The following is a 171139-nucleotide window of genomic DNA, read 5'->3' on the forward strand; positions in this document are numbered from 1 at the left end:
GAGCACGCCGAGCAGCGCGGCCAGCGCACAGCACATCACCGTGATGAAGGCGGCGGCCTTCACGGCGAGCGTCCCGGACCACCGGGGGAGCCCGGCTCTCATCGCGTGCTCGCGGAGGGGGAGCCGGCCGGTGGGACGGACGGCGTGAGGGACGGGCGCGGGACGGGCGAGAGGGAGGCCGTGGGTGCCGGGGTGCGGGCGCGCGTGGGCTTGTGCGTGCCGGTGCGCAGGAACTCGTCGCGCGAGAAGACCATCGCGCGCTGGTCCGGGTCCCAGGACCAGGTGGTGCGGTACTCGTAGCCGGCGATCCCGGCGGGGGAACGGATGATCACGGCCCGCCCGGCGAGCTCCACACCGATCACCGCGTCGTCGTTGGCGAACACCTGTACGAGCCTGTGGTTCTCGAAGGTGTAGACGCGCACGCCGGTCTGGTTGGTGGGATACAGCCGGAAGCCCAGCGCCATGTCGTCCCGCCCGTCCCCGGTGAGGTCGCGGAAGTACGGCCGCATCACGGGACACCGCCCACCCGCAGCCCCGCCCTTGCCGCAGTCCGCCAGCCGGACGGCCGTCTCGCGGTACGGCGCCTTGGCGCTGGTGTAGTCGTCCGGATGTGCGACCACCTCGGCCCGTACGACGGCCACCGGATCGACCCGGTGGATTTCGTCGCCGGGCGCCGTGACGCCCTTCACGGTCTCGATCTGCACCTCGTCGTACGGCCAGGCGGGACTGGCGGCCGGCCGCAGCGAGGGCCACAGCCGGGCCGGGCTGATCGCGGTCGGGGTCGTTCCCGCCGCGCGCAGGCCGCCCGCGTCGCCGCAGCCCGCCGCCGTCGCCAGCACCAGGGCGGCGAGGGCGGTGACCAGGGCGGGAACGGTGCGTCTGGGAGACACTGATACACCTTATTCGTGCGGAAGTCCTTTTTGCGCACCGGCTCCGCTCCCCGGCGGGACCGTGCGGTGCTGCCCGCAGAGCGTAGCCACCGCAGGTAAAACGATTATTCGGCCAGTTCCTCGAGCAACCGGGCCGTGGGCAGCCCCGCCCGCAGATAGGCGACGAAAAGCTCGTTGTGCAGCGCCCAGGGGGAGCGGCGGGCGCGGATCAGCCGGATCGCCTCGTCGGCGGAGCGACCCTGGCGCACCAGGGCGTGCGCGACGACCAGCCCCGAGCGGTTGTACCCGGAGTAACAGCGCACGAGGACCGTGCGGCCCGCGTCCAGCGCGTCGCAGGCGGCCTGGGCCAGCCGCATCACGCCCGCCAGCTGCGTCCCGTCCAGCGGCCCGTCGGGAATCGGCCACACATGGTGCTCGACGCCCGTGTCGGGACCGTACCCGGGCAGCCTGAGCAGGCTCTGCACAAGATCGAACTCATCGTGCACAACGGCGAGTTCCAGTTGCCCCAAGCGGCCCCTGAACTCGTGGCCGCCCATCCACAGGCCGGGCACGATCTCGCTCCACGGGTTGTCCGGAGCCGGTACGTCGGGCTGCTTCCTGCGGGTCCGCAACGGCGCCTCCCCAACTCCGCTCCCAACGGCACCTCAAAGGTAGCCGGGTTCTTGCCCTGGGAGCACCCCGCCTGTTCCCATGGTCATGGGGGTGATGGTGCATGAGCGGACACCGCGGACTGCGCGTCATACCGACCTGGCGCCACGGACAGGAACGGCTCTACGTCTGCCACCCGGACGGCAGGAACGTCGCCTGGTACGACCGTGAGGCCGCCCGCGTCAACCTCCTGAGCGAGGGCGAGCGGGAGGCCGTACTGACGGCCCTGGGCCCCTTCCTCACGGGCCCGGTCGCGGTGGGCCCGCCACCGGTCCCGACCCCTGCCGACCTGGCCCGGCTGAGCCTCCACCCGGACGACGACCTGGCGCCCAACCGTCCCGGCGAGGCGCTGCTGGTCGCCCTCGAGCGGGACCCGGGCCCCGCGCGCCGGCTGCGCCCCGACCCGCGCCGCCGGGCGCTCACGGCCGAGCAGACCGTCGGCGAGGCCCTGGACCGCCTGGACGGCGCCGGCTGGCACGCCCTGCACTCGATCCCGCTGCCCGGCGGCGACCGCATCCACCACCTGGTGATCGGCCCCGGCGGCCTCTTCGCGGTCCATGCCCTGTACGCCCGCAAGCAGCGCGTCCAGGTCGCCGGCCCGATGATCACCCAGGGCCGGCACGAGCCGGAGCCGCTGCTGAGGCACATCCGCGCCATCGCCGACCGCGCCTCCTACGCCCTCACGGCCGAGGTCCACCCGCTGCTGGCCCTGGCGGGCCCGGCCGACCTGCGCCTGGCCGCCCCGCCGAGGGGCGTCCGGGTCCTGCAGGACCCGGACCTGGAGGGGCTGGCGCGGCTGGGCGGCGTACTGAAACCGGCGGACGTGGAGGCCCTGCACGCGATGGCACGGGACCGGCGGACATGGGGACGGGTGTAACCGGAGGCGACGCGGCGGCGGGTCACGGCAGCGCCCCGGCCCGCCCGCGGTCCAGCAGCGGAGCCAGCAGGTCACCGAAGTCCTGCACCCGGGGTCCGATGTCCCGCGCCCGGAACTCCAGCCGCCCCGGCGCCCGGCACTGAGCGACCTCCTCCCAGGTCACCGGCGCCGAGACCATCGGCTCGGGCCGCGCCCGCAGGGTGTACGGCGCCGCCGTCGTCTTCCGTGCCGCGTTCTGACTCCAGTCGACGAACACCTTCCCCGGCCGCAGACTCCGCGTCATCCGGTGCAGCACCAGCCGGGGCATGGCCTTCTCCGCCTCGACGGCCAGCCCCTTGGCGTACTCGGAGGTCCGCTCGCTGGAGGCCCCCCGCACCGCGGCCAGCAGATGCAGCCCCTTGGACCCCGATGTCTTCGCGTACGCCTCGATCCCGTCCGCGGCCAGCCGCTCCCGCAGCCACAGCGCCACCCGGCAGCAGTCCACCACGGTCGCCGGCGGCCCCGGGTCGAGGTCGAACACCAGTCGGTCGGCCTCCCCGGGGTTCCCGATCACCCACTGCGGCGTATGGAACTCGGTCACCAGGTTGGCCGCCCACATCAGGCTCGGCAGGTCCTGCACCAGCACCATCCGTGCCGGCCCGTCCGACCGGGGCACCTGCGCGGTTGTCACCCACTCGGGCGTACCCGGCGGCACGTTCTTGACGAAGAACACCTCACCGCCGGGCCCGTCCGGATACCGCAGGAAGGACAGCGGACGGTCGCGCAGATGGGGGAGCAGCGCGCCGGCGACCGTCGCGTAGTAGTGCAGCACCTCCCCCTTGGTGAACCCGGTCGCGGGATACAGCACCTTCTCCAGGTTGCTGACCGCGAGCCGTCTCCCCTCCACCACTGTGATCGGCGCCATACGATAAGAAAACCACGGAAAATGCGGAAACTATTACAAACTGCACTGAACCGATCCGGAAGGTGCTGCACGTGCGATCCATTTGGAACGGCGCCATCTCGTTCGGCCTGGTCAGCATCCCGATCAAGCTGGTGAACGCCACCGAGAGCCACACCATCTCCTTCCGCCAGATCCACACGGAGGACGGCGGCCGCATCCGCTACCGCAAGGTCTGCGAGCTGGAGGACCGCGAGGTCACGCAGTCGGAGATCGGCAAGGGCTATGAGGACGCGGACGGGAGCATCATCCCGATCACCGACGAGGACCTGGCCCATCTGCCGCTGCCGACCGCGAGGACGATCGACATCGTGGCCTTCGTCCCGGCCGACCGGATCGACCCGCTCCAGATGGAGAACGCGTACTACCTGGCCGCGAGCGGCGCCCCGGCCGCCAAGCCGTACACGCTGCTGCGCGAGGCCCTCAAACGCAGCCAGAAGGTGGCGATCGCGAAGTTCGCGCTGCGCGGCCGCGAGCGCCTGGGCATGCTCCGGGTGGTGGACGACGTCATCGCCATGCACGGCCTGCTGTGGCCCGACGAGATCCGCACCCCCCAGGGTGTGGCCCCGGACGTCGACGTCACCGTTCGTGACAAGGAGCTGGACCTCGCCGACGCCCTGATGGACACCCTCGGCGAGGTGGACCTGGAGGACCTGCACGACGAGTACCGCGAGGCGCTGGAGGAGGTCATCGCGGCGAAGGCCTCCGGCGAGGTGCCCCCCGAGGCCCCCGAGCCCGCCCCCGGCGGCAAGGTCCTCGACCTGATGGCGGCCCTGGAGAAGAGCGTCCGGGCGGCGAAGCAGTCCCGGGGCGAGGAAGTGGGCGAGGAAGCGGGGAAGGAAGCGGGGGAGGAAGTGGGCGAGGAAGTGGGCGAGGAGGCCGAGGTCAGACACCTCTCGCAACGCGAGTCCACCCGCGCCGCAGCCAAGAAGACCACCAAGAAGCCGGCACCGGCGGCCAAGAAGACCGCTTCGAAGAAGACGGCGGCAACGGCGAAGAGGACGGCGTCCAAGTCGGCGCAGTCCACCAAGAAGACGGCGTCGTCCGGCAAGAGCACGACGAAGAAGACCCCGGCCAAGAAGACGGCCGGCCGCAAGCGCACGGCATAGGGCCCCGCGGGGCGCGGGGGTCCGCCACGGCGCGGAGGCGTGGTGCGTGCGTGGCGTGGTGCGTGCGTGCATGGCATGGCGTGTGCGGGGTGCGTGGTGCGGCGCATGGCGTGGTGCGGCGCCCACGCATGGAGGGGCCCGGGCACGGCGCAGGGGTCCTGCGCGGCGCGGATGTCGTATGACGGGAGAATCCCGCCGGGTGTGAGGGCGCGTAGGGTGCGAGAACTCCGCCGGGTGTGAGGGCAACCAGGGTGCGGGAGTCCCACCCGGCGTGAGGGCCCGCATGACGCGGGAGTACCGCAGGGTGCGGATCCGCACGGCGGGGGTCCCGCACGGCAGACGGGCCGCGCACGACGCGGGCCCCCGGCTTCCTGTCCTTGCGGATCTCGAAGTCCATCGCACCCCTTGAACTGGGGTGTTGCAACGACCACTACTAGAACTCAAGCGGGGCGGGGGGCCCGCGTGGCTTTTCGCCGTGCGGGACCCCCCGTGTCCGCCTGGTGCCCTCAACCCACGCGCCGCAGGGCCAGTACGGCGTTGTGCCCGCCGAACCCGAAGGAGTTGCTGAGCACGAGGTCCCCGTTCTCGGGCAGCGCCCGCGGCGCGCCCGTCACCACGTCGAGCCCGATCTCCCGGTCGACCTCCGCGCACCCTACGGTCGGCGGCACGAGCCCGTGATGCAGGGTGAGCGCGGCCGCGACCGCCTCGACGCCGCCGGCGGCCCCTTGCAGATGCCCGAGGTGTCCCTTGAGCGCGGTGACCGGCACGCCCGGCTGGCCGAGTACGGCTCGCAGGGCGCCCGCCTCGGCGAGGTCCCCCTCCACGGTGGCCGTGGCATGGGCGTTGACGTGGACGACGTCGACGACGTGTCCGCCCGCGTCCCGCACCGCCCGCCGCAGCGCCAGCGCGACACCGTTTCCCGACGGATCGGGCGCGGCCATGTGATGCGCGTCGGCGGACAGCCCCCAGCCGGCGGCCTCGCAGTAGATCCGGGCGCCACGGGCCCGGGCGTGCTCCTCGGCCTCCAGTACGAGCAGCCCGGCGCCCTCGCCGTTGACGAACCCGGCTCGGTCCTCGGCGAAGGGCCGTGAGGGCGAGGTGCCGTCCTCGAGCCCGAGCCCGGACAGGGCGCGCATTGCGGCGAACGAGGCCATGATCGCCGGCGTGACGACGGCCTCGGCGCCACCGGCCAGGGCGACGTCCACACGGCCGTACCGTATTCGGTCGATGGCCTGGCCGATCGCCTCGGTCCCGGAGGCGCAGGCGCTGGTCACGGTCCGGGCCTCACCGGTGATGTGCAGGTCCAGCGAGATCTGGGACGCGGCCTGTGAAGGCACCGTCATGGGCGTGGTGAGCGGGGACACCCCCCGAGGGCCCTTCTCCCGCAGCTTCCGGTCCCCGCCGACCAGTACCGAGGCGTCCCCGAGGATGGCCCCGAGGCTGACGCCGACCCGCTCGGGGTCGAGCCCGCTCGGCAGGGTCCCGCCCTCGGTGAAGCCGGCGTCGCCCCAGGCCTCCCGGGCCGCGATGACGGCGAGCTGCGCGGCCCGGTTCATCCGCCGGGCGGCGGCGCGCGGCAGGATCGCGGCCGGATCCACCGGCACGACGCCCGCGACCCGCACGGGCAGCTCCTCGAACTCCTCCCCCTCCAACTCCCTTATCCCGTGCCGCCCGTCGAGCAGCCCCCGCCACAGCTCGTCCACCCCGGCGCCGAGCGGAGTGACGGCCCCGAGCCCGGTCACGACGACCCGTCGCGGACGGACCACCGGGGACTCGCGGGTCGGCCGCGCGTGATGCCGCACGACATACCCCTCCTGGTCGGCGTCGGAGGCCCAGCTCCGTACGACGTCGTCGGAGACGGTCCGGGTGCTCCCGGCCTCCAGGTCCCGGTGCCAGACCCCCCATCGCCGCTCGTAGGTCACCTCGACGCCCTCGGGGTCCACGGCCCGCAGCCGGCTCACGCGGTCCCCGTCCCGGAAGGGGACATCGTCCAGCCGGGGCGAGGAGACGGCCGGTACGGCCGCCACGTCCACCCGCCGCCCGGCGACGGACACCTCCTGCGCGCGCATCAGGACCTCATCGTGATCCACGCCACCGAGCGGCGGCCGCAGCGTCACCCGGATCGTCTCCGGCGATTCGGGAAGGGTGTGCATCACGACACACCACTGCGGCCGTTCGGCGTCGTCCTGCGAAAGGGCGACCAGATCGCCGGGTACGACCTCGGCGGCGGTAACTGCATGGGGATCGATGGGGACTTCGGGCAATTCGGATGAATGGGGCATATCCGTATAAATTCCTGGGGCGTGAAGTGTCGTACCGCGAACCATTCCCGAGTGAAAGGGGTGAAGACGTAAAAAGCCATGGAGATAGATATTCGCCCTAAACAGGATGTATGTGCGAATAGCCTCAATAGCCCCGAGTGGTCCTGGAGTTGGGCGAGTGCCCGCGTGGCGGTGTGTGACACGTCACGAGCGCGTGCGGCGGCCGGGAATGTGATCCGCCCGTGTATGCGGCGGTTTGGTGGGGGAGGGGAGAGGTGATGCCGTGTGACCTGCGGCACGTTCAGTCGCGGCAGTGGCTACGAGGCCGGCAGTGGCTATGGACGCGGCAGTGGCGGCAGCGGCTACGCGGGCGACGAGGGTGCGGCCTGCGGCGCCGGGGCGAGGTGGGCCAGGCAGAGGGACGGTTCGACGAAGGGTTCCAGCCGCTCGGCCGTGAGCGGGGCGCGCACTTCCGCCAGTACGCCGCGCATCAGACCCAGGTGCAGTGAGCACACCACCTCACGGTGCTGCTCGGCGATCTCCCGGAACGGGCAGTGCCGGACGCGGATCGGCGACAGCCGCGCGTCAGCCGCGCCGCCGCCCACCGGCGCCTGCGGGGCGAATCCGACGCTCTCCAGCACCTTCACCACCCGGCGGACGCCCTCGGCCGCGTCGATGTGCTCCAGCGGGGCCGGACGGTCGGCCAGATAGCGGCCCCAGGTCTCGCCGGTCTCGATCGCGGCCTGTTCGGGCTGCGGCAGCCGGCCGATGACGAGGCCGGTCAGCATCTCGGCCAGGATGCGGTAGCTGCGCAGCCCGCCGGCGGCGTCCGTGCCGACGGCGCGGTAGACCATCCGGGGCCGGCCGGGCTGGTCGCGCTCCTCGGCGTCACGGGTGGCCAGTTGGGCGTCGACCAGCCCGTCGAGGTGGAAGCGGGCGGTGTTGGGGTGCAGGTCGGCGCGCGTGGCGACGTCCTGCACCCCTACGGGCTCCTTCGCGGCGCGCAGGATCTCCAGAACCCGGGCGCGGCTCTCCCCCAGGGGCTGGGAAGGGCTCGGGTCGGTCAACGCCTGCTCGCTCATGGATGCCAGTTTATTTGAACGCCCTCATGAAATCGCCTGTCACGGGACCTGCCGGTGGCCGCCCGCACCGTCCGCACCGTCCGCACCTTGCGGACCACGCGGCGCGCTGTCCTGCGCACAGCCCGGTGCGGCGTCCGACGTGCCGTCCGACGTGCCGTCCGACGTGCCGTCCGACGTGCAGGCCGACCCGTCGGCCGAGCGGCGCAGGCGTCGTAGCAGCCGGTGGGCGACCAGGGCCTGCGGGCCGCCGGCCGCGACGAGGACGACGGCCTCCAGCGGCCGGTGGTGGCGGACCAGCGCCGCCGACACCAGCAGAACGGCGATCACCGCGACGAACAGGGACAGCACCCGGTGGAAACGGCCCACCTCCGAGTGCGGCCAGTCGCCGGGCTCGGCCGGCCGGGGCGGGTCCGGCACGGCCCGCCGGTACCCGGCGAACACCTGCGAGGCCCATGCGCTGGTCGGCTGGCGGCCGTAGAACTCCAGCACACCGACCACGCCGAGCAGTACGACGGCGTACCCGGCCACGAAGACCACCTCGCCGCTCACGGCTCCTCCCGGTTCGCGGCCGCCTCGTCGCCTGCCGTGGCTCGGTGCTCCACGGCGCCGGCGGTGACGAGCTCGGTGAAGAGCAGATCCTGCCCGGGGGCCTCCGGGTCCCGGGACGCGCCGGACCGGTGGCGGACGCCCTGCCAGGTCATCCACAGCAGGGGGAGCACCCCGCCGACGAGGAACACCACGTCACCGGGCAGCCGGAGCCACTCCAGGACGGTGTTCGCATGGCCCTGCAGATAGCCGAGGCTGCGGGCATCGGCGTACCCGGCGTCGAGGACCTTGTAGAGCTGCAGTGCCCCGCCGGGCAGCAGGGTGGCGAAACTCATCCACGCCAGGCCCAGGTTGAGGGACCAGAACGACAGCCGGGGCCACCGGTCGGACCAGCGGTCCTCGGGGATGAGGTAGCGCAACGCGAACATCGCGAAGCCGACGGCGAGCATGCCGTAGACGCCCATCATGGCCGCGTGCGCGTGGTTTGCGGTGAGACCGGTGCCGATCTCGTAGTAGGAGACGATCGGCAGGTTGATCAGGAAGCCGAACACTCCCGCGCCCAGGAAGTTCCAGAAGCCCACCGCGGCCAGGAACATCACGGCCCAGCGGTGCGGGAACGGGGTCTGCGAGGGGCTGTGCCGGCGGGCGCCGAGCTGCAGGAAGCTCCATGCCTCCACGGTCAGGAACAGCAGCGGCACCACCTCCAGCGCGGAGAACATCGCGCCCAGGGCGAGGTGTTCGGCCGGCTCGCCGGAGAAGTACAGGTGGTGCATGGTGCCGATCACGCCGCCGGCGCTGTACAGCACGATGTCCAGGTAGATCACGGCCAGGGCCACCCGCTCTCGGACCACGCCGAGCAGGACGAACAGGTAGGCGACGGTGACGGTGGTGAACAGCTCCAGGAAGTCCTCGACCCACAGGTGGACGACGATGAACCGCCAGAAGTCGGCCGAGGTGAAGGAGGAGTCGGGCGTGGCCAGCAGGCCGACCGCGTAGAAGGCGGGCAGGGCCAGGGCGGCGAGAAAGAACAGCCAGGGCATGTTGGCCACGCTCTCGGCGGCCAGCCGCCGGCGCAGCCCGCGGAACAGGATCAGCGTCCACACGGCCAGCCCGGCCACCAGCAGCACCTGCCACAGCCGCCCGAGGTCGAGGTACTCCCAGCCCTGGTCGCCCAGCCAGCTCCACAGGTTGCCGAACCAGCCTCGTATACCGGCCATTTCACCGAGGAGCGAGCCGAGGACGACCACGGCGAGCGCGCCGAGCAGCAGCCGGGACAGCAGCGCCTGCCGGGCCGGCTCCCAGCCGCGGGAGATCAGCGGCGCCAGGAAGATGCCGATGGCCAGGAACGAGGTGACCACCCAGAAGATCGCCAGCTGGGTGTGCCAGGTGCGGGTGAGGTTGTACGGCAGCCAGTGGTCCAGCGGGATGCCGAAGAAGCTGCCCAGGTCCGCCCGGTAGTGCTGGGTGGCCGCGCCGAGGAGTGCCTGGAGGAGGAAGAGCGCGGCCATGACGAGGAAGAACCAGGCGGTGGTGCGCTGACCCGGTGTCAGCCGCACGTCGCGGGGCGCGTGGAAGCGCAGCACCCGCTGGTCGCTGCCGTGCCAGCCGAGGAAGTTCCAGCGGCCGAACGCCGCGAACAGGCCGCCCGCACCGACCAGGAGGAAGATGAGGGACAGGACGCTCCACATCATCGTGTGGCCGGTCGGGCCGTTGTCCACGAGCGACTCGGACGGCCAGTTGTTGGTGTACGAGTAGTTCTTGCCCGGCCGGTCGGCCGCGGCGGCCCATGCGGACCAGCCGAAGTACGCCGTCAGGTCGTGGACGGCCGCGGGGTCGGTCACCGCGTGCGGGCGCAGCCCCTGCTTGGCCTCAGGGCGCCCGAGCAGGTCCGCGTAGTGCGCGGTCAGCTGCCGAAACGCCTCGCCCTGGGCCGTGGACCACACCAGCGTGCCGGTGCGGGAGTCGTAGCGGTTGGTGCGGAAGTCGGCGACGGTGCGGGCATGGGCGTCACCCGAGCCGCCGCCCGTGCCCGCGTACCGCCTCTGCACGGAGGCGGCGCTGCGGTGCAGGTAGTCGGCGGTGAAGTCGGGGCCCAGATAGGCACCGTGGCCGAAGATCGAGCCGTACTGCATCAGGCCGTTGCGGAGGAAGGCCCGCTGGCCCTCCCGGACGTCGTCACCGGTGAACAGCTGCTCGCCGGCGGGGGTGACCACACGATCCGGGACCGGCGGCTCCGCCTGGTAGGTGCGCATGGCCAGCAGTCCCATGACCAGGAATCCGACGGCCGTCACCAGGATTGCCGCCTGCACCCAGCCGCGGGCGATCATGCGCGGGCGTCTGCCCATGTGTCCTCCTCGGGACGGTTGGTGCGGGGGAGATCGTGTACGCGCCTCGGCGCGATAGTCACGACCAGCAGAGTAAAAACAATTTAGCATCGTGTAAAAGCATCCCGGTTCGGTGGTCGTGTCGTCAGGTGTCCAACCGGGCAGGAGAGTTGCCCCTCTTGCCCGGTTGCCCTGTTCGTTCTGTTCGTTCCGTTTGGTCGAGTCGTTTGAGTCGTTCGAGTCGTTCGGGTTGTTCGGGTTGTTCGGGTCGCTCCTCAGTCGTCCGCCGAGAAGAGGTCCGTACTCAGGTACCGCTCTCCGGTGTCGGGCAGTACGACGACGATGAGCGCGCCACGGTGCTCCGGACGGCGCGCGATCGTCGCGGCGGCGTGCAGGGCCGCTCCGCCGGAGACGCCGACGAGGACGCCCTCCGTACGCGCCAGGAGGCGGGCGGCGGCCTGCGCCTCGGCCAGTGAGACGCGGGAGACGGTGTCGTAGACCTCGGTGTCGAGCACCTCGGGGACGAACCCGGCGCCGAGTCCCTGGATACGGTGCGGGCCGGCGGAGCCGCCCGACAGGACCGCCGACTCCGCGGGCTCCACGGCCACCACGGTGACCTCCGGCTTCTTCTCCTTCAGCACCTGGCCGACACCGGTGACCGTGCCGCCCGTGCCCACCCCCGCCACCAGGACGTCGATCTGGCCGGCGGTGTCCTGCCAGATCTCCTGCGCGGTGGTACGGCGGTGGGCGTCGGGGTTGGCCGGATTCCGGAACTGCTGCGGCATGAACCAGCCGTGCTCCCCGGCCAGTTCCGAGGCGCGGGCTACCGCGCCCCGCATGCCTTCGGCGGCCGGCGTCAGGACCAGCTCCGCCCCGTACGCGCGCAGCAGGGCACGCCGCTCCACACTCATGCTCTCCGGCATGGTGAAGGTCACCCGATAGCCCTTGGCCGCGGCCACCAGCGCCAGCCCGATGCCGGTGTTGCCGCTGGTCGGCTCGACGATCCGCACGCCGGGCCGGAGCGCTCCGGTGGCCTCGGCGTCTTCGATCATCGCCAGGGCGATACGGTCCTTCACGCTTCCGCCGGGGTTGGCCGACTCCAGCTTGGCGACCAGCCGGGCCGGCAGCTCCTCACCGTAGCGGTGCAGCGCCACCAGCGGGGTACGGCCGATCAGCGCGGTGATCGAGGGATGAATCGGTGCCATGGCTGTCCTTCGGGGTCGTACAGGAGGGTGGGCGAGGGGAAGAGGACGGGGACGGTGCGGCAGGGGAGCGCCGGGCGGTGGAGGACTGGGCGGTGGAGGACTCGACGGTGGAGGGCTGGACGGTGGAGGCCGCGGCGCGCACGGTGGAGTGGGCGGGGACGTCGCGCAGAACGAGGGCGTTCGCGCCGACCAGCGTGTCGTGGCCGACGTGCACCGGGCCGAGCACGGTCGCTCCGACCCCGAGGACGACCCGGTCGCCGACAGTGGGGTGCCGCCGGGCCGACGGGGTCCCGGCCCACCAGCCCGTACCGCCCAGCGTGACGCGGTGATACAGCATCACGTCGTCGCCCAGCACCGCGGTCTCGCCGATCACCACGCCCATGCCGTGGTCGATGAAGCAGCGACGCCCGATGACCGCGCCTGGATGGATCTCGATCCCGGTCAGGGCCCGGGAGACCTGCGACAGCAACCGGGGCAGGAACGGTACGCCGAGCCGGTGCAGCCGGTGGGCGACCCGGTGCGCCCAGATCGCCCACAGCCCCGGATACAGCAGGACCTCGACGACGTGCGCACCGTGCAGTGCCGGGTCCTTGCGGCAAGCCGTCCGGAGATCTTCGAAGATCATGAAGCGTCTTTCTGTGACCAGGACATGGCTCGTACGCGGCTCGTACGAGGTCTCAGCCGGAGCGGACGGCGCTGTCCGTGTGGTCCGGTGTCCTGCTGCTTTCCATGGGGCCGGACGGTAGACGGGTGGGCGGTCCGGCACCTGGGCCGAAGCGCCCCCTTCCGGCCGGCCGATCGGCCCGGTCGGCCCCCGTCACCAGGGACCGGTGGCCGGTCCTCCAGGGACCGCGTGGCCCAGGCACCGGCACCAGCGGCGGATGATGCTGGCGTCTGACCGGCCCGGGGGCGCCGCGAACCGCTGGTTCGACTGCCCGGCCATGTCTTCTCGTGTCCGGGGCTGCGGCAGACGCCGTTTCCTCCGGCCCGGTCGCCGCCCGGCCGCCCTACCTGCCACGGCCGGGCGGCGATCCGCCACGTCCCGGTGCCGGATCCGGTGCGGTGCGGGCCGCCCCGGTGCCACGGCCGAACCGGCGACGTGGCGGATCAGCCCACTGCCCACACGGGCCGGCCGAGCCGGCCGTGAACCGTTGGAGACACCGCCATGAGCGATGTGACGCTCGTTTCGACCCCCGAGGACGCAGCGGCCCTTGCCGCCGCCGAGGAGCACCACGCCCACCTGGCCGGGGAACTGTCCGGCCGCGTGGCGATGCTGCTGACGGCCGCGGACCGCGACGCCGGCGCGGCCGACCGCATCCGCGGCGGCCTCGTCGCCTTCTGCGACCGCGAACTCCTGCCGCACGCCGCCGCCGAGGAGGCGACGCTGTACGCCGCCGCGCGCCGGACCGCGGACGGCCATCTGCTGGTCGAGAGCCTGATCGCCGAGCACGGCCGCCTGGCCACGCTTGTCGACGCGCTGCGCGGCGCCTCGTCCCCGGTGAGCGCCGCGGCCGACGCACGGGCGCTGCAGGTGCTCTTCGAGGAGCACGTGGCCAAGGAGAACGGCCTGGTCCTGCCGCTGCTCGCCGCCGCGCCCGGTGTCTCGCTGGCCGCACTGCTGGCGGACATGCACCACGAGTTCGAGGCGCAGCCGCCGGCCGACGACACCGGGGCAGAAGGAGAACGGGGAAGGCAGGGGGAGCCGGCGGCCGGTGATGGCTGCGGCGGAGGATGCGCCTGCGGTGGCGTGGACGAGGACGTACCCGAACTGGACGTACGGGAGGTTCCCCACGCCCTGCGCCACGCCACGGTCTTCGGCGCGCTCGACGCGGTTCCGGCCGGCCGGGCCATGGTGCTGGTCGCCCCGCACGATCCGCTGCCGCTGCTGGCGCAGATCGAACAGCGCAGCCCCGGACACTTCGCGGTGGAGTACCTGGAGCGAGGCCCCGAGGCCTGGCGGCTCCTGCTCAGCCACCGCTGACCCACGCCGACCGAGAAAGGCACGTACCTCATGGACCGAGCGCACCGCCGCATCGCGGCCCTGTCCGGCACGGCCGGGGCCGCCCTGCTGGCCGCCGGACCCGTCATGCTGCTGCGCGGCCGCATGGGCCGCAGGCAGATCCGTACCGAACTGGCCGCCCAGAAGATCAGTTTCCCCGACCACGGGCTGCCCGCCCAGCTCGCCCCGTACGCCGGCCGGCGGGTGGAGACCGGCCCGCAGGCCCATGCCTACGCCGAGCTGATCAAGGACCACCTCGCCCACGCCACCGGCGGCCGCACCTACTCCGAGATCACCGACGAGCTGCACGCCACCGGAGGCGACGACGAGAAACTGGCCAGGCTGCGCCAGACCGCGTTCATGGGCGAGACCCTGCGCGGCTCGCTGCTGTCCGCGTACCAGGCATGGCACCTCACCACCCTGGTCACAGGGCTGGGCGGCCTGCTGACCGGACTCGGGGCGGCCCTGGTCGCCACGGCGGACGCGCTGGCGAAGGACACCTGCCGCCGCTGAACCGCTCCTGAACCCCACCCCCCGCCGAACCGCCGAACCGGGTCGGCAGCGCGAAAAAACCATGCGAGTCGCGAACCCCCGGTGGGCTATGTTGCTGCTGTTCGAAGGGGGAATCGTGACGAAGCTCAACCAGATCATCGCCGTCGAAAAGGGCGTCAAGAGCAAGTCGCTTCAGGACATCACCGCCGCGCACCACAAGGTGCAGAAGCCCGCGCTGCTGGCCGGCATCTCGCGTACGTACCAGCCGAAGGACGAGGAGGGCGAGCAGCTGCCGCCCGAGTCGACGCGGGTGCAGGTCAAGGCCGAGGAGATCCTGCGGGAGATGTCCGCGTCGCTGACGCGGCTGTTCGACGTGACGGCGACCAAGGACTGGGCCAACTGCGCCGCGCGCGCGGACATCACCGTCGAGGGCCGGACGATCCTCGCCGAGGTCCCCGTCAGTCACCTGCTCTTCCTGGAGAAGCAGCTCACCGACCTGCACACCTTCGTCAAGAAGCTCCCCGTGCTCGACGCCGCCGAGTCCTGGTCCCTCGACCCCTCCACGGACTGGTGGAAGACGGACCCCGTCCGCACGATCCGCACGAAGAAGGTCCCGCGCAACCACGTCAAGGCGGAGGCGACCGACAAGCACCCGGCCCAGGTCGAGGTGTACTACGAGGACGTGCCCATCGGTTACTGGACGACGGTGAAGTTCTCCGGAGCGCTCCCCGCGCGGCGGGTGAACGAGCTGCTGGAGCGGGTCGAGAAGCTCCAGCAGGCCGTGAAGTTCGCGCGCGAGGAGGCCAACGGCGCCGAGGTCACCGACCAGCGGATCGGTGACGCGGTCTTCGGCTACCTGTTCGGCTGAGGCGGGCCACGGGCAGCGACCACGATCGCCCCCGCGTGCGAGCGCGGGGGTGCGCACCAGGCACGGGCCGGACTGAGGACCGGTCCGCGCCATGAGCGCAAGCTGAAACTGACGTTCAGCCTGAATTACGCGGTCTCACAGGCAGACCGCGGTCAATCTCAGACTCTCGCTCCAGCTTCAGCATCCGCCACCGAACGCCGGATCGACCGAGCACGGACGACCGCCGCCGGATGCGAGTTCGACTCTCGCCTGCACCTCTCGCGCGGTGCGGTAGTTCAAAGGAAGAACACGACGGCCTGATGACTGATCCGTCCTCTTAAACGCCATCGGCGTGCGCAATTGGGTGGCATCCCCAGGGGCCCGGGAGCTGGATACGACTCCCGGGCCCCGCCACGTCTGTGCATGTCTGTGCGTCTGTCTGCCCCTCGGCCTCTCAGGCCAGGGCCGCCTTGAGTACGGTGAGCGCGGTCTTCGGGTCGGCCGGCGCGTGGTAGATGCCGGGGATCTCCTTGTCGAGGCCGAGGAGGCCGTACACGGCGTGCATGGCGCCGCGCACCGAGTACTCGACGGTGAAGACCACGTCCTCCGGGATCTCCGTGAACTGGCCGAGCAGGGCGAAGTTGGCCGCGCCACGCGGGATCACCTGGGGCCGGTCGTGCACGGTGCGCGGAGCGAACTGGCTCGTGATGTACGGCATCATCACCGGGATCACGGTCGTGGTGGCCGCGACCTCTTCCTCGATGCCGGACAGGCCGAGGTGGCCGAGCAGTTCGGTGAGGATCTCGCGCCCGGTGGCCCGGGCCATCGGCTTGCCGATGAAGTCGCCCTCCTTGTCGACGAACAGGCCGTACCCCCACAGGGTGTAGACGTCCTCGGGCTGCCCGTCGAAGTGCGGGGCGTGCGGCACCACGATGGACATCAGCCAGTTGGAGTCCTTGAAGGTCATCAGCCCCCCGGTGCCGGGCAGGTTGCCGGACAACTCCTCGATGCGGTGCACCAGCAGGGGGCTGCGCATGGTGAGGGTGAAGGACTCCCACTTGGCCTCGTCCACATTGCCGTTGAACGCGGTCGGACGCCCGAAGTCGTCGGCCTTGGCGGCGACGGCCTCCCACAGCCGCCACCCGCCGTCGCGCTTGTCGCGGATCAGCTCGGGCGCGCGGTCGTCGCTTCCGTAGGCGGCGTCGGCGGTCATCGAGCCGAGGGTGAGGAACGCGTAGTCGTCGGCGCCGAGTTCGTACGCGTCGGGCCGCCCGGCCCGGTCGAGGTGCAGGCGCCGCACCCGGCGGGTGCCGTCGTCCTCGGTGTCGAAGTCCACGTCGGTGACGCGCACGCCGTGCTCGAACCGCACGCCGTGGCCCTCCAGCCAGGCCCGCAGCGGGCGGATGATGGAGTCGTACTGGTTGAGCCGGGTGCGGCGCACGCCCGACAGGGTGTGCATACGCGGGAACTCCTGCATGAAGCGCAGGAAGTAGCGCTTGAGCTCGATGGCGCTGTGCCAGTTCTGGAAGGCGAAGGTGGTGCGCCACATCGCCCAGAAGTTCGTTTCGAAGAAGTGCGGCGAGAAGAAGTCCTCGATCCGGCGCGCCCCGATCACCGCTTCCGGCAGCACCAGCAGCCGGGTCAGCTCCAGCCGGTCCCGGGTGTCGAGGCCGTAGTCGGAGGCGTCCAGGACCGTGGCACCCTTGCCGATCAGACGGGCCTTGGAGTCGGAGGGCCACTTGGCGCTGAACGCGGCGGTCTCCTCGCGCACCGACACCGTCTCGTCGGTCAGCGTCGGGATCGTCTCCAGGAGATTCCACAGGCAGACGTACGCCTCGTCCTCCAGCATCCGCCCGCCCCGGGAGACGTACCCGGCGGCCTCGCCCCTGCCGTCCATGGAGCCACCGGCGACCGGAAGCTCCTCCAGGACGTGGATGTCCTCGCCGGGGAAGCCGCCGTCACGGATCAGGAAGGCGGCCGCCGCGAGCGAGGCGATGCCACCACCGACCAGATACGCGCGGGAGTGCTGCGGAGCCTGCGTCATCACGTTCCTCCGATCCGCCGCCCGGACACCGGGCGGCCGGCAGTGTCCATGACCCGCGCGGCGAGGCCCATCACCACGAGGTGACCGTGCCCGCGCGCAGGGTGGCGCCCCCGGCCACGACCGGCCGCGGCGCCCGTACCCCTCACCCAACCCCCCGGAACGGCAGGACCGGCAGGGGCCGGATGTCCCGGGGGCTGCACCGATGGGCCCGGCCGGGCGGGGCGTACACCGAGGGTGTGGCCGGGCGGTGCGTACCGAGGGTGTGGCCGGGCGGTGCGTACCGAGGGTGTGGCCGGGCGGTGCGGACGAGGGCCCGGCTGCTCGGGGAGTGCCGAGGGCGGGTCCGGCCGACGGCTTGCGGCGGGGGGTGGGAGACGGACCACCGATCCCCGGCACCGCACCCCCACCGATCGGCCGGCGCCGCGACGAACAGCAGCCCCCGCGAGGGGTCAGGCCACGGTGATGCTGTCGTCGAGGTAGACGTCCTGTACGGCGTGGAGGAGTTCGATGCCCTCGCCGGTGGGCCGCTGGAAGGCTTTGCGGCCGGTGATGAGCCCGGTGCCGCCGGCCCGTTTGTTGATCACCGCTGTCCGTACGGCCTGCGCCAGGTCCGCTTTGCCGGCCGATGCGCCGCCGCTGTTGATGAGTCCGACGCGGCCCATGTAGCAGTTGGCCACCTGCCAGCGGGTGAGGTCGATCGGGTGATCGGTGGTGAGCCTCTCGTACAGGAGCTTGTCGGTCCTGCCGAAGCCCAGAGCGGGATAGCCGCCGTTGTTCTCCGGCTGCTTCTGCTTGACGATGTCGGCCTGGATGGTCACGCCGAGGTGGTTGGCCTGCCCGGTGAGGTCGGCCGACACCGAGTAGTCCACGCCGTCCTTCTTGAACGCCGGGTTGCGCAGGTAGCACCACAGCACGGTGAACATGCCCAGTTCATGGGCCCGCGCGAAGACCTCGCTCGCCTCCTGCAACTGGCGGTCCGACTGCTCCGAGCCGAAGTAGACCGTGGCACCGACACCGGCCGCGCCGAGTTGGAAGCACTGCTCGACGTTGCCGAACATGATCTGGTCGTAATGGTTCGGGTAGGTCAGCAGCTCGTTGTGATTGAGCTTCACGATGAACGGGATCCTGTGCGCGTAACGCCGCGATACTGCCCCGAGCACGCCGAGTGTGCTGGCGACCGCATTGCAGCCGCCCTCCATGGCGAGCTCGACAATGTTCCGGGGGTCGAGGTAGCGGGGGTTCGCGGCGAACGCCGACGCCGCCGAGTGCTCGATGCCCTGGTCGACCGGCAGGACGGACACGTATCCCGTGCCGGCCAGACGGCCGTGGTCGAAGAGGGACTGCAGGTTCCGCAGCACCCGGGGCGAGCGGTCGGTTGCGGCCACGGTCCGGTCGACGAAGTCATCACCCGGCAGTACCAGGTCTTCCTTGGGAATCCCTTGGGCGGCATAGGCCAGCAGGTCCTTGGCCTCGTCGCCCAGCAAGCCTTGGATGTCGGTCATCGGCTCGCCTCTCCGGTTCGCTCGGAAATGCCGAGGGGTGGGGCCCCGGGTTCCCGCAACCGCCGGGCTCATGTGAGTCCGTACGCGCCGTTTGGGCGTCCTGTCCCGGGTGGCCGGGTGGCCGGGTGGCCGGGTGGCCGGGTGGCCGGGGGCCGGGCCGGTCACCGGATGCCGCCGCAGGCGCTCCGGCCGGGCCGTGCCGTCGGGCAGTGGGTGGACTCGGGGTACGGGCCGGTCAGGACGCCGGAGCGGTCCTGCCGTGGAACAGTGGAAGAGGAGACACGGGCCGCGCGACGCCCGTGGAGGTGCAGGCCGGGCGGAGGAGGACACGATGCGTCACCCTGTGCTGGCGGGCATCGACGGGTCCGAACGCAGTTCGGCGGCGGCCGACTGGGCGGCGCGAGAGGCCGCGCTGCGCGGCGTCCCGCTGCGCCTGCTCCACGCCTTCCCGCCGCTTCCCGGCACCCCCGTGCCGGGCCCGGCCCTGGACAGGCTGCGTCACATGGGTGCGCGGATGCTCCAGCGGGTGGCCGCCGACCTCGAAGACCGCTACCCGGATGTCGAGGTGCGGGGCGAGCAGACCGATGACGCCCCGGCCGCGGCTCTCCTCGCCGCGGCCCGCGCAGCCGGGCTCCTCGTCGTCGGCACACGGGGGACGGGCGGTTTCGACGGTCTCGCGGTCGGCTCGGTGGCACTGCGGATGGCGGCAGCGGCCCCGTGCCCTGTCGTGCTGGTTCCCCAGCCTCCCGGTGCCTTCGGAGCAGGGACGCCCGCGGCACGCGGCGCTGCCCGGATCGTGGTGGGGTTCGACGCGCATCACCCGGTCGGTGAGGTGGCGGACTTCGCGTTCTCGGCCGCTGAGGCACGCGGAGCACGTCTGCGGGTGGTCCAGGCATGGGCGTTTCCCGCCGAGGCCGTCTCTCCGCGGATGCTGGTGGTCACCGAGGAGGACCGCGCCACATGGGAGGACCAGGAGGTCCTGCAGCTCTCCGACGCGCTGCGCGCCTGGCAGGAGAAGTACCCGGGCGTGACGGTCCGCACCGATGTCGTGCTGCTCCATCCCGCGGAAGCGCTGTTGAACGCGTCCCGGGGGGCGGCCCTGCTCGTCGTGGGCCGGCGCGCCGATCCGCAGGCGGCCGAAGGCCGACTGGGCCCGGTCACGCACGCCGTACTGCACCACGCCGGCTGCCCGGTGGCGGTCGTGCCGCACGCCGGATAACGGCCGGCCGGAGGTCTGGTGGCGGCCCGTCAGGTCCGGCAGCGATCCGGTGCACGGCGGCGATCCGGTGCACGGCGGCGATCCGGTGCACGGCGGCGATCCGGTGTGCGGCGGGGCCGGTCAGCCGAAGAACACCTCGAACTCGTCGTACAGCGACGGATCGACCAGCTTGGTCGTCGCTGTGGCATCGGCGAGGGGGAGGCGGACGATCCGGGTGCCCTGCAGGGCGACCATGACGCCGAAGTCACCGTCCTTGACCGCGTCGATGGCGTGCAGGCCGAAGCGCGTGGCCAGCCACCGGTCGAAGGCGCTCGGGGTGCCGCCGCGCTGGATGTGACCCAGCACCGTGGTGCGGGCATCCTTGCCCGTGCGTTCCGAGATCTCCTGGGCCAGCCATTCACCGATGCCGGACAGCCGTACATGGCCGAACTCGTCCAGCGACCGATCCTTGAGGATCATCTGCCCCTCTTTGGGGACGGCCCCTTCGGCCACGACGACGATCGGCGCGTAGTTGATCTTGAAGCGGCTCTTCACCTGCTCACAGACCTGATCGATGTCGAACGGCAGCTCCGGGACGAGGATCACGTTGGCGCCGCCCGCGATGCCGGCGTGCAGGGCGATCCACCCGGAGTGCCGCCCCATCACCTCCACCACCAGCGTGCGCATGTGCGACTCGGCGGTGGTGTGGAGACGGTCGATGGCCTCGGTCGCGATACCGACGGCCGTGTTGAAGCCGAAGGTGTAGTCGGTGCCGGAGACGTCGTTGTCGATGGTCTTCGGCACGCCGACCAGGTGGATCCCCTCCCGGCTCAGCTCGGTGGCCACACCGAGCGTGTCCTCGCCGCCGATCACGACGAGCGCGTCCACCTCGTACGTGGCAAGCGTGTCCTGGATGCGCCGCAGCCCGTCCTCGTGCTTGAACGGATTGGTGCGGGAGGAGCCGAGGATGGTCCCGCCGCGGGGGAGGATCCCCCGCACGCTGGAGATGTCCAAGGGCAGGACATCACCCTGGAGCAAACCGAGCCAGCCGTCCCGCACGCCGACGAAGTCGAAGGCGTATTCCTGGACGCCTTTGCGGACGACACTGCGGATCACGGCGTTGAGGCCGGGACAGTCACCGCCGCCGGTCAGTACTCCGACCTTCATGGGCTTCCTCCATCCGCTGGTCACCCCGCCTGGCCGGGGCCTTCTCGGCGATCGAAACCCGCCGTCGGGGCACATGGACCGCCTGCTTCCAGCCTCCCCCCGTTCGATCCGCAGTGACCACTCGACCGATGCCTGCCGGACCCGGGCGGCCCGCTCGCCGGAACCGCTGTCCGGCCCCCGGGGCCGGATCGGAGACCGCCCCCCGGGGCCGGACCGGAGACCGCCGGATGAGGTGCGGGCCGTGCCGGAGGGGCCAAGGGGCCACCTGCGCGAACGGCCCCGGGACAACCCGGCGCGGACAGGTCCCAGGCCCACCTGGACCATTACGGGGGCAGGATGCGCACCTGCGACGCGACTCCGGGCAACTGGTTCGGACGTGAGGCCAGGCCCGTACTGCCGTGCCGCGTTGCCCAGGCCATCGAACTTGCCCTTCGTGAGGGGCGGACTCCAACGGCCACGGGCCGCCCGTTCCACCTCGACCAGTCCGGCGGCATCTCCCCTCTGCTTCGGGCAGGTCCAGAAGGAGGAGTGCGGGGCCTGGGAAGTGGAGTGCCGCCAGGGCGGCGGCATCCTGCCGGCGGACGTGAGCGGTGATGTGCAGTCCTGCTCCTTCCAGGCGGAGCGCGAGGGGCGCGGGGCAGGTGCCGGCTGGGGTGAGCGGACCGAGCCGGAAAGCCGGGGCCGCAGGCGGGAGATGCATCCTCGGCACCGGGAGGCCAGAGGGCCGTGGCATGGTCATCCTCCTTCTTCGCCCCCAATTCCTCTGGCAGTTGGCACCTGTGGCGGGTGCAGAGGCCGGCTTACCCCAGGGTGGGGACTGCGGTGGGGGATGGCGCGTTGTGGTCCGGTGCGGTCCACGGGCGGGAGGTGGCACTGTTCCAGTCGGGTTCCCATCCGGGGCGCAGCCCGCCGGCGCTCCAGCCGTCGGTGCGCCGCGGGGGGCGGTCGCCGCTGCGGTGGCGGTGGAGGGCCTGGGCGTAGACGTGGCGGGCGGCCCGGAAGGCGTCCTCGGCGGTGGCTGCGGTGCCGGTGAGCACGTGGATGCCGCGGGCGTTGGTGCGGGGGTCGCGGATGGGGACGTCGACCTCGTGGACGGGGTGGTGCTTGGCGACTTCCTTCGGGAGTGTGGTGCGCACCTCGCCGCGTTGTCGCATCACCCGAGTACGTCCGGTACGCGGGCGATGCTCCGCCTTGCGATGCAGCGCACCGGACGCCGCGAGCTTTCCGGCAAACCTTTCCGGCCACAGCACCAGTTTCAGCTGTCCGGCAGGGCCGGGCGGTGCTGGGGCAGGTGGAGAACGGCGTCGATTTCGAGGGCGATGCCGGGCAGGTCGGTCTGGGTGAGGGTGCGGGCGGGGGCCGGGGTGCCGACGTAGGCGCGGTAGACGTCGTCGAAGTCGTTCTTGCGGGCCGGATCGTGCAGGTGGACGTTGACCTTGACGGCGTCGCGCAGACTGCCGCCGGCCGCTTCGGCGACCGCCTGGAGGTTGTCCAGGGTGCGGCGGGCCTGCAGCGTGAACGGATCCCCCTCGCTCATGCGTTCACCGGAGGGGTGGCGGGGGGTCTGCCCGGAGAGGAAGACGAGATCGCCGGCGCGGACGGCCTGGCTGTAGGTGCCCGCCGGTGCCGGAGCTCCGCGTGTGGAGACGGCCGCCGGCTTCGCCGGGTCGAGGTTCACAGTCCCTGCTCCTTGCCGAGGGCCTTGAGGGTGGTGGTGATGCGTTCGAGGGCTGCGGCCCACTGCTGTTCGTCGCGCGCGTAGCAGAGCCGGAAGTGGCCGCGGCCGGCCGGGCCGAACTGGTAGCCGGGGCTGACCAGCACACCGGCGTCGCGGACGAGGCGGGCGGCGACTTCCTGGTCGGGCAGGCGGAGGGCGGAGACGTCGGGGAAGAGGTAGGCGGTACCGGCCTGGGGGTGCACGGTGAGGTAGTCGACCTCGCGCAGCCACTCCACGCTCATCTCCCGGAGGACCCGCAGCTCCTCCACCCGGGTGGCCACCCAGGAAAGGTCCTCACGCAGCCAGGGCACGAGGACGTGCTGGGCGTAGGCGGGGGCGCGCAGCGCCATGAGGGCCAGGACGTCCTCGATGGCGTCGGCCAGGTGGGGCGGGGCGACGACGACGCCGAGCCGGTAGCCGGACAGCGACTCGGTCTTGGACGGCCCCAGCAGTGTGATACAGCGCCCCGCGAGGGCGGGCTCCCTCGCGAAGTGCGGGAGCGGACCGCCGTAGACGAGGCGGGCGTAGAGCTGGTCGGCGACGACGGTCATCCCGTACCGCTCGGCGATCTTCCCTGTCGCGGCGATGGTTGCCCTGCTGTGGACGGCGCCGGTCGGGTTGTTGGGGTGCGACAGCAGCAGCACCCTCGCTCCGGCGCGGGCGGACTCTTCGAGGGCATCCAGGTCCAGTTCCGGGCCTTCGGGCGTCAGTTGCAGGCCGATCCGGTCCACCGCGGCGCCGAGGTAGCGGATGATCCGTTCGTCGAAGAGGTAGTCGGGGTCCGGGACGGCGACGCGGCCGCCCTCCTCCACCGTGGCGGACAGTGCCGCGAACAGGCCAGCCTGCGTTCCCGGGGTGAGAACGACCTCACGCTCGGGATCGACCCGCATGCCCATGAAAGCGCCGACCGCCTGTGCCACCTGCCGCCGCACCCCGGCCTCGCCCCGGTAGGCGGTGTAGGCGAGCTCGCCGCGCCCGGCCGCGGCGGCGAACAGCGGCAGGGCCCACTGTGGCGGCGGGAAGCGCACCGTGTCGAAGTGGGTGGTGTCCAGCACCACCGCCCCGGGCCCGCCGACGGCGTCCCGTCCCCGGGCGGTCTCGCGGACGGCCTGGCGCACATACTCGTCGGCCTCCCGGGCGGACAGCGCGCCGTCTGCGGCGCCGGGTACCGCCGCCCGCAGCAGACGCGCCGGCCGGTTCGGAATCTCTCGTTCACTCATAGCCGTAATGTATACCTGTCAATCTTTTGCATACAAGAGTGGGATCGTTATGCACGTACTGCGGCCGCTGTTAGCGTGGCGGCGTGACCAGGAGGATGCGATGAACGCGACGGGGGCCCGGGCCGCGGGGAACAACGGCACGCAAGGGCGCGCAACGAAGGCGAGCCGCGTCTATGCGGCGCTGCGCGAGGACATCCTCTCGGGCCGTCTGGGCGCCGGTTCGGTCCTGGACGAGGCGGAGCTCGCCGGCTACTTCGCGGTGTCCAGGACCCCGGTCCGCGAAGCCCTGCGGTCGTTGCAGCGCGACGGCCTGCTGCTGGACGGGCCGCGCCGCCAGCTCTTCGTGATCGACGTCTCCGAGCACCGCCGTGAGGTCGTCCTGCTGCGCGAGGCGCTGGAGGGGGCCGCGACGGTCGAGGCGTGCCGCAGGCTGGAGCCGGACGACCTCGACGGGCTGCGCCTGGCGGTGATCCGCCAGCGCCGGGCCGCCCGCTCGGACGAGACGGATGAGTTCTTCCGGCTGGACGAGGAGTTCCACCGGGCACTGGCGGCCGTCGCGCGTATGCCGCTGCTGTCGATGCTGCTCGGCCAGCTCGGCGCGTTCGTCCACCTCGCCCGGGCCGGTCAGAGCACCGACGCCGATCACATGCTGGGAGTGGCGGACGAGCATGACCGCCTCGTCGACCTCCTCGAAGCACGTGACGCGCTCACCCTGCGGGCCGCTTTGACCACCCACATCCACAACCTCGCCCCCCGGCGCGCCCCGGCCGCACCGGAGGGCGATCGGGCCGCGCCGGGCGGACCTGCCTGACCGGCCGGCCCGGCGGCCCGGTCAGACGGCCGCCGCCGGGCTGCGCGCCGGCACGATGCGCTCCAGCCAGGCGCCCATCAGCAGCCTCGCCTGGTGCTCAAGACCTGCCTGGCGGCGCCCGTGCTCGGCCAGGAACGCCTCGACCCGGCCGGAGCCGAGGCCGGCCTCGGCCGCGCGGCGGTAGGAGCCGTCGGCGAGCCAGAGCCGGGCCAGGGCAGCGGTCACCTCCAGGTGGAACTGGATGCCGTAGGCGCTGGATCCGACCCTGAACGCGTGCGGGTAGCGGGCCGAGCGGGCCAGCAGCGCGGCCTGCGGAGGCAGGCGGAAGGTGTCGGAGTGCCAGGCCATCACCGTCGGACGCCCGTCCTCGCCGCCGACCGCCGCCGCCCATTGGGCGACCACCGGATCGGCATGCCCGGCCGCCGTCACCGTCACCGGGACGTGCCCGACCTCCGGGCCGTCCCCGTGCACGCACGCCCCGCCCGTGGCCGCCGCCAGAAGCTGCGCACCCAGGCACACCCCCCAGTAGGGGACACCCCGCAGCACGGCCTCCTCGATGAGGCGGCACTCGCCGCTGTTGCCCGGGTGCAAACCACGGACGGTGCCAGGCCCTCCCATGACCACCAGCGCATCCACGCCGTCCAGCGACGCCGGCGGGCGCGGGTCGTCGTAGGAAGCCACGCGCACCTCCTCCACGAGCCAGCCGCGATCGGCCAACAGCCGCCCGTACACCCCGGCCGGCTCGGAATCCACATGCGTCAGCACCAGAGCCCTGCGCGGCCGCACATCGCCCGCCTCCACCACACCAACCACCGCCTTGCCTGAGCACGGGAAGGGGCGAGGCATGCCGAAGGACCGCCGACACCCACCTCACTTGTATACATTAAGAAGTTTAGTACACGACGGAGTGGTCCTGGTGCAAGCTGCGGCGATCGATCCACTGGCGGACGGCCAAGGGGAGCAGCACAAGTGCACGTCCGTCGGTGACCCGTGTCCAAGGTGGGCGTCCGCCTCGGGAATCGGGCGAGCGGGCCGGCCTGCGGCCGTCCGGCGGATGCCGCCGCGACGTTGCCGCTTCCGGCACTCACCGTCACAGCATGGGGCGGACCCTCAATCGCGCACATGATGGTCCTTTGCACAGCGAGTCCCCTGCCCGTAACGGTGGTTGGCCTGGTGACAGCCGCTGCCCCGGGATTCGTGCGTGGAGCGCGCCGCACGGCTGCAACAACCGGGACGGCACACGCCTCAACTCGAACAGCCTCATCGACTACCGGTGGTCGACGGACTGCAGCGACGGTGGCGGTACCTGCACCCACTACCCTGTGCTGCCGGGCTGCGCCGGCGGCATCGGCTGGAGCCCGAAAGCCCGCTCCGGCGGCGAACTGTGCGAGGGATGCGGGACCAGGTCTCCGAATCCGCAGGAGAGGCGCATGGCCGAACAACCCCCCACGCGGTACTCGCCCGAGGGCACCCCGTCGGGCCGCAGCGCGGACAGCGTCTGGTTCGGCAACGGCTACTCCACGGAAACCCCACGCGCCCGCAAACTGTGGTGGCGGATCAGGGACGCGCTCCGCCGGCCGGTGAAGAACGGCAGGCAACGCCACTGATCGCGCGAGCACCGGTGGGCCCTCCCCGCAGAAGGGCGCTGCGAGGGGGGGCCAGCTTCAGCCGACACTCCACCTCCTCGCTCTCGGCTTGGGAAGCTGCGATCATGTGCGGCCTGTGCGGCCTGTGCGGCCTGTCCGGCCTGTGCGGCCTGTGCGGCCTGTGCGGGCGCTGGCCTGGCCCAACGGCCGGGGCATGGGTCTCGTCGAGCTCGACTGCCTTCGCCGCGTTTCCCCACAAGCGCACCAAATGGGGTGAGGGCCTACCTTCTGTGCGCCACCCGCCAAGAATCCCCACGGCTGGAACCTCAACCTGACCGCTTTCGGCGATGCCCAGCAGGGCGTCTTCCCCGAGGCGTGCCACGAGACGCGGCAGGGCCGGCAGCTTCGCCGGTCGTTGGCTGTCACACTCTCCGTGATGGCCACACATGTGAGCGATCGCCGGGCCCAGGATCTTGACACGGCCCATGGCCCCCCAGCGGTGAGCCTGGTCACGCCACTTTCGGCATCTACTACGCGCGGCCGTAGACCTCAACACCCACCAGGGTCCGAGAAACCGGTGCCGATACCGAGCCCCGCTACGGTCGTGGGCCGTATCAGCCGCGGTTGTCACTGGGCTGGGGCACGAGCTAACGATGGTCTCTGTCGTGTAGTGCCGCCGGTGCCACGCTTCCCGGCGGTGCCCTTCCCCGACGCGGGCATTCGGAATCCCGATCCGGCTCCGCCATGGCCTGGTTGCGTGTCCCGAGCACAAGGAAGAAGGTGCCCCATGTCCAGCGTCGCCCTGCTCGCCCATCCTGCGGTCGGCGCCGCGTCGGCCGGGGTAGCCGGCCGGACGATGGCCTTCCTGGACTACTTCGCCGGCGTCTTCACCCTGGTCTCACTGACGGCCGTGGTGACGTGCGGGCTCGCCGCCACCGACCGGCTGGTGCTGACCCCCCGCCTGCGGGTGGCCGTGCAGTCGGTGCACCGGGCGAGCGCTGTCGCGGCGCTCGGCTTCCTGGTCACCCACATCGCGGTCAAGGTCGTCGAGCGGCACGCCGCTCCGCAGACCGCGGTGGTCCCCTTCACCGGCGGCGCCGCCCTCGCGGTGAGCCTGGGCACCATCGCCGCCGACCTGCTCGTCCTGATCACGGCTACCGGCGTGCTCCGCGGCCGGTTCGCCGGCAGCCGCAGCCCCTGGCTGTGGCGGGTGCTGCACTCCATGGCGTACGTCTGCTGGCCGGTCTCACTGGCGCACGGGCTGACGGCGGGGCGCAAGGCGCACGCATGGGTGCTCTGGGGCTACGGACTGTGTGCGGCCCTGGTGGCGCTGGCACTGTTGGTCCGTGCCCTTTCCTACCTGGGCCGCCACCGGACCCTGAGCCGGCGTCGGCGCGGTGCCGAGGCGTATCGGCCCACTGCTGTCCGCCCGGGCGCGCTGGCCGCCCTGTCCACGCGGTCCGCCTGGCCCATCACCGGCGCCCGGCCCATCACCGGCGCCCGGGCCATTACCGGCGCCCGGCCCATCACCGGCGCCCGCCCGATCGCCTGGGCCGCCTGGCCCGCGGTACCGACGGCGGCGGCTCGCCGGTCCGCGCAGAGTGCCGGCCTGCCCGGACAGCCCAGGCACGCCGGGAGACCAGGGCCCCGGCCGCTCCGCCTGGCACAGCCAGGGAGCGGCGAGTGAAGGACGCCCCGCTGAAGCTGCCCGAGGTGCGCTGGCTGGATTCGGCCCGGCTGACCGCCGGCCTGGACCGCCACCAGCGCCTGGACCTCGCTGCCCACACCCGTGTTCACGCTCCGCTCCTCCAGCCGGGCCGGGACGGTCTGCTCGCCTTGGCCGAAGCCGTCGGCCTGTCCGGCCGCGGCGGTGCCGGCTTCCCGTTCGCCCGCAAGGCCCGGGCCGTGCTCGCGGCCGCCGACCGCACCGGCGCGCCGCCGGTCATCGTGGTGAACGGCGCGGAGGGCGAACCGGCCAGCGCCAAGGACAAGATGCTGTTCGCCCGCGCGCCGCACCTGGTACTGGACGGCGCCTGCCTGGCCGCGGCCGCGTTCGGCGCCGAGGAGATCGTGATCGGCGTCGCCGCGGGCAGCCCGGGCGAGATATCGGTCCCGGCCGCCCTCGCCGAGCGCGAACTTCCCTGCCCGGCCCGGACCGTATGCCTGCCCGAACGCTTCGTCTCCGGCGAGTCCGGGGCCCTGATCCGTGGCATCAACGGGCTGCCGGTGGTACCGGCACCGCTGAAGGCCCGCGCGGCCGACGGCGGAACGGGCGGGGTGCGCCGCCGTCCGACGCTGCTCTCCAATGCCGAGACCTGGGCCCAACTCGCCGTCGCGGCCCGGCTCGGACCCGATGCCTACGCCGCCGTCGGCACCGCCGCCGAACCCGGCACGGTCCTGCTCACCGTCAACCGGCCAGGCGCCGATCCGCTGGTGGTCGAGGTTCCGACCGGTACCCGGCTGGGCCCGGTACTTAACGCCTGCGGCCTCCAGCCGGGCGCTGGAGTGCTGGTGGGCGGTTACCACGGCGCTTGGCTGCACCCGTCGGACGCCATCGACGCGCCGCTCTCCCGCGCCGGCCTCGCCGGCCTCGGCGGAACCCTTGGCGCGGGCGCGATCGTCACGCTCCCCGACGGCACCTGCCCGCTCGGCGAGACCGCCCAGGTCGCGGCCTGGCTGGCGGCCGAGTCCGCCGGCCAGTGCGGACCGTGCAAGCGCGGCCTGCCCGATGCCGCCGAGGCACTGGCCGTGCTGGCCGCCGGTGCCGCCGAGCCAGCGGTGCTGGAGGACGCCCGGCGTGCCCTCGGCGCGGCCCAGGGCGGTGGCGCCTGCTCGCACCCGGACGGCACGGCCCGCTTCCTGCTCACCGCGCTGGACGTCTTCTCCAAGGACGTCGATGCCCACCTGTCCGGTCCCGGCTGCGGCCGTCCCGTACGCGGGGTACTGCCCCTCCCGCCCGCGAAGGGCGCCCGGCTGGAGGTGGACTGGTCACGCTGCACCGGCCACGGTCTGTGCGCCGTGCTGGCCCCCGACCTCATTCGCCTCGGCCCGCACGGCTACCCCACCTCCACCACCATCCCGGTCGCCCCCTGGCAGGAGCACGGTGCCCGCCGCGCCGTCAACCAGTGCCCGGCCCTGGCAATGCGTCTCCAGCACCGCGTCTGACTCCTACCGTGAGGCCCCCTCGCGCCTGCCGCGCCTGCGCCTGCGTCGGTGCAGGCGCTGTGGCGAGCCGGGCCGGGCGGGCGTGACACGGATTGCTGGTCGACGAGGTCCGCGCAGGACGTCATCGCCTGACAACGGACGGCCGAATCGACTGAGTCGCGGCTGTACCGGGCCGACTGGGCACGTACACGCTGAACCTCGACGACCGGCGCCTTCAGCAAGGGGTGCCGGGCCGGGCCGGTCTGCTGGAACCCCCGAATGAGCTCACCGAGCGGGGAAGGCGAGCCGCAGAACGATCTCGCCGTCGTCGAACTCCCCGGTGGGCTCGAACCCGAACTTCCTGTAGAAGGGCCACGGTTCGCCGTCGCCGGGCTCGTAGCTGGTCAGCAGCTCGGTGGCGCCGTCCGCGCGAACCAGGGCGGCGATCTGCGTGAGCGCCTCTCGGCCGATCCCCCGGCTCTGGTACCGCTTGTCGACGAGGAGGCGCCAGAGGAAGTGCCGCCCTTTGAAAGGACCAGCCTGCGGTTTCCACGACAGCATCACGAAGCCGACTGGCTCGTCGCCACGGTACACGGCGCGATACCAGGGATTGGCCTCCGGATTCTTTGCCGCCTCCTTGAGCGAATAGGACACGGAGGCGACGAACTGCTTCTGGTCACTTCGGACCCGGAGGGCACGAACGGCATCCCGGTTGTCGTCGGTGATCTCCCGCAGGTGCACGCCTGGGGATTTCATGCCACACCCTTTCCCGCGTCCGGCGGCCGCGGCATCCGGGCCGACGTGAAGAGCTGCCACCGGACGGCATTCCCTTGTGCGTACGCGTTGTCGAGGACGCCAGGCCGGACGTCTTCGCAGCGTATTCGACACCGGCGATCTGGAGCGGGACTGGCACGCCGGGCGCTGATCGCGTCCGAGGCAGCCGGCTCCTGGCGGAGAGCAATTCGGCCTGACGCGGCGATGCTCATGCCGGGAGCCGGGAGCCGGGAGCCGGGAGCCGGGAGCCGCCGATTCCGTGACGACGACTTGCGTGACGCCGTTGGGAACGTTGAACGTCTGCTCGGCGCCGGTGAAAGCGAACGTACAGGTGGTGGTGGGGCCTGAGACCGTGCAGGTGCCCTGGGCATGAGCGGTCCCGGACAGTGCCACCGGGGCAGTACCGGCGGCACAGAGCATGCTGGCCGCAACGGTCAGCGCACGTCCGCGGCGGCCCGCCGAACCGGCACGGTGCCCGCTCACACCTGAGCCCGGCCGACCGGCAGCAACCGACAGCGGTCGTCGTGACGGAAGGTCCGCGAGCATGACGGAAGGGGATCCACCGCGCCTCCGGCGTCGGTACGGTGAGTGAATGACTCTTCGGCAGTGGAGGGATCTCCAGGTGCGGAATGCCGATGTGCCGTGGCACGTATTCGATCCGATCGCCTACGTTGATCACAACTACCGCGATATTCGGGCAGAGGACGAGGAGATCCTGCACATCGTTCGCGATCATTTTGGCGGTCATTTCCGGAACAGGGATGCCGGCCGGGCCGCCGGCATCGATGTGGGTGCCGGGGCCAACCTCTACCCCGCCCTGTCCATGCTCCCCTGGTGCGACGAGATCACCCTCCTGGAGCACTCGTCCGCGAACGTGAGGTATCTCGAAAGTCAGGTCGACTCCTACGGCACGAACTGGGACCAGTTCTGGAACGCCCTCTGTGAACACGAGGCTTACAGCTTTCTTGACTTGGAACCGCGCGACCGGTTCCGCAGGGTCGTCAACGTCGAGCAGGGCAGCATCTTCGACCTGTCGCGGCACGAAGGGCAGTGGTCCGTGGGGACCATGTTCTTCGTCGCGGAGTCGATGACCGCCTCGCACCAGGAGTTCAGGTGGGGCGTCGAACGCTTCATGCGCACCCTGGCCCCCGGCGCCCCCTTCGCTGCGGCCTTCATGGAACATTCCAAGGGCCTTCACGTGGGTGAGCATTTTTTCCCCGCCTGTGACGTCGGAGAATCCGAGGTGCGCGCGAGCCTCGAACCGTTCGTGGACGACTTCAAGGTACAGAGGCTCGTATCCACGGCCTGTGTGCGCGATGGATATCCGGGAATGATCCTGGCCCACGGCTGGCGTCGAAATGCGGAGGCGGGCAATCCGGCCGTTTGATCAACTGACGGCGGTGCGGCCTGCGTGAGGGGCATGGGATGCAGATCAAGCCATGCCAGAATCTGCTGGACATCTGGCACGCCCTCGCCCGCCACTCCTTCCAGCAGGAGCAGTGGGACTGGGGCGAGTGGGGCGGGAAGAGCAGCGTCGCCGACGCCGAGCGGCTGCTCTGTCTGCTGTACCCGGCCACGGAGATCCCCGAGTTCCGGCTGGACGCCCCGGACACCACCACACAGCAGGACGTCCAGCAGGCACTCAAGAAGGCCGGAGGGCGGCTCGACCTGCCGGCCGACCTCGTCAAGGCCGCGTCCGAGTTCATGCGCACCCACACCGGCGAGGACAAGTGGCCCACCTTCGCCGGGGGTTGCTACTTCGGCTGCGGCGACCCGAACGAGGAACTCACCGAGGATCAACGCCGGCTCGGCGTGGTCGACTCCTTCTCCATGTCGCCGAGTACTTCTCCCTCTCCGCCGCCGTCCTCGTCCACGACCTGATGCGGCGCCGGGCCACCGACGACGACCTGGCCCGCATCGAGGCGCTGCAGCAGCGGGCTCACCGTCATGGAACGCCTCGCCGAACGCGGCCGCATCACCAGCCGGATGACGCGCGACGACCCCATGGTCCACCGGCTGCACAACGTGGGCGTCCGCCTGCCGTTGCCGGGCGGCGAGCGGCTCGGTCCGCCCATGACCTGGTCCTTGACCGACGTCTGGGCGCAGCTGCTGAAGCGGACCATCCAGCTGTGCACGCTCTCGCGCAACCTCGGCTCGCGCAACCTCGGCTCGTACGACCGGCTGCCCGGACTCGCCGAGGAGGTCCTCGACCCCGGCATGTCGCCTACGCGTTGGCGCTCGGCGTGCTGGGACAGCTCGACGCGCCGGCCCGGGCCTGCCGGATCGCCGACAGGGAGACCTGGAAGGCGTTGAGTCGGCTGGCCGCCCGGCTCACCGACGACAAGTACGGGGGCCCGCGTGAGAGCGGCGCCGGCGGAACCGTGACGGGCGCACGCACACCGGTTCGGATAGTCTCGAAGCTCTCCGGTGACAACGTTGCCCTGGACGAGCGCCGGGAGTTTCGGACGCGGGAGGCGAGCAGTGGCTGCCAGTGCGGTGGTGATCGGCGCCGGAGTGGCAGGGCTCACCACGGCGGTGTGCCTGGCGGAGTCCGGAATGGACGTCCGGGTGGACGCCGATCAGCCGCCCGGTGCGACGACCTCGGCGGCCGCGGGCGCGATGTGGGACCCCTATCTGGCCGAGCCCAGGGACATGGTCGAGCGCTGGAGCCGGGAGACCCTGACGGTACTCAACGAGCTGAGCGCCGACGCACAGACGGGCATCCGGCTGGTGGAAGGGACCCACGAATCCAGGATCCCCCGCGACATTCCGGAGTGGGGCAGCGTGGTGGGGGCGCGCATGTGCCCGGCGGAGGACCTCCGTCAGGGGTACGCGGTCGGCTGGAGCTATCGTGCGCCCCTCGTCGACATGCCCCGCTACCTCGACTACCTTGTGCGCCGGCTCGCGCGGGCCGGCGGTCGGATGCGCCGTCACCACTACAACACCCTCGACGAGGCGCTGTGCGAGGCGCCTGTGGTGGTCAACTGTTCCGGTGCCGGGGCCCGGTTCCTGGCGGACGACGCCTCGGTCGAGGCGGTGCGCGGCCAGCTCGTCGTCGTGGAGAACCCCGGCGTCCGGTCCTTCTTCTGCGACGACACCCCTGACGCCGAGGAACTCATCTACATCTATCCCCACTCCGACGTGCTGGTCCTGGGGGGAACGGCGGACCACGGGAACTGGGAACAGCGACCCGACCAGGCCACGGCCCAGGAGATCGTCCGCCGCTGCGCCGCCGTCGAGCCGTCGGTCGCCGGAGCCCAGGTGCTCGAACACCGGGTGGGGCTGAGGCCGGTGCGGAAGCGGGTCCGGCTCGGGGAAGAGCGGCACGAGGACACCTTGCTGCTGCACAACTACGGGCACGGCGGAGCCGGGCTGACCCTGTCCTGGGGGTGCGCCCGCGAGATCACGGAGCGGGTCCGTACCGCGGTGGGACCCACCCGCGCTACCCCCTGATCTGCCACTGCCGGCGCTCCGCGATGTCGGCCTCCGCGCCTCTGCGGAAGAGGTACAGCCAGGTCCTGGCCGCGAGCGTCGCGGTCAGCACGGTGGTCCACGGCCAGCTGGTGACATCCGCCGCCACCAGTGCCGAGCCGACCGCCGGCGAGGCCGCCGTGACGAGCATCAGGGCGCGCTCGTTCCGGCTTCGCCGGAATCGGTGGGCGATCGAGAACTCGGAGTGCTCGTACCAGGTGATGGCGGCGCTGAGTACGACCGCCAGGACCATGGTCGTCCACGGGTCGCCGCTGGCCTGCGCGTAGGTAACGGGAAGCGAGATCAGGAAGGGGAACACCCCACCGTACTCGGACAGGACGTTCCCCCACTTCATGATCTTGCCGAAGGTGTTCGAGCGGATCCGGGCCAGTTCTCCCGAGGCGCTCGCATAGACGATCAGGGAGAGCACCGTGCTGAACGTCGCTCCGATGAGAAGCAGACGCACGTCGTCGGGGAACCGGCTCGACGTGAAGGCGAAGCCCAGCAGGAAGGTGATCGCGGCGAGTATGGAACCGGAGAACGCTATGCCGGCCGCGGCTTCCCCGGACTGGAGGGTCGCGGGGTCGTCCTGCTCGAACCGGGCGATCTCGAAGGCGGGTTCACCAGCCAGTGTCACCAGTGCCGTCACCGCGTGGTCGGAGGGTGCCAGCGACTCCGTGAGCTGCTTCCGCGCATGGACGTGCACGAGATGCCGAGCGTCCGGGTCTATGTACTCGACACGCGCCTTGTACTGAAAGTGGACGTGGAGAGCGTCGTCCGTGCCGCCCGTGTGCATGACCCGAGTCCCTATGAAGCCGCTCACCAGCAGGAGGCGGGTGACCGCTGTCTCCTCGGTCCTCGCGACGGCGGATATGAGCGGCGGCTCGCTCGGATTCCGGGAGGAATGCGCCACCGTCTCGGCCAGGAGCCGCGAGGCCACACCCTGCCTCCGCATCCGGTCCCGGACCGCGATCACCGACAGACGTACATGCCCTGGTGAGGGCATCTCCGCGGCGATGCACCCCACCAGCTCGCCTTCGGATTCGGCCACCCGGACCAACCCGCGGTCAACGGCCTCGGCGAGGAGCGCGGACGACGGGACGACAGCGGCCTCACACGACTCGGTGAGCAGAAGGCGGAGTCCGGCCAGATCGGCGGCATCGGCCGCCCGGGTGGACCATGCAGCCATATCCGTCCGTTTCGTTCGGTTCGAGGTGTCGGAGAAGGCCATGATGCATGGCAACTGGCCCATTTCCCATCCAAGTTGTACTTTGGCTCACCCGCCGCCGAGGGGAGAGCGCCGTGTCGGAAGCCGTGTTCCGGGAGACCACCGCGGAGTTCCGTACCCAGTCCGTGCCGCTGTCCCACCTCTCGCTGGAGCTGGGCCACCTCTGCATGGAGGACTTCGAGGCCGGGCCGCAGCGGCTGCGCGTGCACTTCGCCGAGGTACGCGTCTGGTCGGACGCCGCCCGTGCCTCCGTCGCCCGCCGAACCGGCCTCAAACGGCCACGCATCAGCACCTGCTTCCTGATCGACGACTACTTCACGCGCTTCTCCACGCCCGCCGAACTCGTCCCTCTGGTGCTGAAGGAGGCCGAGAGGGCGGGCCTCGTCGTCGACTACCTGGCCCGCGAGTCGGGTTGCGCGGTCGCCGACCGGATCGAGATCGCCGAGTCCGTGCTGCACCGCCTGGTCGAGTCGCCGCCGTCGGGCAGCCACGGTGGCCGCCCGTCCGTCGGCCAGACCGGCTGGCTCGCCAACGGGCAGCGCACTCCCCTCACCAAGCGCGCCGCCCTGGGCGAGGTCACAGGCCGGCGGCCGCCCCAGGAGACCGCGGCCCGCAACCACTCCGTCTTCATGGACGTCGAGCTGTGGTCCGGGCAGGACGGCCGGCGGCTGTGGTCCTGCCCGTTCCTGGCCGCCGTATGGCAGCTGGCCCGGCTCGGGCTGTTACGGCACCTCGGTGAGCCGGTGCTGGTCCCGCGCCCCTGGTACGGCGAGGACTTCCCGCAGGACTGGGACCGGCTGCCGCCCCTGCTCCAGCTCAACCCGCAGGCCGCGGCCTTCAGCGCTTACCGCACCTGCACCCTGATGCCGAACCGTTTCCTGGCCGTCGAGGACGCCGTACGGCTCATTCTCGACCAGACTCAGGTCACGCCCGTGGCGCTGCAGCAGGTCGCCGAGCGCTCGGCCCGGGAGGGGCTCGCGGTCCCAGCGGCGGTCGCCCAGCGCGCGACGTACGTCTTCTACGAGGAGCCGGTCAACGGCCGTCTTGGCGAAGGAACCTGAGATGACGACGGCCCTCGGGCGACCCGCGCGGCCGGTCCTCGCCTGTGGTGAGGTGCGCACCTGCCTGCTGCCGTCGTCCCATGCGCTGGACGGCCGGGCCGCCGCCCAACTGCTGAGGCTGCGCCCCGACGAACGCGTCCTGGTCTCCGAACGGCCCATCATGTACGCCCTCTCCCCGGAGGTCCTGACCGGAGTGGACTGCCGGCTTCCCACCTCCAACGGCGCCGGCATCCGGGCCATCGGTACCGTCATCGCCCGTGCCGCACTCACCGAGGGCCGTGTTCTGCAAGCCGGCGCCTACTTCGGCGCCCCGGCCACCGGCCCCGAGACGCGCCGCCCCTGGGGTCACTACCTCGTCCGGCCGGGCCTGGTCGAACCCGTGGGGAAGCTGCCCGAACAGGCCACCGCGGAAGGTGTTCTGCGCGGCCCCGGGCGCGGTGAGCTGGATCTCGGGTTGATCGCCGAAGGCCTGCTCACGCGGTTGATGCGCCATCCGCTCCTCGACCGCACGGTGCCGTTGAAGTCCCGGCGCACGGATCTTCGCTGGGCCGCTCGACGAGGACCCGCCGGCGAGGGACCGTCCCTGGAACGCTTCGCCTTGGGCGAGGACGGGCTGCGCACCGTGGAGCTTCGGCTGCCGGAGGCCGTCCCCGCCGCCGCGGCGGCGGGCCTGTGCGAGGATCTCGCCCTGCACGACTGGCTGCTCACGACGGTCGTGCACTTGGTGGACAGGGGCGGCCTGGCTCTCCCGGCCGTCGACCACCTGCTGCATCTGTGGATGCCGCGCTCACACGTGGAGCCCGTGCTGAGCCCGCTGTGGGACGCGCTGGAGCACTCGCCGGGGTTCAGTCGCCAGTGGCAGAACCTCGTTCAGCGGATCCGCGACCAACTGGCCGTCCGGACTGTTCGGTTGCTGCAGCAGCGACCGGACACGACTTCCGCCCCGGCGAAGTAGTCCGCGTACCGGGGTCTTCCATCGCGCGGGTCGGCTGGGGTGTCCGGTTTCTGCTGGTTCGCTCTGCGATGTGATCGCTGCGGGTCAGGCCGGTATGCCGCGTCTCGTCGCGATGGGCGTCGGCTTCCACCGGCCGAGGGCGCTGCCGTATCTCCTTCCCGGGGTAGCGGCGGGGCGAGTGTTGCGAGACCGGTCTGATCGCCGGTGACCCGTCCGAATGGAGCTACGGATCAGAGGCTGCCCATGCCGCACTCGTGCCAGATCCAGCGGGGTGCCACGAGGAAGGGGGACGGCCGGCGGGTGTGTGGCCCACACGCTCCTCACACGTGCCTGGTGCGGAGCAATGAGAAAGAGCGGGAGACAGTGAGACTGTCTCCCGCTCTCTCGTGTCGGCATCCGCCCTGGTCGGCGCCTGGTTTCTGCTGATCCTCGGCGAGTGCCCCCGGCGGGGCACTCGGATTATGGGGACAGGCGGAACCGGTGGTCGGCGGCGGGCAGTTGGTCATTCAAACGGTGGTACAGCCGAACCGGTAGGCACGCAGCGGTGGGAGCGAGTCCCGGAAGAGCTCAGCAGGTCGGGTGACGCGCGAGGTTGAATCAAACCGAAGGGGTGGGCAGGGGCTGTTCGGTCCAGATGGACTTGCCGGTGCGGGTGTGGCGGGTGCCCCAGCGCTGGCAGAGTGCGGAGACTAGCTGCAGGCCGCGGCCACCCTCGTCGGTGGCGGAGGTGTGGCGGACGTGCGGCGTGGTCAGGCTGGCGTCGGAGACCTCGCAGATCAGCGCGCGGCTGCGGAGCATGCGCAGCCGGATGGGGCCGCAGGCATGCCGGATCACGTTCCCGACCAGCTCGCTGACCAGGAGTTCGGTGGTCATGATCAGGTCCTCGTCGGCCAGGTCCCAGTCGGTGAGCTGGGCGCGGACCAGGTCGCGGGCCTGGCCTGCCGCCACCGGGTCTTCCGGCAGCGGCCACTCGGCCACGTTCTCCGCGTCCAGCGGGTGGGTGCGTGCCAGCAGCAGGGCGGCGTCGTCGATCAGCGCGCCGTGGGCGGGGAGGAGAGCGGAGGTGAGGGTGGCGCAGAGGGTATCCAGGTCGGACGCGTCGGCCGGTGAAGCCGGCATGGCGTTCACGGACTGTTGGAGGAGCTCGGCGAGGCGGCTCATGCCGGTGGTGACATCCCTGCCCTTGCTCTCGACCAGGCCGTCGCTGTAGAGGGCGAGCAGGCTGTCGGCGGGCAGCAGAGTCTCGAGGGTTTCGAAGGGTGGAGTGGCCACCCCCAGCGGCGGGTCCGGGGTCATGGGCAGGAAGCTGACGGTGCCGTCGGGGTGGGCCACCGCCGGGGGTGGCTGACCGGCGCTGGCGTACGACAGACGCCGGGTCACCGGGTCGTAGACGCCGTACAGGCAGGTTGCGAAGGCGTCGGTGCCCGGCTCGCCGACGATGTCGTTCAGGTGGCCGAGGATCTCGTCGGGCGGCAGCTCCAGCTCCGAGAGGGTGCGGACGGCCGTACGGAGCCCGCCCATGGTGGCGGCCTCGGCCATGCCGTGGCCCATGACGTCGCCGATCACGAGTGCCACCCGGGCCGCGGAGAGCGGGATCACGTCGTACCAGTCGCCGCCGACGTCGGCTCCCTGCTTGGCCGGCTGGTAGCGCGCTGCCACCGTCACCTCGGGCAGCTTGGGCAGTGCCTGCGGCAGCAGGCTGCGCTGGAGGGTACGGGCCCGGGTCGTCGCCTCGTCGTAGAGCCCGGCCCGCTCCAGGGCCTGCGCGATCAGTCCGCTGAGCGCGGTCAGCAACGTTCGTTCGTCATCGTCCAGCACCCTCGGTCGGCCGAAGCAGATCACCGCCGCGCCGATCCCACGCCCCGACACTGCCAGCGGCAGAAGGACCCACGCCTGCTTGCCGCCCTCCCGGATCAGGATCTCGGCCCCCGGGTAACGCTTCAGGAACTCCTCCGGGGAGGAGAAGCAGAGGGGGGTGCGGGTGCGCAGGGCATCCCCCACCGGATTCGAGGTGTCGCTCACTGTCCACTGCCCGTCCAGCAGTCGGGTGAAGCGCTCCGAATATCCCCGGGAGCCGACCACGGTCAGCCGGTCGCCGACCACGCCGAGCATGATGAGTCCGGTGGCCCCGAGGGGTGTCATCACGCCGTCGGCCACCGCCGCCATCACGTCCTGGGCCGTGACAGCCTCGGCCAGCTCCCGTGTGATCCGCTGCACCAGGGCCGCCCGCTCCGCTGCCGCCCGCTCCGCGGCGGCCCGCTCGACCTCCCGTAGATGCCGCTCGGTGGTGTCGGTGATGTAGAGCGTGAGGCCTTCCGGCACCGGCACCAGCCGCAGGTGATACCAGGACGTCCCGTCCGGCCCCGGTACGTCGAATCCGGCCGGCCGGCCCTCGGCCGCCGTGGCCCTGCACCGTTGCTCCAACCCCGGCACGGCACGTACCGGGGGAATGTTCCAGAGCAGGGCCCCGGCCACGTCTCCCGCGGCGCCGAAGAGCCGCTCGGCGGCCTGATTGAGAAATCCGATGCGCCAGTCCGCGTCCAGGGAGACGAAGCCGTCGCTCATGAGTCGCAGCGCCCGCCCCACCGACTCGGCGACGGCGTGTGTTTCGCTGCTGTCCCGGAGGGTGCCGATCACCTTCACCGGTGTCCCCTCGTCGTCCGTGATCGTCCGCGCCCGGGCCTCGATCCAGAGGTAGGTGCCGTCCTGGCGCCGGATCCGGTACTCGTTCTGGAAGCCGCCGCGCAGCTGGATGCCCGTGTCGAAGCCGGCTACCGCCGCCGGCAGGTCGTCCGGGTGGATCAGCGCCGCCCACGCCTCGATGCCGCGGCTCATCACCTCAGGATCGATGCCGACCAGCACCTCCTCGACGGGCCGGTCGGAGGTCAGCTCGCCGGTGCTCAGGTCCCAGGTGTACGTGATGGAGGGCACCCCGTCCACGTCCCACCGGGGGGCTTCCTGCGGCCCTGGCCCGTTCTCCAGGGCGCGCAGCAGAGTCGGGGACGGATTGAGGATCCCGGACGACCTGAGCCTCCCGGACATCCAGCCCGCCACCTCGTTCAGAAACGCGCGATCCGCCGCCCCGGGCTCGGCGCCCGGGGCGAAGAGGACGGAGAGCGCGCCGCGTCGCCGGCCACCGCCCGGGATGGGGACGGCCAGGTGACCGATGTCGGCGGGGAGTCGGGACGGCCACAGGGCGGCCGGGTCCCGGCCGGGAACCGGGTCGGGCGGGGCCAGGTCGGGCTGCCAGGCGATGCCGCCGTCGCGGGCGGCCCTGCTGGGCGGCGCCGTGCCCCGTGCCGGGATGATCAGCCAGGGCCGGGTCATCGACGCCGGCAGGCCACTGTCGGCGACCAGGTAGAGGATGCCGCTCATGCCGCCGCCCGGGAGATGCACCATGCCGCCCAGGCCGTGCACCTCGGCCACCGCCTGCTGGAGTGCGGTCAGCAGCACCTCCACATCGCGCCGGTCCTCGTCCACGGCGTCGAGCAGCCGCATCCGCATGCGGTGTCGCTCCGAGGGCCGCTCGGTCTGTGCGGTCCGCAGGCCCTGCGGCTGGTGCGGCGGATGGGGGGCGCGGGGCATGGGCGGGCCGGTGTTGTCCGCACTGCCGCCTCTGGCATTCACCACGGCCGACTGTCGCCTCCGCTCACCGCTCGGGTATCCGCTGGGCCGCATGCGATCGGAGGGGGATCTGTAGCGATCTGTATTCGTCGCATCCAGCCTAATTTGAACAATTTAGGCGATTTCATCGGCCCTGGGGAGCCCTTCGTGTCCGATCAACCTCGCGTGGCGCCAGCTCACCCTCGGTTACCAAGGGCTTTCGCTGCCGTAACCTTGCGGGCTGCCGACGGAGAACGCCGCCGTCACTGAGGTGTGCGACCGGCCGGTATCGCGGGCAATCCGCGTCGCCGGCACGGAGAAGGCGCGGTCGGATGCTCGACGATGGGGCGGCCTTCCGCGTCAGGACGACCAGGTTGACGACGATGCCGGGCAGGAGAACAAGCAGGACGGGGACGAGGACGTTCGTCGACACCGACGGCCCCGTGCTCAGCAGCCCCCGGCGAGAGATCGCGATCGAGTCTGCCGGCGAGGCCGACAGCGCCGTTTCGAGCGTGGCGAGCCGCTCGCCCTTGCGTATGCGCCTGACGGGGATGGTGGGCTGTGGGAGCCAGGCCTCTGGTCGCAGTCCTCGGGGTGGCAGCCGAGGACCGTGAATTCCACGGGACCCGGGGCAGGGGAGCGTCAGGTGCATCAGGCTCCGCTTTCGTCTCTGGGCGGTGCGCGGAGCGGTGACGTACAGGGCGAACTCGCCGTCCGCGCCCAGGCGGCGGTGGCAGTCGCGGATGCTCGGCAGCAGGCCGTCGAGCTGCTCGTAGACCGTGTTGCCGCTCTGCTTCGACAGTGGCTCCGTCGGGCGCAGATAGACGCCGAGCGCATCGGTGTGACGCGTGGCCCGTGCCCGGTCGGCGACGGTGAGCCTCCCCCGGAGGGGGCACCCCCAGCCGGTCATGGGCGCCTGTTTGGGTGGGGGACACCGCCTGCCCGGCCTGGTCGGCGTAGGCGTGGGCATCGGCGTACTCGACGTGGCCGTACTGCGCGAAGGGGCCGATGTCGAGCAGATCGCGGATACGGACCGGACCGCGGGAAGGTCCCCGTGGGCGCTCGCGGCCCGCAGTTCCAGCCGCCGCCGCAACTGCCGGTCCTCGCCGGTCTGCTGACGCAGCAGAGTGATCAACTCGTCCTTGGACGGGGCGGACAGCCACCCGTCGAGGTCCTGCGCGCCCTCCCGGGCCGCCTTCCGCTGCCGCGGCATGCTCTCCCGCCGGGCGAGCACCCTCAGGCCGAGGGCGACCAGGTGCTTGCGGGAGGTTGCCCTCCAGGCCGTACGGGCAGTCGCACTCGCCGGCCGGGCCGCCGGGGCCGTCCAGGGTCAGCTCCACCTCGTACCGTTCCGTGCCGTGAACGCTCGCGGTGACCCAGCCGTCACCGACCTCGACTCCGGACACCACGTCGAGGTCCCCGAGCCCGCGTTCGAAGGAACCGGCCAGCTTCTTGAGGTTCGCCTCGGTGAGACCGCGCATGGCTCCTTTCCGCCCCTGCTGTGGCTGTGCAGTTGATGCTCCGCCGGTGTGGGGCGGTCCGGAGGCGCGAGCGGCTACTTCGGTGGGGGGACCTCCAACTTGACCCGTGCCAAGGGTCGTCGGGGACGAACACGGTCTGTGAGCCGGGCGGCGTCTCAGAGGCCCACCCCGCCCATGCCGCCCTCTCCCTCCCTGCCGCCGGGAATTGCCTCCCTTCCCGGTGGCGCCACGGGCCTTCCTGAGCCCTTCGGCGCGGGCGGCCCCGGCGTCCGACCGGATGCGGCAGCCTGGCGGGTGTGCCCTAGAGCCAGCCGTGTGAGCGGGTGCGGGGCACTTGTCAGGACGCTCCGGTCGTCGTCTGCGCCGGCTGCGCGGTGGAGGCCGGGGCGTTGGCCGGTGGCTGCGGGTGGCCGCGCAAGGCGTGCTCGACCGCGTCGGACGCCAGTCCGGAGATGCTCGGCAGCGCGTGGGCGTAACCAGCCCCGAGCAGGAGGGCTGCGGCCGTCGCGGCGGTGGCGGTCCGGCGGGTCGTGGTGCCCACCCGCCGAAGTCCGCGTTCGCGCCGCTGCGCCGGGTCGGGGTCCTCTATGGGTCCGGGCATGGGCATGGGTCGGCCTCCTTCGGGCGAAGGCGGTGCCGCGAGACGATCGCCCGGCTCGCGGACGCCATGTCATCAGCTTGCGTGGCGGCGCGTCGGAAAGCCGTTCAGGAAAGCTTCAGATGTGGCAAAGCCGGGCGGATGCGGCAGCGGCTCCTGCGCGTGCCCCGCCCGCAGCCGCTCCGGAAAGCCGTTCACGTCGTCCTAGGCTTGGTGCCGTGGAACAGGAAACCGGCACTCGGACGGACCCCGAAGCCCTCACGGTGCTGGTCGTCGAGGACGACCCGGGGCTCGCCGGGTCGCTGGTGCGCGGCCTGGACCGAGCCGGGTACCGGGCGACCAGCGTCGGCACCGGACGCGGTGCGCTCACCCACGCACCGGCGCCCGACGTGGTCCTGCTCGACCTCGGCCTGCCGGACATGGACGGCATCGAGGTCTGCCGCATTCTGCACCGCCAGTCGGACGCGGCGATCATCGTGGTGACCGCCCGGGGCGAGGAGGGCGACAGGGTCGCCGCCCTAGACGAAGGCGCCGACGACTACCTGGTCAAGCCCTTCGGACTGGCGGAGCTGCTGGCGCGTATCAGGGCCGTACTGCGCCGCATCCGCCCGTCCGGGCCCGAACTGCTGACCCACGGCCCGCTCGCCGTCGACCCGCGCACCCGCAAGGTGACGGTCGACGGGGAGGACATCCCGCTGACCCCCAAGGAGTTCGACATCCTCCAGTGCCTCGCCGCCGATCCGGGCCGGGTCGTGACCCGTCAGGAGATCCTGGAACGCGCCTGGGACGCCCACTGGTACGGGCCCACGAAGGTGCTGGATGTCCACATGGCCGCGTTGCGCCGCAAGCTGGGTGTGCCCGGACTGGTCGAGACGGTCTACGGGCGCGGCTTCCGCCTCGGTGAAGTCGGCTGACGCGCTGTGACCCGCCGTATCGCGCTCAGCGTCCTCGCCCTGATCACCGCGATCCTGGTGCTGGCGGTGGTGCCGCTCGGGCTGACGATGACGCAGCGCGAGCAGACCTCGTTCCGGGCCGAAGCGGCCTCGAGGACGAGGTCGATCGCCTCCGCGGCCGAGGAGCACCTGTCCGACCACAAGTCGGACGCGGCGGCGCGGAGCCTCGTCGAGGAGGCCCACAAGAGAGGCGACTGCGCGACCGTCTACGACAGCGCGGGCCATGTGCTGCTGTCGACCGCGTGCTCCGAGGTGGCCGGGGACGACTCCGCAGGTCTGGTCTCCTCCGTGCTCGCCCACCCAGGCACCCGGGTGCGCGAGGACGATCAATGGCTGACCACCGCCGTTCCGATCGGGGACACCTCGGACCCCGTCGGAGTCGCCGTCCTGAGCCGGTCCGCCGATCCGTTGCACGACCGGATCCTGGCGATGTGGGGCTGGCTCGCGCTGATCGGCGTCGGTGGCCTCGGCGCCGCCGTACTGGTGGCGGTGCTGCTGGCCCGCTGGGTCGGTCGTCCGCTACGGGTGCTGGACGAGGCGGCACAGCGGCTGGGCGAGGGGGCGCTGGACGTGCGGGCGCCGGCCGGGGCAGGACCGCAGGAGGTGCGCCGCCTCGCAGCGACGTTCAACACGATGGCCGGGCGCACCGAGGCCCTGGTGCACGGTCACCGTGCCGTGGTCGCCGACGTGTCGCACCAACTGCGCACCCCACTCGCGGCGCTCCGGCTGCGGCTCGACCTGCTCGCCGCCGACGCCGAAGGGGACACCGCGGCAGAACTCGCCGACGCGCAGGGCGAGATCGCCCGTCTGTCCCGGCTGGTGGACGGCCTGCTGGCGGTGGCCCGCGCCGAGCACGCGGTGCCCCGACCGGTGCCGGTCCGGGTGGACCGCGTCGTGGCCGAACGGGTCACCGCCTGGGACCCCGTCGCGGACTCGGGCCGCGTCCGGCTCTCCGCCGACTGCCGCCCCGGCCTCACCGCCTTCCTCGGCGAGGGCGATCTGGAACAGGTGCTCGACAACCTGATCGCCAACTCCCTCGACGCGGTCCAGGAGGGCGGCCGGGTGCTGATCACCGGCAAGCGGCAGAACGGAACGGTTCAGCTGCGAGTCGTCGACAACGGTCCAGGCATGGGTCCGGCCGCGCGGGAGAGCGCGTTCCGCAGGTTCGGCAACCCCGAGGCGAGCGGTACCGGGCTGGGCCTGGCCATCGTCCACCGACTCGTCACCGCCAACGGCGGCACCGCCGACCTGCGGGAGTCGCCCGGTGGCGGTCTGACCGTGGCGCTGTCGCTGCCCGGGGTCCGGCGCGGACGCGACCGCGGCGGGGAGTCCGAGTCCGGCGGTACGCGGACGAGCGACGCCTGAACCCTTCACCGGTGCCGGATCCGCGCCGGGCACCCGGCGACCCCTCCCAAACGCCTCTTCTCACCGCTCTGACCAGTATGTTCGTCGATCTTTGCGAGTTCTGAAGGATTCCTGAACCGGATCCCGACAGACGCCTGCGCAGGCTGGTGGATGGATACCCACAGGTGTGGCCGCGAGATGCCGAGCGCGTCACGACGGCAAACCGACGGCCGAGGAGGAACCATGTCCCACCCCGACCACCCCACGTCGGCCGGTGCCGTTCGTCGCCGTGACCGCGGCCTCCGCCGAGTCGGAAGCACGACCCGCTGGGTGGCCGCCGCGGCCGCGGCCGGCTCCGCGGTGCTCGCCACCGGATACGCCCAGGCCCTGCCCGGGAAGTCCTCGACGCCCTCCCAGCCGTCGACTCCCGCGCCCGCGCCCACCACGTCGAGCGCGCCCGCCACCCCGCGGACTCCGTCGCACTCGGGGGCCCCGTCCAGGACCGCCGCCCCGCCTTCCCACCCGGCACGGCACGCGACCGTGCCGAAGCAACGGACGACTCCCGTCGCGCCGCCCACCACACATCCGGCAGCCCCCGCACCCACCGCTACGAAGCCCCCGAAACCGACCCCGCAGCCGTCGCACACCACGTCGGGTGCGTCATGACCACCGCCGCCGCACATCCGGCGTCGGTCTCCTTCCCGGCGTTGGGTACCACCGCCTCGCTGCTGGTCGCCGACCCCGGCGGAATGGACGCGGCACGGCAGGTGCTCGACGACGAACTCGCCGCCGTCGACGCGGCGTGCAGCCGCTTCCGTCCCGACTCGGAACTGTCCCGTGCCAACGCCGCGGCGGGTGCCGTCTGCCACGTCAGTGCCCTGTTCGCCGAGGCACTGGACGTGGCGCTGCACGCGGCGGAGGTGACCGAAGGCGTCGTGGACCCCACTGTCGGAGCCGCCGTGACCGCGCTCGGCTACGACGTCACCTTCGCCGCGCTGCGGCCCCAGGACCTGGGCCCCGTACGCCCTGCGGGACCGTCCGCGGGCCGGCGGGCGCTGGAATGGGACCGGGCCGCCCGGCGGCTGCGGCTGCCCCCGGGCGTCGCACTCGACCTCGGCGCGACCGCCAAGGCCCTCGCCGCGGACCGGGCCTCCCATCGCGCCGCCCAGGTGGTGGGTTGCGGCATCCTGGTCAACCTCGGCGGGGACATCTCCGTCGCGGGCGAGGCTCCGCCAGGAGGCTGGCGGATCGCCATCGCCGACGACCACACGGCGCCCGGCACCGCAGGCCGGCCCACGGTGAGCATCACCACGGGCGGACTCGCCACCTCCGGCACCACGGTGCGGACCTGGCGCCGCGGGGACCGCCGACTGCACCACATCGTCGATCCCGCCACCGGCGACATACCCGCCCCGGTCTGGCGCACCGTCAGCGTCGCCGCCGCCAGTTGCGTGGACGCCAACACCGCGAGCACCGAGGCCGTCGTCCTCGGCGAACGCGCGCTGCGCAGGCTTCGCCGGGCCGGGCTGCCCGCGCGGCTGGTACGCGTGGACGGGACCGTCGAGCGGGTCTGCGGTTGGCCCGAGGACACCGCGGGAGGTGCCCGGTGACCGGACTGGTCCCACTCGCCGCCGGCCCCAGCCCGCTGTGGTACGCGACCCGCGCCGGTGGCACCGTCGCCCTGGTGCTGCTCACCGCGACCGTCGCGCTCGGCATCGCCGTGGGCGGCCGGTACACGCCGCGGCGGCTCGCCCGTTTCGAGGTGAGCGCGCTGCACCGCAACCTGTCGGTGCTGACCTTGGCCTTCCTGGCCCTGCACATCGTCACCGCCGTCCTCGACACCTTCGTCCACCTGGGCTGGCTGGTGACGGTCGTGCCGTTCACCGCCTCCTACAGGCCGTTGTGGCTGGGGCTGGGCACGGTCGCGTTCGACCTGCTGCTCGCGGTCGCGGCCACCAGCGCGGTGCGGCTGCGCGTGGGGCAACGGCGGTGGAAGGCCGTGCACTGGCTGGCCTACGCGGCCTGGCCGGTCGCGCTCTTCCACGCCGCCGGGACCGGCACCGACACCCGGCTCATGCTGCAACTCGCCTTGTACGCCGTATGCCTCGCCCTCGTCGTCGCCGCCGTCTGGTGGCGGTTGTACCGGGCGGGCCCGGGCCGGGTCGCGGTGCGGCTCTGGGCGGGGGCCACCGCAGCGGTGGTGCCCGTGCTGCTGACCGCGTTCCTGAGCTCCGGGCCGCTGCAGCCGGGGTGGGCGCACCGCGCGGGAGGTGCGGCGCCCCCAGCCACGGGCGCCGTACGCCCGGCGTCCCCGCCGGCCGATGACGACGAGGGAGGGTCCGAGTGACCGACGGACGGACAACCCTGCTGAGCGGCAACGGGCGTGACGGCATGGCGGGTCCGCACGGCTCCCGGCTGCTGCACGGCTGGTACGCCACCGGTGGCGCGGCCGACCTGGACGAGCACCTTGACCGGTACGGTCCACCGCCGTTTCCCCGCTCCGCCGACACGGCCGACCGACTGGTGCGCGCGGTGGAGGACGCGGGGCTGACCGGCAGGGGCGGCGCCGCCTTCCCCACCGGCCGCAAGCTGCGCACCGTCGCCGGCGGCAGAGGCACCGCCGTGGTGGTCGCCAACGGCATGGAGAGCGAACCGGCCAGCCGCAAGGACGAGACCCTGCTGGACCTCGCCCCGCACCTGGTGCTGGACGGCGCCGCACTGGCCGCCGCCGCGGTGGGCGCCGACGTGGCGCACCTGTGTGTACCGCGTAGCAGGCATCGCCAGGCACACGCTCTCCGGGACGCCGTGGAGGAACGCCACGGGACGGGCCTCGACCCGGTGCCGGTCCTGGTGCACGAACTGCCCCACCACTACGTCTCCAGCGAGGAGACGTCGCTGGTGCGGTGGCTGAACGGCGGCGACGCCCGGCCGCTGGCGACCCCGCCGCGACCCTTCGAGAAGGGGGTCGCCCGGCGTCCCACCCTGATCGACAACGTCGAGACCCTCGCCCACCTCGCACTGATCGCGCGGTACGGCCCCGACTGGTTCCGGAGCACCGGGCGTCCCGACGCCGCGGGCACGACGCTGGTGACCCTCTCCGGTGCGCTGCGCACACCGGGCGTCTACGAAGTGCCGATGGGCCGGACGCTCGGTGAGGTGATGGACGTCGCGGGGGGAGCCACGGAACCGCTCCGGGCCCTCCTGCTGGGCGGCTTCTTCGGCAGTTGGCTGCCGGTGCGGCAGGCGCTGCGCGTCCCGTTCGCCAAGCAGGACCTGGCGTCCCTGGGTGCGGGACCCGGTGCCGGCGTGCTCGTGGCTCTTCCCCACAGCGCCTGCGGTCTGGCCGAGGCGGCCAGGGTCCTGGGATACCTCGCGGCGCAGAGCGCACGGCAGTGCGGACCGTGCCGACTCGGGCTGCCGGCCGTTGCCGCGGACTTCGCGGACCTCGCCTGGGGCCGTCCCGGCACACAGCTGCTACGGCGGCTGGAGGGCCGTGTGGGACTGCTTGCCGGACGCGGCGCCTGCCGGCACCCCGACGGCGCGTCACGTTTCGCGGCGACCGCCCTGCACGTCTTCGCCGAGGACGTACGGCACCACCTGGGGCTCGGGCCGTGTGCCGCGGCCGGGCGCGAGCCCGTGCTGCCGGCTACGCAGACACCGGCACCCGACGAGCGGGATTGGAGGTGAACAGCGTGAACGGCGTGGCCCGCACACACTCCCTCGGGATCGACCGCATCGCATGCGACGGCTACGGCCTGTGCGCCGAACTGCTGCCCGAACTCATCGAACTCGACGAGTGGGGCTACCCGATCACGGGATCGGCCCCTCTCACCGGTGAAGCCCTGGCGCACGCGCGACGCGCGGTGGCCGCATGCCCGGCGCTGGCACTGCGCCTGGACCGGACCGCGGACCGGCGGCCGCAGCGGAAGTGAACGATTCCTTAACCCAACGCCGGTCATACTTCTGCCCGCTCCGGCCCACGACGCGGGGGTTTCGAGAGCACTGCCATCCGGGCTGGGCGGGGCCGGATCACCAGGAGGACGGACGAGTGACTGTGATCGGCGGCAGGACACCGGTGGCCAGCACGTTCGAGCGGCCCAGCACGGCGCTCGGCGGTCCGCAGGGGAACGAGCGGCTGACCGCCGCGACCGGTGCGGTGCTGCTGCTCCTGTTCGCCGTCGAGGGCGTCACCATCCTCTTCCTCGGGCAACTCCTCACCCTGCACTTCTTCATCGGGCTGCTGCTGACCGGCCCGGTCTGCCTCAAGACCGGATCGACCGGCTACCGGTCCTACCGGTATTACACCGGATCGCCCGCGTACCGCCGCAAGGGCCCGCCGGCACCGCTGCTGCGCGTGCTCGGCCCTCTGGTCGTGGCCACGAGCGTCGCCGTCCTCGGCACGGGAGTGGCACTGGCGCTGCTCGGACCCGGCACCGGTCCGGTTCCGGTGCTCCTGCTGCACAAAGCCAGCTTCGTCTGCTGGATCGCCGTGATGACCGTGCACGTCCTCGCCTACGTGTGGCGCCTGCCGCACCTCATAGGCACCGATCTGCGCCGCCGTCCGGCGCGCCACGGGATCGTCGCGCCGTGGCGGGCCGGCCGCTGGTCGCTGCTGGCGGTGGCGCTCGGCGCGGGACTGGCCGTCGCGCTCGCCGGAGTCCACCTGGCCTCCGGCTGGAGCAGATAACGCCTCCGGGATACGCGCGAGGCAGAGCCCGAGGACGACCAGGAGGATTTAATAATCCCACCTCGCGGTCACCGCGCGGCCGGGAACCCTGCGCACGTTCGCCGACGTGACCGGCCACGCCGGCCACCACTCGGCCACGGCGGCCGAGCAGGCCGGACAGCTCCTTGCGGCAACGGCGGAGTACCTCGGGCTCGACGCCTCCTGGCTCGGGCGACGGTGCGCACAGCTTTCAGCCGTCGGCACGGAACGGCTCGCGCGGCCGCGCAGCCGGCCACCGACACCGAGGCGAAGACCTCTTCCCGGCCCATGGCAAGGGCCGGCCACGCCAAGCGGGCTGCCCGCCCGCATCACCGTCCCCTGGACGGCCGTGCTCGTCGTCCAGCAGGGGTGGGATCTGTCCATGGCACCGCCCCAGGAGGTGTCCGAATCCTCGGCCGGGGCGCCGCCTTGGTCGACCGTGAAACCGGGACGTCGCTACAGACAGAGCGCCTAGCGCAGCAGGGCGAACGCTCCCCCGCCGATGACCGCCCCCAGAAGGGTGCCGGCGATGACCTGGCCCAGGGTGTGATCTCGGAGCTTGACACGGGACCAGCCGATCACGGGGAGTGCGGGAGACAGCAGTAGCAGCCAGGGTCCGTAGGCCAGGGCCAAGGTGGCGATGGCGCCCGCGGGGACGGCGGTGTGCAGGGACACCTTCCACACCGCGGTGATGGCCAGGACCACTACGAGGGAGACGAGCATCGCCACGACGAGGGCCGTGACTTCGCTGGGAGCTCCGAGCGAGTACATCAGCGCCAGACCGACGACCACGGAGACCATGATGCCGGGAATGACGTACATGCGGTCCTGGCGGCGCCGGACGTGGCGGTCCCCCCAGTATCCGCGGCGTTCGCCGAACTTGATGAACAAGATCGGTATGACGCCGGTGAACACCGCTGCGAACAGCCCCCATCCGATCCCTGCGAACCGGTCTGCGTGCCAGCCCATGAGCAGGGTGACGAAGATGATCCAGTTCTTCGGTTCGAGGCGGTCCGTGATCAGGCGGGCCGGCCGCGGCTCAGCTTGGGGGGTGGCGCTGGTCATGGGTTCTCCGGGGGAAAGGCTGTTGCGATGGACGAGTGGTAGGCGTCGTTGAGGCCTCGCAGCCGACGGATCTCGGCGTCGAAGTCGAGTCCGTGCGGCGCTGAGGCGTCGCCGAGTGCTCTGCCGGGTGACGGTTCCCGGCCGGCGGCCTTGGCGGCCGCGGCAGCCCGCAAGATCAATGCCTCCGTCATGTACTCGAGCTGTTCGTCGGTCAGTCCCTGGGCTTCCGCCGTCCGGGCAGCGTCCTCACACGCCATTTCATCGGCGAAGGGAACGAGCGCCAGAGTTGCGTCGCGGATCTCGATGACCATGCGGTGCAGGCGCAGACGCGGTCCCTGGTCGCGCTGCGCCTCGAGGACGATGCCGGGCACGTGGGCGGTCAGCGATGTCCACAGCGGTCGGATGGCGCGCATCGCGCGGATGGCCTGACGAGCGCGGACCGCCACGCCGACGGCGGGGATCGTGTTGCCGACCAGGATGAGGGCGATCGCCAGCCACTCGATATTGCTGATCATGTCGGAGGGGACCGGTTGGCTCACGCCGACGAGGGCGGTGACCATCTGGACCACCCGCAGGACGGCGTAGGTCATGCCAACGGCGGTGCCGGCGGCCAGACATCGCAGGCCGGCCTGGAGCCAGGCTGCGCCGGCATGCCGGCTGTAGCTCCAGAACAACCAGGTTCCGATGGCCATGACCAGGCCGAGATAGCCGATGACGACAGCGGAGTAGGCGGTGGCGGTCGAGGAGCCGGCGTACGCCTCGTAGAAGTCGTCGACCTCCCTGGGCATTGGGATCAGCGCGAACAAGGTGATCAGACTGATCATTGCGAGCGCCGCGACGGCGATGTGGGGGCCTCGGATCTTCCGGGCCGCCTCGGGACGGGCCATGCTGACGACGAATTCCAGCGCGGCGCCGCAGTCGACGACGGTGACCAGGTGCTTGAGCACGATCGAGACGTTCAGAACAGCGAGAGCCCTGTCCACTGCATGCCCCACGGACGGGATGCCCAGGGTGATGGCCACGGCCAGCGCGGCAAAGCAGACCCAGAGCACACGCTGCTTGGGCACGCGGATGGCGGCGGGAAGGCGCCAGATGGCAACCGCCCAGATCGAACCCAGGATTATGATCTTGATCATTTGCGGACAGGGTGCCCGAAGGCGTCGTGTAGGCGGCCCAGCACGTCAGCGGCTTCATGCGATGTCGCGCCGGTGTCATTGCGGCTGGCCCGCTCCAAGATGAGGGTGCCCAGCGTCTCGGCGTCCTTCTCCTGCTTGCTGGTGAACCTGGTGCGGCCCAGGAGCTGAGCGATGCGGCTGGCTGAGAGCCCCATTGCGGCGTCGCTCGGCTTGCCCCGGCTCGTGGCTGCCCGGAGACGCGCGGCTTCTGCTCGCAGGACGGCAGCGATCGGGAGGGCGGGCGCATCGATCTCGTCGACGACATGGGTGGTGCGCGCCAAGATTCGCTCTAAGTGTTCGGATGCGGTGGCCAGCTCCTCCTGCGTGACGTCTCCGGCGATCTCGAGCTCGGGTGCCTCGTGTCCCAGCAGCATGTGCCCGATCTCGTGGAGGACGATCTGGACCTTGAGAACGTCCGCGGCCATGGTCTCGTAGAAGACCAGGTCTGCGGCGTCGAGGCCGATCCAGATGCCGCACGGGAGGTCGGGGTTCGGGGGGCCGTCGAGCGGTAGGAGCATCAAGGGCCGGCCACGCTGCTCCGCAATGGCCGCGCAGAACTGGTTCAGATCGAAAGGCTGTGGGATGAAGAGCTGGTCAGTGATCGCGGTGAGTTGGTTGCGCGAGCGTCTGCCCCACCTCATGGCCTCTCCCTGCTGTGCCGAGCGCCAGTCCAGCAGGAACGGGCAACGTCTCTGTGCCAAGTACTGTTCCGGCCAACCTTCGCGCTACTGATCGGCCACAGTTTATGCAGAACGAGTGAACGATCGGTAAGAGCACGGGAGTTACGGCGCCTGGGGGGGGGTAGTCAGCTTCTCCCGCGCCTGGTTCGCCTGGAGGGCACTTCGGGGAGTCCTTCGGCCTTGCGGAAGCCCTCGACGATGCCCTTGATGCCGCGTAGTGACTTTGCCGACAGGCCCCCGAGGCGGAACGCCACGGCACGGACGTCCTTGTCGGCGAACACCTCGGCGAGTTCGTCGTTGGCGTCGGCCTTCTCGGTGCTCTCCTTGATCTCTCGGATGCGTGTCTCCACGGCCGAGGAGACCTCATCGTCGAGGAAGTAGGAGGGGGGTACGCCGAAGAAGCTCGCCAGGGCGCGCAAGGAGTCAACGCCGGGGTTGGTGACCTTGCCCGTGCGGATCGCTTGCACGGTGCCGTGCGAGACGGTCGGATCCCCTTCTTTGGCGCGCTTTCTTATCTGGTCGGCGATCTCCTGGTAGGTGAACGGACCGCGGTCTTTCGGGTGGATCTCCGTGATCAAGTAGTCGAGCTTCTGGGCGATTGTGCGCCGACCAGCGGAGTGCTCGTCGCCCATCTCCATGATCATTACTCCTCTCTTCGAGGCCGGCGGGCCGACTGGCTGGGTCATTATCTACTCCGCCGGATGGTCTGGCGCCACCGGAGAGAACCCGGACATCAAAGGTGCTTGACACCACCTGCATGGAGCGACGTATGTTCGTCCCGCATCGTCTAGTCAGCTAGATGCAATGGTGTGAGGTGGTGTGTGAGTCCATCTAATCAGCTAGGCTCCGTCGGCGCGAGGCGGAGGCATCACGCGCGATGCTTCCGTGGGCTCTACGACAAGGCCGGTGCCGGAGGGCCGCAGCCTCCGGCGCTGGGACGCAGCCCTGCCGGGTCGCGGTGAGACACGACCACCCGAGCCACCGCCAGATGATCGGTGACGAGATGGACGTTGCATACGCTCCCCTTGCTCGGCGGACCGCCGCTGCGCTGACACCTCGTTCACCGCAGCCCGTACGGCGGACCTGGATGCCATTCATCAAGGCGCCCGCTCTGCACGCCGCTTGAGTTGTCACTGTCGCGGTGGTCGCGCTCGTCCCAGCAGGCCCCGACGGACGCCCCGAGGGAGTCGAACAGCAGGGGCTGAGGGTGGTCGGTGCAACGCAGGTGGCCTGGTTCGCGACGACGTCCGGCCCCGCCGCGGGCGGCCTCGTCTTCGGAAGTGAAGCACTCGTTCGGCTTCGGCACAGGGAGATCATCAACGCCTTGGAAAAGACCGCAATTCGTACCGCAAGCGGCCTGTCGGCTGGGCTGAGCCCGGAAGATGGCGTTTGGCCGTTGCTGAAATGCGTCATCGCCGACTTCCCTGCCTGTCTGCAAGCTGAAGGAGATCCAGCTTCGGCCCGACCTGCTGGACGGCTGCCAGGTCCTGAATCGGCCTCGTGATGGAACACCCGATCTCCACGCCTTCAACCTGGGTACGCGGCATCGGAATTACGCATTTCCCTTTCAGAGTGCACTTGGAGGAAGATTTGGGAAGGCCGGAGAGGCTGATAAATCCTGACGATGGACCAGTTGCGGCATTTGCGCACCGCTTGCGGGTGTTGCGTCAGGAATCAGGGATGCCCAGTTATCGGCAGATGGCCAGGGTTGCTTTGTTTTCTTCATCCGTGCTTTCCAGCGCCGCGAATGGGCGGCGACTGCCGACGCTGCAGGTCACGCTGGGGTATGTGCGGGCCTGCGGTGGTGACCTCGGTGAGTGGGAACGGCGCTGGCGAAATGTTGCCCGAGAGTGCGGTGCGGAGGAAGCACAAGAGGAGAGTCGACCTGGATCTGCGGGCGCTGCGGGGCGCTCCCTCAGCGGGGCGCCTCCGCGGGTGAAGCAGCAGGACGTGTCGGTGCCGCGCCCGGCACAGCTTCCGCTGGGACCAGATGAACTGATCGGTCGCGGTGCCGAGCGCGTGCGGGCTTTTGCACTGATGAGATCGCGGCGGGGCATCAGGGTGCCGCTCGTGGTCTGCGGGCGCATCGGTGCTGGCAAGTCTGCATTCGTGCTGGGGCTTGCCCGTGAGATGTCGGCAAACTTTCCCGACGGGCAACTGTATCTCGATCTCGGTGCGGAGGAGGCGAAACGCACCTCGGTTTCCGATATCCTGGCGGGGGCTCTCAGGGCGCTGGCTGTCCCACCCGAAAAGATTCCGGCGAGTGCGGGTGAGGCGGCTGCTCTCTTCCGGTCCATTCTTTCCTGTCGCCGGCTCTTGGTTGTATTGGACAATGCGACCAGCGAGAACCAGGTTCTGCCTTTTCTCACGGAGACGCTGCGCAGTCAGCTCCTGGTCACCGGGCGTGCGCGGATGCTGGGTCTGGACGGGGTGGCGCGGATGGACGTCGATGCGCTCCGCCGCCCCGACTCGGTGGCTCTGATCGAGTCGATCGCCGGCTCAGAGAGGATTCGGACGGAGTGGGAATCGGTGACCCGGATAGCCGAGCTCTGCGACGATCTTCCCGTGGCCTTGAGCATCGTTGGCAAGAAGCTGGCTGCGTACCCGGGTTGGGTGCCGACGGACGCTTTGCAGTACCTGAGGGGAGCAGGGGACCTTGTCACGAATCTGCGGGTTGGGGAGCTGAGCCTTCGCGACCTGCTGACGACAGCCTACGAACCCCTGTCCCGGCAGGCGAAGGCGGTGTTGGGCCACATCGGTGCGCGCGGGGGTGCCGGGGTGACCAGGGGGGACCTCGCGAAGGTCCTGGGGGTCAGCGGAGGAAATCCGGAGTTCCTGCTGGAGACGTTGGTGGATGCGGGCTTCCTGGGGGCGGCCACCGGATCCCACTACACATTGTCGCCGCTGCTGCGGTTGTTCGTGTCCGGGCACTCGGCATCGATGCCTGCCCCCCTGCGCATCGGACGGGACCTGCTGGCTGCCGGCGGAGCGCAAGCGCTCTCCGGTTCCGGGCGTGCCCAGGTCGGCGCATACGCGGGATGTGACGGGCAGTCGCTGGAGGCCACCAAGATGGGCTTCTCCAGGCCGGCGGCACACTAGGGGTGTCCCTGCCCGGATCCGCACTGATGAGCCGCTGCTCGAAAAGCAACGACGTCTCCGCCCTGCCACCGCGAGAAAGGCGCGTCGGTGCGGAAAGGATCCCGCCGTCGCGGCGACCATGGCCCTCCTGGCGCACCGGTACGATCTGCTCGCTCGGTACAGCACGCCTTCCTCGTGGGCACGGACCACATTCTTCGTCTGGAGCCCGGTGCTCGCCGTGCTCGCCGCTCTTCTGACGGCATGACGGATGCCCAGGCATCAGGCTGAAGCGCCCAGGCAGACCGCGTCGCGGCCGAAGCAGCGGCCGCAGCCGGCGGTGTGAGCACAGCGGGCGGGCGCCGCGGGATTGATTGTCTGGCCACTGCCCCCCTTCCGATCAATCCCGCGGACAGTTTGAATAGTGCCCGTGAGCGATGAATTCCTGAATCCACGGCGCGCCGATGGTGGTGTGCCGGCCAGATCGCCCTGAGTGGTCAGAACTTGTGAACAAGCTGCTCCTCTTGGCTTAGGTAAAGTTATTGGAAACCTCGGGGAAGAGTCATTTACGGCTCGTGTAGTTGTGCGACGGTCTTGGAAGATGCGACTCTCTTGGTTCGAACGACGAACAAAATGAGTCTGCGCGAGAAGGTCCGGCTGGGATGGATCGCGGAAGGGGGCTGCGGGTTGCTGGATGCTGCGCTATTCGTCATACCGCCGACTGAATTGGCGACGGAGGTCAGGGTCCGTACGGTTCCATCTCGGCATGGGCTTGCCCACCCGGAGGTCGCCCGGTGAGGGCAGGTATCGACCAGGTGCGCGGCCTGATGATTGAAACGTGCAGACGAGCCGAGGTGCCGGCGGGTTCTGTGGATCTCATCGTCGACCACTACCTTCAAGGCGAAATCCAGGGGAAGCGCTCGCACGGCGTGGCGAAATTCTGCTTTGAATCGCAGTTCTTCCGGGAGCGGCGAGGAACGCCTCGTACCGTGCGTGAGCACGGCGTGCTCGCTGTCGTGGACGCGCAACGCGAGATCGGACCGGTCAGCGCGGACTACGCGGTGCGGGCTGCGGCCGACCGGGCGCGCAAGTGGGGGGTCGGCATCGTCGGCATGATCAACACTCAGCGCTACGGGGTGCTGTCTCCGTGGACAGAGTGCCTGGCCAGGGCTGGTTTCCTGGGGATAGTGATGAACACCTCCCGGGCCGACAGCACGGTCGAGGGGGCTAGGACACCTTTCCTCGGCGTCAATCCGATCAGCTATGCCGTCCCTACGGACGACGAGCCACTCGTTGTGGACATGTCTACGACAATGGCGCCGATGGGAGTGCTCTGGGAGGCGCGGCGTGCCGCCGTGGAACTCCCGGCCGACAGTTTTGTCGATCTTGATGGAGAATTTACGGCCGATCCGCATGCTGCCGTGTCAGCCATGGTTTTCGGTGGCCACAAGGGATTTGCAATCTCATTGCTCGTTCAGATCATGACCGGATCCCTCTTCGGCTTCCCCATGGGACCTGGCGTCGACTCCACATGGACCACAGGGTATACGTTCATCGCGATCGACCCTTCCTTCGGCGGGGAACTTGCCGAGTTCGCGGGGAACAACTCAAAACTTGTTCAAGTGATGGAAGGTGCCGTTACTCGAGATGGGCAGCCTTTTCGTGTGCCAGGACGCCGGAGTCGGGCGCACCTGCGCGCTGTCATCGCTTCGGGGGAATTGGATGTACCTGAATCCGTCTACCATCGACTGGAGGCGCGAGCCGCCGGTGACTTCGCATCCGGCTGACGGTTCTCCGCTATTCATGGGGGCGTGATGACAGCACGATCAACTGTAAAATTCCATTGGTTTCTCCCGACTGCCAGCGACGGACGGTCCCTGGCAGTCGGCACACACGGTACACATGGCACCGCTGCCGGCGGTGACCACGCACCCGAGGGGGGAGCCGACCGGTTCAGAGCCCCGGACATCACCTACCTCGCACAGGTCGCGCGAGCCGCCGAGCACCAGGGTTTCGACGCGATTCTGACCCCCACGGGAACATGGTGCGAAGACGCGTGGCTGGTCACCGCCGCGCTGGCCCGCGAGACCGAGCGCCTCAAGTTCCTGGTGGCCTTCCGGCCGGGGTTCATCTCGCCCACCCTCGCAGCCCAGATGGCCTCCACGTTCCAGCGACTCTCGCGCGGCAGGCTCCTGTTGAATGTGGTCACCGGCGGAGAACGCGACGAGCAGGCCCGTTTCGGCGACCACCTCACCAAGGAGCAGCGCTACGCGAGGACCGCCGAGTTCCTCACCGTGCTCCGAGGGGCGTGGAGCGGTACACCCTTCGACTTTGCAGGCGAGTACTACGACGTCCGCGGCGCCACCGTTGCCGCCCCTCCGAGCCCGGTGCCCGAGATCTACTTCGGAGGTTCGTCTGCGGCCGCCGGCCCCGTAGCCGCACGTCACGTCGACACCTACCTGACGTGGGGGGAACCTCCTGCGCAAGTGGCTGAGAAACTTGCATGGATGAGGGAAATGGCGTCGAAGGAGGGGCGGACCCTCCGTTTCGGGATCCGCTTCCACGTGGTTGCCCGCGACACCTCCGCGGAGGCGTGGGCGGCAGCCGCACGACTGCTGGACCGTCTGGACCCGGCGCATGTGGCCCAAGTGCAGGGCGTGCTGGCGGCCAGCGAGTCCACCGGACAGGCACGCATGAGTGCTCTGCACGGGACGTTCCGCGACGGTTGGCGTCACGACGACCTCGAGATCTACCCGAACGTCTGGGCCGGTGTGGGCCTGCTGCGGGGCGGAGCGGGCACGGCGCTGGTCGGCAGCCACACGGAGGTGGCCGACCGCATCGAAGAGTACGCGGCGCTGGGCGTCGAAGAGTTCATCCTGTCCGGCTTCCCGCATCTGGAGGAGACCTACTGGGTCGGTGAGGGAGTGCTGCCGGAGTTGCGCCGTCGTGGCATCGCACCGACGCCGAGCGTGGCCGCATGACCGTGCGAATGCAATTCTTGGGAGGGGATGTATGCCGGATGAACTCAGGATTCCCACATTTTGCGGAAGCGGGGTCAATATCCTGCTCTCAGTGGTGGATCTCATCCATCAGAGCGTGCCCAAGACCGTCTGGGACATGGGACGTCTCAGGAAGGTCTTCGGTAATCGCACCGTTCCCATGATCCTGGCTGACGGGGATGTGATGGCTTTCGGTCCTTGTCCCGACCGGACGCTGGTGGCCTCCGCGGTGCTCCAGCGCCATGGGATCAAGCCGACCATCATCTACCACGAGCGAAGGGTTCCGGGCTTCACTCCCTCGACCGCGCACATCGCAATGGAGATATCCCTGGACGGGCGCACCTGGATGATGGACTTCGGCAGTCGTGAAACCCGGCTGATCGAGGGCGAGTACTACTTCAATCCCGAGGTCGAGGAGACACTGGCCCTCGAGCGCTTCGACCTTCTGGGCATGGACATCGACCTGATGTCGGTCACCCCGAACCAGATCTTCGGGATGGTGGCCACTGACAACATCGACATGGATCGCAAGTACGACTACTACGAAAAACAGTCGCGCGGATACCGCGGGCAGATCCTCGAGGATCGTCTGGCCCTCGACAAGACGCACAGCGTTTACTACGAGCTTTGATCCGGTATCGGCGACGCCGCTCGTGACGAGACGAGAGTGAATTGACCGAAGTGGCCTACGAGATCGAGCATCTCGTAAAGATCTACCAACGCCAGACCGAAGCGGCAACCAATGACGTGTCGCTGGACATCCGTGCTGGCGAGGTGTTCGGAATTCTGGGGGACAATGGAGCGGGAAAGACCACGCTGGTAAGACAGATGGTCAACCTGCTGCGCTCGACGTCGGGCGAGATCCGGCTCTTTGGTCAGTCGGTGCCAGGGAATCCGTTGTTCGTGAGCCGAACTGTCGCCTACATGCCACAGAGCAGCATGGCGCTCAACCGTCTGAAGGTGAAGGAGGCCATCTACTTCGCCGCGCACCTGCGCGGTATGTCGCGCCGGGACGCGGCCCGCGAACGCGACGCGATGATCGAGACGTGGCAGCTCGGTCCGGTCCGGGACAAGTCGAGCTCCCGCCTCTCGGGTGGCCAGCAGCGCCTCCTCCAGCTCGCCCTGGCCACCGCCGGCCGCCTGCCCGTAGCAGTGCTTGACGAGCCGACCAACGACCTGGACCCGGTCAACCGCAAACACGTCTGGGAAGTGCTGCGCAAGTTCAATGCCGAACACGGCACGACGATCCTCTTCATCACGCACGACGCGATCGAGGCGGAACGCATCGTCCATCGCGTCGGCATCATGCGGAAGGGCAGCTTCCTTGCGATAGGTCAGCCGGCTCAGCTGAAACGGAAGCTACTGGATCACATGCGGCTCGAAGTGTGGCTGCCCCCCGGTGAAGTGCCCGTGCTTCCGGCTGACATACCGCAGCACTGGAAATCCGAGGACAACGTCGTTCTCTCGGTTCCGCGTGACCGTGCGCCTGCGCTGTTGTCCGAGCTGAGGCTGCACGAATCGATTGACTACAAGCTCTACTCGGCGACCCTGGAAGACTTGTATCTGCACTATGCGAATTCAGACTGAACGGCCGAAGCTGGCAGCCCAGTTCGTTGACCTGTGGCTTATGCAACTCTCCAACTGGAGGTGGTCCTGGCGTGCCATGATGGTCACGGGAATCATCACCCCTCTCATGACTGTTGCAGCGCTGGGGGCATTCGCTCGTGGGCGGGGGCAGGAGTCTCTCGTCTACGTGCTCACCGGCAGCATTCTGCTGTCGCTCATGTTCGAGAACCAGAACAAGGTCGCCCAGAACTTCGCCTACATGAAGGCTATGGGAACCCTGGACTTTCTCGGCACTCTTCCGGTGCGTCGTTATATGGTCATCCTGGCCACGGTTCTGGCGTTCTTCACGCTTTCAACGCCGGCGCTTCTGATGACCCTGGTCCTCGGATCACTGATCCTCGGCGTCCACCTCTCTGTGAGTTGGCTGGTTGTCCTCGTCATCCCGCTCTGCGTGCTGTCCCTCGCGGGTATCGGCGCGGTCATCGGGATCGTGACGAGAAGCCAGGAAGAGGCGAGCTCACTCACCCTGCTGGTCACGATGATTCTGCTGTTCTTCGGGCCGGTGATCATCCCTGCGAATCGACTTCCGGGATGGCTCGTGACCATTAGTCATGTCAGTCCGACCACATATGCGGCTTCGGCGATACGGCAAGTACTCGTCGGACCGGTGACCGGGCGCATCTGGCTCGACCTGCTCGTCTTGCTGGCGCTCACCGGAATCACCCTCTGGTTCTCCGGTTCCCGCATGCAATGGAAGGCCAACTAGAACACCGCGTCACAGGAGGACACGATGTCCGAAACGCAGACACTCGACGGTGTCTCAGCAACCACACGGCTCGCCTGGAGCGTGCTGTTCGGCGGAGACGCGCTCCGAGACGTCGACCAGGAACTGCTCCGCTCGCTGCAGGACGATCCCGAGACATGGGGCCGCCTGATCCTCGACACCTGGTCGACGTTCACCGCTCTCGGTGGCCGCAGGGCACCCGCAGGACTCCGCGGGGCGCGGGCCGGCTCACTGTCGGTGAGCGCCACCGTCACGCGGATCGATCCCTGGCAGGAGGAAGCGGAAGCCCGTGAGGGGGGCAATGCGATCCTCGACGAGGCGCCGTCCTCCACGAGCCGGACCGAGATCGCGGCGCCCAGGCCTCCGGAGCTTCCGGACCGAGCGGAGAACCCCGCCGAGGCACCTGCGGCCGCGGTGCCGCCGGAGCCCCGGGCCATGCCCGCCCCCACCCGTACGGCGAAGCCGCTCGACTTCTTCGACCCCGACGAGGAGGACGAGTCCGAACCGGTACGGCGGACGGTCACCGTCGAGGAGGTCAAGGCCCGCCTGGTGGAGCTGATAGCGGAGGTCAGCGGTTATCCCGCCGATGTTTTCGAAGACCACCTCGACCTCGAGGTCGACCTCGGCATCGACTCCATCAAACAGGTGGAGACCCTGGCCAGGGTCCGCGAGGAGTACGGCCTGACCATGGACGAGGACTTCCTTATGCGTGACTATGCCACGATCGGGAAGATGGCCGATTACATCGTGGGTCGCCTGGACAAGGAGACCTGAGGCCGTGCGAGAGGACTTGCCCGGATATACCGACAAGGTTGTGCTGGTCGTCGGCAGCAGCCGCGGCCTCGGGCGGCAAGTGTCCGAGCTGATGGGCGGTCAGGGCGCGAGGGTCATCGTCAACTCGGCCTCGACCGCGGTGGACGGCAAGAACGTCGCGCGCACCATCAGGAAGAACGGCGGCCAGGCCCACTACGTCTGCGCCGACGTGGCCAGTGAGGAGCAGGTCGCTGCCATGGCCGACCTGATCAGGGAGAAGTTCGGCCGGCTGGACATCGTGGTCCACTGCGCAGCCGGCGGCTCGGAGGCCCGTGTCATGGATGCCACTCTCCCCATGTTCGAGCGGACCTTCAGCGTCAACTCCTATTCTCTGGTCACCCTGGCCCGGCACCTGTCCCCGCTGATGCCCGCAGGTTCGCGGTTCGTGTACATGAGCAGCATGGGTGCGATCCGGGCATCGCACGGCTACGGAGTGGTGGGTGCCGCCAAGGCGGCCAGCGAGGCCCTGGTGCGCTCGCTCGCCCTCGAACTCGCGCCGCTGGACATCACCGTGAACGGCCTGCGCACCACGGCGTTCCCGAGTCTGTCGCTGCGCTACTTCACCAGCAGCGGTGACTGGCTCGGCATGTGTGAGCGGGAGTCCCCACTGGGCGCACCACCGGTGGAAAAGGTGGCAGAAACGATCCTTCTGCTCTGTTCGCAGGCCGCTGGCTACATCACAGGACAGGTGCTCAATGTGGACGGCGGCTGGCTGACCTCGGTACTGCGCGGCAAAGGCGCCGCCGCCGACGTGGGCTCAATCCGGCACTGAATCGACAGTCAACGCCCCGGCCTGGGAGTGGAAAGCATGGAATTCGAACCGGTCGCCGTCGTGGCTGCGGAGTGCAGACTGCCGGGCGCATCCAACCTGCAGGAATTCTTCCGGAACAATCGAGAGGGGACCTGCTCGATCAGTGAGGCGGTCGACGCCTTCTGGGACGGATGCGAGGTCTACGACAAGAACGACGAGGGCCACCTCAACACCTCGTACACCAACCTCGGCGGATTCCTCGACCCCTGGGAACTGGACCGCAGCGCCTTTCGCATCGCGCCACGCGTCATCGAGCGGATGGACCCGGTCCACGCCCTGGGCCTGGAGATGGCACACCGCGTCATCGATCAGGCCGAGCGGAGCGGGCCCTTGCCCCGCGACGAGGCAGCGGTGATCGTCGCCAATGTCGCGGGCGGCTCGACCAGCCGGATCAACGCGAACATGAAGGTGCAGTCCGAACGCTGGGCCGCGGCGCTGCGCCGCCGAGAGCCGGGCCTCGCCGACGTGCTGGACGAGCACCAGAAGAACGAGCACGCGCGGTACCCCGACAAACGCGAGGACCTCGCCCTCAACGGGGAGTCCGGCACGATCGGCGGACGCATCGCCAACTACTTCGACCTGCGCGGAACCCACTACGGCATCGACGCGGCGTGCGGCAGCTCGCTCGCAGCGGTGCACTCCGCCTGCATGGGGCTGCACCAGGGGGAGTTCGACGCCGCCCTGGTGACCGCCGTGGGGATCCTCACCCCGGACATCTTCGTCGTGAACAGCGCCGCGCGGACCCTCTCGAAGGACGGCAGCTTCCCCTTCGGTGCCGCCGCCAACGGCCTGGTGCCTGGGGAAGGCGGAGTGGGCTTGTTGTTGATGCGGCTGGCGGACGCCCGGCAGCAGGGGCGACCGGTGCTCGCCGTGATCCGCAACATCGGCTACAGCACCAACGGCCGGACCACGTCGACCTGGGCTCCTTCCGCCGAGGCGGAAGAGCGTGCCATCCGCAGGGCCTTCGACGGCATGTCCTTCGGCATGGAGGACGTCGACTACGTGGAGGCCCATGGCACCTCGACCCGCGCCGGAGACGGAGCCGAGTTCGATGCGATGCTGCGCACCTACGGCTCAGTGACGCGCTCGAGACCCCTGCCGTTCGGCTCCGTCAAGAGTCTCATCGGTCACACGGTGGAGAGCGCCGGCCTCGTCGGCATGCTGCGCGGACTCTTCCTCTTCGAAACCGGCACCCTCCCTCCGACGGTGAACGTCGACGACATGCGCCCGGAGGCCGTCGAGGCCGTGGATCGCCTGCGGCTCCAGCGGACGAGCGAGCCCCTCGCCCAGACCGCGGGGCGACCGCGCCGTGTGGGGGTGAGCGCCTTCGGATACGGAGGCATCAACTACCACCTCCTGCTCGAGCAGCCCGTAACCGAAGACGTCACCACAGGCCGGAGCCGCCCGCCGCTTCGACGCGACCGGACCCCCATCGCCATCGTCGGCCTGGAGGCGGTTCAGCCCGACGCCACGGACGCGGCCGCATTCTGGCGCAATCTGCGGGAGGGGCTGGCCAGCCGGCGGGACCTGCGTGTCCGGGTGCCCAGCCGTGACCTGGACCTGGAGGACGCGGGCCTGCGACGCCAGGCCGACCACCTGCAGAACGCGGCGATCGTCGACGTATCGCGCACCGTGGACAACGCTCGGTTCCGCATCCTGCCCAACCAGGTGCCCGGCCTCACCGACGAATACCTCGTCCTGCTGTCCTGCGCGGCCAACCTGGCGAGCCAGGTCGAACGTGCCACCGCCTCCGTGGATCCGACGCGAGCCGGCTGCATCGTTGGTCAACTCCCCGACTCGGACCGTGAATTCGAGCTGATCCAGTCGCTGCGGTTCGTGCCCTGGCTGCGTCGGCTGCGCAGACTCGCCCGGGCCCGCGGCGTCGAGGCCCCGTGGACCGCGCTCCGTGACGAGCTGTGGAGCGACCCCACGTTCGAGCTCCACACCGTGAATCAGGACACCTCGGTCGCGGGCTTCGGCTCCACCCTGCCCTCGACCCTGGCCAGTGCCTTCGACCTGCGCGGCAAGAGCTATGCGGTGCGCGCTGCCTGCGCGACCGGACTTGCCGCCCTATCCCTGGCGGTGCAGGAACTGCGCCAGCGCACCCTGGACTTCGTGCTGTGCGGGGCCGTCGGCATGGGGGTGGGCCTGGTCAACCACACGGCGCTGGCCGCGATCCGGGCCCTGAGCGCCAACGGTGAGGGACGCCCGTACGACGAAAATGGCGACGGCTTCATCATGGGAGGCGGCGCAGGACTGCTCTGTCTCAAGCGGCTGCCCGACGCGGAACGCGATGGAGACCCGATCCTCGCGATCGTACGCGAGGTGCGGGGCGGTAGCGACGGCAAGGGGCGCAGCCTGCTGGCTCCCAACGCGGAGGGACGCCGGTTCACCATGGAACGCACGTACCGCGACTCCGGTCTGACCCCCTCCGGCATCAACTATGTCGAAGGTCACGGAGCTGCCACGGCGTTGGGCGACCGGTCGGAGGTCGAAGCCCTGTCCTCCGTCCTCGGCAACGAGGAGGCGGTGTTCCTCGGCAGCGTGAAGGGCAACGTCGGTCACCAGAAAGGTGCCTCCGGCATGACCTCGGTGATCAAGACCGTGCTCTGCCTCCACCGACGTGAACTCGTGCCCACGCCGGGACACGAGAACCCCCATTCGGCCCTCGAACTGGAGCAACGGCGGTTCCAGGTGCTGACGGAGACGCGGCCCTGGCCCGCCCCGCAGGACGGTGCCCCGCGCCGTGCAGCCGTGAACGCCTTCGGGCTCGGGGGCATCAACTACCACGCCGTGCTGGAGGAGTACGCGCCCACCGTGACCGAGCGGACGACGGCAGCACGGATCGCGCCGCGCGAGGCGAGCCCGGAGCAGACCATCGCGACTTGGACCGCGCCCAGCCGCGCGGAGCTGGACCGTGCCCTGGCCGCCTTCGCCGAGCACGGCGAGGCTCCGCCGCCGCCCGACCCGGGCCACGCATACCGGGTGGCGGTCGACGGGGGCGCAGGCCCTGACCCGGCCAAGACCCTGCGCGACAGGGTCCGCAGATACCTCGCCACCGGCCCGGACAAGCTCACCCCCGGACAGTGGGACGCCATGGGGGTGTTCGCCGGGCGGACGGATCTTGCGCCCGGCGGCGTCTGCCGGCTCTATCCCGGCCAGGGCAGCCAGTATCCCGGGATGCTGCGCGAAGCGGCCACCGCGATCGACGGCGCGGAGGACAAGGTACGGACCGCAGCCGATGTGCTCGCGACAGAGGTGCCGGGAATGCTGGACGTCTTCTGGTACGGGGACCCGGCAGCCGGCCAGCGATGGCTGTCCCGCACGGAGAACTGCCAGGTCGCCACGCTCGTGGTGAGTGCCGCCCTGGGCGACTGGCTCGACGGCTTCGGCGTGCCCGCCGACTTCCATCTGGGGCACAGCTTCGGTGAGGTCTCCGCGCTGACAGCCGCTGGCGCGATTCCCTTCGCCGACGCGCTGCGCACCGCTCACCGCCGCGGCACCATCGCCGCCCAGGGGCGTGGGGGATCACGGCAGGGCATGGCCGTGCTGTTCACGTCCGCCGCGGAGGCGACTCGACTGATCGACGCGGACGAGAACGACGTCGTCGTCGCCAACCGGAACAGTCGCCGCCAAATCGTCCTCGCCGGACGCGCCGAGGCCGTCGCACGGGTCCTCGAGCGTGCGACCGCCGACGGGATCGAGGCGCGGATGCTGCCCATCGAGCGTGCGTTCCACTCACCGCTGTTGCGGGACGCCGTACCCGCCTACCGTGCGTTTCTCGACTCGGTTACCCTCACCACACCTTCGGCACCGGTGTACGAGACGCTCACCTCACGGCCGTATTCACGGGACGCGGTGCCCGACAGGATCCGGCAGAGCCTCGCCGAACAATTCGTGCTGCCCGTGTACTTCGAAACCATGGTCCATGACGCTTACGACCGTGGAGCGCGGGTCTTCGTGGAGGTCGGCCCGAAGCGGGCGTTGTCCTCCCTGGTCGGTGAGTGTCTCGGCACGCCGGCGGACGTACGCACCGTCACCCTGATGCACCCCAAGGGGGGAGAACTGGCGCAGGTGCGCCGTGCCGCCGCCCAGCTCTGGGCCATCGGCCTGACGGACGTTCAACCGGTCCACGACGTGACTGCCCGAAAGGCCGCGACATGCTCGGATTGATCCCCACCGCCACACCTGTCACCCTGCGTGAGGTGAGGCACGACCTGGCCGGCCGGCGCGTCCTGGTGATCGGCGACGGAGACGGCCTCGTCGGCGAGACGCTGGCACGGCTCGCTGCGGCCGGAGCCCACACCGAGGTGGTGACGGTTCGTGAGACCGTACGCCCCTACGCCTCGGACCACCACGGGCCGTTGCTCGGAGCGGAGGAACTGTCGGAGCGCCTGACCTCGGGGCCGCTCCCGGACTGGGTCTTCTTCCTGCCGGGATTCACCGCCCGGGCCCGCCCCGCCCAGGGTTTCCGCCCGGAAGAAGGGCTCTACGCCGGCGGGATGACCCGGACGCTGTTCCACACGCTGTCCCCGCTCGGGCGGCGCTGGCTGGAGAGAGGTGCCGGCGGCTTCGCCGTGGTCACCCGCGCGGACGGCAGGTTCGGGCTGTCCGGTGCCCGCTCCGGTGACCCGCTCGCCGGTCTGCTGCACGGCACCGTACGCGCACTGCACGCCGAACTTCCGGTGATCCGCACCGTGGCACTGGACATCGGCCCGTCGGTGTCCCTTGCCGCCGTCGCCGACCGGTTGCTCGACCTCGCGTCGGACCCCTCTCACGGACACGTCGAGACGGGGCTCGCCGGAAACCAGGCGTATGCCACCACGCTCGTGCCCGCCTTCGAGCAGCCTGCCGACATCCCGGGTGCCGAAGGCCGATTGCCGCTGGAACGCGGTGACACGGTGCTCGCCACCGGCGGCGGACGCGGGGTGACCGCTCGTGTTGTACGCATGATGGCCGAGGAAGTGCCGTGCCGCTATCTGCTCCTGGGCACCACTGAGCTGGTCAATGTCAGGGCGGCGCTCGGAGTGGGGGACCGCGACGAACTGCTGCGCATGTCCGCGGAAGAGCTCGACGAACACAAACGGCGCCAGTTCGCGGCGATGCGCCGTGACGATCCCACACTGCTGCCACCCGCGTTCGAACGCCACTGGGCTCGCATCAGCAACTCACTGGAAGTCCTGCGGACCGTGACCCAGCTGCGTGACCTGGGCGCCCGCGCCGAATACAGGTGCCTGGACGTCACCGACGGGCACGCCACTCGCCGCTTTGCCGAGGACCTGGTCAGGACCACCGGGCCGGTGCAGGCACTGCTGCACGGGGCCGGGGTGGAGACGAGCAGGAACCTGTGCGGGAAGACCCGGGACTCATGGGAACGGACCGTCGCGGTCAAGACCGCCGGTCTGTACAACCTGAGTCCGCTGCTCGGCGACGAGACCCGGCTGATCATGCTCTTCGGCTCGGCCGCGGGAACGTACGGCAATCCCGGGCAGATCGACTACGCCGGAGCCAGCGAGTTCCTCACGACCGCGGCGTACCGCCTGGCCGCCGACTTCCCGGCAGCCCGCGTGCGTTCGGTGGCCTGGCCCGCGTGGGACGAGGTGGGGATGGCGGTCCGGCCTTCCTCCCGGGCTGCCCTGGAGCAGCGCGACGTCCGGTTCATGGAGGTCTCCGAGGGCCTGGACTGGGCCGGCGGCCTGCTGCGCAGCCCGAGCCGGGTTCCGACCTGCGTCAGCATCGGGTACGAGGACATGCCGCCGGAAGCCACCACCACCCGCGACACGGCGCCGTGGGGCTCCGCTCGCGCGAACCGGGGTCACCTGGTGGACCTGTGCTACGAGACGGGCCCCGGACGGTGGGAGGTCCGGTCGACCTACCAGCCCGAACTGGACGCGGCCCTGGCCGATCACCAGGTGGACGGCACGGTCCGCGTGCCCTTCGCCTTCTTCATCGAGCTGGTGTGCCAGACCGCCTCCGCCTGCCTCGGCGACCCGGGAGGTTTCACCCTGCGCGCACTGCGCATGCACCAACCGCTGACCCTGGCACCCGATCGCCCCAGGGAACTGCGGGCTGCGATCGCGCGCGCAGCGGACGGCACCCTGCGGGTCGGTGTGGAAAGCTCACCGATCCGCCCCGACCACAGCTGGGTGCCCGTCACGCTCCAGCACATGAGCGCCGAGATCGAACCCCTCACCGGGCAGAAACCGGCACCCCGGATCGATGTCCCGCTCGATCGATCCGAGCCGGTCCCCGTGGCCCACCTGGCAGAGCGGTTCGCCGCCAACGGGATCGTCTACGGACCGGCCTTCCGCGAGATCGTCTCCTGCCGCCGTGACGGCACGCTCCACCTGGCCGAGCTGCGCTCCGGAGCCGGCTGGGACGGGGACGTGCGGGGGCGGTCCTTCTTCGACGTCGGCTTGCTCGATCTCGCGCTCCAGACACTCGTCTTCCACCCGGGATCCCGCCACGGGGGGCTTCCCACGGCGGTGGAGGAACTGGTCTTGCACACGGAGCTCGGCGGCAGTCACTCCGAGGGCTGGGCCGTGGTGGACACGGGCGACGAGAACCTGAGCGTGACCCTGGCCGACTCCGCCGGGCGGGTCATGGCCCAGATCCGCAACCTCGAACTGACCGGGCGCGAGTCGTAGGGCAAGGAAGGCGAAGTGAAGAATTTCCTCGTGATAGGCGTTGGTCCGCACGCCCGCCTCAACCATCTGCCGACGCTGTGGGCCGGTCGGTCAGCCGGCCTGGTCGGCACCGTGATCGGCGTGGATGTCGCCGACGCGGCCGGTGACATCGCCGCCTTCAACTCGGCTGCCGGCACGCCCGGCTTGCCGGTGACCTTCATCGAGCCGTTCGACGCCTCGAGCCGCACACTGCCGGCCCCGGTGCGCGAGACCTTGGACTCCTTGGTGCGGGAGCACGCCGTCGATGCCGTCGTGATCTCCACCGAACCGTCGTTCCACATGGTCTACACACACTGGGCGCTGGAGCACGGCCTGAGCGTGCTGCTCGACAAACCGCTGAGCGTTCACGCCAACTGCTCCGTCGACCCTTTCCGGGCATCGGCCATCCTCACGGACTTCGACGAAGTCCTCTCCCGCTACGAGACGGTCCGCCGTACCCGCTCCGAGGTGCTGGTGGCCGTGCAGTGTCAGCGTCGCCACCACCCCGCGTTCCTCCGTATGCGCCGGCTGATCGCCGAGGTGGCGGAAGCGACCAACTGCCCGGTCACGTCCGTGCAGTCCTTCCACAGCGACGGTCAGTGGCGGATGCCGAACGAACTCATCGACATCACCTATCACTCCTTCGACCAGGGGTACGGCAAGTGCGCCCACTCGGGGTATCACTTCTTCGACATCGTGCCCTGGCTCCTGCGGGCCGGTGAGAGGCCGGGCAAGGAACTCGACAGTGTCGACATCCACGCGAACTTCAGCCGCCCGCGCGACTTCCTCGCCCAGCTCGACGTGAACGACTACGCGCGCCTGTTTCCTGAGTTCGAGGCGGCCAACCCCTACTCGCAGGCGCAACTGCTCACCGACACCGCAGCGTTCGGAGAGGTCGACGCGTTCGTCTCCATGGCGTACAAGAGCGGTGGCAGGACCATGACGCTCGGCAGCATCAATCTCGTGCACAACGGATTCTCCCAGCGCGGCAGATTCAGCCCCGCGCACGCCAACCTCTACAAGGGAAACGGCCGGGTCCGGCACGAGAGCCACATCATCGAGCAGGGCCCCTTCCAAGCGATCCACTATCACTCGCTGCAGACGCTGGGCGACGACACTGACGCCGCCGGCGCCTACGAGGTCGGCGGGCAGGGGCACATCGAGATCCACGTCTTCCGCAACAGCAGCTTCGACGCGCGCTGGAAGAAGCACGAGAGGCTCGACTACGACGCCCTCACCACCGTCTCGGAGTCGGGGCCCGAAGAGCCCACGCAGTCGGCTTCCCGCCGCCGGGCGATGCAGGAGTTCCTGGAATACGTAAGCGGTCGCCGCACCAGGGAGCAGATGTCCTCGGAGCTGACCGACCACCGGCGCGGCGCCACCCTCATGGCCGGCACATACCTCTCGGCGGCTCAGCAGTGGGCCGACGGGTCACCGGTGGCCCGGCTCGACTTCCGGCCGCACGGCGAGGGCTTTGCGGGCCCTGCCGGCCGTCTGGACGACCCGAGCGTCTGCGACCTGATGGACGTGTCCCTGTGACCCGGGCGACCGGGCAGCTCTCCACCGTCGCCCTGCCGGCTCCCGCGGAACTGCTGGGCGACGCCCTGCCCGCCGTACTCGGCGATTGCAGTGCCCAGGTCGGGGACATCGGTGCGATCACGCGGCTGACGGGCGGCAACGTCAGCCATGTCTTCCGCGTGGAGGGAGCACGCGGCAGCGTCGTGCTCAAGGTGCGCGCAGCCACTTTCGCCCGCATCCCGTCACTGCGCACCGACCCCGCTCTCATCGCCGACGAACGACGGGCCCTCGAGGTCTACGGTGCTCTGGTGCCCTCCGTGTTCCCGCGGGTCCTGGCGTTCCACCCGCGGGCGCACGCCATGGTGATGACCGATGTGTTCCCCGACCGGCGCAGTTACGAGGACCACCTCCACGAGCGCTCCGGCACCCCGGAGGAACTCGGCCGTCTCGGCGCGGCGGTGCGCCAGGTCCATGACGCCACGAAGGACGTGCGGGTTCCCATCCGCTCCCAGGGCGACCTGTGGTTCCGGGACTACACCTTCGACTACTGCCTACGGGCCAGCGGGCACCCTGTGCTGGAGCGGGTCTGCGGGGAACTGCGCGCCCAACTGCCGCAGCGGCTCGTACTGGGGGACCTGGCGCCGAAGAACCTCAGCCTGGCGGACGGCCGGGTGGCGTTCTGTGATCTCGACAACGTGCACCGCAGCCGGCCGCTCTTCGACCTGGGTTATCTGCTCGCGCACATCCTGCTGCACCACATCAACAGGCCGGAGCGCCTTCCGGCGCTCGTGTCCGCTCTGCTCGATGCCTACTACGCCGACCGGACGCCCAGCACCCGCACACGGACGCTGGTGGCGACGGTGGCTGCCGGGGTGATTTTCTACCGTCTCGACAACGCCACGGTTCCGTACCGCCTGGCCACCTCGGCGGAGCAGGGCCGGCAGGTCCGCCGCCGGGTTGCGCACCTGCTGGACCGCGGCACCATCACACCGGAGAGCCTGAACGACGCCGTGGCGGGTGTGGCATGAACCTTGCTGGACCGCAGCCCCTGCACGACGAGGACCGACACGCGCTCACGGCGTTGCGCGCCTATGGCTACCAGGTCCAGGACATCCAGGGGATCGCCCGCGATCAGCGGTCGTTCGCGGTGCGTCTGCCCTCCCGGCGGCGGGTCCTCGCTCCCGGAGTGCGCTTCGCGTCCGAGACAGTGGAGCTAGGCGGCGGAGCATTCACCAACGCCTACACCCTCAGGCTCGACCTGGACTCGGTGCATGTCGAAGCGGTCTCGGACGCGGATGGATTCCATCTGCGTGACCAGTGCGCCGCGGACACCGTCGTCGCGGCCGTGAACGGCTCCTTCTCCTACATATCGGACGACCCGGCCCATCAGCCGGCTGAACCATGCCTGGACTTCTGCTGCCGCGCGGGGTCAATAGTGAGCCTGCCGACGGTGACGAAGCCGGCGTTCCTGGTGCACGGCGGCCGGTTGACGGTGCGAACGCTGCCCGCGACCGGGACCCTGCGCATCGACGGCCGCTCGTTCGACTGGGTCGGATCCAAGGAGCCCAGGGCTTCGGCCGCCACCGGGAACGGCACGCTGGTCGTCTTCGGCGCCGCCAACTGCCGGATCAAATACGCCGACCACCCACGGACCGGCTTCGTCCGCTTCGTGCGGCCCGAGGAGAACATCACCCCCGAGACCGGGTCGGTCGTCGACGCGGTGGTGTTACGCACCGCGGCGGGCGGCCACGTGATCGGCAGCGTCCACCCCGGAGGGGGAGCGGACCTGTTCGCCGGGAGCTTCGTCCTGCGGGCCGATGCGGTACATGCGCGGGAGCTGCGCGCGGGCGCCCGAGTGGACATACGCAGTATCGCCGGCCTCTCGGCCGACCAGCTCTCGAGTGGCTTCTCACTGGGCCCGAGCGTCGCGGACGCCGCGGCCGGCACCGTCCCGGCGTACGACCAATCCCTGGGAGTCTCCCCGTTCCGCGACGTGCGGTACGCCCGCACGCTCGTCTGGACGACCGGACGGGAAATCGTTTTCCGGATCTTCGACGGCGCCCCGCTGACCGATTCCTTCCGCGGTGTCTCCCCCACGGAAGTCGCCGACCTCCTGGGCCGGGAGGGAATCGCCCCGCGCGACGCCTACCACCTGGACGGAGGCCAGTCCTCGAAGATCGTGTTCCTTGACGGAGGACGTACCGAGGTCGTGGGAAACCTGCACTACCTCAAGTGGCCCCAGGAACCCGAAACGGAGTTTCGCTGGCGTGGAGTTGAGGGGCGGCTCCTCAACAGCTGTTTCGTACTCCGCCGCATCACACAGTAGATCCACCTGAGTCAGAGGAGCCATCAGTGCGTGTAGTCGTCGTCGGCCAAGGATATGTGGGACTCCCGCTCGCGCTCCGCGCGGCCGAGGCGGGGCACCAGGTCATCGGGTATGACACGGACGAATGGAAGGTGAAGCGGCTGGCCAACGGGGAGTCGTACATCAACAGTATTCCCGGCGCCGGCATCGCGCCTCTCCTGGCCAACGGAACCTATCGGCCCACCAGCGACGAGAACGAACTCAGGGGCTTCGACATCGCCGTGATCAGTGTGCCGACCCCGCTGCGCGACGGTGCGCCGGACCTCAGCTACGTCGAGAGCGCCGCGAGCATGCTGGCCCGCGTCCTCAGCCCGGGCGCGACGATCGTGCTGGAGTCCACCACGTACCCCGGCACCACCACCGGCGTCGTGGGCCCCCTCATCGAATCCGAGTCGGGCCTGGAGGCCGGCCGGGACTTCCACTTGGGCTTCAGCCCGGAACGCATGGCCCCGCAGCAACCCGAGTGGGGCCTGCACAACACGCCCAAGCTCGTCTCGGGCATCGACGACGCGTCACTCGAAGCCGTGGACGCCTTCTACCGAACGGTGGTGGGGCAGACGGTGCGGGTGTCCGGTTGCGCGGAGGCCGAACTGGCCAAGCTGCTGGAGAACACCTTCCGCTTCGTGAACATCGCTCTCGTCAACGAACTCGCCGTCCACAGCCACGCCCTCGGGGTCGATGTGTGGGAGGCGATCGAAGCAGCCGGATCCAAGCCCTTCGGCTTCATGAAGTTCACCCCGGGGCCGGGAGTCGCGGGGCACTGTCTGCCGATCGATCCCCACTACCTCGCGTGGTGGGTCGAGCGGGGCGTCGGCCGGCGCTTCCAGATCGTCGACTCCGCCTACGACGTCAACCACGACATGCCGCTGTACGTGGCGAGGCGTGTGGCAGAAGGCCTGAACTCCCGGGCGCAGTCCGTCCGCGGTGCACGGGTCCTGCTGCTGGGCCTGGCCCGGCGGAACACCGACGACGTGCGGGAGTCGCTCACCGCCCGGGTGATCAGGGAGCTCAGGAGGCTCGGCGCCGACGTGTACGTCGCGGACCCACACGTGCCCGCGGAGGCTCCTGGCACCCGCGAGGCCCTCGAAGGGGCCCGCCAGGTCGAGGCCACCCCGGCCGAACTCGTCGGCGCCGACGTGGTGGTCCTACTGGAAGACCACGACTCCTTCGACTTCGACGAGGTCGTTCAGCACGCCGGCTACGTCTTCGACTGCCGCCGGCGCACGCACGGCGCGCAGGTCGAGGTTCTCTGACCGGGCCGTCCGGCACCCACGAATCCCCGCTCCCACATCCGCGGGACAACCACCCCTGAGGAGAAGAACGTGCGCATCACCTCGCTCGGCCACGCCGGGCTCCTTCTTGAGACCGCCGCCGGCCGGATCGTATGCGACCCCTGGTTCAACCCGGCCTTCTACGACTCGTGGATACCGTTCCCCGACAACAGTGGCATCGACCCGCGGCAGTTCGCCGACGCCGAGTATCTGTACGTCTCACACCTGCACCGCGATCACTTCGATGCGAAGTTCCTCCGCGAGCACATGTCCAAGGACACCGCCGTCCTCCTGCCCGACTACCCCGTGCCCGAACTGCGCAACGAGCTGGAATCGCTGGGGTTCCGGAACTTCATCCAGACGCGAAACAACGAGGTGGTCGAGCTCGACGGCGGCCTGCGCATTCTGACCAACGCTCTGACCAAGCCGACCAAGAGCCCGGTCGGCGACTCCGGGCTGGTCGTCGACGACGGCCGGGTGCGGATCTACAACCAGAACGACTCCCGCCCCGTCGAGACCGTGCCCATCGCTCAACTCGGTCCTCTCCACGCACATTTCGTGCAGTTCACCGGAGCGAACTGGTATCCCATGGTGTACGACTTCGCCGACGAGGAGATGGCCGACATCGGACGCCGCAAGCGGGCCAACGGCATGGCCCGAGCGGTGAGTTACATCGAGCACTACGGCGCTGCCCATATCTTCCCCTTCGCCGGTCCGACCTGCTTCCTGGATGACGATCTGTTCGATCTGAACGACCTGGCGGACGACGGCACCAACGTCTTCCCTGACCAGTTCGCCTTCCTGCGATTCATGCAGGAGCGGGGCCATGAGCACGGTCATCTCTTCCTGCCCGGCACGGTCGTCACCCTCGCGCCGGATGGCACCGCTGAGGTCGAGCAGGTCCCGGAGACCGAGATCGCCCGGATCAGGGACGATCGCCGGGGCTATCTCCTGGACTACAAGCGCAAGGTGCAACCGCTGATCGACGCTGGCAAGGCCGCGCTGCCGAGCGACCGGAGCGACCTGCTCGGTCAGCTCAAGGAATGGGTGGAGCCCCTCCTGGCGCTCGCCGACAACATCTGCGCCAAGGTCGACGGGCGCGTGCTGCTCGAGGTCGTGGACGGTGACAGCTGTGAACAGATCGTTTTCGACTTCCTCGACCGCCGGGTCGCCCGGTACGCGGGAGAAGAGTGGCGCGACCGGTTCCGGGTGGCCAGGCCCTTGGTCGAGGACTTGGTCCGGCGGCGGGTGGAGGACTGGGCGAACGAACTCTTCCTGTCCTGCCGGTTCGAGGCCTCCCGCAGGGACGGCTACAACGAGTTCGTCTACACGTTCTTCCAGTGCCTGTCGGTCGAGCGTATGACCTTCGTCGAGAGCTGCTTCGAGGAAGCCGGTGACATCAAGGACTTCGCGCGGGCGGGCGACCACGTCATTCAGCGCAAGTGCCCGCACATGGACGCGGATCTGGTCGCCTTCGGCACGGTCGACGACGGGGTCCTGACCTGCCAGATGCACGGCTGGGAGTTCGACCTCGCCACCGGCAAGTGCCTGGTGGGCGACGGCCGTCACCTGATCTCGAGGCCGCTGCGCACCGACGCCGAGGGAGCTGCGGCAGACGCCGCCTACCCCGGTGTCGACGACGGCAGGGGGCACAGTGGCTGAAGCCACCGGTACGCACATCGGCTCGTCGGGGTCCGCGTCGCTGGCCCTGCGTGCGGAGCCGTTCCGAGACGTTCTGAGCTGTCTCGCCAGTGGGGTGGTCGCCGTGACGGCTCTCGACGACGGCGGCCGGCCACTCGGGCTCACCGTCTCCTCGTTCGTCTCGGTGTCCCTCGAACCACCGCTGGTCCTCTTCTGTATCGCGGTCACCAGTCGAACCTGGCCACGGATGCGTGCGGCCGACGGCATCTGCATCAACATCCTCAGTGAGGACCAACACGGCGTGTCCGTGCGGCTTTCCAGCGGTGGCACCGAGAAGTTCGACGACGTCGCTTGGACGCCCTCGGCCGGTGGGATGCCCGTGCTGCACGGCGCGCTGACCTGGTTGGAGTGCACCGTGATGGACGAGTACCGAGCTGGGGACCACGACATCGTGGTCTCCCGCGTCGACAGGGTCGCACCGGCCACGGAGGGGGGCCCGCTCATTCGTCACCGTGGGCGTTACGTACGGCTGGCGGGCCACGACACACACAAGGAGGTCCGCCGGTGAAGGCCAACAGCCATCCGGTCGAGATCGAGGTCAACATCGGCGCGGGATCCGTGGCGGAGGCGGTCGCGGCGGCCACGCGGGCGGAGTCGCACGGCGCGGCCCAGATCGGGGTGTGGGACTCACCGGCCGGGGTCCCGGACTGCTGGACCACGCTCGGGGTGCTGTCACAGTGGGTCTCGACGGTGCCTGTCGGGGTGGCGGTCACCAATCCGGTGACCCGGCACCCGGTGGTGACGGCGCGAGCGGTCGCCAGCCTGTCCGAAGTCGCTCAAGGCGGTGTGTTCCTCGGAATGGGCACGGGCGACAGCGGGGTGTACAACCTGGCTCAGCGCGCGGCGACGCTGCGGGACCTCCGGGAGTACGTGACGTGTGTTCGGGATCTGCTGCGTGACGGCCGGGCCCGCTGGCACGGCGCGGATCTGCTGCTGAAGCGGGAATCGGGCGTCAGAGTGCCCGTCTACCTCGCGGCTCACGGGCTGAGATCGCTCGAACTGGCCGCCCAGACGGCGGACGGTATCTTCATCGGGCTCGGCTACAGCGAGGACGTCGTCCGGGAAGTGCTGAGCGTGGTGCGGCGAGGGGCCGCGCAGGCGAACCGGGATCCCGACGCCATCGACCTCGTCTGGAACGCCGGCGCGATCAGCATCAACAGTGACCCGGATCGCGCGGTGACCGACGCCGGTTGGCTCGTGGCGTCCCTGTCACACCACTTCGCCAGATTCGGCATGTCGTCGAAGCTCGTCCCGACCGAATTCCAGGAGGGGGTCAGGAAGCTCGGCGAGCTGTACGACCTCTCTCAGCACGGACACCAGTCGACTGCGCGAAGGCAGGAGTACATCGAGGCCGCGATGGACCTCGGTGTCTGGGACTACCTGAGCGACCGGTTCCTCATCGCCGGTAGCGAGACGGACGTGCGGGCCAGGATCGAGACCCTGCGCTCCCGGGGCGTTCGCAAGTTCGAGATCGGGTTGTCTGTCGGCGGCCCGGACGGTGTGGCATCGGTTCTCGACCTGGTGCGCCGGATCAACGACTCCGACGGCTCTTGAAAATTCCCTGCCATCGGATGCCACCTGCGAAGGAATTACTCATGTCCAAGGCCGACACCATACCGGGTCGTCCGATGATCAGGGCGCTCACCGGCATCCGGGGAATCGCTGCGGCCTGGGTTGTCCTTTTCCACTTCCGAGTCGCCGTCTTCGGCCTACTGCCGATCACTCGGCATGCCAAGAAGTGGCTGGATTCTGGCTACCTGGGTGTCGACATCTTCTTCATCCTGTCAGGATTCGTCATCTCCCATGTTTATACCGCCGAGTTGTGCAGAAGTGACTGGCGGCGCTATTCCCGGTATCTGGAGGCCAGGTTGGCGCGCCTCTACCCGGTCCATCTCCTTTTTCTCCTGGTCTTGCTCGCCGGTGATGTTCTGGGGATTGCGAAACCTCCGGTCAGGGACTCGGCCGTGTCGTTCATCGGAAATGTTCTGATGCTGCAGGCCATTCCTCCCTTTCAGGCTTGGAATGGCCCTTCGTGGTCCATCACCTATGAACTCGGCGCCTATGCGCTGTTTCCGCTCCTGGCCTTCGCGCTGATCCGTATCTCCAAGGCGCGCTCCTCGTTCGCCTGTGCTGCTGTCGTTGGCCTGCTGGGAGCCGGCTTGATGGCCCTGGAACTGTCCGCGCCGGGTGCACGCCCCTACCACACTGTCCCTGCGCTGCTCAGGATCACCTCCGAGTTTGCGGCCGGTGGTCTGCTCCATCGCGGATGGTCGCTCCTGGGGCGCCGACGAGACCGGACTTGGGACGTCTTGGCGCTCGCCGCGCTGTGCTGCACGGTGGCCTGCCTGGCTTGGGTGCCGGAGAACTACAGCTATCAAATCCTCGTGGTCCCGCTCTTGGCGTTCCTGATTCTGGCCTGTGTGAGATCTGCAGGACCGGTGGCTGCCTTCCTGGAGTCAAGGGTGCTTCAGTGGAGCGGGCGGATTTCCTACAGTCTCTATATGACGCACTTCACCACGCTCAATCTCGCCTCGTTGATTATTCTCCGATGGCAACGTGTCGCTCCGTATTCATTGCCCGTGCGTATCGGTGCACTGATTGCGTATATGGCGTTCGCGATCACGTTCGCGCATCTCGTCTATCGCTTCGTCGAGGAGCCCGCCCGCCGTCGGCTGAGGCGCTGGTTCGACGGTACGAGATCGGGTGACCTGCTACCGTCCGTCACCTTGGCGAGCAGCAATGACGGCTGAGGCCCCGCGGTGGCTACGCTTTGTTCACTTCGGCCTTCCGTGGGGAGTCGGAGACGCCCCTGACGAGGAGAGTTAAAAACTTGCATTCCGTCTTCAGCGCCATGGGCCGGTTCTCGGTCCGGTTCCGATGGCCGCTTTTGATCCTGTGGACCGTCGCGGCCATCGCGGCCGTCCAGCTCCTGCCTTCGCTGTCCAGCGTCACGCAGAACAACAACACCAGCTTCCTGCCTGCCGACGCGCCGAGCCTGCGTGCGGCGAACCTCGCAACGCCACTGGAGCCCTCCGGCAGTACCAGCATCCCCGTCGTGGTGGCCCGTTCCAGCGGCCAGCTCACCCCGGACGACACAGGCGCGATCGCCAAGCTGCAGAAGAACCTGGCCGTCGAGCCCTCGGTGACCAAGGTCAAGGACGTCGGCCGCTCCGTCGACGGCCAGGCCGAACAGATGCAGGTTCTCGCCACCCAGCCGACCAAGGGCGGCAGTACGCAGCACCAGACCAACGTGACGCTGGTGAACAACCTGCGCTCGGCGATCGCCAAGACCTCGATGCCCGGCGGTCTGCAGGCCCACCTGACCGGTCAGACCGCCGCGAACGTGGACAACAGCAAGCAGGGCGGCAAGACGGGCGACCGGATACAGCAGGTGACGATGCTGCTGATCATCATGCTCCTGCTACTCGTCTTCCGAGCCCTGCTCGCCCCCCTGGTCACCCTGCTGCCCGCAGTGCTGGTGGTGACGATGGCCGGTCCGCTGGTCGCCGAGGCCGCCAAGCAGGGACTCAACGTCTCCTCGCTCGCCCAGCAGATGCTGATCGTCCTGGTCCTCGGTGCCGGCACCGACTACGGCCTCTTCCTGGTCTTCCGGGTGCGTGAGGAACTGCGGGACGGTCTGCCGCCCAAGGAGGCGGTGGCCCGGGCGGTGGCCCGGGTCGGCGAGTCGATCACCTTCTCCGCGGGCACCGTGATCGCCGCGCTGCTCTCCCTGCTCGCCGCGAGTTTCGGGCTCTACTCCGATCTCGGCTACCCGCTGGCGATCGGTATCGGGCTGATGCTGCTCGCCGGTCTCACCCTGCTGCCCGCACTCCTGGCGATCCTCGGCCGCGCCGTCTTCTGGCCGAGCAAGATCCGCTCCGGCACGCAGAAGGCCGGGCTGTGGGGCCGCCTCTCCGGCAGCATCGTGCAGCGTCCGCTGGCCACGCTGATGGCTGGTCTGGTGCTCTTCGGTGGGCTCGCCTGCTTCGCCGCCGACTACACAGCCTCCGGATTCAGCGGCGCCACCTCGGCGCCGTCCGGCAGCGACTCCGCCGCCGGCCAGGCGCTGATGACCAAGTACTTCCCGCGTACTTCGGTCAACCCGACCCAGGTGGTCTTCCAACTGCCCATGGCCGCCTGGGACGACCCTGGCGTGCTGGCCACCGCGCAGCACAAGCTGCAGTCGGCCGCCGGGTTCAAGAGCGTCACCGGCCCGCTCAACCCGAACGGGCTCGGCTTGACGCCGTCGCGGTACACCGAACTGCACAAGGCCCTCGGCCCGGCCCGGAACCTCCCCCCGACTCCCCCCGGCATCCCCGCCCCGAAGGGCGCGGCCCAGGCGGTGCAGGCGGCCAGGGAGAAGGGAGCGGCGGGCGCCAAGAGCGCCAAGGGAGCAGCTTCCGGTGCCGACGGTGAGGCCGCTACCGCGACGCCGCTGGTGGACGGCAAGTTCACAGTGGCCGAGTATCAGGGCTACCGCGCCACCGCGCAGTACGTCAGCCCCGACGGCCGTACCGTCCAGTACTCGACCGCCCTGGCCGCTGGTGACCCGTCGACCACCGGCGCGATGAACGCCGTCCCATCCATCCGCACCGAGGTCTCGACCGTCGCCCAGCAGATCGGTGCCACCGACAGCGGCGTGCTCGGCCAGGCGGCCGGCCTGTACGACGTGAGCAACACTTCCAACAACGACATGAAGAGCGTCATCCCGATCGCCGTCGCCGTCATCGGCATGCTGCTCGCGCTCGTGATGCGCAGCCTGATCGCGCCGCTCTACCTGATCGTCTCCGTCGCGCTGTCGTATTTCGCCGCGCTCGGCCTGTCGGTGCTGCTCTTCATCAAGTTCGACGACTCAGGCGGCCTGGCGTTCATCCTGCCATTCCTGATGTTCGTTTTTCTGCTCGCCCTGGGAGAGGACTACAACATCCTGGTCATGACCCGCATCCGCGAAGAGGCACTCGAGGTTTCATTGCGCGAAGCCGTCAAACGGGCACTCAACGCCACCGGCACCACAGTGACCTCGGCCGGCCTCGTCCTCGCCGGCACGTTCGCGGTCTTCGCCGTCGTCGGCGGCAGCAGCACCAACGGCAGCGAGATGCGCGACGTCGGCACTGGCCTTGCACTCGGCGTCCTGATGGACACCTTCCTCGTCCGTACCCTGCTCGTCCCCTCCACCGTTCTGCTGCTCGGCAAGTGGAACTGGTGGCCGTCCAAGCCGATTCTCCGTCAAGGTCGCCTGGAGGCCGACGGAGAGATGCCCGTGCGCAGTGCCGCGAGCGAGCCGGACTCCCCGGGTGACCCCCGGATGTCCGAATCCGGGCGATGACCACCGGTGCAGTCCGCCGAACCGCCGCATCCCTCCGCAGGGATGACCAGGTTCATGCTCGGGCCCACCGAACCAAACGATCAAGTTCGATAAACGGAAGGCTTCTTCCATCGGCCTTGTCCGCCGAGTCCAGCTGTCGTGGTCCAGCGCGGAGGCGTCCGCGGTGACCAGGTGCCGTAGCGCTGGCCGCTCGCTCACGTGGCCGTCCAGCAGCCGCATGATCTCCGGCAGCAGCAGCAGCCCGACCGGCTGCCGTGCCGACAGCACCAGATCGACTCTCCGACGGTCTTCCATCCAACGTGACGTGGCTCAGGGCCGCAGACTGACTGGCCACCGAACGATTCAAGGCGCCCGCAGACATGACGTGTTGGAATCTGTCACCGGGGCGACAGGGTCTCCGAAAGTGACGAAGCCGGCGCGGAGGCGCTCGGCGACGGCGGGAACGGCAGGAGGCGCGGAGCGAGGCAGCAGCGATCCCGGACGTCCCTGCAGCGTTCCGCTGAACAACAAGGGTCGCGTCAGGGAGCCAGCCAGGATCCGCGCCACACGAGCGCGTGATAGCAGGCCCCTGTTCCCATGTTCTGGGTGCCGGGGAGGCCCCGCACCTGCGCAAACTCCCCGACAATGAGGCGAGCGCGGCATGGGGCGGCCGACCTGGCGAGTCTGGATGGGCAGGTGGCCTACAGAGGCCGAGAAGGAAGCATCGCGACATACATCGCAAAGCCCGTCTCCTGGTGAGGAAACGGGCCTGGACACCCTGACCTGCAGAAAGCAAATGACGTGGGTGCCCCCGGCAGGATTCGAACCTGCGCACACGGCTCCGGAGGCCGTTGCTCTATCCCCTGAGCTACGGGGGCGGGTCGGGCGCGCTGTCTGCGCGGCGACGGGTAGAACACTACCAGCTCCGGCGGGGTGGTCATGAACGTTTTCCCGGGGGCGTGGGGTGGGGTGTCCGCCCGGGTGGGGTGTGGCCCGCAGGGGGTGGAAGTGGGGAAAACCCGGACGCGATGGCCGGTCTGGACCTACTCTCGAGTTGTGCCAGCCGCTTCGGGCCGGGTGCTTGTTGTGGACGACAACAAGGTCATCCGGCAGCTGATCAGGGTCAATCTCGAGCTTGAGGGGCTCGAGGTGGTGACCGCGGCCGATGGTGCCGAGTGTCTGGATGTGGTGCATCAGGTGCGGCCCGATGTCGTCACCCTCGATGTCGTCATGCCTCGGCTCGACGGGCTCAGGACCGCGGCACGGCTGCGGGCCGATCCGCGTACTCGTGATCTTCCTCTGGCCATTGTGAGCGCCTGTACGCAGTACGAGGTCGAGGCCGGGCTCGACGTCGGGGTCGACGCCTTCCTTGCCAAGCCTTTCGATCCTTCCGAACTGGTGAGTGTCGTGCGGGAGTTGCTTGCCGGTGGGGTCCGTCCCGGTGGCGGGGGAGGTTCGTCCCTCGGGGCCGCGGGCGGGGCCGAGCGGGCCGGGCGCCAGTAGCCGGTGGTGGTGAGCCGGTGAGCGCGCGGTGCAGGATGCCCGGGGCCGGTCGTGATCTCAGCGTCCGTCCACATGCCGGAACCCGGCCCGAACCGGCTCGCCTACCCACCCCCCTCCTCCCCTACGCTGGTCCCGTGACCCCCGTAGAGCTCTCCCGTACCGTGCTGCGCGCGGTGCGTCGCGCTGTCGATGTGGGGGAGCTGCGCGTCGCCGTCCCGGAGCGGGCCCTCGTCACCCGGCCCCGGCCCGGGGGGTGTGGTGACTACGCCACCAACATCGCCCTCCAGCTCGCGCGGCCGGCCGGTCAGCCTCCGCGGCGGGTCGCCGAGGTTCTGCGGAGCCATCTCGCCGGCCTCGACGGCATCGACGACGTCTCCGTCACCGGGCCGGGCTTCCTCAACATCAGCCTGCGCCAGGCCGGCGCCGCCTTGGCCGTGGCCGAGGTGGTCGAGGAGATCCGGCGGCGCGGGCCGCGGTACGGGTTCGCCGAGGGGCCCAGCGGGCAGGTCATCCAGCTGCACTGTGCGTGTGAGGTCCGTGCCGTCGTCGTCACGGACACGGTCGCCCGGCTGCTGCGGTCCCAGGGCGCCCTCGTCCGTACCAGCTGCGACGGGCCGCCTCCGCCGGAGTGGGGGCCCGGCTGGGAGGACGTGCTCGGTGCTCGTCTCGATGTCCCTTGTGCGCCCGGCGCGCCGCCCTCCCCGCTCGACGTCGACGTGCGGCCCGCGCCCGCGCCCGCCGACCCCGTCCCCCTCGGGCGTGACGCCGGCCGCTGGGCTCTTCTCCGTCCCGCCGGGCACGACCGGCCCCGTATCGACGCCGACGAGCATCTCGTCCAGCGGGAGAGCAACCCCCTCTTCCGTGTGCGCTATGCCCACGCCCGCACCCGGGCCCTCGCCCGCAACGCCGCCGACCTGGGCTTCGCCGCCCGGCCAGGTGCGGTGACGGACGCGGAACCGCTGCTCACCCTCCTCGCCGATCACCCCCGCGTCCTCGCCCGCGCCGCCGAACACCGCGCCCCCGACGTTCTCGCCCGGCACCTCGTCACCGTCGCCGATGCCGTGCTGCCCGTCCTCCCCACCGTGCTTCCGGCCGGGGAGGAGAAACCCTCGGCCGCCCACCGCGCCCGGCTCGCTCTTGCCGAAGCCGCCGGGACGGTGCTGGCCGGTGGCCTGTCCCTGCTCGGCATCGACGCACCCGACCACCTCTGAGAGCCACAGAGAGTCAGAGAGCCAGAGAACCTGCCATGAGTCGTTCCGCACATCCCGCCGGGCCCCGGCACGCCGATGTCCTGCCCGAGGGTCACTACTCCGCCCCGCCCACCGACCTCAACGCCCTCGACCCCAAGGTGTGGGCCCAGACCGTCACCCGGGGCGAGGACGGCGTCGTGACCGTCGGCGGGATTCCCGTCACCCGGCTCGCCGAGGAGATCGGGACTCCCGCGTACGTGCTCGACGAGGCCGACTTCCGTTCGCGCGCCCGCGCCTGGCGGAGCGCCTTCGGGGCCGGCGCCGACGTCTTCTACGCCGGCAAGGCGTTCCTCTCCCGTGCCGTCGTGCGGTGGCTCGACGAGGAGGGGCTCAACCTCGACGTCTGCTCGGGCACCGAGCTGGTCACCGCGCTCTCCGCCGGGATGCCGGCGGACCGCATCGCCTTCCACGGCAACAACAAGACCGCGGAGGAGATCCACCGGGCCATCGAGGCGGGTGTCGGGCGGATCGTTCTCGACTCCTTCCAGGAGATCGTGCGGGTCGCGCACATCGCCCAGTCGCTCGGCAGGCGGCAGCGGGTGCAGATCCGGATCACCGTGGGGGTCGAGGCGCACACCCACGAGTTCATCGCCACCGCCCACGAGGACCAGAAGTTCGGGATTCCGCTCGCCGGGGGGCAGGCCGCCGAGGCCGTACGGCGGGCCCTTCAGCTCGACGGGCTGGAGCTCATCGGGATTCACAGCCACATCGGGTCCCAGATCTTCGACATGTCCGGGTTCGAGGTCGCCGCGCACCGGGTGGTGGGGCTGCTCAGGGACATCCGGGACGAGCACGGGGTCGAGCTGCCCGAGATCGATCTCGGAGGCGGGCTCGGGATCGCCTACACCAGTGACGACGATCCGCGTGAGCCGCACGAGATCGCCAAGGCGCTGACCGAGATCGTCTCCCGTGAGTGCGACGCCGCCAGGCTCCGTACCCCTCGTATCTCCGTCGAGCCGGGGCGGGCCATCGTCGGCCCGACCGCCTTCACCCTCTACGAGGTCGGGACCATCAAGCCGCTCGAAGGGCTGCGGACGTACGTCTCCGTCGACGGCGGCATGTCCGACAACATCCGCACCGCGCTCTACGACGCCGAGTACAGCGTCGCGCTCGTCTCCCGCACCTCCGACGCCGCGCCCATGCTCGCCCGGGTCGTCGGCAAGCACTGCGAGAGTGGGGACATCGTGGTGAAGGACGCGTTCCTGCCCGCCGACCTGGCGCCCGGCGATCTCATCGCCGTGCCGGCGACCGGCGCGTACTGCCGGTCCATGGCCAGCAACTACAACCACGCGCTGCGCCCGCCGGTCGTCGCCGTCGCCGACGGGGAGGCGCGAGTCATCGTCCGGCGTGAGACGGAGGACGATCTTCTGCGTCTCGACGTCGGGTGAGCACCTGGCAGGCCCCGTGCGAGCCGGGCCGGAAGATCTCCTGTCTTGCGGCCCGACGAAAATGAAATAAACGTCTCACGATCCGGACAAAGGGCAGAAACTCCGGTTCGGTGAGTGAGACTGGTCCAACCGTAGACGGTATGAGGAAACGAGGTCGGATGATGCGTACGCGTCCGCTGAAGGTGGCGCTGCTGGGCTGTGGGGTTGTCGGCTCAGAGGTGGCGCGCATCATGACGACGCACGCCGCCGACCTCGCCGCCAGGATCGGGGCCCCGGTGGAGCTGGCCGGCGTCGCGGTCCGCCGGCCCGCCAAGGTCCGGGAGGGGATCGACCCGGCCCTCATCACCACCGACGCCACCGCCCTCGTCAAACGCGGCGACATCGACGTGGTGGTCGAGGTCATCGGCGGGATCGAGCCCGCCCGGACCCTCATCACCACCGCCTTCGAGCACGGGGCGTCCGTCGTCTCCGCCAACAAGGCCCTGCTCGCCCAGGACGGGGCCGCCCTTCATGCCGCGGCGGAGGAGCACGGCAAGGACCTGTACTACGAGGCCTCCGTCGCCGGTGCCATCCCGCTGATCCGGCCGCTGCGCGAGTCCCTCGCCGGGGACAAGGTCAACCGGGTGCTCGGCATCGTCAACGGCACGACCAACTTCATCCTCGACAAGATGGACTCCACCGGCGCCGGGTATCAGGAGGCCCTCGACGAGGCCACCGCCCTGGGGTACGCGGAGGCCGACCCGACCGCCGACGTCGAAGGGTTCGACGCCGCCGCCAAGGCCGCCATCCTCGCCGGTATCGCCTTCCACACGCGGGTACGTCTCGACGACGTCTACCGCGAGGGCATGAGCGAGGTCACCGCCGCCGACTTCGCCTCCGCCAAGGAGATGGGCTGCACCATCAAGCTGCTCGCCATCTGTGAGCGGGCGGCCGACGGCGCCTCCGTCACCGCGCGTGTGCATCCCGCGATGATTCCGCTCAGCCATCCGCTGGCCTCCGTGCGCGGTGCCTACAACGCCGTGTTCGTCGAGTCGGACGCCGCAGGGCAGTTGATGTTCTACGGTCCCGGTGCCGGCGGTTCGCCCACCGCATCCGCCGTGCTCGGCGACCTCGTCGCCGTCTGCCGCAACCGGCTCACCGGGGCCACCGGGCCCGGCGAGTCGGCGTACGCCGCCCTGCCCGTCTCGCCCATGGGCGAGGTCGTCACGCGGTACCACATCAGCCTGGACGTCGCCGACAAACCGGGCGTCCTCGCCCAGGTCGCCACCGTGTTCGCCGAGCACGGTGTGTCCATCGACACTGTTCGCCAGCAGGGCAAGGACGGCGAGGCCTCCCTCGTCGTCGTCACCCACCGTGCGTCCGACGCCTCCCTGAACGGGACCGTCGAGGCGCTGCGCAGCCTCGACACCGTGCGGGGTGTCGCCAGCATCATGCGGGTTGAAGGAGAGTAACCAGCAATGACCCACCAGTGGCGCGGAATCATCGAGGAGTACCGGGACCGGCTGCCGGTGTCCGACAGCACGCCGGTCATTACGCTCCGTGAGGGCGGGACGCCCCTCGTGCCCGCGCAGGTGCTCTCCGAGCGCACCGGCTGCGAGGTGCACCTCAAGGTCGAGGGCGCGAATCCGACCGGGTCCTTCAAGGACCGCGGCATGACCATGGCCATCAGCAAGGCGAAGGAGGAGGGCGCCAAGGCCGTCATCTGCGCCTCCACCGGCAACACCTCCGCCTCCGCCGCCGCGTATGCGGTACGGGCCGGGATGGTGTCCGCCGTGCTCGTGCCGCGGGGCAAGATCGCGCTCGGCAAGATGGGCCAGGCCCTCGTGCACGGCGCCAAGATCCTCCAGGTCGACGGCAACTTCGACGACTGCCTCACCCTCGCCCGCTCGCTCAGCGACAACTACCCCGTCGCGCTGGTCAATTCGGTCAATCCGGTACGCATCGAGGGCCAGAAGACGGCCGCCTTCGAGATCGTCGACATGCTCGGTGACGCACCCGACATCCACGTCCTGCCGGTCGGCAACGCGGGCAACATCACGGCCTACTGGAAGGGCTACAAGGAGTACGCCGCCGACGGCCTCGCCGGGCGTACGCCGCGCATGTGGGGCTTCCAGGCCTCCGGCAGCGCCCCGATCGTGCGCGGCGAGGTCGTCAAGGACCCGTCGACCATCGCCACCGCCATCCGTATCGGCAACCCGGCCTCCTGGACGTACGCCCTGGCCGCGCGGGACGAGTCCGGCGGCGCCATCGACGAGGTGACGGACCGTGAAATCCTGCGCGCCTACCGGCTGTTGGCCGCGCAGGAGGGTGTCTTCGTGGAACCGGCGTCGGCCGCGTCCGTGGCCGGTCTGCTGAAGGCCGCCGAGCAGGGCAAGGTCGACCCGGGTCAGCGGATCGTGTGCACCGTCACCGGCAACGGCCTCAAGGACCCCGACTGGGCCGTCGCCGGCGCCCCCCAGCCGGTCACCGTCCCGGTCGACGCGGTCACGGCGGCCGAGCGGCTGGGCCTCGCCTGACGGCCCGGCCCGCCGGCCCCGGTCCGCCGCCCGCCTGCACCCGGTCTGCTGACATCCGGCCGCTGATCCCCTGGTCAGGGGGTCGGCGGCCCGGCCCGGACGGCCCGCTCGGGTACCGGCCCGGACGGCCCGCTCGGGTCCCTGCCCGGATGCCCGGCCGGACGCCCCGCGCACCCGGCGCGCAACCCCAGGACGTTCCGGGGCGTCTTCTCCAGGGACTCACCAGCAGGGGTGCACAGGGGGCTTACGACACGCATCGTGCGCCTCCTGTGCGCCCTATGTCGCGACAGAACCTTCCTTCGATAGTCTGTAGGGAACCCGCCCGCCGCATATGCCTTCGCGTATGGCGCCGTGCCGCGCCGTCTGTGCGGCCCGAGGGTCCTCACGTACGTATCGAATGTCCATCGAATCCATCGAGTCTCATTCGACCATCACGCAGCTCAAGGAGAGTCAACGAGCGATGGCCGGTCCAGCGTTCCGCGCCGCCGCCGTCCGGGTGCGCGTCCCCGCCACCAGCGCCAACCTCGGCCCGGGCTTCGACGCCCTCGGCCTCGCGCTGGGGCTCTACGACGACGTCGTCGTCCGGGTGGCCGACTCAGGGCTGCACATCGACATCGCGGGCGAGGGCAGCGAGACCCTGCCGCGCGACGAGAAGCACCTGCTCGTACGCGCGGTGCGCACCGCCTTCGACGTGCTCGGCGGACAACCGCGCGGCCTGGAGATCGTCTGCGCCAACCGCATCCCGCACGGCCGGGGTCTGGGTTCCTCCTCGGCCGCCATCTGCGCCGGCATCGTCGCCGCGCGCGCCGTGACGATAGGCGGCGAGGCCAGACTCGACGACGCCGGGCTGCTCGAACTGGCCACCGAGATCGAGGGCCATCCGGACAACGTGGCGGCCTGTCTGCTGGGCGGGTTCACCCTGTCCTGGATGGAGGCCGGGGCCGCCCGGGCGATCAGGATGGAGCCCTGCGATTCCATCGTTCCGGTGGTTTTCGTGCCCGGAAAGCCGGTCCTCACCGAGACCGCGCGCGGCCTGCTCCCGCGCGCCGTGCCGCACGTCGACGCGGCCGTAAACGCGGGCCGTGCCGCCCTGCTCGTCGAGGCCCTCACCCGTCGCCCCGAACTGCTGCTGCCCGCCACCGAGGACCGGCTGCACCAGGAGTACCGCGCCCCGGCCATGCCGGAGAGCGCGGCGCTGGTGGAGCGGCTGCGGGCCGACGGCATCCCCGCGGTCATCTCCGGCGCCGGGCCCACGGTCATGGCGCTGGCCGACGCGGGCACCGCCGACAAGCTGGAGCAGCTGGCGGGCGCGGACTGGGCCGCCAACCGGCTGAGCCTCGATCTGCAGGGCGCGAGCGTGCTGCCGCTGGCCGGCTGACACGCGATTGCCGGATTTGGAGAGGGGGAATGTTTGTTGGATCCGGTAGTGTTAACCTCAAGTCTGCACCCGACCTCACCATGGCGAGGTGCTTCGTGTCCCCGTCCGGGACCAACATTCTTCCGGGAGCTCCCCAAGCCACTCTGTGTTCCGTACGCCGTACCTGGGCAGTACGTCGTACGCGGATGCTGAGCGGTCCGCAGGGCACGCTCCGGAATCGGTGCGACCGCGCCGCGTGACACCGTGACACTCGGTGCCACAGCTCGTCGTGGCAGCGCCAATCACCAGATATCTCTTCCGCCGCTTTGGCGGACCACCGCCCCGGCACGGTCCACACACCAGGGACCGAAGCCGGACAGCACAACCGGTCGCCGAGCCAGACAGGCCGACGTCCGCTCCAGGGAAGGACCCTTCGTGAGCGACACCACCGATCTGATGGGCGCACGTGTCGAGGAGACCGCTGCCGCGCCCGCCACGGACGCCTCCGCGCCTGCCACCGGTGCCGGCTCCCGGCGGCGCCGCGGTACCGGCCTCGAGGGCATGGTGCTGGCCGAGCTGCAGCAGGTCGCATCCGGCCTCGGCATCAGGGGCACCGCGCGTATGCGCAAGAGCCAGCTGATCGAGGTCATCAAGGAGGCGCAGGCCGGTGGGGGCGCCGCCCCGGCGAAGGCCACGACCGCCGCCGCCGACGCCACCGAGACCAAGCCGAAGCGCCGCGCCACCTCCCGCACCCGCACGGGCGACGAGGCCGCCGCCGAGAAGAAGGCGGGCGAGGCCGGCGCCGAGAAGGCCGTGGCCCAGCAGCAGATCGAGATCCCCGGCCAGCCGGCCAGCGACGACGCTCCCGCCGAGCGCCGCCGGCGCCGTGCCACCGCCGAGGCGGGCAGCCCGGAGACCGTGGCCGCCGAGGCGAAGAGCGAGCCGAAGGCCGAGACGCCCGCCCAGCAGCAGCCGCAGGGCCAGGGCCAGCAGCAGGCCCAGGGCGACGCAGGTGAAGGCGGCGAGGGCCGCCGTCGCGACCGCCGTGAGCGCGGCCGGGACCGCGACCGGGACCGTGACCGGGACCGCCGCGGCAAGGGCGACGAGCAGCAGGGCCAGGGCGGCCAGCGCCAGCAGCAGAGCCAGCAGCAGGGCGGCGGCCGTCAGGACCGTAACAACGGCCCGCAGGACGACGACGACTTCGAGGGCGGCCGCCGTGGCCGTCGAGGCCGCTACCGGGACCGCCGTGGCCGCCGTGGCCGCGACGAGGTGCAGGAGCCGCAGATCGCCGAGGACGACGTCCTGATCCCGGTCGCGGGCATCCTGGACATCCTCGACAACTACGCCTTCATCCGTACGTCGGGCTACCTGCCGGGTCCCAACGACGTGTACGTCTCCCTCGCCCAGGTCCGCAAGAACGGCCTGCGCAAGGGCGACCACGTCACCGGTGCCGTCCGCCAGCCCAAGGAGGGCGAGCGCCGCGAGAAGTTCAACGCGCTGGTGCGCCTGGACTCCGTCAACGGCATGGCACCCGAACACGGCCGTGGGCGGCCGGAGTTCAACAAGCTGACGCCGCTGTACCCGCAGGACCGGCTCCGCCTGGAGACCGACCCCGGTGTCCTCACCACCCGCATCATCGACCTGGTCTCGCCGATCGGTAAGGGCCAGCGCGGTCTGATCGTGGCCCCGCCGAAGACCGGCAAGACCATGATCATGCAGGCGATCGCCAACGCGATCACGCACAACAACCCCGAGTGCCACCTGATGGTCGTCCTCGTCGACGAGCGTCCGGAAGAGGTCACCGACATGCAGCGGTCGGTCAAGGGCGAGGTCATCTCCTCGACCTTCGACCGGCCGGCCGAGGACCACACCACGGTCGCCGAGCTCGCCATCGAGCGCGCCAAGCGCCTGGTGGAGCTGGGTCACGACGTGGTCGTCCTGCTCGACTCGATCACGCGTCTGGGCCGTGCGTACAACCTTGCCGCGCCCGCCTCCGGCCGCATCCTGTCCGGTGGCGTCGACTCGACCGCCCTGTACCCGCCGAAGCGCTTCTTCGGTGCGGCCCGCAACATCGAGGACGGCGGCTCGCTGACCATCCTCGCCACCGCCCTGGTGGACACCGGGTCCCGCATGGACGAGGTGATCTTCGAGGAGTTCAAGGGCACCGGCAACATGGAGCTCAAGCTCGACCGGAAGCTCGCCGACAAGCGCATCTTCCCCGCGGTGGACGTCGACGCGTCCGGCACCCGCAAGGAGGAGATCCTGCTCGGCAACGAGGAGCTGGCCGTCGTCTGGAAGCTGCGCCGGGTGCTGCACGCGCTCGACCAGCAGCAGGCGATCGAACTGCTCCTGGACAAGATGAAGCAGACCAAGTCGAACGTCGAGTTCCTGATGCAGATCCAGAAGACCACCCCGGCGCCCGGCAACGGCGACTGAGGCAGGCACGTCAGCCCTGAGGGCCGCTCCCCGCACGGGGAGCGGCCCTTTGGCGTGCGGCGACTTTCTGGTGGGCGGCCCTTTGGCGTGCGGCGACTCTCCGGTGGGCGGCCACTCCTGGCGTGCGGCGACTCTCTTGGTGTGCGGGTGACTGTCCGGCGTGCGGGCGGCCCCTCGGCCGGCGGGCGGTACCCGCCGAGACCTTTGCCACAACAAGCGACGAGACCAGCTGCTTCGGGCGGTACGACCGCTTCGCGCGAAACCGCAGGTGAGGCAGGCCGGCGCAGTGGACACAACTACTCACCGTGCCGGTTTCCGCACGTGGCGGACACTTGGCGTTGTGCAACCCTTTCCCGAGTTCCGCCGTCTGACGGTACGAGCGACGATGGTGCGGGAGAGGTTTCCACAGACCTGGCCGACCTGGCCTGTCCCTGAAAACAGGGGGTAACCGACCGTATACGAGAGCTGAGGAGCGCATGTCCGCCGAGAGCACGCCGGACCCGGCCATACAGGGTGAGTCCGGCCCCACGAGCCCGCCAAGCCGCACCAAGGGCCGCCGCCGCAAGCCCCCCACCGGGCGGCGCAGGGCCCTGACGGTCACGGCCTGGACCGCCGCGGGGGTCGTCGTGCTCGGCGGCACCGGTGCCGGCTATCTGTACTTCAAGCTCAACGACAACCTCAAGACGGTCGACATCAACCAGGCCCTCGGCGGCGACCGGCCCGGCAAGGCCGACAACGGCTCCGAGAACATCCTCGTCCTGGGCTCCGACACCCGCTCCGGCAGCAACAAGAAGCTGGGCGGCGGCACCGACGACGGCAGCGCCCGCTCCGACACGGCGATGATCGTGCACGTGTACGAGGGTCACAAGAAGGCCAGCGTGATCTCCGTGCCGCGCGACACCCTCGTCGACCGCCCCGAGTGCACCGACACCAAGGGCACCACTCACTCGGCCGCCCGGGGCGTGATGTTCAACGAGGCGTACTCCACCGGCGGCGCGGCCTGCACGGTCAAGACCGTCGAGTCCCTGACCGGCCTCCGTATGGACCACTACCTGGAGGTCGACTTCAGCGGCTTCCAGAAGCTCATCGACGAGCTCGGCGGCGTCCAGGTCACCACGACGAAGGCCATCCACGACCCGGACAGCCATCTGAACCTCGCCGCCGGTCCGCACACCCTCGGCGGGCAGCAGGCCCTCGGCCTGGTCCGCACCCGGCACGGCGTCGGCGACGGCTCCGACCTCGGCCGCATCCAGCTCCAGCAGGCCTTCGTGAAGGCGCTGGTGAACCAGGTCAAGCACATCGGGGTGTTCACCAGCCCCAAGAAGCTGTACGACCTCGCCGACACCGCGACCAAGGCCGTCACCACCGACTCCGACATCGGCTCGGTGAACTCCCTGATGTCCTTCGCCGACGGCCTGAAGGGCATCAGCTCCTCGCACATGGACATGGTCACGATGCCGGTGCGGTACGACCCGACGAACCCCAACCGGGTCATCGTCGAGAAGGCCAAGGCCCAGCAGGTCTGGAGCGCCCTGAAGAACGACCGGCCGATCCCGGCGAGCGCCACGAAGGGCACGGCCACGGGCGAGGCCAAGGGCGTCGTAAGCGCCTCGTGAGGGGGCGGGGCCGTCATCGGCACGCCGACGAGCGGCTCCGGCGCGTGGCGCCGGCGAGCCACGACGGCCCGCGGGGAATAGCCGGCCCCCGCCCCCGGTTTTGGGGGATGGCCCCAGTCCTGGCAGACTGGTACGTCGGCTCCGGTTCACGCCTGTCGCATCCCGCGGCGGCGACCCGGCGCCCTCCCGATACCTAGGAGACACCTTGAAGCGCGACATCCACCCCGCGTACGTCGAGACGCAGGTCAGCTGCACCTGCGGCGCGTCGTTCACCACCCGCAGCACGATCGAGTCCGGCACCATCCGGGCCGAGGTCTGCTCCGAGTGCCACCCGTTCTACACGGGCAAGCAGAAGATCCTCGACACCGGTGGCCGTGTGGCCCGCTTCGAGGCCCGCTTCGGCAAGGCTGCCGCCGGCTCCAAGAAGTAGCGAGCCCCTTTTCGCCGGTCCATGGCCGCACCCCGCACCGGGGTGCGCCCGGGACCGGCGTTTTTGGTCGCCCGCCTTCCCCTTCCCAAGCAGTACAGGCAGTACAGGAGCCGAAAGATGTTCGAGGCCGTCGAGGAACTCGTCGCCGAGCACGCCGACCTGGAGAAGAAGCTCGCCGACCCGTCGGTCCACGCCGACCAGGCCAATGCGCGCAAGCTGAACAAGCGCTACGCCGAACTCACCCCGATCGTCACCACGTACCGCTCCTGGAAGCAGACCGGCGACGACATCGAGACCGCGCGTGAACTGGCCGCCGACGACCCCGACTTCGCCGCCGAGGTCAAGGAGCTGGACAAGCAGCGCGAGGAGCTGACCGAGAAGCTGCGCCTCCTGCTCGTCCCGCGCGACCCCAGCGACGACAAGGACGTGATCCTCGAGATCAAGGCCGGTGCCGGCGGTGACGAGTCGGCGCTCTTCGCCGGCGACCTGCTGCGCATGTACCTGCGCTACGCCGAGCGCGTGGGCTGGAAGACCGAGATCATCGACGCCACCGAGTCCGAGCTGGGCGGCTACAAGGACGTCCAGGTCGCGGTGAAGGCACGGGGGCAGATCGAACCCGGCCAGGGCGTGTGGGCGCGGCTGAAGTACGAGGGCGGTGTGCACCGCGTGCAGCGTGTGCCGGCCACCGAGTCCCAGGGCCGTATCCACACCTCGGCGGCGGGCGTGCTGGTCACTCCCGAGGCGGAGGAGGTGGACGTGGAGATCAACCCGGGCGATCTGCGCATCGACGTCTACCGGTCCTCCGGCCCCGGCGGCCAGTCCGTCAACACCACCGACTCCGCGGTGCGCATCACGCACCTGCCCACCGGGGTCGTGGCCTCCTGCCAGAACGAGAAGAGCCAGCTGCAGAACAAGGAGCAGGCGATGCGTATCCTGCGCTCCAGGCTGCTCGCCATGGCGCAGGAGGAGGCGGAGAGGGAGGCCGCGGACGCCCGCCGCAGCCAGGTCCGCACCGTCGACCGCTCCGAGAAGATCCGCACCTACAACTTCCCGGAGAACCGCATCTCCGACCACCGCGTCGGCTTCAAGGCGTACAACCTGGACCAGGTCCTGGACGGCGACCTCGGCGCGGTCATCCAGGCCTGCGTCGACGCGGACTCGGCCGCCAGGCTCGCGGCCGCGTAAGGCACCAGATCGAACAACAGCTCAGTCCCGGAGGACCAGCGTGAACCTGCTGCTCGCGGAGGTGGCCCAGGCCACCCAGCGGCTGGCCGACGCCGGCGTGCCCTCGCCGCGCAACGACGCGGAGGAGCTCGCCGCGTTCGTGCACGGCGTCAAGCGGGGCGAGCTGCACTCCGTGAAGGACGCCGACTTCGACGCCCGGTACTGGGAGGTCATCGCCCGCCGGGAGCAGCGCGAGCCGCTGCAGCACATCACCGGGCGGGCCTACTTCCGTTATCTGGAGCTCCAGGTCGGCCCCGGAGTCTTCGTGCCGCGGCCGGAGACCGAGTCGGTCGTCGGCTGGGCCATAGACGCGGTACGGGCCATGGACGTCGTCGAGCCGTGCATCGTCGACCTGTGCACCGGCTCGGGCGCCATCGCGCTCGCCCTCGCCCAGGAGGTGCCCCGCTCGCGCGTGCACGCCGTGGAGCTGAGCGAGGAAGCGCTCCAGTGGACCCGCAAGAACATGGAGGGGTCCCGGGTCGACCTGCGCCAGGGCGACGCCCTGACCGCGTTCCCGGACCTCGACGGACAGGTCGACCTCGTCATCTCCAACCCGCCGTACATCCCGCTCACCGAATGGGAGTACGTCGCCCCGGAGGCCCGCGACTACGACCCGGAGCTGGCGTTGTTCTCCGGGGAGGACGGCCTCGACCTGATCCGCGGCATCGAGCGCACGGCGCACCGGCTGCTGCGCCCGGGCGGGGTCGTCGTGATCGAGCATGCCGACACCCAGGGCGGACAGGTGCCGTGGATCTTCACCGAGGAGCGGGGCTGGGCGGACGCGGCCGACCATCCCGACCTCAACAACCGGCCGCGGTTCGCCACCGCCCGCAAGGCGCTGCCGTGACCCGCACGCAGCCGACGACCAGGACTTCAAGCCAGCAGTACGTGTACGAGGAGGCTCGCTGACAATGGCACGGCGATACGACACCAACGACGCGACCGACCGCGCGACCGGTCTGCGCGAGGCCGCGTCCGCCGTCCGCCGGGGCGAACTCGTGGTGCTGCCGACCGACACCGTGTACGGCATCGGCGCCGACGCGTTCTCCTCGGAGGCCGTGGCCGACCTGCTCGCCGCCAAGGGCCGGGGCCGCTCCATGCCCACGCCCGTCCTCATCGGTTCCCCGAACACCCTGCACGGCCTGGTCACGGACTTCTCCGAGCTGGCCTGGGAGCTCGTCGACGCGTTCTGGCCGGGCGCGCTGACACTGGTGGCCCGGCACCAGCCGTCCCTGCAGTGGGACCTCGGGGACACCCGGGGGACGGTCGCGGTGCGCATGCCGCTGCACCCGGTCGCCATCGAACTGCTCACCGAGGTCGGTCCGATGGCCGTGTCCTCGGCGAACCTCACCGGCCACCCGGCGCCGGAGACCTGCGACGCCGCCCAGGAGATGCTCGGGGACTCCGTCTCCGTCTACCTCGACGGCGGCCCGACCCCCGGCAACGTCCCCTCCTCCATCGTGGACGTCACCGGCCGGGTGCCCGTGCTGCTGCGCGAGGGCGCGCTGTCGCCGGAGGAGCTGCGGAAGGTCGTACCCGACCTCGAGGTGGCGAATTGACGGCCCCTGACGCGGGGCGTGGCATAGGCGAGGAGGACGAGAGGGCGATCCCGGCCCAGCCGGGTCCACCCTGCGACACCTTCCGCATCCTCCACGTCAGCACCGGCAATGTGTGCCGCTCGCCCATCACCGAGCGGCTGACCAGGCACTTCCTGGCGGACCGGCTCGGCGACGCCCGGGGCGGCGGGCTGATCGTGGAGAGCGCGGGCACCTGGGGCCATGAGGGCGCGCCCATGGAGGCCAACGCCGAGACCGTCCTCGCGGACTTCGGAGCGGACGCCTCCGGCTTCGTCGGCCGTGAACTCCTCGACGAGCACGTGATCATGGCCGACCTCGTCCTGACCGCCACCCGCGACCACCGCGCCCAGGTCATCTCCATGGGCCACTCAGCGGGCCTGCGCACCTTCACGCTCAAGGAGTTCACCCGTCTGGTGAAGGCGATCGACCCGGCCACGCTGCCTCCTGTGCAGGACGGTGTGACCGAGCGTGCGCGTGCGCTGGTGCGGGCGGCGGCCGCTCTACGCGGGTGGCTGCTGGCCCCGACGGCGGAGGCGGACGAGGTGTATGACCCCTACGGTGCGCCTCTGACGTTCTTCCGTTCGATCGGTGACGAGATACATCAGGCGCTGGATCCGGTGGTGACGGCGCTGACGGGGGCGCGGGCGCGGGCGTGAGGGCCGTGGGGGGCACCGGCGTGCCCGTGACGGCGTAACAGCCGCGCGTCCCCCAGGGGCCGGGCCTACATTGGACTTACGTCACCGTCGACCGTCCGGAGCCCACCATGTCGGTCATCCCCGCGCTCGAGGCCGATGTCCTGCGGCGGCAGGACCCCGAAGTGGCCGACATCCTGCTCGGGGAGCTGGAGCGGCAGTCGACGACGCTGCAGCTGGTCGCGGCGGAGAACTTCACCTCGCCTGCCGTGCTGGCCGCGCTCGGCTCGCCGCTCGCCAACAAGTACGCCGAGGGGTACCCCGGCGCCCGGCACCACGGCGGCTGCGAGATCGTCGACATGGCCGAACGCCTCGCCGTGGAACGGGCCAGGACGCTGTTCGGCGCCGAGCACGCCAACGTGCAGTCGCACTCGGGGTCTTCGGCGGTGCTGGCCGCGTACGCCGCCCTGCTGCGCCCCGGGGACACCGTGCTCGCCCTCGGCCTGCCCTACGGCGGCCACCTCACGCACGGCTCGCCCGCGAACTTCTCCGGCCGCTGGTTCGACTTCGTCGGCTACGGCGTCGACGCCGAGAGCGGGCTCATCGACCACGACCAGGTGCGCACCCTGGCCCGCACTCACCGCCCCAAGGCCATCGTCTGCGGGTCGATCGCCTACCCGCGCCACATGGACTACGCCTTCTTCCGCTCGGTCGCCGACGAGGTGGGCGCCTATCTGATCGCGGATGCCGCCCACCCCATCGGGCTGATCGCCGGGGGAGCGGCGCCGAGCCCGGTGCCGTACGCCGACGTGGTGTGCGCCACCACGCACAAGGTGCTGCGCGGGCCGCGCGGCGGGATGGTGCTGTGCGGGGGCGAGTTCGCCGAGCGGGTCGACCGGGCGGTGTTCCCGTTCACCCAGGGCGGCGCCCAGATGCACACCATCGCCGCGAAGGCCGTGGCGTTCGGCGAGGCGGCGACACCGGCGTTCGGCGCGTACGCCCATCAGGTGGTCGCCAACGCCCAGGTGCTGGCGGCGCGGCTGGCCGCAGAGGGTCTCGCCGTCACCACGGGCGGGACCGACACCCATCTGATCACCCTCGACCCGGCGCCGCTCGGCGTCGAAGGGCGCACCGCGCGTGGCCGGCTCGCCGCCGCCGGCATGGTCCTGGACTGCTGTGCGCTTCCCCACACCGACGCCCGCGGGCTGCGCCTGGGCACGGCCGCGGTGACCACGCAGGGCATGGGCCAGGGGGAGATGGAGTGGATCGCCGTGCTCTTCGGCAAGGTGCTGCGCGGCGAGGTCGACGGGGCCAGGGCGCGTGAGGACGTGCGCGAGCTCACGGGTAGATTTCCGCCGTATCCAGGTTGAGGCGGGGTAGGCGCACGGTCGTGCACAGCCACACGTGCAACCATCGTCGCTACCCGGAAGTCCCCATACATATGCCGGCGTCGCTAGGGTGTGGGGCTGAGATGGCCAGCGAGATCTGTGGGGAAGCCTGTGCGTGAATACCTGCTGACGCTCTGCATCACGGCCGCGGTGACGTACCTGCTGACAGGGCCGGTGCGGAAGTTCGCGATCGTGGCGGGCGCGATGCCGGAGATCCGGGCACGTGACGTGCACCGGGAACCCACTCCGCGCCTCGGCGGGATCGCGATGTTCTTCGGCATGTGCGCGGGCCTGCTGGTCGCCGACCACCTCACCAACCTCAACGAGGCGTTCGCCAAGTCCAACGAGCCCCGGGCGCTGCTCTCGGGTGCCGCGCTGATCTGGCTGATCGGCGTCCTTGACGACAAGTTCGAGATCGACGCCCTGATCAAGCTCGGCGGCCAGATGATCGCCGCCGGTGTGATGGTCATGCAGGGTCTGACGATCCTGTGGCTGCCGGTGCCTGGCGTCGGGACGGTCGCGCTGACCCAGTGGCAGGGCACCCTGCTGACGGTGGCGCTGGTCGTCATCACCATCAACGCGGTCAACTTCGTCGACGGCCTCGACGGCCTGGCGGCCGGCATGGTCTGCATCGCGGCCGCCGCGTTCTTCATGTACACGTACCGGATCTGGTACTCGTACGGCATCGAGGCCGCCGCCCCGGCCACCCTCTTCGCGGCCGTCCTGATGGGCATGTGCCTGGGCTTCCTGCCGCACAACATGCACCCCGCGCGGATCTTCATGGGAGACTCGGGCTCGATGCTCATCGGCCTGGTGCTGGCGGCCGGCGCGATCTCGGTGACCGGTCAGGTCGACCCGGACGTGATGAAGCTGTTCGCCGGGTCCGAGCGCAACACGGTGCACCAGATGGTGCCGGTCTACATCCCGCTGCTGATGCCGCTGACCATCATCGCGATCCCCGCCGCCGACCTGGTGCTGGCCATCGTGCGGCGCACCTGGCGCGGCCAGTCGCCGTTCGCCGCGGACCGGGGCCATCTGCACCACCGGCTGCTGGAGATCGGCCACTCGCACAGCCGGGCCGTGCTGATCATGTACTTCTGGTCGGCGCTGATCGGCTTCGGGGCGCTCGCCTACTCGGTGAACTCCGCCTCCATGTGGATCGTGCTGGGCATCGTCCTCCTCAGCTTCATCGGCCTGGTGCTGCTCCTGCTGCCGCGCTTCACGCCGCGCGCCCCGCGCTGGGCCGAGCACTTCGTGCCACCGCGCTACCGCCGCCGGGCCCTGACGGCACCGGCCGCCTCGACGCCCGCCACGGTTTCGCATGAGGCACATGACACTTGTGGGGCTCGCGAGACCCACGAGCACCCCGCGCCGGTTGCCGCCGGAGTGGCGGGAGTCAACGGAGCGACCGCCGTCGGCCCCCGTTCGCGTCTCCTTGAAGGGCGCAAAGCCGGAACGTCGCGCTGACGCCCAAGGTAAGAATCTGACTAAAGCGTTGCCATCTCGTGGGGGTTCAAAGGCCCCCAATACCAGACAAGTTGGCCTGGTTTCTGCACAGACGGGCACTGTCACTCTCATGTGTGACAGCAAGCACATCGACCAGGTAAAGACCTCATCAAATAGTTTGTGATACGGTTCACGAGAACCCCGGATAGAGCCGAAGGACCCAAGTGCAAAGGGCCCTCGGTGCTGAGTTTCCTCTCTCCAGTTCGGGACTACGCTCGTCCATGACGACACCCCTGCCCCCCTGCGAAAGCGGAGTTGCCGCCATGCCGTCCAATGACGCCCGGAACCTGGTGCCGATCGCCGTGCCCACGGCGGCCGTCGGCGTGGTCGCGGTCGCCGTCAGCGGCGCGGTGGCAGGCGGCAAGGGTGCGCTCGGAGCGGCCGTGGGTGCGCTGCTGGCCATGGCCTTCATGGGAATCGGCCTGTACGTGCTGCAGTGGACGGCGAAAACGCTTCCGCAGCTGTTCCAGGCCATGGGCCTCATGCTCTACGTCGCCCAACTCCTGCTGCTCATGATCTTCTTGGCCCTCTTCAAGGGCACCTCGCTCTTCAACGCGAGGGCGTTCGCGTTCTCGCTCGTCATCGCGACCGTCGTGTGGATGGCCGCCCAGGCTCGTGCGCACATGAAGGCCAAGATCTTCTACGTCGACCCGGACCCCGAGAAGAGCGACAAGCCCGAGAAGACGGGGTCCTCATCGTGAGGGGTAGGGCCGGGATAAAGACCCCAGAGTTCTCCTGCTATCGTCCGGTGCCAACTGCGGCATCGCGGGCGCAGGCATCCGAGCTGACGCCTGTTCGATCGCGAGGCTCGATGCCCCTCAGCCGCCCCCACATCCGTAACACCAGTCCGGTGCCGAACCGCGGCTGCGCGCCGCGCCGACACAACGAGGTTGCCGTACCCATGCGCCACGCTGAAGGAGCCCGCGGTGAGTGCTGACCCGACGCAGGTGCTCGCCTTCGAGACCGACTGCCACATCTTCAACGGCTGTGGCTTCCCCGCTCCGGGCCTGCACTCGTTCCTGTTCAAGCCCCTGTGGGGCGACGGGGACAGCAACTTGTACTTCAACAAGACGATGCTGCTGGCGCTGCTCGGCTCGATCATCATCGTCGGCTTCTTCTGGGCCGCCTTCCGCAAGCCGAAGGTCGTCCCCGGCAAGTTCCAGATGGTCGCCGAGGCCGGCTACGACTTCGTGCGCCGCGGCATCGTCTACGAGACGATCGGCAAGCGCGAGGGCGAGAAGTACGTGCCCTTCATGGTGTCGCTGTTCTTCTTCGTCTGGATGATGAACCTCTGGTCCATCGTTCCGCTCGCCGCCTTCCCGGTCACCGCGATCATCTCGTACCCGCTGGTCCTCGCGCTGATCGTCTGGTTCACCTGGATCATCCTGACCTTCAAGCGGCAGGGCTTCGTCGGGTTCTTCAAGAACGTCACGGGCTACGACCCGTCGATCGGCCCCGTGCTGCCGCTGTCGATGACCATCGAGTTCTTCTCGAACATCTTCGTGAGGCCCTTCACCCACGCGGTGCGACTCTTCGCGAACATGTTCGCGGGCCACACGCTGCTGCTGCTGTTCACGATCGCCAGCTGGTACCTGCTGAACGGCATCGGCATCGCCTACGCCGGAGTCTCGTTCGTGATGGTCCTCGTGATGACCGTCTTCGAGCTCTTCATCCAGGCCGTCCAGGCGTACGTCTTCGTCCTCCTGGCCTGCAGCTACGTCCAGGGCGCGCTCGCCAAGCACCACTGAGCACCCCGGCTCCCACCCCCGAAATCGTCCGGTGGCCAACCCCCACCGGTCCGCAAAGAGAAGGAAGAACTGGCATGTCCCAGACCCTCGCTGCCGTCACTGGTTCCCTCAGCTCCGTGGGTTACGGCCTGGCTGCCATCGGCCCCGGCGTCGGCATCGGCATCATCTTCGGCAACGGCACCCAGGCTCTGGCCCGTCAGCCCGAGGCCGCCGGTCTGATCCGCGCCAACCAGATCCTCGGCTTCGCGTTCTGTGAGGCGCTGGCCCTCATCGGCCTCGTCATGCCGTTCGTCTACTAAGCCGAACAGCAACCACAGACCTCAGGACGAAAGGCACTGATGTGAACCCCCTGGTTCAGCTCGCGGCAGAGGGCAAGGAGAACCCCCTCGTCCCGCCGATCCCCGAGCTCGTCATCGGCCTGATCGCCTTCGTCATCGTCTTCGGCTTCCTCGCCAAGAAGCTCCTCCCGAACATCAACAAGGTTCTGGAAGAGCGGCGTGAGGCCATCGAGGGCGGTATCGAGAAGGCCGAGGCCGCGCAGACCGAGGCCCAGAGCGTCCTCGAGCAGTACAAGGCCCAGCTCGCCGAGGCCCGGCACGAGGCCGCGCGTCTGCGCCAGGAGGCGCAGGAGCAGGGCGCCGCGCTCATCGCCGAGATGCGGGCCGAGGGCCAGCGGCAGCGCGAGGAGATCGTCGCCGCCGGTCACGCCCAGATCGAGGCCGACCGCAAGGCCGCCGCGTCCGCGCTCCGCCAGGACGTCGGCAAGCTCGCCACCGACCTGGCCGGCAAGCTCGTCGGCGAGTCCCTCGAGGACCACGCCCGGCAGAGCCGTGTGATCGACCGCTTCCTCGACGGGCTCGATGAGGCCGCGTCGAAGGCCGAGGCGGCTCGATGACAGCGCACGGAGCGAGCCGCGAGGCCCTGAGTGCCGCACGTGAGCGTCTGGACGCGCTGACCGACTCCACGTCCGTGGACGCCGCGCAGCTCGCCGGCGAGCTGGCGGCCGTCACCGCGCTGCTCCACCGCGAGGCAGGCCTGCGTCGGGTTCTCACCGACCCGGCGCAGTCCGGCGAGGCCAAGGCCACGCTGGTCCAGCGCCTGCTCGGCGGCCAGGTCGGCGGCCCGGCCGTCGACGTCGTGGCCGGAATGGTGCGCTCCCGCTGGTCGCAGCCCCGCGACCTGGTGGACGCGCTGGAGGAGCTGGCGGACATCGCCGACCTCACCGCCGCCCAGCGGATCGGTGCGCTCGACGACGTCGAGGACGAGCTGTTCCGCTTCGGCCGGATCATCTCCTCCAGCACCGAGCTGCGCGCGGCGCTGACGGACCAGGCCGCGAGCGCCCCGGCCAAGACCGAACTGCTGCACCGGTTGCTCGGCGGCCGGGCGGCCGCGACCACCGAGCGTCTGGTGACGCGCCTTGTGACCGCGCCGCGGGGACGTAGCCTGGAGTCGGGACTGGAGTCCCTGTCCAAGCTCGCCGCCGATCGCCGGGACCGCATGGTCGCCGTCGTCACCTCGGCGGTACCGCTGAGCGACACGCAGAAGCAGCGCCTCGGCGCCGCCCTCGCCAAGCTCTACGGCCGCCGGATGCACCTCAACCTCGACGTGGACCCCGAGGTCGTCGGCGGGATCAGGGTGCAGGTCGGTGACGAGATCATCAACGGCTCCCTCGCGGACCGGCTCGACGACGCCGCCCGCCGCATGGCGAGCTAGCAGCAACTCAACACGCAAGACGTACACGACGGCCCTGGTTGGGCCGTGCAGAGGATTCACCTCTTATTGGGGGGAGTCCCCGACTCGTGGAATACCCCCCAAGTGAAACTTCGGGCCCAACAAGGAGAGCAGGGAACCCAGATGGCGGAGCTCACGATCCGGCCGGAGGAGATCCGGGACGCGCTGGAGAACTTCGTCCAGTCGTACAAGCCGGACGCGGCCTCGCGCGAGGAGGTCGGTACGGTCAGCCTTGCCGGCGACGGCATCGCGAAGGTCGAGGGCCTGCCCTCGGCCATGGCCAACGAGCTGCTGAAGTTCGAGGACGGCACCCTCGGCCTCGCCCTCAACCTCGAGGAGCGCGAGATCGGTGCCATCGTCCTCGGTGAGTTCAGCGGCATCGAGGAGGGCCAGCCGGTCACCCGTACCGGTGAGGTCCTGTCCGTCGCCGTCGGCGAGGGCTACCTCGGCCGCGTGGTGGACCCGCTCGGCAACCCGATCGACGGCCTCGGCGAGATCGAGACCGAGGGCCGCCGTGCCCTCGAACTGCAGGCCCCCACGGTCATGCAGCGCAAGTCGGTGCACGAGCCGATGGAGACGGGCTACAAGGCCGTCGACGCCATGACCCCGATCGGCCGCGGTCAGCGTCAGCTGATCATCGGCGACCGCCAGACCGGCAAGACCGCCCTGGCCGTCGACACGATCATCAACCAGCGCGACAACTGGCGCACCGGCGACCCGAAGAAGCAGGTCCGCTGCATCTACGTCGCCATCGGCCAGAAGGGCTCCACCATCGCGTCGGTCCGCCGCGCGCTGGAGGAGAACGGCGCGCTGGAGTACACGACCATCGTCGCCGCCCCGGCGTCCGACCCGGCCGGCTTCAAGTACCTGGCGCCGTACACCGGTTCCGCCATCGGCCAGCACTGGATGTACCAGGGCAAGCACGTCCTGATCATCTTCGACGACCTGTCGAAGCAGGCCGACGCCTACCGTGCCGTGTCGCTGCTGCTGCGCCGTCCGCCGGGCCGCGAGGCCTACCCCGGCGACGTCTTCTACCTGCACTCCCGGCTGCTGGAGCGCTGCGCCAAGCTCTCCGACGACATGGGAGCCGGTTCGATGACCGGTCTGCCGATCGTCGAGACCAAGGCCAACGACGTGTCGGCGTTCATCCCGACCAACGTCATCTCCATCACCGACGGCCAGTGCTTCCTGGAGTCGGACCTGTTCAACGCCGGTCAGCGCCCCGCGCTGAACGTCGGTATCTCCGTCTCCCGAGTCGGTGGTTCCGCGCAGCACAAGGCGATGCGCCAGGTCTCCGGCCGTCTGCGCGTGGACCTTGCCCAGTTCCGTGAGCTGGAGGCGTTCGCCGCCTTCGGTTCCGACCTGGACTCCGCCTCGAAGTCCCAGCTGGAGCGCGGTCAGCGCATGGTCGAGCTGCTGAAGCAGGACCAGTACCAGCCGATGGCCACCGAGGACCAGGTCGTCTCCGTGTGGGCCGGCACCACCGGCAAGATGGACGACGTGCCGGTCTCCGACATCCGCCGCTTCGAGAAGGAGCTGCTGGAGTACCTGCACCGCAAGGAGCAGGGCCTCATGACCTCCATCAAGGAGGGCGCCAAGATGTCGGACGACACGCTGCAGGCCGTGGCCGACGCGATCGCGGAGTTCAAGAAGCAGTTCGAGACGGGCGACGGCAAGCTGCTCGGCGAGGACACCCCGGCCGCTGCCGCCAAGTGACGTAAGGAAGGGACCTGACTCATGGGAGCCCAGCTCCGGGTCTACAAGCGTCGCATCCGATCCGTCACCGCGACCAAGAAGATCACCAAGGCGATGGAGATGATCGCCGCCTCGCGCGTCGTCAAGGCGCAGCGCAAGGTGGCGGCCTCCACGCCGTACGCGCAGGAACTGACCCGCGCGGTCACGGCGGTCGGCACCGGTTCGAACACCAAGCACCCGCTGACCACGGAGACGGAGAACCCGACCCGTGCCGCGGTCCTGCTCCTCACGAGCGACCGCGGTCTGGCCGGCGCCTTCAACTCCAACGCCATCAAGGCGGCGGAGCAGCTGACCGAGCGCCTTGAGCGCGCGGGCAAGCAGGTCGAGACGTACATCGTCGGCCGGCGCGGTGTCGCCCACTACAACTTCCGTGAGCGCAAGGTCACGGACTCGTGGACGGGCTTCACCGACGAGCCCTCGTACGCGGACGCCAAGCAGGTCGCGGCGCCTCTGATCGAGGCCATCGAGAAGGAGACGGCGGACGGAGGCGTGGACGAACTCCACATCGTCTACACCGAGTTCATCTCGATGATGACGCAGACGGCGATCGGCTCCCGGCTGCTCCCGCTGCGCCTCGACGAGGTGGCGGCGGAGGCGGCGCCCAAGGGCGAGATCCTGCCGCTGTACGACTTCGAGCCCTCGGCGGAGGACGTCCTCGACGCCCTGCTGCCGCGCTATGTGGAGAGCCGCATCTACAACGCGCTGCTCCAGTCGGCCGCTTCGAAGCACGCCGCCACGCGGCGCGCGATGAAGTCGGCCACCGACAACGCGGGCGAGCTGATCAACACGCTCTCCCGTCTTGCCAACGCGGCCCGCCAGGCCGAAATCACCCAGGAAATCAGCGAGATCGTCGGTGGCGCGAGCGCCCTTGCCGACGCGACCGCGGGGAGTGACCGATAAATGACCACCACTGTTGAGACCGCGACGGCTACGGGCCGCGTCGCCCGGGTCATCGGCCCGGTCGTCGACGTGGAGTTCCCCGTCGACGCGATGCCGGAGATCTACAACGCCCTGCACGTCGAGGTCGCCGACCCGGCGAACGAGGGCGAGAAGAAGACGCTGACCCTGGAGGTCGCCCAGCACCTGGGTGACGGCCTGGTCCGCACCATCTCCATGCAGCCCACCGACGGCCTGGTCCGCCAGGCCGCGGTGACCGACACCGGCGCGGCCATCTCCGTCCCGGTCGGCGACTTCACCAAGGGCAAGGTGTTCAACACCCTCGGTGAGGTGCTGAACGTCGACGCGGAGTACGACGGCGAGCGCTGGCCGATCCACCGCAAGGCGCCGAACTTCGACGAGCTCGAGTCGAAGACCGAGATGTTCGAGACCGGCGTCAAGGTCATCGACCTGCTGACCCCGTACGTCAAGGGCGGCAAGATCGGTCTGTTCGGCGGCGCCGGCGTCGGCAAGACGGTGCTCATCCAGGAGATGATCTACCGCGTAGCCAACAACCACGACGGTGTCTCCGTGTTCGCCGGTGTCGGTGAGCGCACCCGTGAGGGCAACGACCTCATCGAGGAGATGTCCGACTCGGGCGTCATCGACAAGACCGCGCTGGTCTTCGGCCAGATGGACGAGCCCCCGGGCACCCGTCTGCGCGTCGCGCTGGCCGGCCTGACCATGGCCGAGTACTTCCGTGACGTCCAGAAGCAGGACGTGCTGTTCTTCATCGACAACATCTTCCGCTTCACGCAGGCCGGTTCCGAGGTCTCCACCCTGCTCGGCCGTATGCCGTCCGCGGTGGGCTACCAGCCGAACCTGGCCGACGAGATGGGCCTCCTGCAGGAGCGCATCACCTCGACCCGCGGTCACTCGATCACCTCGATGCAGGCGATCTACGTCCCCGCCGACGACCTGACCGACCCGGCCCCGGCCACCACCTTCGCCCACCTCGACGCGACGACGGTTCTGTCCCGTCCGATCTCCGAGAAGGGCATCTACCCGGCCGTGGACCCGCTGGACTCCACGTCCCGGATCCTGGACCCGCGTTACATCTCTGCGGACCACTACAACGCGGCCATGCGCGTGAAGAACATCCTGCAGAAGTACAAGGACCTCCAGGACATCATCGCGATCCTCGGTATCGACGAGCTCGGCGAGGAGGACAAGCTCGTCGTCCACCGTGCCCGTCGCGTGGAGCGCTTCCTGTCCCAGAACACCCACGTCGCCAAGCAGTTCACCGGCGTGGACGGCTCGGACGTGCCGCTGGACGAGTCGATCGCGGCCTTCAACGCGATCTGCGACGGCGAGTACGACCACTTCCCCGAGCAGGCGTTCTTCATGTGCGGTGGCCTGGAGGACCTCAAGGCCAACGCCAAGGAGCTGGGCGTCTCCTGAGCTCTCGAGCTCGTGTGAGGGGGCGGGCGCGTCCCGCCCCCTCATCCACGCCCTCTAGAATTGACCCCAACACCCGGCAGTCCCGCCGGGTGGTGACCCGAGGAGCCACCCTTGGCTGCTGAGCTGCACGTCGAGCTGGTCGCCGCCGACCGGAAGATCTGGTCCGGCGAGGCCACCCTGGTCGTCGCGCGCACCACGTCCGGCGACATCGGCGTCATGCCCGGTCACCAGCCGCTGCTCGGTGTGCTGGAGTCGGGCCCGGTGACCATCCGTACGAGTGAAGGTGCGACGGTCGTCGCCGCGGTGCACGGCGGTTTCATCTCGTTCGCGGACAACAAGCTGTCGTTGCTGGCGGAGATCGCCGAGCTCTCGGACGAGATCGACGTCCAACGTGCGGAGCGGGCGCTCGAGCGTGCGAAGGCGGAAGCCGACGCCTCCGCCCAGCGCCGCGCGGACGTCCGACTGCGCGCCGTGACGACGGGGCGCTGAACGCAGCGTTCGATGTGACGACGTCTCTCAGCCGCGGCCGGTACCGGAGCAATCCGGTACCGGCCGCGGCTGAGGCCGATGTGGGTGTTTTTTCCGTTCCATTACCTAGGAGACGAGGAGGTCGGTGCCGATGATCCTCGCTCTGACTGTGTGCGGGCTGGTGGTCTTGCTCGTGGTGGTGGGACTGTTCGTCTTCGGTCTGCGGCGCCGGCTCATCCAGCGCTCCGGGGGCACCTTCGACTGCAGCCTGCGGTGGGACGTGCCCGAGAAGACCGACACCAGCGGCAAGGGGTGGAGCTACGGTGTGGCGCGCTACAACGGCGACCGCGTCGAGTGGTACCGCGTCTTCTCCTACGCCCTCCGCCCGCGCCGCACCCTGGAACGTGCGTCGATCGAGGTGGCCGGCCGCCGTCTGCCCGAGGGCGAGGAGGAACTCGCCCTGCTCTCCGACGCGGTGATCCTCGCCTGTCTGCACCGGGGCACGCGCCTTGAACTCGCCATGAGCGAGGACGCGCTGACCGGTTTCCTCGCCTGGCTGGAGGCGGCCCCGCCCGGCCAGCGGGTGAATGTGGCGTAGCGGTAATCGCTCCCCGGGTGGGGGTCCCCCTGACGAAGTCCGGGGGAGGGGCGACATGGCCTGCCGCACGGATCGTCACTCCTGGCCGCCTCCTCCGGCCAAGGGGCACACCTCGCCGTGATAGCCGCCGGGGGCGGCTTCCTGGCCGACGACCACCGTGCGGTGTTCCAGGGCGAGATTCACCGTGACGTTGGCGGGCCCGGCGGCCAGGAAGGCGGCGGCCGCCGCCCCCGTGAACGCGCCGACGGCCCTGGCCCTGGACCTCCGGGTGCGGCGGGACGTACTCCGGTTGGACGTCCTGCTGGGCCTCCGCTTCATGATTCCCCCGTGTGAGTAGTTCGTTTCGCTGTTCGGTGATCCACCATGTTCCCGCCCGTGCGGCCGGAACGTGTCTGCCATCCGGCCCGCCGACGCCACCGAAGGTCCCTGGGACGCGTACGCGGGGGGCGTGCCGGGCGCGTGGAAAGCGCCGCGGACGGACCCCGGTGGGGGCCCGCCCGCGGCGCGGGTGGAGCGGGGAAGAGGATCGGTCCGGCGGGGTGCTCAGCTCAGCCCGCTGTTGATGGCGCTCACCAGCTCTCCGTTGCCGGTGTCACCGCTGAACTCCCAGAAGAACGCGCCGCCCAGACCCTGGGACTTCGCCCAGCCCATCTTGGTGGCGATGGTGGCCGGGGTGTCGTAGGACCACCAGTTGCCGCCGCAGTGCGCGTACGCCGTGCCCGCGACGGTGCCGGTGACCGGGCAGGACGTCTTGAGCACCTTGTAGTCCTCGATGCCCTGCTCGTAGGTGCCGGCCGCCGGGCCCGTGGCCGTGCCGCCCGGGGCGTCCTGGGTGACGCCGGTCCAGCCGCGGCCGTAGAAGCCGATGCCGATGAGCAGCTTGTTCGCCGGCACGCCGGCCGCCTTGTACTTGGCGATCGCGTCGGCCGTGGTGAAGCCGGCCTTCGGGATGCCGCTGTAGGAGGTGAGCGGCGAGTGCGGGGCGGTGGGGCCCTGCGCGTCCCAGGCGCCGAAGAAGTCGTACGTCATCACGTTGTACCAGTTGACGGACGCGGCGGCGCCCGCGTAGTCGGCGGCCTCGATCTTGCCGCCGGCGGAGCCGTCGGCGGTGACGGCCGCGGTGACCAGGGCGGCGGAGCCGAACTTGGCGCGCAGTGCGGCCATCACGTTCCTGAAGGCCGCGGCCCCGCTGGTGTCGCAGGTCAGACCGCAGGCGTTCGGGTACTCCCAGTCGATGTCGATGCCGTCGAAGACGCCGGCCCAGCGCGGGTCGTGCACCAGGTCGTAGCAGGACTGGGCGAAGCCGGCCGGGTCCTTGGCCGCGTCCGCGAAGCCGCCGGACCAGGTCCAGCCGCCGAAGGACCACAGCACCTTGAGGTTCGGGTACTTGGCCTTCAGCTCGCGCAGCTGGTTGAAGTTGCCGCGCAGCGGCTGGTCCCAGGTGTCGGCGACACCGCTGACGGACTGGTCGGCCGTGAACGCCTTGTCGTAGTCGGCGTAGGAGTCGCCGATCGCGCACTTGCCGCCGGTGACGTTGCCGAAGGCGTAGTTGATGTGCGTGATCTTCGATGCGGAGCCGGACGTCACGAGGTTCTTGACGTTGTAGTTGCGGCCGTAGATGCCCCACTCGGTGAAGTAGCCGAGCCGGACCTTGTCACCGGCGGGCGGGGGATTGGTGCCGCCGCCGGTGGTGTGCACCGCGACCGAGCCGCTGACCGGGCCGGTCTGGTCGGCGCTGTCGCGGGCCTGCACGGTGTAGGAGTAGTCGGTGCCGGCACTCAGACCGGTGTCCGTGTACGAGGTCGTCGTCACGGTCGCGACCGTCCTGCCGTCCCGCAGGACGTCGTAGTTCTTGACGCCCTTGTCGTCGGTGGCCGCGCTCCAGGAGAGTTTCACCGAGGTGTCGGTGATGCCCGAGGCGTCCGGGGTGCCCGGCGCGGAGGGCGGGTTGTCGCCCGGGACGCTCGGGCCGCCGTCACAACTTCCGCCGTTGAGCGTGCAGTTGCTCGGGGAGCCGGAGCCGGCGCCGTTGAAGCCGAAGGAGACGGAGGCACCCGGGGCGAGGGAGCCGTTGTAGGACTTGTTCTTGGCCGTCCAGTGGTTGCCGGACGAGGTGACGTCCGCGTCCCAGGCGGAGGTGACGGACGTACCGGAGGGGAAGTCCCACTCCACGGTCCAGGAGCTGATGGCGGTCGTCCCGGTGTTCTTGACGGTCCATTGCCCGCCGAAGCCGGTGCCCCAGTCGCTGGTCTTGGTGTACGTGGCCGTGGCGGTGCTCGCGGCCTGGGCTGGGGACGCGGCGAGGCCGACCAGTCCGGCCAGGGGGAGCAACAGGGTCGCGAACCCTGCCGCGGCTCTGTGTCTGAAGCGCATGCTGCGCCTCCTCTTTTGATGTCGCCCGCGGGCGCTGCGGCCTCCGGGCGGCGGGGGTGGTTGTCGGGGGCATGACTGAGCCTTCACGCCCACAGTGCTGCGAGAGTAGAAAGGTCTGGACCATAGGTCAATAGGTCTGGACCACTGCTCCGATGGCTTTCTCCGTCCCCAACTCCCTTGCCCCCGGCGCCGCTTGATCCCGAGGCCGGGCCCGCGCGGCTGTTCTTACCCGGGAAACCCCCCGGTCGGCGCCGGTCTCCGAACAAAGGGCCGTACCCTGGCGGGCCATACGAAGGGTGCGAGGAGGGGGCATGACGGACGCGACGCGCGCCGGCGCGGTTCTGGTCGTGGACGACGACGCGGCGATCCGCCGCTCGCTGGAGCGCGGGCTGCGGCTCAGCGGCTTCGCGGTGCGGACCGCCGGCAACGGGGCCGAGGCGCTCGCCGCCATCGGCCAGGCACCGCCGGACGTCCTGGTGCTGGACGTCTCGATGCCCGGCATGAGCGGCATCGAGGTGTGTCTGCGGCTCCGTGACGAGGGCCGGGACCTGCCCGTGCTCATGCTCTCCGCACTCGACGAGACCGCCGACCGCATCGCCGGCCTCCAGGCGGGCGGCGACGACTACCTGGTCAAGCCGTTCGCCCTGCAGGAACTGGTGCTGCGGCTGCACGCGCTGCTGCGCCGCCGGCCACCGGAAGGCAGGCAGGTGCTGCGGGTGGCGGACCTGGTGATGGACCCGGCCGCCCGCACCGCGGAGCGCGACGGCCGGTCCCTGGAACTGACCCGGCGCGAGTTCGAGCTCCTGGAGGTCCTCGCCCGCAACGCCGGGCTGGTCCTCACCCGCGATCAGCTCCTGGACCGGGTGTGGGGCTACGACTTCGACGTGCGCACCGACGCCGTCGACACCTTCGTCAGCTACCTGCGGCGCAAGCTGGAGGCGGACGGGCGGTCGCGCCTGATCCACACCGTGCGCGGCGTGGGCTTCGTGCTCAGGGAAACGCGGGACGCGCCATGAGACTCTCCACCCGTATCGGCCTGGCCGTCGGCTGCACCGTCCCGCTCCTGGTGGCGGCCTCCGGCTGGCTGCTGCTGAACCTGGTCGGCCGCGATCTGCACCGCGTGGAGGACGACCACCTGCGGCAGCGGGCCGCCGCCGTCGCCCCGGACGCCCGAGCCCTGCTGCGGGCCACGGAGAACGGCCGCCCCAGGGCCGCCGACACCAGGGAGCGGCAGCTGTTCACCGCCGCACTCGACGTCGGCGTACGCGTGGTCGGACCCGACGCCACCTACAGCGGCGGGCCCCAGCCCGGCACCTCGGTGCGCCTGCCCGACCGGGTGACCGGGCCGGTCACCGTCCGTGCCGCCGGGCGCAGCTGGCGGGTGCTGTCCCGGCCGATGCAGGGTCCGGCCGTCTCCGGCACCCTGTGGGTCTTCTCCCCGGACACCGCCGACCGAGCCCAACTGCGGGCCGTACGCCGCCGGGTGGTCCTCACCGCGGTGCTCGCCGCACCCCTGTCCGGCCTGCTCGCCTGGGGCCTGGCCTCCGGCGCGAGCGCACCCCTGGCCCGTCTCACCCGCCGCACCGCCGGACTCGACCCGCGCACCTCCGCCGCCCGCCTCGACCACCGGCCGACCGGTGTGACCGAGGTCGACGAGCTCGCCGCCACCGTGCGCACCGTCCTCGCCCGCTACGACGAACAGGCCGCCCGGACCGCCGAGGCCCTGGACACGGCCCGCTCCTTCTCCGCGGCCGCCGCGCACGAACTGCGCACCCCGCTGATGAGCATGGGCACCAACCTCGACATCCTCGCCGCTCATCCCGCGCTGCCCGAACCGGACCGCACCGAGGTCCTCACCGATCTGCGCCACGAGCACGCCCGGCTGCTCGGCCTGCTGGTGATGCTGCGCGAGCTCGGGCGCGGGGACCTGGTGGAGGCGGAGGCGTTCCGGACCGTGGACGTCTCCGAGGCCGCCGACGCGGCCGTGGCCGAGGCCCGGCGCCGCGCCCCGGACGCCGGGATCACCCTGGCAGCCCCGCCCGGCCTCACCGTGCACGGCTGGGAACCGGGCCTGAGGCTGGTGCTGGACAACCTGCTCGGCAACGCCCTCGCCCACGGCCGGGACCCGCGCGGCCGGGCCCGGGTGGAGGTGGGGGTGCGGGGCGCGGGGGACCAGGTGGTGATCACGGTGGACGACCACGGAGCCGGCGTGCCCGCCGGCTCCCGCGCCCGGATCTTCGAACGGTTCCAGCGGGGCCCGGACAGCGCGGGCTCCGGACTCGGCCTCACCCTCGTCGCACAGCAGGCGGCGCTGCACCGGGGGAGCGTCACCGTGACGGACGCGCCCGGCGGCACCGGGGCGCGCTTCGAGGTACGGCTGCCCTCGGGCGGCGGCGCGCTGCCCGGCCGGCGGGACTGGCTGATCGGTACAGCCGGGGCAAACCGGTCACAGAGTTTTGCCAAAGACCGCCCCTAGCCTCCGACGCGAAGAAACGGACGGACGGACGACGGACCGTCCGGCAACGCAACGGAGGACACAGGGATGTACGGACCACGACGGATGCGCACGCTGCTCACCTCGCTCGCGGTGACCGCGGTCCTGGCGGGCACCACCGGGGTGGCCGCGGCCGACAGCAGCCCCTCGCCCGCGCCCGCGCGCACCGGCGACGGCGCGCAGGCGCTGTGCAAGCGGGTGCCCAAGATCGACCGGCGGATCGACCGCGCCCTGAAGCGGCTGGACGCCGGAGCCGGCACACGCGGCTCGGTGGCCCGGCTGCAGAAGCGGGTCGACAACGCGAAGAAGGCCGGCCACACCGAGATCGCCACCTATCTCCAGGACCGCCTGAACTTCCGCAAGTCGCTGCGGAACAACCTGGAACAGCGGCAGAAGGACCTGGCCGCGGTGAAGACCTGGTGCCAGGCGAACGGCAACGGCAAGGCGGCGGGCTGATGGGTGCCCGGCGGGCGGCTGCCGTGACGGCTGCCGTGACGGTGGCCCTGCTCGCGGCCCTCACCACCGGCTGCGCCCGCCACAACGGCACGGCATCCACGGCGGCACCGTCCACCGCGCCCTCGACGACGGCGCCCTCGGCGACCGCCCCGGCCGGCGCGCCCTCGGGCTACGCCGACATGGAGAAGAAGGTGAACGCCGCCGAGTCCGCGGCGGCGGCGGCGGACTCGGACGCGACGAGCAACGCGGACCGCTGAGACCGGGCCCCGCCGGGCCCCGCCGGGACCGGGCGGGGGAGTGCGCTCAGCGCTCCCCGCCCGGCACCCACAGCACGTCCCCGACCTCCTTGTTGGCCGTCCGCGCCAGGATGAACAGCAGGTCGGACAGGCGGTTGAGGTAGGTCGCGGTGAGCGGGTTCATCGTCTCGCCGTGCGCCTGAAGGGCGGCCCAGGTCGAGCGCTCGGCCCGGCGGACCACCGTGCAGGCCTGGTGCAGCAGGGCCGCGCCCGGCGTGCCGCCCGGCAGGATGAAGGAGCGCAGCTTGTCCAGCCGCTCGTTGAAGCGGTCGCAGTCCGCCTCCAGCCGGTCGACGTAGAACTGCTCCACCCGCAGGGGCGGGAACCCGGGGTTGTCCACCACGGGAGTGGAGAGGTCCGCGCCCACGTCGAACAGGTCGTTCTGTACCCGGGTGAGGACCTTGACGATCTCCTCGTCGAGGCCGCCCAGCGCGATCGCCGTGCCGATCACCGCGTTCGCCTCGTTGGCGTCCGCGTACGCCGAGATCCGCAGATCGGTCTTCGCGACCCGGCTCATGTCCCCGAGGGCGGTCGTGCCCTGGTCACCGGTTCTGGTGTAGATGCGCGTCAGATTGACCATGTGGCCAATCTAGACGCTCCCGGGAGCTTCCTCAGTGCGGGCCGGGCCCCTGGCCGCCGGCACCGGAGCCCCGTGCGCGGACGGCCTGTCAGATCGACGGCGCAACCGCCCTCGTGGTCCTGGAACGGTTCCGGCGCGGGCTCGGCGCGGGTTCGGTACGGTCCCGCCCCGCGGCCCACGGGCCCGCGGGTGAAGGGCCCGAGGAGGCACGGTGCCGGCCGGTCCGCGGAGCGCCGGCCGACGCCAACCAGCGCGGGCCCGAGTGGAATTGGCACCCCGGCCGTCCCGGCCCGAATGCCCGCGGACCAGGCGCTCGGAGGCTCGCCGAAGCCCGTCGATCGGGACGTGACCGGTGTCTCACGCGCTGAGACAGTGACACGCATTACTTACGGTCCTCAAGGCAGCGCGCGAGCGCTAATGTCCGCCCTGGAGCCATACGTATACAGGGTGTAAGCGCTCGCGCAGTCGTTCAAAGGGGAGTCGGAGTGGCACGGAAGCTCGCCGTCATCGGGGCCGGTCTCATGGGGTCCGGCATCGCCCAGGTCTCCGCGCAGGCGGGCTGGGACGTCGTCCTGCGGGACGTCACCGACGAGGCACTGAGGCGTGGCACCGACGGCATCAAGGCCTCGTACGACAAGTTCGTCGGCAAGGGCAGGCTCGCGGCGGAGGACGCCGAGGCCGCCCTCGCCCGCATCACCGCGACCACCGACCTGGACGCGGCCGCCGACGCGGACGTCGTCGTCGAGGCGGTCTTCGAGAAGCTCGAGGTCAAGCACGAGATCTTCCGTACGCTCGACAAGCTGGTACGCGAGGACACGGTGCTCGCCTCCAACACCTCCGCCATCCCGATCACCAAGATCGCGGCCGTGACGGAGCGCCCGGAGCGGGTCGTCGGCGTGCACTTCTTCTCGCCGGTTCCGATGATGCAGCTCGTCGAACTCGTCCGCGGCTACAAGACGAGCGACGAGGCCCTCGCCACCGCCCGGGAGTTCGCCGAGTCCGTCGGCAAGACCTGCATCGTCGTCAACCGGGACGTGGCCGGCTTCGTGACGACCCGTCTCATCTCCGCCCTCGTGGTCGAGGCGACCAAGCTGTACGAGTCGGGCGTCGCCACCGCCGAGGACATCGACCTCGCCTGCAAGCTGGGCTTCGGCCACGCCATGGGCCCGCTGGCCACCGCGGACCTGACCGGTGTCGACATCCTGCTGCACGCCACCAGCAACATCTACACCGAGACCCAGGACGAGAAGTTCGCCCCGCCGGAGCTGATGCGCCGGATGGTTGACGCCGGTGACATCGGGCGCAAGAGCGGGCAGGGCTTCTACAAGCACTGAGACCGCACAAGCATCACGAGCATCACCCTTCCGAGTGAATTCGGTATCGGTTCGCTTACAAGCAGCAACCGGCCCGCCACTCAAGCAGTCAGACGTTGCACAGCCACCGTCATGGAGTACGCCACCGCAGTCACGGGGAGCGCATATGTACATCAGGGGCGACCACGCCGAGGTGGTCGTCGGGGGCCGCCTCGACGTCCGCAGCGCGGCGGACGCCCGTACGGTCCTGCACTCGGCCGTCGACGGCGGCGTCGGCGACCTCGTGCTCGACCTGTCCGAGCTCGACTCGTGGGACGCCACCGGCCTCGGCGTGATCATGGGTGTCCACCGGCGCGCCGGCCGCTGTGGCCGGCGGCTGGTGCTGCGCCGTGTGCCGCCGCAGATGCAGCGCCTGCTGGTGGCCACCCGGCTGCACCGGATCCTCGCCATCGAGGGCGGCATCGGGGTCGAGTCCCTGCCCCGCGTGTGACGGACGCCGCCGGCCCCACCCACGTCGGCGTCCGGGGTGAACCCTCGCCTCCGGGCCCCGGAAGGCATGGTTCCGAACGGGTGTGAACCGGGCGACGCGGGAGACCCGGGCACACATCGTCCCAACGTACGTCGCGTGCAATCCTCACGAGACTGTGACGTCTCGGACGGCGCGGTACCCCGGACTGTCGTAGATACTGTGCGAAGGTTTAGGGTTCGGTCGCCCGCTGCATGCAACCCTCTAGCGGGCCCGGACCAGAAGCGACAGCGCGGTGTGCGGCAAGGCCGGGAGGGGCTGAAAGAGCACGCGACGCTTTTGGGGGGCTTGGAACCTATGGACCCGAACATCCGGGAACCCGAGGACATGGGCCATGACGGCGACGGCCACGCGCCGAGCCGGCGCCCGCCCAGGGAATCCCTCTCGTCCGACTTCGGACAGCACGCGCCCGCACTGGCCCGCACGGTGCGGCTCGTCAGCGGCGACTTCCTGCTCACCGTCAATCCCGTCGACGGCAGCGAGATAGAGGCCTGCCCGCCCGGGGAGCGCCCCGAGCGGCCGCGGAAGTACACCGAGGCCGAGCGCGCCGAGGCGGACCGCGCGGCCCGGCCGCCCGTCCCGCCGGGCCCGGCCCCGTCCGCGCAGCCCCTGCTGGGGCGTCAGGACGAACGCGAGCGGCTGGTACGGCTGCTCGCCCGCGGCCGCTCCGTACGCCTGACCGGCCCGGGCGGCTCCGGCCGCACCAGCCTCCTCGACCTCGTCGCCGACGACTGCTCGGACCTCGCGCCCGACGGCGTCGTCCGCCTCACCGGCTACCGCCGCACCGCGAGCGACCTGCTGCACGACCTCTTCCACGCCGTGTACAGCGCGCCCCTGCACCGTCCCGACCGGGACGAACTGCTGGAGTACGCCCGTGAGATCGGCGCGGTCGTCGTCCTGGACGACATCGAGTTCGGCGGCAGCGCGCTCGACGAGCTGCTCGACGCCACCCCCGAGTGCGCCTTCCTGATCAGCGCGACCCCGGATGTGCCCGCGCCGTCCGCCGAGTCGGCCATCGAGGAGGTCTTCCTCAGCGGCCTGGACCGGGCCGGCGGCGTCGAGCTCATCGAGCGTGCCGTCGGCCGCGTCCTCACCGAGGAGGAGGCCAACTGGGCCGGCGACCTCTGGTTCGAGTCCGAGGGCCTGCCCCTGCGCTTCGTCCAGGCCGGAGCCCTGCTGCGCCAGCACGACCAGCTGCGGGCCGCCACCAACGCCGTCGACGAGTTCGGCGTCTTCGAGGACGCGCCGCCGCAGGACGCGGTCGTCGACGGGGGCGACGGCGACGACGTACCCCTGCCCTCGCTCGGCGAGGCCGCCGCGCCCGCCCCGCTGCTCGCCAAGCGGCTGAGCGCCTCCGCGCGCGCCACCCTGCGGTTCGCCGTCGCGCTCGGCGGCGAGGTGCCCCACCAGGCCCATCTGCCCGCGCTGGTCGGCGACACCCATGCCGATGCCGCCCTCGGCGAGCTGGCGAGCTGCGGCCTGGTCTCCCCGGTCGGCCCCCGCTACCGGCTCGCCGCCGGGGTGCCCGCCCAGCTGGAGGCCGCCGGATACGGCGACGACGCCGAGGCCCAGGCCCGCACCGCCGCCCAGCACTACACCTGGTGGGCCGGCCACCCCTCCGTCACACCCGAGCGGGTGTGCGCCGAGGCGGACGCCGTGCTCGCCGCGCTGGCCGTGCTGGTGCCGGCCACCACGCCGCCCGGCGAGGACGAGGAGAACACCGCCGTACTCCTCGCCCGCACCGCCGCACCCGCCTTCGCCTCCGGACTGCACTGGAGCGCCTGGGAGCGGGCGCTGCGCTCCGGTACCGAGGCCGCCCGGCTCGCCGGAGACGTCGCCGAACAGGCTTACTTCCACCACGAGTTGGGCATCCTGGCGCTCTGCGGCGGCCTGCTGGACCGGGCCCGCGCCGAGCTGGAGGCATCCATCGGCCTGCGCGGCGCGCTCTCCGACAAGCGCGGCACCGTCGCCGGCCGCCGCGCCCTCGCCCTGGTCGCCGACCGTGCCGGCACGGCCCCGGGCCTGGCCGCCACACCGGTCGCCGGCCTCGGCGCGACCGCGGGGGAGGAGGTGCCCGACGCCCGTACCGAGGAGTCGGCGTCGCCTCCCGGCGGGGTGCCCGCGGCCTTCCCGGCGCTCCAGCCGCCCGGCGGCGACACCTCGACGCTGGTCACCTACCGGTCCGGGGGCGCGGACTCGTCGTACGGGTCGTACGCGTCCTCCTCCGACACCCAGGCCAAGCAGCGGATCGGCCTCAAGGGCCTCGCCCGGCGCAACCTCGTGGCGGCCGGCGCGGGCGCGCTGCTCGCCGCCGTGCTCGGCACCGTGGTGACGCTCGGCGCCACCTCCCACAACGGCGCCAACGACCCCTCCGACAAGGTCGACGTCAACCCGTCCGCCAGCCAGGGCCTGGACGACGGCAGCCTGGGCGCGGACGCGCCGCAGAAGAGCGGCACCGGCAAGGGTGACACCGGCACGGCGACCAGCCGCCCGACCAAGCCGGGCCCGGACGCGCCGCCGCCGTCCCGCACGGCCCAGCCCTCGGACAACCCGAGCGGGACGAAGGGGTCGGGGGGCGGCGGTGCCACGAGCAGGCCGTCGAAGCCGAGCTCGTCCAGGCCGACGACTCCGTCCAAGTCGCCCACGTCGCCGTCGAAGTCCCCGTCGCCCACGGCCAGTCCGTCGAAGTCGCCGTCGCCCACACCGACGCCGAGTGCGACCGGGTCGTCGACGACGAGCCCGTCGGTGTCCAACTCGGCCAGCGGCCCCGCCACCTCCAGCAGCTCCGCGAGTGCACCCGCGAGCGGCGGCGCCGGCTCCCCGAGCAGTTCGGGTGACGCGGTGATCTGAGGTCCCTCAGGTCCGGTCCCGTACGGACCAAGGGGCCGGGTCCGTCTCACACGGACCCGGCCCCGGTGCCGTACGGAGGGCCGGAAGGTTCAGAACAGCCGCAGCTTGTCGTCCTCGATGCCGCGCAGCGCGTCGTAGTCCAGTACCTGGCAGCCGATGCCGCGGTCGGTCGCGAGGACGCGGGCCTGCGGCTTGATCTCCTGCGCCGCGAAGATGCCGCGTACCGGGGCGAGATGGGGGTCGCGGTTCAACAGCTCCAGATAGCGGGTGAGTTGTTCCACACCGTCGATCTCGCCGCGCCGCTTGATCTCGATCGCGACGGTCTGCCCGTCGGCGTCCCGGCACAGGATGTCCACCGGGCCGATGGCGGTCATGTACTCGCGCCGGATGAGGGTGTAGCCCTCACCGAGGGTCTCGATGCGGTCGGCGAGCAGTTCCTGCAGGTGTGCTTCCACGCCGTCCTTGATCAGCCCCGGGTCCACGCCGAGCTCGTGGGAGGAGTCGTGGAGGACCTCCTCCATCGTGATGATGAGCTTCTCGCCCGCCTTGTTGACGACGGTCCAGACGCCCGCGGTGGCTGCACCGTCCCCCGCGTCCTCCTTCAGCGTGCAGGGCGGCGACATCCAGTTCAGGGGCTTGTAGGCGCGGTCGTCCGCGTGGATCGAGACGCTGCCGTCGGCCTTCACCAGGATCAGACGGGGCGCTGACGGCAGGTGGGCGGTGAGCCGGCCCGCGTAGTCGACGGAGCACCGGGCAATGACGAGACGCATGGTCGGCAACGCTACTCGACGCACCGCACCGCGCGCGATTCGCCCGGACCGGCCTGCTGGGCGGCCAAACGGTCGACCGCGCCGGACCGCCCCATTTTTCCCTGGATCACCCGTGTTCACTTGTGGCCGATTGTGTGCCCAACCCGCCCTGGCTGTACGTGTATTCGCCTGGTGGGCCCTCGTTCTGATGCTTACCGTAGTGAACGGGAGGTCGCGGTATGTGTACTCACCGTGTTCGGTATCGCGAACCCCCTTAACTGTCCGGCAACCCCTGCTGTTCGGGGGTGCGAGAGGAGAACCCATGTCGCTCGACGTCTCACCGGCCCTACTCGAACAGGCCGAGCGAGGCGAGGTCGACGAAGCTGCCTTCGTCGACTGCGTCCGGACCTCCCTGCCCTACGCATGGGAGATGATCAGCTCCCTGGTGGCCCAGCTGAAGGTCGACGGCGGCAATTTCGCCGACAACCAGACGCCTCCGCCGGACGAGCAGGCACGGGGTCAGCTGCTGCGTGCGCTCGCGAGTGACGCCATACGCGGTGCGCTGCAGCGGCACTTCGGTGTGCGGCTGGCCTTCCAGAACTGCCACCGGGTGGCGGTGTTCCCGCTGGACGCCTCGGCCGACGACACGCTGACCCGCTTCACATCGGTGCGCAGTCAGCTGCTCAACCAGTCGCCGGAACTCAGGGACTGCTGAGGCAGTAGTCGCTTGCTTGCCGCTCCGTTCGCGGGAGGTGCATTCAGTGCCGGGGCGGCAAGCCTTCCCTGCGTCGTGGCTCGCTCAGCCGAGGTGGGGGAGTACCTCGGCGCCGAGCCGTCGTACGTTCTCCTCCGTCGCCGCCAGATCGCCCGAGCCCTCCACGAGCAGGGCGAATCGGGAGATTCCGGTCCGCTCGGAGGTTGCGGCGAGCCGGTCGGCGCACAGCCGTGGGGTGCCCACCGGGTGCAGTCCGCAGAGCAGTTCGGTGTACGCCAGCGGATCGCGCATCCGGCGGGTCCGGCCGTCGACCGTGACATGGGCGTCCAGTCCCTGTTTCAGCCAACCCGGCATCGCCTTCACCAGCGTCTCCACCGCGTCGGTGCGCCGGTCGGCGATCTGGCAGACACCGGCCGAGACATGGGCGGCGCCCCGGATCTCGTCGCCCGGCCGTCCCGCCGCCCGCGCGCACCGCTGCCACAGGGCGACCATCTCGGCCTTCTCCTCGTCCCCGACGTGCATCCCCAGCAGCATCGGCAGCCCGTGCTCGGCGGCCAGCCGGATGCTCGCCGGGGAGGTGCAGGCGACGACGACTTCGGGGCCCGGGGCCTCCGTCAGTGCCTCGGACGGGCGGGGGACCACGGGCACTTCACGGAAGGTGAATCGTTCCCCCGAAGCGGACACGGACGCGTCGCGCAGCCAGCGCACCAGCAGATCGAGTGATTCCGGGAAGCCCCTCTCGTACGCCTCCAGGCCCGCGCCGAACACCTCCAGGTCCACCCAGGGCCCACCGCGCCCCACCCCCAGTGAGAACCGTCCACCGCTCGTCACGTGCAGCAGCGCGGCCTGTTCGCCGAGCGCGACCGGATGGACGGTGGGCAGCACGCTGACCGCCGTGCCCACCCGCAGGCGGTGGGTGCGGCCGAGCAGCAGCGCGGCCAGTGTGACGGCCGACGGGCACGTCCCGTACGGTACGAAGTGGTGCTCGGCCAGCCAGACCGCGTCCAGGCCCGCCTCCTCGGCGACTTCGGCCGTACGGACCGCGCGGTGCAGCGGCTCCCCCTGGCCCTGCCCCGGGAACTGGGCCGCCAACACGAAACATCCAACGCGCATTGCCTTTTCCTGCTTCCTTGGCTCCGACACGGAGCTCCCCCACCCGGCATAACCGCCCGACACGTGCCGAGGACACGGCCTGGCGAAGAGATTTCCGGATTGTCTGCGGAATGGGCCGCCAGGGAGGGGGACTTGTGGGGGTTGGTCGGGGAACGTTTCCCTTCGCGTACCCCTGCCGGAGCCGCGTACGCTGGAGAGGAACCCCGCTCCCTGCACAGCTCCGTGAGGTGTCCCGTGTCCCCGCGTCGCAACCGACCCAAGGGTGAGAGGGGCGCTGCCCCGTCCGGCCGGAGCGCCGAGGACGACTCCGTGGGCCGCTACGGCGGCTGGCAGTCCACGGAGAGCTGGCAGGGCGACGACTGGAGCGTGCGCCATGTGGCGGGCGCGAGCGCGCAGGGCAAGACCTACCGCTGCCCGGGCTGCGACCAGCTGATCGCCTCCGGTGTCCCGCACGTGGTGGCCTGGCCCGAGCACGCGGGGGTGGACGACCGCCGGCACTGGCACAAGGCCTGCTGGAACGCGAAGGACCGCCGCACCACGCGGGTGCAGCGGTCCCGTAACGCGCCGAGGTTCTAGCCGGGCTTCCGGCCGGTCAGACGTCCCGCTTCTGCAGCAGCGCCCAGGCGCCGGCGGAGGCGACGGCCGTCACGCCCACGATGATCCACAGCGGGTCCCAGCCAGACGGGCCGGATCGGCTCAGGGAGTTGGAGTAGAAGACGCTCAGCTGGTTCGGGATCGAGTACTCGAACAGCGCGGTGCGCACCTTCTCCAGCGACTGCGTGAACATGAACAGCGCGATCACCAGCGGGGCGAGCACCACGCCGATCATGATGGTGATGGCGCCGGCCGAGTGGCGCAGGATCGAGCCGATGACGAGGGAGAGCAGGCCGAGCAGGGCCATGTAGAGGCTGACGCCGACCGTGGCCTTGAACCACTCCCCGCCGGTGGGCTGCCGGGCGCCGCTGCCGTTGAGCATGGCCGTCTGCGTGAAGGCGACCAGGGCGGTGGACACCAGGGTGACCGTGAACGCGACGAGGAAGAACACGAGCGCCTTCGCCGCGAGCACCCGTCCGCGGCTGGGGCACGCCGTCATGGTGGTGCGGATCATGCCGGTGCCGTACTCCGAGGCCGTGGTCAGCACGCCGAGCGTCATCACGCAGATGCTGCCGAGCAGCAGCCCGAAGAAGCCCAGCGAGAGCGGGTTCTCCTCGCCCGACAGCTCCGACGAGGAGTTGACGACCACCACGCCGGTCAGCAGGCCGATCCCGATCACCAGCAGGACGAACACGCCGAGCGTCCACATCGTGGAGCGCACCGACTTGATCTTCGTCCACTCCGACGCGAGGGCGTGCCCGAGGTGCGTACGGACCACGGGGATCGGCGAGGTGTAGGTGGGGAGCGCGGAACCGGGCGCCGCCTGCCAGGTCGGCGCTGCCTGCGACACGGGGGGCTGGGGCGTGCTCATCGGGCGTCCTCGGGCTTGGTGGAGTCGGCGGGGGCGGGGGCAGGGGCGGACGAAGCCGCGTCCCGGGGAGCGGCGGGCGGGGTCGCGGGTGCCGCCGGGGCGGGCATCTGCGGGGCCGGGGGAGCGGCCTGCGCGTAGGGGTTCGGCCCGCCCGCCGGAGCACCGTGGGGATGCGGCTGACCCGCGCCCGGAGCGCCGTAGGAGCCCGTGCCCGGAACGCCGTAGGGGCCCGCGGCCGGCTGTGCCGGCTGCCCCGGCTGCCCGGGCACGCCGTGCGGCGCCGCGAACGGCTGACCGCCCTCCTGCGGCGGCGGCGGTGCGTACCAGCCGGGCTGCCCCTGGCCCGGGACCGGCATGGGCGGCTGGACGCCCGGCGGCAGGGGCTGCATCAGCCCGGCCTTCTGGTCGATGGTGGAGCGGTAGTCGACGGCCGCCTGTGTCATCCGCATGTACGCCTCCTCGAGCGAGGCCTGGTGCGGCGACAGCTCCCACAGGCGTACGTCCGCCTCGTGCGCGAGGTCGCTGATGCGGGGCAACGGCAGCCCCGTGACGCGCAGCGCGCCGTCCTGCTCGGGCAGCACGTGCCCGCCCGCCTCGGTCAGCGCGGAGGTGAGCTTCTCCCGCAGCTGCGGCTCGGTGTCGGGGGTGCGGACGCGGGCGAAGTCCGCGGAGTTCGCGGAGATGAAGTCCCTCACGCTCATGTCGGCGAGCAGCTGCCCGCGTCCGATGACGATCAGGTGGTCGGCGGTCAGCGCCATCTCGCTCATGAGGTGACTGGAGACGAACACGGTCCGTCCCTCCGCCGCCAGGGACTTCATCAGATTGCGAACCCAGAGGATGCCCTCGGGGTCGAGACCGTTCACCGGCTCGTCGAAGAGCAGCACCTGCGGGTCGCCCAGCAGCGCGGCGGCGATGCCGAGCCGTTGGCCCATGCCGAGCGAGAAGCCCTTGGAGCGCTTCTTCGCCACGTCCTGCAGACCGACGACCCCGAGCACCTCGTCGACCCGGCGGGCCGGGATGCCCGACAGCTGCGCCAGGCACAGCAGGTGGCTGCGTGCGGACCGGCCGCCGTGCACGGCCTTGGCGTCCAGCAGCGCGCCCACCTGGCGGGGCGCGTTGGGCAGTCTGCGGTACGGGTAGCCGCCGATGGTCACGGAGCCCGCGGTGGGGTTGTCCAGGCCGAGGATCATCCGCATGGTCGTCGACTTGCCCGAGCCGTTGGGCCCCAGGAAGCCGGTGACGGCGCCCGGGCGCACCTGGAAGGAGAGGTTGTACACGGCGGTCTTGTCGCCATAGCGCTTGGTCAGGCCGACTGCCTCGATCATGCTCCGCACCCATCGAAAGGTTCAGGTCAGCGGGGCACACGCCCCCGTAAGGGTTAGGAGGATATCCGGGCGCTGACGGTTCCGCCCAAAAGAAAGTAAAACCCTGCGGTCGCCGGCAGGTGATCGCTTCCGGTCCCTAGGCATCCCTTTTGCGCAACAGCGCGTAACCCCCGATGAGCGCCGCGATCACCCACAGCACCATGATGCCGAGGCCGCCCCAGGGCCCGTACGGGGTGCCGTCGCCGACCCGGGGGACCACCTGCATGATCCGGCTGCCGGCCTGGTCGGGCAGGAACTGGCCGGCCTTCCTGGTCGCCGAGACGTTGCCGAGGATGTTGGAGATCAGGAAGAAGAACGGCATCAGGATGCCCAGCGACAGCATCGGCGAGCGCAGCATCACGGCGACGCCCATCGAGAACATCGCGATGAGGGCCATGTAGAGGCCGCCCCCGATCACCGCGCGCAGCACACCCGGCTCGCCGAGCGTCGTCCGCAGCGGCCCCAGCATCGCCTGCCCGAGGAAGAACGCGGCGAAGCTGGTGGCCATGCCCACCACCAGGGCGAGCCCGGTCGCCACGGCCACCTTGCCCGCCAGGCGCCGCGCCGCGGGACCGCGGCGAGCGAGGTGCGGATCATGCCGGTGCTGTACTCGTTGGACACCACCAGCACACCGAACACGACCAGCGCCAGCTGGCCGAGCGTCATACCGGCGAAGCTGACGAAGGTCGGGTCGAAGGAGAGCCGCTCGCGCGTGGGCATGTCGCCGAACTGGTTCTTCGTCAGCGCCGAGATCAGCATGCCGAGCGCGACGGTGACGACCACCGCCAGCGACAGCGTCCACACCGTGGACGCCACCGACCGGATCTTGGTCCACTCCGACCTGATGACCTGGGTCGCCGCCATGGCTCAGACCTCCTTCTTCCATTCGGCGCCCCACGGCCGGGCGGGTGCCTGCTCCGCGTGCGCGTGGTACTCCACCGACTCCGCCGTCAGCCGCATGAACGCATCCTCCAGCGACGACTGCCTGCTGCTCAGCTCGTGCAGCACGACGCGGTGCTGTGCGGCCAGCTCCCCGATGCGCTCCGGCTTGCCGCCGTCCACCTCCAGCAGCCCGCCGCCGGTTTCGACGACCGTGATCCCCGCGCCGTGCAGCACGTCGAGCAGCCGCTCGCGGTCGGGGGTGCGGATACGGACGCCGGAGCGGGAGTTGCGCTCGATGAAGTCGGCCATGGAGGTGTCGGCCAGCAGCCGGCCCTGTCCGATGACGACGAGGTGCTCGGCGGTCAGCGCCATCTCGCTCATCAGGTGGGAGGAGACGAAGACCGTACGGCCCTGGGAGGCCAGCGACTGCATCAGGCCGCGGATCCAGTGGATGCCCTCGGGGTCCAGACCGTTGACCGGCTCGTCGAACATCAGGATCCGCGGATCGCCGAGCAGCGCTGCCGCGATGCCGAGCCGCTGGCTCATACCCAGCGAGAACCCCTTCGCCTTCTTCCCGGCGACCGCGGTCAGGCCCACGGTGTCGAGGACCTCGTGCACACGGGCGGCCGGGATGCCGTTGCTCTGGGCCAGGCAGAGCAGATGGTTGTGGGCGCTGCGCCCGCCGTGCACGGCCTTCGCGTCCAGCAGGGCGCCGACGTACGTCAGCGGGTCCTGGAGCTCGTGGTAGTGGCGGCCGTCGATGCGGACGTCGCCGGAGGTGGGGTGGTCGAGACCGAGGATCATCCGCATGGTCGTGGACTTCCCGGCGCCGTTGGGCCCCAGGAAGCCCGTCACGGTGCCCGGTCTTACGGTGAAGGTGAGGTTGTTGACCGCCAGTTTCTCGCCGTACCGCTTGGTCAGCCCCTCGAGCTCGATCATGCGGCCACGCTAAAACGGCACAAAGCCCCCCGCCACTTCAGTGGCGGGGGGCTCTGTGCGATGCTCAGCCGCTGCCGGCTCCTCGCGTCCGGCGGTTACCGGGACTGCTGGGCCGGAACCCCACGGGAGATCGGCTCGTCCTCGGCCGGCGTGCCCGCGGCGGCCACCGCGGCACCGGTGAGGGTCGCCAGCATCTCGCGCACGTTGGTCAGCTGGGCGTTGATCGAGTCGCGGCGGTTGGTGAGGGCCGCCAGCTCGCGCTCGGATTCCGAACGGATGCGGTCCGCCTTGGCGTTGGCGTCGGCCACGATGTCCTCGGCCTGGCGCTGGGCCGTCTCCACCGTCTGGCGGGCGCGGCGCTCGGCGTCGGTGCGCAGCTTCTCCGCCTCCAGGCGCAGCTGCTCGGCGCGGTGCTCGATCTCGGCGAGCCGCTTCTCCGCCTTGGCCTGACGGGAGGCCAGGTCGCGCTCGGACTGCTCGCGGCGCTTGGCGAGGTTCGTCTCGAAGTCGGCGGCGGCCTGCGCGGCCTTGGCGCGGGTCTCCTCGAAGAGGGCGTCCGCCTCCTCGCGCTTGGACTGCGCGTCCTTCTGCGCGTCGGCCCGCAGCTGAGAGGCTTCGCCCTGGGCCTTCTCGACGATCCGGACGCCCTCGTCCTCGGCCTTGGCCTTGCGCTCCGCGGCGAACGACTCCGCGTCGTTGCGGACCTGCTGGGCCGCCGACTCGGCGAGCTCGCGGTGCTGCTCGGCCGCGCGCCGGGCCTCCTCACGCAGATCCTTGGCCTCTTCCTCGGCGAGGCGGAGGATCTTCTCGACCCGCGCGCCGAGACCCGCGTACGACGGCTCTGCGTCGGTGACCTGGGCCTGGGCGTTCTGCGTTTCGAGGTGGAGCTCCTCGATGCGCTTCTCCAGAGCGGTGATGCGGGAAAGAGCGCTGTCACGGTCGGAGACGAGCTTGGAGATACGTTCGTCCACCTGAGCGCGGTCGTACCCACGCCGCACAAGCTCGAAGCCGTAGGGGGAAGTGTCGCTCATGGGGTTCCTGTCGAATGAGACCGGTGAGGTGATGGATGGAATCCTAGGGGCCGAAGCGGTGTGTCATCGAGCGGATACGTGTTTGATCTGGAGAATGACACCTCTTTTGAGTGGCTGACCGTCGGAGAGCTTGCCAACGACTCGGGCAAGCCCTCCCAAAAACCCGGAATTCCCCCTTCAGGCTAGCCGTCTGACGCCTTGCCGCCCGAACGGGGTGCCCCCACCGTCGCGCCCGCCTTGACGCCGCCGTCCTTCGGGGCCGACGGGGCCTCGAAGGACTCCAGTGCCTCCAGGACGTCCTGGACCCGTGAGATCTCGGCGTTGATGTCCTCGCGCCTGCGCACCAGGACCTCCAGCTCGCGCTTGCCCTCCTCGACCGTGGCCCGGGCCTCGCGGATCGCCTCGGCCCTGAGCTCCTCGGCCTCCCTCACGAGCGTCGCCTTCTTCTGCTCGGCCTCCTTGAGCAGCCCCTCGGCCTTCTTCACCGCGGCGATACGCACCTTGCCCGCCTCGGAGTTCGCCTCCGAGACGATCTCCTTGGCCTTGGCCTGGGCCTTGGCCAGCTGCTCCTCGGCGGCCTTGATCAGCGCGTCGCAGCGGTCGCCCGTCGACCTCATCGTCTCGGCGGCCTCGCGGCGGGCCCGCTCGTGCAGCTCCTCGATCTCGGCGGTCAGGCGCTCGCGCAGCTCCTCCGCGCGCTCCCGGATCTGGGTGGCGTCCCGGCGGGCACCGACGAGCAGCTCGTCCGCGTCCGTACGGGCCTTCTCCACCGCCGTGTTGCCCTCGACGGTCGCCTCGGACAGGATCCGGTCGGCCTCCTTGCGGGCCGCGCCCACCATCGTGTCGGCCTGGGACTCCGCGTCCGCCTTCGTCTTGACCGCGGTCGTCTGCGCCTCGGTGAGCAGCTTGTCGGCCTCGGCCGTGGTCTCCGTGATGAGCTTGTCGACCTGCTCGGCCGCCTCCGAGCGCCGCTTGTTGGCCTCCTTGCGGGCCTCGTCCAGCGTCCGCTCGGCCTCCTCGCGGGCGGCCGTCACCAGCTGCTCGGCCTTCGCCTCCGACGCGGCCCTGACGCGCTCGGACTCGCTGCGGATCCGCTCGGCGTGGGTCTGCGCGGAGCCGACGGTCTCGGCGGCCTCGGCACGCAGCCGCTCCGCGTCGCCCGTGGCGTCCGAGATCAGCTGCTCGGCCTTGGCGACGGACTCGGCACGGACCCGTTCGGCCTCCGCGGCCGTCTCCGCCCGCAGCCGGTCCGTCTCGTCCACGGTCTCCGCGCGCAGCCGGTCGGCCTCGTTGATCGTCTCGGTCTGCAGCCGCTCCGCCTCGGACCGCGCCTCGCTGATGAGGGCGTCCGCCTGGGTCGCCGCCTCCGACCGGATGCGATTGGCGTCCTCGCGGGCCTCCGCGCGGGTGCGGGTGGCGTCCTGGTCGGCCCGCGCGACGGTGTCGGAGGCCTCGGTGCGCACCCGCTGGGCGTGCTCGGCGACGTCCGCGCGGACCCGCTCGGCCTCCGCGATCGCCTCGGACACCGTGCGCTCCGCGAGCGCCTTGGCGGCCTCGGTCTCCTCCTGCGCCTCGCGGCGCAGCCGGGACGCGTCCTCACTGGCCCGCTCCCGCTCGGCGTAGGCGTCGGCGCGGACCCGGTCCGCCTCCTCCTCGGCCTCCCGGCGGGTGCGGTCCGCCGCGTGCTCGGCGGCCGAGCGCAGTCCGGTGACCTCCTCCTGCGCCTGCTCGTGCAGCCCGGCGACGGAGTCCCGTACCTGCTGGGCGTGCTGTTCGGCGGCCGACACCATCTCGGTGGCGCGCCGGTCGGCCTCCTCCACCAGCCGGGTGGCCTCGGCCTGCGCCTCCTCCACGCGCTTGCGCGCGGAGGCGAGCAGCTCCTCGCTCTGCTCGCGGGCCCGCTCGCGCTCCTGGTCGGCCTCGGCGCGCGCGGAGCCGAGGAGTTCCTCGGCCTCGCGGCGGCGCCGGGCGGCCTCCTCCTGGGCGGCGGCCAGCGTCTCGGACGCCTCGGTGCCCAGCCGCTCGGCGGCGGCCTGCGCCTCGGCGCGGACCCGGTCGGCGGTGTCCTGTGCCTCCGCCTTGAGCCGCTCGGCCTCGGCGGCGGCCTCCGACCGCAGCCGTACGGCGACGGCCTCGCCCTCCGCGCGGGAGGCGGACGCGTCCGAGGCGGCCTCGGTGCGCAGCCGCTCGGCCTCGGCCTCCGCCTGCTGCTGGAGCGTCCGGATGCGCTCGGCGGCCTCGCCGCGCAGCCGCTCGCTCTCCTCGGCGGCCTCCCGGCGGATCCGCGCGGCCTCCTCGCGGGCGTCGGTCAGCGCCTGCTCGGCGGCGGCGAGCCGCTGCTCGGCCTCGGTGTGCAGCCGGGTGAGCTCCTCGGCTGCCTCGCTCTGCCGGGCAGCGACCGCCCGCTCGGTCTCCTCGCGCAGCTCGCGCGCGACCCGCTCGGCGTCCGCCTTGATCGATTCGGCCTGCTCGTCCGCCTCCGCGCGGTGCCGCTCGGCCTCCTTGCGGGTTCGCTCCAGGGTCTCCTCGGCCTGCCGGCGCAGGGCGGTGGCCCGCTCGATGGCCTCGGTGCGGACCTTCTCGCTGTCGGTCTGGGCGATGGAGCGCAGCTCGTCGGCGTCGGCCTTGGCCTTGGCCAGCAGCTCCTCGGCGGACTTGGCCGCCTCCTCGATCTGCTGCACGGCCTCGCGCCGGGCCTCGGCGCGGATCCTCTCGCCCTCGGCGACCGCGTCGGCCCGCAGCTGCTCGGCCTCGCCGCGCAGCCGGCGGGCCTCCTCCTGCAGCTCGACCGTCTTGGCGCGGTACTCCTTGGTGTCGTCCTTCGCCGCGCCCTTGAGCTGTGCGGCGATGTCGTGCGCCTCGGCGCGCAGCCGGTCGGCCTCGGCCTCGGCCTCGGTGCGGATCCGCTCGGCCTCCTCGGCCGCGGCCTTGGTGGTGTTCCTGGCGTCCTCGGCCGCCTTGTTCAGCACGTCCTCGGCGGTCTTGGCCGCCTTGGACAGCTGGGTCGCGCTCTCCTCGGCGGTGATCGTACGGGCCTTCTCGGCGGCCTCCGCGACGATCTTCTCCGCCTCGGCGCGGGCGTCCGCGACCAGCTGCTCGGCCTCGGACTTGGTGTTCTCGGCCTCCTTGGTGGCCTCCTCGACCAGCCGGGCGACCTGCTCCTTGGCGGTGCGCGTGCGCTGCTCGTTGGCGGACTCGGCACTGGAGAGCGCCTTCGCCGCGGCCTCCTTGGCCTCGGTGACCAGCTTCTCGGCCTCGGTCTGCGCCTTGCGCAGCGCCTCCTCGGCCTGGGCCATCCGCTGTTCGGCGGCCCGGCTCAGCTCGGTGGCCTGGCGGCGGGCGGCGTCCGACTCGGTGGCGGTGGAGGAGCGCAGCTGCTCGGCGTGGTCGGTGGCCTCCTGCGCCTGGCTTGAGGCGGCGTTCAGCAGCCGCTCGGCGTCGGTGCGGGCACGGCGCAGGAGCTGCTCGGCCTCCGCGCGGGCCGACTCGGCCTCGCTCTGCAGCCGCTGCCGGGCCTCGGCGGTCAGCCGTTCGGCCTCCGCGCGGGCGGCGGCCATGGCCTGCTCGGCCTCCGCACGGGACTCGTCGAGCAGGCGCCGGGCCTGCTGCTCGGTGCGGGCGCGCAGCTGCTCGGCCCACGCCACGTTCTCGTTGACGTGCGACTCGACGGTCTGCCGGCGCTCGGCGAGTTCCTGGTCGAGCTGCTGACGGCGGCTGACGGCCTCGGTGTGCAGCTCCGCCTGCAGACGCGCGGCCTGCTCGGCGTGCTCCTGGAGGATGCGCTGGGTCTGCGCCCGGGCCTGGCTCAGCTCGCGCTCGGCGTCCGCGCGGAGCTGGTCGGCCTGCATCTGCGCATTGCGCAGCAACTGTTCGGCCTGGTAGCCGATGTCGGCGCTGTCGTAGGCGGGCCGGGACATGATGGTGCGGCGCGCCTCGTGCAGCTTGGCGCGCAGCACCTCGACCTGGTAGCCGAGGTCCTCGGCGTGCTGGATCGCCTTTTCCCGCTCGGTCTTCAGCCGCTCCATCTCGGCCTCGAACCGAGAGAGGTGGTCGACGTCAGCCGCCGGCTCTCGCTCCTGGCGTTCGTAGCCCCGCACTGCGCGGTCCCATCCGTCCCCTGGTCGCAAGCCTGTCCAAACGAGCTCCGTCCATCCGCCGAACGGGGCCCCCGGGGGAATGGTGTCAGATCAACGACGGAGCATGGGCTGCTGCCCCGACGCTCGTCCCCCGAAACCCGGACCCCGGAAAGCGGACGTCCCCCGCTCGAGGGACGACCGCCCCCAACCCTACCGGCCCTTATGTACGAGGGTCAGTGCTCAGCCGACTCAACAGGCGCCGAAGTGACCAGTTCTGTCAGGACACCGTGACAATCCTTGGGGTGCAGGAAGGTGATCCGTGACCCCATGGAGCCGCGTCGCGGCTCCTCGTACAGAACGCGTACGCCCTTGTCGCGGATGTCCGCGGCCTCCGCGTCGACGTCCGCCGTGCCGAAGGCGATGTGGTGGACGCCCTCGCCGTTCTTCGCGAGCCACTTCGCGACGGTGGAGTCCTCGCGGGTCGGCTCGAGAAGCTGCAGGTAGGAAGCCCCTCCGTCGGACGTCTCGTTGATCTTGAGCATGGCCTCCCGCACGCCCTGCTCCTCGTTGACCTCGGTGTGGAACACCTCGAAGCCGTAGGTGGCCCTGTAGAACTCGACGGTCGCGTCGAGGTCGTGACAGGCGATCCCGATGTGGTCGATTCGCGTCAGCATGGATTCAGTGCAGCGCCACGATGGTGGTTACGCAACGTGCGCGCGATCACACCGACGGCCCGATGACGGGGTGGTCTACCCCTCAGTACATTCGAAGTAAACCCTCGTTCACTCCTCGGCTGTGCAGGCCGGTAAGGGGATCGCAGCTCATGTCTTCTGGAACTTCCGGTACGAACAGCTCGGTGATCGTCGCGGGCGCGCGTACGCCCATGGGGCGGTTGCTGGGCTCGCTGAAGTCCTTCTCGGGAGCCGACCTCGGCGGCTTCGCGATCAAGGCCGCCCTGGACCGTGCGGGGATCGGGGGCGACCAGGTGCAGTACGTGATCATGGGCCAGGTGCTGCAGGCCGGGGCGGGGCAGATCCCGGCCCGTCAGGCCGCGGTCAGGGCGGGCATCCCGATGAGCGTCCCGGCGCTCACCATCAACAAGGTGTGCCTGTCCGGCCTCGACGCGATCGCGCTGGCCGACCAGCTGATCCGCGCCGGTGAGTTCGACGTGGTCGTCGCGGGCGGCCAGGAGTCCATGACCAACGCCCCCCACCTGCTCCCGAAGTCCCGCGAGGGCTTCAAGTACGGCGCCATCGAGATGCTCGACGCGATGGCCCACGACGGCCTGACCGACTCCTTCGAGGGCATCGCCATGGGCGAGTCGACGGAGAAGCACAACACCCGCCTGGGCATCGCCCGCCCGGAGCAGGACGAGATCGCGGCGCTCTCGCACCAGCGGGCCGCGGCCGCGCAGAAGAACGGCATCTTCGAGGCCGAGATCACCCCGGTCGAGATCCCGCAGCGCAAGGGCGACCCGGTCCTGTTCAGCAAGGACGAGGGCATCCGCGGCGAAACCACGGCGGAGTCCCTGGGCAAGCTGCGCCCGGCCTTCGCCAAGAACGGCACCATCACCGCCGGCTCCGCCTCGCAGATCTCGGACGGTGCGGCGGCCGTGGTCGTGATGAGCAAGGCCAAGGCGCAGGAGCTGGGCCTGGACTGGATCGCCGAGATCGGCGCCCACGGCAATGTGGCGGGCCCGGACAACTCCCTGCAGTCGCAGCCGTCCAACGCGATCCTGCACGCCCTGAAGAAGGAGGGCCTGGAGGTCTCCGACCTGGACCTCATCGAGATCAACGAGGCCTTCGCCGCGGTCGCCGTGCAGTCAATGAAGGACCTCGGCGTGTCCACCGAAAAGGTGAACGTGAACGGCGGCGCGATCGCCCTGGGTCACCCGATCGGGATGTCCGGCGCCCGGCTCGTGCTGCACCTGGCGCTGGAGCTGAAGCGGCGGGGCGGCGGCGTCGGCGCGGCCGCGCTGTGCGGTGGCGGCGGCCAGGGTGACGCGCTGATCGTCCGGGTACCGAAGGCGTAAGCCTCTTTTCCGACCGACCTCTCTCGTACGACCTTCCGCGTGCGGCGACAGCGGACGCGGATCACGTGAACGGAGCTGTGATGCAGGACGTCTCCTCTCTGGTGGCCCAGGCCAGGGAAGGCCGGCCGCGGGCCGTGGCCCGGCTGATCTCCCTGGTGGAGGGGGCGTCCCCGCAGTTGCGGGAGGTCATGCGGACACTCGCTCCGCTGACCGGCAACGCGTACGTCGTAGGTCTGACGGGTTCCCCCGGCGTGGGCAAGTCGACGTCCACGTCGGCGCTGGTGACGGCGTACCGCAAGCAGGGCAAGAGGGTCGGTGTCCTGGCCGTCGACCCGTCCTCGCCCTTCTCCGGCGGGGCGCTGCTCGGCGACCGGGTCCGGATGTCGGAGCACGCCTCGGACCCCGGCGTCTACATCCGTTCCATGGCCACCCGGGGCCACCTGGGCGGCCTCGCCTGGGCCGCCCCGCAGGCGATCCGGGTGCTGGACGCGGCCGGCTGCGACGTGATCCTGGTCGAGACCGTCGGTGTCGGCCAGTCCGAGGTGGAGATCGCCTCCCAGGCGGACACCTCGGTGGTGCTGCTGGCCCCCGGAATGGGCGACGGCATCCAGGCGGCCAAGGCGGGCATCCTGGAGATCGGTGATGTCTACGTGGTCAACAAGGCCGACCGCGACGGCGCCGATGCCACGGCCCGCGAGCTGAATCACATGCTCGGCCTCGGCGAGTCCCGCGGCCCCGGCGACTGGCGTCCGCCCATCGTCAAGACGGTGGCGGCGCGAGCCGAGGGCATCGACGAGGTCGTCGAGGCGCTGGAGAAGCACCGGGCGTGGATGGAGGAGCGGGGCGTCCTGGCGGAGCGCCGCCGCGCCCGCGCGGCCCGCGAGGTGGAGACGATCGCGGTCACCGCCCTGCGTGAGCGCATCGGCGACCTCCACGGCGACCGCCGGCTCAGCGCCCTGGCCGAGCGCATCGTCTCGGGCGAGCTGGACCCCTACCGGGCGGCGGACGAACTGGTGGCGGGCCTGACCAAGGCCTGACGACCAGGAAAGTGGCGGGCGGGGACCCTGGAAGGGTCCCCGCCCGCCGCGCTGTGGGCCGGTGGCGGCGCCGGGGCCCGCTCCGGTGGATCAGGTCGCAGACGAAGCGCCCACCCGTGCCGCCCCGAGGGCACCTCCCAGGCGCTGAGCACGGGGGAGGCGCCACTGCCGCTGCCGCGTGATTCACGGCCTGCCGCGCTGCCCCCGCAGATGCTCGGCGATCGGCTTCAGCGCCTTGTCCAGCTCCGTCAGCGCCTCGGGCTCCAGCAGATCGATGAAGTGTCTGCGCACGGACGCCACATGATGCGGCGCGACCTTCTGCATGGTCTCCATGCCGTGCTCGGTGAGGACCGCGTACAGGCCCCTGCGGTCGGACTCGCAGTTCTCACGGCGCACCAGGTTCGCGTTCTCCATGCGCGTGATCTGGTGCGAGAGGCGGCTCTTGGACTGGAGGGTGGCGGACGCGAGGTCGCTCATCCGCATCCGTACGTCCTCCGACTCGGAGAGATTCACCAGAATCTCGTAGTCGTTCATTGTCAGGCCGAACGGCTGCAGGTCCTTTTCGAGCTGGTACGTCAACAGCCTGTTGACCTCCAGGTGGGTGCGCCAGGCGCACTGCTCCGCATCGGTCAGCCAGCGCGTGGCCGTCTCGGTCTCCATGAATGAAGTCTACCTAAAAAGTTGAAAGGCGAACTAGTGAGGGGTGCCATGACGGTGCGCACGCGTTCGAGCCGTCACACTCCGCAGACTACCGCTCACAGCCCGAAGCGACGCTGGAGGTCACCCAGCTGTCCGGGAAGGCGCGGTACGCCGGCCTGCTGTCCGTGGCTTCCGGACACCCCTCCACCGCCGGGCACACCGGGCTCGTTCGGGAGCACCCCCGTGGCCTGCTCGGCCATCAGGGTCTCGGTCGACTGCAGCAGGACCGTGCCGGCTCCCACGAACTCGAACTGGTGCTCCTCCCCGGAGGCTCCGCCGAGGCCCGTCATCGCACGTAGACCGCCCATTACACCTGCCATGTACCCGTGGTCGTAGTGATGGCACGGGGAGGGGCAGTCGGCCCAGCCGACGAGTGCCTGCGGATCCACCCGGATCGGGGGTTCCATGAACACCACCGGCCCGTTAGACGCGGCCACGAACTTTCCGGTTCCGATGAGGGTCAGAAAGCCCGGCACGATCGACTGCTTGAGTGCGAGACTTGGCTGAAAAGCGAGCAGGTTGCCCGAGCGAATGGTCAGATTGCCGTCGTCCAGGTCATAGGAATTGACATCGAAGGCCCGGTCGGCGAGCAGCATCTTGCCCGAGCCTTCCGCCACGACCCAGTCGCTCGCGTGCAGAGGCGAATGGAACGAGGTGCGCACCAGACGGTCCAGCCGGCCGTGCCCGACGCCGTTGAACTCCATCGCCCCGTAGTAGGCGATCATCTTCCCCTTCTGCAGGAACCACTGGCTCCCCTTGAGCTCCACGCAGAAGGTGTACTTGTTCACGTTGTCGTCGACCGGCAGGGTCATCGGGTCGTACACCACGGGCCCCGCGCCCGGTGTTCCGTACGCGCTCACAGCTTCTCCTCCGAGGCCTGGACGTAGACCGCACCGCTGCCGCTCAGCTCCAGCTGGAAGGCCTCCCCGGAGCCGCGCCCGACCATGTCGCGCCAGCCCAGGGCGGCGGACAGCTTGTTGCGCACGTCGCCGTGGTGGGCGACGTAGGCCTGCGGGTCGACGTGCACCGGGCGCTGCGGGGTGATCGGGATCTGGAAGACGCCGCCGTGCGCCATGACCGCCACCGAGCCGTGCCCCTTGAGGGTGGTCGTGAACAGCCCCTGGCCCGTGACCTGCCCCCGGACCATGCCCATCACCCCGCCCTGTGAGCCCATGAACATCGTGCCCTGCTGGAGGGTGCCCTCGAAGGCGAGCAGGCGGTCCGCCTCGACGTACAGCGTGTCGCCCGTCAGGTCGATGACCTGGACGTGATGGCCGCCGTGCCCGAAGAAGACGGTGCCGCTGCCCTCCACGCTCATCAGGGGCGTCGCCTCGCCCGCGACCCGGCGCCCGATCATGGACATCAGACCGCCCTGGCCGCCCTGGATGCTGGGAGTGAAGGAGACCTCGCCCTTGTAGGCGAGCATGGCGCCCCGCTGGCTGAACAGCCGCCGGCCGGGCAGGACCGTCGCCTCGACCATCTTGGAGTTGATCTCTCGGAAGGTCATCTCACACGTCCCCCGCGATCGTGTTCCGCTCGCTCGGCTGGACGTACACCAGCCCGTCCCCCTCGAACCGGATCTGGAAGGCCTCCCCGCCGCCCTCGCCGAGGAAGGTGCGGAAGGTCACGCCCGACTGGAAGGACTGCCGCACGTTCCCCTGGTGGGCGATGTACGCCCCCGGGTCGACGATCAGCGGGTACTGCGAGCTGACCCTGAGCACCACCGCCGGCCCGTCGGACAGGATCGCCGCCTGCCCGTGCCCCTCGACGGTGGTCGTGAACAGCCCGTTGCCCTGCGAGGCCCCGCGCAGCCCGGTGAAGGTCGTCCCCGTCCTGAGCCCCGCGTCGGTCGCGAGCAGATTGCTCGACTCGACGAACAGCTTGTCCCCCTGGAGGTGGACGAGATTGATCTCGGAGGCGCGGTCGGCGAACCAGCAGGTCCCCTGCCCCCGCACCTCCATCACGGTCATCTGCTCGCCGGTGAGCCGCCGGGTCACCATCCCCCTGAGCCCCTCACCGCCACCGGTCAGTTTCTTGAAGTTCATCTGCCCGTCGTACGCGACCATCGAGCCGTTCTTCGCCTTCACGGCGTCCCCGGTCATGTCGACGGCGAGCACCTTGCTGCCTTGGAGTCGGAACATCGCCACGCAGCGAAGGTAGCGGCGGACGGGGGGAGGCGGACAGGTCCCACGGGTGGAGAACGACCCTGACCGCACCCCTGGGAAACACCGGCCCGAGGATTTGCCACAATGGGGCCGACGTTTGTGCCCGCATTCACAAGCGCAGGCGCTCCCAGCGCCTCGCCCGTCCTTCTCCCCACCGAAGGTGACCCGTGGACATCAAGACCGCCACCGCCCTCCGCCGTCTCCGCCTGGTCTCCGCCCCGGAGGCGGTGTCCTTCATCCTCCTGCTGGTCTGCTCGGTCCTGAAGCGGACCACGGACTTCAACGCGGTGCCCGTGATGGGCTCGATCCACGGCGTTCTGTTCATCCTGTACGTGATCTTCTGGGCGGACGCCTGGAACCGCGTCAAGTGGTCCCTGCGGACCGCCGCCCTCTACTTCGTCCTCTCGGTCCTGCCGACCGGCGGCTTCTTCGCCGAGCGCAGGCTCAAGCGCGAGGCCGAGGACGCCGTGATCGCCTCCCGCGCCCGCCGCGAGGGGATCGTGAACGCATGATCGTCGCCTTCTCCGTGACCCCGCTGGGCGTCGGTGAGGACGTGGGAGAGTACGTCGCCGACGCCGTCCGGGTCGTCCGGGAGTCCGGCCTTCCCAACCGGACCGACGCGATGTTCACCTCCGTCGAGGGCGAGTGGGACGAGGTCATGGACGTGGTCAGGCGCGCCGTGGCCGCGGTCGAGGCCCGTGCGCCCCGCGTCTCCCTGGTCCTGAAGGCGGACATCCGGCCGGGTGTGACGGACGGCCTCACCGCCAAGGTGGAGACGGTCGAGAGGCACCTGTCGCGGTGGACGGAGCAACCCCCGCGGCCGCGGGAGTGACCACTGCGCCCGCCCGGCCGCCGTTGTGGCCGTCCCGCCGACCGAAAGGCGAGACAGGGCTGACCACCATATGACCGACCGGTAGGGTCTGGTGACGTGCCGAAGCCCCTCAGTCTCCCCTTCGACCCCATCGCCCGTGCCGACGAGCTCTGGAAGCAGCGCTGGGGAAACGTGCCGTCCATGGCGGCCATCACCTCGATCATGCGCGCCCACCAGATCCTGCTGGCCGAGGTCGACGCGGTGGTCAAGCCGTACGGGCTGACGTTCGCGCGCTACGAGGCCCTGGTGCTGCTCACCTTCTCCAAGGCCGGCGAGCTGCCGATGTCCAAGATCGGCGAGCGGCTCATGGTGCACCCCACCTCCGTGACCAACACGGTGGACCGCCTGGTGAAGTCGGGTCTGGTGGCCAAGCGCCCCAACCCCAACGACGGGCGCGGCACCCTCGCCGTCATCACCGGCAAGGGCCGCGAGGTCGTCGAGGCGGCCACCCGGGACCTGATGGCGATGGACTTCGGGCTCGGGGCCTACGACGCCGAGGAGTGCGCGGAGATCTTCGCCATGCTGCGGCCGCTGCGCGTCTCCGCGCACGACTTCGACGAGGACTGAGCGGGCGGCACCCCACAGGAGGGCGACCCGGGACAAGATCTCCCGGAACGGGCGGTTACGCTCTTCCGCATGAAGAAGAGCGTGCTGACCCGCTACCGCGTCATGGCCTACGTCACCGGTGTGCTGCTGGTCCTGCTGACCCTCGGCGTGATCGCCAAGTACGTGCTCGACATCAACGGCGCGGCGGACTTCACCCGCGTCGTGGGCATCGCGCACGGCTGGCTGTACGTCATCTACCTGGTCTTCGCCTTCGACCTGGGCTCCAAGGCCAAGTGGCCGGTCGGCAAGCAGCTGTGGGTGCTGCTGGCGGGGACCATCCCGACCGCCGCCTTCTTCGTGGAGCGCAGGGTGACCCGCGAGCTCGGGGCCGGGGTCGTGGACGCCGCGCCCGCGGTCGTCGAGGCGTAACAGGCGCCTGGGGGGGCGTCCGCACCGCCGTACCGGAATACGTACGGCGGTCACCCGTCGACATTTACTAGGACGTCCTAGTAAATTCGAAGCATGGACGCTGACGCCATCGAGGAGGGCCGCCGACGCTGGCAGGCCCGGTACGACGCCGCACGCAAGCGCGACGCAGACTTCACCACGCTCTCCGGCGACCCCGTGGAGCCGGTGTACGGGCCCCGGCCCGGGGACAGGTACGAGGGCTTCGAAAGGATCGGCTGGCCCGGTGAGTACCCCTTCACCCGCGGGCTGTATCCGACCGGCTACCGGGGGCGCACGTGGACCATCCGGCAGTTCGCCGGATTCGGCAACGCCGAGCAGACCAACGAGCGCTACAAGATGATCCTGGCGGCCGGCGGCGGCGGACTGTCGGTCGCCTTCGACATGCCGACGCTCATGGGCCGCGACTCCGACGACCCGCGCTCGCTGGGCGAGGTCGGGCACTGCGGCGTGGCCATCGACTCCGCGGCCGACATGGAGGTCCTGTTCAAGGACATCCCCCTCGGTGACGTCACCACGTCGATGACGATCAGCGGGCCGGCCGTCCCCGTCTTCTGCATGTACCTGGTGGCCGCCGAGCGCCAGGGCGTGGACCCCTCGGTCCTCAACGGCACACTGCAGACGGACATCTTCAAGGAGTACATCGCCCAGAAGGAGTGGCTCTTCCAGCCCGAGCCGCATCTGCGGCTGATCGGTGACCTGATGGAGCACTGCGCGGCCGGTATCCCCGCGTACAAGCCGCTGTCGGTCTCCGGCTACCACATCCGTGAGGCCGGGGCCACCGCCGCGCAGGAACTGGCGTACACGCTCGCCGACGGCTTCGGATACGTCGAGCTGGGGCTCAGCCGCGGACTGGACGTGGACGTCTTCGCGCCCGGACTGTCCTTCTTCTTCGACGCGCACGTGGACTTCTTCGAGGAGATCGCCAAGTTCCGCGCGGCGCGCCGGATCTGGGCCCGTTGGATGCGGGACGTCTACGGCGCGAAGTCCGACAAGGCCCAGTGGCTGCGCTTCCACACGCAGACCGCCGGCGTCTCGCTGACCGCCCAGCAGCCGTACAACAACGTGGTGCGGACGGCCGTCGAGGCGCTCGCGGCGGTACTGGGCGGCACCAACTCGCTGCACACCAATGCCCTCGACGAGACCCTCGCGCTGCCCAGCGAGCAGGCCGCGGAGATCGCGCTGCGCACCCAGCAGGTGCTGGTGGAGGAGACCGGGGTCGCCAACGTCGCCGATCCGCTGGGCGGTTCGTGGTACGTCGAGCAGCTGACGGACCGGATCGAGGCGGACGCGGAGAAGATCTTCGAGCAGATCAAGGAGCGGGGGCTGCGGGCGCACCCCGACGGACAGCACCCGATCGGGCCGATCACGTCCGGGATCCTGCGGGGGATCGAGGACGGGTGGTTCACGGGCGAGATCGCCGAGAGCGCCTTCCGGTACCAGCAGGCACTGGAGAAGGGCGACAAGAACGTCGTCGGCGTCAACGTCCACACCGGGTCCGTGACCGGGGATCTGGAGATCCTGCGGGTGAGCCACGAGGTGGAGCGGGAGCAGGTGCGGGTGCTCGGCGAGCGCAAGGGCGGGCGCGACGACGCGGCCGTGCGCTCGGCGCTGGACGCCATGCTCGCCGCGGCGCGCGACGGCTCGAACATGATCGAGCCCATGCTCGACGCGGTGCGCGCCGAGGCCACGCTCGGAGAGATCTGCGGGGTGCTGCGCGACGAGTGGGGGGTGTACACCGAGCCCGCCGGGTTCTGAGGCGACGGGATCGGAGCGGGCGGGGGATCTCCTCGCCCCCCGCCGGTCCCTTCTTCCAGGGGACCGCCCCTTTCTCCGGGGGCTGCGCCTCTTCTGCTCCGCCACGGGGCTGCGCCTCTTCTGCTCCGCCACGGGGCTGCGTCCCTTCGCCCCTGCCAGGGGGCTCCGCCCCTTGACCGCCACCGGCCCGAACGGCCTCGTCCTCAATCTGCCCCGGGCTCCTCGCGCGGGGTGGGACCCCAGAACGGACCGCCGGCCGCCAGCCCGGTCAGCAGGATCCGGGTGAGACTCCGTACCCAGTCCTCGTCCGCCGGTTCCGCGCTGACCAGGGTGCGGTGGACGACCGCGCCCGCCACTACGTCGAAGATCAGGTCGGCCGTGCGGGCCGCCTCCCCGGGATCCGGTTCCGGAGGGAGTTCGCCGCGGGCCTGGGCGCGGGCCCGGCCCTCCAGAACCAGCCGTTTCTGGCGGTCCACGATCGAGGCGCGGATACGTTCCCGCAGCGCGTCGTCGCGGGTGGACTCGGCGACGACCGCCATCAGGCCGCTCTTGGCCTCCGGGCGGGCCAGGATCGCCGCGAACTGCAGGACCACGCCCTCGATGTCGGCGGCGAGGCTGCCGCGGTCGGGGAGGCGGAGCTCGTCGAAGAGCTCGGCCACCGCGTCCACGACCAGCTCGTTCTTGCCGGCCCAGCGGCGGTACAGCGTGGTCTTCGCGACGCCCGCACGGGTGGCCACGTCCCCCAGGGTGAGCTTGGACCAGCCCAGCTCGACCAGGGCCGCCCGGGTGGCGGCCAGGATCGCCGCGTCCGCGGCGGCGCTGCGCGGGCGGCCGGCGCGGGCGGTGGGGGTGCGGCTCTGCATTCCCTGACCATAACCGGCCGTTCCCGTGCAGTCGTGAGGGAGATCACCGGGGCGTGGTTTCGCGAGGGCACTCCGTGCCATTACGCTACGGGTCGTATCGAAAGCACGGGCGGTCCTGCTCGTGCCCGAGTGACGACCACGAAGCACTACCACGCACCGGCATCACACGGCGCCCGGTGGGGACCCGGCGCCGAACCGTACACCGCCTTACACATGTGCGCGCAGAACGGGGGAGGATAGACGCATGCAGCCACGGAACATGTCCATGAGCGGAGTCGTCGACCTCGCCGCGGTGAAGGCGGCCCAGGAGGCCAAGGCGAAGGCGGAGCAGGCGCGCGCCCAAGCGGCCCGGGAGGGCGGTGCGGGGGCGATCTCCCCGGCCGACCTCGTCATCGACGTCGACGAGGCCACCTTCGAACGCGACGTCCTGCAGCGCTCGGCCGAGGTGCCGGTCGTCATCGACTTCTGGGCCGAGTGGTGTCAGCCCTGCAAGCAGCTGAGCCCGGTCCTGGAGCGGCTGGCCGTCGAGTACGGCGGGCGCTTCCTCCTCGCCAAGATCGACGTCGACGCCAACCAGTTGCTGATGCAGCAGTTCGGGGTCCAGGGCATCCCGGCCGTCTTCGCGGTGGTCGCCGGCCAGGCCCTGCCCCTGTTCCAGGGTGCCGCCGCCGAGGCGCAGATCCGGCAGACGCTGGACCAGCTGGTGCAGGTCGCCGAGCAGCGCTTCGGCCTGACCGGCCTGGCCGTCGACCCGGACGCCCAGCCGGGCGGCCAGGCGCCCGCACAGGCCCCGGCCGGCCCCTACGAGTCGTTGCTGAACGCGGCCGCGCAGGCGCTGGACGCCGGTGACCTGGGCGGCGCCGTCCAGGCGTACCGGAATGTGCTGGCCGACGACCCGGCCCACCCCGAGGCCAAACTGGGTCTCGCCCAGGCCGAGTTGCTCCAGCGAGTGCAGAACCTGGACCCGCAGAAGGTGCGCCAGGAGGCGGCCGAGAAGCCGGCCGACGTGCAGGCGCAGATCGCCGCCGCCGACCTGGACCTGGTGGGTGGGCACGTGGAGGACGCGTTCGGCCGGCTCATCGAGACCGTGCGGCGCACGGCCGGTGACGACCGGGACGCTGCACGGCTTCGGTTGCTGGAGCTGTTCGAGGTCGTCGGGGCCGACGACCCACGGGTGACGGGAGCGCGCCGGGCGCTGGCGCGGGCGCTGTTCTGAGCCGGGCGACGGCCGTTGAGCTGACCAGTCGCTAAACGCAAGGGCATGTGATGCCCGAGTGAAAGATTTGCCGACGGGGCCCCAGAGCGGCCGCGCTTTACCAAATCTTGGTAATCGCGGCCGCTGTTACTGGGAGTAAGCCGAGGGCGTGATTCTGCCCCATTCCGTCCAATGATCAACAGTTTTGTCCTCCCTCTTGCTGCCACCCAGCGTCGCCGTTCGAGACCGCCCAGTCGGTTCCCGGTTATCCGGCCGTTACTAGCGAGTAACGAACCCCCTTGTGCGGGCGGCGAGAATGCACCACGATCGGCGACGCTCGGTCCATTCCCGTACCCGACATCCGGTCGGGGCGCGGGGCGTCTGGGTCCCCACCGAGCAGAGCCGGCGGCAGTGGCGCCGGCTCTTGGACAGGGGGGTCTTCGCCGGCCGGCGAAGCCTGTCCAGCAGGGTTGTGCGTGATGCGTGTCAGGCGCGACCAGTGGTTGTCGCTCGGGGGTGATCGCCGGTGATTCGGGCGCGGTTCGCGCCACCGAGCGCGGGCGCTCTCCTTCCCGAGGACGTAGCACTTCTCCCATCCCTGCCCGGCCGAGCCGCCGTCACGAGGGCGAGCCGAGGCCAGGAGATGTACGTCCGAGAAGGAGGAAATATGGAGTCCCAGGTGCGTGGCGGGACCAGATGGAAGCGGTTCGCTGTGGTCATGGTGCCCAGCGTGGCCGCCACGGCAGCGATAGGCGTGGCCCTGGCGCAGGGCGCTCTCGCCGCGTCGTTCAGCGTCTCGGGTCAGTCGTTCAAGGTGTCGGCCGACAAGCTGGTCGGCGACGGCTTCGAGCAGTACGGCGCGATCGACTCGGGGTACACCCTCGACGGTCAGAAGACGGCTCACCCGGTCGCGGTCTCGGCGTTCAACAGCGCCAAGATCACCAACCTGTGCCAGTCCGTCGTCACCCCGAACGTCCCGTTCTTCGGTTCGGTGAGCCTGATCCTGAAGGCGGGCGGCGGTGACAAGCCGGTAGAGGCCGACAAGCTCTACATCGACGTCGCCGACCTCAACGCCGACGCGACCTTCAACAACATCGACATCGGTGTTGCCGCCAAGGACGCCGGCAAGGGTCCGGGCATGAAGGGCGGCGGCGAGCAGGCCAACCCCTACGGGTTCGCCCAGCAGGCCGACTCGGCCACGCTGACCGACGTGAAGCAGACGGCGTGGGCGACCACCGCCGGAACCTTCAAGCTCAGCGGCCTGAAGATGTCGCTGGCGACAGGTGCCAAGGAGTGCTTCTAGGCACTCGGTGACGGGCGGGGGAGCCGATCGGCGCCCCCGCCCGTCCACCTTCCCTCCGCTTCTTCACACACCCCCCACACCATCGAAGTACCACCCCTCACCACAGCAACGCCGTACCAGGGAGCTGTTTTCCATGAGCGCCGAGACTCCTGCCGTACCCGGCCAGTTCAGCCGCCGGAGGCTGCAGTTCCGCGCCTGGCGGGGCACGCGTCCGTTCTGGGCCGGTCTGTTCGTCCTGCTCGCCGGCTTTCCGATCATGTACTTCCCGTACGCCCACCTCCAGGTCGGCCACCTGACCCTGGCGATGGCGACGACCGCGGGAGCCGGGTCCCTGATCATCGGTGTGCTGCTCGTCGTCCTCGGCATCAGCCTCTGGTTCCAGGAGCACATCCGGGTCTTCGCGGGTGTCGCGGCGATCCTGCTGGGTCTGGTGTCCATCCCCGTGTCCAACTTCGGCGGCTTCGTCATGGGCTTCCTGCTCGCCCTCATCGGCGGTGCGATGGCCGTGGCCTGGGCGCCGGGCGTGCCCCCCGCGGCCGAGGGTGCCGTGGAGGACGCCACGGGCCGGGGCGGCGCTCCCGGGACCTCGCTCGACAAGGCGGCGGACGCGGACACGGTGAGCGAGTCGAACGACCTGTCAGGAACGAGCCCGGCCAACGGGGCGAACGGGAGGCACAGTGCCGGCTGACGAGGTGACCCACGGGACTGATGTGGACGAGTCCCGTGTGAGAACCGGGCCGCGCCACGCGGCACCCAAGAAGCCGCTGTTCACCAGGTTCCACATGCCGGCCGGCAAGGCGATGGCGATGGCGGCGATGCCGACGGCCGTCCTCATGGGGATGGGTTTCACGTCGACGCTCGCCCTCGCCGACAGCAACAACGGCTCGTCGACGTCGTCCAACACCCTGACGGCCGACGAGTACAAGAACTGCGTGGCGGCGCTCGACGGGTCCCAGGGCAAGTCCTCGGCCTCGCCCACGCCGTCCGCCTCCGCGAGTGCCAGTGACTCGACCAAGGGCGGCTCGGCGGAACCGACCCCGTCGGCGACGCCCTCCTCCGGCAAGACCTCTTCGGGCTCGTCCGGCTCCTCGGACACGACCTCTTCGCCGGATTCAGGTTCCGGCGACAAGGCCACGCCCACGCCGTCCGCGACGGACTCGGGGAGGAAGTCGGGCAGTTCGGGCTCCGGCGACACCGCCACGCCGACCCCGTCGGCGACCGCGAGCAGCGGCGGCGGCCTGCTGGGCGCCATCGGCGACACCATCGGGAACATCCTCACCGGTGGCCAGTCGAGTTCCGGCTCCGGCTCGTCGGCGGGATCCGACGCCACCCCGTCCGCCTCCGCGACGCCTTCGGCGAGCGCGACCAAGGACGCCTCGGGCGGCGGCACTTCCTCCGGCACGAGCGCGACCGGCGCCCTCAAGGACACCGTGGGCAAGGTCACCAAAACGGCCGGCGACACCGTCAAGAGCGTGACCGACACGGCCTCCAAAGCGGCCGAGGACACCACCAAGACGGTCAAGGCCACCGCCGGCACGGCCACCGCCTCGCCCAGCCCGTCCGCGAGTTCGAGCACGGACCCGCAGAACTGCCCGGCGGCCACCGACGCCCAGGGCGGCGTCGACAACAAGGTGCCCCTGGCGGACGACCCGTGGTACCTGGACGCCAGCTCGCTGACGCTGAAGGGCGCCGACTACAAGGGCGTCGTCGAGGTCAGGACCGCCAACGGCACCGTCAAGAAGGTTCTGAAGTACGTCATATCGGATGGTACGGACATCGGTGACCTGCACCAGACGGTGAAGGACAAGCAGGCCGGCAAGACGTACCACGTGCAGGCGGCCAAGGGCTCGAAGTCCACCATCACCGGCGGTGACACGGTGATGTACACCGAGAGCATCTCCGGCAACCTGCTCGGCCTGATCCCGGTCACGTTCAGCCCGGACAGCCCGCCCCCGCTGAACATCCCGCTGATCTACTTCACCAAGGTCCACGTGGTGCAGGCGGCCCAGTTCGGCGGCAACCTGCACGTGCCCGGCATGCACGTGTACACGACCGACTGAGTCTCCGCACAAGCCCGTCCGGGAGCCGCACACAGCTGAGGGCGCCCCCTGTCACAGGGGGCGCCCTCAGCGCCGTACGAGCCTGTGTGCGAGCCCCGGCGCGGACCCTTGGACGGGGCCCGGCCCTTGGACGGCACCGGACGGGGCCGGCCCCTGGGCGGGGTCAGTCGCGGTCGCCGCCGCCCAGGTGGTGGACGCGGACCATGTTGGTGGTGCCGGGGACGCCGGGGGGCGAGCCGGCGGTGATGACGACCGTGTCGCCCGCGGCGAAGCGGTTGAGCTTGACGAGCTCCTGGTCGACCAGCTCGACCATCTCGTCGGTGCTCGCGACGAACGGCACGATGTGCGACTCCACGCCCCAGCTGAGCGCCAGCTGGTTGCGCGTGGACTCGTCCGTGGTGAACGCCAGGATCGGCTGGGTCGCCCGGTAGCGGGACAGCCGGCGGGCGGTGTCGCCGGACTGGGTGAAGGCCACCAGGCCCTTGCCGCCCAGGAAGTCGGCGATCTCGGCTGCGGCGCGGGCCACCGAACCGCCCTGCGTGCGCGGCTTCTTGCCGGGCACCAGCGGCTGCAGGCCCTTGGACAGCAGCTCCTCCTCGGCCGCCTGGACGATCTTCGACATCGTCCTGACGGTCTCGATCGGGTACGCGCCCACGCTCGACTCGGCCGACAGCATGACCGCGTCGGCGCCGTCCAGGATCGCGTTGGCCACGTCGGAGGCCTCGGCGCGGGTCGGGCGGGAGTTGGTGATCATCGACTCCATCATCTGGGTCGCCACGATCACCGGCTTGGCGTTGCGGCGGCACAGCTCGATGAGCCGCTTCTGCACCATGGGGACCTTCTCGAGCGGATACTCCACGGCCAGGTCGCCGCGGGCCACCATCACGCCGTCGAACGCCATCACGACGTCCTGCATGTTCTCCACCGCCTGCGGCTTCTCCACCTTGGCGATGACCGGGACCCGGCGGCCCTCCTCGTCCATGACCCGGTGGACGTCGGCGACGTCCTTGGCGTCCCGGACGAAGGACAGGGCGACCATGTCGCAGCCCATGCGCAGTGCGAAGCGCAGGTCCTCGATGTCCTTCTCGGACAGCGCGGGCACGTTCACGGCGGCGCCGGGCAGGTTGATGCCCTTGTGGTCGGAGACCACGCCGCCCTCGATGACGATCGTCCTGACCCGCGGGCCGTCGACGTCGAGGACCTTCAGCTCGACGTTGCCGTCGTTGATCAGGACCTGGTCGCCGCGCGAGACGTCGCCCGGCAGCCCCTTGTAGGTCGTGCCGCAGACGTGCTTGTCGCCCGGGACGTCCTCGGTGGTGATGGTGAACTCGTCACCGCGCTCGAGCTCGACCGGACCTTCGGCGAAGGTCTCCAGGCGGATCTTCGGGCCCTGCAGGTCGGCGAGGACGGCGATGGCCCGGCCGGTCTCCTTGGAGGCGGCACGGACGCGGTCGTACCGCCCCTGGTGCTCGGCGTGCGTGCCGTGGCTGAAGTTGAAGCGGGCCACGTTCATGCCGGCCTCGATCAGCGCAACGAGCTGCTCGTGGGAGTCGACCGCGGGGCCGAGAGTACAGACGATTTTCGAACGGCGCATGGGGCGATCCTATCGGTTTGTTTCGCTGCGGAATATTCCGTCTGGCGGAAGATGCAAATGGGCGGGTTCCCGCTCAGGCGAGTGCCGTCGAATTCCTCAGCCGTCCTTTCCGACCAATGCGTAGGTCTGGCTGGCGATCTCCATTTCCTCGTCCGTGGGAACCACGGCCACGGCCACCCGCGCGCCCTCGGGCGAGATCAGCCGCGCCTCGTCGCCGCGTACGGCGTTCCGCGCGCCGTCCACCGCCAGGCCCAGCCCCTGCAGGCCGGTGACGGCGGCCTCGCGCACGAAGTCCGCGTTCTCGCCGACCCCGGCGGTGAAGGCGAGCGCGTCCACCGTCCCGAGTACCGCGAAATAGGCGCCGATGTACTTCTTCAGTCGATGGATGTAGATCTCGAACGCAAGCCGCGCCTCCTGGTCGCCCTCGTCCATCCGGCGCCGGATCTCCCGCATGTCGTTGTCGCCGCACAGGCCGAACAGACCGCTCCTCTTGTTGAGAAGAGTGTCGATCTCGTCCATGGACATTCCGCCAACGCGCTGCAAATGGAAGATGACGGCCGGGTCCAGGTCACCGGAACGCGTTCCCATCACGAGGCCCTCCAGCGGGGTCAGCCCCATGGAGGTGTCCACGCACTTCCCGCGCCGGACCGCCGAGGCCGACGCCCCGTTGCCCAGATGCAGCACGATGACGTTGACGTCCTCCGGGGCCCTGCCCAGCAGCTTCGCGGTCGCCCGGGAGACATACGCGTGTGAGGTGCCGTGGAAGCCGTAGCGCCGCACCCGGTGCCGGTCCGCGATCTTGGTGTCGATCGCGTAGCGGGCCGCGGACTCCGGCATGGTCGTGTGGAACGCCGTGTCGAAGACGGCGACCTGAGGCAGGTCCGGGCGCAGCGCCATGGCCGTGCGGATGCCGGTGAGGTTGGCCGGGTTGTGCAGCGGCGCCACCGGGATCAGCCGCTCGACCTCGGTGAGCACGGCGTCGTCGATGACCGTCGGCTCGGTGAAGAACATGCCGCCGTGCACCACCCGGTGCCCGATCGCGGCCAGCTCGGGGGAGTCCAGGCCGAGCCCGTCCTTGGACAGCTCCTCGGCGACCGCCTTCAGGGCCGCGTCGTGGTCGGCGATCGGCCCGTTCTGCTCACGGGTGTCGCCGGAGATGACGCAGGTGTGCCTGAGCCGGGAGGTCTGCTCGCCGATGCGCTCGACCAGCCCGACGGCGAGCCGGCGCGCGTCGCGCATGTCGAGCAGCTGGTACTTCACCGACGAGGAGCCGGAGTTGAGGACGAGGACACGGGTCGCGTTCACGGTGTTCAACGGTTCTCTCTGACGTCAGTCGGTGGGCGTCTGGGCCTGGATCGCCGTGATGGCGACGGTGTTGACGATGTCCTGGACGAGGGCGCCCCGGGACAGGTCGTTGACCGGCTTGCGCAGACCCTGCAGCACCGGGCCGACCGCGATCGCGCCGGCCGAGCGCTGCACGGCCTTGTAGGTGTTGTTGCCGGTGTTCAGGTCCGGGAAGATCAGCACGCTGGCCTGCCCGGCTACCTCGGATCCGGGCAGCTTGGTGGCGGCAACCGACGGCTCCACGGCCGCGTCGTACTGGATCGGCCCCTCGATCATCAGATCCGGCCGGCGCAGCCGCACCAGTTCGGTCGCCTCCCGCACCTTGTCCACGTCGGCGCCCGTGCCGGACGTACCGGTGGAGTACGACAGCATCGCGATCCTCGGCTCCACGCCGAACCGGGCGGCGGTGGCCGCCGATTGGACGGCGATGTCGGCGAGCTGCTCGGCGTTCGGGTCCGGGTTGACCGCGCAGTCGCCGTAGACGAGCACCTTGTCGGCCAGGCACATGAAGAAGACGGACGAGACGATGGACGACTCCGGCGTCGTCCTGATGATCTCGAACGCGGGGCGGATGGTCGCGGCCGTCGAGTGCACGGACCCCGACACCATGCCGTCGGCCAGGCCCTCCTGGACCATCAGCGTGCCGAAGTAGTTGGCGTCGGAGACCACGTCGTACGCCAGCTCGACCGTGACGCCCTTGTGGGCGCGCAGGCGGGCGTACTGCCCGGCGAAGGAGTCGCGCAGTTCGGAGACGGCCGGGTCGATCAGCTGGGAGCCCGCGAGGTCGATGCCGAGGTCGGCGGCCTTCTTGCGGATGGTGTCCACCGGCCCGAGCAGCGTCAGGTCGCACACGCCCCGGCGCAGCAGCACCTCGGCCGCGTGCAGCACGCGCTCCTCGGTGCCCTCCGGCAGCACGACCCGCCGCTTGTCGGAGCGGGCCTGTTCGAGCAGCTTGTGCTCGAACATCATCGGCGTGACCCGGTCGCTGCTGGGCGCGGAGACGCGCTTGTTGAGGTCGGCGGTGTCGACGTACCGCTCGAACAGGCCGAGCGCGGTCTCCGCCTTGCGCGGGGTGGCCGCGTTCAGCTTGCCCTCCAGGGAGAACAGCCGCTCGGCCGTGGGGAAGCTGTTGCCGGACACCGAGACCACCGGGGTGCCCGGGGCCAGGCGGGCGGCGAGGGTGAGGATCTCCTCGCCCGGCGCCTCGTCAAGGGTGAGCAGCACGCCGGCTATCGGCGGGGTGCCGGCGCTGTGCGCGGCCATCGAGCCGACGACCAGGTCGGCGCGGTCGCCGGGGGTGACGACCAGACAGCCCGGGGTCAGCGCCTTGAGGAGGTTGGGCAGCATCGCGCCGCCGAACACGAAGTCGAGGACGTCGCGGGACAGCCCCGAGTCGTCGCCCAGCAGGACCTTGCCGTCCAGGGCCTGGGTGATCTGGGCGACCGTCGGTGCGGACAGGGCGGGCTCGTCGGGCACCACGAAACAGGGCACCGGCAGCCGGCCCGCCAGCCGCCCGGCGATCTCGTCGCGGTCCTCGCGGGCCACCCGGTTGGTGACCATGGCCAGGACGTCGCAGCCCAGACCGTCGTAGGCGCGGTAGGCGTTGCGGGTTTCGGCGAGCACGGACTCCGCGGTCTGCTTGCGGCCGCCCACGACCGGGAGCACCGAGGCGCCGAACTCGTTGGCGAGGCGGGCGTTGAGGGACAGCTCGTCCGGGAGCTGGGTGTCGGCGAAGTCGGTGCCGAGGACGAGGACCACGTCGTAGTCCCGGGCGACCAGGTGGAAGCGGTCGACGAGGGCCGACACCAGCTCGTCCGTGCCCTGTTCGGCCTGGAGGGCGGACGCCTCCTGGTAGACCATGCCGTAGACGGTCGCCGGCTCCTGGGGCAGGCGGTAGCGGGCGCGCAGCAGTTCGAAGAGGCGGTCCGAACCGTCGTGGACGAGGGGACGGAAGACGCCCACCCGGTCGACCTGCCGGGTCAGGAGCTCCATGACTCCCAGCTCGACGACCTGACGGCCGTCGCCGCGATCGATGCCGGTCACGTACACGCTGCGGGTCACGCGGGCTCTCCGTTTCGTCGGGTGATCACAGGTGGTCACTGACCTCTGCCGTCTGCAAAAAAATCGCCCACCGGGGTGAGCGGAACCCTCTTGACAATACCCCCGCCGCTAGATAAGGCGCCCGTCAAGGCCCAGCGGCTCCGGGGACGTGAAACAATCGGACAGGATCACCGGTGTCAACAGCGAGCAGGAGACACAGCACGATGCGTATCGGAGTTCTCACGGCAGGCGGCGACTGTCCTGGTCTGAACGCGGTGATCCGGTCGGTCGTGCACCGAGCGGTCACGACGTACGGCGACGAGGTCATCGGTTTTGAGGACGGCTACGCGGGCCTGCTGGACGGGCGTTACCGGGGCCTGGACCTCAACGCTGTCAGCGGCATCCTCGCCCGCGGCGGCACCATACTCGGCTCCTCGCGGCTGGAGCGCGACCGGCTCCGCGAGGCCTGCGAGAACGCGTCCGACATGATCCACGAGTTCGGCATCGACGCCCTCATCCCGATCGGCGGCGAGGGCACGCTGACGGCGGCCCGCATGCTGTCGGACGCCGGACTGCCGGTGGTGGGCGTGCCGAAGACGATCGACAACGACATCTCCTCCACCGACCGCACCTTCGGCTTCGACACGGCCGTCGGGGTCGCGACGGAGGCCATGGACCGCCTGAAGACCACTGCCGAGTCCCACCAGCGCGTGATGGTCGTCGAGGTCATGGGCCGGCACGCGGGCTGGATCGCCCTGGAGTCCGGCATGGCCGCCGGCGCCCACGGCATCTGCCTGCCCGAGCGCCCCTTCAACCCCGCCGACCTGGTCAAGATGGTCGAGGAGCGCTTCGCCCGCGGCAAGAAGTTCGCCGTGATCTGCGTCGCCGAGGGCGCCCACCCCGCCGAGGGCACCATGGACTACGGCCACGGCGAGATCGACAAGTTCGGCCACGAGCGCTTCCAGGGCATCGGCACGGCACTGGCGTACGAGCTGGAGAAGCGGCTCGGCAAGGAGGCCAAGCCGGTCATCCTCGGCCACGTCCAGCGCGGCGGCGTACCGACCGCATACGACCGGGTCCTCGCCACCCGCTTCGGCTGGCACGCGGTGGAGGCCGCGCACCGCGGCGAGTTCGGCCGCATGACCGCGCTGCGCGGCACCGACATCGTGATGGTGCCGCTGGCGGAGGCCGTCACCGAGCTGAAGACGGTGCCGAAGGACCGGATGGACGAGGCGGAGTCGGTCTTCTAGCGCTGTGGCCGGAAAGGTTTGCCGGAGAGCCCGCGGCGTCCGGTGAGGTGCATCGCAGGGCGGAGCATCGCCCGCGTACTGGATGTCCTCGGGTGATGCGACAACGCGGCGAGGTGCGTGCCGGGCGTCGCGAGCCGGTGAACCTTTCCGGTCGCAGCACCAGCGGAGCCGGTCTTCCGGACGGACTTCCGGACGGAGCCCGAGCCGGCCTTCCGGATCCGACGCGGGGCAGCGCCACGGGGCCTGCAGCACCAGCGAGCCTGCACCACCACGGGGCCTGCGTCACCGCGGTGCTACGAGGCACCCTCGACCCTGGCCCAGAAGTGCTCCACGATCCGGCCGTTGTCGGGCGTGACGTGGGGCAGCCCGTAGGAGACCCGCCGGTCGTGGGCCACGTGCTCGGGACCGATGCCGAGGGCGGCACGGATGCGGCGGGCGGCGGGGGCGTCGAACGGGGGCCTGGCTGGTTCGGTGGGGCTGGGTGTCGGCGCACGGGCCACAAACCAGGGCCACGCGTGGCCGGTGACCACGGTCCGTTCCGACAGCATCACACATGGCGGGAAACCGCGGTTCCGTGGGTAACGGCTCTTGACCAGCCCGTTGACGCCCCGGTGTGCCCGCCTACCGGGCCTTCCCCGCGCCCCTGCCCGCCGCCGGCACCCATCGGTACACCAGCTCCGGCCGTCCCACCTGACCGTACAGCGGGCTCCGGCCGGCGCGGCCCGCCTCCACCAGGTGTTCCAGATAACGGCGGGCCGTGATCCGGGAGATGCCCACCGCCTCGGCGAGCCCGGCCGCGGTGAGCCCCTCGGCCGCCTCGCGCAGGGCGCCCGTCACCCGCTCCAGCGTCGGTGCACTCAGCCCCTTGGGCAGGGCGGCCGGACCAGGGGCGCGCAGTGCCGCCAGCGCCCGGTCCACCTCGTCCTGGCCGCTCGCCTCACCCACCGCCGCGTGGAACTCGGCGTAGCGGACGAGGCGGTCCCGCAGGGTCGCGAAGGTGAAGGGCTTCAGTACGTACTGGACCACGCCCAGCGAGACCCCCTCCCGCACCACCGCGAGGTCCCGCGCGGACGTGACCGCGATGACGTCCGCGTGATGGCCCGCCGCCCGCAGGGAGCGGGCCAGTTGGAGGCCGTGCACGTCCGGCAGGTGCAGGTCGAGCAGGAGCAGGTCGACCGGTGTGCGCTCCAGCGCCCGCCGGGCCTGGGCGCCGGTGTGCACCTTGCCCACGGCCACGAATCCCGGCACCCGGCCCACGTACATCACATGTGCGTCCGCCGCGACCGGGTCGTCCTCCACCACCAGAACGCGAATGGCTCTTCCGTCCGCCCCGCCGCCGGTCATCCGGCACCTCCGGGCACAACCCGCCCGACGGGGGCCCCGGCCCCGCCGTCCGGCGAACCGTCCGCCCCGCCCCCCAGCGGCAATCTGGCCTCGAACACCGCGCCGCCCTCCTCGGACTCCGTCACCGTCAGGGTGCCCTCGTGGCGGTGCACGGCCTGCCGGGCCAGGGCGAGGCCGAGGCCCCGGCCGCCGGGACCGGTGGGCTTGGTCGAGAAGCCGCGCTGGAAGACCAGGTCCGCGTGGGCGGGGTCCACGCCCGGGCCGGTGTCGGCGACCCGCAGGACCAGTTCGGTGCCCTCCACGCACGCCGTGACCGTCACCCGTGCGGGCACGCGGCCCTGGGCCGCGTCGACCGCGTTGTCGATGAGGTTGCCGAGGATGGTCACCAGGTCCCGGGGCGGCAGTGTCCTGGGGAGCAGACCGTCGTCCAGTCCGCTGTCCTCGGACACCACCAGCTCCACGCCCCGCTCGTTCGCCTGCGCGGTCTTGCCCAGCAGCAGCGCGGCCAGCACCGGTTCGCTCACCGCCGCCACCACCCGGTCGGTCAGCGCCTGGGCCAGTTCCAGTTCGGCGGTCGCGAAGCCGACCGCCTCCTCGGCGCGGCCCAGCTCGATCAGCGACACCACCGTGTGCAGACGGTTCGCCGCCTCGTGCGCCTGGGAGCGCAGCGCCTGCGTGAAACCACGCTCGGAGTCCAACTCACCCATCACGGACTGGAGTTCGGTGACATCGCGCAGGGTCGCCACCGTGCCCCGCCGCTGACCGCCCGACACGGGGGAGGTGTTGACCACGAGGACGCGTGAGCTGGTCAGATGCACCTCGTCCACCCTGGGCTCCGACGCCAGCAGCGCGCCCGTCAGCGGGGCGGGCAGGCCGAGCTGTGCCACCGACTTCCCCACCACGTCCCTCTCCCGTCCCACGCCCAGCAGCTCCTGCCCGCCGTCGTTGATCAGAGCCACCCGGTACTGCGCGTCCAGCATCAGCAGCCCCTCCCGCACCGCGTGCAGCGCGGCCTGGTGGTAGTCGTGCATCCGGCTGAGCTCGTCCGCGTTCATCCCGTGGGTGTGCCGGCGCAGCCGCGCGTTGATCACGTACGTACCGGCGCCGCCCAGCGCGAGGATCCCGGCCGCCACCGCGAACAGCGCCGTGACCTGGTCCTGCACCCGGTGGCTGATCGCCTCGACCTTGATGCCGGCGCTGACCAGGCCGATGATGCGGCCGCCGTCCCGAACGGGCGTGACCGCACGCACGGACGGCCCGAGGGTACCGGTGTAGGTCTCGGTGAAGGTCTCGCCGTGCTGGGCGCGGGAGATGTTGCCGAGGAAGGGCCTGCCGATCTGCCTGCGGTCCGGGTGGGTCCAGCGGATGCCGTCGGGCGTCATGATCGTGACGAAGTCGACCCCGGTGTCCTTCTGCACCTTCAGCGCGTACGGCTCGAGGTCCGCGGTGGGGTCGACGGTGTGGATCGCGCCGCGGACCGAGGGCGCGTCCGCGATCGAGCGGGCCACCGCAGTGGCCTGCCGGCGGGCCGCCCCTTCGGCCTGGCCGCGGTCGCTGGCGTAGGTGAACAGCGCATATCCGGCCACGACCAGCGCGAGCAGCACGGCCTGCATGGCGAACAGCTGGCCCGCCAGGCTGCGAGGTCTCGGGAGGACGGGTATGCGCATGCCGTCAGTCTGCCTCTCGGTTCTGGCGTGAACTAAATGAACGGAAGGGTGACCGCCCTCACACGGCAGGAGATAGTCACGGCATTCCCGAAAACCCCCGGACGTGAGCCGCACGCCGGTGATGCCGACGACGTCGTCAAGGAGGGCCGCCGTGACCAGCGCAGCCGATACGGCACCTGCCGCACCCACAGCCAGGCGGGACCGCACCCATTACCTCTATATCGCGGTGGTCGTCGCGGTTGCCCTCGGTATCGCCGTCGGGTTCGCCGCGCCGGACTTCGCCAAGGAGCTCAAGCCGCTCGGCACGGGCTTTGTGAACCTGATCAAGATGATGATCACGCCGGTCATCTTCTGCACCATCGTGACCGGTGTCGGCTCGATCCGCAGTGCCGCCAAGGTCGGCAAGCTGGGAGGACTCGCGCTCGCCTACTTCATCGGCATGTCGTTCGTCGCGCTGGCGATCGGCCTGGTGGTCGGCAACGTCCTGCATCCCGGCCAGGGCATGCACCTGAGCGAGTCGGTGAAGCAGGTCGGCCACACCCAGGCGGCGACGGCCGGCGAGGGCCTCGTCGACTTCGCGATGAGCATCATCCCGACCACGTTCGTGTCCGCCTTCACCGAAGGCGTGGTGCTGCAGACGCTGCTCGTCGCGCTGCTGGTCGGTTTCGCGGTCCAGGCGATGGGCAAGTCCGGCGAGCCGATCCTGCGGGGCATCGGGCACATCCAGAAGCTCGTCTTCCGGGTCCTGTCCATGATCATGTGGGCCGCGCCGGTGGGTGCGTTCGGCGCGATCGCGGCGGTCGTCGGGGAAACCGGCGTCGAGGCGCTGAAGGCACTCGGGACGATCATGCTCGGCTTCTACATCACCTGCGTGCTCTTCGTCGGCCTGGTGCTGGGCCCGGTGCTGTGGTTCGTCGCCAGGGTCAGCCTTCTCAAGCTGCTGAAGTACCTGGGCCGCGAGTTCCTGCTCATCCTCTCCACGTCGTCGTCCGACACGGCCCTGCCCCGGCTGATCGCCAAGATGGAGCACCTGGGCGTCAGCCGCCCGGTCGTCGGCATCACCGTGCCGACCGGTTACTCCTTCAACCTCGACGGCACCATGATCTACCTGACCATGGCCTCCCTCTTCATCGCCGAGGCCATGGGCCAGCCGCTGCACCTGGGCGAGCAGATCACACTGCTGCTGTTCATGATGGTGGCCTCCAAGGGTGCCGCGGGCGTCTCCGGCGCCGGTCTGGCCACCCTCGCCGGTGCCCTCCAGTCGCACCGGCCCGCCCTGGTCGACGGCGTCGGACTCATCGTCGGCATCGACCGCTTCATGAGCGAGGCCCGTGCCCTGACGAACTTCGCGGGCAACGCCGTGGCCACCGTTCTGATCGGCTCCTGGACGAAGGAGATCGACAGGGTCCGCCTCGAGCAGGTCCTCGCCGGGCGGCTGCCCTTCGACGAGAGCACACTGCTGGACGAGACCGAGGGCGACACCCGCGCGGACCTGCCCGAGCCGCGCGGGAACGGTGAGAAGGAGCTGGCCAAGGCCTGACCTCCCGTGCTCCGGACACCCGGCTCCGCCTGAACCCGGGCCGGGTGTCCGGCAACCGAAGAAGCCGCCGAGCGGCCGGGCCCTCCCCCCGTGGGCCCGGCCGCTCGGCTTCGCCGTGTCCCGGGACGCTCAGTCGCCGAGCTTCGCCACCAGCGCTGCGGCGAGCGAGGCCGGCACCCCCGCCGCCGTCAGCACCGTGACCGCGGCCGAGCGGCCCGCCGCACGGGGGGCCAGCAGGCCGTCGTTCACGGCCTCCATCAGCGCGAACAGGATCTGCTCGTGCACGTACGCCAGGGCCGGCGCGGGCAGCGCCGAGCTGAAGGCACCCTGGTCCAGGCCGCGTTGGAGCAGCTGTGCGGCGCTGGCCCGGACGGGGGCGAGGCGTTCGCGGATGCCCTGCATGGTGACCGTGCGCTGGGCGAGCGCCACCAGCAGCCGGTAGCGGTCGGCGATGTGCCACACCGCCAGCACCGAGCGGGCCACCGCCTCCGCGGGGTCCTCGACTCCCTCCCGTCCCGCCGCGTGCGCGGCCGCCAGCGCGTGCACGGCGTCGTCGACGAGCGTGCTGATCAGCGCCTCCCGGCTGGGGAAGTGGCCGTACACCGTGCGCCGTACGACACCCGCGGCGCGTGCGATCTGGTCCATCGACGCGTCCGGATCGTGCAGCAGCTCGGCGAGGGCGACGTCGAGGATGCGGCGCCGGTTCGCGTCGGCGCGACTGGTGTTACCCGTGGTCATGGCTGACATTCTGCACTCCCCTCGACTTGCACAACGATGTGCAAGGACATACATTGCACATCGTTGTGCAAGTGCACAGCACTGTGCAAGTTCTTGTCGCGCATCCGAGGAAGGCAACCCCTGCCATGCGACTCGTCATGAACGAACCGGTCGAGAGGATGGACCGCCCCTACGCCCGGCGCTGGTGGGCGCTGCTCGTGCTCTGCCTTAGCCTGCTGATCATCGTGATGGCCAACACCGCCCTCACCGTCGCCGCGCCCGACATGACCCGGGACCTGGGGCTGTCCAGCGCGGACCTGCAGTGGGTGATCGACGGCTACACCGTCCCGTACGCGGCGCTGATGCTGCTGCTCGGCGCGATCGGCGACAAGTACAGCCGGCGCGGGGCGCTCGTCCTCGGGCTGGTGGTGTTCGGCGGCGGAGCCGTCTTCGGATACCTCGCCGGCAGCGCGGCGACCGTCATCGCCGCCCGCGCGGTGATGGGTGTCGGCGCCGCGCTGATCATGCCGGCCACGCTGTCCCTGCTGGCCGCGACCTTCCCGCGCGCCGAACGCGCCAAGGCGATCACCCTGTGGACCGCCACCGCCGGGCTCGCCATCGCGGCCGGCCCCGTCGTCGCCGGCGCGCTGCTGAGGAACCACGGCTGGGCCTCGACCTTCCTGATCAACGTGCCGATCGCCGCCGTCGCCCTGGTCGCGGCCTTCGTCCTCGTCCCGCCTTCGAAGGCCGGCCACCACGACCGGATCGACTATGCCGGCGGCCTGCTGTCGGTGGTCTGGGTCGGCTCGCTGGTCTACATGATCATCGAGGGGCCGCACTTCGGCTGGGACGTCAAGGCGGTCACCGCCGCGGTGGTCGCGGGCACGGGCCTGGTCGCCTTCGTCCTGTGGGAGCTGCGCCACCCGCGCCCGATCCTGGACGTACGCCGCTTCGGCAGCCGCCGCTTCGCCGGCTCCAACCTCGCCGTCGCCCTCTTCTTCCTGGCCGTCTTCGGGGCCTTCTACTACCTCACCCAGCACCTGCAGTTCGTCCTCGGCTACGACGCCCTGGGCACCGGCCTGCGGATGCTGCCGCTGGCGGGCGCCGTCTTCGCCGGCTCGGCACTGACCGGCTACCTCACCCCGCGCGTCGGCATGAAGTGGACGGTCACCGCGGGCATGGTCGGCGGCACCGCCGCGCTGGCGCTGCTGACAGGGGTGGACGGCGCGTCGTCCTACGGCGACTTCGTGGCGCCCCTGATCATCCTGGGCCTGGCGATCGGCCTCGCCCTCTCGCCCTGCACCGACGCCATCATGGGCGCCTTCCCCGAGTCCGAACTGGGCGTCGGCGGCGCGGTCAACGACACCTCGCTGGAGCTGGGCGGCTCGCTCGGCATCGCGATCCTCGGCTCGCTGCTGTCGGCCTCGTACTCCCACCACATCTCCGGCGCCACCGCGGGCAGCGGGCTCCCGGCCGACGCGCTGTCCACCGCCCAGGACTCGGTCGGCGCCGGGTACGCCGTCGCACAGGGCATCGGCGCCAAGGCGCGGCAGCTGGCCGGGCAGGCGGCCCGCACGAGCGATCCCCAGCAGGCCGCCCAGCTCAAGACCCAGGCCGGGCAGCTCGCCCAGGGTGCCCACCGGATGAAGGACGCGGTCGGCTCGTCCTTCGCCGACGCGGTGGCCCACACCAGCCTGGTCGGCGCCGTCGTCCTGGGTGTGGGCACCCTCGCCGTCGCCCTGCTGCTGCCGCGCGGCACCGCCCGCGAGGCGGAGCCGGCCCAGGAGGTGAGGGAGCTGGTGGGCAGCGGTGTGAACTGAAGTCCCCGGCCCGTCGTCTCTCAACGCGATGCACTACCGTCCGTGCCGTGCCGCATCACCGGCGCGGCACGGTCGTATGACCGCATGGCGTATGTACGTATGGAGGCGACGGGGGAATGAAGATCGACTGGGACCGGCGCACCTGCGCGCGCAAGGGCCATGTGACCTACGCACCGGACGACCCCCGGCTGCGGATCCGGCTGCACGCCGAGACCGCCCTCGGGGAGGTGTGGCGGTGTCTGCGCTGCGGCGACTTCGCGCTCGGTGAGCCGCACGGCTCCGGACCGGCCGCCGACGCCCCGCTGGTGCCGCGCGGCAAGGTGCTGCGGGACCTGTTCATCCTGCGCTTCCTCGCGATCGAGCGGGCCCTGCGCGGGGTGTTCATCGTGCTGGTCGCGGTGGCCGTGTGGCGGTTCAGCAACAGCCAGGACGCGGTGCGGCGGCTGTTCAATGAGTACCTGGACGTCTTCCGCCCCGTCTTCCGGCACTTCCACTACGACCTCGACCACTCACCGGTCGTCGGCACCGTCCAGAAGACCTTCGGCTACAAGCACTCCACGCTGATCCTGGTGGCCGCGCTGCTGCTGGCCTACGCGCTGGTGGAACTCGTCGAGGCCGTCGGCCTGTGGTACGCCAAGCGCTGGGCCGAGTACCTGACGGTGGTCGCCACCGCCGCCTTCCTGCCGCTGGAGATCTACGAACTCACCGAGCACATCAGCGCGGTGAAGATCACCACCCTGGTCCTCAACATCATCGCCGTCCTCTACATCGCCCTCGCCAAGCGCCTGTTCGGCCTGCGCGGCGGCCGCAGGGCCTTCGACGAGGAACGCCACAGCGCCTCGCTGCTGGAGGTGGAGGAGTCGGCGGGGCTCGCCGTGCAGTGATGCCGCCCTTGCCTTGACGTCGGCGTCAGGGCTTACGTTCGTACGCATGCGAATCGGCGAGCTGGCCGCGAGGGCCGGGACCACAACGCGGACGCTGCGGTACTACGAATCGCGGGGGCTGCTGCCCGCGCGGCGCGACGCACACGGGCACCGCACGTACGACGAGCGCGACCTCAGGTTCATCACGCAGATCCAGACCCTGCAGGACTTCGGGTTCGGCCTGGAGGAGACCCGGCCCTTCGTGGAGTGCCTGCGGGCCGGGCACCCGGAGGGCGACTCGTGCCCGGCGTCCCTCGCGGTCTACCGGCGCAAGCTGGCCGAGCTGGACGCGCTGATCGGCGAGCTGCGGGCGGTGCGCGCCCAGGTCGGCGCGCGGCTGGCCCGGGCCATGGGGGCGCCCCCTGCTCGGGCGGAGTCGAGAGCTTGGGGGAGGGCGCGGGAGGAGCCGGCCGCCGATGCGCTGGTTCCGGGGGGTCCGGAACCGCTGTGCGAACTGGGAGGGCAGGAGTGGTGATCAAGCAGGTGGCCGGTGTGGCCGAAGTGACCGACGCGGACTTCGAGGCGGAGGTGCTCGGGGCGGATCTGCCGGTGCTGGTGCAGTTCACGGCCGAGTGGTGCGGGCCGTGCCGGCAGCTGGGCCCGGTACTGGGCGACATCGCCTTCGAGGAGGGTGACCGGCTGAAGATCGTCCAGCTCGACGTGGACCGGAATCCGCAGACCACGATCGCCTACGGCGTGCTGTCCACGCCCACCCTGATGGTGTTCCGCGCCGGTGAGCCGGTGAGGTCGATGGTGGGAGCACGCCCCAAGCGCCGGCTGCTTCAGGAGCTGTCGGACGTACTGGAGCACGAGCGGTAATTCCGGCCGGACCGGCCGAACGCAAAGAAATCCCCCGGGCAATTGCGCCCGGGGGATTTCTTTGCGTATATTCGATGGTTCACGACTTCAGGCGGATGGAGTCGTGGAGAAGTTCAGTGAGCACAGTATATGCGGGCGGGAGCGGAATTGTCAAACACCGATTTTCCAGACGGCGAATTGCGGCGGGAACAGGAATTCATCGACGCGCTGTACGCACACGTGGACGCGCTGCGCGGTGACACCGAGGCGTCCGTCGCGGACGCGCTCGCGCAGGGCGACAAGCCCATGCAGGCCAGGCTGGAGCGGGACATCCTCGTCGCCGAGCGCTCCGGGCTGCTCGCCGCGCTGAACGCGGTGGACGGCTCGCTCTGCTTCGGCCGGATCGACCTCACCTCCGGCACCGGCCACCACATCGGCCGCATCGGCCTGCGCGCCGGCGACGCCGACCGCACGCCGATCCTCATCGACTGGCGGGCCGACGTCGCCCGCCCGTTCTACCTGGCCACCGGCCACACCCCGATGGGCCTGCGCCGGCGCCGGCACATCGCCACCGAGGGCCGCCGGGTCGCCTCCCTGCACGACGAGATCCTCGACCTCGGCGACGTCACCCGCACCGGCCACGAGGACCCCACCGGCGACGCGGTGCTGCTCGCCGCGCTCAACTCCGCGCGCACCGGCCGGATGAGCGACATCGTGCAGACCATCCAGGCCGAGCAGGACGAGATCATCCGGGCGCCGCACCGCGGGGTGCTCGTGGTCGAGGGCGGGCCCGGCACCGGCAAGACCGCGGTCGCCCTGCACCGCGCGGCCTACCTCCTCTACGAGCACCGCGAACTGCTCGCCAAACGCGCCGTCCTCATCGTCGGCCCCAACCCGGCGTTCCTCGGCTACATCGGCGAGGTGCTGCCCTCCCTGGGTGAGACCGGCGTGCTGCTCGCGACCGTCGGCGAGCTGTACCCCGGAGTGCGGGCGACGGCCACCGACACCCCCGGGGCGGCCGCCGTGAAGGGCCGCGCCGACATGGCCGACGTGCTCGCCGCCGTCGTAGGGGACCGGCAGGCGCTGCCCGACCCGGTGATCGCCATCGAGCACGACCGGGAGGTCCTGATGCTCGACGACGGCCTGGTGGGCGTCGCCCGCGAGCGCACCCGTGCCGCCGGGCTGCCGCACAACGTGGCCCGTGAGCACTTCGAAGGCCACATCCTGAACACCCTCACCGACATGGTCGCCGAGCGCATCGGCACCGACCCCTACGACGGCTCCAACCTCCTCGACGCCAGTGACATCACCCAGATCCGCGACGAACTCGCCGAGAACCCCGAGGTCTGGTCGGCCATCGACCAGTTGTGGCCGCGGCTGACCCCGCAGCGGCTGATCGCCGACTTCCTGGCGGACCCGGAGGGGTACGTGAGCGACGAGGACGCGGCCGCCCTCCGCCGCCCGGTGACCCGGGCGTGGACCGTGGCCGACGTTCCCCTGCTGGACGAGGCCGCCGAACTGCTCGGCGAGGACGACCGGGTGGCCCGCGCCCGCGCCGACCGCGAGCGGCAGACGCAGGTGGCCTACGCGCAGCACGTCCTCGACGTGTCCTACGCCTCCCGGACGTACGAGTTCGAGGACAAGGAGGACGGCGACCCGGATGCCTCGGAGGTGCTGTCCGCGCACGACATCATCGACGCCGAGCGGTTCGCCGAGCGCCAGGAGGAGGAGGACCACCGCAGCGCCGCCGAGCGCGCCGCGGCCGACCGGACCTGGGCGTTCGGGCACATCATCGTCGACGAGGCGCAGGAGCTGTCCCCGATGGCGTGGCGGCTGCTGATGCGGCGCAGCCCGACCCGCTCGATGACCCTGGTCGGCGACCCCGCGCAGACCGCGGAGGCGGCCGGCGTCGGCTCCTGGGCGAAGATCCTCGAGCCCTACGTCGAGAACCGCTGGGAGCACACCCGTCTGGGCGTCAACTACCGCACCCCCGCCGAGATCATGGACGTGGCGGCGGCCGTGGTCCGCGCCGAGCACCCCGCCTTCCGGCCACCGAGCTCGGTCCGGTCCACGGGCGTACGGCCCTGGGCCCGGGCCACCGACGACCTGCCCGGCGCGGTGGAGAAGGCGGTCGCCGAACTCACCCCCGCCGAGGGCCGGCTGGCCGTGATCGCCCCGCGCGAGCTGCACCGCCGTCTGGCCGCCCGGCTGGACGGCGTGACGGCGGGCGCCGAGCCCGACCTGACCCGGACCGTCGTCCTGCTGGACCCGCGCCAGGCCAAGGGCCTGGAGTTCGACTCCGTGCTGGTGGTCGAGCCGGGCCGGTACGGCACGAGCGACCTCTACGTGGCCCTGACCCGGGCCACGCAGCGGCTCGGCGTGCTGCACACGGACGCGCTGCCGAAGGCGATGGCGGACGCCCTCGCCGGGGGCAGCGGCCCGTCCGGGACCAAGCCCTACTAGGCCGGCCGCAGCCAGACCGTGGCCAGCGGTGGCAGCGTCAGCCGTATGCTCGCCGGGCGCCCGTGCCGGTGCTGGGGCTCCGGCTTGACCGGGTCCGGGTGTACGACGTCGCTGCCGCCGTAGCGGGCCGCGTCGGTGTTGACGGCCTCCAGCCAGGCCGGCACGTCGTCGGGAACGCCCAGGCGGTAGTCCGGGCGGGCCACCGGGGCGAAGTTGGACACCGCCAGCAGCGGGGTGCCCTCGGCGTCGTAGCGCAGGAACGCGAACACGTTGTCGTCCGCCGCGTCCCCGGCGATCCACTGGAACCCGTCGGGATGGATGTCGCGGGCCCACAGCGCGGGTGTGGCGCGGTAGACGGCGTTGAGGTCGCGGACCAGGTCCAGCACGCCCCGGTGGTCGGCGGCGGCCCCGTAGTTCGGGTCGAGCAGCCACCAGTCCGGGCCGCGCGTCTCGGACCACTCGGCGCCCTGGGCGAACTCCTGCCCCATGAAGAGCAGTTGCTTGCCCGGGTGGGACCACATGAAGGCCAGGTAGGCGCGCAGGTTGGCGCGCTGCTGCCACCAGTCGCCGGGCATCTTCGACACCAGCGAGCCCTTGCCGTGCACCACCTCGTCGTGGGATATCGGCAGCACGTAGTTCTCGCTGTAGGCGTACACCATCGAGAACGTCATCTCGCCGTGGTGGTACTTGCGGTGGATGGGGTCGTGGCTCATGTACTGCAGCGAGTCGTGCATCCAGCCCATGTTCCACTTCAGCCCGAAGCCGAGGCCGCCGAAGCCGCTCGGGCCCCGGTGGTGGGTCGCGCGGGTCACCCCGTCCCAGGCGGTGGACTCCTCCGCGACCGTCACCACGCCCGGCACCCTGCGGTACACGGTCGCGTTCATCTCCTGCAGGAACGCCACCGCGTCCAGGTTCTCCCGGCCGCCGTGCTCGTTGGGCGTCCACTGGCCCGGCTCGCGCGAGTAGTCCAGGTAGAGCATGGAGGCCACCGCGTCCACGCGCAGGCCGTCGATGTGGAACTCCTCGCACCAGTACAGGGCGTTGGCGACGAGGAAGTTGCGCACCTCGCGGCGGCCGAAGTCGAACTCCAGGGTGCCCCAGTCGGGGTGGGCGGCCCGCAAGGGGTCGGAGTGCTCGTACAGCGCACGCCCGTCGAACTCCGCCAGCGCCCACGCGTCGCGCGGGAAGTGCGCCGGCACCCAGTCCATGATCACGCCGATGCCGGCCCGGTGCAGGGCGTCGACCAGGTACTTGAAGTCGTCCGGGCCGCCCAGGCGCGCGGTGGGCGCGTAGAAGCCGGTGACCTGGTAACCCCAGGACCCGCCGAAGGGGTGCTCCGCGACCGGCATCAGCTCCACGTGCGTGAAGCCCAGGTCCTTGACGTACGCGGGCAGCTGCTCGGCCAGTTGACGGTACGTCAGCCCAGGGCGCCAGGAGGGCAGGTGAACCTCGTACACCGAGAACGGCGCCTCGTGCGCCGGCCGCTCGGCACGCCGGGCCAGCCACTCCTCGTCGCCCCACTCGTGGTGCGAGGCGTGGATGACGGACGACGTGGCGGGCGGCACCTCGGTGCGGCGGGCCAGCGGGTCGGCGCGCAGCGTCCTGGAGCCGTCCGGCCGGGTGATCTCGAACTTGTACAGCTCGCCCTCGCCGATGCCGGGCACGAACAGCTCCCACACCCCGGTCCCGCCGAGCGAGCGCATCGGATACCCGGTGCCGTCCCAGAAGTTGAAGGTACCGGCCACCCGCACGCCCCGGGCGTTGGGCGCCCACACCGCGAACCGGGTGCCGCTCACGCCCTGGTGGGTCATCGGGTGGGCTCCGAGCACCTGCCACAGCTGCTCGTGCCGGCCCTCGCCGATGAGGTGGAGGTCCAGGTCGCCGAGCGTGGGCAGCAGCCCGTAGGCGTCCGCGGTGTCCTGCACCGTGCCCTCGTAGGCCACCTCCAGCCGGTACTGCGGCACCTCCCGCAGCGGCAGCAGGGCCGAGAAGAACCCCTCCCCGTCGTTGCGAAGCCCGGTCCGCAGCTCCCCGGCGACCACGGTGACCCCCAGCGCGTACGGCCGGAACGCCCGGACGGCGATGCCACCGGGCACCGGATGCGCCCCCAGCACCGAGTGCGGATCGTGATGCCTACCGCCGAGCAGCCGCTCACGGTCCCCGGCACCGACGGCGGGCGAGACGGCCACCGCCCCGGCCGTGACCGGCTCGGGGGCAGGCGGTGGTGCGACCGGCCGCGGCGTGTCGGCCGCGCCCGGCGCACCGGTCCCCGGGGACGCCTGCGCGCCCACCCCGACCGCACCCGGCGCCTGCGTCACGGGCCTGCCCGCAGATGCCTTCTCGGCCGGTGCCTTCCTCGCGGGCGCCTTCTTCGCCGGTGTCTTCTCGGCCGTGGTCTTCTTGGCGGTGGCCTTCTTCGCCGTCGCCCTCGTCGCGTCCGCGGTCTTCGTGGCCGTCTTCTTCGCCACCGCCTTCTTGGCCGTGGCCTTCTTCGAGGCTGCCTTCTTCGCCACCGGCCGCTCCGGCGGAGCAGGGATCTGCGCCGCCTCCTTCACGCTCTTCGCGGCTTTCACGGCCTTCGCCGCCGCCTTCTTCGCCGTATTCCTCGCGGCGCTCTTCTTCGCGGCCGCCGGCTGCTCGGCACCGGCGGCCGCGGCCGTCTTCTTCGGATCAGAACCGCTGGACGGGGGGCGGGGAGTCACGGGTGGAGCCTCCTCGGCGCAGGTCAGGGCAGGTCAGGTGAAAGTTCGGATCAGATGGCGTCTTCGGTGGCCAGGCGGCGCACCGCCGACAGCGGCACCGGGAGCCAGTCGGGGCGGTGCCGGGCCTCGTACAGGACCTCGTAGATCGCCTTGTCGGTCTCATAGGCCCGCAGCAGGACCGGCTCGGTGCGTGGATCGCGCCCGCTGACCTCGGCGTACCCGGCACAGTACGCGGCCCGGCAGGCCGCGGCCCACTCCGGCGCGGGCGGGCCGCCGGCCGAGTGCGCCGCGTAGTCGAAGGAGCGCAGCATCCCGGCGACGTCCCGCACCACGGGCTGCGCCATCCGCCGTTCGGCCAGCGGCTTCGCGGGCTCGCCCTCGAAGTCGATCAGCGACCACTCCCCGGAGGGGGAACGCAGGCACTGCCCGAGGTGGAGGTCGCCGTGGATGCGCTGGGCGGTCCAGGTGTGGCCCTCGGCGGCCAGGCCGGCGAGCGCCTCGAACGCGGAGTGCAGTCCGGGGGCGTACGGCCGCAGGGCCGGCACCGCCTGCGCGGCCGCCTCCAGGCGCTCGGCCATGCCCGCCACCAGGGACTGGAGCTGGAGGTGGCCGAGCGTGACCGTGGGCAGCGCCCGGGCGAGCGCGGTGTGCACCTCGGCCGTGGCGCGGCCCAGCGCCCGCGCCTCGGAGCTGAAGTCCTCGCCCTTGGCCAGCTCCCGCAGCGCCAGCTCCCAGCCGTCCGTCGCGCCCTGCACGAAGGGCTGGAGCACGCCCAGGACGTACGACTCCTCGGCGCCCGCGTCGGGGTCCGCCAGGATCCACGCCGTCGGCGCGGGCACCCTGGGGCAGCCCTCGCGGGCCAGGGCCAGGGGCAGTTCCAGATCGGGGTTGACGCCGGGCAGGACCCGGCGCAGCAGTTTGAGAATGAACGTATCGCCGTAGACGACGGACGAGTTGGACTGCTCGGCCGTCACCACCCGCGGCACCAGGTCGGGGCGTATCTCGTCCCGCCGCTCGAATCGCAGCCCGCCGATCCGGGCCCGGGCGCGCAGCGCCTCCAGGATCACCTCGGCGGGGCGGGTGTCGTAGAGGGCCTCGTAGACGGTGCGGCCGGCGAGCGGGCCATCCTGCACATGGCCGATCAGCGCGGGCGCCAGCCGCGGGGGCAGCGCCTCGCGCACGCCTATGAGCAGCTGGTAGCAGTCGCCGGGGTGCGGGACCATGCCCTGCCCGGCGGCGAGCGGCTGGTGGGCGCGGACGAGCAGGTGGTACAGGCCCAGCTTGCCCGGGGGGCCCGGGGGAGCGGCCGAGAGCTTGGGCGGGGGCAGCAGTTCGGTCACGGCGACCAGCGAGAAACCCGTGACCGGACGTCCCTTGCCCGCGAACCAGCGCTGCCGCGGCAGCCACTCGCGCAGCAGCGGGTCCAGGGACGCAAGGAGGCCGGGGCTGCTGGTGACAGAGCGTGTGACGGCTTCCGACATGGCGTCGCGTCCAATCGCTGGTCGGGTGTGACTGACGCGTGCCCACAGGTGGGGCGGGGGAAACCGCCCCACCCCGGCAACTAGGCGGCGTCCTTGCGGAGCCGGAACCAGTAGAAGCCGTGTCCCGCCAGTGTCAGCAGGTACGGCAGCTCTCCGATGGCCGGGAAGCGCACCCCGCCGAAGAGCTCCACCGGGTGCCGTCCGATGAACGCGCTCAGATCCAGCTCGGTGGGCTGGGCGAACCGGGAGAAGTTGTGCACGCACAGCACCAGGTCGTCCTTGTACTCGCGCAGGAAGGCGATCACGGACGGGTTGGAGGACGGCAGTTCCGTGTACGACCCGAGTCCGAAGGCATGATTCTGCTTGCGGATCTCGATCATCCGGCGGGTCCAGTGCAGCAGCGAGGAGGGCGAGGACATCGACGCCTCGACGTTGGTGACCTGGTAGCCGTAGACCGGGTCCATGATCGTGGGCAGGAAGAGGCGTCCCGGGTCGCAGGACGAGAAACCGGCGTTGCGGTCCGGGGTCCACTGCATCGGGGTGCGGACGGCGTCGCGGTCGCCGAGCCAGATGTTGTCGCCCATGCCGATCTCGTCGCCGTAGTACAGGATCGGGCTGCCGGGCAGCGACAGCAGCAGGGCGGTGAACAGTTCGATCTGGTTGCGGTCGTTGTCCAGCAGGGTCGCCAGGCGCCGGCGGATGCCGATGTTGGCGCGCATCCGTGGGTCCTTGGCGTATTCCGCCCACATGTAGTCGCGTTCTTCGTCGGTGACCATTTCGAGGGTCAGCTCGTCGTGGTTGCGCAGGAAGATGCCCCACTGGCAGTTCGAGGGAATGGCGGGGGTCTTGGCGAGGATCTCCGAGACCGGGTAGCGGGATTCCCGCCGTACGGCCATGAAGATGCGGGGCATGACGGGGAAGTGGAACGCCATGTGGCATTCGTCGCCGCCGCTGGAGTAGTCGCCGAAGTAGTCGACGACGTCCTCCGGCCACTGGTTGGCCTCCGCCAGCAGCACCTTGTCGGGGTACTGGTCGTCGATCTCCTTGCGGACCCGCCTGAGGAACTCGTGCGTGGCCGGAAGGTTCTCGCAGTTGGTGCCCTCCTGCTGGTACAGGTACGGCACCGCGTCCAGCCGGAACCCGTCGATGCCGAGATCCAGCCAGAACTTCAGCGCGGAGATCATCTCCTCCTGCACCGCCGGGTTCTCGTAGTTGAGGTCCGGCTGGTGGGAGAAGAACCGGTGCCAGTAGTACTGCTTGCGCACCGGGTCGTACGTCCAGTTGGACACCTCCGTGTCGACGAAGATGATCCGCGCGTCCTGGAACTGCTTGTCGTCGTCGGCCCATACGTAGTAGTCGCCGTAGGGGCCGTCGGGGTCCTTTCTCGACTCCTGGAACCAGGGGTGCTGGTCGCTGGTGTGGTTCATGACGAAGTCGATGATGACGCGCATGCCGCGCTGGTGGGCGGCGTCGACGAACTCCACGAAGTCGGCCAGGTCGCCGAAGTCGGGGAGTACGGCGGTGTAGTCGGAGACGTCGTAACCGCCGTCCCGCAGCGGTGACTTGAAGAACGGCGGCAGCCACAGACAGTCCACGCCGAGCCACTGCAGATAGTCCAGTTTGGCGGTCAGGCCTTTCAGGTCGCCGATGCCGTCGCCGTTGCTGTCCTGGAAGGAGCGGACCAGGACCTCGTAGAAGACGGCGCGCTTGAACCACTCCGGGTCGCGGTCCTTGGCGGGAGTGTCCTCGAAGGTGTCCGGAACGGGCTCATTGACGATCATATTGTGGGTGACCCTCCGATCTGCGGGGTGGACGGTCGCAGGACGGTGAGGACATGCGCGGGCCTATGGCCCGGTTCGAGTCGCACATAGTTGGCCCTGCCCCAGTGATAGGTCTCGCCGGTGAGCTCGTCGCGCACCGGCACCGACTCGTGCCATTCCAGGCCGAGTTGCGGCATGTCCAACGAGACCGTGGCCTCCTGGGTGTGGTGGGGGTCGAGGTTGGCGACCACCAGAACCGTGTTCGATCCGCTGTGCTTCGAGTAGACGAGCACCGCGTCCTGATCGGCGCGGTGGAAGTGCAGGTCGCGCAGCTGTCGCAGGGCCGGACTGCGGCGCCGGATGTCGTTGAGGCGGGTGATGAGGGGGGCGATGGTGCGTCCCTCGCGTTCGGCGGCGGCCCAGTCGCGGGGTTTGAGCTGGTACT

The 171139-nt window shown here is 70.5% G+C and carries 144 protein-coding genes, 1 tRNA gene and 4 pseudogenes (1 of these 149 only partly in view); 94 read left to right on the top strand and 55 right to left on the bottom strand.

Annotated elements, in window-relative coordinates; all coding sequences use genetic code 11:
- From ACH4UM_RS04100 to ACH4UM_RS04110, 3 genes are all read right to left on the bottom strand, one after another.
- A protein-coding gene (locus tag ACH4UM_RS04100) for an ATP-binding protein (RefSeq protein WP_398173246.1) crosses the window boundary here: on the bottom strand, positions 1 to 102 show its 5' end (the start). 1242 nt of this gene lie to the left of the window's left edge; 102 of the gene's 1344 nt are visible here — the first part of the coding sequence; it begins with the start codon at positions 100 to 102; the stop codon falls past the left edge of the window.
- Positions 99 to 890 (bottom strand): hypothetical protein, encoded by a 792-nt coding sequence (locus ACH4UM_RS04105; protein WP_398173248.1) that lies wholly within the window; start codon positions 888 to 890, stop codon positions 99 to 101. Before ACH4UM_RS04105 ends, ACH4UM_RS04100 begins: the two co-directional genes overlap by 4 nt.
- A 104-nt stretch (positions 891 to 994) precedes the next feature.
- Positions 995 to 1501, bottom strand: a complete 507-nt coding sequence (locus ACH4UM_RS04110; RefSeq protein ID WP_398173250.1) for a dual specificity protein phosphatase family protein — start codon at positions 1499 to 1501, stop codon at positions 995 to 997.
- 101 nt (positions 1502 to 1602) lie between these two features.
- Here ACH4UM_RS04110 and ACH4UM_RS04115 point away from each other — a divergent pair, with 101 nt between their 5' ends.
- Positions 1603 to 2415 (top strand): nuclease-related domain-containing protein, encoded by an 813-nt coding sequence (locus ACH4UM_RS04115; RefSeq protein WP_398173252.1) that lies wholly within the window; start codon positions 1603 to 1605, stop codon positions 2413 to 2415.
- Between the two features lie 22 nt (positions 2416 to 2437).
- On the opposite strand, the gene ligD is transcribed toward ACH4UM_RS04115, so the two are convergent.
- The gene (ligD, locus tag ACH4UM_RS04120; RefSeq protein WP_398173254.1) at positions 2438 to 3319 is read right to left on the bottom strand and encodes a non-homologous end-joining DNA ligase; all 882 of its coding nucleotides are present in this window, start codon (positions 3317 to 3319) and stop codon (positions 2438 to 2440) included.
- Positions 3320 to 3390: 71 nt separating this feature from the next.
- Between ligD and ACH4UM_RS04125 the strand changes: the two genes are divergently transcribed.
- Positions 3391 to 4464: a Ku protein gene (locus ACH4UM_RS04125; protein ID WP_398173256.1), complete on the top strand. Its 1074-nt coding sequence runs from the start codon at positions 3391 to 3393 to the stop codon at positions 4462 to 4464.
- A gap of 506 nt (positions 4465 to 4970) precedes the next feature.
- Here the strand turns inward: ACH4UM_RS04125 and ACH4UM_RS04130 are convergent.
- The 6 genes from ACH4UM_RS04130 to epsC all read right to left on the bottom strand — a co-directional run bounded on the left by ACH4UM_RS04130 (position 4971) and on the right by epsC (position 12507).
- Entirely contained in the window at positions 4971 to 6746 is a 1776-nt protein-coding gene (locus ACH4UM_RS04130; RefSeq protein ID WP_398173258.1) for a beta-ketoacyl-[acyl-carrier-protein] synthase family protein, read from the bottom strand.
- A 341-nt stretch (positions 6747 to 7087) separates the two neighbouring features.
- Entirely contained in the window at positions 7088 to 7807 is a 720-nt protein-coding gene (locus ACH4UM_RS04135) for a helix-turn-helix transcriptional regulator (protein ID WP_398173260.1), read from the bottom strand.
- Positions 7808 to 7846: 39 nt separating this feature from the next.
- The gene (locus ACH4UM_RS04140; RefSeq protein WP_398173262.1) at positions 7847 to 8356 is read right to left on the bottom strand and encodes a hypothetical protein; all 510 of its coding nucleotides are present in this window, start codon (positions 8354 to 8356) and stop codon (positions 7847 to 7849) included.
- Positions 8353 to 10698: a nitric-oxide reductase large subunit gene (locus tag ACH4UM_RS04145; RefSeq protein ID WP_398173264.1), complete on the bottom strand. Its 2346-nt coding sequence runs from the start codon at positions 10696 to 10698 to the stop codon at positions 8353 to 8355. Before ACH4UM_RS04145 ends, ACH4UM_RS04140 begins: the two co-directional genes overlap by 4 nt.
- Positions 10699 to 10952: 254 nt before the next feature.
- A complete protein-coding gene (cysK, locus tag ACH4UM_RS04150) occupies positions 10953 to 11882 on the bottom strand; it encodes a cysteine synthase A (RefSeq protein WP_398173266.1) in 930 nt (309 codons plus the stop codon).
- Positions 11809 to 12507: a serine O-acetyltransferase EpsC gene (epsC, locus tag ACH4UM_RS04155; protein WP_398173268.1), complete on the bottom strand. Its 699-nt coding sequence runs from the start codon at positions 12505 to 12507 to the stop codon at positions 11809 to 11811. The genes cysK and epsC overlap by 74 nt, the downstream gene beginning before the upstream one ends.
- Positions 12508 to 13047: 540 nt before the next feature.
- Between epsC and ACH4UM_RS04160 the strand changes: the two genes are divergently transcribed.
- The 3 genes from ACH4UM_RS04160 (at position 13048) to ACH4UM_RS04170 (ending at position 15241) form a co-directional block, all read left to right on the top strand.
- A complete protein-coding gene (locus tag ACH4UM_RS04160; protein WP_398173270.1) occupies positions 13048 to 13863 on the top strand; it encodes a DUF2249 domain-containing protein in 816 nt (271 codons plus the stop codon).
- 30 nt (positions 13864 to 13893) lie between these two features.
- Positions 13894 to 14394, top strand: a complete 501-nt coding sequence (locus ACH4UM_RS04165; RefSeq protein ID WP_398173272.1) for a hypothetical protein — start codon at positions 13894 to 13896, stop codon at positions 14392 to 14394.
- A 115-nt stretch (positions 14395 to 14509) separates the two neighbouring features.
- Positions 14510 to 15241 (top strand): hypothetical protein, encoded by a 732-nt coding sequence (locus ACH4UM_RS04170; protein WP_398173274.1) that lies wholly within the window; start codon positions 14510 to 14512, stop codon positions 15239 to 15241.
- Positions 15242 to 15674: 433 nt separating this feature from the next.
- On the opposite strand, the gene ACH4UM_RS04175 is transcribed toward ACH4UM_RS04170, so the two are convergent.
- Complete coding sequence (locus ACH4UM_RS04175) at positions 15675 to 17264, bottom strand: oleate hydratase (protein ID WP_398173276.1); 1590 nt, start codon at positions 17262 to 17264, stop codon at positions 15675 to 15677.
- A gap of 449 nt (positions 17265 to 17713) precedes the next feature.
- Positions 17714 to 18766: a class I fructose-bisphosphate aldolase gene (locus ACH4UM_RS04180; protein WP_398173278.1), complete on the bottom strand. Its 1053-nt coding sequence runs from the start codon at positions 18764 to 18766 to the stop codon at positions 17714 to 17716.
- 331 nt (positions 18767 to 19097) lie between these two features.
- On the opposite strand from ACH4UM_RS04180, the gene ACH4UM_RS04185 reads away from it, so the two are divergent.
- Entirely contained in the window at positions 19098 to 19985 is an 888-nt protein-coding gene (locus ACH4UM_RS04185; RefSeq protein WP_398173280.1) for a universal stress protein, read from the top strand.
- Positions 19986 to 20105: 120 nt separating this feature from the next.
- Here the strand turns inward: ACH4UM_RS04185 and ACH4UM_RS04190 are convergent, their stop codons facing one another.
- From ACH4UM_RS04190 to ACH4UM_RS04205, 4 genes are all read right to left on the bottom strand, one after another.
- Complete coding sequence (locus ACH4UM_RS04190; RefSeq protein ID WP_398173282.1) at positions 20106 to 21131, bottom strand: 6-phosphofructokinase; 1026 nt, start codon at positions 21129 to 21131, stop codon at positions 20106 to 20108.
- Positions 21132 to 21931: 800 nt separating this feature from the next.
- Positions 21932 to 22285 carry a hypothetical protein gene (locus ACH4UM_RS04195; protein WP_398173284.1) on the bottom strand — a complete coding sequence of 118 codons (354 nt, stop codon included), beginning with the start codon at positions 22283 to 22285 and terminating at the stop codon, positions 21932 to 21934.
- Between the two features lie 101 nt (positions 22286 to 22386).
- Positions 22387 to 22809, bottom strand: coding sequence for a RidA family protein (locus ACH4UM_RS04200; protein ID WP_398173286.1), 423 nt, complete (start codon positions 22807 to 22809; stop codon positions 22387 to 22389).
- Entirely contained in the window at positions 22806 to 24068 is a 1263-nt protein-coding gene (locus ACH4UM_RS04205) for an aminotransferase class I/II-fold pyridoxal phosphate-dependent enzyme (RefSeq protein WP_398173288.1), read from the bottom strand. The genes ACH4UM_RS04200 and ACH4UM_RS04205 overlap by 4 nt, the downstream gene beginning before the upstream one ends.
- A gap of 100 nt (positions 24069 to 24168) precedes the next feature.
- Between ACH4UM_RS04205 and ACH4UM_RS04210 the strand changes: the two genes are divergently transcribed.
- Entirely contained in the window at positions 24169 to 24879 is a 711-nt protein-coding gene (locus ACH4UM_RS04210) for a GntR family transcriptional regulator (RefSeq protein ID WP_398173290.1), read from the top strand.
- 21 nt (positions 24880 to 24900) lie between these two features.
- On the opposite strand, the gene ACH4UM_RS04215 is transcribed toward ACH4UM_RS04210, so the two are convergent.
- Entirely contained in the window at positions 24901 to 25560 is a 660-nt protein-coding gene (locus tag ACH4UM_RS04215) for a type 1 glutamine amidotransferase (protein WP_398173292.1), read from the bottom strand.
- Positions 25561 to 26309: 749 nt separating this feature from the next.
- On the opposite strand from ACH4UM_RS04215, the gene ACH4UM_RS04220 reads away from it, so the two are divergent.
- The 3 genes from ACH4UM_RS04220 (at position 26310) to ACH4UM_RS04230 (ending at position 29630) form a co-directional block, all read left to right on the top strand.
- On the top strand, positions 26310 to 26486 hold the full coding sequence (locus ACH4UM_RS04220; RefSeq protein WP_398173294.1) for a hypothetical protein: 177 nt from the start codon (positions 26310 to 26312) through the stop codon (positions 26484 to 26486).
- A gap of 766 nt (positions 26487 to 27252) precedes the next feature.
- Positions 27253 to 28152: a hypothetical protein gene (locus tag ACH4UM_RS04225; RefSeq protein WP_398173296.1), complete on the top strand. Its 900-nt coding sequence runs from the start codon at positions 27253 to 27255 to the stop codon at positions 28150 to 28152.
- Positions 28149 to 29630 (top strand): NADH-ubiquinone oxidoreductase-F iron-sulfur binding region domain-containing protein, encoded by a 1482-nt coding sequence (locus ACH4UM_RS04230; RefSeq protein WP_398173298.1) that lies wholly within the window; start codon positions 28149 to 28151, stop codon positions 29628 to 29630. The genes ACH4UM_RS04225 and ACH4UM_RS04230 overlap by 4 nt, the downstream gene beginning before the upstream one ends.
- A gap of 264 nt (positions 29631 to 29894) precedes the next feature.
- Here ACH4UM_RS04230 and ACH4UM_RS04235 read toward each other — a convergent pair whose 3' ends face one another.
- A complete protein-coding gene (locus tag ACH4UM_RS04235; RefSeq protein ID WP_398173300.1) occupies positions 29895 to 30425 on the bottom strand; it encodes a GNAT family N-acetyltransferase in 531 nt (176 codons plus the stop codon).
- 550 nt (positions 30426 to 30975) lie between these two features.
- Between ACH4UM_RS04235 and ACH4UM_RS04240 the strand changes: the two genes are divergently transcribed.
- The 3 genes and pseudogenes from ACH4UM_RS04240 (at position 30976) to ACH4UM_RS04250 (ending at position 33836) form a co-directional block, all read left to right on the top strand.
- The gene (locus tag ACH4UM_RS04240; RefSeq protein ID WP_398173302.1) at positions 30976 to 31770 is read left to right on the top strand and encodes an SCO2525 family SAM-dependent methyltransferase; all 795 of its coding nucleotides are present in this window, start codon (positions 30976 to 30978) and stop codon (positions 31768 to 31770) included.
- A gap of 38 nt (positions 31771 to 31808) precedes the next feature.
- Positions 31809 to 32594: pseudogene (locus ACH4UM_RS04245) on the top strand (hypothetical protein); the annotation flags it as partial.
- Positions 32595 to 32864: 270 nt separating this feature from the next.
- Positions 32865 to 33836 (top strand): FAD-dependent oxidoreductase, encoded by a 972-nt coding sequence (locus ACH4UM_RS04250; RefSeq protein ID WP_398173304.1) that lies wholly within the window; start codon positions 32865 to 32867, stop codon positions 33834 to 33836.
- Here the strand turns inward: ACH4UM_RS04250 and ACH4UM_RS04255 are convergent.
- Entirely contained in the window at positions 33826 to 35043 is a 1218-nt protein-coding gene (locus tag ACH4UM_RS04255; protein WP_398173306.1) for a GNAT family N-acetyltransferase, read from the bottom strand. The genes ACH4UM_RS04250 and ACH4UM_RS04255 overlap by 11 nt on opposite strands.
- Before the next feature lie 113 nt (positions 35044 to 35156).
- On the opposite strand from ACH4UM_RS04255, the gene ACH4UM_RS04260 reads away from it, so the two are divergent.
- Complete coding sequence (locus ACH4UM_RS04260; protein ID WP_398173308.1) at positions 35157 to 36143, top strand: SCO2522 family protein; 987 nt, start codon at positions 35157 to 35159, stop codon at positions 36141 to 36143.
- Between the two features lies 1 nt (position 36144).
- Entirely contained in the window at positions 36145 to 37098 is a 954-nt protein-coding gene (locus ACH4UM_RS04265) for an SCO2521 family protein (protein WP_398173310.1), read from the top strand.
- A 597-nt stretch (positions 37099 to 37695) separates the two neighbouring features.
- Here ACH4UM_RS04265 and ACH4UM_RS04270 read toward each other — a convergent pair.
- Both ACH4UM_RS04270 and ACH4UM_RS04275 read right to left on the bottom strand, forming a co-directional pair.
- Positions 37696 to 40683 (bottom strand): SpoIIE family protein phosphatase, encoded by a 2988-nt coding sequence (locus tag ACH4UM_RS04270; RefSeq protein WP_398173312.1) that lies wholly within the window; start codon positions 40681 to 40683, stop codon positions 37696 to 37698.
- A gap of 947 nt (positions 40684 to 41630) precedes the next feature.
- Positions 41631 to 42107, bottom strand: a pseudogene (locus ACH4UM_RS04275) (SWIM zinc finger domain-containing protein); the annotation flags it as partial.
- Between ACH4UM_RS04275 and ACH4UM_RS04280 the strand changes: the two are divergent.
- Positions 42060 to 42218 (top strand): hypothetical protein, encoded by a 159-nt coding sequence (locus tag ACH4UM_RS04280; RefSeq protein ID WP_398173628.1) that lies wholly within the window; start codon positions 42060 to 42062, stop codon positions 42216 to 42218. The pseudogene ACH4UM_RS04275 and the gene ACH4UM_RS04280 sit on opposite strands and share 48 nt — an antisense overlap.
- Positions 42219 to 42519: 301 nt before the next feature.
- Here ACH4UM_RS04280 and ACH4UM_RS04285 read toward each other — a convergent pair whose 3' ends face one another.
- On the bottom strand, positions 42520 to 42783 hold the full coding sequence (locus ACH4UM_RS04285; protein WP_398173314.1) for a hypothetical protein: 264 nt from the start codon (positions 42781 to 42783) through the stop codon (positions 42520 to 42522).
- A 215-nt stretch (positions 42784 to 42998) separates the two neighbouring features.
- Here ACH4UM_RS04285 and ACH4UM_RS04290 point away from each other — a divergent pair, with 215 nt between their 5' ends.
- The 7 genes from ACH4UM_RS04290 to ACH4UM_RS04320 all read left to right on the top strand — a co-directional run bounded on the left by ACH4UM_RS04290 (position 42999) and on the right by ACH4UM_RS04320 (position 49764).
- Positions 42999 to 43694, top strand: coding sequence for a response regulator transcription factor (locus ACH4UM_RS04290; RefSeq protein WP_398173316.1), 696 nt, complete (start codon positions 42999 to 43001; stop codon positions 43692 to 43694).
- Positions 43695 to 43700: 6 nt separating this feature from the next.
- On the top strand, positions 43701 to 45098 hold the full coding sequence (locus ACH4UM_RS04295) for a sensor histidine kinase (protein ID WP_398173318.1): 1398 nt from the start codon (positions 43701 to 43703) through the stop codon (positions 45096 to 45098).
- A gap of 641 nt (positions 45099 to 45739) precedes the next feature.
- On the top strand, positions 45740 to 46687 hold the full coding sequence (locus ACH4UM_RS04300) for an FAD:protein FMN transferase (protein WP_398173320.1): 948 nt from the start codon (positions 45740 to 45742) through the stop codon (positions 46685 to 46687).
- Positions 46684 to 47424 (top strand): ferric reductase-like transmembrane domain-containing protein, encoded by a 741-nt coding sequence (locus ACH4UM_RS04305; RefSeq protein ID WP_398173322.1) that lies wholly within the window; start codon positions 46684 to 46686, stop codon positions 47422 to 47424. Before ACH4UM_RS04300 ends, ACH4UM_RS04305 begins: the two co-directional genes overlap by 4 nt.
- Positions 47421 to 48764 carry an NADH-ubiquinone oxidoreductase-F iron-sulfur binding region domain-containing protein gene (locus ACH4UM_RS04310; RefSeq protein ID WP_398173324.1) on the top strand — a complete coding sequence of 448 codons (1344 nt, stop codon included), beginning with the start codon at positions 47421 to 47423 and terminating at the stop codon, positions 48762 to 48764. The genes ACH4UM_RS04305 and ACH4UM_RS04310 overlap by 4 nt, the downstream gene beginning before the upstream one ends.
- Positions 48765 to 48778: 14 nt before the next feature.
- Complete coding sequence (locus ACH4UM_RS04315) at positions 48779 to 49009, top strand: ferredoxin (protein WP_398173326.1); 231 nt, start codon at positions 48779 to 48781, stop codon at positions 49007 to 49009.
- A 116-nt stretch (positions 49010 to 49125) separates the two neighbouring features.
- Complete coding sequence (locus ACH4UM_RS04320) at positions 49126 to 49764, top strand: hypothetical protein (RefSeq protein ID WP_398173328.1); 639 nt, start codon at positions 49126 to 49128, stop codon at positions 49762 to 49764.
- Positions 49765 to 50253: 489 nt separating this feature from the next.
- Here ACH4UM_RS04320 and ACH4UM_RS04325 read toward each other — a convergent pair whose 3' ends face one another.
- The 4 genes from ACH4UM_RS04325 to ACH4UM_RS04340 form a co-directional block, all read right to left on the bottom strand.
- Positions 50254 to 50847 (bottom strand): hypothetical protein, encoded by a 594-nt coding sequence (locus tag ACH4UM_RS04325; protein WP_398173330.1) that lies wholly within the window; start codon positions 50845 to 50847, stop codon positions 50254 to 50256.
- Complete coding sequence (locus tag ACH4UM_RS04330; protein WP_398173332.1) at positions 50844 to 51983, bottom strand: MAB_1171c family putative transporter; 1140 nt, start codon at positions 51981 to 51983, stop codon at positions 50844 to 50846. Before ACH4UM_RS04330 ends, ACH4UM_RS04325 begins: the two co-directional genes overlap by 4 nt.
- Entirely contained in the window at positions 51980 to 52663 is a 684-nt protein-coding gene (locus ACH4UM_RS04335) for a hypothetical protein (RefSeq protein ID WP_398173334.1), read from the bottom strand. Before ACH4UM_RS04335 ends, ACH4UM_RS04330 begins: the two co-directional genes overlap by 4 nt.
- Positions 52664 to 52827: 164 nt before the next feature.
- Positions 52828 to 53388, bottom strand: a complete 561-nt coding sequence (locus ACH4UM_RS04340) for a helix-turn-helix domain-containing protein (RefSeq protein ID WP_398173336.1) — start codon at positions 53386 to 53388, stop codon at positions 52828 to 52830.
- A 1249-nt stretch (positions 53389 to 54637) separates the two neighbouring features.
- Here ACH4UM_RS04340 and ACH4UM_RS04345 point away from each other — a divergent pair.
- The 19 genes from ACH4UM_RS04345 (at position 54638) to ACH4UM_RS04435 (ending at position 81596) form a co-directional block, all read left to right on the top strand.
- The gene (locus ACH4UM_RS04345) at positions 54638 to 55801 is read left to right on the top strand and encodes an NB-ARC domain-containing protein (protein WP_398173338.1); all 1164 of its coding nucleotides are present in this window, start codon (positions 54638 to 54640) and stop codon (positions 55799 to 55801) included.
- A 770-nt stretch (positions 55802 to 56571) separates the two neighbouring features.
- Positions 56572 to 57564: an Ldh family oxidoreductase gene (locus tag ACH4UM_RS04350; RefSeq protein WP_398173340.1), complete on the top strand. Its 993-nt coding sequence runs from the start codon at positions 56572 to 56574 to the stop codon at positions 57562 to 57564.
- A gap of 27 nt (positions 57565 to 57591) precedes the next feature.
- Positions 57592 to 58758, top strand: a complete 1167-nt coding sequence (locus tag ACH4UM_RS04355; protein ID WP_398173342.1) for an LLM class flavin-dependent oxidoreductase — start codon at positions 57592 to 57594, stop codon at positions 58756 to 58758.
- A 31-nt stretch (positions 58759 to 58789) separates the two neighbouring features.
- Positions 58790 to 59407 carry a hypothetical protein gene (locus ACH4UM_RS04360; RefSeq protein WP_398173344.1) on the top strand — a complete coding sequence of 206 codons (618 nt, stop codon included), beginning with the start codon at positions 58790 to 58792 and terminating at the stop codon, positions 59405 to 59407.
- Between the two features lie 50 nt (positions 59408 to 59457).
- Positions 59458 to 60363, top strand: coding sequence for an ABC transporter ATP-binding protein (locus tag ACH4UM_RS04365; RefSeq protein WP_398173346.1), 906 nt, complete (start codon positions 59458 to 59460; stop codon positions 60361 to 60363).
- Between the two features lie 40 nt (positions 60364 to 60403).
- Positions 60404 to 61108, top strand: coding sequence for an ABC transporter permease (locus tag ACH4UM_RS04370; RefSeq protein ID WP_398173348.1), 705 nt, complete (start codon positions 60404 to 60406; stop codon positions 61106 to 61108).
- A gap of 24 nt (positions 61109 to 61132) precedes the next feature.
- Positions 61133 to 61900: an acyl carrier protein gene (locus ACH4UM_RS04375; RefSeq protein WP_398173350.1), complete on the top strand. Its 768-nt coding sequence runs from the start codon at positions 61133 to 61135 to the stop codon at positions 61898 to 61900.
- Between the two features lie 4 nt (positions 61901 to 61904).
- Positions 61905 to 62711, top strand: coding sequence for an SDR family NAD(P)-dependent oxidoreductase (locus ACH4UM_RS04380; RefSeq protein ID WP_398173352.1), 807 nt, complete (start codon positions 61905 to 61907; stop codon positions 62709 to 62711).
- A 36-nt stretch (positions 62712 to 62747) separates the two neighbouring features.
- Positions 62748 to 66923, top strand: a complete 4176-nt coding sequence (locus ACH4UM_RS04385; protein WP_398173354.1) for a beta-ketoacyl synthase N-terminal-like domain-containing protein — start codon at positions 62748 to 62750, stop codon at positions 66921 to 66923.
- A 32-nt stretch (positions 66924 to 66955) separates the two neighbouring features.
- A complete protein-coding gene (locus tag ACH4UM_RS04390) occupies positions 66956 to 69397 on the top strand; it encodes an SDR family NAD(P)-dependent oxidoreductase (protein ID WP_398173356.1) in 2442 nt (813 codons plus the stop codon).
- Between the two features lie 15 nt (positions 69398 to 69412).
- A complete protein-coding gene (locus tag ACH4UM_RS04395) occupies positions 69413 to 70954 on the top strand; it encodes a Gfo/Idh/MocA family oxidoreductase (protein WP_398173358.1) in 1542 nt (513 codons plus the stop codon).
- The gene (locus ACH4UM_RS04400) at positions 70951 to 71961 is read left to right on the top strand and encodes a hypothetical protein (RefSeq protein WP_398173360.1); all 1011 of its coding nucleotides are present in this window, start codon (positions 70951 to 70953) and stop codon (positions 71959 to 71961) included. The genes ACH4UM_RS04395 and ACH4UM_RS04400 overlap by 4 nt, the downstream gene beginning before the upstream one ends.
- Positions 71958 to 73259: a hypothetical protein gene (locus ACH4UM_RS04405; RefSeq protein ID WP_398173362.1), complete on the top strand. Its 1302-nt coding sequence runs from the start codon at positions 71958 to 71960 to the stop codon at positions 73257 to 73259. The genes ACH4UM_RS04400 and ACH4UM_RS04405 overlap by 4 nt, the downstream gene beginning before the upstream one ends.
- 26 nt (positions 73260 to 73285) lie before the next feature.
- On the top strand, positions 73286 to 74551 hold the full coding sequence (locus ACH4UM_RS04410) for a nucleotide sugar dehydrogenase (protein WP_398173364.1): 1266 nt from the start codon (positions 73286 to 73288) through the stop codon (positions 74549 to 74551).
- A 69-nt stretch (positions 74552 to 74620) separates the two neighbouring features.
- Positions 74621 to 76231, top strand: a complete 1611-nt coding sequence (locus ACH4UM_RS04415; protein ID WP_398173366.1) for a Rieske 2Fe-2S domain-containing protein — start codon at positions 74621 to 74623, stop codon at positions 76229 to 76231.
- Positions 76224 to 76778 carry a flavin reductase family protein gene (locus tag ACH4UM_RS04420; RefSeq protein ID WP_398173368.1) on the top strand — a complete coding sequence of 185 codons (555 nt, stop codon included), beginning with the start codon at positions 76224 to 76226 and terminating at the stop codon, positions 76776 to 76778. The genes ACH4UM_RS04415 and ACH4UM_RS04420 overlap by 8 nt, the downstream gene beginning before the upstream one ends.
- Positions 76775 to 77824: an LLM class flavin-dependent oxidoreductase gene (locus ACH4UM_RS04425; protein ID WP_398173370.1), complete on the top strand. Its 1050-nt coding sequence runs from the start codon at positions 76775 to 76777 to the stop codon at positions 77822 to 77824. Before ACH4UM_RS04420 ends, ACH4UM_RS04425 begins: the two co-directional genes overlap by 4 nt.
- 41 nt (positions 77825 to 77865) lie before the next feature.
- Positions 77866 to 79020, top strand: coding sequence for an acyltransferase family protein (locus tag ACH4UM_RS04430; RefSeq protein ID WP_398173372.1), 1155 nt, complete (start codon positions 77866 to 77868; stop codon positions 79018 to 79020).
- A gap of 80 nt (positions 79021 to 79100) precedes the next feature.
- Positions 79101 to 81596: an MMPL family transporter gene (locus tag ACH4UM_RS04435; protein ID WP_398173374.1), complete on the top strand. Its 2496-nt coding sequence runs from the start codon at positions 79101 to 79103 to the stop codon at positions 81594 to 81596.
- 785 nt (positions 81597 to 82381) lie between these two features.
- On the opposite strand, the gene ACH4UM_RS04440 is transcribed toward ACH4UM_RS04435, so the two are convergent.
- A tRNA-Arg gene (locus tag ACH4UM_RS04440) sits at positions 82382 to 82453 on the bottom strand.
- Positions 82454 to 82514: 61 nt separating this feature from the next.
- Between ACH4UM_RS04440 and ACH4UM_RS04445 the strand changes: the two genes are divergently transcribed.
- The 25 genes from ACH4UM_RS04445 to ACH4UM_RS04565 all read left to right on the top strand — a co-directional run bounded on the left by ACH4UM_RS04445 (position 82515) and on the right by ACH4UM_RS04565 (position 109035).
- Positions 82515 to 83078, top strand: coding sequence for a response regulator (locus ACH4UM_RS04445; RefSeq protein ID WP_398173376.1), 564 nt, complete (start codon positions 82515 to 82517; stop codon positions 83076 to 83078).
- A 134-nt stretch (positions 83079 to 83212) separates the two neighbouring features.
- Positions 83213 to 84289 carry an ArgS-related anticodon-binding protein NrtL gene (gene nrtL, locus ACH4UM_RS04450; RefSeq protein WP_398173378.1) on the top strand — a complete coding sequence of 359 codons (1077 nt, stop codon included), beginning with the start codon at positions 83213 to 83215 and terminating at the stop codon, positions 84287 to 84289.
- Between the two features lie 35 nt (positions 84290 to 84324).
- Positions 84325 to 85716 carry a diaminopimelate decarboxylase gene (lysA, locus tag ACH4UM_RS04455; protein WP_398173380.1) on the top strand — a complete coding sequence of 464 codons (1392 nt, stop codon included), beginning with the start codon at positions 84325 to 84327 and terminating at the stop codon, positions 85714 to 85716.
- A gap of 158 nt (positions 85717 to 85874) precedes the next feature.
- The gene (locus tag ACH4UM_RS04460) at positions 85875 to 87167 is read left to right on the top strand and encodes a homoserine dehydrogenase (protein ID WP_398173382.1); all 1293 of its coding nucleotides are present in this window, start codon (positions 85875 to 85877) and stop codon (positions 87165 to 87167) included.
- 6 nt (positions 87168 to 87173) lie between these two features.
- Complete coding sequence (gene thrC / locus ACH4UM_RS04465) at positions 87174 to 88232, top strand: threonine synthase (protein WP_398173384.1); 1059 nt, start codon at positions 87174 to 87176, stop codon at positions 88230 to 88232.
- A gap of 460 nt (positions 88233 to 88692) precedes the next feature.
- Positions 88693 to 89610, top strand: a complete 918-nt coding sequence (gene thrB, locus ACH4UM_RS04470) for a homoserine kinase (protein ID WP_398173386.1) — start codon at positions 88693 to 88695, stop codon at positions 89608 to 89610.
- A gap of 414 nt (positions 89611 to 90024) precedes the next feature.
- The gene (rho, locus tag ACH4UM_RS04475; RefSeq protein ID WP_398173388.1) at positions 90025 to 92025 is read left to right on the top strand and encodes a transcription termination factor Rho; all 2001 of its coding nucleotides are present in this window, start codon (positions 90025 to 90027) and stop codon (positions 92023 to 92025) included.
- A gap of 476 nt (positions 92026 to 92501) precedes the next feature.
- The gene (locus ACH4UM_RS04480; RefSeq protein ID WP_398173390.1) at positions 92502 to 93641 is read left to right on the top strand and encodes an LCP family protein; all 1140 of its coding nucleotides are present in this window, start codon (positions 92502 to 92504) and stop codon (positions 93639 to 93641) included.
- Positions 93642 to 93846: 205 nt separating this feature from the next.
- Positions 93847 to 94071, top strand: coding sequence for a 50S ribosomal protein L31 (rpmE, locus tag ACH4UM_RS04485; RefSeq protein ID WP_014675000.1), 225 nt, complete (start codon positions 93847 to 93849; stop codon positions 94069 to 94071).
- Positions 94072 to 94188: 117 nt separating this feature from the next.
- Complete coding sequence (gene prfA, locus ACH4UM_RS04490) at positions 94189 to 95256, top strand: peptide chain release factor 1 (protein WP_398173392.1); 1068 nt, start codon at positions 94189 to 94191, stop codon at positions 95254 to 95256.
- Between the two features lie 40 nt (positions 95257 to 95296).
- Entirely contained in the window at positions 95297 to 96142 is an 846-nt protein-coding gene (gene prmC, locus ACH4UM_RS04495) for a peptide chain release factor N(5)-glutamine methyltransferase (RefSeq protein WP_398173394.1), read from the top strand.
- A gap of 64 nt (positions 96143 to 96206) precedes the next feature.
- Positions 96207 to 96854, top strand: a complete 648-nt coding sequence (locus ACH4UM_RS04500) for an L-threonylcarbamoyladenylate synthase (protein WP_398173396.1) — start codon at positions 96207 to 96209, stop codon at positions 96852 to 96854.
- Entirely contained in the window at positions 96851 to 97528 is a 678-nt protein-coding gene (locus ACH4UM_RS04505; RefSeq protein ID WP_398173398.1) for a protein-tyrosine-phosphatase, read from the top strand. The genes ACH4UM_RS04500 and ACH4UM_RS04505 overlap by 4 nt, the downstream gene beginning before the upstream one ends.
- A 107-nt stretch (positions 97529 to 97635) precedes the next feature.
- Positions 97636 to 98874, top strand: coding sequence for a serine hydroxymethyltransferase (glyA, locus tag ACH4UM_RS04510; protein WP_398173400.1), 1239 nt, complete (start codon positions 97636 to 97638; stop codon positions 98872 to 98874).
- A 129-nt stretch (positions 98875 to 99003) separates the two neighbouring features.
- Entirely contained in the window at positions 99004 to 100359 is a 1356-nt protein-coding gene (locus ACH4UM_RS04515) for an MraY family glycosyltransferase (protein ID WP_398173402.1), read from the top strand.
- Positions 100360 to 100661: 302 nt separating this feature from the next.
- A complete protein-coding gene (locus tag ACH4UM_RS04520; protein ID WP_398173404.1) occupies positions 100662 to 101099 on the top strand; it encodes a hypothetical protein in 438 nt (145 codons plus the stop codon).
- A gap of 225 nt (positions 101100 to 101324) precedes the next feature.
- Positions 101325 to 102146 (top strand): F0F1 ATP synthase subunit A, encoded by an 822-nt coding sequence (gene atpB / locus ACH4UM_RS04525; RefSeq protein ID WP_398173406.1) that lies wholly within the window; start codon positions 101325 to 101327, stop codon positions 102144 to 102146.
- 74 nt (positions 102147 to 102220) lie between these two features.
- The gene (gene atpE / locus ACH4UM_RS04530; RefSeq protein ID WP_397659511.1) at positions 102221 to 102445 is read left to right on the top strand and encodes an ATP synthase F0 subunit C; all 225 of its coding nucleotides are present in this window, start codon (positions 102221 to 102223) and stop codon (positions 102443 to 102445) included.
- 41 nt (positions 102446 to 102486) lie between these two features.
- Positions 102487 to 103041, top strand: a complete 555-nt coding sequence (locus ACH4UM_RS04535; RefSeq protein WP_398173408.1) for a F0F1 ATP synthase subunit B — start codon at positions 102487 to 102489, stop codon at positions 103039 to 103041.
- Positions 103038 to 103859, top strand: a complete 822-nt coding sequence (locus ACH4UM_RS04540) for a F0F1 ATP synthase subunit delta (protein WP_398173410.1) — start codon at positions 103038 to 103040, stop codon at positions 103857 to 103859. The genes ACH4UM_RS04535 and ACH4UM_RS04540 overlap by 4 nt, the downstream gene beginning before the upstream one ends.
- A 141-nt stretch (positions 103860 to 104000) precedes the next feature.
- Positions 104001 to 105593 (top strand): F0F1 ATP synthase subunit alpha, encoded by a 1593-nt coding sequence (gene atpA, locus ACH4UM_RS04545; protein WP_398173412.1) that lies wholly within the window; start codon positions 104001 to 104003, stop codon positions 105591 to 105593.
- Positions 105594 to 105614: 21 nt separating this feature from the next.
- Positions 105615 to 106532 carry a F0F1 ATP synthase subunit gamma gene (locus ACH4UM_RS04550; protein WP_398173414.1) on the top strand — a complete coding sequence of 306 codons (918 nt, stop codon included), beginning with the start codon at positions 105615 to 105617 and terminating at the stop codon, positions 106530 to 106532.
- Positions 106533 to 107969, top strand: a complete 1437-nt coding sequence (gene atpD, locus ACH4UM_RS04555; RefSeq protein WP_398173416.1) for a F0F1 ATP synthase subunit beta — start codon at positions 106533 to 106535, stop codon at positions 107967 to 107969.
- A gap of 111 nt (positions 107970 to 108080) precedes the next feature.
- Entirely contained in the window at positions 108081 to 108458 is a 378-nt protein-coding gene (locus ACH4UM_RS04560) for a F0F1 ATP synthase subunit epsilon (protein ID WP_398173418.1), read from the top strand.
- Between the two features lie 130 nt (positions 108459 to 108588).
- A complete protein-coding gene (locus tag ACH4UM_RS04565; RefSeq protein ID WP_398173420.1) occupies positions 108589 to 109035 on the top strand; it encodes a DUF2550 domain-containing protein in 447 nt (148 codons plus the stop codon).
- A gap of 75 nt (positions 109036 to 109110) precedes the next feature.
- Here the strand turns inward: ACH4UM_RS04565 and ACH4UM_RS04570 are convergent, their stop codons facing one another.
- Positions 109111 to 109353, bottom strand: a complete 243-nt coding sequence (locus ACH4UM_RS04570; RefSeq protein ID WP_398173422.1) for a hypothetical protein — start codon at positions 109351 to 109353, stop codon at positions 109111 to 109113.
- A 225-nt stretch (positions 109354 to 109578) separates the two neighbouring features.
- Positions 109579 to 111408: a glycosyl hydrolase family 18 protein gene (locus ACH4UM_RS04575; protein ID WP_398173424.1), complete on the bottom strand. Its 1830-nt coding sequence runs from the start codon at positions 111406 to 111408 to the stop codon at positions 109579 to 109581.
- 311 nt (positions 111409 to 111719) lie between these two features.
- On the opposite strand from ACH4UM_RS04575, the gene ACH4UM_RS04580 reads away from it, so the two are divergent.
- The 4 genes from ACH4UM_RS04580 (at position 111720) to ACH4UM_RS04595 (ending at position 114615) form a co-directional block, all read left to right on the top strand.
- A complete protein-coding gene (locus ACH4UM_RS04580; RefSeq protein WP_398173426.1) occupies positions 111720 to 112424 on the top strand; it encodes a response regulator transcription factor in 705 nt (234 codons plus the stop codon).
- Positions 112421 to 113884 (top strand): sensor histidine kinase, encoded by a 1464-nt coding sequence (locus ACH4UM_RS04585; protein ID WP_398173428.1) that lies wholly within the window; start codon positions 112421 to 112423, stop codon positions 113882 to 113884. The genes ACH4UM_RS04580 and ACH4UM_RS04585 overlap by 4 nt, the downstream gene beginning before the upstream one ends.
- 66 nt (positions 113885 to 113950) lie before the next feature.
- Positions 113951 to 114358 (top strand): hypothetical protein, encoded by a 408-nt coding sequence (locus ACH4UM_RS04590; RefSeq protein ID WP_398173430.1) that lies wholly within the window; start codon positions 113951 to 113953, stop codon positions 114356 to 114358.
- A 23-nt stretch (positions 114359 to 114381) separates the two neighbouring features.
- Positions 114382 to 114615: a hypothetical protein gene (locus tag ACH4UM_RS04595; protein ID WP_398173432.1), complete on the top strand. Its 234-nt coding sequence runs from the start codon at positions 114382 to 114384 to the stop codon at positions 114613 to 114615.
- A 46-nt stretch (positions 114616 to 114661) separates the two neighbouring features.
- Here ACH4UM_RS04595 and ACH4UM_RS04600 read toward each other — a convergent pair whose 3' ends face one another.
- Positions 114662 to 115234 (bottom strand): cob(I)yrinic acid a,c-diamide adenosyltransferase, encoded by a 573-nt coding sequence (locus ACH4UM_RS04600; protein ID WP_398173434.1) that lies wholly within the window; start codon positions 115232 to 115234, stop codon positions 114662 to 114664.
- A gap of 485 nt (positions 115235 to 115719) precedes the next feature.
- Here ACH4UM_RS04600 and ACH4UM_RS04605 point away from each other — a divergent pair, with 485 nt between their 5' ends.
- The 3 genes from ACH4UM_RS04605 to ACH4UM_RS04615 all read left to right on the top strand — a co-directional run bounded on the left by ACH4UM_RS04605 (position 115720) and on the right by ACH4UM_RS04615 (position 119923).
- Complete coding sequence (locus ACH4UM_RS04605; protein ID WP_398173436.1) at positions 115720 to 116568, top strand: 3-hydroxyacyl-CoA dehydrogenase family protein; 849 nt, start codon at positions 115720 to 115722, stop codon at positions 116566 to 116568.
- Between the two features lie 145 nt (positions 116569 to 116713).
- Positions 116714 to 117037, top strand: a complete 324-nt coding sequence (locus ACH4UM_RS04610; RefSeq protein ID WP_398173438.1) for an STAS domain-containing protein — start codon at positions 116714 to 116716, stop codon at positions 117035 to 117037.
- Between the two features lie 333 nt (positions 117038 to 117370).
- A complete protein-coding gene (locus ACH4UM_RS04615; RefSeq protein ID WP_398173440.1) occupies positions 117371 to 119923 on the top strand; it encodes an ATP-binding protein in 2553 nt (850 codons plus the stop codon).
- Between the two features lie 89 nt (positions 119924 to 120012).
- On the opposite strand, the gene nucS is transcribed toward ACH4UM_RS04615, so the two are convergent.
- Entirely contained in the window at positions 120013 to 120693 is a 681-nt protein-coding gene (gene nucS / locus ACH4UM_RS04620; protein WP_398173442.1) for an endonuclease NucS, read from the bottom strand.
- 301 nt (positions 120694 to 120994) lie between these two features.
- Between nucS and ACH4UM_RS04625 the strand changes: the two genes are divergently transcribed.
- Positions 120995 to 121387 (top strand): SCO5389 family protein, encoded by a 393-nt coding sequence (locus ACH4UM_RS04625; RefSeq protein ID WP_398173444.1) that lies wholly within the window; start codon positions 120995 to 120997, stop codon positions 121385 to 121387.
- 84 nt (positions 121388 to 121471) lie between these two features.
- Here ACH4UM_RS04625 and ACH4UM_RS04630 read toward each other — a convergent pair whose 3' ends face one another.
- Positions 121472 to 122500, bottom strand: coding sequence for an LLM class flavin-dependent oxidoreductase (locus ACH4UM_RS04630; RefSeq protein ID WP_398173446.1), 1029 nt, complete (start codon positions 122498 to 122500; stop codon positions 121472 to 121474).
- A 234-nt stretch (positions 122501 to 122734) separates the two neighbouring features.
- Between ACH4UM_RS04630 and ACH4UM_RS04635 the strand changes: the two genes are divergently transcribed.
- Positions 122735 to 123076, top strand: coding sequence for an ATP/GTP-binding protein (locus ACH4UM_RS04635; RefSeq protein ID WP_398173448.1), 342 nt, complete (start codon positions 122735 to 122737; stop codon positions 123074 to 123076).
- Positions 123077 to 123092: 16 nt separating this feature from the next.
- Here ACH4UM_RS04635 and ACH4UM_RS04640 read toward each other — a convergent pair whose 3' ends face one another.
- The 7 genes and pseudogenes from ACH4UM_RS04640 to mce all read right to left on the bottom strand — a co-directional run bounded on the left by ACH4UM_RS04640 (position 123093) and on the right by mce (position 132931).
- On the bottom strand, positions 123093 to 123965 hold the full coding sequence (locus ACH4UM_RS04640) for an ABC transporter permease (RefSeq protein ID WP_398173450.1): 873 nt from the start codon (positions 123963 to 123965) through the stop codon (positions 123093 to 123095).
- A complete protein-coding gene (locus ACH4UM_RS04645; protein ID WP_398173452.1) occupies positions 123962 to 125290 on the bottom strand; it encodes an ABC transporter ATP-binding protein in 1329 nt (442 codons plus the stop codon). Before ACH4UM_RS04645 ends, ACH4UM_RS04640 begins: the two co-directional genes overlap by 4 nt.
- Before the next feature lie 136 nt (positions 125291 to 125426).
- Positions 125427 to 126193 (bottom strand): annotated as a pseudogene (locus ACH4UM_RS04650) (ABC transporter permease).
- 3 nt (positions 126194 to 126196) lie between these two features.
- Entirely contained in the window at positions 126197 to 127150 is a 954-nt protein-coding gene (locus tag ACH4UM_RS04655; protein WP_398173454.1) for an ABC transporter ATP-binding protein, read from the bottom strand.
- Between the two features lie 95 nt (positions 127151 to 127245).
- Positions 127246 to 128181 (bottom strand): cellulose-binding protein, encoded by a 936-nt coding sequence (locus tag ACH4UM_RS04660; RefSeq protein WP_398173456.1) that lies wholly within the window; start codon positions 128179 to 128181, stop codon positions 127246 to 127248.
- 182 nt (positions 128182 to 128363) lie between these two features.
- Positions 128364 to 132278, bottom strand: coding sequence for a polarized growth protein Scy (scy, locus tag ACH4UM_RS04665; protein ID WP_398173458.1), 3915 nt, complete (start codon positions 132276 to 132278; stop codon positions 128364 to 128366).
- 212 nt (positions 132279 to 132490) lie between these two features.
- Positions 132491 to 132931: a methylmalonyl-CoA epimerase gene (gene mce, locus ACH4UM_RS04670; RefSeq protein WP_398173460.1), complete on the bottom strand. Its 441-nt coding sequence runs from the start codon at positions 132929 to 132931 to the stop codon at positions 132491 to 132493.
- Positions 132932 to 133080: 149 nt separating this feature from the next.
- On the opposite strand from mce, the gene ACH4UM_RS04675 reads away from it, so the two are divergent.
- Positions 133081 to 134289: an acetyl-CoA C-acetyltransferase gene (locus ACH4UM_RS04675; protein WP_398173462.1), complete on the top strand. Its 1209-nt coding sequence runs from the start codon at positions 133081 to 133083 to the stop codon at positions 134287 to 134289.
- 80 nt (positions 134290 to 134369) lie between these two features.
- On the top strand, positions 134370 to 135326 hold the full coding sequence (gene meaB, locus ACH4UM_RS04680) for a methylmalonyl Co-A mutase-associated GTPase MeaB (protein ID WP_398173464.1): 957 nt from the start codon (positions 134370 to 134372) through the stop codon (positions 135324 to 135326).
- A 183-nt stretch (positions 135327 to 135509) separates the two neighbouring features.
- On the opposite strand, the gene ACH4UM_RS04685 is transcribed toward meaB, so the two are convergent.
- From ACH4UM_RS04685 to ACH4UM_RS04700, 4 genes are all read right to left on the bottom strand, one after another.
- Positions 135510 to 135986: a MarR family winged helix-turn-helix transcriptional regulator gene (locus ACH4UM_RS04685; RefSeq protein WP_398173466.1), complete on the bottom strand. Its 477-nt coding sequence runs from the start codon at positions 135984 to 135986 to the stop codon at positions 135510 to 135512.
- Between the two features lie 95 nt (positions 135987 to 136081).
- Positions 136082 to 136885: an AIM24 family protein gene (locus ACH4UM_RS04690; RefSeq protein ID WP_398173468.1), complete on the bottom strand. Its 804-nt coding sequence runs from the start codon at positions 136883 to 136885 to the stop codon at positions 136082 to 136084.
- Positions 136882 to 137532, bottom strand: a complete 651-nt coding sequence (locus ACH4UM_RS04695) for an AIM24 family protein (protein WP_398173470.1) — start codon at positions 137530 to 137532, stop codon at positions 136882 to 136884. The genes ACH4UM_RS04690 and ACH4UM_RS04695 overlap by 4 nt, the downstream gene beginning before the upstream one ends.
- 1 nt (position 137533) lies before the next feature.
- On the bottom strand, positions 137534 to 138166 hold the full coding sequence (locus ACH4UM_RS04700) for an AIM24 family protein (protein WP_398173616.1): 633 nt from the start codon (positions 138164 to 138166) through the stop codon (positions 137534 to 137536).
- A gap of 191 nt (positions 138167 to 138357) precedes the next feature.
- Between ACH4UM_RS04700 and ACH4UM_RS04705 the strand changes: the two genes are divergently transcribed.
- The 5 genes from ACH4UM_RS04705 to ACH4UM_RS04725 all read left to right on the top strand — a co-directional run bounded on the left by ACH4UM_RS04705 (position 138358) and on the right by ACH4UM_RS04725 (position 141830).
- Positions 138358 to 138702: a DUF3817 domain-containing protein gene (locus ACH4UM_RS04705; protein WP_398173472.1), complete on the top strand. Its 345-nt coding sequence runs from the start codon at positions 138358 to 138360 to the stop codon at positions 138700 to 138702.
- Entirely contained in the window at positions 138699 to 139022 is a 324-nt protein-coding gene (locus ACH4UM_RS04710; protein ID WP_398173474.1) for an MTH1187 family thiamine-binding protein, read from the top strand. Before ACH4UM_RS04705 ends, ACH4UM_RS04710 begins: the two co-directional genes overlap by 4 nt.
- Positions 139023 to 139118: 96 nt before the next feature.
- Positions 139119 to 139628, top strand: coding sequence for a MarR family winged helix-turn-helix transcriptional regulator (locus ACH4UM_RS04715; RefSeq protein WP_398173476.1), 510 nt, complete (start codon positions 139119 to 139121; stop codon positions 139626 to 139628).
- A gap of 69 nt (positions 139629 to 139697) precedes the next feature.
- On the top strand, positions 139698 to 140036 hold the full coding sequence (locus ACH4UM_RS04720; RefSeq protein WP_398173478.1) for a DUF3817 domain-containing protein: 339 nt from the start codon (positions 139698 to 139700) through the stop codon (positions 140034 to 140036).
- A 93-nt stretch (positions 140037 to 140129) separates the two neighbouring features.
- A complete protein-coding gene (locus ACH4UM_RS04725; protein WP_398173480.1) occupies positions 140130 to 141830 on the top strand; it encodes a methylmalonyl-CoA mutase in 1701 nt (566 codons plus the stop codon).
- 203 nt (positions 141831 to 142033) lie between these two features.
- On the opposite strand, the gene ACH4UM_RS04730 is transcribed toward ACH4UM_RS04725, so the two are convergent.
- The gene (locus ACH4UM_RS04730) at positions 142034 to 142693 is read right to left on the bottom strand and encodes a TetR/AcrR family transcriptional regulator (RefSeq protein WP_398173482.1); all 660 of its coding nucleotides are present in this window, start codon (positions 142691 to 142693) and stop codon (positions 142034 to 142036) included.
- A 244-nt stretch (positions 142694 to 142937) separates the two neighbouring features.
- Between ACH4UM_RS04730 and ACH4UM_RS04735 the strand changes: the two genes are divergently transcribed.
- From ACH4UM_RS04735 to ACH4UM_RS04750, 4 genes are all read left to right on the top strand, one after another.
- Positions 142938 to 143909, top strand: a complete 972-nt coding sequence (locus ACH4UM_RS04735; protein ID WP_398173484.1) for a tetratricopeptide repeat protein — start codon at positions 142938 to 142940, stop codon at positions 143907 to 143909.
- 646 nt (positions 143910 to 144555) lie between these two features.
- Entirely contained in the window at positions 144556 to 145191 is a 636-nt protein-coding gene (locus ACH4UM_RS04740; RefSeq protein WP_398173486.1) for a DUF6230 family protein, read from the top strand.
- A 133-nt stretch (positions 145192 to 145324) separates the two neighbouring features.
- On the top strand, positions 145325 to 145879 hold the full coding sequence (locus ACH4UM_RS04745; protein ID WP_398173488.1) for a DUF6114 domain-containing protein: 555 nt from the start codon (positions 145325 to 145327) through the stop codon (positions 145877 to 145879).
- Complete coding sequence (locus ACH4UM_RS04750) at positions 145869 to 147251, top strand: hypothetical protein (RefSeq protein ID WP_398173490.1); 1383 nt, start codon at positions 145869 to 145871, stop codon at positions 147249 to 147251. The genes ACH4UM_RS04745 and ACH4UM_RS04750 overlap by 11 nt, the downstream gene beginning before the upstream one ends.
- A gap of 163 nt (positions 147252 to 147414) precedes the next feature.
- On the opposite strand, the gene pyk is transcribed toward ACH4UM_RS04750, so the two are convergent.
- From pyk to pta, 3 genes are all read right to left on the bottom strand, one after another.
- Positions 147415 to 148845, bottom strand: a complete 1431-nt coding sequence (gene pyk / locus ACH4UM_RS04755) for a pyruvate kinase (RefSeq protein ID WP_398173492.1) — start codon at positions 148843 to 148845, stop codon at positions 147415 to 147417.
- A gap of 96 nt (positions 148846 to 148941) precedes the next feature.
- Complete coding sequence (locus ACH4UM_RS04760; protein ID WP_398173494.1) at positions 148942 to 150150, bottom strand: acetate kinase; 1209 nt, start codon at positions 150148 to 150150, stop codon at positions 148942 to 148944.
- Positions 150151 to 150174: 24 nt separating this feature from the next.
- Positions 150175 to 152250 (bottom strand): phosphate acetyltransferase, encoded by a 2076-nt coding sequence (gene pta / locus ACH4UM_RS04765; protein ID WP_398173496.1) that lies wholly within the window; start codon positions 152248 to 152250, stop codon positions 150175 to 150177.
- A gap of 203 nt (positions 152251 to 152453) precedes the next feature.
- On the opposite strand from pta, the gene ACH4UM_RS04770 reads away from it, so the two are divergent.
- Positions 152454 to 153479 (top strand): ATP-dependent 6-phosphofructokinase, encoded by a 1026-nt coding sequence (locus ACH4UM_RS04770; protein WP_398173498.1) that lies wholly within the window; start codon positions 152454 to 152456, stop codon positions 153477 to 153479.
- Between the two features lie 344 nt (positions 153480 to 153823).
- Here the strand turns inward: ACH4UM_RS04770 and ACH4UM_RS04775 are convergent.
- The 3 genes and pseudogenes from ACH4UM_RS04775 to ACH4UM_RS04785 form a co-directional block, all read right to left on the bottom strand.
- A pseudogene (locus tag ACH4UM_RS04775) lies at positions 153824 to 154027 on the bottom strand (XRE family transcriptional regulator); the annotation flags it as partial.
- A gap of 73 nt (positions 154028 to 154100) precedes the next feature.
- A complete protein-coding gene (locus ACH4UM_RS04780) occupies positions 154101 to 154823 on the bottom strand; it encodes a response regulator (RefSeq protein ID WP_398173500.1) in 723 nt (240 codons plus the stop codon).
- The gene (locus ACH4UM_RS04785) at positions 154820 to 156490 is read right to left on the bottom strand and encodes an ATP-binding protein (protein ID WP_398173502.1); all 1671 of its coding nucleotides are present in this window, start codon (positions 156488 to 156490) and stop codon (positions 154820 to 154822) included. Before ACH4UM_RS04785 ends, ACH4UM_RS04780 begins: the two co-directional genes overlap by 4 nt.
- A gap of 151 nt (positions 156491 to 156641) precedes the next feature.
- On the opposite strand from ACH4UM_RS04785, the gene ACH4UM_RS04790 reads away from it, so the two are divergent.
- Positions 156642 to 158030, top strand: a complete 1389-nt coding sequence (locus ACH4UM_RS04790; RefSeq protein ID WP_398173504.1) for a cation:dicarboxylate symporter family transporter — start codon at positions 156642 to 156644, stop codon at positions 158028 to 158030.
- A gap of 129 nt (positions 158031 to 158159) precedes the next feature.
- On the opposite strand, the gene ACH4UM_RS04795 is transcribed toward ACH4UM_RS04790, so the two are convergent.
- The gene (locus ACH4UM_RS04795) at positions 158160 to 158777 is read right to left on the bottom strand and encodes a TetR/AcrR family transcriptional regulator (RefSeq protein ID WP_398173506.1); all 618 of its coding nucleotides are present in this window, start codon (positions 158775 to 158777) and stop codon (positions 158160 to 158162) included.
- A gap of 116 nt (positions 158778 to 158893) precedes the next feature.
- Between ACH4UM_RS04795 and ACH4UM_RS04800 the strand changes: the two genes are divergently transcribed.
- The 5 genes from ACH4UM_RS04800 to ACH4UM_RS04820 all read left to right on the top strand — a co-directional run bounded on the left by ACH4UM_RS04800 (position 158894) and on the right by ACH4UM_RS04820 (position 164751).
- Positions 158894 to 160567 (top strand): MFS transporter, encoded by a 1674-nt coding sequence (locus ACH4UM_RS04800; protein WP_398173508.1) that lies wholly within the window; start codon positions 158894 to 158896, stop codon positions 160565 to 160567.
- A 116-nt stretch (positions 160568 to 160683) separates the two neighbouring features.
- A complete protein-coding gene (locus tag ACH4UM_RS04805) occupies positions 160684 to 161451 on the top strand; it encodes a DUF2127 domain-containing protein (protein ID WP_398173510.1) in 768 nt (255 codons plus the stop codon).
- Between the two features lie 46 nt (positions 161452 to 161497).
- Entirely contained in the window at positions 161498 to 161965 is a 468-nt protein-coding gene (locus ACH4UM_RS04810; protein WP_398173512.1) for a MerR family transcriptional regulator, read from the top strand.
- The gene (locus ACH4UM_RS04815) at positions 161965 to 162309 is read left to right on the top strand and encodes a thioredoxin family protein (RefSeq protein WP_398173618.1); all 345 of its coding nucleotides are present in this window, start codon (positions 161965 to 161967) and stop codon (positions 162307 to 162309) included. The genes ACH4UM_RS04810 and ACH4UM_RS04815 overlap by 1 nt, the downstream gene beginning before the upstream one ends.
- A gap of 129 nt (positions 162310 to 162438) precedes the next feature.
- Positions 162439 to 164751: a HelD family protein gene (locus tag ACH4UM_RS04820; RefSeq protein WP_398173514.1), complete on the top strand. Its 2313-nt coding sequence runs from the start codon at positions 162439 to 162441 to the stop codon at positions 164749 to 164751.
- Here the strand turns inward: ACH4UM_RS04820 and glgB are convergent.
- The 4 genes from glgB to ACH4UM_RS04840 form a co-directional block, all read right to left on the bottom strand.
- Positions 164748 to 167453, bottom strand: a complete 2706-nt coding sequence (gene glgB / locus ACH4UM_RS04825) for a 1,4-alpha-glucan branching enzyme (protein WP_398173516.1) — start codon at positions 167451 to 167453, stop codon at positions 164748 to 164750. The two genes, ACH4UM_RS04820 and glgB, sit on opposite strands and share 4 nt — an antisense overlap.
- A 50-nt stretch (positions 167454 to 167503) precedes the next feature.
- Positions 167504 to 168934 carry a maltokinase gene (locus ACH4UM_RS04830; RefSeq protein WP_398173518.1) on the bottom strand — a complete coding sequence of 477 codons (1431 nt, stop codon included), beginning with the start codon at positions 168932 to 168934 and terminating at the stop codon, positions 167504 to 167506.
- Between the two features lie 80 nt (positions 168935 to 169014).
- On the bottom strand, positions 169015 to 170715 hold the full coding sequence (gene treS / locus ACH4UM_RS04835; protein ID WP_398173520.1) for a maltose alpha-D-glucosyltransferase: 1701 nt from the start codon (positions 170713 to 170715) through the stop codon (positions 169015 to 169017).
- Positions 170712 to 171139 (bottom strand): DUF3459 domain-containing protein (locus ACH4UM_RS04840; protein ID WP_398173522.1); only part of this gene is annotated, 428 nt, incomplete at its 5' end. The genes treS and ACH4UM_RS04840, both read right to left, overlap by 4 nt.

This window comes from Streptomyces sp. NPDC020801, from assembly GCF_044334385.1.
Classification (GTDB): Bacteria; Actinomycetota; Actinomycetes; order Streptomycetales; family Streptomycetaceae; genus Streptomyces.

Bases quoted from the DNA above. Each gene is read 5' to 3' on its own strand.
- ACH4UM_RS04115 (WP_398173252.1), top strand. From the start codon at position 1,603: ATGAGCGGACACCGCGGACTGCGCGTCATACCGACCTGGCGCCACGGA.
- ligD (WP_398173254.1), bottom strand. From the start codon at position 3,319: ATGGCGCCGATCACAGTGGTGGAGGGGAGACGGCTCGCGGTCAGCAAC.
- ACH4UM_RS04130 (WP_398173258.1), bottom strand. From the start codon at position 6,746: ATGCCCCATTCATCCGAATTGCCCGAAGTCCCCATCGATCCCCATGCA.
- ACH4UM_RS04135 (WP_398173260.1), bottom strand. From the start codon at position 7,807: ATGAGCGAGCAGGCGTTGACCGACCCGAGCCCTTCCCAGCCCCTGGGG.
- ACH4UM_RS04145 (WP_398173264.1), bottom strand. From the start codon at position 10,698: ATGGGCAGACGCCCGCGCATGATCGCCCGCGGCTGGGTGCAGGCGGCA.
- cysK (WP_398173266.1), bottom strand. From the start codon at position 11,882: ATGGCACCGATTCATCCCTCGATCACCGCGCTGATCGGCCGTACCCCG.
- epsC (WP_398173268.1), bottom strand. From the start codon at position 12,507: ATGATCTTCGAAGATCTCCGGACGGCTTGCCGCAAGGACCCGGCACTG.
- ACH4UM_RS04160 (WP_398173270.1), top strand. From the start codon at position 13,048: ATGAGCGATGTGACGCTCGTTTCGACCCCCGAGGACGCAGCGGCCCTT.
- ACH4UM_RS04165 (WP_398173272.1), top strand. From the start codon at position 13,894: ATGGACCGAGCGCACCGCCGCATCGCGGCCCTGTCCGGCACGGCCGGG.
- ACH4UM_RS04175 (WP_398173276.1), bottom strand. From the start codon at position 17,264: ATGACGCAGGCTCCGCAGCACTCCCGCGCGTATCTGGTCGGTGGTGGC.
- ACH4UM_RS04180 (WP_398173278.1), bottom strand. From the start codon at position 18,766: ATGACCGACATCCAAGGCTTGCTGGGCGACGAGGCCAAGGACCTGCTG.
- ACH4UM_RS04185 (WP_398173280.1), top strand. From the start codon at position 19,098: ATGCGTCACCCTGTGCTGGCGGGCATCGACGGGTCCGAACGCAGTTCG.
- ACH4UM_RS04190 (WP_398173282.1), bottom strand. From the start codon at position 21,131: ATGAAGGTCGGAGTACTGACCGGCGGCGGTGACTGTCCCGGCCTCAAC.
- ACH4UM_RS04195 (WP_398173284.1), bottom strand. From the start codon at position 22,285: ATGCGACAACGCGGCGAGGTGCGCACCACACTCCCGAAGGAAGTCGCC.
- ACH4UM_RS04205 (WP_398173288.1), bottom strand. From the start codon at position 24,068: ATGAGTGAACGAGAGATTCCGAACCGGCCGGCGCGTCTGCTGCGGGCG.
- ACH4UM_RS04210 (WP_398173290.1), top strand. From the start codon at position 24,169: ATGAACGCGACGGGGGCCCGGGCCGCGGGGAACAACGGCACGCAAGGG.
- ACH4UM_RS04220 (WP_398173294.1), top strand. From the start codon at position 26,310: ATGGCCGAACAACCCCCCACGCGGTACTCGCCCGAGGGCACCCCGTCG.
- ACH4UM_RS04225 (WP_398173296.1), top strand. From the start codon at position 27,253: ATGTCCAGCGTCGCCCTGCTCGCCCATCCTGCGGTCGGCGCCGCGTCG.
- ACH4UM_RS04240 (WP_398173302.1), top strand. From the start codon at position 30,976: ATGACTCTTCGGCAGTGGAGGGATCTCCAGGTGCGGAATGCCGATGTG.
- ACH4UM_RS04255 (WP_398173306.1), bottom strand. From the start codon at position 35,043: ATGGCTGCATGGTCCACCCGGGCGGCCGATGCCGCCGATCTGGCCGGA.
- ACH4UM_RS04265 (WP_398173310.1), top strand. From the start codon at position 36,145: ATGACGACGGCCCTCGGGCGACCCGCGCGGCCGGTCCTCGCCTGTGGT.
- ACH4UM_RS04270 (WP_398173312.1), bottom strand. From the start codon at position 40,683: ATGCCCCGCGCCCCCCATCCGCCGCACCAGCCGCAGGGCCTGCGGACC.
- ACH4UM_RS04285 (WP_398173314.1), bottom strand. From the start codon at position 42,783: ATGCCCGGACCCATAGAGGACCCCGACCCGGCGCAGCGGCGCGAACGC.
- ACH4UM_RS04300 (WP_398173320.1), top strand. From the start codon at position 45,740: ATGACCACCGCCGCCGCACATCCGGCGTCGGTCTCCTTCCCGGCGTTG.
- ACH4UM_RS04325 (WP_398173330.1), bottom strand. From the start codon at position 50,847: ATGACCAGCGCCACCCCCCAAGCTGAGCCGCGGCCGGCCCGCCTGATC.
- ACH4UM_RS04330 (WP_398173332.1), bottom strand. From the start codon at position 51,983: ATGATCAAGATCATAATCCTGGGTTCGATCTGGGCGGTTGCCATCTGG.
- ACH4UM_RS04335 (WP_398173334.1), bottom strand. From the start codon at position 52,663: ATGAGGTGGGGCAGACGCTCGCGCAACCAACTCACCGCGATCACTGAC.
- ACH4UM_RS04340 (WP_398173336.1), bottom strand. From the start codon at position 53,388: ATGACCCAGCCAGTCGGCCCGCCGGCCTCGAAGAGAGGAGTAATGATC.
- ACH4UM_RS04355 (WP_398173342.1), top strand. From the start codon at position 57,592: ATGACAGCACGATCAACTGTAAAATTCCATTGGTTTCTCCCGACTGCC.
- ACH4UM_RS04360 (WP_398173344.1), top strand. From the start codon at position 58,790: ATGCCGGATGAACTCAGGATTCCCACATTTTGCGGAAGCGGGGTCAAT.
- ACH4UM_RS04370 (WP_398173348.1), top strand. From the start codon at position 60,404: ATGCAACTCTCCAACTGGAGGTGGTCCTGGCGTGCCATGATGGTCACG.
- ACH4UM_RS04375 (WP_398173350.1), top strand. From the start codon at position 61,133: ATGTCCGAAACGCAGACACTCGACGGTGTCTCAGCAACCACACGGCTC.
- ACH4UM_RS04385 (WP_398173354.1), top strand. From the start codon at position 62,748: ATGGAATTCGAACCGGTCGCCGTCGTGGCTGCGGAGTGCAGACTGCCG.
- ACH4UM_RS04405 (WP_398173362.1), top strand. From the start codon at position 71,958: ATGAACCTTGCTGGACCGCAGCCCCTGCACGACGAGGACCGACACGCG.
- ACH4UM_RS04430 (WP_398173372.1), top strand. From the start codon at position 77,866: ATGTCCAAGGCCGACACCATACCGGGTCGTCCGATGATCAGGGCGCTC.
- ACH4UM_RS04445 (WP_398173376.1), top strand. From the start codon at position 82,515: ATGAACGTTTTCCCGGGGGCGTGGGGTGGGGTGTCCGCCCGGGTGGGG.
- lysA (WP_398173380.1), top strand. From the start codon at position 84,325: ATGAGTCGTTCCGCACATCCCGCCGGGCCCCGGCACGCCGATGTCCTG.
- ACH4UM_RS04460 (WP_398173382.1), top strand. From the start codon at position 85,875: ATGATGCGTACGCGTCCGCTGAAGGTGGCGCTGCTGGGCTGTGGGGTT.
- thrC (WP_398173384.1), top strand. From the start codon at position 87,174: ATGACCCACCAGTGGCGCGGAATCATCGAGGAGTACCGGGACCGGCTG.
- thrB (WP_398173386.1), top strand. From the start codon at position 88,693: ATGGCCGGTCCAGCGTTCCGCGCCGCCGCCGTCCGGGTGCGCGTCCCC.
- ACH4UM_RS04480 (WP_398173390.1), top strand. From the start codon at position 92,502: ATGTCCGCCGAGAGCACGCCGGACCCGGCCATACAGGGTGAGTCCGGC.
- prfA (WP_398173392.1), top strand. From the start codon at position 94,189: ATGTTCGAGGCCGTCGAGGAACTCGTCGCCGAGCACGCCGACCTGGAG.
- ACH4UM_RS04500 (WP_398173396.1), top strand. From the start codon at position 96,207: ATGGCACGGCGATACGACACCAACGACGCGACCGACCGCGCGACCGGT.
- glyA (WP_398173400.1), top strand. From the start codon at position 97,636: ATGTCGGTCATCCCCGCGCTCGAGGCCGATGTCCTGCGGCGGCAGGAC.
- ACH4UM_RS04520 (WP_398173404.1), top strand. From the start codon at position 100,662: ATGCCGTCCAATGACGCCCGGAACCTGGTGCCGATCGCCGTGCCCACG.
- atpE (WP_397659511.1), top strand. From the start codon at position 102,221: ATGTCCCAGACCCTCGCTGCCGTCACTGGTTCCCTCAGCTCCGTGGGT.
- ACH4UM_RS04540 (WP_398173410.1), top strand. From the start codon at position 103,038: ATGACAGCGCACGGAGCGAGCCGCGAGGCCCTGAGTGCCGCACGTGAG.
- atpA (WP_398173412.1), top strand. From the start codon at position 104,001: ATGGCGGAGCTCACGATCCGGCCGGAGGAGATCCGGGACGCGCTGGAG.
- ACH4UM_RS04550 (WP_398173414.1), top strand. From the start codon at position 105,615: ATGGGAGCCCAGCTCCGGGTCTACAAGCGTCGCATCCGATCCGTCACC.
- atpD (WP_398173416.1), top strand. From the start codon at position 106,533: ATGACCACCACTGTTGAGACCGCGACGGCTACGGGCCGCGTCGCCCGG.
- ACH4UM_RS04565 (WP_398173420.1), top strand. From the start codon at position 108,589: ATGATCCTCGCTCTGACTGTGTGCGGGCTGGTGGTCTTGCTCGTGGTG.
- ACH4UM_RS04570 (WP_398173422.1), bottom strand. From the start codon at position 109,353: ATGAAGCGGAGGCCCAGCAGGACGTCCAACCGGAGTACGTCCCGCCGC.
- ACH4UM_RS04575 (WP_398173424.1), bottom strand. From the start codon at position 111,408: ATGCGCTTCAGACACAGAGCCGCGGCAGGGTTCGCGACCCTGTTGCTC.
- ACH4UM_RS04580 (WP_398173426.1), top strand. From the start codon at position 111,720: ATGACGGACGCGACGCGCGCCGGCGCGGTTCTGGTCGTGGACGACGAC.
- ACH4UM_RS04585 (WP_398173428.1), top strand. From the start codon at position 112,421: ATGAGACTCTCCACCCGTATCGGCCTGGCCGTCGGCTGCACCGTCCCG.
- ACH4UM_RS04590 (WP_398173430.1), top strand. From the start codon at position 113,951: ATGTACGGACCACGACGGATGCGCACGCTGCTCACCTCGCTCGCGGTG.
- ACH4UM_RS04600 (WP_398173434.1), bottom strand. From the start codon at position 115,234: ATGGTCAATCTGACGCGCATCTACACCAGAACCGGTGACCAGGGCACG.
- ACH4UM_RS04610 (WP_398173438.1), top strand. From the start codon at position 116,714: ATGTACATCAGGGGCGACCACGCCGAGGTGGTCGTCGGGGGCCGCCTC.
- ACH4UM_RS04615 (WP_398173440.1), top strand. From the start codon at position 117,371: ATGGACCCGAACATCCGGGAACCCGAGGACATGGGCCATGACGGCGAC.
- nucS (WP_398173442.1), bottom strand. From the start codon at position 120,693: ATGCGTCTCGTCATTGCCCGGTGCTCCGTCGACTACGCGGGCCGGCTC.
- ACH4UM_RS04625 (WP_398173444.1), top strand. From the start codon at position 120,995: ATGTCGCTCGACGTCTCACCGGCCCTACTCGAACAGGCCGAGCGAGGC.
- ACH4UM_RS04630 (WP_398173446.1), bottom strand. From the start codon at position 122,500: ATGCGCGTTGGATGTTTCGTGTTGGCGGCCCAGTTCCCGGGGCAGGGC.
- ACH4UM_RS04640 (WP_398173450.1), bottom strand. From the start codon at position 123,965: ATGAGCACGCCCCAGCCCCCCGTGTCGCAGGCAGCGCCGACCTGGCAG.
- ACH4UM_RS04645 (WP_398173452.1), bottom strand. From the start codon at position 125,290: ATGATCGAGGCAGTCGGCCTGACCAAGCGCTATGGCGACAAGACCGCC.
- ACH4UM_RS04655 (WP_398173454.1), bottom strand. From the start codon at position 127,150: ATGATCGAGCTCGAGGGGCTGACCAAGCGGTACGGCGAGAAACTGGCG.
- ACH4UM_RS04660 (WP_398173456.1), bottom strand. From the start codon at position 128,181: ATGAGCGACACTTCCCCCTACGGCTTCGAGCTTGTGCGGCGTGGGTAC.
- mce (WP_398173460.1), bottom strand. From the start codon at position 132,931: ATGCTGACGCGAATCGACCACATCGGGATCGCCTGTCACGACCTCGAC.
- ACH4UM_RS04675 (WP_398173462.1), top strand. From the start codon at position 133,081: ATGTCTTCTGGAACTTCCGGTACGAACAGCTCGGTGATCGTCGCGGGC.
- meaB (WP_398173464.1), top strand. From the start codon at position 134,370: ATGCAGGACGTCTCCTCTCTGGTGGCCCAGGCCAGGGAAGGCCGGCCG.
- ACH4UM_RS04685 (WP_398173466.1), bottom strand. From the start codon at position 135,986: ATGGAGACCGAGACGGCCACGCGCTGGCTGACCGATGCGGAGCAGTGC.
- ACH4UM_RS04695 (WP_398173470.1), bottom strand. From the start codon at position 137,532: ATGACCTTCCGAGAGATCAACTCCAAGATGGTCGAGGCGACGGTCCTG.
- ACH4UM_RS04700 (WP_398173616.1), bottom strand. From the start codon at position 138,166: ATGTTCCGACTCCAAGGCAGCAAGGTGCTCGCCGTCGACATGACCGGG.
- ACH4UM_RS04710 (WP_398173474.1), top strand. From the start codon at position 138,699: ATGATCGTCGCCTTCTCCGTGACCCCGCTGGGCGTCGGTGAGGACGTG.
- ACH4UM_RS04720 (WP_398173478.1), top strand. From the start codon at position 139,698: ATGAAGAAGAGCGTGCTGACCCGCTACCGCGTCATGGCCTACGTCACC.
- ACH4UM_RS04725 (WP_398173480.1), top strand. From the start codon at position 140,130: ATGGACGCTGACGCCATCGAGGAGGGCCGCCGACGCTGGCAGGCCCGG.
- ACH4UM_RS04730 (WP_398173482.1), bottom strand. From the start codon at position 142,693: ATGCAGAGCCGCACCCCCACCGCCCGCGCCGGCCGCCCGCGCAGCGCC.
- ACH4UM_RS04735 (WP_398173484.1), top strand. From the start codon at position 142,938: ATGCAGCCACGGAACATGTCCATGAGCGGAGTCGTCGACCTCGCCGCG.
- ACH4UM_RS04740 (WP_398173486.1), top strand. From the start codon at position 144,556: ATGGAGTCCCAGGTGCGTGGCGGGACCAGATGGAAGCGGTTCGCTGTG.
- ACH4UM_RS04745 (WP_398173488.1), top strand. From the start codon at position 145,325: ATGAGCGCCGAGACTCCTGCCGTACCCGGCCAGTTCAGCCGCCGGAGG.
- pyk (WP_398173492.1), bottom strand. From the start codon at position 148,845: ATGCGCCGTTCGAAAATCGTCTGTACTCTCGGCCCCGCGGTCGACTCC.
- ACH4UM_RS04770 (WP_398173498.1), top strand. From the start codon at position 152,454: ATGCGTATCGGAGTTCTCACGGCAGGCGGCGACTGTCCTGGTCTGAAC.
- ACH4UM_RS04780 (WP_398173500.1), bottom strand. From the start codon at position 154,823: ATGACCGGCGGCGGGGCGGACGGAAGAGCCATTCGCGTTCTGGTGGTG.
- ACH4UM_RS04785 (WP_398173502.1), bottom strand. From the start codon at position 156,490: ATGCGCATACCCGTCCTCCCGAGACCTCGCAGCCTGGCGGGCCAGCTG.
- ACH4UM_RS04795 (WP_398173506.1), bottom strand. From the start codon at position 158,777: ATGTCAGCCATGACCACGGGTAACACCAGTCGCGCCGACGCGAACCGG.
- ACH4UM_RS04800 (WP_398173508.1), top strand. From the start codon at position 158,894: ATGCGACTCGTCATGAACGAACCGGTCGAGAGGATGGACCGCCCCTAC.
- ACH4UM_RS04805 (WP_398173510.1), top strand. From the start codon at position 160,684: ATGAAGATCGACTGGGACCGGCGCACCTGCGCGCGCAAGGGCCATGTG.
- ACH4UM_RS04810 (WP_398173512.1), top strand. From the start codon at position 161,498: ATGCGAATCGGCGAGCTGGCCGCGAGGGCCGGGACCACAACGCGGACG.
- ACH4UM_RS04820 (WP_398173514.1), top strand. From the start codon at position 162,439: ATGCGGGCGGGAGCGGAATTGTCAAACACCGATTTTCCAGACGGCGAA.
- ACH4UM_RS04830 (WP_398173518.1), bottom strand. From the start codon at position 168,934: ATGTCGGAAGCCGTCACACGCTCTGTCACCAGCAGCCCCGGCCTCCTT.
- treS (WP_398173520.1), bottom strand. From the start codon at position 170,715: ATGATCGTCAATGAGCCCGTTCCGGACACCTTCGAGGACACTCCCGCC.